Origin of the sequence: Arthrobacter sp. Alg241-R88, from assembly GCF_900537115.1 — a bacterium.
Taxonomy (GTDB): Bacteria; Actinomycetota; Actinomycetes; order Actinomycetales; family Micrococcaceae; genus Arthrobacter.
This window is the reverse complement of sequence record NZ_UNRG01000001.1, coordinates 342,471-567,251: the sequence shown is the minus strand read 5'-3', so window position 1 is coordinate 567,251 and position 224,781 is coordinate 342,471. Positions and strand designations below refer to the sequence as shown.

225 protein-coding genes and 4 tRNA genes (2 of these 229 running past the window's edge) are annotated in these 224,781 nt (G+C 63.8%); 87 read left to right on the top strand and 142 right to left on the bottom strand.

All coding sequences use genetic code 11. The features are described 5' to 3' along the window. Positions 1-509: the 5' portion of an alpha/beta fold hydrolase gene (locus tag G6R19_RS02630; protein ID WP_163162002.1), read on the bottom strand. The gene continues 349 nt to the left of window position 1, outside the view; 509 of the gene's 858 nt are visible here — the first part of the coding sequence; its start codon is at positions 507-509; its stop codon lies beyond the left edge, outside the window. 139 nt (positions 510-648) lie between these two features. Then, positions 649-1,740, bottom strand: coding sequence for a carbohydrate kinase family protein (locus G6R19_RS02625; RefSeq protein ID WP_163162000.1), 1,092 nt, complete (start codon positions 1,738-1,740; stop codon positions 649-651). 82 nt (positions 1,741-1,822) lie between these two features. Here G6R19_RS02625 and G6R19_RS02620 point away from each other — a divergent pair, with 82 nt between their 5' ends. The 4 genes from G6R19_RS02620 to G6R19_RS02605 all read left to right on the top strand — a co-directional run bounded on the left by G6R19_RS02620 (position 1,823) and on the right by G6R19_RS02605 (position 7,366). Next, the gene (locus G6R19_RS02620; protein WP_163161998.1) at positions 1,823-3,253 is read left to right on the top strand and encodes a 6-phospho-beta-glucosidase; all 1,431 of its coding nucleotides are present in this window, start codon (positions 1,823-1,825) and stop codon (positions 3,251-3,253) included. Positions 3,254-3,330: 77 nt separating this feature from the next. Continuing rightward, a complete protein-coding gene (gene mshA / locus G6R19_RS02615; protein ID WP_163161996.1) occupies positions 3,331-4,593 on the top strand; it encodes a D-inositol-3-phosphate glycosyltransferase in 1,263 nt (420 codons plus the stop codon). A gap of 47 nt (positions 4,594-4,640) precedes the next feature. Next, positions 4,641-6,317, top strand: a complete 1,677-nt coding sequence (locus G6R19_RS02610) for a formate--tetrahydrofolate ligase (RefSeq protein ID WP_163161994.1) — start codon at positions 4,641-4,643, stop codon at positions 6,315-6,317. Positions 6,318-6,439: 122 nt separating this feature from the next. Then, positions 6,440-7,366 (top strand): DUF559 domain-containing protein, encoded by a 927-nt coding sequence (locus tag G6R19_RS02605; protein WP_346010072.1) that lies wholly within the window; start codon positions 6,440-6,442, stop codon positions 7,364-7,366. A gap of 84 nt (positions 7,367-7,450) precedes the next feature. On the opposite strand, the gene G6R19_RS02600 is transcribed toward G6R19_RS02605, so the two are convergent. From G6R19_RS02600 to glmS, 8 genes are all read right to left on the bottom strand, one after another. Next, positions 7,451-8,536, bottom strand: coding sequence for an inositol-3-phosphate synthase (locus G6R19_RS02600; protein ID WP_163161992.1), 1,086 nt, complete (start codon positions 8,534-8,536; stop codon positions 7,451-7,453). A 163-nt stretch (positions 8,537-8,699) separates the two neighbouring features. Then, entirely contained in the window at positions 8,700-9,740 is a 1,041-nt protein-coding gene (gene mgrA / locus G6R19_RS02595) for an L-glyceraldehyde 3-phosphate reductase (RefSeq protein ID WP_163161990.1), read from the bottom strand. A gap of 100 nt (positions 9,741-9,840) precedes the next feature. Beyond that, the gene (treZ, locus tag G6R19_RS02590) at positions 9,841-11,610 is read right to left on the bottom strand and encodes a malto-oligosyltrehalose trehalohydrolase (protein WP_163161988.1); all 1,770 of its coding nucleotides are present in this window, start codon (positions 11,608-11,610) and stop codon (positions 9,841-9,843) included. Beyond that, on the bottom strand, positions 11,607-13,934 hold the full coding sequence (treY, locus tag G6R19_RS02585; protein WP_163161986.1) for a malto-oligosyltrehalose synthase: 2,328 nt from the start codon (positions 13,932-13,934) through the stop codon (positions 11,607-11,609). Before treY ends, treZ begins: the two co-directional genes overlap by 4 nt. Then, positions 13,931-16,186 carry a glycogen debranching protein GlgX gene (gene glgX / locus G6R19_RS02580; protein ID WP_163161984.1) on the bottom strand — a complete coding sequence of 752 codons (2,256 nt, stop codon included), beginning with the start codon at positions 16,184-16,186 and terminating at the stop codon, positions 13,931-13,933. The genes treY and glgX overlap by 4 nt, the downstream gene beginning before the upstream one ends. Positions 16,187-16,252: 66 nt before the next feature. Continuing rightward, positions 16,253-17,848, bottom strand: coding sequence for an NAD(P)H-hydrate dehydratase (locus G6R19_RS02575; RefSeq protein ID WP_163161982.1), 1,596 nt, complete (start codon positions 17,846-17,848; stop codon positions 16,253-16,255). Positions 17,849-17,879: 31 nt separating this feature from the next. Next, entirely contained in the window at positions 17,880-18,227 is a 348-nt protein-coding gene (locus tag G6R19_RS02570) for a holo-ACP synthase (protein ID WP_013601780.1), read from the bottom strand. Between the two features lie 206 nt (positions 18,228-18,433). Beyond that, the gene (gene glmS / locus G6R19_RS02565; RefSeq protein WP_163161980.1) at positions 18,434-20,320 is read right to left on the bottom strand and encodes a glutamine--fructose-6-phosphate transaminase (isomerizing); all 1,887 of its coding nucleotides are present in this window, start codon (positions 20,318-20,320) and stop codon (positions 18,434-18,436) included. Between the two features lie 134 nt (positions 20,321-20,454). Here glmS and coaA point away from each other — a divergent pair, with 134 nt between their 5' ends. Genes coaA through mscL form a run of 3 tightly spaced genes read left to right on the top strand, consistent with a single transcriptional unit; the run spans position 20,455 to position 22,738 of the window. Beyond that, positions 20,455-21,420: a type I pantothenate kinase gene (gene coaA / locus G6R19_RS02560; RefSeq protein ID WP_163161978.1), complete on the top strand. Its 966-nt coding sequence runs from the start codon at positions 20,455-20,457 to the stop codon at positions 21,418-21,420. A gap of 5 nt (positions 21,421-21,425) precedes the next feature. Then, positions 21,426-22,310 (top strand): M15 family metallopeptidase, encoded by an 885-nt coding sequence (locus G6R19_RS02555; RefSeq protein ID WP_163161975.1) that lies wholly within the window; start codon positions 21,426-21,428, stop codon positions 22,308-22,310. A gap of 23 nt (positions 22,311-22,333) precedes the next feature. Continuing rightward, positions 22,334-22,738, top strand: coding sequence for a large conductance mechanosensitive channel protein MscL (mscL, locus tag G6R19_RS02550; RefSeq protein WP_163161973.1), 405 nt, complete (start codon positions 22,334-22,336; stop codon positions 22,736-22,738). Positions 22,739-22,802: 64 nt separating this feature from the next. Here the strand turns inward: mscL and glmM are convergent, their stop codons facing one another. Beyond that, entirely contained in the window at positions 22,803-24,164 is a 1,362-nt protein-coding gene (gene glmM / locus G6R19_RS02545) for a phosphoglucosamine mutase (protein ID WP_163161971.1), read from the bottom strand. A 95-nt stretch (positions 24,165-24,259) separates the two neighbouring features. Next, positions 24,260-25,357 carry an acyltransferase gene (locus tag G6R19_RS02540; protein ID WP_163161969.1) on the bottom strand — a complete coding sequence of 366 codons (1,098 nt, stop codon included), beginning with the start codon at positions 25,355-25,357 and terminating at the stop codon, positions 24,260-24,262. A gap of 186 nt (positions 25,358-25,543) precedes the next feature. On the opposite strand from G6R19_RS02540, the gene G6R19_RS02535 reads away from it, so the two are divergent. From G6R19_RS02535 to G6R19_RS02525, 3 genes are all read left to right on the top strand, one after another. Continuing rightward, positions 25,544-26,785, top strand: a complete 1,242-nt coding sequence (locus G6R19_RS02535; protein ID WP_163161967.1) for a bifunctional glycosyltransferase family 2/GtrA family protein — start codon at positions 25,544-25,546, stop codon at positions 26,783-26,785. Beyond that, positions 26,782-28,752 carry a glycosyltransferase family 39 protein gene (locus G6R19_RS02530; RefSeq protein ID WP_240341735.1) on the top strand — a complete coding sequence of 657 codons (1,971 nt, stop codon included), beginning with the start codon at positions 26,782-26,784 and terminating at the stop codon, positions 28,750-28,752. Before G6R19_RS02535 ends, G6R19_RS02530 begins: the two co-directional genes overlap by 4 nt. 160 nt (positions 28,753-28,912) lie before the next feature. Next, entirely contained in the window at positions 28,913-30,673 is a 1,761-nt protein-coding gene (locus G6R19_RS02525; RefSeq protein WP_163161965.1) for a glycosyltransferase family 39 protein, read from the top strand. Positions 30,674-30,733: 60 nt separating this feature from the next. Here the strand turns inward: G6R19_RS02525 and rpsI are convergent, their stop codons facing one another. Both rpsI and rplM read right to left on the bottom strand, forming a co-directional pair. Further along, positions 30,734-31,240, bottom strand: a complete 507-nt coding sequence (gene rpsI / locus G6R19_RS02520; RefSeq protein ID WP_050684362.1) for a 30S ribosomal protein S9 — start codon at positions 31,238-31,240, stop codon at positions 30,734-30,736. Positions 31,241-31,278: 38 nt separating this feature from the next. Next, positions 31,279-31,722 carry a 50S ribosomal protein L13 gene (gene rplM / locus G6R19_RS02515; protein ID WP_015937805.1) on the bottom strand — a complete coding sequence of 148 codons (444 nt, stop codon included), beginning with the start codon at positions 31,720-31,722 and terminating at the stop codon, positions 31,279-31,281. 296 nt (positions 31,723-32,018) lie between these two features. Between rplM and G6R19_RS02510 the strand changes: the two genes are divergently transcribed. The 20 genes from G6R19_RS02510 (at position 32,019) to G6R19_RS02415 (ending at position 48,305) form a co-directional block, all read left to right on the top strand. Continuing rightward, positions 32,019-32,684, top strand: a complete 666-nt coding sequence (locus G6R19_RS02510; RefSeq protein WP_163161963.1) for a prepilin peptidase — start codon at positions 32,019-32,021, stop codon at positions 32,682-32,684. A gap of 278 nt (positions 32,685-32,962) precedes the next feature. Continuing rightward, complete coding sequence (locus G6R19_RS02505; protein WP_163161961.1) at positions 32,963-33,163, top strand: Flp family type IVb pilin; 201 nt, start codon at positions 32,963-32,965, stop codon at positions 33,161-33,163. A 25-nt stretch (positions 33,164-33,188) separates the two neighbouring features. After that, positions 33,189-33,389, top strand: coding sequence for a Flp family type IVb pilin (locus G6R19_RS02500; protein ID WP_163161959.1), 201 nt, complete (start codon positions 33,189-33,191; stop codon positions 33,387-33,389). Between the two features lie 14 nt (positions 33,390-33,403). Continuing rightward, positions 33,404-33,865: a TadE/TadG family type IV pilus assembly protein gene (locus tag G6R19_RS02495; protein WP_240341734.1), complete on the top strand. Its 462-nt coding sequence runs from the start codon at positions 33,404-33,406 to the stop codon at positions 33,863-33,865. Further along, positions 33,853-34,818, top strand: coding sequence for a TadE/TadG family type IV pilus assembly protein (locus tag G6R19_RS02490; protein WP_240341733.1), 966 nt, complete (start codon positions 33,853-33,855; stop codon positions 34,816-34,818). The genes G6R19_RS02495 and G6R19_RS02490 overlap by 13 nt, the downstream gene beginning before the upstream one ends. Positions 34,819-34,838: 20 nt before the next feature. Then, entirely contained in the window at positions 34,839-35,621 is a 783-nt protein-coding gene (locus tag G6R19_RS02485) for an RcpC/CpaB family pilus assembly protein (RefSeq protein WP_163161957.1), read from the top strand. Then, positions 35,618-36,817 (top strand): AAA family ATPase, encoded by a 1,200-nt coding sequence (locus G6R19_RS02480; protein WP_163161955.1) that lies wholly within the window; start codon positions 35,618-35,620, stop codon positions 36,815-36,817. The genes G6R19_RS02485 and G6R19_RS02480 overlap by 4 nt, the downstream gene beginning before the upstream one ends. After that, positions 36,814-38,271, top strand: a complete 1,458-nt coding sequence (locus G6R19_RS02475; RefSeq protein WP_205484199.1) for a CpaF family protein — start codon at positions 36,814-36,816, stop codon at positions 38,269-38,271. Before G6R19_RS02480 ends, G6R19_RS02475 begins: the two co-directional genes overlap by 4 nt. Continuing rightward, positions 38,271-39,224 (top strand): type II secretion system F family protein, encoded by a 954-nt coding sequence (locus tag G6R19_RS02470; RefSeq protein ID WP_163161953.1) that lies wholly within the window; start codon positions 38,271-38,273, stop codon positions 39,222-39,224. Before G6R19_RS02475 ends, G6R19_RS02470 begins: the two co-directional genes overlap by 1 nt. Positions 39,225-39,236: 12 nt before the next feature. Then, positions 39,237-40,109, top strand: a complete 873-nt coding sequence (locus tag G6R19_RS02465) for a type II secretion system F family protein (protein ID WP_163161951.1) — start codon at positions 39,237-39,239, stop codon at positions 40,107-40,109. 8 nt (positions 40,110-40,117) lie between these two features. Beyond that, entirely contained in the window at positions 40,118-40,330 is a 213-nt protein-coding gene (locus G6R19_RS02460; protein ID WP_163161949.1) for a Flp family type IVb pilin, read from the top strand. Between the two features lie 264 nt (positions 40,331-40,594). Continuing rightward, positions 40,595-40,834 (top strand): Flp family type IVb pilin, encoded by a 240-nt coding sequence (locus G6R19_RS02455; protein ID WP_163161947.1) that lies wholly within the window; start codon positions 40,595-40,597, stop codon positions 40,832-40,834. Between the two features lie 118 nt (positions 40,835-40,952). Beyond that, on the top strand, positions 40,953-41,342 hold the full coding sequence (locus G6R19_RS02450) for a TadE/TadG family type IV pilus assembly protein (protein WP_163161945.1): 390 nt from the start codon (positions 40,953-40,955) through the stop codon (positions 41,340-41,342). Then, entirely contained in the window at positions 41,330-42,361 is a 1,032-nt protein-coding gene (locus tag G6R19_RS02445; protein WP_163161943.1) for a pilus assembly protein TadG-related protein, read from the top strand. The genes G6R19_RS02450 and G6R19_RS02445 overlap by 13 nt, the downstream gene beginning before the upstream one ends. A 41-nt stretch (positions 42,362-42,402) precedes the next feature. Continuing rightward, positions 42,403-43,173 (top strand): RcpC/CpaB family pilus assembly protein, encoded by a 771-nt coding sequence (locus G6R19_RS02440; RefSeq protein ID WP_163161941.1) that lies wholly within the window; start codon positions 42,403-42,405, stop codon positions 43,171-43,173. Further along, entirely contained in the window at positions 43,170-44,366 is a 1,197-nt protein-coding gene (locus G6R19_RS02435) for an AAA family ATPase (protein ID WP_163161933.1), read from the top strand. Before G6R19_RS02440 ends, G6R19_RS02435 begins: the two co-directional genes overlap by 4 nt. Continuing rightward, positions 44,367-45,917, top strand: a complete 1,551-nt coding sequence (locus G6R19_RS02430; protein WP_163161931.1) for a CpaF family protein — start codon at positions 44,367-44,369, stop codon at positions 45,915-45,917. A 6-nt stretch (positions 45,918-45,923) separates the two neighbouring features. Beyond that, positions 45,924-46,856, top strand: a complete 933-nt coding sequence (locus tag G6R19_RS02425; RefSeq protein WP_163161929.1) for a type II secretion system F family protein — start codon at positions 45,924-45,926, stop codon at positions 46,854-46,856. 7 nt (positions 46,857-46,863) lie between these two features. Further along, entirely contained in the window at positions 46,864-47,748 is an 885-nt protein-coding gene (locus tag G6R19_RS02420) for a type II secretion system F family protein (protein WP_163161927.1), read from the top strand. 92 nt (positions 47,749-47,840) lie between these two features. After that, positions 47,841-48,305, top strand: a complete 465-nt coding sequence (locus G6R19_RS02415) for an Hpt domain-containing protein (protein ID WP_163161925.1) — start codon at positions 47,841-47,843, stop codon at positions 48,303-48,305. Positions 48,306-48,337: 32 nt separating this feature from the next. Here the strand turns inward: G6R19_RS02415 and G6R19_RS02410 are convergent, their stop codons facing one another. Then, positions 48,338-49,132, bottom strand: coding sequence for a response regulator transcription factor (locus G6R19_RS02410; RefSeq protein WP_163161923.1), 795 nt, complete (start codon positions 49,130-49,132; stop codon positions 48,338-48,340). A gap of 264 nt (positions 49,133-49,396) precedes the next feature. Here G6R19_RS02410 and G6R19_RS02405 point away from each other — a divergent pair, with 264 nt between their 5' ends. Continuing rightward, on the top strand, positions 49,397-51,064 hold the full coding sequence (locus G6R19_RS02405) for an ATP-binding protein (protein WP_163161921.1): 1,668 nt from the start codon (positions 49,397-49,399) through the stop codon (positions 51,062-51,064). 117 nt (positions 51,065-51,181) lie between these two features. On the opposite strand, the gene G6R19_RS02400 is transcribed toward G6R19_RS02405, so the two are convergent. The 32 genes from G6R19_RS02400 to rpsJ all read right to left on the bottom strand — a co-directional run bounded on the left by G6R19_RS02400 (position 51,182) and on the right by rpsJ (position 69,747). After that, the gene (locus G6R19_RS02400) at positions 51,182-52,072 is read right to left on the bottom strand and encodes a tRNA pseudouridine synthase A (RefSeq protein ID WP_205484197.1); all 891 of its coding nucleotides are present in this window, start codon (positions 52,070-52,072) and stop codon (positions 51,182-51,184) included. Positions 52,073-52,104: 32 nt separating this feature from the next. Further along, positions 52,105-52,692: a 50S ribosomal protein L17 gene (gene rplQ / locus G6R19_RS02395; protein WP_163161919.1), complete on the bottom strand. Its 588-nt coding sequence runs from the start codon at positions 52,690-52,692 to the stop codon at positions 52,105-52,107. Positions 52,693-52,764: 72 nt separating this feature from the next. Then, entirely contained in the window at positions 52,765-53,775 is a 1,011-nt protein-coding gene (locus G6R19_RS02390; RefSeq protein WP_013601812.1) for a DNA-directed RNA polymerase subunit alpha, read from the bottom strand. A gap of 131 nt (positions 53,776-53,906) precedes the next feature. Continuing rightward, on the bottom strand, positions 53,907-54,308 hold the full coding sequence (gene rpsK / locus G6R19_RS02385; RefSeq protein ID WP_018760435.1) for a 30S ribosomal protein S11: 402 nt from the start codon (positions 54,306-54,308) through the stop codon (positions 53,907-53,909). 54 nt (positions 54,309-54,362) lie between these two features. Continuing rightward, positions 54,363-54,737 carry a 30S ribosomal protein S13 gene (gene rpsM / locus G6R19_RS02380; RefSeq protein WP_003803743.1) on the bottom strand — a complete coding sequence of 125 codons (375 nt, stop codon included), beginning with the start codon at positions 54,735-54,737 and terminating at the stop codon, positions 54,363-54,365. A gap of 183 nt (positions 54,738-54,920) precedes the next feature. Continuing rightward, the gene (rpmJ, locus tag G6R19_RS02375; protein ID WP_009358722.1) at positions 54,921-55,034 is read right to left on the bottom strand and encodes a 50S ribosomal protein L36; all 114 of its coding nucleotides are present in this window, start codon (positions 55,032-55,034) and stop codon (positions 54,921-54,923) included. Between the two features lie 69 nt (positions 55,035-55,103). Beyond that, entirely contained in the window at positions 55,104-55,325 is a 222-nt protein-coding gene (infA, locus tag G6R19_RS02370) for a translation initiation factor IF-1 (protein ID WP_009358723.1), read from the bottom strand. A gap of 172 nt (positions 55,326-55,497) precedes the next feature. Beyond that, positions 55,498-56,433 carry a P1 family peptidase gene (locus tag G6R19_RS02365; protein ID WP_163161917.1) on the bottom strand — a complete coding sequence of 312 codons (936 nt, stop codon included), beginning with the start codon at positions 56,431-56,433 and terminating at the stop codon, positions 55,498-55,500. Positions 56,434-56,535: 102 nt separating this feature from the next. After that, complete coding sequence (gene map / locus G6R19_RS02360) at positions 56,536-57,363, bottom strand: type I methionyl aminopeptidase (RefSeq protein WP_163161915.1); 828 nt, start codon at positions 57,361-57,363, stop codon at positions 56,536-56,538. Between the two features lie 70 nt (positions 57,364-57,433). Then, positions 57,434-58,003: an adenylate kinase gene (locus tag G6R19_RS02355; RefSeq protein WP_205484239.1), complete on the bottom strand. Its 570-nt coding sequence runs from the start codon at positions 58,001-58,003 to the stop codon at positions 57,434-57,436. Between the two features lie 5 nt (positions 58,004-58,008). After that, the gene (secY, locus tag G6R19_RS02350; protein WP_163161911.1) at positions 58,009-59,319 is read right to left on the bottom strand and encodes a preprotein translocase subunit SecY; all 1,311 of its coding nucleotides are present in this window, start codon (positions 59,317-59,319) and stop codon (positions 58,009-58,011) included. A gap of 216 nt (positions 59,320-59,535) precedes the next feature. After that, a complete protein-coding gene (gene rplO / locus G6R19_RS02345; RefSeq protein ID WP_163161909.1) occupies positions 59,536-60,027 on the bottom strand; it encodes a 50S ribosomal protein L15 in 492 nt (163 codons plus the stop codon). Continuing rightward, a complete protein-coding gene (gene rpmD / locus G6R19_RS02340; RefSeq protein ID WP_163161907.1) occupies positions 60,028-60,234 on the bottom strand; it encodes a 50S ribosomal protein L30 in 207 nt (68 codons plus the stop codon). Between the two features lie 2 nt (positions 60,235-60,236). After that, complete coding sequence (rpsE, locus tag G6R19_RS02335; protein ID WP_163161905.1) at positions 60,237-60,959, bottom strand: 30S ribosomal protein S5; 723 nt, start codon at positions 60,957-60,959, stop codon at positions 60,237-60,239. Then, positions 60,956-61,339, bottom strand: a complete 384-nt coding sequence (gene rplR, locus G6R19_RS02330) for a 50S ribosomal protein L18 (RefSeq protein WP_163161903.1) — start codon at positions 61,337-61,339, stop codon at positions 60,956-60,958. The genes rpsE and rplR overlap by 4 nt, the downstream gene beginning before the upstream one ends. Positions 61,340-61,341: 2 nt before the next feature. Continuing rightward, positions 61,342-61,878 (bottom strand): 50S ribosomal protein L6, encoded by a 537-nt coding sequence (gene rplF / locus G6R19_RS02325; protein WP_050054319.1) that lies wholly within the window; start codon positions 61,876-61,878, stop codon positions 61,342-61,344. Positions 61,879-61,896: 18 nt separating this feature from the next. Next, complete coding sequence (gene rpsH, locus G6R19_RS02320; RefSeq protein WP_050054318.1) at positions 61,897-62,295, bottom strand: 30S ribosomal protein S8; 399 nt, start codon at positions 62,293-62,295, stop codon at positions 61,897-61,899. 94 nt (positions 62,296-62,389) lie between these two features. Next, positions 62,390-62,971: a 50S ribosomal protein L5 gene (gene rplE, locus G6R19_RS02315; protein WP_163161901.1), complete on the bottom strand. Its 582-nt coding sequence runs from the start codon at positions 62,969-62,971 to the stop codon at positions 62,390-62,392. Continuing rightward, positions 62,971-63,330 carry a 50S ribosomal protein L24 gene (rplX, locus tag G6R19_RS02310; protein WP_056626626.1) on the bottom strand — a complete coding sequence of 120 codons (360 nt, stop codon included), beginning with the start codon at positions 63,328-63,330 and terminating at the stop codon, positions 62,971-62,973. Before rplX ends, rplE begins: the two co-directional genes overlap by 1 nt. A gap of 3 nt (positions 63,331-63,333) precedes the next feature. Next, complete coding sequence (rplN, locus tag G6R19_RS02305; RefSeq protein ID WP_009358299.1) at positions 63,334-63,702, bottom strand: 50S ribosomal protein L14; 369 nt, start codon at positions 63,700-63,702, stop codon at positions 63,334-63,336. A 276-nt stretch (positions 63,703-63,978) separates the two neighbouring features. Next, complete coding sequence (locus tag G6R19_RS02300) at positions 63,979-64,119, bottom strand: hypothetical protein (protein WP_163161899.1); 141 nt, start codon at positions 64,117-64,119, stop codon at positions 63,979-63,981. 269 nt (positions 64,120-64,388) lie between these two features. Beyond that, positions 64,389-64,694 carry a 30S ribosomal protein S17 gene (gene rpsQ / locus G6R19_RS02295; RefSeq protein ID WP_104042537.1) on the bottom strand — a complete coding sequence of 102 codons (306 nt, stop codon included), beginning with the start codon at positions 64,692-64,694 and terminating at the stop codon, positions 64,389-64,391. Then, positions 64,691-65,020 carry a 50S ribosomal protein L29 gene (gene rpmC, locus G6R19_RS20525; protein ID WP_163161897.1) on the bottom strand — a complete coding sequence of 110 codons (330 nt, stop codon included), beginning with the start codon at positions 65,018-65,020 and terminating at the stop codon, positions 64,691-64,693. The genes rpsQ and rpmC overlap by 4 nt, the downstream gene beginning before the upstream one ends. Before the next feature lie 2 nt (positions 65,021-65,022). Continuing rightward, the gene (rplP, locus tag G6R19_RS02285) at positions 65,023-65,439 is read right to left on the bottom strand and encodes a 50S ribosomal protein L16 (RefSeq protein ID WP_050054315.1); all 417 of its coding nucleotides are present in this window, start codon (positions 65,437-65,439) and stop codon (positions 65,023-65,025) included. Beyond that, entirely contained in the window at positions 65,440-66,273 is an 834-nt protein-coding gene (gene rpsC, locus G6R19_RS02280) for a 30S ribosomal protein S3 (RefSeq protein WP_142038804.1), read from the bottom strand. It abuts the gene before it with no gap. After that, positions 66,274-66,639, bottom strand: a complete 366-nt coding sequence (gene rplV / locus G6R19_RS02275; protein ID WP_009358304.1) for a 50S ribosomal protein L22 — start codon at positions 66,637-66,639, stop codon at positions 66,274-66,276. 38 nt (positions 66,640-66,677) lie between these two features. Continuing rightward, positions 66,678-66,959 (bottom strand): 30S ribosomal protein S19, encoded by a 282-nt coding sequence (gene rpsS / locus G6R19_RS02270; protein WP_003803803.1) that lies wholly within the window; start codon positions 66,957-66,959, stop codon positions 66,678-66,680. A 12-nt stretch (positions 66,960-66,971) separates the two neighbouring features. Continuing rightward, on the bottom strand, positions 66,972-67,811 hold the full coding sequence (rplB, locus tag G6R19_RS02265) for a 50S ribosomal protein L2 (RefSeq protein WP_009358305.1): 840 nt from the start codon (positions 67,809-67,811) through the stop codon (positions 66,972-66,974). Positions 67,812-67,840: 29 nt separating this feature from the next. Beyond that, positions 67,841-68,146 carry a 50S ribosomal protein L23 gene (gene rplW / locus G6R19_RS02260; protein WP_011692807.1) on the bottom strand — a complete coding sequence of 102 codons (306 nt, stop codon included), beginning with the start codon at positions 68,144-68,146 and terminating at the stop codon, positions 67,841-67,843. Then, positions 68,143-68,766 carry a 50S ribosomal protein L4 gene (rplD, locus tag G6R19_RS02255; RefSeq protein ID WP_163161894.1) on the bottom strand — a complete coding sequence of 208 codons (624 nt, stop codon included), beginning with the start codon at positions 68,764-68,766 and terminating at the stop codon, positions 68,143-68,145. Before rplD ends, rplW begins: the two co-directional genes overlap by 4 nt. A gap of 4 nt (positions 68,767-68,770) precedes the next feature. Then, the gene (gene rplC, locus G6R19_RS02250) at positions 68,771-69,421 is read right to left on the bottom strand and encodes a 50S ribosomal protein L3 (RefSeq protein WP_013601833.1); all 651 of its coding nucleotides are present in this window, start codon (positions 69,419-69,421) and stop codon (positions 68,771-68,773) included. Positions 69,422-69,438: 17 nt separating this feature from the next. Beyond that, positions 69,439-69,747: a 30S ribosomal protein S10 gene (gene rpsJ / locus G6R19_RS02245; protein WP_003803825.1), complete on the bottom strand. Its 309-nt coding sequence runs from the start codon at positions 69,745-69,747 to the stop codon at positions 69,439-69,441. A 401-nt stretch (positions 69,748-70,148) separates the two neighbouring features. On the opposite strand from rpsJ, the gene G6R19_RS02240 reads away from it, so the two are divergent. Beyond that, on the top strand, positions 70,149-71,585 hold the full coding sequence (locus G6R19_RS02240; protein ID WP_163161892.1) for a GH1 family beta-glucosidase: 1,437 nt from the start codon (positions 70,149-70,151) through the stop codon (positions 71,583-71,585). Positions 71,586-71,597: 12 nt separating this feature from the next. Here the strand turns inward: G6R19_RS02240 and G6R19_RS02235 are convergent, their stop codons facing one another. The 8 genes from G6R19_RS02235 to G6R19_RS02200 form a co-directional block, all read right to left on the bottom strand. Beyond that, on the bottom strand, positions 71,598-71,822 hold the full coding sequence (locus G6R19_RS02235) for a hypothetical protein (RefSeq protein WP_163161109.1): 225 nt from the start codon (positions 71,820-71,822) through the stop codon (positions 71,598-71,600). Positions 71,823-71,825: 3 nt separating this feature from the next. Next, positions 71,826-73,016 (bottom strand): elongation factor Tu, encoded by a 1,191-nt coding sequence (tuf, locus tag G6R19_RS02230; protein WP_163161890.1) that lies wholly within the window; start codon positions 73,014-73,016, stop codon positions 71,826-71,828. 265 nt (positions 73,017-73,281) lie between these two features. Then, a complete protein-coding gene (gene fusA / locus G6R19_RS02225) occupies positions 73,282-75,396 on the bottom strand; it encodes an elongation factor G (RefSeq protein WP_163161888.1) in 2,115 nt (704 codons plus the stop codon). Between the two features lie 69 nt (positions 75,397-75,465). Further along, positions 75,466-75,936, bottom strand: coding sequence for a 30S ribosomal protein S7 (gene rpsG / locus G6R19_RS02220; protein ID WP_026531948.1), 471 nt, complete (start codon positions 75,934-75,936; stop codon positions 75,466-75,468). A 1-nt stretch (position 75,937) separates the two neighbouring features. Continuing rightward, positions 75,938-76,312 carry a 30S ribosomal protein S12 gene (gene rpsL, locus G6R19_RS02215; RefSeq protein WP_009358312.1) on the bottom strand — a complete coding sequence of 125 codons (375 nt, stop codon included), beginning with the start codon at positions 76,310-76,312 and terminating at the stop codon, positions 75,938-75,940. A gap of 460 nt (positions 76,313-76,772) precedes the next feature. Continuing rightward, a complete protein-coding gene (locus G6R19_RS02210) occupies positions 76,773-80,672 on the bottom strand; it encodes a DNA-directed RNA polymerase subunit beta' (protein ID WP_163161886.1) in 3,900 nt (1,299 codons plus the stop codon). 99 nt (positions 80,673-80,771) lie between these two features. Further along, the gene (rpoB, locus tag G6R19_RS02205; RefSeq protein WP_091415051.1) at positions 80,772-84,281 is read right to left on the bottom strand and encodes a DNA-directed RNA polymerase subunit beta; all 3,510 of its coding nucleotides are present in this window, start codon (positions 84,279-84,281) and stop codon (positions 80,772-80,774) included. A 303-nt stretch (positions 84,282-84,584) separates the two neighbouring features. Continuing rightward, entirely contained in the window at positions 84,585-85,097 is a 513-nt protein-coding gene (locus G6R19_RS02200; protein WP_240341732.1) for a hypothetical protein, read from the bottom strand. A 247-nt stretch (positions 85,098-85,344) separates the two neighbouring features. On the opposite strand from G6R19_RS02200, the gene G6R19_RS02195 reads away from it, so the two are divergent. After that, complete coding sequence (locus G6R19_RS02195; RefSeq protein WP_163161885.1) at positions 85,345-86,544, top strand: acetyl-CoA C-acetyltransferase; 1,200 nt, start codon at positions 85,345-85,347, stop codon at positions 86,542-86,544. Then, positions 86,544-87,041, top strand: coding sequence for a YbaK/EbsC family protein (locus tag G6R19_RS02190; RefSeq protein ID WP_163161883.1), 498 nt, complete (start codon positions 86,544-86,546; stop codon positions 87,039-87,041). The genes G6R19_RS02195 and G6R19_RS02190 overlap by 1 nt, the downstream gene beginning before the upstream one ends. A 137-nt stretch (positions 87,042-87,178) precedes the next feature. Here the strand turns inward: G6R19_RS02190 and rplL are convergent, their stop codons facing one another. From rplL to G6R19_RS02140, 10 genes are all read right to left on the bottom strand, one after another. Beyond that, positions 87,179-87,553, bottom strand: a complete 375-nt coding sequence (rplL, locus tag G6R19_RS02185) for a 50S ribosomal protein L7/L12 (RefSeq protein ID WP_066277893.1) — start codon at positions 87,551-87,553, stop codon at positions 87,179-87,181. A 77-nt stretch (positions 87,554-87,630) separates the two neighbouring features. Beyond that, positions 87,631-88,215, bottom strand: a complete 585-nt coding sequence (gene rplJ, locus G6R19_RS02180) for a 50S ribosomal protein L10 (RefSeq protein ID WP_163161881.1) — start codon at positions 88,213-88,215, stop codon at positions 87,631-87,633. A 298-nt stretch (positions 88,216-88,513) separates the two neighbouring features. Continuing rightward, positions 88,514-89,632, bottom strand: a complete 1,119-nt coding sequence (locus G6R19_RS02175; RefSeq protein WP_163161879.1) for a GNAT family N-acetyltransferase — start codon at positions 89,630-89,632, stop codon at positions 88,514-88,516. A gap of 7 nt (positions 89,633-89,639) precedes the next feature. After that, entirely contained in the window at positions 89,640-90,776 is a 1,137-nt protein-coding gene (locus G6R19_RS02170; RefSeq protein ID WP_240341731.1) for a GNAT family N-acetyltransferase, read from the bottom strand. A gap of 132 nt (positions 90,777-90,908) precedes the next feature. Continuing rightward, positions 90,909-91,616 carry a 50S ribosomal protein L1 gene (gene rplA, locus G6R19_RS02165; RefSeq protein ID WP_163161877.1) on the bottom strand — a complete coding sequence of 236 codons (708 nt, stop codon included), beginning with the start codon at positions 91,614-91,616 and terminating at the stop codon, positions 90,909-90,911. Positions 91,617-91,813: 197 nt separating this feature from the next. Continuing rightward, the gene (gene rplK, locus G6R19_RS02160) at positions 91,814-92,245 is read right to left on the bottom strand and encodes a 50S ribosomal protein L11 (RefSeq protein WP_003803853.1); all 432 of its coding nucleotides are present in this window, start codon (positions 92,243-92,245) and stop codon (positions 91,814-91,816) included. 130 nt (positions 92,246-92,375) lie between these two features. Continuing rightward, positions 92,376-93,179 carry a transcription termination/antitermination protein NusG gene (gene nusG / locus G6R19_RS02155; protein WP_163161875.1) on the bottom strand — a complete coding sequence of 268 codons (804 nt, stop codon included), beginning with the start codon at positions 93,177-93,179 and terminating at the stop codon, positions 92,376-92,378. A 114-nt stretch (positions 93,180-93,293) separates the two neighbouring features. Further along, positions 93,294-93,578, bottom strand: a complete 285-nt coding sequence (gene secE, locus G6R19_RS02150) for a preprotein translocase subunit SecE (RefSeq protein ID WP_163161873.1) — start codon at positions 93,576-93,578, stop codon at positions 93,294-93,296. Positions 93,579-93,660: 82 nt separating this feature from the next. Then, positions 93,661-93,733: transfer RNA gene (locus G6R19_RS02145), tRNA-Trp, on the bottom strand. Positions 93,734-93,822: 89 nt separating this feature from the next. Next, a complete protein-coding gene (locus tag G6R19_RS02140) occupies positions 93,823-93,972 on the bottom strand; it encodes a hypothetical protein (protein ID WP_163161871.1) in 150 nt (49 codons plus the stop codon). A 39-nt stretch (positions 93,973-94,011) separates the two neighbouring features. Between G6R19_RS02140 and G6R19_RS02135 the strand changes: the two genes are divergently transcribed. Further along, positions 94,012-95,229 (top strand): pyridoxal phosphate-dependent aminotransferase, encoded by a 1,218-nt coding sequence (locus G6R19_RS02135; RefSeq protein WP_163161869.1) that lies wholly within the window; start codon positions 94,012-94,014, stop codon positions 95,227-95,229. A gap of 237 nt (positions 95,230-95,466) precedes the next feature. Here G6R19_RS02135 and G6R19_RS02130 read toward each other — a convergent pair whose 3' ends face one another. Next, entirely contained in the window at positions 95,467-96,156 is a 690-nt protein-coding gene (locus G6R19_RS02130; RefSeq protein WP_163161867.1) for a response regulator transcription factor, read from the bottom strand. Further along, positions 96,153-97,571 carry a PspC domain-containing protein gene (locus tag G6R19_RS02125; protein ID WP_163161865.1) on the bottom strand — a complete coding sequence of 473 codons (1,419 nt, stop codon included), beginning with the start codon at positions 97,569-97,571 and terminating at the stop codon, positions 96,153-96,155. Before G6R19_RS02125 ends, G6R19_RS02130 begins: the two co-directional genes overlap by 4 nt. Positions 97,572-97,695: 124 nt before the next feature. Between G6R19_RS02125 and G6R19_RS02120 the strand changes: the two genes are divergently transcribed. The 5 genes from G6R19_RS02120 (at position 97,696) to G6R19_RS02100 (ending at position 101,850) form a co-directional block, all read left to right on the top strand. Further along, entirely contained in the window at positions 97,696-99,309 is a 1,614-nt protein-coding gene (locus tag G6R19_RS02120; protein WP_163161863.1) for a PspC domain-containing protein, read from the top strand. Between the two features lies 1 nt (position 99,310). Further along, the gene (locus G6R19_RS02115; RefSeq protein ID WP_163161861.1) at positions 99,311-99,595 is read left to right on the top strand and encodes a hypothetical protein; all 285 of its coding nucleotides are present in this window, start codon (positions 99,311-99,313) and stop codon (positions 99,593-99,595) included. Between the two features lie 3 nt (positions 99,596-99,598). Beyond that, positions 99,599-99,856 carry a PspC domain-containing protein gene (locus G6R19_RS02110; RefSeq protein WP_163161859.1) on the top strand — a complete coding sequence of 86 codons (258 nt, stop codon included), beginning with the start codon at positions 99,599-99,601 and terminating at the stop codon, positions 99,854-99,856. A gap of 188 nt (positions 99,857-100,044) precedes the next feature. Continuing rightward, entirely contained in the window at positions 100,045-101,070 is a 1,026-nt protein-coding gene (locus G6R19_RS02105; RefSeq protein WP_050054289.1) for an ATP-dependent 6-phosphofructokinase, read from the top strand. A 63-nt stretch (positions 101,071-101,133) separates the two neighbouring features. Then, positions 101,134-101,850, top strand: coding sequence for a GNAT family N-acetyltransferase (locus G6R19_RS02100; protein ID WP_163161857.1), 717 nt, complete (start codon positions 101,134-101,136; stop codon positions 101,848-101,850). A gap of 74 nt (positions 101,851-101,924) precedes the next feature. Here G6R19_RS02100 and G6R19_RS02095 read toward each other — a convergent pair whose 3' ends face one another. The 5 genes from G6R19_RS02095 to G6R19_RS02075 all read right to left on the bottom strand — a co-directional run bounded on the left by G6R19_RS02095 (position 101,925) and on the right by G6R19_RS02075 (position 105,788). Further along, on the bottom strand, positions 101,925-102,359 hold the full coding sequence (locus G6R19_RS02095; RefSeq protein WP_163161855.1) for an ankyrin repeat domain-containing protein: 435 nt from the start codon (positions 102,357-102,359) through the stop codon (positions 101,925-101,927). Next, a complete protein-coding gene (locus G6R19_RS02090; RefSeq protein WP_205484195.1) occupies positions 102,359-103,441 on the bottom strand; it encodes a folate-binding protein YgfZ in 1,083 nt (360 codons plus the stop codon). Before G6R19_RS02090 ends, G6R19_RS02095 begins: the two co-directional genes overlap by 1 nt. 22 nt (positions 103,442-103,463) lie before the next feature. After that, positions 103,464-104,204, bottom strand: coding sequence for a flavodoxin family protein (locus G6R19_RS02085; protein WP_163161853.1), 741 nt, complete (start codon positions 104,202-104,204; stop codon positions 103,464-103,466). 38 nt (positions 104,205-104,242) lie between these two features. Further along, positions 104,243-104,851 (bottom strand): FABP family protein, encoded by a 609-nt coding sequence (locus G6R19_RS02080; protein WP_163161851.1) that lies wholly within the window; start codon positions 104,849-104,851, stop codon positions 104,243-104,245. A 169-nt stretch (positions 104,852-105,020) separates the two neighbouring features. Then, positions 105,021-105,788 (bottom strand): permease, encoded by a 768-nt coding sequence (locus G6R19_RS02075; protein WP_163161849.1) that lies wholly within the window; start codon positions 105,786-105,788, stop codon positions 105,021-105,023. A 336-nt stretch (positions 105,789-106,124) separates the two neighbouring features. Here G6R19_RS02075 and G6R19_RS02070 point away from each other — a divergent pair, with 336 nt between their 5' ends. The 12 genes from G6R19_RS02070 (at position 106,125) to asd (ending at position 116,785) form a co-directional block, all read left to right on the top strand. Beyond that, the gene (locus G6R19_RS02070) at positions 106,125-106,823 is read left to right on the top strand and encodes a response regulator transcription factor (protein WP_163161846.1); all 699 of its coding nucleotides are present in this window, start codon (positions 106,125-106,127) and stop codon (positions 106,821-106,823) included. A gap of 48 nt (positions 106,824-106,871) precedes the next feature. Then, complete coding sequence (gene mshD / locus G6R19_RS02065; protein WP_163161844.1) at positions 106,872-107,840, top strand: mycothiol synthase; 969 nt, start codon at positions 106,872-106,874, stop codon at positions 107,838-107,840. Between the two features lie 128 nt (positions 107,841-107,968). Continuing rightward, positions 107,969-110,218, top strand: a complete 2,250-nt coding sequence (locus G6R19_RS02060) for an RNA degradosome polyphosphate kinase (protein ID WP_163161842.1) — start codon at positions 107,969-107,971, stop codon at positions 110,216-110,218. Between the two features lie 11 nt (positions 110,219-110,229). Further along, positions 110,230-111,201 (top strand): NUDIX hydrolase, encoded by a 972-nt coding sequence (locus G6R19_RS02055; RefSeq protein ID WP_163161840.1) that lies wholly within the window; start codon positions 110,230-110,232, stop codon positions 111,199-111,201. Positions 111,202-111,246: 45 nt separating this feature from the next. Further along, positions 111,247-112,050 carry a thymidylate synthase gene (locus tag G6R19_RS02050; RefSeq protein ID WP_163161838.1) on the top strand — a complete coding sequence of 268 codons (804 nt, stop codon included), beginning with the start codon at positions 111,247-111,249 and terminating at the stop codon, positions 112,048-112,050. Further along, the gene (locus tag G6R19_RS02045) at positions 112,047-112,631 is read left to right on the top strand and encodes a dihydrofolate reductase (RefSeq protein ID WP_163161836.1); all 585 of its coding nucleotides are present in this window, start codon (positions 112,047-112,049) and stop codon (positions 112,629-112,631) included. The genes G6R19_RS02050 and G6R19_RS02045 overlap by 4 nt, the downstream gene beginning before the upstream one ends. 2 nt (positions 112,632-112,633) lie before the next feature. Continuing rightward, positions 112,634-112,852 (top strand): NF038396 family protein, encoded by a 219-nt coding sequence (locus G6R19_RS02040; RefSeq protein WP_163161834.1) that lies wholly within the window; start codon positions 112,634-112,636, stop codon positions 112,850-112,852. 111 nt (positions 112,853-112,963) lie between these two features. After that, positions 112,964-113,950 (top strand): WXG100 family type VII secretion target, encoded by a 987-nt coding sequence (locus tag G6R19_RS02035; protein WP_240341730.1) that lies wholly within the window; start codon positions 112,964-112,966, stop codon positions 113,948-113,950. Between the two features lie 23 nt (positions 113,951-113,973). Further along, on the top strand, positions 113,974-114,612 hold the full coding sequence (locus G6R19_RS02030) for a hypothetical protein (protein WP_163161832.1): 639 nt from the start codon (positions 113,974-113,976) through the stop codon (positions 114,610-114,612). Positions 114,613-114,614: 2 nt separating this feature from the next. Next, positions 114,615-115,031, top strand: a complete 417-nt coding sequence (locus G6R19_RS02025; RefSeq protein WP_163161830.1) for a hypothetical protein — start codon at positions 114,615-114,617, stop codon at positions 115,029-115,031. 72 nt (positions 115,032-115,103) lie between these two features. Further along, the gene (locus G6R19_RS02020; RefSeq protein WP_163161828.1) at positions 115,104-115,538 is read left to right on the top strand and encodes a phage holin family protein; all 435 of its coding nucleotides are present in this window, start codon (positions 115,104-115,106) and stop codon (positions 115,536-115,538) included. Positions 115,539-115,642: 104 nt separating this feature from the next. After that, positions 115,643-116,785, top strand: coding sequence for an aspartate-semialdehyde dehydrogenase (asd, locus tag G6R19_RS02015; RefSeq protein WP_163161826.1), 1,143 nt, complete (start codon positions 115,643-115,645; stop codon positions 116,783-116,785). Between the two features lie 86 nt (positions 116,786-116,871). Here the strand turns inward: asd and G6R19_RS02010 are convergent, their stop codons facing one another. Together G6R19_RS02010 and G6R19_RS02005 are read right to left on the bottom strand one after the other, a co-directional pair. After that, positions 116,872-117,147, bottom strand: coding sequence for a hypothetical protein (locus tag G6R19_RS02010; RefSeq protein WP_163161824.1), 276 nt, complete (start codon positions 117,145-117,147; stop codon positions 116,872-116,874). 274 nt (positions 117,148-117,421) lie between these two features. After that, complete coding sequence (locus G6R19_RS02005; RefSeq protein WP_163161822.1) at positions 117,422-118,552, bottom strand: winged helix DNA-binding domain-containing protein; 1,131 nt, start codon at positions 118,550-118,552, stop codon at positions 117,422-117,424. A gap of 54 nt (positions 118,553-118,606) precedes the next feature. Here G6R19_RS02005 and G6R19_RS02000 point away from each other — a divergent pair, with 54 nt between their 5' ends. Next, entirely contained in the window at positions 118,607-119,104 is a 498-nt protein-coding gene (locus G6R19_RS02000) for a hypothetical protein (RefSeq protein ID WP_163161820.1), read from the top strand. On the opposite strand, the gene G6R19_RS01995 is transcribed toward G6R19_RS02000, so the two are convergent. Beyond that, a complete protein-coding gene (locus G6R19_RS01995; RefSeq protein WP_163161818.1) occupies positions 119,085-120,152 on the bottom strand; it encodes a UDP-N-acetylmuramate dehydrogenase in 1,068 nt (355 codons plus the stop codon). The genes G6R19_RS02000 and G6R19_RS01995 overlap by 20 nt on opposite strands. 198 nt (positions 120,153-120,350) lie before the next feature. Here G6R19_RS01995 and G6R19_RS01990 point away from each other — a divergent pair, with 198 nt between their 5' ends. Next, entirely contained in the window at positions 120,351-121,337 is a 987-nt protein-coding gene (locus tag G6R19_RS01990) for a hypothetical protein (RefSeq protein ID WP_163161816.1), read from the top strand. Between the two features lie 95 nt (positions 121,338-121,432). Here the strand turns inward: G6R19_RS01990 and G6R19_RS01985 are convergent, their stop codons facing one another. From G6R19_RS01985 to G6R19_RS01935, 11 genes are all read right to left on the bottom strand, one after another. Continuing rightward, positions 121,433-121,870, bottom strand: coding sequence for a MaoC family dehydratase (locus tag G6R19_RS01985; protein WP_163161814.1), 438 nt, complete (start codon positions 121,868-121,870; stop codon positions 121,433-121,435). Positions 121,871-121,872: 2 nt separating this feature from the next. After that, positions 121,873-122,334, bottom strand: a complete 462-nt coding sequence (locus tag G6R19_RS01980) for a MaoC family dehydratase N-terminal domain-containing protein (protein WP_163161812.1) — start codon at positions 122,332-122,334, stop codon at positions 121,873-121,875. Positions 122,335-122,375: 41 nt separating this feature from the next. Continuing rightward, the gene (locus G6R19_RS01975) at positions 122,376-122,600 is read right to left on the bottom strand and encodes a DUF3188 domain-containing protein (protein WP_163161810.1); all 225 of its coding nucleotides are present in this window, start codon (positions 122,598-122,600) and stop codon (positions 122,376-122,378) included. 69 nt (positions 122,601-122,669) lie between these two features. Next, entirely contained in the window at positions 122,670-123,590 is a 921-nt protein-coding gene (locus tag G6R19_RS01970) for a DUF2797 domain-containing protein (protein ID WP_163161808.1), read from the bottom strand. A gap of 26 nt (positions 123,591-123,616) precedes the next feature. Beyond that, on the bottom strand, positions 123,617-124,480 hold the full coding sequence (locus G6R19_RS01965) for a CoA ester lyase (protein ID WP_163161806.1): 864 nt from the start codon (positions 124,478-124,480) through the stop codon (positions 123,617-123,619). A gap of 165 nt (positions 124,481-124,645) precedes the next feature. Further along, entirely contained in the window at positions 124,646-125,587 is a 942-nt protein-coding gene (locus tag G6R19_RS01960) for an aldo/keto reductase (protein ID WP_163162856.1), read from the bottom strand. 31 nt (positions 125,588-125,618) lie between these two features. Beyond that, positions 125,619-127,331: a glycoside hydrolase family 13 protein gene (locus tag G6R19_RS01955; RefSeq protein ID WP_163161804.1), complete on the bottom strand. Its 1,713-nt coding sequence runs from the start codon at positions 127,329-127,331 to the stop codon at positions 125,619-125,621. A 105-nt stretch (positions 127,332-127,436) separates the two neighbouring features. Next, on the bottom strand, positions 127,437-129,116 hold the full coding sequence (locus G6R19_RS01950) for a glycoside hydrolase family 13 protein (protein WP_240341729.1): 1,680 nt from the start codon (positions 129,114-129,116) through the stop codon (positions 127,437-127,439). 93 nt (positions 129,117-129,209) lie between these two features. Beyond that, the gene (locus G6R19_RS01945) at positions 129,210-130,121 is read right to left on the bottom strand and encodes a carbohydrate ABC transporter permease (protein ID WP_205484193.1); all 912 of its coding nucleotides are present in this window, start codon (positions 130,119-130,121) and stop codon (positions 129,210-129,212) included. Beyond that, on the bottom strand, positions 130,121-131,032 hold the full coding sequence (locus tag G6R19_RS20520; RefSeq protein WP_163161800.1) for a sugar ABC transporter permease: 912 nt from the start codon (positions 131,030-131,032) through the stop codon (positions 130,121-130,123). The genes G6R19_RS01945 and G6R19_RS20520 overlap by 1 nt, the downstream gene beginning before the upstream one ends. 22 nt (positions 131,033-131,054) lie before the next feature. After that, complete coding sequence (locus G6R19_RS01935) at positions 131,055-132,296, bottom strand: extracellular solute-binding protein (RefSeq protein WP_205484237.1); 1,242 nt, start codon at positions 132,294-132,296, stop codon at positions 131,055-131,057. Positions 132,297-132,552: 256 nt separating this feature from the next. Between G6R19_RS01935 and G6R19_RS01930 the strand changes: the two genes are divergently transcribed. Then, positions 132,553-133,779, top strand: a complete 1,227-nt coding sequence (locus tag G6R19_RS01930) for an ROK family protein (protein ID WP_163162852.1) — start codon at positions 132,553-132,555, stop codon at positions 133,777-133,779. Between the two features lie 76 nt (positions 133,780-133,855). On the opposite strand, the gene G6R19_RS01925 is transcribed toward G6R19_RS01930, so the two are convergent. From G6R19_RS01925 to G6R19_RS01875, 11 genes are all read right to left on the bottom strand, one after another. Beyond that, positions 133,856-134,515, bottom strand: a complete 660-nt coding sequence (locus G6R19_RS01925) for an SDR family oxidoreductase (protein WP_163161796.1) — start codon at positions 134,513-134,515, stop codon at positions 133,856-133,858. Positions 134,516-134,578: 63 nt separating this feature from the next. Beyond that, positions 134,579-135,136: a dihydrofolate reductase family protein gene (locus G6R19_RS01920; protein ID WP_163161794.1), complete on the bottom strand. Its 558-nt coding sequence runs from the start codon at positions 135,134-135,136 to the stop codon at positions 134,579-134,581. Positions 135,137-135,195: 59 nt separating this feature from the next. Further along, positions 135,196-136,002, bottom strand: a complete 807-nt coding sequence (yidC, locus tag G6R19_RS01915) for a membrane protein insertase YidC (protein ID WP_163161792.1) — start codon at positions 136,000-136,002, stop codon at positions 135,196-135,198. 87 nt (positions 136,003-136,089) lie between these two features. Then, positions 136,090-136,338, bottom strand: a complete 249-nt coding sequence (locus tag G6R19_RS01910; protein ID WP_163161790.1) for a hypothetical protein — start codon at positions 136,336-136,338, stop codon at positions 136,090-136,092. 167 nt (positions 136,339-136,505) lie between these two features. Beyond that, positions 136,506-137,174 (bottom strand): thioredoxin domain-containing protein, encoded by a 669-nt coding sequence (locus tag G6R19_RS01905; protein ID WP_163161788.1) that lies wholly within the window; start codon positions 137,172-137,174, stop codon positions 136,506-136,508. Then, on the bottom strand, positions 137,171-137,986 hold the full coding sequence (locus G6R19_RS01900; protein ID WP_163161786.1) for a cation transporter: 816 nt from the start codon (positions 137,984-137,986) through the stop codon (positions 137,171-137,173). Before G6R19_RS01900 ends, G6R19_RS01905 begins: the two co-directional genes overlap by 4 nt. Continuing rightward, the gene (locus tag G6R19_RS01895) at positions 137,983-138,309 is read right to left on the bottom strand and encodes a metalloregulator ArsR/SmtB family transcription factor (protein WP_163161784.1); all 327 of its coding nucleotides are present in this window, start codon (positions 138,307-138,309) and stop codon (positions 137,983-137,985) included. The genes G6R19_RS01900 and G6R19_RS01895 overlap by 4 nt, the downstream gene beginning before the upstream one ends. Positions 138,310-138,483: 174 nt before the next feature. Beyond that, positions 138,484-138,557, bottom strand: a tRNA-Met gene (locus tag G6R19_RS01890). 61 nt (positions 138,558-138,618) lie between these two features. Further along, a tRNA-Thr gene (locus tag G6R19_RS01885) sits at positions 138,619-138,690 on the bottom strand. Positions 138,691-139,102: 412 nt separating this feature from the next. After that, a complete protein-coding gene (locus tag G6R19_RS01880) occupies positions 139,103-141,223 on the bottom strand; it encodes a DEAD/DEAH box helicase (protein WP_163161782.1) in 2,121 nt (706 codons plus the stop codon). Between the two features lie 406 nt (positions 141,224-141,629). Beyond that, on the bottom strand, positions 141,630-142,286 hold the full coding sequence (locus G6R19_RS01875; RefSeq protein ID WP_163161780.1) for an MOSC domain-containing protein: 657 nt from the start codon (positions 142,284-142,286) through the stop codon (positions 141,630-141,632). A gap of 168 nt (positions 142,287-142,454) precedes the next feature. Between G6R19_RS01875 and G6R19_RS01870 the strand changes: the two genes are divergently transcribed. From G6R19_RS01870 to G6R19_RS01860, 3 genes are read left to right on the top strand one after another with little or no spacing between them, the layout of a single operon-like run. Continuing rightward, positions 142,455-143,093 (top strand): Tat pathway signal protein, encoded by a 639-nt coding sequence (locus G6R19_RS01870; protein ID WP_163161778.1) that lies wholly within the window; start codon positions 142,455-142,457, stop codon positions 143,091-143,093. 2 nt (positions 143,094-143,095) lie between these two features. Beyond that, positions 143,096-144,307, top strand: coding sequence for a glutathionylspermidine synthase family protein (locus tag G6R19_RS01865; protein WP_163161776.1), 1,212 nt, complete (start codon positions 143,096-143,098; stop codon positions 144,305-144,307). A 13-nt stretch (positions 144,308-144,320) separates the two neighbouring features. After that, complete coding sequence (locus G6R19_RS01860) at positions 144,321-145,847, top strand: APC family permease (protein ID WP_163161774.1); 1,527 nt, start codon at positions 144,321-144,323, stop codon at positions 145,845-145,847. A gap of 92 nt (positions 145,848-145,939) precedes the next feature. Here the strand turns inward: G6R19_RS01860 and G6R19_RS01855 are convergent, their stop codons facing one another. From G6R19_RS01855 to G6R19_RS01835, 5 genes are read right to left on the bottom strand one after another with little or no spacing between them, the layout of a single operon-like run. Then, positions 145,940-146,710, bottom strand: a complete 771-nt coding sequence (locus tag G6R19_RS01855; RefSeq protein ID WP_163161772.1) for an SDR family oxidoreductase — start codon at positions 146,708-146,710, stop codon at positions 145,940-145,942. Between the two features lie 35 nt (positions 146,711-146,745). Further along, positions 146,746-148,110 carry an MFS transporter gene (locus tag G6R19_RS01850; protein WP_163161770.1) on the bottom strand — a complete coding sequence of 455 codons (1,365 nt, stop codon included), beginning with the start codon at positions 148,108-148,110 and terminating at the stop codon, positions 146,746-146,748. After that, on the bottom strand, positions 148,111-149,274 hold the full coding sequence (locus G6R19_RS01845; protein WP_163161769.1) for a cystathionine gamma-synthase: 1,164 nt from the start codon (positions 149,272-149,274) through the stop codon (positions 148,111-148,113). It lies immediately after the preceding gene. Between the two features lie 28 nt (positions 149,275-149,302). Next, positions 149,303-150,688 (bottom strand): cystathionine beta-synthase, encoded by a 1,386-nt coding sequence (locus tag G6R19_RS01840; protein ID WP_163161767.1) that lies wholly within the window; start codon positions 150,686-150,688, stop codon positions 149,303-149,305. A gap of 35 nt (positions 150,689-150,723) precedes the next feature. Next, complete coding sequence (locus tag G6R19_RS01835) at positions 150,724-151,131, bottom strand: VOC family protein (RefSeq protein ID WP_163161765.1); 408 nt, start codon at positions 151,129-151,131, stop codon at positions 150,724-150,726. A gap of 219 nt (positions 151,132-151,350) precedes the next feature. Between G6R19_RS01835 and G6R19_RS01830 the strand changes: the two genes are divergently transcribed. The 3 genes from G6R19_RS01830 (at position 151,351) to G6R19_RS01820 (ending at position 154,232) form a co-directional block, all read left to right on the top strand. Continuing rightward, the gene (locus tag G6R19_RS01830) at positions 151,351-152,334 is read left to right on the top strand and encodes a 3-methyladenine DNA glycosylase (RefSeq protein WP_163161763.1); all 984 of its coding nucleotides are present in this window, start codon (positions 151,351-151,353) and stop codon (positions 152,332-152,334) included. 120 nt (positions 152,335-152,454) lie between these two features. After that, a complete protein-coding gene (locus tag G6R19_RS01825) occupies positions 152,455-153,423 on the top strand; it encodes an ATP-binding cassette domain-containing protein (protein ID WP_163161761.1) in 969 nt (322 codons plus the stop codon). Further along, a complete protein-coding gene (locus G6R19_RS01820) occupies positions 153,423-154,232 on the top strand; it encodes an ABC transporter permease (RefSeq protein WP_163161759.1) in 810 nt (269 codons plus the stop codon). The genes G6R19_RS01825 and G6R19_RS01820 overlap by 1 nt, the downstream gene beginning before the upstream one ends. A gap of 18 nt (positions 154,233-154,250) precedes the next feature. Here G6R19_RS01820 and G6R19_RS01815 read toward each other — a convergent pair whose 3' ends face one another. After that, positions 154,251-155,927 carry an AMP-binding protein gene (locus tag G6R19_RS01815; RefSeq protein WP_163161757.1) on the bottom strand — a complete coding sequence of 559 codons (1,677 nt, stop codon included), beginning with the start codon at positions 155,925-155,927 and terminating at the stop codon, positions 154,251-154,253. A 114-nt stretch (positions 155,928-156,041) separates the two neighbouring features. Between G6R19_RS01815 and G6R19_RS01810 the strand changes: the two genes are divergently transcribed. Then, a complete protein-coding gene (locus tag G6R19_RS01810; protein WP_163161755.1) occupies positions 156,042-156,320 on the top strand; it encodes an antibiotic biosynthesis monooxygenase in 279 nt (92 codons plus the stop codon). 146 nt (positions 156,321-156,466) lie between these two features. On the opposite strand, the gene G6R19_RS01805 is transcribed toward G6R19_RS01810, so the two are convergent. After that, positions 156,467-156,892, bottom strand: coding sequence for a thioredoxin family protein (locus G6R19_RS01805; RefSeq protein ID WP_163161753.1), 426 nt, complete (start codon positions 156,890-156,892; stop codon positions 156,467-156,469). Positions 156,893-157,269: 377 nt separating this feature from the next. On the opposite strand from G6R19_RS01805, the gene G6R19_RS01800 reads away from it, so the two are divergent. Continuing rightward, positions 157,270-158,208 carry a glycosyl hydrolase family 28-related protein gene (locus G6R19_RS01800; RefSeq protein ID WP_163161751.1) on the top strand — a complete coding sequence of 313 codons (939 nt, stop codon included), beginning with the start codon at positions 157,270-157,272 and terminating at the stop codon, positions 158,206-158,208. 27 nt (positions 158,209-158,235) lie between these two features. On the opposite strand, the gene G6R19_RS01795 is transcribed toward G6R19_RS01800, so the two are convergent. Continuing rightward, complete coding sequence (locus tag G6R19_RS01795) at positions 158,236-161,076, bottom strand: glycosyltransferase family 39 protein (protein ID WP_163161749.1); 2,841 nt, start codon at positions 161,074-161,076, stop codon at positions 158,236-158,238. A gap of 487 nt (positions 161,077-161,563) precedes the next feature. On the opposite strand from G6R19_RS01795, the gene G6R19_RS01790 reads away from it, so the two are divergent. Continuing rightward, complete coding sequence (locus tag G6R19_RS01790; protein ID WP_163161747.1) at positions 161,564-162,538, top strand: GNAT family N-acetyltransferase; 975 nt, start codon at positions 161,564-161,566, stop codon at positions 162,536-162,538. Between the two features lie 31 nt (positions 162,539-162,569). Here the strand turns inward: G6R19_RS01790 and G6R19_RS01785 are convergent, their stop codons facing one another. Further along, positions 162,570-163,115 (bottom strand): acyl-CoA thioesterase, encoded by a 546-nt coding sequence (locus tag G6R19_RS01785; protein ID WP_163161745.1) that lies wholly within the window; start codon positions 163,113-163,115, stop codon positions 162,570-162,572. Between the two features lie 75 nt (positions 163,116-163,190). On the opposite strand from G6R19_RS01785, the gene G6R19_RS01780 reads away from it, so the two are divergent. Further along, the gene (locus G6R19_RS01780; protein WP_163161743.1) at positions 163,191-163,922 is read left to right on the top strand and encodes a potassium channel family protein; all 732 of its coding nucleotides are present in this window, start codon (positions 163,191-163,193) and stop codon (positions 163,920-163,922) included. Between the two features lie 356 nt (positions 163,923-164,278). Next, positions 164,279-165,322 (top strand): LysM peptidoglycan-binding domain-containing protein, encoded by a 1,044-nt coding sequence (locus G6R19_RS01775; protein ID WP_163161741.1) that lies wholly within the window; start codon positions 164,279-164,281, stop codon positions 165,320-165,322. A gap of 155 nt (positions 165,323-165,477) precedes the next feature. Here G6R19_RS01775 and G6R19_RS01770 read toward each other — a convergent pair whose 3' ends face one another. Continuing rightward, entirely contained in the window at positions 165,478-165,909 is a 432-nt protein-coding gene (locus G6R19_RS01770) for a CBS domain-containing protein (protein WP_163161739.1), read from the bottom strand. 292 nt (positions 165,910-166,201) lie between these two features. Here G6R19_RS01770 and G6R19_RS01765 point away from each other — a divergent pair, with 292 nt between their 5' ends. Then, a complete protein-coding gene (locus G6R19_RS01765; RefSeq protein ID WP_163161737.1) occupies positions 166,202-166,372 on the top strand; it encodes a hypothetical protein in 171 nt (56 codons plus the stop codon). Between the two features lie 431 nt (positions 166,373-166,803). On the opposite strand, the gene G6R19_RS01760 is transcribed toward G6R19_RS01765, so the two are convergent. Beyond that, complete coding sequence (locus G6R19_RS01760) at positions 166,804-168,117, bottom strand: hypothetical protein (protein ID WP_163161735.1); 1,314 nt, start codon at positions 168,115-168,117, stop codon at positions 166,804-166,806. 305 nt (positions 168,118-168,422) lie between these two features. Here G6R19_RS01760 and G6R19_RS01755 point away from each other — a divergent pair, with 305 nt between their 5' ends. Next, positions 168,423-168,620 carry a hypothetical protein gene (locus tag G6R19_RS01755; protein WP_163161733.1) on the top strand — a complete coding sequence of 66 codons (198 nt, stop codon included), beginning with the start codon at positions 168,423-168,425 and terminating at the stop codon, positions 168,618-168,620. A 248-nt stretch (positions 168,621-168,868) separates the two neighbouring features. On the opposite strand, the gene G6R19_RS01750 is transcribed toward G6R19_RS01755, so the two are convergent. Both G6R19_RS01750 and G6R19_RS01745 read right to left on the bottom strand, forming a co-directional pair. After that, positions 168,869-168,950 (bottom strand) — tRNA-Tyr (locus tag G6R19_RS01750). A 183-nt stretch (positions 168,951-169,133) separates the two neighbouring features. After that, positions 169,134-169,388, bottom strand: coding sequence for a hypothetical protein (locus G6R19_RS01745; protein WP_163161731.1), 255 nt, complete (start codon positions 169,386-169,388; stop codon positions 169,134-169,136). 187 nt (positions 169,389-169,575) lie between these two features. Between G6R19_RS01745 and G6R19_RS01740 the strand changes: the two genes are divergently transcribed. Beyond that, a complete protein-coding gene (locus G6R19_RS01740) occupies positions 169,576-170,067 on the top strand; it encodes a YajQ family cyclic di-GMP-binding protein (protein ID WP_050054209.1) in 492 nt (163 codons plus the stop codon). 149 nt (positions 170,068-170,216) lie between these two features. On the opposite strand, the gene htpX is transcribed toward G6R19_RS01740, so the two are convergent. Next, a complete protein-coding gene (htpX, locus tag G6R19_RS01735) occupies positions 170,217-171,083 on the bottom strand; it encodes a zinc metalloprotease HtpX (protein ID WP_163161729.1) in 867 nt (288 codons plus the stop codon). A gap of 177 nt (positions 171,084-171,260) precedes the next feature. On the opposite strand from htpX, the gene G6R19_RS01730 reads away from it, so the two are divergent. The 3 genes from G6R19_RS01730 to G6R19_RS01720 all read left to right on the top strand — a co-directional run bounded on the left by G6R19_RS01730 (position 171,261) and on the right by G6R19_RS01720 (position 174,023). Continuing rightward, on the top strand, positions 171,261-171,746 hold the full coding sequence (locus tag G6R19_RS01730; RefSeq protein ID WP_163161728.1) for a Fur family transcriptional regulator: 486 nt from the start codon (positions 171,261-171,263) through the stop codon (positions 171,744-171,746). A gap of 7 nt (positions 171,747-171,753) precedes the next feature. After that, entirely contained in the window at positions 171,754-173,250 is a 1,497-nt protein-coding gene (locus G6R19_RS01725; protein ID WP_163161726.1) for a catalase, read from the top strand. A 137-nt stretch (positions 173,251-173,387) separates the two neighbouring features. After that, on the top strand, positions 173,388-174,023 hold the full coding sequence (locus tag G6R19_RS01720; protein ID WP_163161724.1) for a DUF2461 domain-containing protein: 636 nt from the start codon (positions 173,388-173,390) through the stop codon (positions 174,021-174,023). Positions 174,024-174,026: 3 nt separating this feature from the next. Here the strand turns inward: G6R19_RS01720 and G6R19_RS01715 are convergent, their stop codons facing one another. From G6R19_RS01715 to G6R19_RS01685, 7 genes are all read right to left on the bottom strand, one after another. Next, on the bottom strand, positions 174,027-174,392 hold the full coding sequence (locus G6R19_RS01715) for a nuclear transport factor 2 family protein (protein ID WP_163161722.1): 366 nt from the start codon (positions 174,390-174,392) through the stop codon (positions 174,027-174,029). A 182-nt stretch (positions 174,393-174,574) separates the two neighbouring features. After that, on the bottom strand, positions 174,575-176,122 hold the full coding sequence (locus tag G6R19_RS01710; RefSeq protein WP_163161720.1) for an amino acid permease: 1,548 nt from the start codon (positions 176,120-176,122) through the stop codon (positions 174,575-174,577). Positions 176,123-176,295: 173 nt separating this feature from the next. Further along, the gene (locus tag G6R19_RS01705) at positions 176,296-176,706 is read right to left on the bottom strand and encodes a DUF779 domain-containing protein (protein WP_163161718.1); all 411 of its coding nucleotides are present in this window, start codon (positions 176,704-176,706) and stop codon (positions 176,296-176,298) included. Between the two features lie 3 nt (positions 176,707-176,709). After that, positions 176,710-178,233, bottom strand: a complete 1,524-nt coding sequence (locus G6R19_RS01700; RefSeq protein ID WP_163161716.1) for an aldehyde dehydrogenase family protein — start codon at positions 178,231-178,233, stop codon at positions 176,710-176,712. A gap of 100 nt (positions 178,234-178,333) precedes the next feature. Continuing rightward, positions 178,334-179,728, bottom strand: a complete 1,395-nt coding sequence (locus G6R19_RS01695; protein ID WP_163161714.1) for a helix-turn-helix domain-containing protein — start codon at positions 179,726-179,728, stop codon at positions 178,334-178,336. Positions 179,729-179,907: 179 nt separating this feature from the next. After that, on the bottom strand, positions 179,908-181,341 hold the full coding sequence (locus G6R19_RS01690) for an FAD-dependent oxidoreductase (protein ID WP_163161712.1): 1,434 nt from the start codon (positions 181,339-181,341) through the stop codon (positions 179,908-179,910). A 103-nt stretch (positions 181,342-181,444) separates the two neighbouring features. After that, positions 181,445-182,443, bottom strand: a complete 999-nt coding sequence (locus tag G6R19_RS01685; RefSeq protein ID WP_163161710.1) for a DNA topoisomerase IB — start codon at positions 182,441-182,443, stop codon at positions 181,445-181,447. An 84-nt stretch (positions 182,444-182,527) separates the two neighbouring features. On the opposite strand from G6R19_RS01685, the gene rarD reads away from it, so the two are divergent. After that, positions 182,528-183,586 carry an EamA family transporter RarD gene (gene rarD, locus G6R19_RS01680; RefSeq protein WP_163161708.1) on the top strand — a complete coding sequence of 353 codons (1,059 nt, stop codon included), beginning with the start codon at positions 182,528-182,530 and terminating at the stop codon, positions 183,584-183,586. Here the strand turns inward: rarD and G6R19_RS01675 are convergent. The 4 genes from G6R19_RS01675 to G6R19_RS01660 are packed head-to-tail and all read right to left on the bottom strand — an operon-like array spanning position 183,583 to position 187,795. Further along, the gene (locus G6R19_RS01675) at positions 183,583-184,371 is read right to left on the bottom strand and encodes a PIG-L family deacetylase (RefSeq protein ID WP_163161706.1); all 789 of its coding nucleotides are present in this window, start codon (positions 184,369-184,371) and stop codon (positions 183,583-183,585) included. The genes rarD and G6R19_RS01675 overlap by 4 nt on opposite strands. After that, the gene (locus G6R19_RS01670) at positions 184,368-185,570 is read right to left on the bottom strand and encodes a glycosyltransferase family 4 protein (RefSeq protein ID WP_240341728.1); all 1,203 of its coding nucleotides are present in this window, start codon (positions 185,568-185,570) and stop codon (positions 184,368-184,370) included. The genes G6R19_RS01675 and G6R19_RS01670 overlap by 4 nt, the downstream gene beginning before the upstream one ends. Before the next feature lie 18 nt (positions 185,571-185,588). Then, positions 185,589-187,001, bottom strand: a complete 1,413-nt coding sequence (locus G6R19_RS01665; RefSeq protein ID WP_163161704.1) for a glycosyltransferase family 4 protein — start codon at positions 186,999-187,001, stop codon at positions 185,589-185,591. After that, positions 187,001-187,795 carry a glycosyltransferase gene (locus G6R19_RS01660; RefSeq protein ID WP_240341727.1) on the bottom strand — a complete coding sequence of 265 codons (795 nt, stop codon included), beginning with the start codon at positions 187,793-187,795 and terminating at the stop codon, positions 187,001-187,003. Before G6R19_RS01660 ends, G6R19_RS01665 begins: the two co-directional genes overlap by 1 nt. 350 nt (positions 187,796-188,145) lie before the next feature. Between G6R19_RS01660 and G6R19_RS01655 the strand changes: the two genes are divergently transcribed. Then, on the top strand, positions 188,146-189,399 hold the full coding sequence (locus G6R19_RS01655; protein ID WP_163161702.1) for an FAD-dependent oxidoreductase: 1,254 nt from the start codon (positions 188,146-188,148) through the stop codon (positions 189,397-189,399). Positions 189,400-189,510: 111 nt separating this feature from the next. Here G6R19_RS01655 and gabT read toward each other — a convergent pair whose 3' ends face one another. Then, on the bottom strand, positions 189,511-190,881 hold the full coding sequence (gabT, locus tag G6R19_RS01650; RefSeq protein WP_163161700.1) for a 4-aminobutyrate--2-oxoglutarate transaminase: 1,371 nt from the start codon (positions 190,879-190,881) through the stop codon (positions 189,511-189,513). Between the two features lie 77 nt (positions 190,882-190,958). Then, positions 190,959-192,389 (bottom strand): gamma-aminobutyraldehyde dehydrogenase, encoded by a 1,431-nt coding sequence (locus tag G6R19_RS01645; RefSeq protein ID WP_163161698.1) that lies wholly within the window; start codon positions 192,387-192,389, stop codon positions 190,959-190,961. Positions 192,390-192,545: 156 nt separating this feature from the next. Between G6R19_RS01645 and G6R19_RS01640 the strand changes: the two genes are divergently transcribed. Then, positions 192,546-193,982, top strand: coding sequence for a PucR family transcriptional regulator (locus G6R19_RS01640; RefSeq protein WP_163161696.1), 1,437 nt, complete (start codon positions 192,546-192,548; stop codon positions 193,980-193,982). Between the two features lie 32 nt (positions 193,983-194,014). Here the strand turns inward: G6R19_RS01640 and G6R19_RS01635 are convergent, their stop codons facing one another. Then, positions 194,015-195,586 carry a CYTH and CHAD domain-containing protein gene (locus tag G6R19_RS01635; protein WP_163161694.1) on the bottom strand — a complete coding sequence of 524 codons (1,572 nt, stop codon included), beginning with the start codon at positions 195,584-195,586 and terminating at the stop codon, positions 194,015-194,017. Between the two features lie 142 nt (positions 195,587-195,728). Between G6R19_RS01635 and G6R19_RS01630 the strand changes: the two genes are divergently transcribed. The 3 genes from G6R19_RS01630 to G6R19_RS01620 all read left to right on the top strand — a co-directional run bounded on the left by G6R19_RS01630 (position 195,729) and on the right by G6R19_RS01620 (position 199,069). Beyond that, a complete protein-coding gene (locus G6R19_RS01630) occupies positions 195,729-197,051 on the top strand; it encodes an MFS transporter (protein ID WP_163161692.1) in 1,323 nt (440 codons plus the stop codon). A 6-nt stretch (positions 197,052-197,057) separates the two neighbouring features. After that, positions 197,058-197,738, top strand: coding sequence for a FadR/GntR family transcriptional regulator (locus tag G6R19_RS01625; RefSeq protein WP_163161690.1), 681 nt, complete (start codon positions 197,058-197,060; stop codon positions 197,736-197,738). A 116-nt stretch (positions 197,739-197,854) separates the two neighbouring features. Then, entirely contained in the window at positions 197,855-199,069 is a 1,215-nt protein-coding gene (locus G6R19_RS01620) for an AI-2E family transporter (RefSeq protein ID WP_163161688.1), read from the top strand. Between the two features lie 80 nt (positions 199,070-199,149). Here the strand turns inward: G6R19_RS01620 and G6R19_RS01615 are convergent, their stop codons facing one another. Next, the gene (locus G6R19_RS01615) at positions 199,150-199,686 is read right to left on the bottom strand and encodes a hypothetical protein (RefSeq protein WP_163161686.1); all 537 of its coding nucleotides are present in this window, start codon (positions 199,684-199,686) and stop codon (positions 199,150-199,152) included. A gap of 153 nt (positions 199,687-199,839) precedes the next feature. On the opposite strand from G6R19_RS01615, the gene G6R19_RS01610 reads away from it, so the two are divergent. Genes G6R19_RS01610 through G6R19_RS20330 form a run of 3 tightly spaced genes read left to right on the top strand, consistent with a single transcriptional unit; the run spans position 199,840 to position 202,286 of the window. Next, entirely contained in the window at positions 199,840-200,130 is a 291-nt protein-coding gene (locus G6R19_RS01610; protein ID WP_163161684.1) for a hypothetical protein, read from the top strand. A gap of 3 nt (positions 200,131-200,133) precedes the next feature. Then, positions 200,134-200,961 carry a DUF1206 domain-containing protein gene (locus G6R19_RS01605; protein ID WP_163161683.1) on the top strand — a complete coding sequence of 276 codons (828 nt, stop codon included), beginning with the start codon at positions 200,134-200,136 and terminating at the stop codon, positions 200,959-200,961. 29 nt (positions 200,962-200,990) lie between these two features. Next, on the top strand, positions 200,991-202,286 hold the full coding sequence (locus G6R19_RS20330) for an SRPBCC family protein (protein WP_240341726.1): 1,296 nt from the start codon (positions 200,991-200,993) through the stop codon (positions 202,284-202,286). Between the two features lie 91 nt (positions 202,287-202,377). Here G6R19_RS20330 and G6R19_RS01595 read toward each other — a convergent pair whose 3' ends face one another. The 5 genes from G6R19_RS01595 to G6R19_RS01575 all read right to left on the bottom strand — a co-directional run bounded on the left by G6R19_RS01595 (position 202,378) and on the right by G6R19_RS01575 (position 208,380). Then, positions 202,378-203,844, bottom strand: coding sequence for an FAD-dependent oxidoreductase (locus G6R19_RS01595; protein WP_163161681.1), 1,467 nt, complete (start codon positions 203,842-203,844; stop codon positions 202,378-202,380). A gap of 100 nt (positions 203,845-203,944) precedes the next feature. Continuing rightward, positions 203,945-205,201 (bottom strand): uroporphyrinogen-III C-methyltransferase, encoded by a 1,257-nt coding sequence (gene cobA, locus G6R19_RS01590; protein WP_163161679.1) that lies wholly within the window; start codon positions 205,199-205,201, stop codon positions 203,945-203,947. Positions 205,202-205,456: 255 nt separating this feature from the next. Then, entirely contained in the window at positions 205,457-206,497 is a 1,041-nt protein-coding gene (locus G6R19_RS01585) for an ABC transporter permease (protein ID WP_240341725.1), read from the bottom strand. Further along, complete coding sequence (locus G6R19_RS01580) at positions 206,487-207,212, bottom strand: ABC transporter ATP-binding protein (RefSeq protein WP_163161677.1); 726 nt, start codon at positions 207,210-207,212, stop codon at positions 206,487-206,489. The genes G6R19_RS01585 and G6R19_RS01580 overlap by 11 nt, the downstream gene beginning before the upstream one ends. 31 nt (positions 207,213-207,243) lie before the next feature. Then, on the bottom strand, positions 207,244-208,380 hold the full coding sequence (locus tag G6R19_RS01575; RefSeq protein WP_163162841.1) for an ABC transporter substrate-binding protein: 1,137 nt from the start codon (positions 208,378-208,380) through the stop codon (positions 207,244-207,246). A 284-nt stretch (positions 208,381-208,664) separates the two neighbouring features. Here G6R19_RS01575 and G6R19_RS01570 point away from each other — a divergent pair, with 284 nt between their 5' ends. Beyond that, positions 208,665-209,123, top strand: a complete 459-nt coding sequence (locus G6R19_RS01570; RefSeq protein WP_346010071.1) for an Hpt domain-containing protein — start codon at positions 208,665-208,667, stop codon at positions 209,121-209,123. A 127-nt stretch (positions 209,124-209,250) separates the two neighbouring features. Then, positions 209,251-210,084, top strand: coding sequence for a glycerophosphodiester phosphodiesterase (locus G6R19_RS01565; protein WP_205484191.1), 834 nt, complete (start codon positions 209,251-209,253; stop codon positions 210,082-210,084). A gap of 33 nt (positions 210,085-210,117) precedes the next feature. Here the strand turns inward: G6R19_RS01565 and G6R19_RS01560 are convergent, their stop codons facing one another. Continuing rightward, the gene (locus G6R19_RS01560) at positions 210,118-211,284 is read right to left on the bottom strand and encodes an RtcB family protein (RefSeq protein ID WP_163161673.1); all 1,167 of its coding nucleotides are present in this window, start codon (positions 211,282-211,284) and stop codon (positions 210,118-210,120) included. A 98-nt stretch (positions 211,285-211,382) separates the two neighbouring features. Here G6R19_RS01560 and G6R19_RS01555 point away from each other — a divergent pair, with 98 nt between their 5' ends. Beyond that, entirely contained in the window at positions 211,383-211,820 is a 438-nt protein-coding gene (locus tag G6R19_RS01555; RefSeq protein WP_163161671.1) for an SRPBCC family protein, read from the top strand. 82 nt (positions 211,821-211,902) lie between these two features. On the opposite strand, the gene G6R19_RS01550 is transcribed toward G6R19_RS01555, so the two are convergent. The 5 genes from G6R19_RS01550 to G6R19_RS01530 all read right to left on the bottom strand — a co-directional run bounded on the left by G6R19_RS01550 (position 211,903) and on the right by G6R19_RS01530 (position 217,788). Continuing rightward, positions 211,903-213,318 carry a GTP-binding protein gene (locus tag G6R19_RS01550; protein WP_163161669.1) on the bottom strand — a complete coding sequence of 472 codons (1,416 nt, stop codon included), beginning with the start codon at positions 213,316-213,318 and terminating at the stop codon, positions 211,903-211,905. Further along, positions 213,318-214,265, bottom strand: coding sequence for a sulfate adenylyltransferase subunit CysD (gene cysD, locus G6R19_RS01545; RefSeq protein ID WP_163161666.1), 948 nt, complete (start codon positions 214,263-214,265; stop codon positions 213,318-213,320). Before cysD ends, G6R19_RS01550 begins: the two co-directional genes overlap by 1 nt. Continuing rightward, on the bottom strand, positions 214,262-214,981 hold the full coding sequence (locus tag G6R19_RS01540; protein WP_163162837.1) for a phosphoadenylyl-sulfate reductase: 720 nt from the start codon (positions 214,979-214,981) through the stop codon (positions 214,262-214,264). Before G6R19_RS01540 ends, cysD begins: the two co-directional genes overlap by 4 nt. 125 nt (positions 214,982-215,106) lie before the next feature. Continuing rightward, positions 215,107-216,852 carry a nitrite/sulfite reductase gene (locus G6R19_RS01535; protein ID WP_163161664.1) on the bottom strand — a complete coding sequence of 582 codons (1,746 nt, stop codon included), beginning with the start codon at positions 216,850-216,852 and terminating at the stop codon, positions 215,107-215,109. Between the two features lie 54 nt (positions 216,853-216,906). Beyond that, the gene (locus tag G6R19_RS01530) at positions 216,907-217,788 is read right to left on the bottom strand and encodes a CbiX/SirB N-terminal domain-containing protein (protein WP_163161662.1); all 882 of its coding nucleotides are present in this window, start codon (positions 217,786-217,788) and stop codon (positions 216,907-216,909) included. A gap of 61 nt (positions 217,789-217,849) precedes the next feature. On the opposite strand from G6R19_RS01530, the gene G6R19_RS01525 reads away from it, so the two are divergent. Together G6R19_RS01525 and G6R19_RS01520 are read left to right on the top strand one after the other, a co-directional pair. After that, positions 217,850-218,521 (top strand): trimeric intracellular cation channel family protein, encoded by a 672-nt coding sequence (locus G6R19_RS01525; RefSeq protein WP_163161660.1) that lies wholly within the window; start codon positions 217,850-217,852, stop codon positions 218,519-218,521. Positions 218,522-218,535: 14 nt separating this feature from the next. Further along, complete coding sequence (locus G6R19_RS01520) at positions 218,536-218,961, top strand: SMI1/KNR4 family protein (protein WP_163161658.1); 426 nt, start codon at positions 218,536-218,538, stop codon at positions 218,959-218,961. 113 nt (positions 218,962-219,074) lie between these two features. Here the strand turns inward: G6R19_RS01520 and G6R19_RS01515 are convergent, their stop codons facing one another. From G6R19_RS01515 to G6R19_RS01495, 5 genes are all read right to left on the bottom strand, one after another. Further along, positions 219,075-219,896 carry a type IV toxin-antitoxin system AbiEi family antitoxin domain-containing protein gene (locus tag G6R19_RS01515; RefSeq protein ID WP_163161656.1) on the bottom strand — a complete coding sequence of 274 codons (822 nt, stop codon included), beginning with the start codon at positions 219,894-219,896 and terminating at the stop codon, positions 219,075-219,077. Positions 219,897-220,345: 449 nt separating this feature from the next. Then, positions 220,346-221,446: a polyprenyl synthetase family protein gene (locus tag G6R19_RS01510; RefSeq protein WP_163161654.1), complete on the bottom strand. Its 1,101-nt coding sequence runs from the start codon at positions 221,444-221,446 to the stop codon at positions 220,346-220,348. Beyond that, entirely contained in the window at positions 221,443-222,774 is a 1,332-nt protein-coding gene (locus G6R19_RS01505) for a geranylgeranyl reductase family protein (RefSeq protein ID WP_163161652.1), read from the bottom strand. Before G6R19_RS01505 ends, G6R19_RS01510 begins: the two co-directional genes overlap by 4 nt. A 3-nt stretch (positions 222,775-222,777) precedes the next feature. Beyond that, the gene (locus tag G6R19_RS01500; RefSeq protein WP_240341724.1) at positions 222,778-223,563 is read right to left on the bottom strand and encodes a demethylmenaquinone methyltransferase; all 786 of its coding nucleotides are present in this window, start codon (positions 223,561-223,563) and stop codon (positions 222,778-222,780) included. 73 nt (positions 223,564-223,636) lie between these two features. Next, complete coding sequence (locus tag G6R19_RS01495) at positions 223,637-224,422, bottom strand: alpha/beta hydrolase (protein ID WP_163161648.1); 786 nt, start codon at positions 224,420-224,422, stop codon at positions 223,637-223,639. A 100-nt stretch (positions 224,423-224,522) separates the two neighbouring features. On the opposite strand from G6R19_RS01495, the gene G6R19_RS01490 reads away from it, so the two are divergent. Beyond that, positions 224,523-224,781, top strand: the 5' end (the start) of a protein-coding gene (locus tag G6R19_RS01490; protein ID WP_163161646.1) for an isochorismate synthase. Its footprint extends 1,145 nt past the window's final position; only the first 259 of its 1,404 coding nucleotides appear in the window; it begins with the start codon at positions 224,523-224,525; the stop codon falls past the right edge of the window.

The window sequence follows — 224,781 nt, the reverse complement described above, 5'->3', positions numbered from 1 at the left end:
AAGGCGGCAACGTAGAGGCTGCGCAGTAGTTGTCCCATCAGCTGCGGCCATTGCCGGGCATGCCGCAGCCGTTCCCGCATCCACCAGACATAGTGCTGCAGGTCCGGTCCGGAAACGCTGGTGAACCGGCTGATCTTTCCGGCCGCCCGGACATCCTTGATAGCCGCCCATGCCTGGATGGATCCCCAGTCGTGGCCCACGACATGAACCTCGGACGCCTGCGTTGCGGCCAGCACCGCGTACAGGTCATCCACCAGTGTGGGCAGCGCAAAGCTCCCGGGTTTTCCTGTAACCGAGGACAGTCCGGCATTACGGGTGTCATAGGCGATGACATGGTGGGTTGGTGCCAACTCGCTGATCAGCGGATAAAACACGCTGTGGTCGTCGGGGTAGCCGTGGACCAGGAGCAGGGTGGGGACACCACGTCCCGGGTCCGGGCCGTATTCAAAAACTGCCAGCTTCGCCCCCTGAACAGGGACTACACGCCGCCTTTCTCCCCACCTGTCCATGGATTCAAGGCTAGAGCACGACTATTGCATTCATGAGGATCATGATGGGGCGCGGGAAATTGTGCTCGTAGAACACCTTCGAGGCGATGACTCGCTTCCACGCTCCGGCGTTGTACCAGACCAGCAGTCGCCCGGCGCGTTACGCGTCAGAGAGGTGTGCGATAGTGGCGGCAGCCCTGCGCTGGGCGGCCAGCGGAACGTCCTGGACGATGTCTGCCAAGAACGAGAAGCGCCGCAGCCACTGGCTGGTCTGTCTTTCGGGCCTGGCGTTGGCACGTTTCCACCAGTCGGCGATGTCACCCCAGCCCGGGGCGGCAAGGGAACCTCCCACTTCCTGTACCGCGAGCGAGGCACAGAGGTTGGCGAAGCGCAGCCTGTTCCCCAGAGGCCAGCCGGCCAGGCTCCCCACGATGAATGCGGCGTCGAAACAGTCGCCGGCGCCTGTTGGATCGAAAGCCTTGACGGGAAGTGAGGGCACCCACTCCTCCTCGCCCGTTTCCGAGTCGACCGCCATGGCGCCCTGTGGCCCGAGGGTTACAACGGCTACCGGCACCCTGTCCGCCAGCGCATATAGGGCAGTCCAGGGATCGTCCTTGCCTGTGAATGCCATGGCCTCGCGCTGGTTGGGCAGGAACGCGTGGAAATACTGCAGGTTGTCCAGCCGGACCGGCGCCCAGACGCCGCTGGGGTCCCAGCCGACGTCCCCGAACAGCTTCACGCCCGCCTGGTGCGCCGCCATGGCCCACGGCTCCACTTCCAGGCCCACTTCAGCGATGCCGGCGAGCGCGGGAGGCGGGTCCCCGATGAGCTCCGACGCCGTCACCGGTGGAGCATGGCCGTGAGTCACCAGGGACCGGTCCTTGTCCACACACAAGGAGACCGTCACCGGCGAATGCCAGCCCGGAATCTTCCGCGACAGGCTGAGGTCCACGTGCTCCTGGCCGGACAGGATCTTCCAGTTGAAATCCCCGTAGCCGTCATCGCCGAAGGCCGCCGCCAGACCGGTGCGCAGGCCCAGCCGTGCCGCGGCGATTGCCTGGTTTGCCACCCCACCCGGGCAACTGCCCATGCCGTCGCTCCAGATTTCCGTGCCCGGTTCGGGCCCGTGCGGCAGGCCGGTGAAAATGATGTCCTGGAACACCGTTCCGGCCAGCAGCACGTCGAATCCGAGGCCCGACGGCGCGCGGACGGCAGCCAGGGGGTCAAACGGGCGTGCGGGTATCGCCTCCATGTGCCGCACACTACGCCCTGCCACAGACATACGGTAGGGGCGGCCGTAGGTGCTGCGGAGACCCACGCCTAGACTGCTGATTATGCGGCTTCTGATCGTCGGCGGTGGGGGTTTCCGGGTTCCGTTGATCTACCGCGCGCTGGTCTCCGGGTCCTTCACTGGGGTGGTCACGGAACTGGTGCTGTTCGACGTCGACCCTTCCCGCCTTGCCGCCATGGCAGCGGTCCTGCGCAGCATGCCGACCGGGCAGGGCCGCCGCCTACCGGTCCATTCCACCACCAACCTCCCGGAGGCCCTGGCGGGAACGGAGATGGTGTTTGCCGCCATCCGCCCCGGCGGCACCGCGGGACGGGTGGCCGACGAAAAAGTCGCGCAGGACCTGGGCCTGCTGGGCCAGGAGACAACCGGGGCCGGCGGCATCTCCTACGCCCTCCGGACCATCCCGCACATGCTGGAACTGGCGCGCCTCATGAAGGAACACTGCCCGGACGCGTGGCTGATCAACTTCACCAATCCGGCCGGCATGGTCACCGAGGCGCTCCTGCCAGTGCTCGGCAGCCGCGTCATCGGGATCTGCGACTCCGCGGGCGGGCTGGTGCACCGCGCGGCGCGCGCCGCCGGCGTCACGCTGCCGGAAGGAACGCTCGACGGCGTGGGCTACTACGGCCTGAACCACCTGGGCTGGCTGTACCGGCTGGAGTCCGGCGGACGGGACGTCCTTCCTGCACTGCTGTCCGATCCGGTTGCCCTTCAGTCCTTCGAAGAGGGCCGGCTGTTTTCCCAGCCGTTCCTTGCCCGCCTCGGCGCCCTTCCCAACGAGTACCTGTATTACTACTACCAGCAGGACGCTGCCCGGGAAGCGATGCGTGCCATGACTGAAACCCGGGGAGAATCCATCCACAGCCAGCAGCAGGAGCTGTACCCGAGGCTGGCAACGGCTGACGGTAACGCTTTCACCCTGTGGGAGGCTGCGCGCAGGTCCCGCGAGGAGGGCTACCTGGCCGAGGCCCGTGGGAAGGGTGAACGGCGCAACGAGGAGGACCTTGCCGGCGGCGGCTATGAGCGGGTGGCGCTGGCGGCCATGCGGGCTGTATCGGGTTCGGGGGATGCGCAGCTGATCCTGAACACACCCAACACTTTGGCTGGGAAAGCAGGATCTGCTGCTCCTCAAGCGCCCGAGCCAGCCACCGCTCAGCGGGCCGCCCCCAAAGCTGCCATTCCCGGGCTGCCGGCCGACGCCGTCGTCGAGCTTCCCTGCACGGTAACGGCCGACGGCGTGCTGCCGCTGGCCCAGCAGGCTCCACCGCCGGAACAACTCCAGCTGCTCCGCCAAGTGAAAAAGGTGGAGCGGCTGGCCGTGCGGGCTGCCACGCAGGGTGACCGGGACGCCGCGCTGCAGGCCTTCGCGCAGCATCCCCTGGTGGGGTCGGAAGGACTCGGTGCGGACCTGCTCGCCGGCTACGAGCAGGCGTTTCCAGCCCTGGGGAAGATGTGGCGGGGCGGTACGCGTTGACACAGGAGTAGTGTTTTATCGAATGCCCAGCACTCACCCGGCGCGCCAACCTGCGCCGGGAGCCGGAAGGAGGTCCCGTGGCACCGGTCCGCAGGGTGGCATTACTGTCACTCCACACCTCCCCCATGGAGCAGCCGGGTTCCGGTGATGCCGGCGGCATGAACGTGTATATCCGGGAACTGGCATCCGCCCTGGCCGAGGCCGGCGTGGAAGTGGAGATCTTCACGCGCGCCACCTCCGCCGGCCAGCCCGCCGTCGAGCACCCCGATCCCGGCGTATGCGTCCACAACGTCCTGGCCGGCCCCACCCGGAAAATCCCCAAGGAGGAGCTTCCCGGCCTTCTCCACAGCATGGTGGAAGAGATCGAGCAGATCAGGCAGCGGCAGCCGCACGGCCGCTACGACGTCATCCATTCGCACTATTGGGTCTCCGGGATCGCGGGCCTGGAGCTTTCCGGGCTCTGGGGCGTGCCGCTGGTGCACACCATGCACACCATGGCCAAAGTCAAGAACCTACTGCTTGAATCCGGCGAACAGCCTGAACCGCGGCGGCGCGAGCTGGGTGAGCACCGCATCGTGGACGGCGCAGCCCGGCTGATTGCCAACACCAGCGCGGAAGCGGCCGAGCTGGTCTCGCACTACAGGGCATCGTACGAGCGGATAGACATTGCCCCGCCCGGAGTTGACCTCAGCACTTTCACTCCTGCGTTCCGGGCCAGGTCGCGGACTGAGCGGGGCATCGGTGCCGAGACTTTCCACCTGGTTTTCGCGGGCCGGATCCAGCGGCTCAAGGGGCCGCAGATCCTGGTCAAGGCCGCAGCCCTGCTTCGGCACCGGCGTCCAGACATCAACCTGCGGCTCACCATCCTTGGTTCGTTAAGCGGAAACAAGGAATTCAACCTCCGGCGGCTGGTGGCGGAGTCGGAGATGGACGACGTCGTCACGCAGCTTCCGCCGGTCAAGGCACCGGAGCTGGCGGCCTGGTTCCGGGCGGCCGATGTGGTGGTGATGCCCTCCTACAGCGAGTCCTTCGGGCTGGTTGCGCTTGAAGCCCAGGCCTGCGGCACGCCTGTGGTGGCAACGCGGGTCGGTGGTCTGTCGCGGGCCATTTTCGACGGCAGGACGGGGCTGTTGGTGGACGGCCACCATGCCTCGGACTGGGCGGATGCGCTGGAGGCGCTGTACGACGACCCCGCTACCCGCGAAGACATGGGGCGGGCAGCCGCCATCCGCGCCCAGAACTCCGGGTGGCAGCGCACGGCTGCCATCACGCTCGAGAGCTACCACACCGCCGTCGACCACCATGCAAGGCAGCCCCTGACAACGGTTCCCGCCCCCTGACGCCCCATCCGCTCCAGCTGCCCTATCCGCTCCAGCAAAGGACAAAGATGTCTGCTACCCCGAGTGACCTCGAGATCGCCCGCGCGGCACGGATCCTGCCCATCGAGGAGATCGCGGCGGCCGCCGGAATCAACGCGGAGGCGGTGGAACTGTACGGGCGGTACAAGGCGAAAATCGACCCCGCGCGGCTGGACGCACCGCCACCCCAGGGGAAGGTAGTGCTGGTCTCAGCCATGTCCCCCACCCCGGCTGGTGAGGGAAAGTCCACCACGACGGTGGGGCTCGCCGATTCGCTGGCACGGGCGGGCCACCGGGTAATGATCGCCCTACGGGAACCCTCCCTTGGACCGGTCCTGGGCATGAAGGGCGGAGCGACGGGCGGCGGGTACTCGCAGGTGCTGCCCATGGACGAGATCAACCTGCACTTCACCGGGGATTTCCACGCCGTGACGTCGGCGAACAATGCCCTGATGGCGCTGGTGGACAACCACATCTACCAGGGCAACGAACTCAACATCGACCCCCGGCGCATGACCTTCAAACGGGTTCTGGACATGAACGACCGGGCACTGCGTGAGGTGGTCATCGGACTGGGCGGACCCACGCAGGGAGTACCCCGCCAGGACGGGTTCGACATCACCGTCGCGTCCGAGATCATGGCAGTTTTCTGTCTCGCCACTGATCTGGCGGACCTCCGCGTACGCCTGGGCAGGATCACCTTCGGCTACACCTTTGACCGTTCGCCGGTGACCGTGGCCGACCTCGGCGTACAGGGCGCGCTGACGCTGCTGCTGAAGGAAGCCATCAAGCCCAATCTGGTGCAGACCATCGCCGGCACCCCTGCCCTGGTCCACGGTGGCCCCTTCGCCAATATTGCGCACGGCTGCAATTCACTGATTGCCACCCAGACGGCCCGGCGGCTGGCGGACATTGTGGTCACCGAGGCAGGCTTCGGCGCCGACCTGGGTGCCGAGAAGTTCATGGACATCAAGGCACGGACGGGCGGCCTGGCGCCCTCCGCCGTTGTGGTGGTGGCAACGGTGCGGGCTTTGAAGATGCAGGGCGGGGTGGCCAAGGACCAGCTGACAACCCCTAATGTGGCCGCATTGGAAGCGGGGATGGCCAACCTGCGGCGGCACATCCGGAACGTGGAGAAGTTCGGGGTGCCACCGGTGGTGGCCATCAACAGGTTCGGCTCCGACTCTGCCGAGGAACTCGACTGGCTGCTGGCGTGGTGCTCTGCGGAGGGAGTTCCGGCCGCGGTCGCCGATGTGTGGGGCCGCGGCGGCGGTGGCGACGGCGGTGACGAACTGGCCGCCCTGGTGGTGAAGGCACTGGCCGGGCCGAACGACTTCCGCCACCTCTACCCGCTGGAGCTCCCCGTAGAGGACAAGATCCGGACCATCGCGCAGGAAATTTACGGTGCGGACGGGGTGGATTTTTCCGTCCCGGCCCTGAAACGGCTGGCCGACATCGAGCGGAACGGCTGGGGCGGGCTCCCTGTGTGCATGGCCAAGACGCAGTACTCGTTCACGGACGACGCCTCGCGTCTCGGGGCGCCCAAGGGATTCATCATCCACGTGCGCGACCTCCTGCCCAAGACCGGGGCGGGCTTCATCGTGGCGCTCACCGGAGCGGTGATGACCATGCCCGGACTGCCCGCCGCCCCGGCTGCGATGCGCATGGACGTGGATGACGCCGGCAACCCCGTTGGCCTCGCCTAATCAACCGCCCCCTCGTTGACCTATCAGTTTTGGCAGTCATACATGGGTTTTGGGAACCAAAGCTGATAGCGCAAACGAGGCCTGTGGATATCTCCTGCGGCCGCACCGGGCTCCGGGTAACAATGGTCCGCATGCAGCCTCCCGCACCTTTGCCGGCCCATCTTTCTTCGGTCCCTTTCACAGTCCATGAGGCGCAGGCGGCGAGCCTGAGCACCGGTCGGCTACGTTCGTCTGACCTGGCATCCGCCGGCCGCCTGCTCTATATGCCCGCCGGTTGGGAATTCGAAATTGCCGGGCTGGCCCGCGCACTTTCCGCCGCAACTCCGGGGGCATGGATCTCACACATAACGGCAGCAGACTTGTGGGGACTCTGGCTTCCGAGCTGGCTGCAGGGCTCCAGAATCATGCACCTCAGCAAGCCAAAAGTACTGCCACAAGTGCGGCGGGAAGGTGTTGTCGGCCACACCGTCTTAGCTTTCGACGACGAAATCACCGTCTTTGAAGGCATCCGCATATCCACTCCGGCACGGACATGGCTGGATCTGGCAACTTCGTTACCTCTGCGAGATGTGGTTGCTGTGGGTGACCAATTGGTCCGACAACCACGAAACGGTTTGGAAGAACGAACACAGCCATGGAACACCGTGGAGCAGTTGCGCTGCATGCTGAACCGGCACCCCAAGATGAAGGGGATCGTCAAAGCCCGCGAGGCAACATTATTGATGCGTACGGGCACTGACTCCGCCCCTGAAACTTTCCTGCGTCTTGCCCTTACTGAGGCCGGTCTTCCCGAGCCTGAACTGCAATTGCGGGTCAGCCCCGGTGATGACTATTCCCCGGCCGCTGATATGGGATACCGGTCGCACCGCATCGCTATCCAGTACGACGGTTGCCACCACCTGACGCGGGAACAGCAGTCCAGGGACAATCGGCGGGACGAAGCGTTCAACTCGGCGGGCTGGCGGTACTTCAAGTTCAATGCGGATGACCTGGCCCAGGACTTCCGGCGTGCCACGAACCAGGTAAGGCTGGCACTCCGGGCCGCTTAAAAGCCAGTTGCCCTATCACTTTTGGTTCCCAAACCAAGGGTTTGAGGACCAAAAGTGATAGGGCAACTGCAGTAAATCGGGGGTTTAGCGCTCGAGGTCTCCGCGGATGAAGGCTTCCACCTTTTCGCGGGCGAGGTCGTCGTTGAACTGCTTCGGCGGGGACTTCATGAAGTAGCTCGATGCGGAGAGCAGCGGGCCGCCGATGCCGCGGTCCAGGCCGATCTTGGCGGCGCGGATGGCGTCGATGATCACGCCGGCGGAGTTGGGTGAGTCCCAGACCTCCAGCTTGTACTCGAGCGAAACGGGGGCGTCGCCAAAGTTGCGGCCTTCGAGGCGGACGAAGGCCCACTTGCGGTCATCAAGCCACTGGACGTAGTCGGACGGGCCGATGTGGACGTCCTTGGCGGCCAGCTCGGCTTCTACGTTGGATGTGACGGCCTGGGTCTTGGAGATCTTCTTGGACTCCAGGCGGTCGCGCTCCAGCATGTTCTTGAAGTCCATGTTGCCGCCGACGTTCAGCTGGTACGTGCGGTCCAGGGTGACGCCGCGGTCTTCGAAGAGCTTGGCCATAACGCGGTGCGTGATGGTGGCACCGATCTGGCTCTTGATGTCGTCCCCCACGATCGGCACGCCGGCGGCGGTGAACTTGTCAGCCCACGCCTTGGTACCGGCGATGAACACCGGCAGGGCGTTGACGAAGGCAACCCCGGCGTCGATGGCGCACTGGGCGTAGAACTCGGCAGCTTCCTGCGAACCAACTGGCAGGTAGCACACCATGACATCAACCTTGGCGTCCTTAAGTGCCTGGACAACGTCTACAGGCTCTTCGTGGGACTGCTCGATGGTCTCGAGGTAGTACTTGCCCAGTCCGTCGAGGGTGTGGCCACGCTGGACGGTGACGCCAGTGGGCGGTACGTCGGCGATCTTGATGGTGTTGTTTTCGCTGGCCAGGATCGCATCGGCAAGGTCAACGCCCACCTTCTTGCCATCTACATCGAACGCAGCGACGAACTCAACGTCACCCACATGGTACTGGCCGAACTCGACGTGCATCAGGCCCGGGATCGTGGCCTTGGGGTCTGCGTCCTTGTAGTAGTGGACGCCCTGGACCAGCGAAGCGGCACAGTTTCCTACGCCGACAATTGCAACACGAATCGGATGTGAAGACACGGAACTCCTTTGAGGACAAACGTCAGCCGGCCGGGTTCCGCTGCGACTAAAGTACGACGGCGGCCGGCAGGCCCGGCGCCGCGCGGCGCCTTTTCATAGTACCCAACAGAGCGGGACAAGGGCTTGTTCCCCTGTCCCACTCCTTGGGACGACGGCAAAGAAACTAGACGGGCTGCTTCCAGAGGTTAATGTCCGATTCCACGGCGAATTCGTCGATGGCGTTCAGCTCATCCTCCGTGAACTCGAGGTTGTTGATGGCGGACAATGTGTCTTCCAGCTGGCGGACGCTCGATGCCCCGATCAGTGCGGATGTGACAGGCGAGCCCTTGGGCTGGTCGCGCAGGATCCAAGCGACGGCCATTTGCGCCAGGGACTGCCCGCGGCCTTCGGCGATGCTGTGGAGTCCACGGATCCGGTGCAGCTTTTCGTCCGTGAGTGCGTCCTCGGACAGGAACCGGGCCTTGGCTGCACGCGAATCAGCAGGAACACCGTTGAGGTAGCGGTCGGTGAGCATGCCCTGGGCCAGCGGCGAGAAGGCGATGGACCCTGCGCCCACCTGGTCGAGTGCCTCATAGAGATTTGGCGATCCGTTCTCGGTCCACCGGTTGAGCATGGAGTAGCTGGGCTGGTGGATCAGCAGCGGCGTCCCGAGGTCCTTCAGGATCCGGGCTGCTTCCAGGGTTTGCTCCGGGGTGTAGGAAGAGATGCCGGCATACAGCGCCTTGCCCGAACGCACTGCGTAGTCCAGTGCACCCATGGTTTCTTCCAGCGGGGTCTCCGGGTCCGGCCGGTGGCTGTAGAAGATGTCCACGTAGTCCAGGCCCATCCGCTGCAGCGACTGGTCCAGGCTGGAGATCAGGTACTTGCGGGAGCCCCATTCACCGTAAGGGCCGGGCCACATGTAGTAACCGGCCTTCGTGGAGATGACGAGTTCGTCCCGGTAGGGCTTGAAGTCGTCCTTGAGGTGACGGCCGAAGTTGGTTTCGGCGGAGCCGTCCGGCGGGCCGTAATTGTTGGCGAGGTCGAAGTGGTTGACGCCCAGGTCGAAGGCGCGGCGAAGGATGGCGCGCTGTTCGTCAAAGCGCTTGTCGTCGCCGAAGTTGTGCCACAGGCCGAGCGAGATCGCCGGAAGTTTCAGGCCGCTGCGGCCAACGCGGCGGTAGGGCATGGAGTCGTAGCGGTTTTCCGCCGCGGAATAAGTCATACGTTCCATCCTGCCAGTTGTGACCGACGCTACAGATGATGGCCGTAAAGTTACGCCGCAGGCTGACACAGCCCGCGGCGTAACTCTCCAGCCGAAATAGTCAGGACTTCAGGATCGCGGCGCTCCAGGGCGCCAGGGCGAGGGCTTCGCCGTCAAGGCCAGTTCCCTCATCCGTCGTCAGCAGGACCGACCCGGAAACGTCCTCCAGCCGGACCTTGGCATCCGAGAGGTTCAGCAGCACCTCAACGCTGCCGCGGCGGAAACGCAGCCAGCCTGCGTCGTCGTCGAACGTCACGTCCGTCTCCCCGAAGCCAAGCCCGGCGAGCTCAGTGTGCTCCCGGCGCAGCGCCGTAAGGGAGCGGTAGAGCTCCAGGAGCCGGGCGTGGTCGCCGCCGGCGGCTTCGTCCCAGTTCAGCTTGGACCGGCGGAAGGTCTCCGGATCCTGGGGATCGGGCACGACGGCGGGGTCCCACCCCATGCGCTCAAACTCCTTGATCCGGCCCTCGGCAGTGGCCTTGCCCAGCTCCGGTTCCGGATGTGAGGTGAAGAACTGCCATGGGGTGCTCGCCGCAAACTCCTCGCCCATAAACAGCATGGGCGTAAACGGCGACGTCAGGGTCAGCACGGCGGCCACTGCCAGCTGCCCGTAGGACAACGACTGCGAAAGCCTGTCCCCCGTGGCCCGGTTGCCGATTTGGTCGTGGTTCTGGTTGCACACCACCAGGGCGGCAGGGTGGGCCAGGGCGGCATTGATGGGCCGGCCATGGTGGCGTCCGCGGAAGCTGGAGTAGCTGCCGTCGTGCAGGAAGCCGTCCTTGAGGACCTTTGCCAACACGGCCAGCGACTGGAAGTCCTCGTAGTACCCCGTGGTCTCGCCGCTGACGCTCACGTGCACGGCGTGGTGGAAGTCATCGCTCCACTGCCCGGCGAGCCCGTAGCCATTGACGTCCCGAGGGTACAGCAGGCGCGGGTTGTTCAGGTCTGACTCGGCAATCAGCGTTTTGGGCAGCCCGGTCTCAGCTGAGACGGCATCGCCCAAGGCACCGAACTCCTCCAGGATGTGCACGGCACGCTCATCCCGCAGCGCGTGCACGGCGTCCAGCCGGAGCCCGTCCACGTGATAGTCACGGAGCCAGAGCGCGGCGTTGTCCAGGATGTACTCCCGCACCACATCCGAACCGGGGCCGTCCAGGTTGACTGAGTCCCCCCACGTGTTGGCGTCCCCCTGCTTCAGGTACGGACCGAACTTGGGCAGGTAGTTGCCGCTCGGGCCGAGGTGGTTGTACACCACATCTTGGATGACGCCGATGCCCGCGGCGTGGGCTGCGTCCACAAAGCGCTGGTAGGCCGCCGGCCCGCCGTAGCCTTCGTGGACCGCGTACCACTGCACGCCGTCGTAGCCCCAGTTGTGGGTGCCGTTGAAGCCGTTGACCGGCAGCAGTTCCACGAAATCGACGCCGAGGTCCGCCAGGTAGCCCAGCTTATCGGCTGCGGCGTCCAAGGTGCCGGCCGGGGTGAAGGTGCCGACGTGGAGTTCGTAGATGACTGAACCCTGCAGCTCCTTGCCCTTCCAGCCAGCGTCCTGCCAGGCATGCGCGGCGGGGTCGAAAGTCCGGGAGAGCTGGTGGACACCGTCGGGCAGCCGCCGCGACCGCGGATCCGGCAGCGGGTGGCCGTCCCCGTCCAGCAGGTAGCCATAGTCCACATCGCCGTCCCCGGGAGCATCGGGAGCAGTCCACCAGCCCTCCGAGCCGGGCGCTGTTTCCTTCTTCAGCATGGGATACTGCCGGCCGTTGGCCACCAGGATCACCGAACTGGCGTCGGGAGCCCAGACGTCGAAGCGCTCGGGCCCGTCATTGACGAGGGTCATGCCTTTTCTCCATCCACCGGTACGAGCAAAGCCACCGGGTAGGTACCCAGGACGTCAGCCACCGAAACGGCGCCCGGCCCGTACCCGGCACCGGTGAGCTCGTCCCGCACAGGGACAGGGAGTTCGACGGCGGTGTCCCGCCATCCGCCGTCGGCCGCCAGCCCAGCGGGCAGCCGGGTGGCCAGTGTTATGGCTCCGGGAGTCCCGTCCGCCCCGCGGTGGAACGCGAGCAGGTGATCTGCGGCGGCACCGGAGGCGGCAACCGGGGTGTAGCCCTGGAACAGTTCGGGCCGGTCGCGGCGGAGCCGAAGCGCCCGGGAGGTGACCAGGAGCTTGCTGGTTTCCGTGCCCGCAGCAGGCAATTGACCGGCGTCGAGCTTTGCCAACTCCTGCTGGCGGAGCTCAAAGTCCACGGGCCGCCGGTTGTCGGGATCGGTCAGGGACCGTTCCCAGAATTCGCTGCCCTGGTAGACGTCCGGGACGCCGGGCATGGTCAGCTGGACCAGTTTGGCGGACACGGAGTTGGACGCGGCGTAGGAATCGATCCGTGCCACGAAGTCCTCCACCACCCTGGTGACCCGGTCGTCGTCGAACGCAGCGTCCACCGCCGCCTTGACGTGTGACTCGAACTCTTCGTCCGGATCCGTCCACGTGGTGGAGTTGCCGGCCTCCCGGGCTGCCTTTTCCGCGTAGCCCTGGAGCCGTTCCCTGCTCGCCGGCCAGGCGCCGATGATTGCCTGCCACAGCAGGTTCTCGTAAGGCCCGTCCGGAATCGGGGCCAGCTCGCGAAGAGTGTTCAGCGTGGCGGTCCACTCTTGCGGCAGTTCCGCAATCACCGAGATTCTGGCACGGGCGTCCTCGCTGCGCTTGGTGTCGTGCGTGGACATGGTGGTCATGGAGAGCGGAAGGTCTTCCTGCCGCCGAAGCATCCGGCGGTGGAACTCCTCCGGAGAAACGGCGAACTCGGTCGGTTCGGCTCCCACCTCCGTCAGCGTGCCAAGCCGGGTGTAGCGGTAGAACGCAGTGTCCTCCACGCCCTTGGCCATCACCATGCCGGAGGTCTGCTGGAAGCGCACCGCGATCGGGTTGGTAGGGTCGAGGAGCAGCGGCAGGAGCGTGCCGACGGCTACCTCCAGATCGGGCCGGTGGGCCGCCGCGGATTCGCAGGCCTCCTTGAGGATGCCGGCGCCCGTGGGCAGGTACGTCCGGTAAACCGGAAAGGCCGCGATGATTTCCGCAATGGCATCCGCAGCCTGTTCCACGGAAAGCCCGTAGGAATCCGGAACCAGGCGGGCAAGGCGCAGCACCTCGGAGCGCAGGATGCCGTCCGCGATCATCCGCTTGGTGCCCCGGATCATCTCGGCGTAGTCAGCGGGAACCGCAGAGCCCCGCAGCTTGGCGTCCAGGTCATCAAGGGCCTGCCGGCCTGCGGGATCAACAAAGACCCGGTCCACGTCGGCAAGCGCGTCATAGCCGGTGGTACCTTCGGTGGCGAAGTCCTGGGGCAGGGCTTCGCCCGGCTCCAGGATCTTTTCCACCAGGATGTAGGCTCCGCCGCTGAGGTCCTTCAGCCAGCGCAGGTAGCCGGCAGGATCCGCCAGGCCGTCCGGGTGGTCAACCCGGAGCCCGTCCACGAGTCCCTCACGGAACCAGCGGCCCACTTCGGCATGGGCTTCCTCGAAGACGTGTGGGGTTTCCACCCGGATCCCGGCCAGCGTGGTGACGGCGAAGAAGCGCCGGTAGTTCAGCTCGGCGTCCGCGCGGCGCCAGTCGATCAGCTCGTAGTGCTGGCGGCTGTGAACTTCCTGCGGGGTGTCGCCGTCGGAGTACGTCCCTTCGGCGATCGGGAACCGGTGGTCGTAGTAGCGGAGTTCGCCGTCCTTGACCTCCAGCTTGTCCAGGTCCTCACCGGAGCCGAGCATGGGCAGCCGGATTTTCCCGCCGGCCAGTTCCCATTCGACGTCGAAGGCTTCGGCGTAGGGCGAACCCTGCCCTTCCTTCAGCAGGGACCACCACCACGGGTTCTGCGCCGGCGTGGCAACGCCCACGTGGTTGGGCACGATGTCCACGAGGACACCCATGCCGTGCTCGCGGGCAGCCTTTGACAAGGCCAGCAGGCCTTCCGGGCCGCCCCGGTCCGGATCCACGGCAGAGGGGTCGGTCACGTCATAGCCGTGGTCCGAGCCCTGCTCCGCCGTCAGGATGGGTGAGAGGTACACCCAATCCACGCCGAGCGATTTCAGGTACGGGACCTTTTCGGCAGCATCAAACAGCGTGAAGCTGCGGCGGATCTGCAGGCGGTAGGTGGATGCCGGGGCCCTCACTTCTTGGACGCCTTCCGCTCCCCGATCTTCGTGGTCTTCCCGGGTTCGGCCACCGCGGGCGTAGTGATGGATTCACTCTCGCTGCTGGCGGTCTGGGACAGCGCTGCCAGGGACGCAGCCACGGAATGGTCCGGCTCCACCTCAGGAACCGTGTGGGCCCGCAGGACCACCAGGGACTTGGCCTCCACGGGCAGCGGCTCGCCGGCCGCCACGGGCTCCGTGTCGGCGTTCTGCCCGGCGGTATCGATGATGACGTCCCAGGCAGGTGCGTACTCGTCCGAGGGAAGGGTGAACTTCACGGTGTCGTCGTGCGCGTTGAAGTACATCAGGAAGTTGACGTCCGTGATCCTGCGGCCGCGGCTGTCCTTGCCCTGGATGCCGTCGCCGTTGAGGAAGACGCCCACGGACCGGCCAAAGCCGCTGTCCCACGCCTCGGGCTTCATGTTTTCGCCGTCCGGGTCCAGCCATACGATGTCCGGCAGGCGCTCGCCTTCACCACGCAGCACGGGCCGGCCGTCGAAGAACCGGCTGCGGCGGAACGTGGGGTGCTTGGCGCGGAGGGCGTTGACGGCAGCTGTGAACTCCACCAGCGGCTGGTCAATGCTGTCCCAATCGATCCAGGTGAGCTCGGAGTCCTGGCAGTAGCCATTGTTGTTGCCCTGCTGGGTGCGTCCCATCTCGTCGCCGTGCAGGAGCATGGGCACGCCCTGGGACAGCAGCAGCGAGGCGATGAAGTTGCGCTGCTGGCGCGCCCGCAGGGACAGGACCTCGGGATCGTCCGTGGGGCCCTCGACGCCGCAGTTCCAGGAGCGGTTGTGGGATTCGCCGTCGTTGTTGCCCTCGCCATTGGCGTCGTTGTGCTTCTCGTTGTAGGACACCAGGTCCGCCAGGGTGAAGCCATCGTGCGCGGTGACGAAGTTGATGGAGGCCACAGGGCGGCGGCCGGAGTGCTCGTACAGGTCCGCCGAACCCGTGATGCGGGAGGCGAATTCGCCCAGGGTGGCGGGCTCGCCGCGCCAGAAGTCGCGGACCGTGTCGCGGTACTTGCCGTTCCACTCGGTCCACTGCGGCGGGAAGTTGCCCACCTGGTAGCCGCCCGGGCCAACGTCCCAAGGCTCGGCGATGAGCTTCACCTGGGACACCACCGGGTCCTGCTGGATGAGTTCGAAGAAGGTGGAGAGCTTGTCCACGTCGTAAAATTCGCGGGCCAGGGTGGAGGCGAGGTCGAAGCGGAAGCCGTCAACGTGCATCTCCGAAACCCAGTAGCGGAGCGAGTCCATGAGCAGCTGCAGGGAGTGCGGCTGGCGGACGTTCAGGGAGTTGCCGGTGCCGGTGTAGTCCATGTAGTGCTTCTCATCGCCCTCCATCAACCGGTAGTAGGCGGCGTTGTCGATGCCCTTGAAGGACAACGTGGGGCCCAAATGGTTGCCTTCGGCGGTGTGGTTGTACACCACGTCGAGGATGACCTCGATGCCGGCTTTGTGCAGGGAACGGACCATGGCCTTGAAGTCCTGGACCTGCTGGCCGGTATCGCCGGTGGAGCTGTAGGTGTTCTGCGGCGCGAAGAAGCCGATGGTGTTGTAGCCCCAGTAGTTGTTCAGGCCCTTGTCCTGCAGGGTGCCGTCATTGACGAACTGGTGGACGGGCATGAGCTCGATGGCGGTCACGCCGAGTTTCTGCAGGTGGGAAATGACGGCGGGGTGGGCCACGCCGGCATACGTTCCGCGCTGCTCCTCAGGGATCTCCGGGTGCAGCTGGGTGAGGCCCTTGACGTGGGCTTCGTAGATGACCGACTGGTGGTAGGGAATCCGCAGGTTCTGGTCGCCGTCCCAGTCGAAGAACGGGTTGATGACCACGCCCATCATCATGTGGCTGGCGGAGTCCTCGTTGTTGATGGAGTCCGGCTCGCCCAGGTTGTACGTGAACAGCGACGGGTCCCAGTCCACCTGGCCGTGGACGGCCTTGGCGTAGGGGTCCAGCAGGAGCTTGTTGGGGTTGAAGCGGTTGCCGGAGGCAGGGTCGTAGGGGCCGTGCACCCGGTAGCCGTACTTCTGGCCGGGCTGGACCTGCGGGATGTAGCAATGCCAGACGTACCCGTCCACCTCATCCACCGTGATGCGGGTTTCCTTGCCGTCGTCGTCAAAGAGGCAGAGTTCAACTTTTTCGGCGCGTTCGCTGAACAGGGCAAAGTTGGTGCCGGTTCCGTTGAACGTGGCGCCAAGGGGATAAGCCGATCCAGGCCAGACTTCCATAATGCTCCTCTTTGTGATTCGGCAGCAGAAGGGCACGAGCCCCCTGCTGCCGGTGCGAACTAATGCCTACCGTAGCGGCTGGGTGTGACTATTACGTTTCCGGACCCCAGCGTTACTAAGCGTGCTTACTTTACCCCAAACTTGCGGTAAGGAGTCGGCAATTCCGCCCGCAGCGATCGGACCGCCGAAGCAGGCGTCCGACGCCGCCCTCCCGGCCCGGCCATGCAGCGCGGCTCCCAGCGCGGCGATGACGGCCCACCGTCCCTCCTCTTGTATGCCCAACTCCTGGAGGCGTCCGACGTCGGGACCCGCCTGCGCGAGCAGCGCACCGATGACGCCCGCCAGCACGTCGCCGCTGCCGGCAGTGGCCAGCCAGGGCGTGCCGTCCGCTTGGCTGTAGACGTCCCCGGAGGGTGCGGCCACCAGGGTGGTGGCGCCTTTGAGCAGGACGGTGGCTCCGGTCAGCTTGGCAGCTTGGCAGACGGCGGCGAGGGTTCCGGCTTCCACAGCAGCACGGTCCGTTTCAGCCCCCAATCGCTTCAGCAGCGCGGCGAGCTCGCCGGCGTGCGGCGTCAGCACAACGTTCGGGGCGAGGGCATCGGGAAGGGCGGGAAGCGCACCGGCATCGGCCACCACAGGCAATCCGGACTCCACGGCGTCCCTGGCGCGCTGCAGCTGTTGGTGGTCTTCGGGTCCCATGCCGGAGCCCACCAGCCACGCCTGTACCCTGTTTTCAGCCACGGTGCCGGTACTGCACACCACTTCCGGGCAGGACTGCCGGATCAGGTCCGCAACCTCGGGCGGACCGAGATACCGCACCATCCCGACTCCCGCAGCAAGTGCACCTCGGCATGCCAGGACGGCTGCGCCGGGATAATCTGCCGATCCCGCAACCACTCCCAGGACTCCGCGGGAGTACTTGTGCGCACGCCGGGCAGGGTTGGGAAGGAGGCCGGCGATGTCTGCATCCTCGAGCCGCCGCAGGGTGCTGCTTTCAAAATTGTTCTCGATACCAATAGGCACAACTTCCACCCTGCCGGCATAATCTGCGCCGGGGTCCACCAGCAGGCCCGCCTTCGCCGCTCCGAAAGTCACTGTGACATCCGCAGGCAGCACCGGTCCGGACACCTCCCCGGTATCAGCATCAACGCCGCTGGGCAGGTCGCACGCCACCACGAAACCGGGGGCGGCCTGACCGGTCCAGGCATCGGCGACGGCATTGACCAGGGTTGCCGCACTGCCCCGCAGCCCGCCTTTCGCCCCGGTTCCCAACACAGCATCGATAACGACGTCGGCCCGGGCCGTTTCTGCGGCAAGTTCGCCGAGTGCCGCGTCCGGAAGGTGGCGCACCCGTCCGCCGGCGCCCTCAAAAGCAGCCAGCGCCTGGGGATGTGCCGAATCTGCGGTGAGCATCGCCGTCGTACGCATGCCCCGCGCGGCGAGGAATGCGGCGGCGTAGAGCCCGTCCCCGCCGTTGTTGCCTTTGCCGGTGAGCACCACAAGGCTGGAGCCGTAGATCCGGCGGCCGCGGGACTGGAGCTCCCTGATGATGGTGTTGGCCAGCCCGTGGGCTGCGCGCTGCATGAGGACGTTTCCCAGGCCGGCAGCCAGGAGGGGCTCCTCGGCTTCCCGGACCTGGGTTCCGGTGTAGGCGCTGATCACGTGTGTCGGTGGGCGGCGGGCCGGTTCCGGTTCAGCCTTCGGCCAGGACCGTAGCCGTGGCGATGCCGCCGTCGTGGCTGATCGAGAGATGCCAGCGCTTGACGCCCTTGGCCTCGGCGACCGCCAGCACGGTGCCCTTGACCTGGACGGTGGGTCCATTGTGGTCCAGGCCGATCCAGCAGTCCTGCCAGTTCATGCCGGCAGGCGCACCGAGGACCTTGGCCACAGCTTCCTTCGCGGCGAACCTCGCGGCCAGCGACCGGGTGTTCAGCTCCCGCTCCGCGGGGACGAACAGCCGGTCCCGGAGGCCGGGGGTGCGCTCAAGCTGGCGGCCGAACCGCTCGATGTCTACAACGTCTACGCCAATGCCAACGATCATGCGGCCCATTCTACGGTGACACCCTCAGGCTCCCGTGCCGCAGCGCGCCCGGCAGGAATGCGTGGTTGTTGGGCCCTCAGCTTAATGGCCGCCCTGTATTTCCGGGGGTCCTGCTCCTGAGGCCAGCAAAAGTCGCGCGAACAGGTTCCAAAAAAGCTGAAGCCCCGGGCTCTCTGCCCGGGGCTTCAGCTGTGGATCAGAACCAGTTACTCGACTGTGACGCTCTTGGCGAGGTTGCGGGGCTGGTCCACGTCGTAGCCCTTGGCTGCGGCGAGTTCCGCGGCGAAGATCTGCAGCGGGACGGTGGTCAGCAGCGGCATCAGCAGGGTGGGGGTTTCGGGGACGTAGAAGACGTGCTCGGCGTAGGCCTTGACCGCTTCGTCGCCTTCCTCGGCGATGACCAGGGTGCGGGCGCCGCGGGCCCGGACTTCCTGGATATTGGAGACGACCTTGGCGTGCAGGGAATCGCGGCCGCGCGGGGACGGGACCACCACGAACACCGGCTGGCCTTCATCGATCAGGGCGATGGGGCCGTGCTTGAGCTCGCCGGCGGCGAAGCCCTCGGCGTGGATGTACGCGATTTCCTTGAGCTTCAGCGCACCCTCGAGGGCCACCGGGTAGCCGACGTGGCGGCCCAGGAACAGCACCGACTTCTCATCCGCCATGCTGCGGGCCAGCTCGCGCAACGGCCCTGCGTTGTCCAGGATTTTCTGGATCTTGGCCGGGATCTTGTTCAGATCCGCGAGGACGTCCTTGATCTGGCCGGAGAAGATGTTCCCGCGCAGCTGTGCCAGGTACAGGCCCAGCAGGTACGCGGCGGTGATCTGCGCCAGGAAGGCCTTGGTGGAGGCAACAGCGATTTCCGGGCCCGCGTGCGTGTACAGCACGGCGTCGGATTCACGCGGGATGGTGGAGCCGTTGGTGTTGCAGATCGAGATGGTCTTCGCGCCCTGCTCACGGGCGTACCGGACGGCCATCAGGGTGTCCATGGTTTCGCCGGACTGGCTGATGGACACCACCAGGGTGTTCTCGTCCAGGATCGGGTCGCGGTAGCGGAACTCATGCGCGAGCTCCACCTCGGTGGGGATCCGGCACCAGTTCTCGATCGCGTACTTGGCCACGGTGCCGGCGTATGCGGCGGTGCCGCAGGCCAGCACGATGATCTTGTTGACCTGCTTCAGCCGTTCAACATCGATCCGCAGCTCATCCAGGGTCAGCTTGCCGTTGATGTCCGAGCGGCCCAGCAGGGTCTGCGCCACGGCGTCGGGCTGGTCATGGATTTCCTTCTCCATGAACGAGCTGAAACCGCCCTTTTCCGCCGAAGCCGGGTCCCAGTCAACGTGGTATTCCTTGCCCTCGGCCGGCTTGCCGAAGAAGTCGGTGATCTCCACCGTGTCCGCGGTGATCGTCACGATCTGGTCCTGGCCCAGTTCCACGGCGCGGCGGGTGTAATCGATGAAGCCGGACACGTCCGAGCCCAGGAAGTTCTCCCCCTCGCCCAGACCCACCACCAGGGGCGAGTTCCGCCGGGCGGCGACGACCACGTTGGGCTGGTCAGCATGGACCGCCAGCAGGGTGAAAGCGCCCTCCAGGCGCTGGCAGGCGAGCTCCATCGCACGGGTCAGGCCGCCGTCGGAAGTGTCCCCGCCCAGCTTGTTCCGGAAGATATCCCCCAGCAGCGCCGCGGCCACCTCGGTGTCCGTCTCGGACAGGAACGTAACGCCCTTATCCAGCAGCTCAAGCTTCAGCTCGGCAAAGTTTTCGATGATGCCGTTGTGGATCACGGCGAGCTTGCCGTCATCGGCCAGGTGCGGGTGCGCGTTGCGGTCCGTCGGACCACCATGGGTCGCCCAACGGGTGTGGCCGATACCGGTCACCGTCTCCGGCAGCGGACGGGCCTCCAGCTCGGCAATCAGGTTGCTCAGCTTCCCCGACTTCTTCCGCGACTCAATCAAACCCTGGGACACAACAGCGACCCCTGCGGAGTCATAACCCCGGTACTCCAGGCGGCGCAGTCCCTCAAGGACAACATCCAACGCACTGTGACTTCCGCCGTTACCAGAACGGCCCACGTATCCTACGATTCCACACATAAGCTCAAGACTATCGGCAGGGGTGCCCTAGCCTTAAACCAAGCGGCGCCGGGAGCCGCTTCTGTTGCATGCTCGCCCGTGTAAGTGCGCGCCCGCATTTCGCTCTCAGCCGGGCTGGGGGCAGAATCTCTAAAGTGACTGTGCAACGCAATGAAGCGAACGGCGAAGGCGTCTCCCCGTTCGTTGAGCTGGACCGGCAGACCTGGTCCCGGCTCGCCGATGAGATGGAACAGCCTCTTAATCAGGAGGATATTGACCGTCTCCGCGGCCTTGGCGATCCCCTGGACATTAAGGAAGTCCGGGAGGTCTACCTTCCGCTCTCCAGGCTCCTGCACCTGTATGTTGAGGCCGCCGGCCAGCTTCACGCGGCCACCACCACCTTCCTGGGCGAGCAAACCCAGCGCACTCCGTTTGTCATCGGCGTGGCGGGCTCGGTCGCCGTCGGCAAGTCCACCATCGCCCGCGTACTCCGCGAAATGCTGCGCCGCTGGCCCGGCACCCCCAATGTGGAGCTCATCACCACTGACGGCTTCCTGTACCCGCTCGCTGAACTGAAGCGCCGGCAGCTGCTGGAGCGGAAGGGCTTTCCGGAGTCCTACGATCGCCGGGCGCTGCTGCGCTTTGTGAGCGAAATCAAGAGCGGCGCGGAGGAAGTCCGCGCTCCCTGGTACTCCCACGTCACCTATGACATCGTTCCGGGCAAGGAAGTGGTGGTCCGCCGCCCCGACGTGCTGATTGTGGAAGGGCTTAATGTCCTGGCACCGGCGCGGCCGCGCCATGACGGCCGGCAGGGGCTGGCCCTAAGCGATTTCTTCGACTTCTCCATCTACGTGGATGCCAAGACTTCCTATATTGAGGAATGGTACGTGGACAGGTTCCGCAAGCTTCGCACCACGGCGTTCGCGCAGCCGGAGTCCTACTTCCACCGCTATGCAGCCCTGTCCGACGAGGAGGCGGAGAGCACTGCCCGGGATATTTGGAAGCGGATCAACGAGCCGAACCTGGAGGAGAACGTCCTTCCAACGCGCGGCCGCGCCCAGCTGGTGCTCACCAAAGACGCGGACCATTCCATCCGCCGCATGCTCCTTCGGAAGGTTTAGCACAGGTGTGCTACGACTGCACTCCATCCGAAGATCTCGGGCGGACGGCGGCCAGCCGGCGCACCTTCGCCCGTTTCCTTGCGGCGGGGGCAGGACTCACTGTGCTGGCTGCCTGCACGCCGAACGCACCCGGGGCGGCGGCGCCGTCGTCCGGCACCCCTTCTGGTTCACCTTCGCTTTCTCCGTCGCCCTTCGCATCTCCCATCGCGACGCCGGAACCCACGACGGCGGCTCCCCCACCTCCGGAACCGTCCCCGACGCCGTCGCCCTCCTCGGCTTTGCCGCGGCAGTTCTCCCTCACCGACCCTGCGAGCCCCTGGCTGGTGGTCAACAAGCACCGGCCGCTGGTCCCGGCAGATTATGTGCCGGCTGACCTGGTACGCCCGGCGGTGAGCATGACCGTGTCCGGCGAGGCAGCCCTGCTGAACAGTACGACGGCGGCCGCGGCCGAGGCGCTGTTCGCGGTGGCCGCGCGAGATGGTGTGGCCATGGTGCTGGCAAGCGCGTACCGCTCCTACGGCACGCAGGTGACGACCTACAACGGCTATGTTGCCTCGCGCGGCCAAGCCGATGCGGACACGGCAAGCGCCCGGCCGGGATACTCGGAACACCAGTCCGGCTGGGCCTTTGACATCGCGGACGGTGGGGGCGCATGCGGTTTCCAACCGTGCTTCGCGGACCAGCCCGCGGCCATGTGGGCGAAGGCGAACGGACACCGGTTCGGGTTCGTGGTGCGCTACCCGTGGATGTTCCACCCGATCACGGGGTACTACTACGAGCCGTGGCACCTGCGCTACATCGGCGTGGACGCCGCGACCGACATGGCTGCGCGTGGAATTTTCACGCTGGAGGAGTACTTCGGTGTGGGGCCGGCGCCGGGGTATCCCTAACGCGATGCGCTAGCTTGGTTCTTATGCTGACTGGATTCAAGAATTTCATTATGAAGGGCAATGTCGTTGACCTTGCCGTCGCCGTCGTTATTGGAACCGCCTTTGGCGCGGTAGTGACGGCCCTTGTGAATAAGGTGCTCATGCCTTTCATTGCTGGGCTGACTGGTTCGCCGAACTTCGACAGCTTCGCAAGAGTGAATTTCAACGGCAACTTCATCGAGTTTGGCGTGCTGCTGACCGCCATCGTGAATTTCCTGCTGGTTTCGGCGGCTATCTACTTCGTTGTGGTGATGCCGATGAACCTGATGATTGAGCGACGCAACCGCAGGCTGGGAATTGGCCAGGACGTGAAAAAGGAGTCTGCCGAGGACCCGCAGATCGCGCTGCTGACCGAGATCCGGGACGCGCTAAAGAGCCACACGCCCTGACCACCGTTATAACGCAAAGACGGCCCGCCTCCTGATGGAGGCGGGCCGCATTGCTGTTCAGGACCTATTCGGAGATGAGTTCCAACGCGAGCTCTGCCCGAACCACCTGGGCCAGGTGTTCGGCGATGGACTGGGCGGTCTCTTCGTCGGCAGCCTCTACCATCACACGCACCACGGGCTCAGTGCCGGAGGGACGGAGCAGAACACGGCCGGTGTCACCGAGAGCGGCTTCAGCTGCCGCCACGGCCTGAGCGAGTACCTCGTTCCTCTTCACACCGGCGCGGTCCACACCCTTGACGTTGATCAGGACTTGGGGAAGCTTGGTCATCACCGTGGCGAGTTCCTTGAGCGGCTTTCCAGTCAGGGCAATCTGGGCTGCGAGCTGCAGTCCGGTGAGCACCCCGTCACCGGTAGTGGCGTGGTCGGCGAAAATTACGTGGCCGGACTGTTCTCCACCCAGGTTAAAACCGCCGTCACGCATTTCCTCGAGGACGTAGCGGTCACCCACGGCGGTTTCGCGGATGCTGATGCCCGCTTCGCGTAGCGCGATCTTCAACCCGAGGTTGCTCATGACAGTTGCCACCAGGACATCGTCCCTGAGCTTGCCCGACGCCTTCAGCGCCACGGCGAGGATGGCCATGATCTGGTCGCCATCCACTTCGTTGCCCTCATGGTCCACGGCGAGGCAGCGGTCTGCGTCGCCGTCGTGGGCGATTCCCAGGTTGGCGCCGTACTTGACGACGGCATCCTTGAGGGGACCAAGGTGGGTGGAGCCGACGCCGTCGTTGATGTTGTGGCCGTCCGGGTCAGCACCGATCACAATGACATTCGCGCCGGCGTCCTTGAAGACCTGGGGCGAGCAACCGCTGGCAGCACCGTGGGCGCAGTCCAGAACCACCGTAAGTCCGTCCAGCCGGTGCGGCAGGGTCTGGAGGAGGTGGACGATGTAGCGGTCCTCGGCGTCCGAGAAGCGCTGGATGCGTCCCACATCGGCGCCGACGGGGCGTACTGCTTCCCTGGACATCTGCGCCTCGATGGCGTCCTCCACCTCGTCGGGGAGCTTCTGGCCGCCACGGGCGAAGAACTTGATGCCGTTGTCGGGCGCAGGGTTGTGGGAGGCCGAGATCATGACGCCGAAGTCAGCGTCCAGGTCGGCCACGAGATAGGCCGCTGCGGGGGTGGGGAGGACGCCGGCGTCGTAAACGTCAACGCCGGAGCTGGAGAGCCCAGCCTCCACCGCGGCGGCAATGAATTCACCGCTTGCCCGCGGGTCGCGGGCTACAACGGCGCGCGGCCGGGACCCGTTGGATTTGCGGTCATGGCCGAGTACGACGGCGGCCGCCTGGGCCAGCTGCATGGCGAGCTCCGCAGTCAACAGACCGTTCGCCAGCCCCCGGACACCATCAGTTCCAAATAATCTAGACACCGGTCAAGTCTAGAGGATGGGGCGGGTTCGGCTTGAAACGCTCTCTCGGCTCGCGAGCGTCGTGCTCGAGTTAACGGCGTGCGATGAGTGCGCACCTAGTGGGAGAACGACTTGGTGAGCCCCTGCCCCGTAAACCTGCTCCCAGCCGCTCTAGCCAGGCGTTGACTAGGCTTCTCAACGGTGCGAAAAAAGACCTCTGTCACAAGTAGCGTCAGGGGCACACTAAGGGCAGCGATTTTAAAGGGGCTAGTTTCCTCTAAGCAGAACGCGACGGACACGACGATGGGTTCGTGGACCAGGTAGAGGCTAAAAGATCGTGTACCCAGCCAGCGGACCGGCGGGAAGGTCCCCATTGTAAGGGCTGCTTTGCAGCCAATGAATGCAAATAGTAAGAGTGCTCCACCTATGGTTGCGGTCGCCGTGCCAACCGCCATCTGGGGGAACATCCAACGCGAACACAAAAGCGCTGTAGAGAAAATCACTACGACCGTCCAACCTGAACGGCTTACTTTTGCAGAAAATGCGGTGAGGAGGTCGCGCCTGACTGCCATCAAGACGCCAACGCCGAACATTGGAAGGCAAACCAGGGCGCTGATGTGCAGGATTTCTCCGGCCGCGATCAGAAGGAATAGTCCGGAGAGACCTACCAGCCAGACTCGCTGGAAGCGTAGGGCAATGATGACATAAAGCGGTAGAAGTAAAGAGAAGTTCATTTCCCATTGGAGAGACCACAATGGCGAGTTAAGACTGCCAGCGCCCCAGAGCAGCATGGCGTCACTCAGCACATCCGGCGCTTCGTCGTGTTGGTTGATCCAAGGACTGAGGTTCGGACCAGATATCCGGGGAAATACCCATGCTGCCCCTAACGCAAAAATCAGCGAAGCCCATGCAGGCAGGTATATCCGAATGATGCGCCGCGGGAAGTAGGCCCCCCAACTTGGGTTCTCATTCCCGATGAATGGGAGAGCCAAGACAAAACCTGACAAGATGAAGAAAACGTAAACCGCTTCCCCGCCCGCCCAAAATAGATGCATGGGCGTGAACGTTGCCCACCAGACCCAGGGATGCATCGGCCCATCACCGCCGCTTTCTACCGCCGAAGTGAGTAACGGCGAGACAAGAAAGCAGTGATGAATCAGTACCACCAAAGCCGCTAGCCCCCTGAGACCATCAAGTGAAGTGTAGCGATGCATGGAAGGTCCCTTTACGATTTTCCCCATGCCGCTAACAGTAGAGTCCGCTCATGCCACTTGGCCTCGGTACTCGTTACTTGTGTCTCCTCGTCGGCCAAGATGTGGACTACTTGGTTCTTATGGGCTGGTACCTGTCTTTGCTCAAAAGCCTCGCTATCCATAATCTGACGCCCCTACGATCCATGCATGACACCTAGCTATGGGGGCTTGGCGCTCGAAATTGTTGTACCGGTCTTTAACGAGGAAGCGGTACTCGAAAACAGCATCACAAGGCTCGCCGAATACTTGAAGCACGAAATGCCGTCGACGTGGAAAATAACCATCGCCGATAATGCAAGCACCGATCGGACTCCGGTGATTGCCGCTCGACTCAGTGAGCACATGCCGAACGTTGAATATCGCCGCCTTGAGGTCAAAGGACGGGGATATGCCCTGAGGGATGCCTGGAGCGCTTCCGAGGCAAAGGTCCTTGCTTACCTGGACGTGGACCTTTCCACCGATTTAGCTGCACTGCCGCCTCTGGTCGCCCCGTTGTTGTCCGGCCATTCCGACATTTCCATTGGTACTCGTCTGGGCCAAAGTTCCCGCGTGAGCAGGGGGCCCAAACGCGAATTCATCTCCAGATCGTACAACTTCCTGCTTCGGCGGACGATGCAGGTCCGCTTTTCGGACGCCCAATGCGGTTTCAAAGCGATCCGCGCGGACGTTGCGAAGCGCCTCCTCCCCCATGTGGAAGATAACGAGTGGTTCTTCGACACTGAGCTTCTGATCATTGCCGAGCGCTCGGGACTGCGTATTCATGAGATTCCCGTCGATTGGGTGGATGACCCGGACAGCCGTGTAGACATCAAGAAGACCGCTCTCGATGACCTGCGGGGTATGGTTCGCGTGGCCGGGTCTTTGGTTAAAGGGGTAATTCCTGTTCAGGCGATCTACGCTGAATTGGGTCGCCGGCCAATTGTGCCGTCGGGCCGGCCCAGCTTCTTTGGCCAGGTTCTCCGTTTTGGACTGGTCGGGGCTGTCTCCACGCTTGCCTTTGCCCTGTTATACCTTGTGCTTCAGGGCCCGTTCGGGGCCCAGGAGGCCAATTTCCTGGCCCTGCTCCTAACGGCTGTTGGCAATACTGCCGCAAACCGCAGGTTCACCTTCGGCATTAGTGGTCCTGAGAAAATCTTCACCCAGCAGTTCCAGGGTTTGATTGTTTTTCTTTTGGCTTGGACCATAACGTCCTCGTCGTTGTTGATCCTCCATGCAGCGAGCCCCGACGCGGCGCCAAACCTGGAGCTCATGACGCTGACAGCGGCCAATATCTTCGCCACCCTTATCAGGTTCGTGCTGCTGAGGCTTTGGGTATTCCGTGTACGGCGCAGTGACGGTTCCAGAATCTCGGTTGCGTCGACCCTTGCGCCGACTGGAAGTGTCCTGTGAGCGCGGTTCTCGACGGCCCCGCAGCAAAGGAGACCGAGCGTCTGGGTGGGTTAGGGGTAGGACGTGAGGAAGACCTCACGCCAACTCATCATCTCTTGTCGCTGGTGCGCAGGTTTTGGCGTGGTCCGGAACAAGACGAACGCTGGGAGCGGCCCTCACTCTTGGCCTTTCTGGCCGGAACGGCCGTACTGTTCCTGTGGGGACTGGATGCCAACGGATGGGCCAACCCTTACTACTCAGCTGCAGCACAAGCCGGCTCACAGGATTGGACGGCCTTCTTCTTCGGGTCCTTCGAGTGGGGCAACCTCATCACGGTGGACAAGACGCCTCTCAGCATCTGGGTCATGTCTCTATCCGTGCGGCTCTTTGGCCTCAGCAGCTGGAGCATACTTGTCCCTCAGGCATTGATGGGTGTTACTACCAGCTACCTGGTTTACAAGATAATTCGACGGGGTTTTGGGCCGCGAACGGCTCTCTTCGGCGCCGCCGTTTATGCCACGACCCCCGTAGTGGTCTTAATGTCCCGTTTCAACAACCCAGAACCGCTGATGGGCTTGCTCACCGTGGCCTGCGTCCTTCTGACACTCAAAGCCATGGAATCCGGCCGGCTCAAGAATTTCGCACTTGCAGGAGTTCTACTGGGGCTCGCGTTCATGGCCAAGCAGGTTCAGGCACTGCTTGTGGTTCCCGCTCTGGGTGCGGCTGTCCTGGCTTTTAGCCATGGTCAGTTTTCACGGCGGCTAATCCAGTTGATCATCGCCGCGGGAACTCTGATTGCTACATCCTTGGCCTGGTTGGTCACCGTAGATCTGATTCCGGCCTCGCAGAGACCATACATCGGCGGCTCCGCTACGAATAGCGCCATCGAACTCACAATGGACTACAACGGTCTTGCGCGGTTTGTGGAAATTCCGATGAATGCCGAAGGCGGTCGCGCATCGGATGGACAGAACGACGCTATCCCATATGCTGGCGGACTCCCAAGACTCTTTAATGCCAACTTCGCCCAAGAGATCGTCTGGCTGCTCTTCGTAGCAATGGTGTGCGCATTTGCGATAGCAGTCCTGTTCCACTCTTTGGACTTAGCATCTGAGCAGCGCGCCGTAGCGGCGGTGTCTGTTTTGTGGTTTGGAAGCGTTCTATCGGTGCTTTGTTTCATGGGCACCATGATTCACACGTACTACACGTATTCCCTCGCTGCACCCCTTGCCTTGGTTGTGGCAGTCGGATTGTCCTGTTTGTGGCAGCTCAGACATCGCGGAGCAATGCGTGTCTTCGGTGCAACACTTCTCGTTGCTTCCGCGTACATGGTTCTCCGAATCATGGAATACAGCGATGAGTGGCCATTTTGGGCCAGGGTTTCCGTTGTCTTTACTGGAGCAGCGGGTGCCGCGTTATGGCTAGTGCCAGCTCTCTCGGTCAAGATGCCAAGAGTAACGTCAGTCGTTCTCCTAATCAGCCTCCTCAGCGCCCCCACAGCTGCGAACCTGTTCACAATTGGGACAGCCCGAACGGGGACGAACCCAATGTCAGGTCCCGTCGGCAATGACCCTCACTCCCTATCTAGGCTGATGGTGGCGCTTAGAGAGGGAGAGATTCCGTGGGCCCGACAGACAGCACTGGGAGCTCCACCGTCAGCAACCGTTACAGAGCTGCTGCGCACCGGGACGTCTAACCAGGACTGGGCTGCGGCAACGTATTCGGCTCAGAATGCTGCTCTGTATCAACTTGACTCTGGCCGCGCCATCATTCCTCTGGGAGGCTGGCTCGGGAGCGATCCTGCACCGACGCTGGAGCAGTTCAAGGCCCTAGTATCGGAGCGTCGTATTGGATACTTTATCCGCCAACAGGATCTGCTGGACCGCGGAGGCCTTAGCTTGCATACCGTGGCAATTTCCGACTGGGTGGACCAACACTTTGTGAAGCAGGTGATAGACGGTGTCACTCTCTACGATCTTCGGGAATAAATTGAAGGGTTATCGGTCTCAGGTGACCAGGTCTGGGCTCCGGTCGAAAGTGACAACCGTCGTTCCCCAAATGTGGCGCGGCCCTCTGAAGGATCCTGCGTGGGAGCGCCCCGCCTTGTTGGCCCTTTTGGCAACGAATGCGCTTCTCTATGGTTGGAACTTGGGTATCAACGGTTGGGCGAACTTTTTTTACAGCGCTGCGGTTCAATCGGGGACGATGGACGCAAAAGCATTCTTCTTTGGGTCGTCGGACTGGGGCAATTCAATAACAGTGGACAAGCCTCCGCTGAGCCTTTGGGTGATGGGCATCTCTGTTAGGCTATTTGGCTTCAATCCTGTAGCAATGTTGGCACCCCAAGTATTGATGGGCGTCGGGACTACACTCCTGATCTACATGATCCTGCGGCGGCATACCTCTGCTCCAGCAGCCCTGTTCGGCGCAGCGGTTTTCTTCACCACACCGATAGTCACCTTGATGTCTCGCTATAACAATCCGGACCCGCTAATGCTTTTGCTAATGGTGGCAGCAGCATGGTTCGTCCTGCGTAGCATCGAGACAGGGCACGGAGGCCCCTTCGTCGTGGCCGGCGCTCTTCTGGGGCTTGCATTCATGACGAAGCAAATGCAGGGGATGCTGAGTGTCCCTGCTCTTGGGTTGTCATATCTGGTCTACAGCCCAATCAGTTGGCCAAGAAGATTTCGGACGGCAGCTTCATCTGCTTTAGCACTGATAATTACTGGTGGCCTCTGGATGACCATCGTTGATCTCATACCCAAAGATGCACGGCCCTACGTAGGTGGGTCAGCTTCAAACAGCGTCTTGGAATTGACACTTGCCTATAACGGAGTGGAACGAATAGTTGGCGGCAAGCTGGTTCCCGCCGCCATGCAAGTCCCAAGCCAATTCCGCCCAGTCGATAGCGACGCTGGCATCTTCCGGTTATTCAACGCAAACTACAATCAAGAGGCCTCATGGCTTTTGCTCGCCGGACTTCTTGCGCTAATTTTTCTCGTCGTTCGATGGAACGCTTTGCCGACAAGTTCGCCCTTCCGCGCCCTGGTGCTCATAACAGGCGTGTGGCTCCTCACGGGGTTCCTCTTGCTCAGCTTTATGGGCAATCAAATTCATACGTACTACACTGCTGCGATCGCGCCACCCCTGGCACTAGTCCTTGGAGTTGCTCTTCACTCAGTCCTCATTGCCCGGTCCTCGGTAGTCGGACGTTTAGGTGGCGCATTTTCTGCTTTAGCCGCGTTACTAACAACATGGCTGATCCTTACCGGAACTTCTGAATGGCCCGCCTGGCTGCCCATCACCGTTCTCACAACCGGCATAATCGCTATCTCTGCACTCATTATTCGCCCGCCCAATCAGCGAATCGAGATGGTCGCTGCTGCGACTCTGGCTGGAGTTGTCTTGGTCGGACCGGTCATGACTTCTGTTCACAATGTAACCGTTGGATTCAATGGGTCTAATCCCCTGTCTGGCGTGATGTCCAAAAACCCCGCCAGCATAAGTCATCTCTTGGAGTCGCTCCGAAAGAATGAGATCGAATGGGGTCACGACATAGCTTATGGACGTGTGCCCGACCGAGAAGTAATCGACGCGCTGGCGCGAACGAGAGGCTGCACCTGGTCCGCTGCAAGTTACGCCAGCCAGACCGCCGCCCGCCTACAACTCGAGTCCGGCCGCCCGGTAATGCCCCTAGGAGGTTTTGCTGGAAGCGACCCGTCGCCGACTCTTGAAGAATTTATAAATGAGGTCGAAGCAGGGAACATTTGCTACTTCGTGCAGCAGGAGGCCTTCCTTGAAGTTCAGGCGACAGAGTCAGCCTCAACTGCGATCTCCGCATGGGTTGAAGGGAACTTTCAGTCCGAAAAGTTAGGCGATACCACCGTGTACCGACTTATAGACAAGTAGAACCCAAACGCAGGAAAGCCCGTCCCGCCAATGGCGGAACGGGCTTCTGTGCAAGCGGATTTAGCGCTTGGAGTACTGCTGAGCCTTACGGGCCTTCTTGAGGCCGGCCTTCTTACGCTCGATGACGCGGGCGTCACGTGAGAGGTAACCGGCCTTCTTAAGGGTGGCGCGGTTGTTCTCAACGTCAATCTCGTTCAGCGAACGGGCGATGCCGAGGCGCAGTGCACCGGCCTGGCCGGAAATGCCGCCGCCGTGGATGCGGGCGATAACGTCGTAGGCACCTTCGAGATCGAGGATCTTGAAGGGCTCGTTGACGTCCTGCTGGTGCAGCTTGTTCGGGAAGTAGTTGTCCAGCGCGCGGCCGTTGATGGTCCACTTGCCGGAGCCGGGAACAACGCGAACGCGTGCAACGGCTTCCTTGCGGCGGCCAACAGCTGCGCCGGCAACGGTCAGTGCCGGGCGCTCCTTCTTCGGCGCAGCGGCGTCAGCAGCTGAGCTTTCAGAGGTGTAGCTGGTCAGGGTTTCCTCAGCCTCTACGGCTTCGGTGGTCTCTTCGTTCTGAGCCACGATTCTCCTTGTATAGATAAGTTGTTTGGTGGCCAGGACTACTGGGCGACCTGGGTGATTTCGAAAGTCTTGGGCTGCTGGGCGGCATGCGGGTGCTCAGCACCGCGGTACACCTTCAGCTTGCCCAGCTGCTGAGCAGCGAGGGAGTTCTTCGGGAGCATGCCCTTGATGGCCTTCTCAACGGCGCGGACCGGGTTGGATTCCAGGAGTTCCGCGTAGTTGACGGAGGTCAGGCCGCCCGGGTAGCCGGAGTGGCGGTAAGCGCGCTTCTGCTCCAGCTTGGCGCCGGTGAGGGCAACCTTTTCAGCGTTGATGATGATGACGAAGTCGCCCATGTCCATGTGGGATGCAAAGGTGGCCTTGTGCTTGCCGCGCAGCAGGATTGCGGTCTGGCTCGCGAGACGACCAAGGACAACGTCTGTGGCGTCAATGACGTGCCACTGGCGGTTGATATCGCCGGGCTTCGGGGTGTACGTACGCACGGTGTTTGCCTCGTTCTTATTCTGGCGTTCTTGTTTAGGAGCCACTCAGGGGTGGGCACCTACTATCTGCGCGCTACCGGAACAGAGGTGAGGGCTCTATGTAACCAGTCATCCTGTGGTTCCGAATGTGCACGTTGAGGAGTCATCCTGCAACCGGATTCTCAGCGGGCACGCACCATCGGAATAGGACACGCACAACGACTACCAAGATTAGCGCGTTAAGGGGTTCAGGGTCAAAATGGGGTAACCGGAGGCTGCCTCAGTACCTGCCGGCCCGACGGACATAGGGGGTCGCAGTGTTTGCAACGAGTAACGAGGGTACTGCTTACTGGCTCGTGGTCCTTGGTGCCGGCATCTTTGGATCGGCCCTCTCCCCTGTCATCGAACTGCTTATCGCCAAGCATCTTCCCCGGCTGGGCGGCCTCCCCGCCCTCTCCGTCCGGATCACGACGGCGGCACTTACCGGCCTCGCGTGCGCGGCCTTTACTTTGCGGTTTGGAATGAGCATTGCTTTACCGGCTTTTATATTTCTGGCCGCGCTGGGCGTGCAGCTCGCGCGAATCGACGTCGCGCAGCATTTGCTGCCGAACCCGCTCGTATTAATGCTGCTCGCGGGCGGTTTTTTACTCTTTTTAATTCCGGGGTTATTCAATAAGCAGGCTGAGGACCTTCTGCGTTCGGTGCTCGGGTCCGTCATTTTGTTTGTTGGCTACCTCATTTTGCGCCTAATTTCCCCCGGCGGCATCGGGATGGGCGATGTGAAACTTGCGGCACCCGTCGGCCTTTACCTCGGGTACTTAGGCTGGAGTCAACTGCTCTACGGCGGACTCCTGGGCTTCATCCTGAACGGCCTCGTCACGATACTGGTCCTGAGCAGAAAAGGCCGAAACAAAGCCACAGAAGTGGCCCACGGCCCCTCAATGCTCAGCGCTACGGCAACTGTCGCCCTCTTCCTCACCTAGCTTCCTCAGGCGATTTTCCGGGCCCCGGCCCGGTCAAGCGCGTCTCAAGTCCAAGTAGTAGGCACGTGTACTCGCTTGCCTTTCTGAGTACTAGCCCCACCTTTCAAGTAGGTACTTTTAGCGCCTTGGTAAAAAGTCGAGTACTACTACGCATTGTTGCCCTTGCCCCCGAATGACAATCTCTTCTTAGCGAAGTCCAGCCGCTAAAGGATTTATGGGGGCAGCTGGAAATTCGTTGAAATCAATTTACCCATTTCACCGAATTAAAGGAAATTACAATGACTTCACTTATGGTCTCGATGATGGCTTTTATCGCCGGCATCAAGGATCGGTTTGAATCCGAAAAGGGCGCCACGGCCACGGAGTACTCACTGCTGGTGGGTCTCATTGCGCTTGTCCTGGTGGTAGGGGTCGGCTTCTTCGGGCGGACCCTGAACACCTGGTTCAGCACTCTCGGGACCACCGTTAGCGGCTGGTAACTCGACCAGGAATAGGAGCTCCACGATGAAGAACTTGCTTCTTCTCAGTCGTAGCTTGCAGGCCTGGCTCCAAACGGAGTTCAAGTCTCAGAAGGGTGCGACCGCAACTGAGTACTCGCTCCTTGTCGGTTTGATTGCTTTGGTCCTCGTGGTGGGCGTTGGGTTCTTCGGAACCACCTTGAACACCTGGTTCAGCACGCTCGGTACCACCGTAAGCGGCTGGTAACTCTAAGCAAGGGTGTGCCGCGCTATCAGCGCGGCACACCGCACTTATTTCACGCTGCAACCGTCCAGGGGGACCCGTTGAAAAGCAGCCATAAAACTCGGAAACGTGACGAGCGAGGTGCAGTTGCCGTCGAGTTCGCTCTTGTTGCCCCGATCCTGGTCGCGATCATTATCGCCATCGTCGAATTCTCCAACGCCTACAACATCCAAGTGTCGGTGACACAGGCATCCCGGGAGGCTGCCCGGACTATGGCCATCACCAAGGACGCGACGAAGGCAACTGCAGCCGGCAAGGCCGGAGCGCCTTCGATCAACTCATCGCTCCTCACCTTCGACTACTCGGCGGCAACCTGTCCCGCGGCAACGCCGGCTTCAACCGCCCTAGTGACTGTTCAGTACAGCGGTCCATCCTTGACGGGATTTTTTGGGTCCACAATCACAGTTACCGGCAAGGGGGCCATGCAATGTGGCGGCTGAATATGAAGGCAAGGGGCACGGAAGGTGAACGCGGCGCGGCAGGTGTAACGGTGGCGGTTATGATGCTTGTTCTCATCGGCGCCGGCGCTATGGCCGTTGATGTCGGTCAAATTTACGCTGAGCGCTCGCAGCTACAGAACGGTGCAGACGCCGGGGCTCTGGCTGTTGCCGAAAGTTGCGACCCGGGACCATGCATACCGTCGCTTGCCGGCCCGTTGGCGAATGCTAATTCCAATGACAACACCAGTGACGCAGCAGTAGATCTCAGTGTTACTGGCCAAGTTACCGTCACAACATCGACCAGAAATGGGTCCTCAAGCTTTTTGACGAAAATGTTTGCAAGTGCCCTCGACACAGGGCCCGTCACTGTCGGAGCCACTTCGACGGCCGCATGGGGATATCCAGGTTCTGGGCCCGCCACCCTTCCAATCACTTTTGCGCCTTGTCAGTTCGACGTGGACGGCGCGGTTCACACGATCCTTACGCATGGAAGCGAAACTTGCGTCAGCGACAGCCCGTCGGGCGCAGCTATTCCAGGTGGGTTCGAGTGGCTCATGCCCGACCCAGGAAAATGCCAGGCGACCGTGTACCCGGATGATCTGTCCACGGCAAGCGTGGTGGACCCGTACGCGAAGACTAATACAGGCCTGAGTATTCCGTCCGAGTGCAAAGACGTCATTCCCACGTACCTCAACAAGGTGATTTTCTTCCCAGTCTTCACACCGGCAACGGGTACTGGGGCCGGCGGGAAGTACTACATCAAGGGTTACGCCGCCTTTCTGCTGCTGGGGTACAGCTTTCCAGGCGCCTCTGGTGGTGACCTAACCGGTCTCGGAGGAAGTGATCGAGGCGTCCGCGGGAAATTCGTCAGTTGGGTCGCCGATCCTGCGTCGTACGGCGACGGCGGCTACTCCGGAGGCGGCGCCGAACTGCCGCCCCACCTAATCAAGTAACCATTACTAAGGGGAAAGCAATGAAAGCACGCCTACTGGGAGGCATTGCCGCATTGGTTGTCGCAATCATAGGCACGGTCCTTCTTTTCAATTACGTACAAGGCGCGGATCGCCGCGCGCTTGCCAACACCGAAACGGAAGACGTCCTTGTAGTAAAGCAGGAGGTGGCTGCCGGCACCCCGGCCAGCCAGCTCGGCCAGTACCTCATCACCAAGACTGTTCCGCGAACCGCAGTGGCCGAAGGAGTCGTTGACGACCTTGGCTCGCTGGGTTCGAAAGTAACCTCAATAGCCCTAGAGCCAGGCGAACAGCTCCTGACCAGCCGCATGGTGGACGCTAATGCGTTCCTGGGGCCAGCCAGGGTCGAGGTTCCAGAAGGCCTTCAGGAGATCACCGTACGCCTCAGCATCGACCGTGTTGTCGGTGGAAAAATTCAGGCCGGCGACACGGTCGGCGTGTTTATTTCCCTTGGCGATGCCGGTGGGACAGAAGCCGAGGGTGGCAGCGGAACGCAGCTGACATTCCACAAAGTCTTGGTTACGGCGGTCCAGTTCAGCTCCGGTCAAGCAGCTCAGACGCAGGGCGAGGCAACACAGGCCAGCTCCCAAGGCGCACTGAATGCAGACAGCCAGGACAAGCAGACCTCAAGTGACTCCTACCTGATCACATTCGCCAGGAACGCCGTTGACGCCGAAAAGCTCGTGTACGCCGCAGAATTCGGGAAGATCTACCTCTCGAAGGAGCCGGCTAACGCCACCGAGGGCACCAACGGAGTCGTCAACCAGACAAAGGTATTCCGATGAGCCGTTTCATTCTGATCTCACCCTCCGTGGAGTATGAACGCAAGGTGCGAGCGTCAGTGGCCCCGCTGAGCGGATCTCTCCAGTACTTTCAGGCCGCCTACCTGCCCGATTCTCCGGAAGACATCCTCAGGCAGCAGGCCGGTGAGCCCCCAGAGGTCTTGATCCTCGGCCCGGGGCTTCCGCAGGATGAGGCGCTTAAGTTCGCCGCGGTCCTCGACCTTCAGTACCCGGAAATCAGCATCGTTTTGGCCGCAGACGATGATGGAAACCTCGCCCTGAACGCCATGCGTTCCGGCATCAGGGATCTCATTCCACCGGCCGCTGACATGGACCAGGTGCGTGCTCTGGTGGAGCGAGCGAGCCTGGCCGCGGCAGGACGCCGTCGAGGTTTGGGTCCTAATACCGCTGAACGTCCTACGGCAGAGGGCGGGCGCGTCATTGCGGTCATGTCGCCCAAGGGCGGAGTCGGTAAGACGACGGTCGCGAGCAACCTGGCGATTGGACTCGGACAAATAGCACCGATGAGCGTGGTCGTAGTAGACCTTGACCTCCAGTTTGGTGACATAGCCAGTGGATTGATGCTCGAACCCGATTTCACCATTACCGATGCCGTGGTTGGAGCAGCCAGCCAAGATGCCATGGTCCTGAAGACCTACCTGTCCCTGCATGCAGGGAATATGTACGTCCTCTGCGCGCCCCGCAATCCCATCGACATGGACAGAATCAGCGGCGAGCACATCAGCCACTTGCTGCGCCAGCTGCGCGCCGAATTCCAATATGTGGTGGTGGATACAGCCCCGGGGCTTGGTGAGCACGTGCTGGCCACCTTGGAACAGGCCACTGATGCTGTTTGGGTTTGCGGTATGGACATTCCGAGCATCCGCGGCTTGCGGACTGGGTTCCAAATTCTTTCGGAACTGGATCTGCTTCCCGATAACAGACACGTGGTCCTCAATATGGCTGACCGAAAGACCGGGCTCACGGTTCAGGACGTGGAGGCGACGATCGGCGCTCCCGTTGACGTTGTTCTTCCCCGCTCGCGTGCTGTTCCGTTTTCCACCAATAAGGGCGTTCCCCTCCTCCAGGACGGGAGCCGAGACTCGGCAGCGAAAGGTCTAAGGCAGTTGGTGGAGCGCTTCAAACCCAACTGGGAAGCCCCACGCAAGAAGCTGCACCGAAGGGCGGTAGTCCAGTGACTCTCTCACACCGATTCGCTAAGTTGCGGGGCGACGAAGGTAACAGCTTTGATCTGCCGGTCGCCTCCACCTCACCATCCTTACCATCCACCCTCAGTACCATTCAGCAAGCTCAAGCTACGGAACAAGCACAAGCCCCCTCAGCTGTGCAGGTTACAACAGGGAACGCGAGCGAAGCTCTGGCTGGTTTGAAGGAACGCGCCAGCCAGGCGTTGTACGAGCGGCTTGGTTCTCGAATCACAGATTCCTCATTGGAGGAATCTGAACTGCATCAGTTCGTCAAGGATGAGCTGAAGGCGGTTGTCGATGAAGAACAGGTTCCCTTGTCGCAAGGCGAGCGCCAGCGCCTGACGCGCGAAATCATTGACGACGTCCTGGGCCACGGCCCGATGCAGCGGTACCTGGATGATCCCTCTGTTACAGAAATCATGGTGAATCGTGCTGACCAGATTTATGTGGAGCGGAACGGTCACCTGTTTCTCACTGATACCAAGTTCAGCAGCGAAGAAGCACTCCGTCGGGTGATCGAACGGATCGTTACCAGAATCGGACGCCGTATTGACGAATCTTCGCCCCTGGTTGATGCGCGGTTGGCAGACGGTTCACGCGTCAACGCCATCATCCCACCCCTCGCCGTGAATGGTGCCTCATTGACCATTCGAAAGTTCGGACGAGAGGCTCTGACGGTTCAAAAGCTCATCAGCTTTGGCAGCCTCTCCCCTGAGATGGCCGAACTTCTCCAGGCATGCGTTCTGGCGAAGATGAACATCATCGTCTCGGGCGGCACCGGCACGGGAAAGACGACCATGCTGAATGTACTGTCCTCCTTCATACCTGCCACAGATCGCATCGTGACGATCGAGGATGCGGTCGAGCTGCAGTTGCAGCAGGATCACGTGGTGAGGTTGGAGAGCCGGCCCGCAAACATCGAAGGTAAGGGCGAAGTCTCGATCCGTGACTTGGTCCGCAACTCGCTTCGTATGAGGCCTGACCGGATTGTGGTGGGTGAAGTACGTGGTGGCGAGTCGCTGGACATGCTTCAAGCAATGAACACTGGCCATGACGGCTCGATCTCGACGGTGCATGCTAACTCCCCCCGGGATGCAGTAGCCCGTTTGGAGACTTTGGTCCTCATGGCGGGCATGGATTTGCCGCTGAGAGCGATTCGGGAACAAATCGCATCAGCGGTGAACCTCATCGTGCACATCTCGCGGCTTCGTGACGGCTCTCGGCGAGTAACGCACATAACGGAAGTCCAGGGCATGGAAGGAGACATCGTCACCCTTCAGGACGCCTTTGTCTTCGACTACTCGGCAGGCATTGACGCCAATGGCCGCTTCTTGGGGAAGCCAATACCGACAGGGGTCCGGCCACGTTTCACTGACAGATTCGAAGAGCTAGGAATCAAGATATCGCCGGCGGTCTTTGGCGCACAAGCAGTCAGGGGACGGTGATGGAGTCTTCCGAAGCCTCCATTGTGATGCTGCTCGCAGGCGTGTCGATGGTTCTTGGCGCACTCATGGTCTTCTTCGTGGTTGTCCTAAAGCCGCGGAACGCCATTCCGTTATCAAGGCGACGGCCGGACGTTGTTGGAGGCGCTTCGAAGTTGACCGTTTTGACAGACTCTGCGGTCGGGGCCATCAACAAACAGCTAAAAGGCAAGAACGATTTCCTGGTCAGCAGGGAAAAACTTGAACGTGCAGGACTAAAGACCCAGCCAGCAGACTTCCTGCTCATGATAGGCGCGGGGACGCTAGCCGGTACTGTCTTCGGTTTTTCAATGGGCGGTTTGTTCTTCGCCATCCTGCTGACTGCTGTTGTCCCGGCAGGCATGCTTGCTTACATCTCGCTGCTGACAACGAGGCGAAAAAGCAAGTTCGACGAGCAACTTCCGGACACGCTGCAAATGCTGACCGGAAGCATGCGGGCGGGACACAGCCTTCTAAGGGCGGTCGACGCTTCTGCACGCGAATCGGATGCTCCAATGTCCGAGGAGCTGAGCCGAATCGTGAACGAAACCAGGATTGGCAGGGACCTTGGGGAGTCCATGATCGATGTCTCCGCACGCACGGGCAGCGAGGACTTCGCCTGGATCTCACAGGCAATCGAAATCCATCGCGAAGTGGGTGGTGACCTCGCTGAAGTGCTTGACCACGTCGGTGAAACAATCCGTGACCGAAACCAAATCCGCCGCCAAGTAAAGGCGCTAAGTGCTGAGGGAAAGATGTCTGCCGGTGTACTCATGGGTCTCCCAATTGTGCTCTTCTTCGCCCTGATCCTCATCAATGATCAGTACGCTACGACCTTTACCAGCACAGCTCCGGGCTTCCTGATGCTCAGTACCGCGGCTCTGATGCTCACCGCGGGTGGCTTCTGGCTCAGCCGACTGATCAAGCCGAAATACTGAGAGAGGTTCGTCATGTCCCCGATAGCGCTCGGAGCCATACTGGCCATAGTGTTACCCATTGCGTATCTGGTTTGGTCCGTCGCGGCGACTGACCGGGTTGCCTTGCGAAATATACAAGCCAATCTTGGTCAGCGTGCCCGCGACGCCGCACCGCAAAACCTTTCCGCACAGTTCAGTGAGGTCGCACGCAAGATAACGCCCGCAAACTATGTTGCCTGGCTGGACAAGCAGCTTGCAGCTGTAGGCCGGCCGAAGGAATGGCCCTTGGAGCGTCTCCTGGTTGTAAAGCCCCTTCTTGCTCTAGGGGCAGGCATCCTCGGTTTGCTGCATTTCCTTTCTTCGCCATCGCCGGCGCGCTTTGCAATCCTGCTGGCCGCCATAGCTTTCGGCTATTTTGCACCTGACCTTTTGGTGCGCAGCAACGCCGAAAAGCGCAGGGCGAAGATTCGGCAGGAACTGCCCAATACTTTGGATCAAATGCTGATTTCCGTGCAGGCAGGTTTAGGGTTTGAAGCTGCGATGGCCCGAACAGCACAGAACGGTAGCGGTCCCTTGGCGGATGAGATGACCCGAACGCTTCAGGACATGCAAGTAGGACGCTCACGAAAAGAGGCCTATTTGGATATGGCCGATCGCGTTGACGTGCCCGACCTGCGCTCGTTCATTCGGGCCATTGTCCAGGCAGACGCCTACGGCATCGCTATAGCCAAGGTCCTGAAAGTTCAAGCCAACGAGATGCGGTTGAAGCGCCGCCAGCGTGCAGAAGAACATGCGATGAAAATTCCGGTGAAGATCCTGTTTCCGCTCATCTTCTTCATCTTCCCGACCCTCTTCATCATCCTGCTGGGGCCGGCCGTCATGAACATCATCGCAGCCTTTTCCTAGGAGAACCAGTGAATTACCTAACACGGCTTCTGAACGGCGCGTCCCACATACTCACGGCCTTCCGTCATCAGGAATATGGCGCCACCGCCACGGAGTACAGCATCCTGACTGGCTTCATAGCCATGGTTATAGTCGCCGGTGTAGGTCTGTTCGGGACCTCACTCAGTTCCGTTTTCGGTTTCCTCACCGCTGGCGTGAAGACCGCACTAGGCATTCCTTAGCGAATCCCCCGCAACGGCGCAATCTGGCGCCCCCAATACCGGACTCCCTCGGCACCCAGAACCGAGGGGGTCCGTTTGCGTGGCCACTGACTTCGGAATCCCAGCGTTAGCGCAATACGCACGAAGCAAAAGCGCAGGAAGAGTGCAGGTTGAGAAGTGTTGTCACAGGATGCTCCAAGATCGCGTCGATGTCGAATCAAGCGTTGCTAACTTGATTTCAGAGCTGGTGCAGGACCAGCTTCCCCACTCGCTCAGGAGTCTCAAATGCTTTCTCTCTACACCAACCTGGCAGTCCGCCTCCAGCGCAACGAAAAGGGCGCCACCGCCGTCGAATACGGCATCATGGTCGGCCTCATCGCAGTCGTCATTATCGTCGCCGTCAGCCTTCTCGGTGGCCAGCTGGACGCGATGTTTGACACCGTAAACTGCCAGCTCAAGGGCGGAGTTTATACGCCTGCCAGCGGAACGGGCACCACCGCCGTTCTAGCCTCGTGCTCAAAGTAGGCCGGAGCCTTATTTCTTGAGGCACGCAGCGCAGAACCACCTATGAGAGTGGCGGCGGCAATCAGCCGCCGCCACTCCGCTTTTCCACCCCAGATCTTCACTGCTGAAAGGCACCACCATGTCCAGGGCATCGGAACGCGGAGCTGTTGCGGTCGAGTTCGCTATTGTGGCCCCCATCCTGGTCATGCTGCTACTGGGCATCATGGAGTTCAGCCGTGCCTACAACGCTCAGGCATCGCTGGCCGCTGCCGCCCGCGAAGGCGTTCGGGTTATGGCCATCTCAAACAACATGACCGCGGCCCGAAGCGCAGCCAAAAGCACGGCTGTCTCCCTCCAGCCGCAACTGGTTGATTCAAACATCGACTTCAAGAACCTCGATACCGGCGCCGCCAACTGTGCACCCGGGCACCGGGTGTCCATCACCATCACCTACAGCCTGTCCACTATGACGGGCATAGCCGGCCCGTTCGAGATGACGGGCAAAGGAGCAATGCTGTGCGGCGGTTGAGTTTCACACATGTTGACCACGACGGTGAACGCGGTGCCGTCAGCGTCATCGTCGCCTTTATGCTCCTGGCGCTGTTGGGCTTCGGCGCGATCGCCGTTGATGTGGGCATGCTGTACGCCGAACGAACCCAACTCCGTAACGGTGCCGATGCCGCCGCGCTCGCCATAGCCCAAAAATGCGCCAAGAGTGAAAGCGACCCGGACTGCTCCGCCACGTCGACCCTGGCAGCTGGGCTCACCAACCGCAATGCCGTTGACGGACTCAGCAACATCAAGTCCGCCGTCCTGGACACCGCTACCCGGACAATAACTGTTACAGCTTCCGCACAGGAAGCCGGCCACTCCCCCAACAAAGTATCCCTCTTCTTCGCCCGAGCCCTGGGCATAAACACCACCGAAGTAACCGCACCGGCCACTGTCCATTGGGGCAGCCCAGAAAAAGGACCAACCCCATTCCCCATCACAGTCTCGGTCTGCCAGGTGCGCAACAATACCGACGTGATGCAGCTCCTCCAACTGCACGGCAAGAACGCCAACGCCGACTGCAATTACGGCCCGTCCGGAGCTGCAGTTGAAGGCGGATTCGGTGAACTCAAGCAGGACCCCGGTGCGTGCGGCGCGCTCATCGATATTTCCACCAGCACGGCAGGCGGTGATACAGGCAACAATGCTCCACCTAATTGTGATGCCACGCTCAATTCGTGGGCGGCTGACATAAACGCAGGCAAGGACGTCATCCTTCTGCTCCCCATCTTCAACAGTGTGACCGGCACAGGAACCAACGCGGTCTTCGGGCTCACCACCTTCGCCGCTTTCAAAGTCGCAGGGTGGAAAGTCGGAAGCACGGGCCTGCCCTACACCTTCCGCAACAGGGCGCCGGACGTGCCCGCAGCTCTTGAATGCAAAGAACCCTGCCGCGGCATCATCGGAACATTCGTCAAGTACGTCTCCCTGGCCAACGGCTACGCCCTGGGGCCGATCAATCCCGACGGTGCCACTGTCGTCGCGCTCGGCAGTTAATTCAGGCAACACCATGATTTTCGAACACACAGGAGCAGTCAGTGAAGTCACGTTTGTTGGCAGGAGTCGTCGCAGTCGTGCTGGCCATGGTGGGCGCCGTGATCGTGGTGTCGTACGCCCAAGGCGCGGACCAGCGAGCCGTCAGCGGCCTCGATCCGGTGAACGTCCTGGTGGTCACCAAAGCCGTCCCGGCGGGTTCATCGGCGGAGACACTGCAGGCCTCAGTTGCCCTCCAGCAGTTGCCCGGCACCGCCGTGGCCAAAACGGCCCTGAACACGCTGGAGGGAGCTGCAGGAAAAGTCACCTCCGCTGACCTTGTTCCCGGCGAACAGCTCCTCGCGGAACGCCTCATCTCAGCTGAAGACCTGAAGACCCTGGGTTCGGTCCCCATCCCGCCGGGCCTGCAGGAAGTCTCATTTCAGCTCGAACCACAGCGCGTTGTAGGCGGCCGCCTTGCAGCCGGAGACACCGTAGGTATCTTCATCACCATGCCCAACGGCGGCCTGGAGGCGAAGCCGGACAAGGAAACCGTCCAGCTCTCCATCCACAAGGCACTGGTCACCGCCGTTCAAAGGGCCCCCGAAGGAGCGGTTGCCAAACCGGCACCGTCGGCGAGCGCGGAACCGGCACCGGATCCGCGCGACGTGAACCTTCCCACCGGGCTGCTGATGGTCACCGTTGCCGTGAACGACATCAACGCGGACAAGATCGTTTTTGCCTCCGAATTTGCCGCCCTCTGGCTCAGCAAGGAACCGCTCGATGCACAGGACAGCGGACCGCGTGTCATGACCAGGCAGGACCTCTACAAATGAGCCGCTTTGTCCTCATCACCCCGGACGTCGATTTCGATTCCCGCCTCCGCCAGGCTGTTGCCGGCGGACTCCAGGGCGGCGTGCAGACCTTCTTCACCAGCCTGCTGCCCGCGGATCCCCACGACCTCTTCGCCAGCCTCGACCAGGAGCACCCCGAAGTACTGGTCCTAGGGCCGGATGTGCCCTTGGATGAAGCACTGCGGTTCGCCACCGTCCTCAACGTCGGTTTCCCTGAACTGACCGTGGTGGTGGCCGCCGAGCCCGACCCCGAATTCCTCCTGCACGCCATGCGGGCAGGCATCCGGGACATCGTTGCCCCCAACTCGGACGCCGCGCAGCTTCGTGTGCTACTGGAACGTGCAAGCCAATCCTTCACGCACCGCTACCGGGCAGCCGTGCCGCAACAAGCGCCCGAAACCACCAAGGGCCTGGTCATCGGAGTGTTTTCCCCCAAGGGCGGCGTGGGCAAGACCACCGTTGCCACCAACATCGCCATCGGGCTGGGCAAAGTTGCACCCATGAGCGTGGTTATCGTGGACCTGGACCTGCAGTTCGGGGACGTGGCCTCCGGCCTGTACCTCAATCCCGAACACACGGTCACGGACGCAGTCACTCCCGCCGCGAGCCAGGACTCCTTGGTGCTCAAAGCATTCCTGACCGTGCACCCCGGCAGCATTTACGCGCTGTGCGCTCCCCCGACGCCGGTGGACGCGGACGAAATCACCCCCGAACAGATTAGCCGCCTGCTTGAACAGCTGTCCGAGCAGTTCCAGTACGTTGTGGTGGACACTGCGCCGGGACTGCCGGAGATCGGGCTCGCCGCAATGGAAAAGTGCACGGACGTGGTCTGGGTCAGCGGCATGGACATCCCCAGCGTGAGAGGCCTGCGCGCCGGCCTGGACATCCTCCGCCAACTGGATGTGCTCCCGGAGACCCGCCACGTGGTGTTAAACATGGCCGATGCAAAGAACGGCCTCACAGTCCAGGACCTTGAATCCACCATCGGCGCGCCCGTTGATGTCAGCATCCCCCGTTCCCGGGCGGTCTCCCTCTCCACGAACCGCGGAATCCCCATCCTGCAGGAACCGGTGAGGGACCCTGCAACCAAGAGCCTGAACCAGCTGGTGGAGCGCTTCAACCCTGCATGGCGGGCCAAGTCCCAGCGCAAACTACACCGAAGGGTAGTGGTCTAGATGAAACTTTCAGAGCGCATCAACGCCGCGCAGGCTAAAAACCAGCCAGCTGTTCAGCAGCTTCCCGCGAAGGCAGCCACTGCCACGCTCACCCAGGCGCGCCCGGAAGTAGCTGCCCAGCGCGTGCAGTGGTTTGAACAGACCCCTGAGCAACGCACGACGACGGCGCCCCCTGCCGCCGTCGTCGGCCCTCCCGCCCGTCATGAGGAAGCGCGCCCAAAGGCTTCCCAGCCCGTGGACGTTTTCGCTGCCCTAAAGGAAAGGGCGGCTACGGCCCTTTTCGAGCACCTTGGGGCACGCTTTAATGACTCCGCCATCACGGAACAGGAGCTGAAGACCTCAGCCCGTGATGAGCTGACACGGATCATCGACGCGGAGCAGGTGCCGCTCACCCCCGAGGAGCGCACGCGCCTGATCCAGGACGTTGCCGATGACGTCCTGGGCTACGGTCCACTGCAGCGGCTGCTGGATGACCCGGCAGTCACGGAAATCATGGTCAACCGCATGGACCAGATCTACGTGGAGCGCAAAGGCCACCTCACCCTTGCAGACACACGTTTCAGTTCGGAGGAGCACCTGCGCAAGGTCATCGAGCGCATCGTCTCCAAGGTGGGCCGCCGCATTGACGAATCCTCCCCGCTGGTTGATGCGCGCCTGGAAGATGGCTCGCGTGTGAACGCCGTCATCCCTCCGCTGGCTGTGGGCGGATCGTCCCTGACAATCCGAAAATTCAGCAAGGTACCGCTAACGGTTCGGAACCTCATTGATTTCGGCACACTGACACCGGAGATGGCCGAACTGCTCAATGCCTGCGTCAAGGCAAAACTGAACATCATCGTGTCCGGCGGTACAGGCACGGGAAAAACGACGCTGCTCAACGTCCTTTCGTCCTTCCTGCCTGCTGATGAACGCATCGTCACCATCGAGGATGCAGTGGAACTCCAAATCCAGCAGGACCACGTGGTCCGGTTGGAAAGCCGCCCGCCCAACACTGAGGGCAAAGGTGAAGTTACCATCCGCGAGCTCCTCCGTAACTCCCTGCGTATGCGCCCTGACCGGATCGTGGTGGGCGAGGTCCGCGGCGGTGAGTCCCTGGACATGCTCCAGGCCATGAACACCGGCCATGACGGTTCTCTTTCCACCGTGCACTCCAACTCGCCCCGTGACGCCGTGGCGCGCTTGGAGACCCTCGTCCTCATGGCCGGCATGGACCTGCCGCTGCGCGCAATCCGCGAGCAGATCGCGTCCGCCGTGAACCTCATCGTCCAAATTTCTCGCTTGCGCGACGGCTCGCGCCGCATCACCCACGTGACTGAGGTCCAAGGCATGGAAGGGGACATCGTGACCCTGCAGGATGCCTTCGTCTTCGACTACTCCGCCGGCGTTGACCAGCACGGGCGCTTCCTCGGCAAGCCCGTGGCCACCGGCATCCGGCCACGCTTCATCGACCGTTTCGAGGACCTGGGGATCCATGTATCACCTGCTGTCTTCGCCACCCCGGTCAACCTGGGCCAACCTGCCGCAGGCTCAGCCAACCACGGAAAGGCGTAGGCCAGAGTGTTGATCTTTGTTGGCGCCGCACTGCTGTTTGTCGCCCCTGTCCTGCTCGTAGTTGCGCTGGTCATGCCGCGTACCCCGGAGATCGCTTTGGATCGCCGCCGTCCCTATCAGGCGGATCCACCGTCGCCCCTTACCAGACTCGCAGATGCCACCGTGGGGAGCCTGGGACGGTTCTTCGAAGGCAGGAACATCCGGCTCTACAACCGGGATGCGCTGGAAAAGGCGGGCCTTCGGTTCAGCCAGACGGAATATACCGTGCTGGTCATCGCCGGTGCCATCGTTGGTGCCCTGGTTGGCATGGTGATCGGCCTGCCAGCCGTCTCGGTGCTGCTGGTCGTCTTGGCTCCGTTCGTGGGGCACCTTGTGCTGGAGTTCCTGGCCGGGAAACGACGGGCAAAGTTTGATAGCCAACTCGGCGACACTTTGCAGCTGCTCTCCGGCGGGCTGCGGGCAGGACACAGCATCCTGCGTGCCATTGACGCGGCCGCCGCGGAATCCCAAAGCCCTACATCGGAAGAGATGCGCCGCGTTATCACCGAGACAAGCCTGGGCCGGGACCTGCTGGCCTCCTTGACCGACACGTCAGAACGCATGCGGAATGAAGACTTCGTGTGGATCGCCCAAGCTATCCAGATCAACCGCGAGGTGGGCGGAAACCTGGCTGAGGTGCTGGACCAGGTGAATGAAACCATCCGCGAGCGCAGCGAAATCAAAGGACACATAAAATCCCTCGCGGCCGAAGGGAAGTTTTCCGCCTACATCCTTATTGCCATGCCCTTCGGCATTGTGCTGATGCTGATGGCTGTGAACCCCACATACATGAACTCAATGTTTACGCACCCGCTCGGTTGGGCAATGATCGGGGCCTCGGTTGTCCTGATGACAATCGGCAGCTTGTGGATGCGCAAGATCATTGACCTGAAGTTCTGAGGCGATGATGAGCCCCATGGTGTTGTGTTCCCTGGTCCTGGTTTCCGGTCCCCTCGGGTGGCTTGCATGGTCTGTCCTTTCCGTTGACCGGAAGTCCCGCACGGCCACGGTTGCCCTCCTTAATCGGGGTCGGCAGGTTCCCGAAGCCGCTGAGAAGAAGACCTCCGGCGTATTGGCAGGGATCGGTTTCCGGCTGACGCCCCCGGCCTACGTTCGGAAGCTGGACCGCTTGCTGTCGTTGGCCGGCCGCCCATTGTCAATGCCGCTCGAGAAGGTCCTCGGCGGCAAAATCGCTCTCGGTGTGGCCGGTGCCTGTCTGGGGGTTTATCTAAGCTCGATCGGGACCACGCCGCTGATGAAGCTGGCTGGGGTTTTTGTGCTCGTCCTTGGATACTTCATCCCGGACCTGCTGCTCTACAGCAAAGGCATCGAACGCCAGAAGGCGATGCAGTTGGAACTCGCGAACACCCTGGACCAGATGCTGATCTCCGTCGAAGCCGGCCTCGGCTTCGAAGGTGCCATGGCACGGGCCGGGGAAAACGGCAAGGGCCCGCTGGCCGAGGAACTGGTACGCACCCTGCAGGACATGCAGGTAGGCCGCAGCCGCCGCGAGTCCTACCTTGCGCTGGCGGAAAGGACCAACATTCCGGAGCTGCGCAGCTTTGTGCAGGCCGTGGTCCAGGCAGACACGTATGGCATCGCCATCAGCAGGGTGCTCCGCGTCCAAGCGAAAGTCATGCGGGTAAAGCGCCGTCAGCGTGCCGAAGAAAAGGCGATGAAGCTCCCGGTAATGATCCTGTTTCCGCTGTTGTTCTTCATATTTCCGGTCCTCTTCATCGCAATTCTGGGACCGGCCGTCATCAACACGATAGTGACCTTCAGCGGACAATAGGACCCCGCAGTCCCGCTAAAGGATCGCTCAAGGTTTACACAGGATCACCCGAAATAGGACAAACGACTAATTCCAGGAAGTAGCCTTGAAGAATGCAAAGTCCAGATCCCGGCTCCAGCGACAGGAGCGCACCTGCGAATCCACCGCAGCCCGGGATCACAGCGGTTACCGGTTCCGGGTATTCACAGGAAGCGGCCGGGCTCTTGCCGCTCGTTGACGCAGCCGTGCTGGAGGAGCTGGAAGACGAACTTGCCGGCTCCGGCCTCGCCCAGCGCTTCGCCCGCGACTATGCCGCCATGTGGGACCAGCGCTGCACACGGCTTGCGGCAGCGGTGGACAGCCAGGACAGCGAGTCGGCCCTCGATGCCGTCATCAGCCTGAAGATCAGCTCCGCCATGGTGGGCGGAATGCGCCTCGCGAAACTGGCTGAACTGTTGGAAGTACTGATCCGGCGGGGCGACTTCGGCCAGGGTCAGGCACTGATGAAGCGGGTTGCCCAGGACGGCGGCCAGACGGTATCCGAACTCCAGGCCACGTACATCCTCAAAAACGGCTAGCCTGACCCGAAGCCCGGCCTCTGCAAAACGGCCTAAACAGTGTCCGGCCTGCTGGGCGCCAACCTGTACCCGACTCCCCGCACCGTCTGCAGCCAGCGCGGCGACACCGGATCTTCCTTAAGCTTCCGCCGCAGGTTGCCGATGTGGACCTCAACGGCCCGCTCGTCCGCCTCACTGATGTAGGTGTCCTCACCGTAGAAATCGCCCCGCACAGCGCGGACAAGGTCGGCCCGGGTGCAGACCGCCCCGCCACCGCGCAGGAGGACGTGGAGCAGATCAAACTCGCTTCGCGTGAGTCCCAGCGGCTCCCCGTTGATTTCCACCGTGCGGGTCCGGTGGTTCAGCGCCAGGCCGTTGTGGTGCAGGACAGCGGAGTCCTCCAACCGGGCCGCAGCAACAGCCGCAACGGGCGCTGCTCCCCACACGGATGACGCCGGTTGCTGGCCGTCGACCTCGTGCCGGGGCCTGCGCATCATCGCCGCCACTCGCGCCCTCAACTCGCGGGGCCGGAATGGTTTGGCAATGTAGTCGTCAGCACCGGCGTTTAGGGCGGACAGCAGGTCCGGCTCCTCGGTCCTGCCGGTCAACATCACCACGTAAGCGTTGCTGAAATTGCGGATCCGCCGCAGCACTTCGAACCCGTCGATGTCCGGCAGTCCGATATCCAGTGTCACCACGTTCGCCTGTTTGGCGCGGACCACTTCCACTCCGGCCCGCCCGTCAACCGCTGTATGCACCTCGAAGCCGGCCTGGCTCAACACTCCTTCGAGGAGGTTGCGCACGTCGGCGTCGTCTTCGATTACTACAGCCACACCAAGATCGTCCATTGATATCCCTGCGCCAGGCGGTTATGGCCCCCCATCAGCCCAGCGCTAATGCCATACCCGCTCCAACCCTTTATACGCTACAAGTAAGCCGTGCTGATCACATCTGTTTCAACATTGCATTTGAAAAGTCAATTATTATGACAAGTATGTGGATTACGAGCCGGAGAGGATGTGCCACCTTGCCCAGCGGGAATTCTGGTGCCCAGGCGGTGAATATCCAAGTGACAATCCACCGTGGCCTGGGCGGCGGCCGTAGCCGGGGTCATGGCTGAGCGGCTTTTTCCACGAGGGCCCGCCCGCTTCTTCCAGCGGCTAGGGCCGCGGTCGCAGGTTGCCCTGTGCCAACTGCCCCTGACCCTGATCGTGGCGGCCCTTGCCATTGCCACCCCCTTCGCGTGGCCCACGCTGCTGCACAGTCCGCTCTTCCTGGCCGGGATCCTCCTTTCCGGCATCCTCTTCCTCGGCTGCCTTCTGGTGCCGTGGGAGCGGCTGGCGCACCGCCCCTACCTGCTGATCCCCATCCTCGACTTCGTCGCGATTGGGCTTCTCCGGAACGGCGCCGCGCCCCTCCTCCCGGGACTTGCCGTCCTGGCGGTGTTCCCGGTGATCTGGCTCTCCGCCTCAGGCATGCTCGCCAGGAGCAGCCTTGTCCTCAGTTTCTTCGGCCCTATGCTCATCATGGTTCCCTCGCTGGCCGGGCGGTTCCCCAACCTGACGCCCTCGGACATCACCACCACGCTGCTCTTCCCCCTCATGATGCTCTCGGTTTCCCTCGCCATCAGGTTCGCGAGCGTGCACGTCCGGCTGCAGCAGCGCGAACTGGCCCAGAAGGACAAGGAACTTCGGCAGCTGCTTCGTGAGAGCCGGGAACGTGAAAAACTGCTTCAGACGGTCCTGGACGCCACCGACGTCGGGATTGCCGCCGTCGACAGCTCCGGCCACTTCCTCGTGGCCAACGACCGGCAGCGGAACTTCCGCCGGGCAACGGGAGCCGACGACGCCGTGCCCGGCCAGGGCCACCAACTGATCTTCGGCCAGGACAGGCGGACCCTGCTGCCGCCCGAGAAGCGTCCCATCAGCCGCGCCATCGCCGGAGAGTCCTTCGCGGACTACTTGGTGTGGGCCGGAGAGGGAACGGAGCAACGCGCCGTCTCGACGGCGGCCCGGCCCCTCGTCGGCGAGGACGGCCAATTCACCGGCGCAGTGGTGGTCTACAGCGACGTCACCGGCTGGGTGGAAGCCCTGGCAGCCAACCAGGAGCTGGTTTCCAACGTCACGCACGAGTTCAAGACGCCCCTGAACTCCGTCATCGGCAACGTGGACCTGGTACTCGACGACGTCGCCGCCTTGCCGCCCCAGGTGGCCCAGCGTCTGCTCGTGGTCCAGCGGAACGCTGAGCGGTTGCTGGCGCTCGTGGCGGACTTGTCCGCTTCGGCGTCGGCCGCACTCAACGTCCACCCCAAACGCACGGACCTCGCCAGCTTGGTGGAGACCAGCATCGGTTCTGCCCAGGCGCAGGCGGAGCATGCGAACATCCGGCTCACGGCAGACGTTCCCTCGCCCCTGTGGGCCTACGCGGACCCGCTCCGGATCGGGCAGGCACTGGACAACCTGGTGTCCAACGCCATCAAGTACTCGCCCGACGGCGGGAATGTGAGTATCAGCGCCCGTAGCACCAACGAGTGGGTACAGCTCAGTGTCAGCGACACCGGAATGGGGATCAGCAGCGAGGACACCACCAGGGTCTTCAAGCGCTTCTTCCGAACGGAGTCCGCCAAGGGCGCGGCCATCGCCGGTGCCGGCCTCGGCCTGTCCATCACCAAGATGATTGTTGAGCGCCACGGCGGGCACATCTCGTGTGTCAGCGGGCAAGGTCAGGGGAGCACTTTCACGCTGACCCTGCCGGCGGAGGGCCCACCGCCGTCGTTCTAACTGGGCCCACGCCCGCAGGGTGCCCTGGCCGTGGAGCCAAGCCGGCGAGGGCCCCGGCCCGAGCTTGCGAGGGCAGGGAGCCGGCATGGACTTGCGAGGCTAGGGGGCGGGTGGGGCTTACTCCCGCAGCGCCCGGGTGAGCTCGGCGCGGGCCAGCAGCTCGTCGTCGGACGGGTACGCCACTTCCTCCAGCACCAGCGGGTGCGGGGCGGCCAGCACGGACTTGGCATCCCGCTTCCTGGCGAGCAGCCGTTCGTGGAGCCAGCCCGGTTCCTCCACGCCCTCCCCCACGTATAAGGCCGAGCCGATCAGGGCGCGCACCATGTTGTGGCAGAAGGCGTCCGCCTGGACGGTGGCCACGATGACGCCGTCTTCCGCCCGGGCGAACTCGAAACGCTGGAGCTCGCGGATGGTGGTGGCACCCTCTCGTGGCTTGCAGAACGACAGGAAATTCTGGAGCCCCAGGAGCTTGGAAGCACCCTCGTTCAGCAGCGAAACGTCCAGCGGATTCTTGTGCCACAGCGTGGAGTACCGGCCAAGCGGGTCCCACAGGGCAGGGCCGTCGGCGATGCGGTAGCTGTAGCGCCGCCACAGTGCCGAGAAACGGGCATCAAAGCCGGGGGGCGCCAGCGAGATTCGATGCACCTCCACAGCGCCGGTAAGGTCGCCGAGCACGCGGCTCAGGGCGCCGCGGATCCTGCGGAGCATGGCGACGGCGGGATCCAGCTCGTGCCCGCGCGGCAGGCCCAGCCACTCGGCTTCCGTCACGGCCAGGTGGACCACCTGGCCGCGGGCGTGCACGCCGGCGTCGGTGCGCCCGGCAACAGTCACACGGACGGAACGCCGGAGGAGCATGTGCAGGGCCTCCTCGAGGACGCCCTGGACTGTCCGGAGTCCCGGCTGCAGGGCCCACCCGCTGAAGGGCCCGCCGTCGTAAGACACATCAAGCCGGACACGCAAAAACCCGCCGCCCCCCATTACGGGGGCCGCGGGTTTTTGGTCGTTCATAGACTTAAGTCTAAGCGAAGAAAATCAGCGAATTACTTCGCGTCCTTTTCCTCGGCTGCGGGAGCTTCCTCAGCGGCCGGAGCCTCTTCGGTTGCAGCCTCTTCAGTTGCAGCGTCCTCGGCAGGAGCTTCGGCCGGAGCCTCAGCAGCTTCGGTCTCGGCAACCTCAGCCTCGGGAGCTTCCTCGGCAGCCGGAGCAGCCTTGTCTGCATCGCGCTTGGCAGCGGCGGTAGCCTCAGCAACTACGGCCTGCTTAGCGGAAACCGGCTCGAGAACCAGTTCGATGACAGCCATGGGAGCGTTGTCGCCCTTGCGGTTGCCGATCTTGGTGATGCGGGTGTAGCCGCCGTCGCGGTTCTCCACAGCCTGGGCGATGTCGGTGAACAGCTCGTGGACGACGCCCTTGTTGCTGATCAGGCCGAGCACGCGGCGGCGGGAAGCGAGGTCGCCACGCTTGGCGAAGGTCACCAGTCGCTCTGCGTACGGCTTCAGGCGCTTGGCCTTGGTGACCGTGGTGGTGATCCGCTTGTGCTCGAACAGGGATGCTGCCAGGTTCGCGAGCATGAGGCGCTCGTGAGCCGGGCCGCCTCCGAGGCGCGGACCCTTAGTGGGGGTAGGCATAATTGTTTCTCCTCAAATGGAAGCCGTGGGCCGGGCACACCATGGTGCCCTGCCCGCCGGCCAAGGTCTGGTTTAGAGTTCGTCGTCGCCGAAGGCGGCGTCGTCCTCTTCGATTGCTGCGGCGCGTGCTGCGAGGTCAAAACCGGGAGGCGAGTCCTTGAGGGACAGGCCCAGTTCAACCAGCTTTGCCTTGACCTCGTCAATGGACTTGGCACCGAAGTTGCGGATGTCCATCAGGTCAGCCTCGGAGCGGGCAACGAGTTCACCCACGGTGTGGATGCCCTCACGCTTGAGGCAGTTGTAGGAACGGACGGTGAGGTCCAGATCCTCGATCGGCAGGGCCATGTCGGCTGCCAAGGCAGCGTCGGTGGGCGACGGGCCAATCTCGATACCTTCAGCTGCGGTGTTCAGCTCACGTGCCAGACCGAAGAGCTCCACCAGGGTGGTGCCTGCGGAAGCGACGGCATCGCGCGGGGCGATGGCCTGCTTGGTCTCGACGTCGACAATCAGCTTGTCGAAGTCGGTGCGCTGCTCAACACGGGTTGCTTCCACGCGGAAAGTAACCTTCAGCACCGGCGAGTAGATGGAATCGACCGGGATACGGCCGATCTCTGCATCGCCGGACTTGTTCTGAGCTGCCGAAACGTAGCCGCGGCCGCGCTCGATGGTCAGCTCGAGTTCGAACTTGCCCTTCGAGTTCAGCGTGGCAATGTGCAGATCCGGGTTGTGGAATTCGACGCCGGCCGGCGGAGCGATGTCCGCGGCGGTGACGACTCCGGGGCCCTGCTTGCGCAGGTAAGCGACAACCGGCTCATCGTGCTCGGAGGAAACCGAGAGGCTCTTGATGTTCAGGATGATCTCAGTGACATCTTCCTTGACACCCGGAACCGTGGTGAACTCGTGCAGCACGCCATCGATCCGGATGCTGGTTACGGCAGCACCGGGGATGGAGGAGAGCAGGGTACGGCGGAGGGAGTTTCCGAGGGTGTAGCCGAAGCCCGGTTCCAGCGGTTCAATGATGAAACGCGAACGGTTTTCTGAAACTACCTCTTCAGAGAGGGTGGGGCGCTGTGCAATGAGCACTTAGGTTTCCTTTCGGCGAGCATCCGCTATATGACGCAACACAGGTGGTGGAAATTCGGTCTGAAGACTTAACGCGCTGGGCTTGCCCGGACCATCGACGGTCCGGGCAAGCTCATGCGGCGTGGAAAGCCTTAGACGCGGCGGCGCTTCGGCGGGCGGCAGCCGTTGTGCGCAGCGGGGGTGACGTCCTGGATGGAGCCAACCTCGAGGCCTGCGGCCTGCAGCGAACGGATCGCGGTCTCGCGTCCGGATCCCGGTCCCTTGACGAAAACGTCAACCTTGCGCATGCCGTGCTCCTGGGCGCGCTTGGCAGCGGCTTCGGCAGCCATCTGGGCAGCGAACGGAGTGGACTTACGCGAGCCCTTGAAGCCAACCTCACCTGAGGAAGCCCAAGAGATAACAGCGCCGCTCGGATCCGTGATGGAAACGATGGTGTTGTTAAAAGTGCTCTTGATGTGCGCCTGGCCAAGCGCGATATTCTTCTTGTCCTTCTTACGCGGCTTGCGAACCGCGCCACGAGTCTTCGGGGGCATTATTTCTCCTACAGAAAGTTATCGGGGGAAAGTCCGTTAATCCCGGCGGGGATTTTAACGGGCCTTCTTCTTGCCGGCGACGGTGCGCTTCGGGCCCTTGCGGGTACGGGCGTTGGTCTTCGTACGCTGTCCGCGTACGGGCAGGCCCTTGCGGTGGCGCAGGCCTTCGTAGCTGCCGATTTCAACCTTGCGGCGGATATCTGCTGCTACTTCGCGGCGAAGGTCACCCTCAACCTTGTAGTTGCCTTCAATGTAGTCACGCAGCTCAACCAGCTGTGCATCAGTCAGGTCCTTGACGCGAACGTCAGCGCTGATGCCAGTGGCAGCCAGGGTTTCGTGTGCACGGGTCTTGCCCACGCCGTAGATGTAAGTAAGCGCAATTTCCAGCCGCTTTTCGCGGGGAATGTCTACGCCAGCGAGACGAGCCATAGTGGCAGTACTCCTTGATAAACCGGAGGTCGTAGGCAGTACACCCGCACGTTCTGTACGGCCCCAGCCTCCGACCGGGGGTTAGCTGTCCGGACTCTTTCGAGCTCAATGTTCCAGATCAGCTTGTGCTGCCTTTATTTACTTGCGTGGGTTAGCAACCCAGGATTTCCCGATGAAGGGAAATTAGCCCTGGCGCTGCTTGTGGCGCGGGTTCTCGCAGATCACCATGACCCGGCCATTACGGCGGATCACTTTGCACTTTTCGCAGATCTGCTTGACGCTCGGCTTGACCTTCATGGCATTCCTTTGCGTGTAACAGTTGGTCAACTGGAGCGGACATCAGTTCGCACTGAGCCGCCCAGCAATTTACTTGTAGCGGTAGACGATACGACCACGGGTGAGGTCGTACGGGCTCAGCTCCACCACTACGCGGTCCTCAGGGAGAATCCTGATGTAGTGCTGACGCATCTTTCCAGAGATGTGTGCCAGTACGATGTGCTTGTTGGTGAGCTCAACGCGAAACATCGCGTTAGGCAGCGCCTCAGTCACAACGCCTTCGATCTCAATGACCCCGTCCTTCTTGGCCATACCCTCCGCTAACTGTTGTTGCCGCAGTCCTGCCGGATTGCACCGGGCATGACCACGAACGTTTTTGTTGGATCGATTGTCAGTTCCAGGCCCCAAAAGGGCGTGGCAGTCCAGACAACCAACAAACAACACTACTCTGTATCGCTGTAAAAGTTAAATCGGCAATAGTAACCTACCGGGCGCCGTACGCACCATAATCACCGGCCGGAGTGCTCACGGCTTCCGCGCTGGCCACGCCATCGAGGATGGCCAAACGGACGACGTCGGCTGCCGCGCTCTGCAGCGTAATGAGACTGACCTGCCGGGCGGCTTCGTCCGTGCGGTCGAGCGGGACAGCCCCGGTTGAGAGGCAAAAGACGATGTCCCCGTCAGCGAGGGTATGGGACGGATTCAGGGCCCGCGCGATCCCGGCATGGGAGGCAGAAGCAGTCCGTTTGCACTCGGCCACATCAAGAACGGCATTAGCTGCCACCACAACCAGTGTGGTGTTCGTCGTGGTGGCTGCTTGCACCGGCGCTGGTACTTCGGGTTTGGTCTGGTCAAATGGCAGCCCCAGTGCATTCACCACAGCAAGTGCCCCTACAACCACGCCGTTCTCGAGGGTGGCCGACGCGGTGCCCACTCCCCCTTTGAACGTCCTGGCGATCACTGCCCCGGTGCCGGCACCCACGTTGCCGCGTCCGACGTCGTGCCCTTCCTTTTGCGCGGCGGCGGCGGCGGTTGCGGCGTAACCCATCTCCGCCGTCGGACGGGCTGAAAAGTTGCCGCCGCGGCCAAGGTCGAAGATCGCGGCTGCCGGGACGATGGGCACTACTCCCCCGGGCACCGCAAAGCCCCGGTTGTTTTCCTCGCACCAGCGCTGGGCGCCGGACGCGGACACCAGGCCGTACGCGCTGCCGCCGGTCAGCACCACGGCGTCCACCGCACCGACCAGGGTGGTGGGATCGAGTGCATCCGTTTCGTGGGTGGCCGGTCCGCCGCCCTGGACGTCCACTGACCCGACCGTGCCCGGCGGGGGCAGGACCACCGTTACGCCACTCAGCCAGCCGGCGTCGGTCTTTTGGATGTGGCCAACGCGGATGCCCGGCACGTCAGTGATTGCTCCCATGGCACCCATTGTTCCCCCTCCCCCAACTAAGTAGCGCCAAGTGTCCTTTTGAAGGGTCAGAACGACACTTGGCGCTACTTAGTTGGGCTGGGCGAGTGGAAATTACGGGATCGGGACGGGGGTGACGCCGAGGGGCACCAGGTGCTCCGCGCCGCCGTCGGGCGCCGACAGCACCCAGATGCCCTTGTCGTGGACCGCCACTGAGTGCTCCCACTGGCAGGAGCGCTTGCCGTCCGTGGTGACGACGGTCCAGTCGTCCTCGAGCACGGCTGTGTCGATGGTGCCGCGGACCAGCATGGGCTCGATCGCCAGGCAAAGGCCCGGGCGGATCTTGGGGCCGCGGTGGCTGGTGCGGTAGTTCAGTACGTCCGGGGGCATATGCATCTCGGAGCCGATGCCGTGGCCCACATAGTCCTCGAGGATGCCCAGCGGCTTGCCCGGCACGGAGGATACGTAATCATCGATGGCGGCGCCGATGTCGCCCACGTGCTTGCCCGTGGCCAGCGCGGCGATGCCCCGCCACATGGCTGCGCGGGTGACGTCGGAGAGGCGCTGGTCCTCGGGGTCCGCGGTGCCGACGATAACTGTGCGCGCCGAGTCCGAATGCCAGCCGTTCACAATTGCGCCGCCGTCGATCGAGATGATGTCGCCATCCCGGAGCACGCGGCTGCCGGGGATGCCGTGCACCACCTCCTCATTTACGGAGGTGCAGATAGTGGCGGGGAACCCGTGGTAGCCGAGGAAGTTGGACTTCGCGCCGGCTTCGTTCAGCACAGCAGCGAACACGTCGTCCAGGTGCTTGGTGGTGACTCCGGGCACGGCTGCTGCAACGGCTGCATCCAGGGCACGGCTCAGGACCAGGCCTGCTTCGTGCATAGTGCGCATTTGGGCGTTGGTCTTGTATTCGATGCGGGGCTGGCCAAAGGCCATGGTGTTTCCTTTCAAATGGCTGAGGCTCCTCCCGTTTACCGGGAGGAGCCTCGGAAATGCTTTGCCTGGATCAGGCTGCCTGTGCGGCCTTGATGGCCTGCATGACGCGGTCCGTGACCTCGTCGATGGGGCCGATCCCGTCCACCTGGGTGAGGATGCCGCGCTCGGCATACTTGGCCACCACGGCTTCGGTCTGCTCGTGGTACAGGTCCAGGCGGTGGCGGATGACGGCTTCGTTGTCGTCACTCCGGCCCGTTTCCTTGGCCCGGCCCAGGAGGCGGTGTACCAATTCCTCGTCGTCGGCAGTCAGCTGCAGGACGACGTCGAGCTTCTCTTCGCCCTTGGCAAGGATCTCGTCGAGGTAGTCCACCTGCGCCGTGGTGCGGGGGTAGCCGTCCAGGAGGAAGCCGTTTTCGACGTCGGACTCGCTCAGGCGGTCGCGCACCATCTTGTTGGTCACGCTGTCCGGAACAAAGTCGCCGGCGTCCATGTACTTCTTGGCTTCAATGCCAAGCGGCGTTTCGCCCTTTACGTTTGCACGGAAGATATCGCCGGTGGAGATCGCCACAACGCCGAGGCGCTCCGAGATCCGCTCTGCCTGCGTTCCTTTTCCGGAACCGGGAGGTCCAATAATCAGCATTCTCGTCATCGCAAAAGCCCTTCGTAGTGACGTTGTTGTAGCTGCGCATCAATCTGCTTGACGGTCTCCAGGCCAACGCCCACCATGATCAGGATCGAGGTGCCACCGAACGGGAAGTTCTGGTTCGCGTTGATCAGTACCAGTGCCACCAGCGGAATCAGCGCCACGAAGCCCAGGTACAGGGCGCCTGGCAGGGTGATCCGGGACAGCACGTACTGCAGGTAGTCAGCGGTCGGTTTGCCCGCGCGGATACCTGGAATGAAGCCGCCGTACTTCTTCATGTTGTCCGAGACCTCTTCAGGGTTGAAGGTGATCGCGACGTAGAAGTAGGTGAAGAAAACGATCATGGCGAAGTAAAGCACCATGTAGATGGGCTGGTCACCGCGGACCAGGTTGTTGTTGATCCATTCCACCCAAGGCTGGATCTGCTCGCCTTGCCGCGGCTGGTTGAACTGGGAGATCAGGCCCGGCAGGTACAGCATGGAGGAAGCGAAGATCACGGGGATAACACCGGCCATGTTGACCTTGATGGGGATGTACGTGCTGGTACCTCCCACGGTGCGGCGGCCGATCATGCGCTTGGCGTACTGCACGGGCACGCGGCGCTGGGACTGCTCAACGAAGACCACCAGGGCCACGGTCAGCAGGCCGATGGCGAGGACCATAAAGAACGTTCCGGGACCCTGCGAGCTCCAGATGGCGCCGAGGGAGGTGGGGAACGTGGCGGCGATGGACGTAAAGATGAGCAGGGACATACCGTTGCCCACGCCCTTCTCGGTGACGAGCTCGCCCATCCACATGATCAGTCCGGTGCCGGCTGTCAGGGTGATGATGATCAGGATGGTGGTGATCACACTGGTGTCCGGGATGATCGGCAGGTTGCAGCCGGGAAGAAGCTGCCCGGACCGCGCCAGGGAGACCAGCGTGGTGGCGTTCAGCAGGCCCAGCGCGATGGTGAGGTACCGCGTGTACTGGGTCAGCTTGGACTGCCCGGACGCGCCCTCTTCGTAGAGCTGCTGGAACCGGGGAATGACCACCCGGAGCAGCTGGACGATGATGCTTGCCGTGATGTACGGCATGATGCCGAGGGCAAAGATGGACACCTGGAGCAACGCGCCGCCGCTGAACAGGTTAACGAGCTGGTACAGGCCACCTGCGGTCTGACCGTTCTGCAAGCATTGCTGGACATTCTGGTAGTCCACACCTGGCGAGGGAATGAAAGCACCCAAGCGGAAGATGGTGATGATTCCCAGCGTGAACAACAACTTGCGTCGCAGATCAGGCGTGCGAAAGGCCCGGCCAAATGCGCTAAGCAAGCGTCCTCCTGGTGGTGTTAATAAGAGTTGTGATGGGGATCTATAAATCCCAACAACCGAGTCTAACGGTTGGATGCGCCATGCGAACAATCCGGGAAAGCGCGCATGCGGCGGGTGGCGGGAAAAATACGCCCGGCGGATGTGAAAAACTCCCGGTCTCCAGGGCCTGGGCCCCGGATACCGGGAGTTCAACAACGGGCTTGGCGCCCACCGGCTCTAGAGAGCGGTGGTGCTTCCGCCTGCTGCAGCAATCTTTTCAGCGGCGCTGGCCGAGAATGCATGGGCGGTGACGTCAACCTTGACGGTGATGTCGCCGGTGCCCAGCACCTTGACGGGCTGGTTCTTGCGAACGGCACCCTTTTCGACCAGGTTCTCCACGGTGACTGCGCCACCTTCCGGGAACAGCTCGTTGAGCTTGTCCAGGTTTACAACCTGGAACTCAACCCGGAACGGGTTCTTGAAGCCGCGCAGCTTCGGCAGGCGCATGTGCAGCGGCAGCTGGCCGCCGGCAAAGCCAGCCTTGACCTGGTAGCGGGCTGCAGTACCCTTGGTGCCACGACCGGCGGTCTTACCCTTGGAGCCTTCACCACGACCAACACGGGTCTTGGCGGTCTTGGCACCCGGGGCGGGACGCAGGTGGTGAACCTTCAGGGCGTTCTGCTTCTCAGCAGCGGCGCTCTGTGCCTTGTCAGCAGTGTTCTCTGCCATTTACTTCGCCTCCTCTACCTGTACCAGGTGCGGAACCGTGTTGAGCATTCCCACGGTGACGGCGTCGGCGGTGCGGACAACGGTGTGTCCGATCCGCTTCAGGCCGAGCGACCGCAGGGTGTCGCGCTGGTTCTGCTTGCCGCCAATGGCGGACTTGATCTGAGTGATCTCCAACTGGACGTCGGAGGGAATCAGGTTCTTAGCCATAACTAGACACCCGCCTTCGAATTCAGGAGAGCCTTCACCAGTGCCGGCGGAGCGATCTCGTCGAGGGGCAGGCCGCGGCGTGCTGCCACTGCTGCCGGCTCTTCGAGGCGCTTCAGGGCATCAACAGTCGCGTGAACGATGTTGATGGCGTTGGAGGAACCGAGCGACTTGGAGAGGATGTCGTGGATGCCCACGCACTCCAGTACTGCACGGACCGGGCCACCGGCGATAACACCGGTACCGGCGGAAGCCGGACGCAGCATAACGACGCCTGCGGCAGCCTCACCCTGGACGCGGTGCGGGATGGTGCTGCCAACGCGGGGAACGCGGAAGAAGGACTTCTTGGCCTCTTCAACGCCCTTCGCGATAGCGGCAGGAACTTCCTTAGCCTTGCCGTAGCCAACGCCGACCATGCCGTTGCCGTCACCGACGACGACCAGAGCGGTGAAGCTGAAGCGACGACCACCCTTGACCACCTTGGAGACGCGGTTGATGGTGACAACGCGCTCTACGAACTGGCTCTTCTCGGCTTCACGGCCGCCGTCGCGGCCGCCACGGCCACCACGGTCGCCGCGGCCCTGGCCACGGTCGCCACGCTCACCGCGACGAGCGCCACCACGGCGGTCGTCGGCAGCTGCGGGGGCAGTGGTCTCAGCGGCAGCTACGGCTTCGGTAGCCTTCTGATCTGCAGACACAGTGTCCTTTTCCTTGTTTGCTTCCGTCACAGTGACAGCCCACCTTCACGTGCACCGTCAGCGACGGCGGCGATCCGGCCGTGGTACTTGTTACCACCGCGGTCGAAGACAACAGCTTCGATACCGGCAGCCTTGGCACGCTCTGCGACGAGTTCGCCAACGCGCTTGGCCTTGGCAGTCTTGTCGCCGTCGAATGCACGAAGGTCGGCTTCCAGAGTGGAGGCGCTCGCTACGGTCAGGCCCTTGGTGTCATCGACAACCTGGACGAATACGTGGCGTGCGGAACGGTTGACGACCAGACGAGGACGTACAGCCGTACCGGAGATGCGCTTACGGATACGAAGCTGGCGGCGGCTGCGCTGGGCAGACTTGCTCTTGTTCGTACGCTTCTTGTTAATTGAGATGGCCATGGTTACTTACCAGCCTTTCCGACCTTGCGGCGGATGACTTCGCCGGCGTAACGGATGCCCTTGCCCTTGTAGGGGTCCGGCTTCCGCAGCTTGCGAATGTTGGCAGCAACCTCGCCGACCTGCTGCTTGTTGATACCTGAAACAGAGAGCTTGGTCGGGGTCTCAACTGCAAAGGTGATGCCCTCCGGTGCGGAGACATTGACCGGGTGGCTGAAGCCGAGAGCGAACTCAAGGTCAGATCCCTTGGCCTGAACGCGGTAACCGGTACCGACGATTTCAAGCTTCTTCTCGTAGCCCTTGGTAACGCCCTCGATCATGTTGGAGATCAGGGTGCGGGTCAGGCCGTGGAGTGAACGGGAGGCGCGCTCGTCGTTCGGGCGGGCGACAGTCAGGGTGTCTGCATCCAGGGTGACCTCGATCGGGCTGGCCACAGTGTGGTTCAGCTCGCCCTTGGAACCCTTGACGCTGACGACAGAGCCGTCAACCTTGACCTCAACGCCGGCAGGAACGGTGATGGGGAGACGTCCAATACGTGACATTATTCTCTTCCTTTCCCGTTACCAGACGTAAGCGAGGACTTCGCCGCCCACGCCCTTCTTGCCGGCCTGCTTGTCAGTCAGGAGGCCGGAAGAGGTGGACAGGATTGCGACACCCAGGCCACCCAGCACGTGCGGCAGGTTGGTGGACTTTGCGTAAACGCGCAGTCCCGGCTTGGAAATACGACGAACACCAGCGATTGAACGCTCGCGGTTCGGTCCGAACTTGAGCTCGATGGTCAGCTTCTTGCCAACCTCAGCGTCTTCTTCCTTCCAGCCGGCAATGAAGCCTTCGGCCTTGAGGATGTCAGCAACGCGTGCCTTGAGCTTGCTGTACGGCATGGACACGGAATCGTGGTATGCCGAGTTTGCATTGCGCAGACGCGTAAGCATGTCTGCGACAGGATCTGTCATTGTCATTGTGGGCTCTTGCCCTTCCTCATAACGGTTTCCGCGGTGCTGCTTGCCTGAACGGATTCAGGAGCCGGACCGCCGGACCTTTTACGTAGTTAGATTAATCTTCGGCCTTGAACGGGAAACCAAGCGCCTTGAGCAGCGCGCGGCCTTCGTCATCGGTCTTGGCAGTGGTGACAACCGTGATGTCCATACCGCGGACGCGGTCGATCTTGTCCTGGTCGATCTCGTGGAACATAACCTGCTCGGTCAGACCGAAGGTGTAGTTGCCGTTACCGTCGAACTGCTTGCCGGAGAGACCACGGAAGTCCCTGATACGGGGCAGTGCGAGGGTGACCAGACGGTCCAGGAATTCCCACATGCGGTCGCCACGGAGTGTGGCGTGTGCACCGATGGGCATGCCTTCGCGCAGCTTGAACTGAGCGATCGACTTACGGGCCTTGGTTACCTGCGGCTTCTGGCCGGTGATCTGGGTGAGGTCGCGGACAGCGCCGTCGATCAGCTTGGAGTCCTTGGCGGCATCTCCAACACCCATGTTCACAACGACCTTCACGAGGCGCGGAACCTGGTTGACGTTTTCGTACTTGAATTCCTCGATGAGCGTGCTCTTGATGGAATCGGCGTACTTGGTCTTCAGACGAGGAACGATCTTCGTTGCCGGAGTCTCGAGAGTCTCAGTCATTAGATGTCCTTCCCTGAGCTCTTGGCCACGCGCACGCGCACTTCACGCTTCACGCCATTGCGCTCTACGGTCTCGGTGCGGAAACCGACGCGGGTGGGCTTCTTGGTGGACGGGTCAACCAGAGCCACGTTGGAGATGTGGATCGAAGCTTCAACAACTTCGATGCCACCGGTCTTGGTGCCGCGCTGCGACTGACCGACCTTGGTGTGCTTGGTTACGCGGTTGATGCCTTCGACCAGCACGCGGTTGGTCTCGGGGAACACGCGCAGGACCTTGCCCTGCTTGCCGCGGTCGCCGCCGCGCTCAGCCTTGGCGCCAGTGATGACCTGAACCAGGTCACCCTTCTTGATCTTAGCCATGGACTAGAGCACCTCCGGAGCCAGAGAAACGATCTTCATGAACTTCTTGTCACGCAGTTCACGACCAACCGGTCCGAAGATACGGGTACCGCGGGGGTCACCGTCGCCCTTCAGGATCACAGCTGCGTTCTCGTCAAACTTGATGTAGGAACCATCCGCACGGCGGCGTTCCTTCTTGGTACGGACGATGACTGCCTTAACAACATCGCCCTTCTTTACGTTGCCGCCGGGGATTGCATCCTTGACGGTGGCGACAATGACGTCACCGATGCCTGCGTAGCGACGGCCGGATCCACCGAGAACGCGAATGGTAAGGATTTCCTTAGCACCCGTGTTGTCGGCGACCTTGAGTCGCGACTCCTGCTGAATCACTATTTACTCCTTGCGTCGCGCCGGTTCTCAGACCGAAAATCTTCCTACGGAATGAGCCTTGCGGAACGGTTGATCGGGGTGTCTCTTGACCTGCCTGGATTTTGCCAGACCAGGCCTAAACGCCCGTGCCAGAAGCAGTTGCTCCCATCCGGTCCAGGAGATCCTGGGCGCAAGGGGGCACTATGCCGTGGCACGCTTGTTTACGAGGTTGATGTCGGCACACTGAAGGCGCCATACAAACTCAATATCCTAGCACGTTTTCCGCCCATCCCCATATCACCGCCGGCGCTCCCCCGCAAGACGGACGACGGCGTCACGCACCTCAGCCTTTTGTCCCGCTCTGGGTGCCACTCCCCCAGGACGCGCCACCGCCGTCGTAAGCCCCACCACCTCCCGCACGCTGGGACGCTCTCTCACTTAATGCGCCTTTTTGGCCAGCGCTCTCTCACTTTTCTGGGAGAAGTGAGAGAGCGTCGGCCAAAAACAGGCGTTAAGTGAGAGAGCGTCGAGGGGGGACGACGGCGTCACGCACGGCAGCCTTTTGGCCCACCCTGGATGCCACGTGGGCAGGAAACCGCGGCACCGCCGTCGTCCGGTCCCCAAAGCGTGCCCGGCGGCGGCTGTTAAACGCGGAAGCCCCCGCTCCCAAAGGGAGCAGGGGCTTCCGGATACCGAAGCAGCAGGTGCTACTTGGCCTTCTCGAGGATCTCCACGAGCCGCCAGTTCTTGGTGGCGGACAGCGGACGGGTCTCGGCGATGACAACGAGGTCGCCGATGCCGGCGGTGTTCTCTTCGTCGTGAGCCTTGACCTTGGAGGTACGGCGGATGACCTTGCCGTACAGGGCGTGCTTCACGCGGTCTTCAACCTGGACAACGATGGTCTTTTCCATCTTGTCAGAGACCACGTAGCCGCGACGCGTCTTGCGGTAACCGCGCTGCTCAGCCGTGGCTGCGGTAGCAGTTTCGGTCACGTTCTCGTCCTTTTCACTCACTTGGCATCCTCCTCGGTCTCAACCGTTTCAGCCTTGTCGGCCTTCTTGGTTGCTGCCTTCTTGGACTTCTTTTCTTCCTTGGCTTCCACAACCGGTGCGGCAACCTCGGCACGAATGCCCAGCTCGCGCTCACGGAGAACGGTGTAGATGCGGGCGATGTCCTTCTTTACCGCGCGCAGACGACCGTGGTTCTCCAGCTGTCCGGTGGCGGACTGGAAACGCAGGTTGAACAGCTCTTCCTTGGCCTTGCGGAGTTCTTCAACGAGACGCTCGTTGTCGAAACCGTCCAGCTGTGCGGGAGCCAGATCCTTGGATCCTACTGCCATTTCTATTCACCACCTTCGCGACGCAGAATGCGTGCCTTCAACGGGAGCTTGTGGATTGCCAGGCGCAGGGCCTCGCGTGCTACCGATTCTTCGACGCCGGAGATCTCAAAGAGAACCCGACCCGGCTTGACGTTTGCGACCCACCATTCCGGTGAACCCTTACCGGAACCCATGCGGGTTTCGGCAGGCTTCTTGGTGAGGGGACGGTCCGGGTAGATGTTGATCCAGACCTTACCGCCACGCTTGATGTGGCGGGTCATGGCAATACGGGCGGACTCGATCTGACGGTTGGTGACGTATGCCGGGCTCAGGGCCTGGATGCCGTACTCACCGAAAGTGACCTTGGTGCCGCCCGTAGCAGCGCCGGAACGACCCGGGTGGTGCTGCTTACGGTGCTTGACTCGACGTGGGATAAGCATTTAAGCCTGTCCTCCTTCTGCTGCCGGAGCAGCAGCTTCAGCTGCCGGAGCCTCGGCAGCAGGAGCTGCGTCAGCGGCCGGACGGTCGTTGCGACGGCGGCGGTCACCACGGTCAGCGCCACCCGGGCGGCCCGGACGGTCGCTGGGACCGCGGCCACGGGACGGGGCGGAAGCGGCCTGCTGGGCCAGTTCCTTGGCGGTGACGTCACCCTTGTAGATCCAAACCTTCACACCGATGCGGCCGAAGGTGGTCTTGGCTTCGTAGAAGCCGTAGTCGATGTTCGCGCGGAGGGTGTGCAGGGGCACACGGCCTTCGCGGTAGAACTCCGAGCGGGACATTTCAGCGCCACCCAGTCGACCGGAGCAGGCGATACGGATGCCCTTGGCACCTGCACGCTGTGCGGACTGCATGGCCTTCTTCATTGCGCGGCGGAAAGCCACACGTGAAGTCAGCTGCTCAGCAACGCCCTGGGCAACAAGCTGTGCTTCCATCTCGGGGTTCTTGACCTCGAGGATGTTCAGCTGGACCTGCTTGCCGGTGAGCTTTTCGAGCTCGCCGCGGATGCGGTCTGCTTCTGCTCCACGGCGGCCGATGACGATGCCCGGGCGGGCCGTGTGGATGTCCACGCGGACGCGGTCACGGGTGCGCTCGATCTCAACCTTGGCGATACCGGCGCGCTCCATGCCCGTGGACATGAGCTGGCGGATACGGATGTCTTCGCGAACGAAGTCCTTGTACCGCTGGCCGGCCTTGGTGCTGTCAGCGAACCAGTGCGATACGTGATCGGTGGTGATGCCGAGTCGGAACCCGTGCGGGTTTACTTTCTGTCCCACTTAGCGAGCCTCCTCTTTCTCCGGGGTAGCGACTACCACGGTGATGTGGCTGGTGCGCTTCTTGATCTGAAATGCACGACCCTGGGCACGCGGCTGGAACCGCTTCATGGTCGGGCCTTCATCAACAAACGCTTCGCTGATGATGAGGTCGCCTTCGTCAAACGCCACGCCGTCGCGGTCCGCGAGGACCCGGGCGTTGGAGATTGCCGACTGAACTACCTTGAATACCGGCTCTGAAGCTGCCTGTGGGGCAAACTTCAGAATTGCCAGAGCCTCATTCGCTTGCAAACCACGAACAAGGTTGACGACGCGCCGGGCCTTCATAGGCGTTACGCGGATGTGGCGCGCAATTGCCTTGGCTTCCATTGCTTTCCTTCTCTCGTCTTTGACGTAAGTGCAGGCGCCTAGCGGCGCTTGCCCTTACGGTCGTCCTTGACATGGCCGCGGAATGTCCGCGTGGGAGCGAATTCGCCGAGCTTGTGCCCGACCATCGACTCAGTAACAAACACCGGGATGTGCTTGCGTCCGTCGTGTACGGCGATCGTGTGCCCGAGCATGTCGGGGATGATCATCGAACGGCGTGACCAGGTCTTGATGACGTTCTTGGTGCCCTTTTCGTTTTCCCTGGCTACCTTCACAAAGAGGTGCTGGTCAACGAAAGGACCTTTTTTCAGGCTGCGTGGCATGTGTCCAGGCTCCTATCGCTTGTTCTTGCCAGTACGACGGCGACGAACAATAAGCTTGTCGCTCTCTTTGTTGGGGCGGCGGGTGCGGCCTTCCCGCTGACCGTTCGGGTTGACGGGGTTACGTCCACCGGACGTCTTGCCCTCGCCACCACCGTGCGGGTGGTCAACCGGGTTCATGGCGACACCACGGACGGTCGGGCGGACGCCCTTCCAGCGCATGCGGCCGGCCTTGCCCCAGTTGATGTTGGACTGCTCGGCGTTGCCCACCTCGCCGACGGTTGCGCGGCAGCGCACGTCAACGTTGCGGATTTCACCGGAAGGCAGACGCAGCTGGGCGAAGCGGCCTTCCTTGGCGACGAGCTGGATGGATGCACCGGCGGAGCGGCCCATCTTGGCGCCACCACCCGGGCGCAGTTCAACTGCGTGGATAACGGTACCCACCGGGATGTTGCGCAGGGGCAGGTTGTTGCCAGGCTTGATGTCAGCGTTGGCACCTGCCTCTACGAAGTCACCCTGGGACAGCTTGTTCGGCGCGATGATGTAGCGCTTGGTGCCATCAACGTAGTGCAGGAGGGCGATGCGAGCCGTACGGTTCGGATCGTACTCAATTTCAGCAACGCGGGCGTCAACGCCGTCCTTGTCGTGGCGACGGAAGTCGATCAGACGGTACTGGCGCTTGTGTCCGCCACCCTTGTGACGGGTGGTGATCTTACCGGTGTTGTTACGGCCGCCCTTTTTGGGCAGCGGACGTACCAACGACTTTTCCGGCGTCGACCGCGTGATTTCGATGAAGTCCGCTACGCTCGAGCCACGACGGCCCGGGGTAGTCGGCTTGTATTTACGGATTCCCATAATTTATTTCCTCGTTAAAGTGGTCTCCGCTACGCGAGCGGACCGCCGAAGATGTCGATAGTGCCTTCTTTGAGGGTGACAATCGCACGCTTGGTGTTCTTGCGGGTACCCCATCCGAATTTGGTGCGCTTGCGCTTACCGGCACGGTTGATGGTGTTGATCGATTCGACCTTGACGGAGAAGATCTTCTCCACGGCCAGCTTGATCTCGGTCTTGTTCGACCGGGGGTCCACCAGGAAGGTGTACTTGCCCTCGTCGATCAGGCCGTAGCTCTTTTCCGACACGACGGGCGCAAGCACGACGTCGCGGGGATCCTTGATGGTGGCTGCACTCACTTGGCATCCTCCTCGTTCTTTGCCACTGCCTTGCCGGCAACGAATGCTTCGTAGGCAGCCTTGGTGAAGACAACGTCATCAGACACGAGAACGTCGTAGGTGTTCAGCTGGTCTGCGTACAGAACGTGAACACCGGCGAGGTTGCGCACGGACAGTGCAGCAACATCGTTGGCGCGCTCGATGACAACCAGCAGGTTCTTGCGGTCGGAAACGCCGCGCAGCGTTGCAAGTGCACCCTTGGCGGACGGCTTGGAGCCCTCAACCAGTTCGGCAACAACGTGGATGCGTCCGTTACGCGCCCGGTCAGACAGTGCGCCGCGCAGTGCAGCAGCAATCATCTTCTTGGGGGTGCGCTGGCTGTAGTCACGCGGAGTGGGACCGTGGACAATGCCACCGCCGGTCATGTGAGGAGCACGGATGGAACCCTGACGGGCGCGGCCGGTGCCCTTCTGCTTGAACGGCTTGCGTCCTGCACCGGAAACTTCAGCGCGGGTCTTGGTCTTGTGGGTACCCTGGCGAGCAGCAGCGAGCTGGGCAACGACGACCTGGTGCAGCAGCGGCACGTTGGTCTGAACGTCGAAGATCTCTGCAGGCAGGTCAACCTGGACAGTGTTAGCCATTGAACTAGGCTCCCTTCACGGCGGTGCGTACGAGTACGACCTGGCCGCGGGCACCGGGAACGGCGCCCTTGATAAGGAGCAGCGACTTCTCGACGTCAACCGCGTGAACCGTGAGGTTCAGCGTGGTGTGACGAACGGCGCCCATGCGGCCGGCCATTTTCATGCCCTTGAAGACGCGGCTCGGGGTGGATGCGCCACCGATTGAACCGGGCTTACGGTGGTTCTTGTGGGCACCGTGGGAAGCTCCAACGCCGTGGAAGCCGTGACGCTTCATAACACCGGCGAAGCCCTTACCCTTGGTGGTGCCGATGACGTCGATCTTCTGGCCGGCTTCGAAGACCTCTACGGAGAGCTCCTGGCCCAGCTCGTACTCAGCAGCATCTGCGGTACGGAGTTCGACGACGTGGCGGCGAGGCGTGACGCCTGCCTTCTCAAAGTGACCAGCCAGCGGCTTGGTGACCTTGCGGGGATCGATCTGGCCGTAGCCGATCTGTACGGCTACGTAGCCATCAGCTTCTGCGTTGCGCAGCTGGGTGATGACGTTCGAATCTGCCTGGACCACAGTGACGGGGATGAGCTTGTTGTTCTCGTCCCAGACCTGGGTCATGCCGAGCTTCGTGCCCAGCAGGCCCTTTACGTTACGGGTTGCGGTCATAGTCTCTCAGCACCTCCCTACAGCTTGATTTCGATGTTCACGTCTGCCGGCAGGTCGAGACGCATAAGCGAGTCAACAGCCTTCGGCGTGGGATCGATGATGTCGATAAGACGCTTGTGCGTGCGCATTTCGAAGTGCTCGCGGCTGTCCTTGTACTTGTGCGGAGAGCGGATGACGCAGTACACGTTCTTCTCCGTCGGCAGCGGCACGGGGCCAACTACCGTTGCGCCTGCGCGCGTGACCGTCTCAACGATCTTCCGTGCTGAAACGTCAATGACCTCGTGGTCGTATGACTTCAGCCGGATGCGGATTTTTTGTCCCGCCATGTCGCCTGACTCTCTTTCAGTCTGTGCTTCCCCTGGTTGGGGCTGCCCTGTTCACTTACTCGTTGTATGGCTGCCGAAGCAATTGAGGTCGTAACCACCATCCGCCGCACAAGCTGAATCCGGATGAATCCGGGTTCCTCACCTTGCCGGCGTAACCGACCCCCGCGGTCGGGCGTGTCGCGCTTGGCACGCATACAAATCCGCAATTCCATGGGGAGGGGGTTATGTTTGGTCTTCCACTTGGACCCTGGCACCCGGCATTATCCGGATCGGGACACGAAGAAGCGCTTGAACAACTCATCTAGTATGCCGGAATTTGCAGCCAGAAGCGAATTGGCCCATTCGAGGGGCCAGTCCGAGGAATCATTGCCTTCGGCAACACCGGAATGGATGATAGGGGCATGACGCTGGAAAGCACCGAATCCGTGACCGAACTGGCCAGCCGCATGCCGCCGTCGTTCACCCTGGGCGTCGCAGCCGCAGCCTTTCAGATCGAAGGAGCCCTGACCCAGGGCGGCCGGGGCCCGTCCGGGTGGGACGCCTTCGCCGAGAAGCCCGGCAGCATTATGGACGGGCATTCCCCCGCCGTGGCCTGCGACCACTATAACCGCCTGCCCGAGGACATCACCCTCCTGCAGGAGCTGGGCGTGGACTCCTACCGCTTCTCCTTGTCCTGGCCAAGGATCCAGCCCGACGGCCAGGGGCGACTCAACGCGGAGGGACTGGACTTCTACGACCGGCTGATTGACCAGCTGCTGGCGGCCGGCATCTCCCCCATGGCCACCCTTTATCACTGGGATACTCCCCTGCCGCTGGAACACCGCGGTGGTTGGATGAACCGTGAAACAGCGGAACGGTTTGGCGAGTATGCCGCTGCCGCCGGCGAACGCTTCGGGGACCGCGTGTCACAGTGGGTGACACTCAACGAACCGCTGTCGGTAACCCTGAACGGCTACGCCCTGGGCGTGCACGCCCCGGGCCACACCCTGATGTTCGATGCCCTTCCGGCAATCCACCACCAACTTCTGGCCCACGGCCTCGGCGCGCAGGCCCTTCGTGCGGCAGGGGTGAAGGGAGACGTAGGTGTAACGAACCTGCACTCCCCTGTCCGGCCTGCCAGCGGAAAGGTCGGAGACCGGCTGGTGGCGAAGCTGTACGACCTCCTGATGAACAGGATCTACGCCGACCCCGTACTGCTGGGCCGCTATCCGCACCTTCCCCTGTACGCGAGGCCGTGGCTGCGGTCAATCGGCCGGATTTCCGACGCTGACCTGCAGACCATCCACCAGCCACTGGACTTCTACGGCCTCAACTACTACTTCCCGGTGAAGGTTGCATTGGGCCGCGGGGTGACGCCTATTCCCGCCAATACGCACAAGGCGGTAGCCCGGCTTCCTTTCCATGAGGTGGGCTACCCGGAATACAGCAGCACCGGATTCGGCTGGCCTGTGGCTCCTGAGCACCTGGGCATCCTGCTCAAGGAGCTCCAGGACCGGTATGGGGCTGCACTCCCCCCGGTTTACATCACCGAAGGCGGCGCCAGCTACCCCGAGCCCGACCAAGTGTCCGGGCCCGTCCAGGATGAGGACCGCCTGAATTACATCGCCTCGCACCTGCGCGCAGCACTGGACGCCACCTCGCCCGGCGGGATGGCCTCGGCCGTGGACCTGCGCGGCTACTACGTGTGGACCCTGATGGACAATTTCGAATGGGCGGCCGGTTACTCCCAGCGCTTCGGCCTGGTCCACGTGGATTTCGAAACGCTGGAGCGCACGCCCAAGCAGTCCTTCTACTGGTACCAGTCACTCAGCAAGGCTCGGCGGGCGGCGGCCGGCTAGGCCCGCGCTCCGCTACTGGTTTTTGTTCGCCCGGTTGATCCGCTTGGCGCGATCGATTTCGTGGCGGAAGTGCTTCTTGGCCCAGAAGACACCGGCGACCACGGCGACAACGATGATCAGAAAAATAAGCCATCCCATGATGAACTCCTTTCGGTCCAGCAACAGTATCAGGCAGGAGTTAACCAAAAAGAACAGCCCCGCTGCAGTAGCAGCGGGGCTGTTCTTCAGTTCAAACAAGAATTACTTGTTGATCTTGGTAACGCGTCCCGAACCAACGGTGCGGCCGCCTTCGCGGATTGCGAAGCCGAGGCCCTCTTCCATAGCGATGGGCTGGATGAGCGCAACGGTCATCTCAGTGTTGTCGCCAGGCATAACCATTTCCGTGCCCTCGGGCAGGGTGATAACGCCGGTTACGTCCGTGGTACGGAAGTAGAACTGCGGGCGGTAGTTGGAGTAGAACGGGTTGTGACGTCCGCCTTCGTCCTTGGAGAGGATGTAGACGTTAGCCTCGAAGTCGGTGTGCGGGGTGATGGAACCCGGCTTGACGACAACCTGGCCACGCTCTACGTCATCGCGCTTCAGACCGCGGAGCAGGAGGCCACAGTTCTCGCCGGCCCATGCTTCGTCGAGCTGCTTGTGGAACATCTCGATACCGGTAACCGTGGTCTTCTGGACCGGGCGGATGCCGACGATCTCGACCTCGGAGTTGATGGCGAGGGTTCCACGCTCGGCGCGGCCCGTAACAACGGTGCCACGGCCGGTGATGGTGAAGACGTCCTCGATCGGCATCAGGAACGGCTTGTCACGGTCACGTACGGGGTCCGGAACAGACTCGTCAACAGCAGCCATCAGGTCCTCGACGGACTTGACCCACTCCGGGTCGCCTTCCAGTGCCTTGAGGCCGGAAACGCGGACAACCGGTGCTTCGTCGCCATCGAAGCCCTGCGAGCTGAGGAGCTCACGAACTTCCATTTCAACGAGGTCCAGCAGTTCCTCATCGTCAACCATGTCGGACTTGTTCAGCGCGACCAGCAGGTAGGGAACACCAACCTGGCGGGCGAGCAGAACGTGCTCACGGGTCTGTGCCATCGGGCCGTCAGTGGCGGCAACCACGAGGATTGCACCGTCCATCTGTGCAGCACCGGTGATCATGTTCTTGATGTAGTCAGCGTGACCGGGGGCGTCTACGTGTGCGTAGTGGCGCTTTTCGGTCTGGTACTCAACGTGGGAGATGTTGATGGTAATGCCGCGCTGACGCTCTTCGGGAGCAGAGTCAATCGACGCGAAGTCACGCTTCTCGTTGAGAGTCGGGTACTTGTCGTACAGCACCTTGGAAATGGCGGCCGTCAACGTCGTCTTACCGTGGTCAACGTGACCAATGGTGCCGATGTTAACGTGCGGCTTAGTCCGCTCGAACTTTGCCTTTGCCACAGGTTCCTCCTAGAACGTTTTCAAATGACATACCCTTCAGCCGCGCTTGTCGCGGCAGAAACTCAGGTAAGTCTACTTGGGGGGCTTTGGATTGGTGAAATTGCAGATTCAGGAACTAATACTAGTCCCTCGAGCCTGTTCGTGCAGATGGCCGGAACCCGGCTTGGCCGGACTGCATCCGGCCGGAAAACCGGCCACCTGCACCAGGCGGGCCTCCGTCTACCGGAAGCACACCCGAGTTTGTTCGCTTCGAAAGTCCGAAAGACTATTCGCCGCGGGTCTTCTGGATGATCTCGTCGGCAACTGCCTTCGGGACCTCGGCGTAGCTGTTGAACGTCATGGAGTACACAGCGCGGCCCTGGGTCTTCGAGCGCAGGTCACCGATGTAGCCGAACATGCCGGACAGCGGAACGTGCGCACGGATGACCTTGACGCCCTGTGCATCTTCCATGGACTGCATCTGGCCACGGCGGGAGTTGAGGTCACCGATAACTTCACCCATGTATTCCTCAGGGGTGCGGACCTCGACATCCATCAGCGGTTCGAGCAGAACAGGGTTCGCCTTGCGGGCAGCTTCCTTGAAAGCCATCCGGCCGGCGATCTTGAACGCCATTTCCGAGGAGTCAACATCGTGGTAGGCGCCGTCAACCAGCGTGGCCTTGATGCCCACAACCGGGTAGCCGGCCAGGACGCCGTCGTTCAGGGCATCCTGGATACCAGCGTCAACCGACGGGATGTACTCGCGGGGAACGCGGCCACCGGTGACCTTGTTCTCGAACTCGTACAGCTCGCCCTCGGCGGTGTCCAGCGGTTCGATCGCAATCTGGATCTTTGCGAACTGACCTGAACCACCGGTCTGCTTCTTGTGCGTGTAGTCGTGGCGTTCCACGGCACGCTTGATGGTTTCGCGGTAGGCAACCTGGGGCTTACCAACGTTGGCCTCGACCTTGAACTCGCGGCGCATGCGGTCCACCAGGATGTCCAGGTGGAGCTCGCCCATGCCGGCGATGATGGTCTGGCCGGTGTCTTCGTTGAGGGACACCTGGAAGGTGGGGTCCTCAGCGGAGAGCTTCTGGATAGCCGTGGAGAGCTTCTCCTGGTCACCCTTGGTGTTCGGCTCGATGGCAACCGAGATCACGGGCTCCGGGAAGCTCATGGACTCGAGGACGATCTGGTTGGCGGAGTCGCACAGGGTGTCACCCGTGGTGGTGTCCTTCAGACCGATCGCTGCGTAGATGTGGCCGGCGGTAGCGCCCTCAACAGGCATTTCCTTGTTGGCGTGCATCTGGAACAGCTTGCCGATGCGCTCCTTCTTGCCCTTGGTGGAGTTGACCACCTGCGCGCCTGCTTCCACGTGACCGGAGTACACGCGGATGAAGGTGAGCTGGCCGAAGAAGGGGTGCGCCGCAATCTTGAATGCGAGAGCGGAGAACGGCTCTTCGGAGGAAGGCTTGCGGGTCAGTTCCTTCTCGTCGTCGCGAGGATCGTGGCCGACCATCGGAGGGACGTCGAGCGGGTTCGGCAGGTAGTCGACAACTGCATCGAGCATCGGCTGAACGCCACGGTTCTTGAACGCGGAACCGCAGAAGATCGGGTAGAGCTCGGAGTTGATCGTCATCTTGCGGATGCCGGCCTTGAGCTCGTCGATGGAGATCTCTTCACCCTCGAGGTACTTCTCCATGAGTTCCTCAGAGGACTCTGCAACGGTCTCAACGAGCGCTGCGCGGTACTCTTCGGCCTTTTCCTGGAGGTCAGCCGGGATCTCGCGGATCTCGTACTTCGCGCCCATGGTGACGTCACCCTTGGCATCGCCGGGCCACACCAGTGCACGCATGTAGAGCAGGTCCACGACGCCGATGAAGTCGTTCTCGGCACCGATGGGCAGCTGCATAACGAGCGGCTTGGCGCCGAGGCGGCTGATGATGGTGTCTACGGTGAAGTAGAAGTCGGCACCGAGCTTGTCCATCTTGTTGACGAAGCAGATGCGCGGGACGTTGTACTTGTCAGCCTGGCGCCAAACGGTCTCAGACTGCGGCTCAACGCCTTCCTTGCCATCGAAAACGGCGACGGCACCGTCGAGGACGCGCAGGGAGCGCTCAACCTCAACGGTGAAGTCAACGTGGCCGGGGGTGTCGATGATGTTGATCTGGTTGTTTTCCCAGAAGCAGGTCACGGCGGCAGACGTGATGGTGATGCCGCGTTCCTTTTCCTGTTCCATCCAGTCGGTGGTCGAAGCGCCGTCGTGCGTTTCGCCGATCTTGTGGTTCACACCCGTGTAGAACAGGATGCGCTCGGTGGTGGTGGTCTTTCCGGCATCAATGTGGGCCATGATGCCGATGTTGCGGACCTTACTAAGGTCGGTAAGCACGTCCTGTGCCACGGGGTCTCCTTTTGGGATGGACTACACGTTCGCCGCCGGCTCGGTTGAGCCGGCGGCGTACGGGAAGTATTACCAGCGGTAGTGTGCGAAGGCCTTGTTGGACTCGGCCATCTTGTGGGTGTCTTCGCGACGCTTCACAGCGGCACCGAGACCGTTGGAGGCATCCAGGATTTCGTTCTGGAGGCGCTCGGTCATCGTCTTTTCGCGGCGGGCCTTGGAGTAGCCAACCAGCCAGCGCAGGGCGAGTGCGGTGGAGCGGCCCGGCTTGACCTCAACCGGAACCTGGTAGGTGGCGCCACCGACGCGGCGGGAGCGGACCTCGAGGGAAGGCTTGACGTTGTCCATGGCCTTCTTGAGGGCTGCTACGGGGTCGCCGCCGGACTTGGCGCGTGCGCCTTCGAGGGCACCGTAGACGATGCGCTCTGCCGTGGACTTCTTGCCGTCAACGAGCACCTTGTTGATGAGCTGGGTAACCAGCGGGGAGCCGTAAACGGGATCTAGTACGAGCGGCCGCTTGGGGGCCGGACCCTTGCGAGGCATATTACTTCTTCTCCATCTTTGCGCCGTAGCGGCTGCGGGCCTGCTTACGGTTCTTGACACCCTGGGTATCGAGGGCGCCACGGACGATCTTGTAGCGGACACCCGGGAGGTCCTTCACACGACCACCGCGAACGAGCACAATGGAGTGCTCCTGCAGGTTGTGTCCCACACCGGGGATGTAGGCGGTCACTTCAACGCCGCCGTTGAGGCGCACACGTGCCACCTTACGCAGAGCCGAGTTCGGCTTCTTCGGGGTGGTGGTGTAGACGCGGGTGCAAACACCGCGGCGCATGGGGCTGCCCTTAAGCGCGGGGGCCTTGGTCTTTGAGACCTTAGGCGTGCGGCCCTTGCGGACCAGCTGGTTAATCGTAGGCACTCTCGTGTTCTCCGTTTTATCCGGAGTGGCCGCTTCCAGCCACTCTCCTTTGCGTTGCCCCGCCGCCTGGGCCTTGAAGAAGATCTCCAAGGCGGCGAAGGCGAAGCCTTAATAGTCGGATCGCATACGCAGGGAATGACCTGACTCGCGTCTTCAATGGTCCCTAGGCATGCAAAAATGTGGCATACGTTGCACAAGAACCCTGCAAACCGGAAACGTCGCTCTGGTTCAGCCTTTCAGCTGGAACCGGCGCACTCATCCACTGCCACAATAACAATTGGTAACAAGTCTAGCACGGACGCTGTCCATGCCTTAATCGGCGTCCCGCTCCCCCAAGTAGGTAGCAGTAAGTGTCGTTTTGGAGGTCAAAACGACACTTACTGCTACCCAGTTGGGAAAGGGGAAGGCCCCGCCCCCACAAACGTGGAGGCGGGGCCTTCAGCCAATCAGCGGAACTTCCTTAGCGGAAGTCGTTGCCCAGGTCGTAGTCATCCAGCGGGATGGCGTGGAACTCAGGAGCTCCGTCGCCGCCCAGGGTGTCGTACGAGAAGTCACTGAATGCGCTGGGGCCGGTGAACAGGTTGGCCTTTGCTTCTTCAGTGGGCTCGACGGTGACCTCGGTGTAGCGCGGGAGGCCCGTGCCGGCCGGGATCAGCTTACCGATGATGACGTTCTCCTTGAGGCCGAGCAGCGGGTCGCTCTTGCCTTCCATGGCCGCCTGCGTCAGGACGCGGGTGGTCTCCTGGAAGGAAGCCGCGGACAGCCAGGACTCGGTGGCCAGCGACGCCTTGGTGATGCCCATGAGCTCAGGACGTCCGGAAGCCGGAGTCTTGCCCTCGGACACAACACGGCGGTTGGCGTCCTCGAAGCGGCTGCGCTCGGCGAGCTCGCCGGGCAGCAGGTCCGATTCGCCGGACTCGATGACCGTGACGCGGCGCAGCATCTGGCGGACGATAACCTCGACGTGCTTGTCGTGGATACCGATGCCCTGGCTGCGGTACACGCCCTGGACTTCGTCCACCAGGAACTTCTGTGCCGCACGCGGACCCATGATGCGCAGGACCTGCTTGGGATCCACCGGTCCGTTGATCAGCTTCTGGCCGACGGTGACGTGGTCGCCATCCTCGATCAGCAGGCGTGAACGGCGCAGGACCGGGTAGGCGATCTCTTCGGTTCCGTCATCAGGAGTGATGACCAGGCGCATCTGGCGCTCGGACTCTTCGATGGTGATGCGGCCGGCTGCTTCTGCAATCGGTGCAACACCCTTCGGAGTACGGGCTTCGAAGAGCTCCTGGATACGGGGCAGACCTTGGGTGATGTCGTCGCCGCCGCTGGCGGAGACTGCACCACCGGTGTGGAACGTACGCATGGTCAGCTGGGTACCGGGCTCACCGATGGACTGTGCGGCGATGATGCCCACGGCCTCACCGATGTCCACGGTCTTGCCGGTGGCCAGCGAACGGCCGTAGCACAGGGCGCAGGTGCCGACGCTGGACTCACAGGTGAGTACGGAGCGGACCTTGACCTCGGTGATGCCGGCCGCGAACAGCTCGGCGATCACTACGTCACCGCAGTCGGTGCCGGCGGCTGCGAGGACGTTGCCCTCGGAGTCCACGACGTCGACGGCGAGCGTACGTGCGTATGCACTGTTCTCGACGTTCTCGTCCAGCACCAGCTCACCGTTGGAATCGGCGACGGCAATGGGCGTGACCAGGCCGCGCTCGGTGCCGCAGTCCTCTTCGCGGACGATGACGTCCTGGGACACGTCCACCAGACGACGGGTCAGGTAACCCGAGTTGGCGGTACGCAGAGCGGTGTCAGCAAGACCCTTACGGGCGCCGTGCGTGGCGATGAAGTATTCCAGAACCGACAGGCCCTCGCGGTAGGAGGACTTGATGGGACGGGGAATAATTTCACCCTTCGGGTTGGCCACCAGGCCACGGATACCCGCGATCTGGCGGACCTGCATCCAGTTACCACGTGCACCGGAGGACACCATGCGGTTGATGGTGTTCATCGGCGACAGGCTGTCGCGCATCGCCTGGGCGATCTCGTTGGTTGCCTTGTTCCAGATCTCGATCAGTTCCTGGCGGCGCTCGTCGTCGTCGATCAGGCCCTTGTCGTACTGGCCCTGGATCTTTGCAGCCCGCTCCTCGTAACCGGCGAGGATGGCCGGCTTAGCGGCCGGAACCTCGATGTCCGAGATGGCGACGGTGACGCCTGAGCGGGTGGCCCAGTAGAAACCGGCATCCTTCAGGTTGTCCAGCGTTGCCGCGGTGACAACCTTCGGGTAGCGCTCCGCGAGATCGTTGACGATGCGGGACAGCTCGCCCTTGTCGGCAACAGCCTCAACCCACGGGTAGTCCTCGGGCAGGGTCTCGTTGAAGAGAACCTGGCCCAGGGAGGTCTGGACGAGCGCGGGCTGACCCGGCTCCCAGCCTTCCGGAGCTTCCCAGCCGGCGTAGGGCACGAAGCCTTCGAGGCGGATCTTGACCTGCGAGTTCAGGTGCAGCTCACGGGCATCGAACGCCATGATGGCTTCCGCAACCGAACCGAAGACGCGGCCTTCGCCAGCTGAACCCACACGCTTGGTGGTCAGGTGGTAGAGGCCGATGATCATATCCTGCGAAGGCAGGGTGACCGGGCGTCCGTCAGAGGGCTTCAGGATGTTGTTCGAGGACAGCATCAGGATGCGGGCCTCAGCCTGCGCTTCGGGGCTCAGCGGCAGGTGGACTGCCATCTGGTCGCCGTCGAAGTCGGCGTTGAAGGCGCCACAAACCAGCGGGTGGAGCTGGATTGCCTTACCTTCAACAAGCTGCGGCTCGAACGCCTGGATGCCGAGGCGGTGCAGGGTAGGTGCACGGTTGAGCAGCACCGGGTGTTCGGTGATGATCTCTTCCAGCACGTCCCAAACCTGCGGACGGTACCGCTCCACCATGCGCTTGGCCGACTTGATGTTCTGGGCGTGGTTGAGGTCAACCAGGCGCTTCATCACGAACGGCTTGAAGAGCTCCAGGGCCATCTGCTTGGGCAGGCCGCACTGGTGCAGCTTCAGCTGCGGGCCGACGACGATGACCGAGCGGCCGGAGTAGTCGACGCGCTTGCCGAGGAGGTTCTGGCGGAAACGGCCCTGCTTGCCCTTGAGCATGTCGCTCAGGGACTTCAGCGGACGGTTGCCCGGTCCGGTGACCGGACGGCCGCGGCGGCCGTTGTCGAAGAGGCTGTCAACAGCTTCCTGAAGCATGCGCTTCTCGTTGTTGACGATGATCTCCGGAGCACCCAGGTCAAGCAGGCGCTTGAGGCGGTTGTTGCGGTTGATCACACGGCGGTACAGGTCGTTGAGGTCGGAGGTCGCGAAGCGGCCACCGTCCAGCTGGACCATGGGGCGCAGTTCCGGCGGGATCACCGGGACGGCGTCGAGGACCATGCCAAGCGGGCTGTTGTTGGTGGTCAGGAACGCGTTGACCACCTTCAGGCGCTTGAGGGCGCGGGTCTTGCGCTGGCCCTTGCCGTTGGCGATGATGTCGCGCAGCAGGTCCGACTCGGCCTGCATGTCGAAGCTCTCAAGACGCTTCTTGATGGCTTCGGCACCCATGGAGCCTTCGAAGTACATGCCGTAGCGGTCGCGCAGTTCGCGGTACAGGCCTTCGTCACCTTCGAGGTCGGCGACCTTGAGGTTCTTGAAACGGTCCCAGACCTGCTCGAGTCGCTCGATGTCGGCGTCGGCACGCTTGCGCACGTTGGCCATCTGGCGGTCGGCGGAGTCGCGGGCCTTCTTCTTGTCCGCAGCCTTCGCGCCTTCACCCTCAAGGCGGGCAATTTCGCCTTCGAGGTCGCGGGCGATCGCCGCGATGTCGGAGTCGCGGTTGTCGATCAGCTGCTTCTTCTCGATGTCGTGCTCAACCTGCAGGTTGGGCAGTTCCTCGTGGCGGGCAGCTTCGTCGACGCTGGTGATCATGTAGGCAGCGAAGTAGATGACCTTTTCGAGGTCCTTCGGTGCCAGGTCAAGGAGGTAGCCCAGGCGGGAGGGAACACCCTTGAAGTACCAGATGTGCGTGACGGGTGCGGCCAGCTCGATGTGGCCCATGCGTTCGCGGCGGACCTTTGCGCGGGTGACTTCAACGCCACAACGCTCACAGATGATGCCCTTGAAGCGCACGCGCTTGTACTTGCCGCAGTAGCATTCCCAGTCCCGGGACGGGCCGAAGATCTTCTCGCAGAAGAGTCCGTCCTTCTCGGGCTTGAGCGTGCGGTAGTTGATGGTTTCCGGCTTCTTAACCTCGCCGTAAGACCAGCCACGGATGTCTTCCGCGGTGGCGAGGCCGATCTGCATGAGGCCGAAGGAGGATTCGCTGGACATATGGTCCCTGTTCTCTCTTGTTCTCTAAATTCTGAAGTCTTGGTTACGGGAAGAGGGAGAGGCCCGACGGCGGGTGGTCACCCGCCGTCGGACGCTCTGCTAGACCTCTTCTACCGAACTGGGCTCTGCACGAGACAGATCGATGCCCAGTTCTTCCGCAGCGGTGAAGACTGCGTCATCAGAGTCACGCATTTCAATTGTGGTTCCGTCCGTGGAGAGGACTTCCACGTTCAGGCACAGCGACTGCATTTCCTTGATCAAGACCTTGAAGGACTCGGGAACGCCCGGCTCGGGGATGTTCTCGCCCTTGACGATGGCTTCGTAGACCTTCACACGACCGTGGATGTCATCAGACTTGATCGTGAGGAGTTCCTGGAGCGTGTAGGCAGCGCCGTAAGCTTCGAGCGCCCACACTTCCATTTCACCAAAGCGCTGGCCACCGAACTGTGCCTTACCACCCAGCGGCTGCTGGGTGATCATGGAGTACGGGCCGGTGGAGCGCGCGTGGATCTTGTCGTCCACCAGGTGGTGGAGCTTCAGGATGTACATGTAGCCGACCGAGATCGGATCCGGGAACGGCTCGCCGGAGCGGCCGTCGAACAGACGGGTCTTGCCGGAGGAGTTGATCAGGCGTTCGCCGTCACGGGTCACGTTGGTGGAGTCCAGCAGGCCCGTGATTTCCTCTTCGCGGGCGCCGTCGAACACCGGCGTTGCAACAGTGGTCTGGCCACTCTCGCGCGGCAGGTTCGGCAGCTGCTTGACCCACTCGGGCTCGCCTTCGATCTTCCAACCGGTCTTGGCAACCCAGCCGAGGTGCGTCTCAAGCACCTGGCCCACGTTCATACGGCCCGGGACACCCAGCGGGTTCAGGACGATATCAACGGGGGTACCGTCGGCAAGGAAGGGCATGTCCTCGATCGGGAGGATCTTGGAGATAACGCCCTTGTTGCCGTGGCGGCCGGCGAGCTTGTCGCCGTCGGTGATCTTACGCTTTGCAGCCACGTAGACGCGGACCAGCTGGTTCACGCCCGGGGGCAGCTCGTCGTCGTTGTCGCGGTCGAAGACGCGCACTCCGATGACGGTGCCGGACTCGCCGTGGGGCACCTTCAGGGAGGTGTCGCGGACTTCGCGGGACTTCTCACCGAAGATGGCGCGCAGCAGGCGCTCTTCCGGGGTCAGTTCGGTTTCACCCTTCGGGGTGACCTTTCCAACCAGGATGTCCCCTGCTTCAACCTCGGCACCAATGTGGATGATGCCGCGCTCGTCCAGGCCTGCCAGTACTTCCTCGGACACGTTGGGGATGTCACGGGTGATTTCCTCGGCACCGAGCTTGGTGTCGCGGGCATCGATCTCGTGCTCCTCGATGTGGATGGAGGAAAGAACGTCCTCGGCAACGATGCGCTGCGAGAGGATGATGGCGTCCTCGAAGTTGTGGCCTTCCCATGACATGAATGCCACGAGCAGGTTCTTACCGAGGGCGAGCTCGCCCTGGTCCGTTGCCGGGCCGTCGGCGATGATGCCGCCAACTTCCAGGCGCTGGCCTTCGTTCACCAGGACACGGTGGTTGTAGCAGTTGCCCTGGTTGGAGCGGGCGAACTTGTTGATGCGGTAGTTGGTCTCGGTGCCGTCGTCGTTGAGCATGATGACGAGCTCGGCGGAAACCTCGGTGACCACACCGGCCTTCTTGGCGATGACAACGTCGCCGGCGTCGACGGCTGCGGCGCGCTCCATGCCGGTGCCCACAAAGGGAGCCTCGGAACGGACCAGCGGCACGGCCTGGCGCTGCATGTTGGCACCCATGAGTGCGCGGTTGGCGTCGTCGTGCTCGAGGAACGGGATCAGGGCGGTAGCCACGGACACCATCTGGCGCGGGGAAACGTCCATGAACTCGACGTCCTCGGCGGGTACGAGCACAGGCTCGCCTCCACCACCACGGGCACGCACCAGGACGGTGTCTTCGGCGAACTTCTTGTTCTCGTCCAGCGGCGCGTTGGCCTGGGCGATGAGCACCTCAGCCTCGTCGTCGGCCGTCAGGTACTGGACGTCGTCGGAAACGACGCCGTTCTTGACCAGGCGGTACGGGGTCTCGATGAAGCCGAACGGGTTAATGCGTCCGTAGGATGCCAGCGAACCGATCAGACCAATGTTCGGGCCTTCAGGGGTTTCGATGGGGCACATACGTCCGTAGTGGGACGGGTGTACGTCACGGACTTCCATGCCGGCGCGGTCACGGGACAGACCACCGGGGCCAAGGGCCGACAGGCGGCGCTTGTGGGTCAGGCCCGAGAGCGGGTTGTTCTGGTCCATGAACTGCGACAGCTGGGAGGTTCCGAAGAACTCCTTGATGGCTGCAACCACGGGGCGGATGTTAATCAGGGTCTGGGGCGTGATGGCCTCGACGTCCTGGGTGGTCATACGCTCGCGGACAACGCGCTCCATGCGGGACAGGCCGGTGCGGACCTGGTTCTCGATGAGTTCGCCGACGGCGCGGATGCGGCGGTTGCCGAAGTGGTCGATGTCGTCGATTTCGACGCGCAGGTCCACTTCCTGGCCATCGCGGGTGCCCTTGATGGTCTTCTCGCCGGCGTGCAGCGCGACGAGGAACTTGATCATGGCCACGATGTCTTCAACGTGCAGGACCGATGCTTCCTTGTCGCCAAGGGAGCGGTCGATGCCAAGCTTGCGGTTGATCTTGTAGCGGCCAACCTTGGCCAGATCGTAGCGCTTGGAGTTGAAGTACAGGTTGTCCAGCAGCGACTGGGCAGCCTCGACGGTGGGGGGCTCGCCCGGGCGCAGCTTCCGGTAGATGTCCAGCAACGCGTCTTCGCGGGTCTCGGTGGCGTCCTTCTCCAGGGTTGCCCGCATGGAGTCGTACTGGCCGAACTCTTCGAGGATCTGGCCTTCGGTCCAGCCGAGGGCCTTCAGCAGGACGGTGACCGACTGCTTGCGCTTGCGGTCGAGGCGAACGCCGACCTGGTCGCGCTTGTCGATTTCGAGCTCGAACCAGGCGCCGCGGGACGGGATGATCTTCGCAGTGAAGATGTCCTTGTCGCTGGTCTTGTCGGCGGCACGCTCAAAGTAGGCGCCCGGGGAACGGACCAGCTGGGAGACGACGACACGCTCGGTGCCGTTGACCACGAAGGTGCCCTTCTCGGTCATCAGCGGGAAGTCGCCCATGAACACGGTCTGCTGCTTGATCTCACCCGTGTTGTTGTTCATGAACTCAGCCTTGACGTACAGCGGAGCCGAGTACGTTGCGTCCCGGTCCTTGCACTCGGCCATGGTGTACTTCGGGTCAGCGAACTCGGGATCGGAGAAGCTCAGGGACATGGTGCCCTGGAAGTCCTCAATCGGAGAGATCTCTTCGAAGATGTCCGAAAGACCGGACGTGGTGGCGACGCTAAGATCGTTTTCTTCGACAGCTTTCGCTACGCGTGCCTGCCAGCGTTCGTTTCCAACCAGCCAGTCGAAGCTGTCCGTCTGGAGGGCAAGCAGATTCGGAACGTCAAGAGGTTCGTGAATCTTTGCGAATGAGAGCCGGCGAGTGGCACCATCAGTGCTGTCGGCGGTGTTAGCGGTTTCGTTATTAGAGGTGCTCGAGGCGACCAAGAGGGATCCTTCCACAGACCTTCAGGCGTTTTCAGATCTCCCCCGCTGTGCACCCTGCGGAATGCTCCGCAGTGCTACCATCCGGTTCCGCTATATGACCCGGGGCCGGTGCTGACCATGCTGTGACGTTGTTGACGGCACGTTGATTGCCAGCTGCCAGGCGAAAGCCCACCGCTATATGAAGGCTGAAGGTAAACAGGGAAGACGCAAATATCTACGATACGGCAAAATAACCTACATGTCTACCCCACATCCGGCCCGATTGCAAGCACCGGTTTTCCGGGCTGCTTGCGGGAGGCGGAACTAAAGCCGCAGGGTGACACCTTCGCCCGTGCACGTCCCGGCGTTGGCAAACACCGCATCCCTGACTGCGTCCCGGGACTCCTGCGCCGGCACGCCGCCGGATTCCGCCGCGGCTGAATGGTCGATGGCGAGCAGGCTCAGTGACGCGAAGAGCCCCTGGAGGTCACCGGCTGTTGAGTCCTTGGCGTCTTCGGCCCGCAGGTAGATGTCCTCAAAGCCATCCGGGTCATCGGCCGGGACGGCCTTGTACTCCGCAATCAGTTCGTTGAAGAGTTCACAGGTACCTTTTGCTCCCACCGCTGCGGCTCCCCCTGAAGCCGCTTCCCCTGAAGCCGACGACGGCGGCGCGTTCGTGGCGCTTCCAGCGGAGCCGGTAGCGCGGGGAGAGTTTGCCCGGCTTGGCTCATCCGCGGCCGGCGCCGTTGAGGCGGCATTGGGATCCGGCGTGGAAACGGAACAGGCCGTCAGTGACGCAAAGCCGATGGCTGCTGCCATCGCCAGGATTTTTTTCACGGTGCTGCTCCAAGCGTCCCCGGGGGACGGACCTGCTGTCCCCCTGCAAAAGTGTCCGTCGTCCACCCTACGCAGGCCGCCGTCGTCGCGCACGTCCCGGGGATGGGGAGTCCTCCCCCGCCGCTGCCGTCTCGGGGTCAGGGGCACGGCCGGAATGCACATAGCGGCCGGGGCGTTTGAATATATGGGTGACCAGCGTCACGATAGCCTTAGTGGCCTACAACGGATCAGATCGGAAGAGATAAACATGGGCAACTCCGCGGACAACACTGACGTTGTCATCCTCGCAGCAGTTCGTACTCCCCAAGGCCGTATCAACGGCCAGCTGGCGAGCTTTACCGCCGTCGACCTCGGGGCCCACGCCATCAAGGCGGCCCTGAAGGCAAGCGGGATCGACGCCGGGCAGGTGGAGGCCGTCATCATGGGACAGGTGCTCCAGGCGGGTGCCGGCCAGAATCCCGCACGGCAGAGCTCCATCGGCGCCGGCATCGGCTGGAATGTTCCTGCCGTCACCGTGAACAAGGTCTGCCTCTCGGGTCTGACCGCGGTGATCGACGCTGCCCGGATGATCCGCGGCGGTGAGGCGGCCGTGGTGGTGGCCGGCGGGCAGGAGTCCATGACCCGGGCACCGCACGTGCTGCCCGGCTCACGGCAAGGGTGGACCTACGGCTCCATCCAGGCACTGGACGTGGCTGCGCACGATGGACTCACGGATGCCTTTGACGGCCAGTCGATGGGCCTGTCCACCGAAACCCGTAACCTCACGCTGGGCATCGACAGGACATCCCAGGACAATGTGGCCGCCCAGTCGCACCAGCGTGCCGCGCTGGCCGCCAAGAACGGCACCTTCGACGACGAAATCGTTCCCCTCAGCGTCAAGCAGCGCAAGGGCGATCCCCTGGTTGTCTCCACGGATGAAGGTGTCCGCCCCAACGCCTCCGTTGAGTCCCTCGCCGGGCTGCGGGCCGCCTTCGTCACCGACGGCACCATTACCGCCGGCAATTCCTCTCCCCTGTCTGATGGAGCCGCGGCCCTGGTCCTCTCCTCCCGCGCGTTTGCCGAGGAGAACGGACTCGAATACCTGGCGGTTGTCGGCAAGCCCGGGCAGGTTGCCGGGCCGGACAACTCCCTGCATTCCCAGCCGTCCAACGCCATTAAGAACGCCTTGGGGCGTGCGGGCTGGACCACTGCCGATTTGGACTTTATCGAGATCAACGAAGCGTTCGGTTCCGTGGCAGTCCAGTCGCTGCAGGACCTCGATTACCCCCTCGAAAAGTGCAACATCCATGGTGGTGCCATCGCCCTGGGCCACCCCATCGGCGCATCCGGGGCCCGGCTCGCTGTACATGCCGCCCATGAACTCAAACGGCGCGGAACAGGCAAAGCCGCGGTGTCCCTGTGCGGGGGCGGCGGACAGGGCGAAGCCCTCCTCCTGTACCGCGACTGATGGCGGGCATACCAGCGAACGGAACGGACGGCGTCGGACGCGAACGGTTCCTGGCGGATGCAGCCGCCAGGGGCCTGCAGGTGCAGGTGGTGGAACGGCCGGCCGCCAGAAGTCTTGAAGAGGCGGCCGGGATCCTGGGCATCAGCCCCGGGGACATCGTGAAGTCACTGGTGGTCAAGCACAAGGACGGCTCGTTCCTGTTCGCCCTCATCCCGGGAGACCGCCAGATCTCCTGGCCCAAGCTGCGGACCCTCGTGGGCGTGAACAAACTGTCGCTGCCGCCCGCGGACGTGGCGCTTGAGGCCACCGGATACGAACGCGGCACCATCACGCCGCTGGGGAGCACTCAACCCTGGCCCGTCTACGCGGACGCCACCATTACCGGCCGGCGGATCTCAATGGGCGCAGGAGCCCACGGCTACAGCGCATTCGTTGACGCCGACGCCCTGACTGCGGCCCTGGGTGCCGTCGTCGCAGACATCAGCGACCCCGCCTGACATCCCCCGGGCCCAACTGGGTAGCGCTATGTGTCGTTTTGAGCCCTGAAAACGACACATAGCGCTACCTACTTGGGCTGGAAACGCAAAAGCCCCGCCCACAAACGTGGACGGGGCTTTTGAGGAAAAGCGCGTTGTTACTTGAGGGTAACGGTGGCGCCTGCAGCCTCGAGCTGCTCCTTGGCCTTCTCGGCAGCTTCCTTGGTTGCACCTTCGAGGACAGCCTTGGGAGCGCTGTCAACCAGGTCCTTGGCTTCCTTGAGGCCCAGGGAAGTGATGGCGCGAACTTCCTTGATCACTGCGATCTTCTTGTCGCCGGCAGCTTCGAGGACGACGTCGAAGTCAGTCTTCTCTTCAACCTCTTCAGCAGCAGCACCGGCGGGGCCGGCAACAGCTACCGCAGCAGCGGTAACTTCGAAGGTCTCTTCGAAGAGCTTGACGAACTCGGAGAGCTCGATGATGGTCAGTTCCTTGAAAGCTTCAATGAGCTCTTCGTTGGTGAGCTTCGCCATGGTAGGCGTCCTTCCTGTTGTGGTGATCAGCGGCACGCGGCCGTGCTTCACACCGGAGTCTTGTGGGGTAAAGAGAATTAGTTCTCTTCGGCTGCGGGAGCTTCAGCCGGGGCTTCAGCTGAAGCATCAGCAGCAGCTTCTTCAGCGGCAGGCGCTTCGGCAGCCGCCGGTGCACCGTTCTCTTCTTCAAGCTTGAGGCGCAGCGCGTCGATGATGCGTGCAGCTGCGGCAGCAGGGGCCTTGAGGACGCCTGCAACCTTGGCGAGCTGCAGCTCGCGGGACTCGAGCGCTGCCAGCGCGGCAACCTCGCTGGCGTCCAGTGCCTTGCCCTCGAAGTAACCGGTCTTGATGACCAGCTGCTTGTTGGCCTTGGCAAAATCCGTCAGGCTCTTGGCAGCGGCAACTGCGTCACCCTTGATGAACGCGATTGCAGTGGGGCCGGAGAGCTGGTCGTTGAATGCTTCAACACCGGCTTCCTTGGCTGCAATGGCGGTCAGGGTGTTCTTGACGACCGCGAACTTGGTGTCCTGGCCGAGAGAAACACGCAGCTGCTTGAGCTGTGCAACGGTGAGCCCGCGGTATTCGGTCAGGACAGCGGCGTTCGATTCCTTGAAATCGTTAGTGATCTCAGCTACTGCTGAAACCTTAGTAGGCGTTGCCATAACCCTCCTTCCGGGGATAGTGCCGGTATGCGACGGTCCCCGCTCGGATGAGCTAAAACTAAAAACGCCCCGCGCAGATGCACGGGGCTTGGCTCAACACAGATGTTTCCATGGAGCTTTTGCTTCGTTCACCTGCGCCGGCCGCCCTACGTTGAGGGTCCTTCGTCCAGAAAGCCACTGCGTCTCCCGCGCACAACTGCAGAGTTGAGCCATGTTCGAGAGAGTGGATTTCCAACAACCGACGGTCTTTGGTCCTTCAAGTCTACGGGGAGAGCCGCCGGTCCTCCAAATCGGGCCGTTAGCTGGTGCTGGTGTGCACGTGCGGAAGCTCCTTTTGCCAGATCCCGGTGACCCCGGCAGTCTGGAAACCCAGCTGCTGGTTCACGGTCAGGAGGTACCGGTTTTCCGGGGCGTTCCAGGTATAGATGACCCGCGCGTCCGGAAACTGCTCGGTGAGCCGTTCCATGTTGGCCACCTTGATCAGCAGGCCCAGCTTGTTCCCCCTGTGCTCCTGCAGCACCAGGGTGTCGTCCTGGAAAACGACGTCGGCACGGTGCGCCAGTACCGTGATGGTGGTCAGGCCCACGAGCGTTCCCGAGGCAAGATGTTCGACTGCGGTGACCACGGTCCGCCTGCCCTGCGCGATGGCAACCTCTTCAGCTTCCCGGAGGATGGCGCCGTCGAGCACCATGTCCTGCTCAACCGGCGGGTCCAGGGCGGGATCGACGTCGGCCCCCGCTTGGTTCTCAAGGGCCGCGACGGCCTCCAGCCACTGGTCCGGGCAGCGGTCCGTCCAGTGGTGCAGCCGGTAGCGGCCGTTGTTGGCCTCATCCGCCTCAGCCTGCAGGTCGGCCACCAGCTTTGTGTCCAGCGGCAGCGCGCACGAGCTGAACTGCTCAATATGCTGAAGCGTGTACCCGGTCCGCTGGGCGAACTCCACTTCGCGGCTCTCCAACGGTACGAAGCCCTGGCCCGAGCCCGGAACCAACTGGGCGCGCTCGAATTCATGGAGGGAGGCCCCGGGGTGGTTCGTATCCACCAGGATCATGGTGCGCCCCTCGCCGCGGACCAGCTGTTCGGCGGCCTGGAGGAGCCGGCGGCCCACTCCCTGGCGCTGGAACTCGGGGAGGATGTCGAGGGTGAATTCGGCAAGGTCCAGGTTGTCAGTGAGGGGCAGGGCGATATCGACGGTTCCCACGATCTCCCCGTCCACCTTGGCTACGAGAATCAGCTGGCGCTCGTACGGGTCCTGGAACTCGAGCAGCTTTTCCAAGGGACCATAGGCGAGGTCATCACTCCCCCAGGTCTGCATCCTCACTTTCCGCCCCACCTCGACGGCGGCAAGGAAGTCCGCTGCGTCCGGCGCGTCCAGTGAGTCGGGAATCCAAAGCTGCTCGATCTTCACGTCTTTTGCCATAGGCGAATCATCCCAGCCGTTTCTGCCACTCGCCTTCATAACCTGCGGGCTTGAATCCAAGTGCAATATTTATGGCCAGCATATGTTGGTTTTCGTTGGCATTCCATGTCAACACTGACCGTGCCGCCGGCCACCGGCTCTGGGCCCGCCGCAAGTTCGCCACTTTGGTCAGCATGCCCAGGCGGCGGCCGCGGTGTTCGGACGTGACCAGGGTGTCCTGCTGCACGATGGAGTCCGGCACGCCGGGACGCCAGTTCAGGACTGTGTAGGCGGCCAGTTGCCCTGTCTCCCGGTGCCGGGCCGCCGTCACCGCTGATTGGACTCCACTGCGGATCAGCGTATTCTCCTCCTCCCGGACCCTGGCACCATCCCAGTCCTCACGTTCCCAATCAAGCCCGGCAATGGGGACGTCCGTACTCATGGTCGCTTTCAGGTGGGCATACGCCTGCAGCAGGTCTTCCGGGCAGCTGTCGTTCCAGCCGATGATGGAGTATTCCGCGGCCCGGGCGGCGGCGTCGGCCTCCAACCGGTCCAGCAGTTCCGGCGGCACAGGCAGGGCCAGTCGGCTGGACCGTTCCACCTGCTCCAGCTCATAGCCGGCAGCAACCGCAAAGGCCACCGCGGGCTCGTCAAGCGGCAGTCCACCGGCGCCGGATTTCGCGGGCAGCAGGGCTCCACCGTCCGCAGTTTCCAACGGCACCTCGTGATAGGCGTCAAGGGACGTCCTGCCACGTTCCCGGGCAACGGCCTCGGCGTGCTTGAGCAGGGCTCGGCCCAGTCCTCGGCGCCGGTGGACAGGAGCAACCAGGACATCGATTCCAGCGGTGTGGGTGTTCTCGTGCATTGGGAGTGTGACTGAGCAGATGCCAGCAGTTTCCGCGCCGAGCCTCGCCAGGTACAGGTGCCGTTCCTCATATTCGTTGCCCTGCCAGAACTCGGCAGCTTCCTGCAGCGTGGGGCAGCGGTCCAGGTTGCCCCAGGCAGCGAGTTCGTGGGCCACCCGCAAGGCGTGGCATTCCTCAAACTCGGCGGTAACCTGGCGGTCCCCCGCAGCTGTTTCGCCGCCGGGCTGCATGACGTCCACCTCGGATATTGCCAGGACAACGGATTCTTCCGGGGATTGATCCACATCCGGTTCGGCCATTTCTACAGCTTAGGCAAGACTCTGCCGCTTCGGGCATGGTTTCCAAACTTAAACAAAAACCGCCCGGCACGGATGCCGGGCGGTTTTTTGTTTGCAGTGGAAGGATCCGCTGCGGTTGCTTCACACGAGGATTTAGGCCTCGGTCAGAACCTTGGTGACGTTCGGGTCCACGGAGATGCCGGGGCCGAAGGTGGTGGCAACGGTGGCCTTCTGGATGTAGCGGCCCTTGGAAGCGGACGGCTTCAGGCGAAGCACCTCTTCCAGTGCTGCTGCGTAGTTCTCGGCCAGCTTGATGGCGTCGAAGGACACCTTGCCGATGATGAAGTGCAGGTTGGAGTGCTTGTCGACGCGGAAGTCGATCTTTCCACCCTTGATGTCGTTGACGGCCTTGGTGACGTCGGGGGTCACGGTGCCCGTCTTCGGGTTCGGCATCAGGTTACGCGGGCCCAGGACCTTACCGAGGCGGCCAACCTTGCCCATGAGGTCAGGGGTGGCGACGGCGGCGTCGAAGTCGGTCCAGCCGGCTGCGATCTTTTCGATCAGGTCATCGGAACCAACGAAGTCGGCTCCGGCAGCGATTGCTGCCTCAGCCTTGTCACCCGTGGCGAAAACCAGGACGCGGGCAGTCTTACCGGTGCCGTGGGGCAGGTTGACGGTGCCGCGGACCATCTGGTCAGCCTTGCGGGGGTCGACGCCGAGGCGGAATGCAACCTCAACGGTGGCGTCGAACTTGGACGGGTTGGTGTCCTTGGCCAGCGTTACTGCCTCGAACGGCGCGTAGAACTTCTCCGCGTCGATCTTGGCGGCTGCTGCCTCATATGCTTTGCTGCGCTTTGCCATGCTGCTTATTTCTCCTTGTGCAGTTGTGGTCTGCGGACCGCGCTGGGCCCTGCCACAGTTGGTGAGCGGGCTCGTTATCCGTGCCCGGTTCCCAACATTGTCGGTTTGTGCCGCTTATACGGCAGTGGTGCCGGTTGCCCGGCGGTGCCGCCCGTCGTCGTGATCGGTTTCCCGAACCCGACAGTGGCAGCGGGGAATTAACCCTCGACGGTGATGCCCATGGAGCGGGCGGTGCCGGCGATGATCTTCGCTGCGCCTTCGAGGCTGGTGGCGTTGAGGTCTTCCATCTTGGTGGAAGCGATCTCGTTGACCTGTGCCTGGGTCAGCTTGGCAACCTTGACGGTGTGCGGGGTCGCCGAACCCTTGGCGACGCCTGCAGCCTTTTTGATGAGCTCTGCAGCCGGCGGGGTCTTGGTGATGAACGTGAAGGAACGGTCCTCGTAGACCGTGATTTCCACGGGGATGACGTTTCCGCGCTGGGCTTCCGTCGCAGCGTTGTACGCCTTGCAGAATTCCATGATGTTGACACCGTGCTGGCCAAGCGCAGGACCGATCGGCGGAGCCGGGTTAGCGGCACCTGCCTGGATCTGCAGCTTGATGAGGCCGGTGACCTTCTTCTTGGGAGCCAATGTAGGGTCCTTCTCTCAATAACGTCCTGGGACACAGGAGCGTGCCTCAGGTTTTTGGCCGCCATGGCGAGGCGGCCGGCCGTTCCGGTGCCGCTAAAGCAGGCAGCACCGGGACGAATTCTTGGGGTTGTCAGATCTTGGTGACCTGGTTGAACGCCAGGGTGACCGGCGTTTCGCGCTCGAAGATGGAAACCAGCACCACGAGAGTCTGGGATTCGACCTTGATCTCGGAGATCGTAGCGGGGAGCGTCTCGAACGGACCTTCCTTGACGATGACCGATTCGCCGACCTCGAAGTCGACATCCACGGGAGCCTGGTTCTGCTTGTTGACCGGCTTGCCCTTCTCGGCCTGCTCTTCTTCGAAAACGGGAGCGAGCATGGAGAAGACCTCGTCCAGGCGCAGCGGCACTGGGTTGTGGGCGTTGCCCACGAAGCCGGTGACCCCGGGGGTGTGGCGGACGGCGCCCCAGGAGGCGTCCGTCAGGTCCATGCGGACCAGCACGTAGCCGGGGATGCGGACGCGGTTGATGACCTTGCGCTGAGCGTTCTTGATCTCAACGACTTCTTCCATGGGCACCTGGATCTCGAAGATGTAATCTTCCATGTCCAGGGTCTGGATGCGGGTTTCCAGGTTGGCCTTCACGCGGTTTTCGTAGCCGGCGTAGGAGTGGATGACGTACCAGTCACCTTCCTGGCGGCGCAGCTTGGCCTTGAATTCCTCGGCGGGGTCAACATCGGCCTTGGCGGCGGCGGCTGCGAGGGCGTCAGATGACTCTTCCTCGGAGCCGGCATCGTCCGCCTCAGCGTCTTCGGACTCGGCGTCGCTGGCTTCGGGCGCGGAGGATTCAACCTCAGACTCGTCACCGGCTTCTGCCGTGATGTCCGCGGACTCTTCCAGCTCAGTCTCGGTTACCTCGAGCTCCTGCTCAGACACTTGGTCTCCTGCTTCCTCATTGCCTAACATGCCTATTTAAATGGCTCAATTCCGCACACCGGTGCTTCCCTCCGGTTTCCCGGACGGATCACGCGGCCTGCGGACGGTTCAGCCTTAGCTGTCCCCGGGGACGCTACCGCCGAAGACCCAGCTGACAGCGGTTCCAAAACCGAGGTCCAGCAGGCTGACGATGATCATCATGATGCCGACGAACACCAGCACCACGAGCGTGTAGTTGATCAGTTCCTTGCGGGTTGGTGCAACAACTTTCTTCAGCTCGCCGATGATCTGGCGGATGAAGAGCGCAATGCGGGCGAAGAAGTTTGCCTTGGCGTCCTTCTTAGCTGGGCGGCCCTTGGAGCTGCTGGCAGCTGTTTCGGTCACCTGGTCCTCGCTCATCTTTGCAATGTTGGATTACCCGGCCCTGATCAGAACCATGGTTGCTGCGCCTGCCCCGGATTTTTGTCCGGGGCAGCTTGCGCAGGGCAGACAGGACTCGAACCTGCAACCTGCGGTTTTGGAGACCGCTGCGCTACCAATTGCGCCACTACCCTATGGAGTGAATTCCACGCTCCGACGACTAACCACCAGCTTGCACTGGGGCGCACGTCATCATCCGTGTTTTCAACACCGGTGAACCAGTCTACGCAACAACTTCGCGTTCGTCGAACCAGCCCGTTTCCGGCCCTTCCCGCTGGCCGGGTTTGACCTTGACTGGCAGGCAGTCACAAATCAAAACCGGCAACCCGGAGGGTCCGGTGAACAGCATAGAGTAGATCACGTCGAAACCCACATTCCAGCCTCCGGGCTGCAAGCGAAGAACGGACCTGCCATGTCTGCCGCCCGCGTTTCCCAGCGCATTTCCGCTATTGCCGAATCCGCAACCCTTGCCGTTGATGCCAAGGCGAAGGCGCTGAAGGCAGCTGGGCGGCCGGTCATTGGTTTCGGCGCGGGTGAACCGGATTTCCCCACCCCGGACTACATCGTCCAGGCGGCCATTGAAGCGGCGAGCCAGCCCAAGTACCACCGCTACTCCCCCGCGGGCGGCCTGCCCGAGCTGAAGAAGGCCATCGCCGAGAAGACCCTGCGGGACTCCGGCTACGCGGTGGACGCTTCCCAGGTCCTGGTGACCAACGGCGGCAAGCAGGCCGTGTACAACACATTCGCCACGCTTGTTGATCCGGGCGACGAAGTCATTGTGCCCACCCCGTTCTGGACCACATACCCGGAGGCCATCCGGCTTGCAGGCGGGGTTCCCGTGGAGGTGTTTGCCGGCCCGGAGCAGGACTACCTGGTGACGGTGGAGCAGCTCGAAGCAGCGGTGACCGACAGGACGAAGATCCTGCTGTTCGTGTCGCCGTCGAACCCCACCGGTTCCGTCTACTCACCTGGGCAGGTGGCGGAGATTGGCAAGTGGGCCGCGGCCAAGGGCCTGTGGGTTGTCACGGATGAGATTTACGAGCACCTGACCTACGACGGCGTTCCGTTCACCTCCATCGCCACCGCCGCCCCGGAGCTGGGCGACAAAGTGGTTATCCTCAACGGCGTGGCCAAGACCTACGCCATGACCGGCTGGCGTGTGGGCTGGATGATCGGCCCGGCCGACGTCATCAAGGCCGCCACCAACCTGCAGTCCCACGCCACCTCCAACGTCTCCAACATTCCCCAGGTCGCCGCCCTCGCCGCCGTGTCCGGACCGCTGACCGCCGTGGACGAGATGAAGGTCGCCTTTGACCGCCGCCGCAAGGCCATCGTCGCCGGCCTGAACGCCATCGAAGGCGTGGAATGCCCGACGCCGAAGGGCGCCTTCTACGTGTACGCGGACGTCCGCGCGCTGCTGGGCAAGGAATTCCCGACGGCGTCGGGTACCGCCACGCCGCAGACCTCCGCCGAGCTCGCAGCCCTGATCCTGGATGAGGTTGAGGTGGCAGTGGTTCCGGGCGAGGCTTTTGGGCCTTCCGGCTACCTGCGCCTTTCGTACGCGCTTGGCGACGAGGACCTCGCCACCGGGGTGCAGCGCCTGCAGGACTTCCTCGGCAAGGCCCAGTAGGGACGCTCTCTCACTTAACGCAGGAAAAACTCAAACGCTCTATCACTCTCTTCAGGAGAGTGATAGAGCGTTCGGTTTGGAGGCCCGGAAGGCGATAGAGCGTTTGGGTATGAGGCGCATCAAGTGAAAGAGCGTTCCGGCTTAATCCCAATTAAGTGAGAGAGCGTTCCGGCTTAATGCCCAATTAAGTGAGAGAGCGTTCCGGCTTAGGCCGCATCAAGTGAGAGAGCGTGGCGGCTAGAGGAGGCGGCGCTCGGCGGCCCACTTGGTGAGTTCGTGCCGGCTGGAAAGCTGCAGCTTGCGGAGCACGGCGGACACGTGCGTCTCCACGGTCTTGATGCTGATGAACAGCTCCTTGGCCACCTCCTTGTAGCTGTAGCCGCGGGCGATGAGACGCATGACCTCAAGTTCCCGGGCGGAGAGCTTGTCCAGTTCGTCGTCGGCGATGTCTGCGGGGGCGGTACCAAAAGCGTCCAGGACGAAGCCAGCGAGCCGCGGCGAGAAGACGGCGTCCCCACCGGCAACCCGGTACACGGCGTCGGTGATTTCTGCCCCCGAGATGGTCTTGGTGACGTAGCCGCGTGCTCCGGCCCGGATCACCGCCACAACGTCCTCCGCCGCGTCCGAGACGCTGAGGGCAAGGAACCTGGTGGTGGCCAGCAGGGCAGCGGAGCCGGCGATGACTTCGCGCCCCCCGCCCCCAAGGCCGCCGGGAAGGTGGACATCCAGCAGCACCACGTCCGGGCGCTCCCGGGCGATCACGGCGATGGCCTGCTCTACCGTCGCCGCCTCGCCCACCACCTGGATACTGGGATCAAGGTCCGCCTTCAGGCCGGAGCGGAAGATCGCATGGTCATCCACAATCACCACCCGGGCGGACCTGGCGGTTCGGACGGGACCTGTACCGGCTCCCTGCGCTGCATTCATGGTTTGCCTTCCGTGCTGTCCTGCGGCGCGACGGGGAAGCCCAGCCGCACCTCCGTGCCTTCACTGGTACTGGTGATCGCCGCCGTGCCGCCGTGCCGGTTCATCCGGCCGATGATGGACTCCCGCACCCCGAGCCTGTCCTCCGGAACGTCCTGCAGTTCAAAGCCCGGGCCGCGGTCCTTAACGAAGACTTCCGCACGTCCGGCGGCTGCCTCCAGGTAGACCGAGACCGTCCCGCCGCCGTGGCGGGAAGCGTTGAGCATGGCTTCACGGCTCGCCTGGATCAGAGCTTCATGGCCTTCCGTGACGGCCGTGTCCCCCACGCTGACCACCTCGACGGCGTTGCCCAGCAGGTCTTCCACTTCGGCGGCTACCGCCTTGATCCGGTCCGACAACTGCCCGGCGTCCTTGCCGGGGTCCTCAAACAGCCAGCCCCGCAACTCCCGCTCCTGGGCACGGGCCAGCCGGACGACGTCGTGCTCATTGGCAGCCCTCCGTTGGATAAGGGCCAGCGTCTGCAGCACCGAGTCGTGAAGGTGGGCGGCGATTTCGGCCCGTTCGGTTTCCCTGATGCGGCCGGCGCGCTCCGCTTCCAGGTCACGCCAGAACTTCAGCGCCCACGGGAGCAGGACCAGCACCACGCCGCCGAGGACCGCAACGGAGGCCAGCAGCGCCAGCCACGTCTGCTCCCACGAACCGGACCCCGACACCATCACCAGGACGCCCGCCACCACCAGCGCCAGGCCCGCCGCCAGCCGCGCCCAGCCGCCGGCCTGGTCCGCCTTGGTTTTGTCCACGAGCCCTGCACGCCGGGTTTCATCAAGCTGCATCCAGGCAATGGAAGCGCCGCCAAGGACTGCCGCCGCCGGAATCAGTGTGCCCAGGGGAACGTCCACGCCCAGGAGCTGGGCGACCAGGATACCCGCCACCAACAGCAGCCCCACGCCGAGCAGGATCTCCTTGCCGTAGCGCATGTCCCGGAACCTGAACCAGGGCCGGGCAGCCTCGGAAGCCTGTCCCGCGGCCTCCCCTGCTGCCGGGTAACCGCCGGAAGCGGGAGGGGCAGTGGCCGCGCCAGGGCCGCCGTCGACCGCTCCGGGAAGGGCAACACCAGGGCCAGCCGCGGCAGTGGCCCGGGGAACGGCCCCCGGAACAGGCTCGCGGCTCACGGCAGGGGCAATGGGCGACGGCGGCCGGCGCGCCTGCCGCCGGGCGCTTTCGTCCGCGGTGGGCACCATAATCCACAACCAGGCATAGAAGACGACGCCGGCCCCGCCGGCCAGTGAAGCCAGGACCATCGCCACCCGTACGTTGCGGACCGGCCAGCCCAGATGCGCGGCAAGGCCGGAGCACACGCCCGCGATAAAGCGGTCGCTGCGGCGGACCAGCGGGGGGCGGCCGGGGACGGTTGTCATGGATCAATCCAAGCATGGATCAGGGTTCCCCGGACCGCAATCCGGCCGGAACCGGGGGCCACTCAGGGGCCGTTCAGGGTGTCCCCCAGTAGAGCCAAAGACCGGCAGGCGGAAGGATCGAGGTATGAACTCGCAAACCCCCACCCCAGACGACGGCCAGCCAACGGAGCCCCTCCCCCAACGCGAAAACGAACACCCCACGGAGCCCGTGGTGCCGCCTGCCACCCCATCAGCATCAGACCAGAACCCGGCGGAGGAATCCAAGCAGGACTCCAGCCAGAATTACCCGGCGACACAGGATTACCCGGCGCAGGACAGCTCCGATGAGCCTTACCAAGGGCCGTCGGACGGACCCTCCTCCAGGCACAGCAGCTCAAGCCAGAACACCGGCAGCTACGCCTATGCGGGAATCCCCAGCCAGCAGACGGACTTCTTCGGTTGGGTCCGCAGCCACGGCATCACGCGCGGCCAGGACCGCTGGATCGGCGGCGTCTCCAGCGGCATCGCCCACCGCATGGGCATCGACCCGCTGATCGTGCGCGGCGTCTTTATCGTCCTCACCCTCTTCGCCGGCATCGGCGTGCTTGCCTACGGCCTGGCGTGGGCCTTCCTGCCCGAGCCCGATGGGAGGATCCACGTCCAGGAGGCCGGCGCCGGCCGGTGGACCAGCGGCATGACAGGTTCCCTCATCGCCGTCATCCTCGGCTTCAGTGGACTGGGCGGCGGTTTCTGGGGTTGGGGCAACCACGGCTTCGGCGCCTTCCTCTGGACCATCTTCTGGGTTGGCGGCGCCATCTACCTGATCTACTACCTGGCGCAGCGGAACAAGGCGGCAGTTGGAACACCGGCGAGCGCATCGGCCGGCACCACCTCCTACGCAACCAACGCGTACCCCGGCACCACCGCATATTCCGCATCTACTTCCGCCGGCACCACTCCCCCTTACTCAGACGTTGCGGGCACCGGTCCTTTCACCGGCAGCCCGTACGGAGACAGCCCGTACGGCGGCAGCGGGTATGGCGACAGCGGGTCCGGTAGTGGCTGGAACAACGGAGGCGCCGGTGGCACCCGGCAACCGCAGGGTCCCCCACCTGCACCGAAGGTACGTCCCGCAGGTCCCGGCGCCCCCGCCGTCGCGATCGCAGCCGGCAGCGCCCTGATCGTCGGCGCGGGACTGAAAGCCTTGGACGTCACCAACATGATCGACCTCGGCGATTCCACCAATGCCATCGCCTGGGCAAGCGCAGCGGCCGTCCTGGGCATCGGCATCCTCATCCTGGGCCTCCGCGGCCGGACCTCCGGCATCCTTTCGTTCTTCGCGGTGGCGGCCCTGGTCATCGGCGGAATCTTCAACGTGGTGGGCAACAACGGCGACCGGGTCCGGTTCCAGCAGGTTGACTGGACGCCCACGAGCATCCAGCAGGCAAGCGACGGGCTCAACATCACGGCAGGACGCGGCACCGTCGACCTCACCGAACTGGCTGGAAGTGCCCCGCTCCAGTCAGAGGTCCTGGTCCCACTGGACTTCACCGCCAGCAACGTCACGGTGGTCATTCCCGACACCGTGCCGGTGGACATTCGGGCCGACATGACCCTTGGCAACCTGAACGAAGGCGGGAGCCAGCGTGGCGGGACCACCACACGGGAAAGCAGCTACAACACCGACAAGCCCGGCAGCCACCTGGTGATCCAGATCGACGGCACCGTCAGCAACGTCACCATCAAGGAAGGTAACTGACATGAGCAGCCACACTCCGGACCCGGACCCGTACGTTCCGGGCAGCACGACGGCGGCACGCACCGACTCTGCCCCTCCATCCGGGGCGAGGGTGGGAACGGTGGTCTGGGGACTGATCGTCCTGGCCCTCGCCGCCCTGATCATCGTCGCGCAGCTTGGCATCGTCACCCTCAACGGGACCTACGTCCTGATCGGGCTCATGATCGGAGCCGGCGCCGCCCTGGTGATCGGCGGACTCCTCTCAGCCCGGAAACGTGACAACAGTCCTACAACAGGGAAGTCTTGAGCCATGGACAAGTTCTTCAGCATCGTCAGGGGCCTCGGCCTGAAACGCGGACCGCAGCGCTGGCTGGGAGGCGTTCTGGGAGGCATTGCCGCCAAGCTCAACGTGGACGTGGCCTACGTCCGCATCGCATTCCTCCTCTTCGCCCTGCTGCCCGGGCCGGCCCTGATCTTCTATCTCCTGGCCTGGGTGGTCCTGCCGGACCAGCGGAACGTCATCCCGCTTCAGACGTTCCTTGACCGCCGGTCCCTGAACCGTCCCTGAGAAACCGACAAGAAAAGTGCCCCCGCTCACCCTGCGAGCGGGGGCACTTTTTCTTGTGCGCTGCCTGATCCCCGACCCGGCCCTTATGTAACCGGTTTGTGTCGTACCCCACACCCCCCACTAGACTCTATGTGAGCTCAGCGTGGCGCTCTGCCTGTACACCTTCTCTCCAGGATTTGAGCCGAGACATGAAAATTGGAATTCTCACCAGCGGTGGCGACTGCCCCGGACTGAACGCCGTGATCCGCGGAGCCGTCCTCAAAGGCATTGCCATCCACGGTCACGAATTCGTGGGTTTCCTTGACGGCTGGCGCGGCGTCGTCGAGGGCGACATCATCGACATCCCCCGCACCATGGTCCGCGGCATCGCCAAACAGGGCGGCACCATTCTAGGCACCTCACGCACCAACCCCTTCGAAAACGGCGGCGGCCCCGAGGTCATCAAAGCCCACATGGACCGCCTCGGCATCGACGCCATCATCGCGATCGGCGGTGAGGGAACCCTGGCCGCTGCGAAGCGCCTCACCGACGCCGGCCTCAAGATCGTGGGTGTTCCCAAGACGGTGGACAACGACCTCGACGCCACCGACTACACCTTCGGCTTTGACACCGCTGTCCAGATCGCCACCGAAGCCATCGACCGGCTCCGGACCACCGGCGAATCACACCACCGCTGCATGATCGCCGAAGTCATGGGCCGGCACGTCGGCTGGATTGCGCTGCACGCCGGCATGGCGGCCGGTGCGCACGCCATCCTTATCCCGGAGCAGAAGGTCAGCATCGACCAGATCACCGAATGGGTAAAGGAAGCCCACGCCCGTGGCCGCGCGCCCCTGGTGGTCGTGGCCGAAGGATTCGTTCCCGAGCACATGGAAACCCCGCACTCCGAACGCGGCCTGGACACCTTTGGCCGGCCCCGCCTGGGCGGCATCGCGGACCAGCTCGCCCCGGAACTCGAAGCCCGCACCGGCATCGAAACCCGCGCCACGATCCTCGGCCACATCCAGCGCGGCGGCGTACCGTCCGCCTTCGACCGCGTCCTGGCCACCCGGCTCGGCATGGCGGCCATCGACTCGGTGGTGGAAGGCTACTGGGGCACCATGGTGGCACTGAAAGGCACGGACATTGAGCACGTGGGTTTCCAGGAAGCGCTCGGCCAGCTCAAAACCGTTCCGCAGAAGCGCTACGACGAAGCCGCCGTCCTGTTCGGCTGAGTTGTCTCGGTCAGCTAAGGTGTCCTGCTCGGCGGGGCCACTTGCCCACCCTAGGCTGGGAGTATGACACTTGACCCCGGTTCCGCCGCCATCATCCAGCTTGCCTGGGCACGGCGCCTGGGACTCGACGACGACGCCTTCGGAACCGCCCTGGCCTCCGGGGAGCGGATCGTCCGGGCCGACGAATCGGTGCGGACCGTAGAGTTTGTGCGGCTTTTTGGCAGCTCGGCACTGGTGGGCCCGCAGTGGATCATTGATGCCGCGGCCGGCATCCCCGATGAGGAAATGGCCCAGCACGTCACGCTCCTGACGCTGACCCGGTCGCACGGGGGCCACGGCCTGGGCGCCGCGGCCTTGTTCTTCGCCGACGACCTGCCCCTGAGGCAGCCCTCGGAAGAGATGACGGTCTCCCACGGCAACCCCGAGGCCATCGAACTGGAGGGCCGCTGCCCGCCGGACGACGTCAACGAGGTTGGCCTGTCTGACCTCGAAAACCGCTACACCATCGTCCACGAAGTTGACGGGCGCCGCGTCCCTCTGGCCTGCGGGGCCTACTCAGAGTGGGTGGGCCTGCTGGCCCACCTGGGCGTCCTGGTGGATCCGGAATGGCGGCGCCGGGGCCTGGGTTCGCTCGCGGTGTCCATCGCAGCCCATGAGGCGCTGGCGGCGGGCCTCACGCTGCAGTGGCGGACAGACGTCAGCAACACCGGGTCCTTGGCGCTGGCCCGGAAGCTAGGCCTGTCAGCCGGCGGAATCCAGACCAGCGTCCACCTTGGGTGACGGGACAAACACGCTGAAGCCCCAGCCCTAAACCGGCTGGGGCTTCAGAAAGTACAGCACTACGGCCGCGTCAACTAGGCCAGGAGATCCAGGATCTCCTTGCGCGCGAACATCTGGGCGGCAGCGCGTGCTGTCGGCGAACCTGCGTCCGGGTCCGCACCGGCATCCAGCAGGACGCGGGCAACGTCGGTGTAGCCCTTGAACGCCGCTCCGGCCAGCGGAGTCTGGCCGCGGTCGTTAGCGGTGTCGGCCTCGGCGCCGTGTTTCAGGATGAGCTGAACGGTCTCCGCGTGGCCATGGTAGGCAGCGAGCATCAGGAGGGAATCGCCGGCGGAATTCGTCAGGGTGGCGGGAGCGCCGGCGTCGAGATAGGCACGCAGCAGCGCCGTGTCCCCTTCCCTGGCCGCCTGGAAGAGCGTATGCGCCAAAGCGAGCGCCTCGTCGTCGGGCCCTTCCTGGCCTGCCGATGAGGCGGACGGCGCTGCGTTGGTTCCGGCGTTGTCAGTCATTAGCGTGGCCCCTTGAGGAATCCGGTCTGGCGCCCCACTACCTGGCCGGCGTCGGGAGCAACGATAAGTTCCTGGGCAGCAGGGTAAGGCTCCTCGCCGTCCAGGACCGTCAGTATTTCATCCGCGCCCACCGAACGCTTTATGACTGCCAGGGCAACCGGCCCCATCTCGTAATGCTGGGCCACCGATGTGACCGTCCCCACCTTCCGCTCCCCCGACAGCACCGGACTTCCGGCCTGCGGCAGGGTGTGCTGCGAGCCGTCCAGCTGGAGGAACACGAGCCGGCGTGGCGGGTGCCCGAGGTTGTGCACGCGCGCGATGGTTTCCTGTCCCTTGTAGCAGCCTTTGGCCAGGTGCACGGCCGTGCGGAGGAGGTCCAGCTCATGCGGGATGGTCTTATCGTCCGTTTCAGCACCGATCCGGGGGCGCCAGGCCGCCAGTCGCAGCGCTTCCGCGGCGAGGACTCCGGCCAATTGGCGGTCGGCTACCCGCTGTTCCAGGTCCGCGGCCGGTACCAGGTACTCAAACCATGGCCGCTCCAGCCCGGGATGGCTGGCTTCGGGAACCGTGGCATAGGAATAGCCGCCCGCTGCCACGTTGGGCCAAGGGTCCTGCCACACCAGTAGCTCCGACCACTCCGGAATTGCCCTGGTGCTGCCCACGACGGTCCAGTCGGCCGAAACATCAGCAATTTCCACCCGCAGCATGAACTTCATCCTGTTCAGGAACTCTGCCAGGGGTGCTGCTTCGGCGGCCTCAACGATCAGCCAGGTGGTGGCGCCGTCGTCAATCACCCGGGCGTCGAAGTCGATCCTGCCCTGGACGCTCAGGAGGAGCAGTTCGCTGGATTCCCCGGGCTGGAGGCCGGCAACCTGCTGCGACGACAGCGTGTTAAGCCAGCTCAGCCTGTCCGGCCCGCTGACTGTGACAATGCCGCGGTGGGAAAGGTCGACGACGGCGGTACCGGCAGCGAGTGCGCGCTGCTCGCGCAGCGGCTCGCCATAGTGGGAGGCGACGCCGGCGTCCGCGCCGGATGCCTCAATGGCTCCTGGGCGCGACAACAGGGGGCTGGGTGTAGTCATATGTATTAGAAGTCCTTGAAGGTCAGCGGTATTCCGGATTCTCAAAATCGAAGCGCGTCCCTGCTGCCCATTCCTGGGGGAGGTTGCCGTAGTCCGGGTATCCGCCGGCGTCCTTGAGAATCCGGGCCAGGTGCAGGAGGTTCCAGGTCATAAACGTGGCGTTCCGGTTGGTGAAGTCGGTTTCGGGACCGCCGGAGCCCTCGTCAAGGTAGCTCGGGCCCGGACCAACAGCCCCGATCCACCCGGCATCCGCCTGCGGCGGAATGCTGAAGCCGATGTGCTGCAGGCTGTACAGGACATTCATGGCGCAGTGCTTGATGCCGTCTTCATTGCCCGTGATCAGGCAGCCGCCCGCCTTCGGGTAGAACGCCCACTGGCCCTTGCTGTTGAGTTCACCGGAGTGGGCGTAGAGGCGTTCGATGAGCTTCTTGGTCTGGGAGGAGTTGTCGCCGAGCCAAATGGGCCCGGCCACCACCACGATGTCCGCTTCCTGCACCGCCGGATACAGCTGAGGCCATTCATCCGTGGGCCAGCCGTACTGGGTCATGTCCGGGTAGACGCCGCTGGCAATATCGTGGTCCACCGTGCGGATCACACGGGTGCTGACGCCCTGCTTTTCCATGATGAGCCGGCTGATGTTGATCAGCCCGTCCGTATTGCTGGTCTGGGGCGACCTCTTCAAGGTCCCGTTGAAAAAAACGGCTTTCAGGTCGCTGTAGTCCCGTGGACTTCCGGAAGCCTGAACGTTCTGGGGATCTTTCACGTGCCGCGACCCGCTTTCGTTTTCCGGACCGGGTAGGGTCAGGAGACTTTTTGGAGGAAGGCGGAGGCGTGTGCTTCCAGTCCCTTGCCCTCTTTGCCACCAACGGCGACATCCCAGCGCCAGAGCAGGTTGCCGTCCACCAGGCCGAATATGCGCGTGGCCGCGCTGTAGTCCTTGGAGTGGCTCCCGCGCATCACCATGTCGGTGGTGAGCTGGATCTGCGGTCCCTTGATCTGTCCGTAGTACAGCTCGGAGATACCTCCGGGATGCGAGATGGACACCGAGATATCGAAGCCGCCCTCGCTGTTGCGGAGGGCTTCCACCTCATCGGCGCTCTTCAATGCAGGAACGATGTCCGCGGGGATCAGGCCAGGGCCGCCGTCGGCATCCAGTTGTTTGCGCTCCAGCGCCCAGAAGCCGGTCTCGACGGTCAGCGGCCGCAGGCGTGTGCCGTCGTCGTCCGTCAGCCAGCTCTCCGCACGGTACTGCAGGTAGGGCAGCCCGTTGTGGGTGAAGGACACACGCTGCAGGAAGTGCTCCGAGCCCTCGTCCCCTGTGCCCAGCCGGCCGCGGCCTTCCCACTCACCAATGAGCCAGGAAAGCGGGACAAGTTCTGGGGTCAAGTCGGTGGGAATCTCAATCGGCACAGCAATTACCTCGGAAAACGGCTAGCTCCGGAAAGGGTCTACTTCTGGCCTTTGAACAGGCGGTAGACCACAAAGCCGGCAAACCATGCCATGGAAAGGCTGGCGATGCCGAGCAGGACAAGGAAGAAGATTTCAAAAGCAAGTACGGACATGATGCCATCCTAACGCGTTAGTAGATGAGTAGTTTGTCTATGAAGTAAGCCAGGGAACCCACCGCCGAGACAGGCGCCAGGCCCATGCTAAAGGCAGCAGGAACATTAATCGGAGCGCCGCGCAGCGTTACGAGCCGGCGGAAACTCACCAGGACCGCACCTACCACCACACCAAAGATGGCGGCCGGCAGGACCGCGATATCCGAGAGCACCAGCCCGGCGAGCGGACCGGCAAGTCCCGCGAGAACGATGCCCAGGGGCGCAATAATACTGTCCGGCCACCTGATCAATCCTGCCAGCAAGGCAACGGCCGCGCTGATGGCCGCCACGAGCAGCATCTCTCGCACCCCGTTGAACCGGGCGCCGGCGATCCAGCCCGCGCCCAGGCAGGCGAGCAGCACTCCTGCCGAGCAGCCGAGAGTTGACTCCAGCCGCTGCGCCTGCCCTGTTCCGCGGATGAGCTGCACCACAAAAACGGCCATCATACCGAGTGCAATAAAGGGGGGCGTCCAGTCGAGGTAGCCGGGGGCGGGAGCGTACGCGGCAGCGAGCGCCGAGCCGGCCCCGGCCAGGGCAATCACCGCCGCGAGCGTCTTTTTGGCAGGAATCCGGAGGAAGTGCGGCCAGCCGATGCCTACCGCAGCGGCGCTGGCCACGGCAACGGCGACGAGGGCCTCGCGGGACGTGTAGACCCCCGCGATGATGGCTGCCAGCCCGGCGATGCCCACCACGCCGATGGTCCACGAGCCCAGGGAGCGCGCGGGCGCCTGCAGGTCCGCCGTCATACGGATCCCGGCCCGGGCTTAGTCTGTGCACTCACTGCGATGCATCCCATCCTGCGTTGACCTTCGAGGGCGGTCCGCCCTCGGCGGCAGGGCATCCGGCCCTGCCACAATCCTGCCCTATATGAACGGGTTATGTCGCAAAACGTACCCCCGCCAGGGCTGAATCAATGGTGCGGGCAGGGCCTGCGGGTATACTCGGAGCTCAGCTACGTTCCCTGCTGAAGTGGCCGGACCGCTGCCATTGGCAGAGGCCCAAACCGTGGCAGGGAGCCAGTACCGGCCGGTGAAAATCCGGTTCAGTCGCCCAACGATGCGCGGACGGCCCTTGGAGGAACAATGTCGCACATCCTGTTACTGACGAACAGCACCGGTTCTTCGGTGGACATTCTGCCTGCCCTGGAATTGCTGAACCACCGCGTTCATATCCTCCCCGCCGAGCCAACAGCGCTGCTGGAGACCGACCCCTGCGACATTGTGCTGCTGGATGCCCGCAAGGACCTGGTCGGCGCCCGTTCCCTCACCCAGCTCCTCAAGGCCACCGGGCTCAGCGCCCCGCTGGTGCTGATCCTCACCGAAGGCGGCATGGCTGCTGTCTCCTCTGCCTGGGCTGTGGACGACATCGTGCTGGAATCAGCCGGCCCCGCCGAGGTGGAGGCCCGTATCCGGCTGTCGGTCGCCCGTGCCGTCCCGGAGCAGGAGGACACGCCGTCCGAGATCCGCGCCGCCGGCGTCGTCATCGATGAGGCGAGCTACACCGCCCGCGTGAACGGGGCACCCCTGAACCTGACGTTCAAGGAATTCGAACTCCTGAAGTACCTGGCGCAGCACCCCGGCCGCGTATTCACCCGGCAGCAGTTGCTCACCGAAGTATGGGGCTACGACTACTACGGCGGCACCCGTACCGTGGATGTCCACGTCCGGCGCCTGCGCGCCAAGCTGGGCGCCGACCACGAAAACCTCATCAGCACTGTCCGCAACGTTGGCTACCGGCTCACCCTCGTGCGCCAGCAGGAAGACGAGTTGACGGAAGCCTGACGCGGGCTTCGCGGTCCGGCATCCGGCGAACCCGTATAGCCTTGCCTCATGACTCCAGCGCACCCTGAGAAGTGGCCCGTCCATGTTGTGCAAGGCGGTGTTGACCGGCAGCTCCTGAAGGACTGCATCGGTCTCCTGTCGGCGGCGGAAGAGTCGGACGGCAACCCATCCATCTCAGAGCAGACCCTCATCAGCATGCGCGCAGGCGATTCCGCCGAACACAAGCTGCTGACCTTGGCCCTCTATGCCCCGGACGAGGACTCTGATCCGTCTTCCGGCCAGGACCTTGCAGGCTTCGCCGCTGTGATCGAAGAGCCGGACGGCAACGGCGTGGTGGAAATCGCCGTGCACCCCAGCTACCGCAACCAGGGTGTCGCCGACCGCCTCGTTGGTGCCCTTCAGGACCGGCGCGGGCTGCAAGGACTGAAGGCGTGGTCGCACGGCAACCATGAAGCGGCGGCCGACCTTGCCGCACGCTACGGCTACGTCCCCGTGCGGGAGCTGTGGAAGATGCGGATGACGACGGCGGCGGCGGACCTTCCCGACGTCGCCCTTCCGGCAGGCGTCGTGATCCGGGCCTTTGTTCCCGGCCAGGATGAGGATGCCTGGCTGTCGGCCAACCGCGCCGCCTTTTCCCACCACCCGGAGCAGGGCAGCCTCACCCGCGCGGACCTTGATGCCCGGATGGCTGAGGATTGGTTTGACCCCGCGGGCTTCCTCCTTGCGGTGAACGGGAACGGCCGACTGCTGGGATACCACTGGACCAAGGTGCATCCGAGCCACGGCACACACCCGGCGATCGGTGAAATCTACGTGGTGGGGGTGACCCCGGAAGCCCAGGGTTCAGGCCTGGGCAAAGCCCTGACGGTGGCGGGCATCAAGTACCTGCAGGACTTGGGGCTGCACGCGGTCATGCTGTACGTCGATGCCGATAATGCCCCGGCTGTCTCCCTGTACCGCCGGCTGGGCTTCACCCGCTGGGACATGGACGTGATGTACGGCCCGGCTGCGGGTTAGTCCAATCCCCTGACGCAGGCGTCCAAAGGCGCTAAATCAAAGGCCCCCGGGCACTGAATGCTTGTATGGTTGAAACAGAACCGCGCCGGCCGGAAACGGCAGTATCAAGCGCCAGGTAAGGAGATGCCATGAACCCGGAACCTTCCGGAGCAGCCACGTCCCAAGAGACTCCAGTCCCCGTGCGCGCCCGATTCGGCTCCTCGGAGGTTCCGGCGTCGCGGGCCACGCAGGACCGGATCGACATTCCGGATTTTGCGCCGAACCTGGAACCTGAGGGCGACATCCGGCCGGACCGGTTCCTTGACCGGGAACTGAGCTGGCTCAGCTTCAACTCCAGGGTCCTTGAGCTCGCCGAAGACGCGTCCCTGCACCTGCTGGAACGCGTCAGCTTCCTGTCCATTTTCGCGTCAAACCTGGACGAGTTCTTTATGGTCCGCGTGGCCGGCCTGAAGCGGCGCATCGCCACCGGACTGGCGGTCCCCTCACCCGCGGGCCTGAGCCCGGTGGAAGTGCTTGAAAAAATCGGGGAGGAAGCCCACCGGCTTCAGCAGCGCCACGCGCGGGTCTTCGCGGAACAGATCCGCCCGGCCCTGGCGTACGAGCACATCCACCTCATGCACTGGGACGAACTCGATGATGCGGCCAAGCAGCAACTCAGCCAGATGTTCGCCGAAAAGGTGTTCCCCATCCTGACGCCCCTGGCGGTGGACCCGGCGCACCCGTTCCCCTACATTTCGGGTCTCTCCCTGAACCTGGCCGTCGTGGTGCGGAACCCCGTCAGCGACAAGGAACTGTTCGCCCGCGTCAAGGTGCCGGACCAGCTGCCGCGGCTCATCTCCATCGACGGCCCGCGTGCCGGAGCGGTAGCAGGCCGGGTGGCGCGCTTCATCGCGCTTGAGGAAGTCATTGCCGTTCACCTGGACAAGCTGTTTGCCGGGATGGAGGTCCTGGAGCACCACACCTTCCGGGTCACCCGGAACGAGGATGTGGAGGTCGAAGAGGACGACGCCGAGAACCTGCTGCAGGCGCTCGAAAAGGAATTGCTGCGCCGCCGCTTCGGCCCCCCTGTGCGGCTGGAGGTCACCAACGACATCAACCCCAACATCCGGGCGCTGCTGATCCGGGAACTGGGCGTTGAGGAATCCGAAGTCTACTCGGTCCCAGCCCCGCTGGACCTCCGGGGCCTGTCGGTGATTGCGGGTATCGACCGCGCCGACCTGCACTACCCCAAGCACGTTCCGCACACCTCCCGGTACCTGAACGAGTCCGAGACCTCCAAGGCCGCCAACGTCTTTGCGGCGATGCGCCGCCGGGACATCCTGCTCCATCACCCGTACGACTCATTCTCCACCTCGGTCCAGGCCTTCCTTGAGCAGGCCGCAGCGGACCCCAAGGTCCAGGCCATCAAGCAGACCCTGTACCGCACGTCCGGCGACTCCCCCATCGTTGATGCCCTGATCGATGCGGCCGAGGCCGGCAAGCAGGTCCTGGCCCTGGTGGAGATCAAGGCAAGGTTTGACGAGCAGGCGAACATCTCCTGGGCCCGGAAGCTGGAACAGGCCGGCGTGCACGTGGTGTACGGCATCGTCGGCCTGAAGACCCACTGCAAGCTCTCACTGGTAGTGCGCCAGGAAGTGGACGGGCTGCGCCGCTACTGCCACATCGGGACAGGCAACTACCATCCGCGCACCGCCCGCTACTACGAGGACCTGGGCCTCCTGACCGCGAACGACCAGGTGGGCGAGGACCTTTCCAAGCTCTTCAACCAGCTCTCCGGCTACGCCCCCAAGTCAACTTTCAAGCGGCTTCTGGTTGCGCCCCGTTCGGTGCGTTCCGGGCTGATCGACCGGATCGAAACCGAGATCCGGAACGCCCGCGCCGGGCTGCCGGCCCGCGTCCAGATCAAGGTCAACTCCATGGTGGACGAGGCCATCATCGATTCGCTGTACCGGGCATCCCAGGCCGGGGTGAAGGTGGACGTCGTGGTCCGCGGCATCTGCTCGCTGCGCCCCGGAGTGCCGGGGCTCAGCGACAACATCACCGTCCGCTCCGTCCTGGGCAGGTTCCTGGAGCACTCCCGCGTGTTCGCCTTCGCCAACGGCGGGGATCCGGTGGTGTATATCGGCTCCGCGGACATGATGCACCGCAACCTGGACCGACGGGTGGAGGCCCTGGTCCAGCTGGGCGCTCCCGATGACATCAACTATGTCCTGGACCTGTTGCGCCGCTACATGGCCCCGGAAACCGCGAGCTGGCACCTGGACAACGAGGGGAACTGGTCACGTCACCATCTGGCCGACGACGGCAGGAAACTTGAGGACGTCCAGTCCTTCCTGTTGGCGTCGCGGCCTCGGCAGCGCAGCCTGAGCCGACGGTAAGGGCTGCTGTTTTGTCGAGCGACGCACTCGTAGCAGACCAGACAGACCACCCAGGAGAACCGGTAGCAGTCACCGCTGCCGGCGCCCTGCCCTGGAGGGTCACGAAGGACCAGCTTGAAGTCCTGCTGATCCACCGGCCCCGTTATGACGACTGGTCCTGGCCGAAGGGCAAGATCGACGACGGCGAGACCGTCCCCGAATGCGCCGTCCGGGAAGTCCGGGAGGAGATCGGGCTGGACGCGCCCTTGGGGATTCCCCTGCCGCCCATCCATTACCACGTGGCGTCCGGCCTGAAGGTGGTGCATTACTGGGCCATCAAAGTCAACGGTGGTGGAAGGCTGGTGCCGGACGGCAAAGAGGTGGACAGTGTGATGTGGTGCGCCCCGGAAAAGGCGGCCAGGCTGCTTTCCAATCCGTCCGACGTCGAGCCCCTTGAGTGCTTGCGCCAGGCCCACGAGCGCGGGGAACTGGACACCTGGCCCTTCCTGGTGGTCCGCCATGCCAAAGCGAAACCCCGCTCGTCATGGACCAAGGCGGAAGGCGAGCGGCCCTTGGCTGCCACCGGAACGCGTCAGGCCCAGGCTGTCGGCCGGCTGCTTCAGGCGTGGAAGCCGCCCCGGGTTGTCACCAGCCCGTGGCTCCGGTGCGTCGCCACGGTTGCGCCGTATGCCAAGGCAACCGGCGCGAAGGTGAAGCTGGCCGAAGCCCTCACCGAGCACCGGCACCAACGGAGTCCCAAGAAGACCGCGGCAGTCATCGAGGCCCTGCTCGATAAGCAGCGTCCAGTCGCCGTCTGCACCCATCGCCCGGCGCTGCCCACCGTGTTCGGGCAGCTGGCCAAACACATGCCGTCGCACCTGAGCGCCCTCCTGCCGGCGGACGAACCATACCTGTCCCCCGGCGAACTGGTGGTGTGCCATGTGGCTCCGGGCGCTAAAAACCGGATTGTTGCCGTGGAGCAGTTCAAGCCTTTTGACGACTAGGTGCGGCTGGGCTGCCGGCGGTGGCAACCAAAGTAGACTTGAGCCGTGAGCATCCCAACGCCTTATGAAGACCTCCTGCGCGATGTCCTGGCTTCCGGCACGCACAAATCGGACCGCACTGGAACCGGAACCACCAGCGTTTTCGGGCGCCAAATGCGCTTTGACCTCGGCAGGAGTTTCCCGCTGATCACCACTAAGCGGGTCCATTTCAAGTCCGTGGCAGTAGAACTCCTGTGGTTCCTGCGCGGCGAAACGAACGTGAAATGGATGCAGGACCAGGGCGTCACTATCTGGAATGAGTGGGCCGATGCCGACGGCGACCTGGGACCCGTCTACGGCGTCCAGTGGCGCAGCTGGCCCACCCCGGACGGCGGGCACATCGACCAGATCGCTGAACTCGTCAAGAACCTGAAATCCAATCCGGACTCCCGCCGTCACATCGTCTCGGCCTGGAACGTCGCCGAACTCGATGACATGGCACTGCCGCCGTGCCACGCGTTTTTCCAGTTCTATGTGGCCGATGGCAAGCTCTCATGCCAGCTGTACCAGCGCTCCGCGGACATGTTCCTGGGCGTGCCGTTCAATATCGCCTCCTATGCGCTGCTCACCTGCATGGTGGCACAGCAGGTGGGACTCGAGCCGGGCGAATTCGTCTGGACCGGTGGCGATGTGCACATCTACGAGAACCACATGGACCAGGTCCTCAAGCAGCTGGACCGGCAGCCGTACGAGTACCCGCAGCTGAAGATCATCCGGAAACCGGCCTCGATCTTCGACTACACCGTGGCGGACTTCGAAGTGGTGGGCTACCAGCACCACCCCACGATCAAGGCTCCGATCGCGGTATGAGCACGGAGAATTCGACCGATCCGCAGTCCTTCACCGAGGAACTGGCCGCGTCGGTAACGGGCGTGGGCCTGGTGTGGGCCCAGACTCCCGACGGGGTCATCGGCAAAGACGGCGACATGCCCTGGCACCTGCCCGAGGACCTCAAGCACTTCAACCGGCTGACCATGGGCCACCCTGTGGTGATGGGCCGCAAGACCTGGCTGTCCTTTCCGGAGAAGTACCGCCCCCTGCCCGGCCGGACCAACATCGTGATCACCCGGCAGAAAAGCTGGGCGGACACGCCCGAGGCGGAGGGCGCCGTCGTGGTCCCCTCCCTTGATGACGCGTTGCTTGAGTCCCAGTTCGTCGACGGCGGCGAAACCGTCTGGATCCTGGGCGGCGGCGAGATTTTCCGCCAGTCCACCGAGCTCGCCAACGTCGCGGTGGTCACCACCATCGACGTCGATGCCGACGGCGACACTTTCGCCCCCGAGCTTGGCACCAGCTGGGAAGCGTCCGCCTCGGTCCCGCCGGACGGGTGGCTCACGGCCGCCAATGGGACACGCTACAGGTTTACTAAATGGTCAAGGACTGAGGGCTAGGAATGTTGAAGAAACCGGAAACCCTTTTTGTGCTGGGCTACATGCTGCTCCCCCTGCTGGCGCTGCTGTCCGCCATCGTTGGGCTCACCATGATCCTGGGCGGCAACAAAATCGCCGGAGCCATCGTGCTGGTGGTGGTGACCCAGGCGTTCGCCTTCGGTGCCTTCTTTGCCCTGCGGGCCCGGAAAGCCGCCGTACTGGAGAAACCGGAGCGCCACTAGCCGACGCAACTGCCCGGGTCATGGGGAGGCCACCCCATCGCGCCCGAACCAGGTTGTTACTAGGCTGGGCCTGCAGCCGTCAGGAGCTGCTCGAATATTGGGGGAAGCCAGGTGTCAGGAAATCTGTGGGGTGCCGACGTTGACCAGCTGCGCACGCTGGCACGGCAGTTCAGTAAGACGGCAGACCTGTTGCTGCAGCAGTCCACGCAGCTGAGCGGCCAGATCAACAACACTCCGGCGTGGAAGGGCCAGGACGCCGAGCACTTCCGTTCGGACTGGAACGGCAGCCACCGGGCGCTCCTACAGAAGACGGCGTCACGCCTGAATCAGGAATCAAAGCTCTTGCTCGCCAACGCCGATGAACAGGACAGGGCGAGCAGCACCGGGAGCGCCGTGCCTGGCACGGGCGGACCCGGTACGGGCGTGCCAGGCAGCGTCGGTGGCCGGGGCACGGGCCGCCCGCCATCCAATAATCCATGGGGACCGGACTGGCTCGCAGACCCGGACTCGCCCTTCCGGGACGGCTGGGACATCTACAACCTGACCAAGGCCTTCCCCAACTTGCGGGCAGGCCTGTTCGATCTTGGCGCTTTCATCGGCAAGGCCGACTCTATCGGCGAATTCTTCTCCAAGGACTTCCGCGAGGTAGCAAAGGCATTCCAGGATTCAAACATCCTGAGCCAGTATTTCAACACGTCGTCTGAGCTGTTCGACGGCAGGTGGGACACCGCCTTGAACCTCGTTGATGGCGGCAAGGCTGCTACCTTCTTCGAGTTCGGCGGCAAGGCCGTCGGAGTGGTGGGGGTTGGACTCGATAGCCTCGACGCGTTTAACAACTTCACCAACGGCAACCCGGATGACAACGGCGGAGCCTGGTATTCGGCGGTCAAGGCGGGACTGGGCGTAGCAGGCTTCGCGCCGCCGCCCATTGGAACTGCTGCAATGGTCGCATCGGGCGCGCTGGCCATTTACGACAACGTCCCCATCGTCAAGGAGACTGTCAATGCTATCGGCGGATCCATCGCTGATGGTGCCGAGGCGGCATGGGAAAGTGCCGGGGACGCGGCCGAAAACGTCGGCGATTTCTTCGGATTCTGAGCACACAACGAGAGGTACTCACGATGACTGAAACAACAGCACAAGCCATCCCCGACGCCATCGGTTATGGATTTGCCGAGATGGCCGCCCTGGCGAGCTTGCGGGGCGGTGACGCAGCAGTACTCAGCGCGGAGGCCTTGCGGGTGGGCAACTACCTTGGCGATACGGATATGGTGAGCGCGGGCGCATCCTCCCTGGTTGCCCGCGGCCTGGCAACCGCCGAAAGCGACGGGCTTCTCGCGGTGGCAGGACCCACCGCGGCAGTTGCCGCCGTCCTCTCTTCAGCCAGTCGCCGCATGGAGATCTCACTGCTCACCGCAGAAGGGGGCGACAGCGTGATCGCCATGGAAAGTGAGGACATCCACTTGCTGTTCCAGCCGCGCTCCTACTTCACCTGGTGGGTCATGGCGCAGAGACCGGATGTCACAGCTGCCGAGGCCAATTGCATGGTCATCAGGCAGCACCTGCACAATAACCCGCAGGGGGGCGCAACAATTCGTCGCCGCGAGGAGCCCACGGGGCAGACCCTTTACGTGAAAAATGGCGGAGGCGGATCATGGACCATCGGCACCGCCAACGCGCAGCAGAAGGACATTGTTGAAACCACAGGCCTTGACGACGCTGCCCTGCTTGACCAGATCCGCACCATCCGTCAGGACTGACTATGACATTCGATCGCGATCGTGAACGCCGCAACGATGATGTATATGCCGAGCACAAAGCGGCGCTTGCCCGGGGAGAGAAGCGCGTCCTGCGGCGAACCGACGCCGGCGAACTGCACAGCTACCCCGGTGACGAAATCGGTTTTTCTCCCGGCCGAGGCCAGGTACAGGTCAGGTCCTGGTGGGGCATGGGCATTGTGTCTGCCTTTCTGGGGCTCCTGTTCCTTGGTTCTTCGGTGATGTTTCTTGCCTCGTTCGGGCAGGGTGGAGACCCGGAGTGGGGCGCACTGTTCGCTATCGTGCTGGGTGGTTTCGGCGCCTGGTACACCTTTGGCATGGCCAGGGACGAGTACCGGGCCAAAAAGCTGAGGAAAGAGCGGCAGGCACCGGAACCAGGCGCAGGACATGTCTCGCAGTGAGCCGGAAGCCAGCCATGAGCCTCAGCGTTGCCCAGGTGCTGGACAACATCCAATCGATTCGACAGGACTAGCGTGAAGAACGGTAATCCAGGCAGCAATGCGGGTAGCGGCCCCGACTTTGATGATCAAATCCGCGCCGACCACGAATACGCGCTGTCACGAGGTGAAAAGCGCGTCCTGTTCCGCACTGTCCACGGCAGCCTACACAGCTACGCTAAGGATGAACTCGGAGTGGTCACTGCCAGCTCCCAGCCCCAGGTGCGGTCCGCCGTCGGCTTCCTTCTGATGGCGGTTGTCTTCGCTGCCCTTGGAGTCTTCTCCATCCTTTTGGTGGCCGGCCCAACCAGCAGGGGCCAAGCCCCCATGTGGAGTGCGCTGTTCCTGACCGCGGCCGGGCTGGGCGGCGCGCTTTACGCCATCCGGATGGCGCATGTAGCTTCGAGGGCCAAACGCCTGAGGGCGGTACGGGGAGTCCCCGAACCCACCGCCCGCCAGTTCGACTGGTAGGAGGCACCTTGGCGGGTTCCGCCGTCGTATGTTGCCGTTGAACTAACCAGCGGTAGTGACGTAACCGACTGCGCCCTGCCTGTTCCGGCGTCTAAACTGGACGGATGACTACAGCAGCTACCCCTTCCGTCGGCCTGGTCGGATGGCGCGGCATGGTCGGTTCCGTCCTGATGCAGCGCATGCAGGACGAGGGCGACTTCGCCAACATCAACCCGGTGTTCTTCTCCACCTCGAACGCAGGAGGTGCCGCGCCTTCGCTGGCTGGTACAGCAGAAGGCAGCGCCGGCAAGCTCGAGAACGCGTTCGACATCGGCACCCTCGCGAAGCTGCCCATTATTGTCACCGCGCAGGGCGGCGACTACACCAAGCAGGTCCACGGTGAGCTCCGCAGCCGCGGCTGGGACGGCATCTGGATCGACGCCGCGTCCACACTGCGCATGAACGACGATTCGATCATCGTCCTGGACCCCATCAACAGGGACGTCATCGACAAGGGCCTGGTGAACGGCACCAAGGACTTCATCGGCGGCAACTGCACCGTGTCCTGCATGCTCATGGGGCTCGGCGGCCTGTTCAAGAACGGGCTGGTGGAGTGGGGCACCTCCATGACCTACCAGGCTGCCTCCGGCGGCGGGGCCCGGCACATGCGTGAGCTCCTCAGCCAGTTCGGTACGCTCAACGCCGAGGTCAGCACGGAACTGGACGACCCGGCGTCGGCCATCCTGGACATCGACCGCAAGGTCCTTGCCCACCAGCGCACCGGCATCGATGCCACCCAGTTCGGCGTGCCGCTTGCCGGCTCCCTCATCCCCTGGATTGACGCCGACCTCGGCAATGGACAGTCCAAGGAAGAGTGGAAGGCCGGGGTTGAGACCAACAAGATCCTGGGCACCGGCGAGGAAAACCGCGTGATCATGGACGGACTCTGCGTCCGCATTGGCGCCATGCGGTCCCACTCCCAGGCCCTCACCCTCAAGCTCCGCGAGGACCTGTCCGTCGCCGAGATCGAGAAGCTCCTGGACGAGGACAACGAATGGGCCAAGGTGGTGCCGAACACCAAGGAAGCCTCCATGGCGGAGCTGACTCCCGTTGCCGCCTCAGGCACCCTGGACATCCCGGTTGGCCGCATCCGCAAGATGGAGATGGGCCCGCAGTACATCAGCGCCTTCACCGTGGGCGACCAGCTCCTCTGGGGCGCCGCCGAGCCGCTGCGCCGCATGCTCAACATCGCCACCGGGAACCTGTAACCCACCAGCTGCCCGAATAGCGGCCCTGCCCCGCACGAACGGTCCCGCCCGGGGACCGCTTATGCGGGGCAGGGCCGCTTTTGCTGTCAGGCGGACAGCCTACGGGAACGCTCCAACATGTCCTGGAGCCGACGTTTGAGCTCTGCAGGCCGGTCAAGGTGATTCCATTGGAGCCTTAGAACCAGCCAGCCCCCTTCAATCAGCGCGTTTTCCCGGCGCCGCCCGGCAAGGAGAACCTCGTCCGTGGGCCGGTAGTCCGTGTACTTGCCGGCGCCATTGAACTCGATGGTGATCCTCGCTCCCGGGTCGGCAAAGTCGGCGCGGAAGAGCCCTGCAGGAGTGCGAATCTCGACTTGGGGCACGAAGCCTTTTATACCCAATGTGCAGCAGGAGCCTGACCAGCATGTCGCCGGCCGATTCAGCCAACGGGAATCCGGGCCAACGCTGGTCTACCGATTCCCGGAGCTTCTCCGGTTTCATCGTCTAAGACTCGCTGCAGTCCAATACTCATGACAGCCTTTGCCGGCGAAATGTGGACAACCGGCGCAGCTCCGATATCAAAACAGCCCTGCCCCGCTTGAACGGTGTTGCCCAGCACCGCTCATGCGGGGCAGGGCCGCGCGTGAGTGCAGCCGGTCAGGTGTTGAGGAACTTGAGGTAGCTTCGGGCTGCGCGGTCGAAGGCGGCCTGCGCTGCCGGACCGAGCGGCCGGGCGTCGTCGAACAGCTCAGGCACGACGGCGGCCCGCTGGCCTCTGCCCTCGACGGCCCAGGTGCCAATCACCTCTCCCCCGGCCATCAGGGTTTTCTTGAAGACGCCGTTGCCGCCAGGGACGATCTTGTTGGCGTGCTCGGGCGCCAGGACCAGGCTCCGGTCCGTATAGCCCAGCACAAACTCGTCAAAGCCAGGCAGCAGGAGCACGGACCGCTGGCCGGGTAGACCGGAGTCGAGCAGGGACGCCGTCTCCGGGGAAAGCCAGTAGCTTGTGCCCTCGAACTCAAGCTCCACGAGTTGCCCTTTAACGTCCTCGAACGCCGCCCGGATCTCGGTCAGGGGAATTTGAGTCCACCAGGCGAAGTCCCGGATCGTTGCCGGGCCATGGCTGCGGAAGTAGCGAAGCAGGAACTCCGCGATGGCCTCCTGCCGCTCAAGTTTCCGCGATACCGGGATCCAGTCTTCGAAGCCCACCATCAGCTGCTGGTTCCCGGCCAGCGGCCCCTGCACCAGCCAGCCGTGCCGGCACAAGGTTCCCAGGATGTGGATGCCCCGCTGGCCCTCGGTGGGCTGCCCCGCGGCGTCAAACACCTGGAAGAGCTCCGCCCGGCTGGCAGCCCCGCCCCCGGCGATCCGTTCCAGCGCAATGCCCCGGCACTTCTCGATGTCCGCCCAGGTGATGCCCAATTCGCGGTGCCGGGCGGCGATACTCTTCGTTAATCGCTCTGCCGTGAGGTCCAGCATCCAGTGCAGATCCTCAGGCGCCACGAAGTGCAAGGTGCCGCGCATCGGCCACGACCGGACCACAGCACCCGAATCGAGGGCGGACCGGACATCACTCAAACCCGCTCCCGGTACCCTGGCGCCCACAGCCCAGATCGCTGCCTGCAGGTCCTGGGCCTGCATTGCCGTCATCCACCGGACTGTCGCGGCTACGGATCCGGAGCCGCCAAGGGCGGGCGGCACGGCCGGAAGCGGCACGAGCCGTTGGGACACCAGCCGGAGCCTGCCCATGGTTCGGCGGTCAACACGGTTCCCCACCCTCGCAGCCATGGGCCCATCCTAGGCGCCGCACCGTCCCGCTGGCAGGACCATTAGGGTAGAGGCATGACTTTGGGGAGTTTGTGGCAGTTGCTTGATTCAAAAACGAAACAGTGGATGCTTGGCGGGACAGTTTCCGTCCTGGCGGGAACGGGCCTGGGGGTGGTCACCTTGCCCGGCTTTGTGGAGAGCGGCAGCTCCGATCCCCTGCTCCTTTTACCGTCCCTGGCCCTATGCCTGGGCGGCGGCTACGCGGTGCTCTTCCCGGCTATCAGTGCGAGCCGCAACGGGCTGCGGGTATTCCGCGACTGGCGGCGGCACCCCCGGGCCGGAAGGATTCTCTGGGTGCTGTCCCTCGCCATCGCCGCCGGCGGTTTGGCGACCTGCGTGGTGGCCGGAACCATGAACCCGCTGGCCCCCGGCCTGCTCGTCTGGCTGTTTATGGGGCTCTACCTGGCCAGCGCCGGCTGGGCCTCCGCAGTTATGGGACTCAGCACCGAGGCAACGGGCGAAACTTCAAACGGTGCACCAGCGGAGGCGCAGGCTACAGTTCCAAGCCGATAAGCAGCGGTTCCGGGTGCAGTGTGATGCCAAAGCGCTGTTCGACGCCGGAACGCACCTCGCGCGCTACTGCCACCACGTCCGCCGCACTGGCCGAGCCGCGGTTGGTGATGGCCAGGGTGTGTTTTGTGGACAGGGACGCGCGGCCCCCGCTGACACTGCCGGGCTCCAGGCCAAAGCCCTTGCTGAAGCCGGATTGGTCGATAAGCCACGCAGCGGAAAGCTTCACCAGCCCGTCCTGGGCTGCGGGGTACCGGGGCGCCCCTTCCGGAAGCGCCGCGGCAGCCTCCGCCGGGACGATGGGGTTGGTGAAAAAGGAACCCGTGGAGTACGTGTCCCGGTCCTCGGGATCCAAAACCATGCCCTTCGAAGCACGCAGTCGGAGCACTTCCCGGCGCACGTCCGTGGAGTAGGCACGCTTGCCCTGCTCCACCCCCAGCGCCCGCGCCAGTTCCGCGTACCGGACGGGGGCGCTCATCCGCCCCAGGGGCAGCTGAAACTCAACGGTGAGAACCACATAGCGGGGCGAGCCGTTTACCGTGGTCTGCTTCAGGATGGAGTCCCGGTAGCCGAACTTCAGCTCTGAATTGGTGAACGTTTTCACGGCATTCCGCTCCCGGTCCCAGGTGCGGACAACAGCGATGGTCTGGGAAACGTCCGAGCCGTAGGCGCCCACGTTCTGCACCGGGGTTGCGCCGGTTGAGCCCGGGATGCCGGCGAGGGCCTCAATCCCGGACCAGGCGTGAAGAACGGCGTGCTCCACCAGTTTGTCCCAGTTGTGCCCGGCCTGAACCACCACGGCAACGCCTCCGCAGGAGTCCTCCGCGTTGACGGTAAACCCTTCCGAGGCGATCCTCACCACCGTGCCGGGGAACCCGTCGTCGGAAATCAGCAGGTTGGAGCCACCGCTAAGGATCAGCAGCGGCTCACCGGCTGCATCCGCAGCGCGGACGGCGTTGATGATCTCAGCCTCGGTCCGGGCCTCGATGTAGGCGCCGGCCGGGCCGCCGACGGCGGCCGTGGTCAGTTCGGAAAGCATCGTGGGAGTCACCAGACCACCTTACTAGTGAAACCAAAGCGGCTTCGTGGCGCCACCGTCGCCGCCATCACCCCGATCGCCTTTTAACAAGTGCGACAATTAACTAACAAATGTCGTCTTTGATATTTACAAATCTGTCATATCTGCGTAGCTTCAACCCCAGCGGATCACATATAGGGGTTCGCTTCCCCGCAAACGCATAGGACAGCTATGACAATTACCAGGACTCTGGCCACAAGCCTTATGAGCCTCTCCACAGCCGCACTGTTCACCCTCGCCTCAGCAGCCGGCGCCACGGCGGCACCCCCTGCTCCGGATCACAAGGAAGCTCACGCCGTGAGCAGTACCAGGACTGCCGGCACTGGCGACCCCGACTACTGGACGTCGGAACGGATGCGGGCAGCCATACCCGGCGAAGTGCTCGCGAAGAAGGCACTGGCGCGGCAGAAGGCCAACGCTCCGCACGCCGACGAAGCAGCCGATAAGGGAGCTGAAAGCAGAATCAAGGGTTCGGACCCCTCAGTCCAGCCGCTGGCAAATGCCAGTGAGAACCCGGTGCCGCACATTGGCAAAGTGTTCTTTACCCTGGGCGGAGCGGACTATGTCTGCTCCGCCAACTCCGTGGCCTCCACCAACAGAAACACCGTTTCCACAGCAGGCCACTGCCTCAACGAAGGCCCTGGCGCATTCGCAACCAGGTTCACCTTCGTACCCGCCTACCTCAACGGCTCAGCACCCTACGGCAAGTGGACGGCCAAAGCCCTCTATGCTCCCACCCAGTGGAGCTCGTCGGGCAGCATGCAGTACGACACAGGGTTCGCCGTTATGTCACAGCTGAACGGCCGCAACCTTGCAGACGTCGTCGGAGCCTCCGGCGTCCGGTTCAATGCCGCCCGCGGCCTCAGCTACAAGGCATTCGGCTATCCGGCAGCAGCACCCTTCAATGGAGAATCCCTCAAGAGCTGCACGGGCACAGCAACCAACGATCCCTACAACCCGCAGTTCAACTCCCAGGGAATCCCCTGCAACATGACCGGCGGCTCCTCAGGTGGTCCCTGGTTCATCGGCAGCTCGTCCGGCGGGTACCAAAACTCGGTCAACAGCTACGGTTACGGGAGCAATTCCACCAAGATGTACGGACCATACTGGGGTTCTGTCATTCAGACGACCTACAACGCCGCCGCCTCGGCTTCCTGAACCCGGGCATCAATTCATCAAAAAGGACTGAGGGAGCTGCCCCGGGGCAGCTCCCTCAGTCCTTTTGTACAGTTGCCCCCGATAGCAGTGGGGCCTCAGGAAAGGCGGACGACGGCCTGGGCCTTCATCAGGACTTTCTGCCCGGCGGAAACCACGGTGAGGTCAACACGCGCGGTGCCGGCCTCGGCGTCGAGCTTTCCGATGGTGCCGCTGACCTCGATGGTGGCGCCGGGTTCGGGGGTCCCGGTGGTGTCGGTGACCAGGACGGGCTTGGTGAAGCGGGTCTGGAAGTCGACGACGGCGGCCGGGTCGCCTGCCCAGTCACTGACCAGCTGCACGGCGGAGCCCATGGTGAACATGCCGTGCGCAATGACGCCGGGCAGCTCCACGCCGGTGGCGAAGGCCTCGTTCCAGTGGATGGGGTTGAAGTCGCCGGAAGCACCGGCGTACTTGACCAGGTCGGTGCGGGTGACCTCGATGGTGCGGCTGCCGATTTCCTGCCCGGCACTGAGTTCGTTGAACGTGGGGCTCATGGTTACTGTCCCTCTCCGCGGACCAGGATGGACGACGTGGTGGTGGTGACCGGTTCCCGGGAGTCATCCGTGCCAAGGGCGAAGATCTCCGAACGCGTGGTGATCATTGCGCCGCCGCCCATGGCACGGACACCGTCCACGTGAAGCTCCGCAACCAGGCGGTCCCCGGCGAGGATGGGCCGGTGGTGGGTAAAGCGCTGGTCGGCATGGACCACGCGCGAGAAGTCGATCCCGGCCTCCGGATCCTCGATGAGCTGGGCGTCTGCGCGCTGGGCAATGATGATGGCGAACGTTGGCGGGGCAACCAGGTCGGTGTGGCCCAGGGCTTTGGCGGCATCGACATCGAAGTGTGCAGGATGGGTGGCCTTGACGGCGCGGGCAAATTCGCGGATCTTCTCGCGGCCAACGTCGTACACCTCTGCGGCAGGGTAGCTTCTGCCCTGCAGGTCCGGATTGATAGTCATGGGCTCAAGCCTATCGTCAGGCTCCGGAGCCACCCGAAAGGTTACCGGCGCAGGTTCTTGCGGATGCTCTGGCCGCGGACCACGATCCCGGCGATGTGCAGAACGAGCCCCAGCCCGATCAGCGGCAGGGATGCGGTGGCGAGGGCGGAGTTGCCGCTGGTGTTGCCCACCAGGTTCAGGATGATGCCGACGGCGATCAGTCCCATCGCGCCGAAGACCAGGACTTTGTAGCGGGTTGGCGCGGTGGCCCAGAATTCGTTCAGCACCTTGCCATTCTACCGGGACGTGCCACCGGCGCCGGCGGGCCCGGTGGCGGGCGGGCAGCAGCGCCGGAGTCAGAACAGCGCCTCCTGGACTGCCGGCACCTCGGAGCTGTACTGGCCAAGTTCAATGGTGCGGCCTTTCAGCTGGCCAAGGTCCACCACGAATTCCAGGTCGGCGTCATCGAGGGCTGCCAGGACAAAGCTTCCGGCCGCGGACCGGATGGTGAACCCGTGCTGCCCGGAAGCCAGCGTGTGGGGGTAGGCGTGCCTGGCGGTTCCGGAGCACAGCCGGTGCGCAAGTCCGGGCCGGTTCCAGCCTTCGTCCACCACCTCGAAACCGTTCAGCCCTGCTGCGGAAATGACCTCGCGTGCGGTGGTTGCGTGCGCCGCATTGCGTTCGGCGAGCCAGGATGCAGAAGCCGGAGTGGCCAGGGCCGCAGCCTTGGCGGCAGACCGCACCTGCTGCGGAAGCCCGCCGTCGCGCGTCACCAGGTCCTCCAGGAGCCGCACCACGCGCCCGTCAGCGGCACGGGCGACGTAGCTGGCCACCACGGCGCCCTGTTCGGCGAGCCGCTGCCACTTTCGAAGATCCGACGCCGTGCCCACCTTGGTTGCTCCGGCAGCGAAGGTGGCAACGTACAGCCAGTGCGGCTGCATCAGGTAGCTGCGCAGGCCCGGCGGAACGCGGCCGTCCCGGTGGAAGTCGTGCATAAGCCGGAAATCGTCCGCCACAAAGCACCGCTCACACTGGTGCCCGCGGGCCGCCGGTGACTGGCCGGCGCACAGGACGTGGTCCCGGTGGTCGGGACCGTGCACTCGGTGGTGGCCCAGGCAGGACTTCCCTTCGGCGGCGAGCCGGAAGCCCAGGCGGGCGCCGCCGTCGAGCGCTAATTCGCGGAAGGCGCCGTCCGGGGCCTGCAGCCGCAGGACCGGGCAGGAAGCCGGCGGCGCGGGCCAAAAGACCCCGTGGACCAGATAACGGGTATCGGTCACGGGGTCTCCTGAAATGATTGTAGGTGCTACAGCGCGGGCTGCACCCCAAAGGCTACCGCGAGCTTCATGATCTTCTCGGCGCGGCCCAGGCGGGGCAGGTCGGAGCCGTCACGGATGACGCGGCCGTTGGCTTCGAAGTCGGCCATGAAGTCGGTGGCCCAGGCGACGTCGGACGGCGTGGGGCTGATGACCTCGTTGATAACGGGGGTCTGGTCGATGGCCAGGCAGAGCTTGCCGGTCATGCCCATCATCACGGTGATCCCGGTTTGCTCCCGCAGGATGGGGTGGTTGGTGCCAACGGTGGGGCCGTCGATGGGGCCCGGCAGGTTGCCGACGCGGCTGGCTACCACGAGCTTGGCGCGCGGGTAGGCCATGGCCTCGGCTGTGGCGGCCATGCCGGTGTCGCGGCGGAAGTCACCGGAGCCGAAGGCAAGGCGGAAGGCGCCCTGTGCCTTGGCGATCTGGTTGGCTTCCTCGATGCCGACGGCGGATTCCACCAAAGGGATGACGGGAGTCTTGCCGTCCATGCGGTGGAAGCTTTCCGTCACCTGGTCGGCGGATTCGGTTTTGGCCAGCATGACGCCAAGGAGGCCGGGCGTGCCGCGGAGGCCCGCGAGATCGTCTGCCCAGAACGGGCTCGTGGCGTCGTTGATCCGGACCCAGGCCTTGCCGCCTGCAGTCAGCCAGTCAATCACGTGGTTCCGGGCCTGGTCCTTTTGGGAAGGGTCCACGGCATCTTCAATATCCAGGATGATCGAGTCGGCGCGGGACACGGCCGACTGGTCAAAAAGCTCGGTCTTCATGGCATTAACAAGGAGCCATGAACGGGCGATCTCTGCTGGGATATTGCGTTCCGGCCTTACGGTCTCGGTGGCGATGGTAGACGTCATGTATCTACCGTATCCGTCTTGGAAGCAGCACGAGGAAGAAAACGGCCCGCTTGTGAGGTTCAATACGAACTAAACCCCATATGACTTAATCCTGATGAAAGCAGGGAGCGGCAAGTGTCGTTATGGGGCTCCAAAACGGCACTTGCTGCTACCCAGTTGGGGAGGTCAGGGGATGTTGCTGCCCCGCGCCGTCACCCACAGCTGGTACCAGTCGGCCCGGCTCATTTCCTGTGCCACGCGAGAAGCGTCCGCACACGCACGGATCCGTCCGGGGTTGACCGTCCCGATCACCGGGGCGATGCCCGCCGGGTGCTTCATCAGCCATCCCAGCAGGACTGCCTCGCCCGAACTGCCGTACCTCCCGGCCAGCTCCAACACCAGTTCCCCCGTGGCGGCTTCGGCCGACGTCGAGCCGTCCGCTTCCGCCCCCGTGTAGAGGCCGCGGGCCAGAGAGCCGTAGGCCTGCAGGGTGATCGAGTTCCGGGTGCAGTATTCCAGAGTGCCGTGCGGGAAGCTGTAGTCCAGGTGCTCGGCGTGGTTGACCAGCACCTGGCTTTCCAACCATGCCCGCTTGAGCAGGCTCATCTCCAGCTGGTTTGCCACCACCGGAGTTTCCAGCCGGTCCTGCAGCGCCTCGATCTGCGCCCCGGACATGTTGGACACCCCCAGCTGCCGGACCTTGCCTTCCGCCATCAGCTGCCCGACGGCGGCGGCCACCTCCGCAGGGTCCGCCAGGGGGTCCGGGCGGTGCAGCAGGAGGATGTCCACATAGTCCGTCCGCAGCCGCTTCAGGCTTTCGTTGACCCGCTCCAGGATGGCCTCACGGCTGAGGTCGTAGTGCGTCTGCAGGCCGCGCTCGTTCAGCCTGATGCCGCACTTGGTCTGAAGCCGGATGCGGTCCCGGAGGCCCGGCGTGGCGCTCAGCACCTCGCCGAAGACGGCCTCCGACTTGCCGCTGCGGTAGATGTCCGCGTGGTCGAACAGCGTGATACCGGCATCCAGCGCGGCCTCGACGGCGGCAGCGGCCTCGTCCACATGCTCGCCGGCATGCGGCTCGTCGGACCAGCTGCCACCCAGGCCCATGCAGCCATAAATCAGTTCCTGCATCAGGCCGGCCTCCCCGGAAGGCACGGGGACATTAGCGCAGCCATGCCGTGGTGTTGGCAGGCAGCTCGCCGTCCTCGAGGGGGGCGCTGCTGACCAGGACCGTTCCGGCCGGAAGGTCCACGGCGGTGTCCCCGAAGTTGGTCACTGACTGCCAGCCGTTGGGGCGGCGGAAGTGCAGGACATCCGGGTTGCCGGTCTCGACCCATTCCAGCTCTTCGTCGGTCTGCAGTTCGCGGCGCAGCTTCAGGGCGGCGCGGTAGAGCTCCAGCGTGGAGCCCTTGGTGCCATCCTGTGCCTCAACGGCATACTTGCTGAACCAGTCCGGCTGCGGCAGGTGCGCGCCGCCGTCGCCGAAGCCGAAGGAGGTTCCCTCCACCTTCCAGGGCAGCGGCACACGGCAGCCGTCACGGCCGACTTCCACGCCCTTGTTGCGGAAGAAGGAGGGGTCCTGGCGCTCCGATTCGGGAATTTCGGCGACTTCCTGCAGCCCGAGTTCCTCGCCCTGGTACAGGTAGGCGGAACCGGGGACGGCCAGCATCAGCAAAGTGGCGGCGCGGGCACGGCGTTCACCGAGCTCCACGTCCAGTTCTTCCTTGGGGCCGCCGGCCAGCAGCCAGTCCTTGCCGTCCTGGCCCTTGGTGCGTTCCTTGCCCTTGGACACCTGGGGCAGGCCGTAGCGGGTGGCGTGGCGGACCACGTCGTGGTTGGAAAATACCCAGGTGGACGAGGCGCCGGTGGCGGCCGCTTCGGCAAGGTTACGGGTGATGATCTCCTTGTACTCGGCGGCGTCAAAGTCCGCCTGCAGCAAATCGAAGTTGAAGGCCTGGCCCAGCCCCTGCGGGCTGGCGTAGCGGGCACGGCGGGTTGCGTGGACCCATGCTTCAGCGACGGCGGTGCGCGGCGGGTTGTACTCGTTGAACACCTCGCGCCATTCGGCGTAGATCTCGTGGACTTCGTCCCTGTCCCAGAAGGGGTGGGTGCCGTCGTCGAAGCCGTCCACCCCGGTGTTGAGCTGGCTCAGTTCCAGTTTGGACAGCAGGGGCTCGGTGAGGTCCTTGGTGAGGGCATGGGCCACGTCCACCCGGAACCCGTCAACGCCCCGGTCGGACCAGAACCGCAGGGTCTTGAGGAAGTCCTCGCGGATTTCGCGGTTGGACCAGTTCAAGTCCGGCTGTTCCTTGGCAAAAATGTGCATGTACCACTGGCCGGGGGTGCCGTCCGATTCAGTGATGCGCTCCCAGGCCGGGCCGCCAAAGACGGAGTCCCAGTCTGACGGCGGGAACTCCCCGTTGGGGCCCTTGCCGTCGCGGAAGATGTAGCGGTCCCGGGCAGGTGATCCCTTGGGCGCGGCAAGAGCTTCCTGGAACCATTTGTGCCTGTCCGAGGAGTGGTTGGGAACGATGTCGGCGATCAGCTTGATGCCGGCCCCGTGCAGCGCGTCCGCCATCTCGTCAAAGTCCGCAAGCGTGCCGAGCTTGGGGTCCACGTCGCGGTAGTCATCCACGTCGTAGCCGCCGTCCGCCAAGGCTGAGGGGTAGAACGGGCTAAGCCACACGGCGTCGATTCCCAGCGACTTCAGGTAAGGCACTTTGGCGGTGATGCCCTTGAGGTCACCGATGCCATCACCGTTGGAGTCTGAAAAACTCCGGGGGTAGATCTGGTACACGGAGGCCTGGCGCCACCAGTTCGGGTCGGCCAGGTGGTCGGAATCGGACAGGGTTGCCAAGGTGGCGGTAGTGCTCACAACACTCCTTTTATTTAGCATCTAAATTATCTTGTCGACCAGTATGTGCGGGCAACGAGGCGAACGTCAACAGACAACGCCGCGTTGCCTGGGCTGGACGTCGCCTTAGGCCCTGAACCAGGCGGTTGCCTCGCCCGGGAGTTTGCCGCTTTCGATCCCGGCGCTGGAGATCAGGACCTTGCCTTCAGGAAGTTCGATGGCGGCGGTACCGAAGTTCGCAACGACGTGCCAGCCTCCTGGGCGCACAAACTCCAGCACCTGTTCGTTCCCGTCGTCTTTCCATTCCAGGGTCTCGGCGCCCTGAAGTTCGTGCCGCAATGCCAAGGCTTTGCGGTAGAGATTCAGGGTTGAGGCGTTGTCCGCCTCCTGCGTGCTGGCTGCGTATCCGGCGAACCAGTCCGGCTGAGGCAGATGGGCACCGTTGGCACCGAAACCGAAGGAAGGTCCGGAGGGTTCCCAAGGCAGGGGAACCCGGCAGCCGTCCCGGCCCAGGCCGTCGTACTCCGCGCCCCGGAAGAACGACGGGTCCTGGCGCCGGTCAGCGGGGATGTCCGCCACCTCGTGCAGGCCCAGTTCCTCGCCCTGATAGAGGTACGCGGAGCCGGGAAGGGCGAGCATGAGCAACGTGGCGGCCTTGGCTCGGCGGATGCCTCCTTCGACGTCCAGTGCTTGACGGGGACCGCCCGCTTTGACCCAGTCCACCCCCGGTTTCCCCGGCCGCCCGTTGAGCGGTTCGAGGCCGTAACGGGTGGCGTGGCGCGTGACGTCATGGTTGGAAAATACCCAGGTGGTGGTGGAGCCGGTGAGGCGGGCCTGTTCGAGGTTGTCGGTGATGATGGCGCGGAACTGGCTGGCGTTGAAATCGGCCATGAGCAGGTCGAAACTGAAAGCCTGGCCCAGGCCTTCAGGGGAGGCGTACTTGGCCCGCCGAGAGGCCGTCTCCACCCAGGCCTCCGCCACAGCAAAGCGCGGCGGGTCATATTCGTTGAATACCTTGCGCCATTCGGCATAGATCTCGTGGACTTCGTCGCGGTCCATGAGCGGGTGGGTCCCGGAGGAACGGTCCATGGCATCCAGTTCCTGCCTACTGGGCAGTTCGGAACGGAGGTCCTTGACCAGAAGGTTGGCCACGTCAACGCGGAAGCCGTCCACCCCCCGGTCAGCCCAGAAGCGCAAGGTCTTGAGGAAGTCCTCACGGACCTCAGGGTTGTCCCAATTCCAATCCGGCTGCTCCGGGGTAAAGGTGTGCAGGTACCACTGCCCGTCGTCCACCTGGGTCCAGGCCGGCCCGCCGAAAGCTGCTGTCCAGTCGGACGGCGGCAGTTCGCCTTTGCCGCCCTTGCCGTCCCGGAAATGGTACCGCTGGCGGGCAGGTGAACCCTTCGGCGCAGCCAAGGCTTCCTGGAACCAGACGTGCCGGTTGGAGGAGTGGTTCGGGACAATGTCCACTATCACTTTGATGCCCCCGGCATGCAGAGCCGCGGTCATCTTATCGAAATCCGCCAGGCTGCCGATCCTGGGATCAACGTCGCGGTAGTCATCAACGTCGTAGCCGCCGTCAGCCAGCGCGGAGGGGTAGAACGGACTAAGCCACACGGCGTCGATACCAAGGCTTTTCAAGTACGGCACCTTCCCGGTGATGCCGTTCAGGTCCCCGATCCCGTCCCCGTTCGAATCGGCGAAACTGCGCGGGTAGATCTGGTAAACCGCAGCCTGGCGCCACCAATTGCTGGCGGATGTGGACCAGGTGTCGGCATCGGGCGTCTGGCTCGAAATGATGGACAAACGGTTTCCCCTTTCTGGGGCTGGAGTTTTTGCGTGCATGCTGAATTTGCTTGCGTTTTTGCTCGCTGCGGGCTGGCCTGCCAGTGACAAGCCTCAGCCCTTGACGGCGCCCTGGGTAACGCCTGCCATAACCCACCGCTGGGTAAAGAGATATGCCACGATGGCCGGAGCCATGGCCATCAGGTAGGACGCAAAGGAAACGTGGTAGTTGTTGCTGAACTGGGTCTGGAACAGGTTCTGCCGCACTGGAAGGGTTTGCAGCGCCGGGTCGGAGATGATCAAGGAAGGCATCATGAAGTCATTCCAGGCGTAGAGGAAGGCGAAGATGCCCACCGTGGCGCTCATCGGCGCCAGCAGCGGAAAAATCAGTTTCCAGAACGTCTGCCAGGTGGTAGCGCCGTCAATGCGGGCGCTCTCTTCCAGTTCCATCGGGATCGAGCGCAAGAATGCCGTGAACAGCAGCACGCTGAAGCTCAACTGGAACATCGTGGCGAGGAGAATCACGCCCAGCGGATTATCCAGGCCCAGGCGGCCGGTCAACTGGATCTGCGGCAGCGCGACGACCGGAAACGGGATGAACATCGCTGCGAGCAGATAGTAGAAGGAGTACCGGAACAACTTGCGTTCCCAGTTGCGCACGATTGCGTACGAGGCGAACGCGGCTAGCACGATCGTCGCGGCCACGGTCCCTGCCGTCACCAGCAACGACATTGCGGCGCCGACGGGGAAGTTGGTCAAGGTCCACGCCTGAACGAAGCCGTCAATGCTTAGCGGCGCAGGGAATGAAAATGCGTTGCCGTCCACAGCCTGCCCCTGGGTTTTGAAGGCCATGGAGAGCGTCACGTACAGCGGAAGCAGTACAGTGACCGCACAGAGAACCAGGATGGTGGTAGCCGGCCAGTTCACCCGCTCTACCTTCAAACCTGCGCGTCGTCGTCCGGTTTCGGCAGGTGCTGGTTCGGTGCGGTAGATATCCCCGGCGGTGAGGGTGGATGGTGTGGTCATCAGAGTGTGTTCCGTCCGCGAGTCAGCGAAAGCTGCAGGAGAGATATGAGGACAGCGACGACGAAGAAGATGGTCGCGTTGGCCATCTGGTAGGCATAGTCGCCGCCATTGAAGCCAGCGATGACGGTCATCGCGATGCTTCGTGTTGAGGTGCCCGGGCCGCCGTTGGTGAGGCCGACGATGATGTCGTAAGCGTTGAGGAAGCCCTTGAATCCGAGAATGATGTTGATCACCACATAGCCGGCCACGAGCGGAGCGGTGATTTTCAGGAGCTGCTGGAACTTGCTCGCGCCATCGATGTCCGCGGCTTCATACACTTCCCCGGGGATCGAGACGAGTCCGGCGATATAGATCAGCAGCGCCCCGGGCACCGCCTGCCAGGCGGTAACCACCACGATGGCGACCCAGGCAAGGTCAGGGTTTGCCAGGAGGCTCGTCTCCAGCCAGGAAATCCCGGCTGCCGCACCTGCGGAGGGCAGCGAGTTCGAGAACAGGAAATTGAAAACATACGCGATGATGATGCCGGAGACCACCATGGGGATGACGAAGATGGTCCGCAACGCGGTTTTCATGCGGATCTGCGACGTGAGCCCCACGGCGAGAAGGAAAGCGATGACGTTCACTACGAGCACGGTGACGATCGAGAATCCGAACGTGAACAGATAGCTCTGCAGAATGGCAGGATCGCTGAAAATTGCAACATAGTTGGTCAGTCCGACGAACTCCCAGTCGCCGATTCCGATGGAGTTCGTGAAGCTGAAGAAGATGCCAACAAGGCCCGGAACCGTGATCGCCAGGGTAAAGAGGACGAGGCTTGGCAGGAGGAAAAGGTAGAAGATCGGTTCGACCCGCCGCTTTCTGCGGGTCTGCGGGCGGTCCTGCCCCGGTCTTGTTGCTGTGGTGATGGACATGTATCTGGCTCCCTTGTGAGCGTTACTGGCGGAACGCCAGACGCGCCCAGTCTGCGTCGAGTGTGCGGAAGGTGGCTGCAGGATCTGCGCCCAACACGAGCGCCTGGACGTGATTCATAATGGGGATAGTGCGCGGCACCAGCACCGACGGACCCTGATAGACCTGGCCCTTTTCGTAGTACTCGACCATCCCCTCGATCCGCGGGTCCGGAGCTCCGGCGGCATCGATGGTGGGCGTGAAGCCCAGCTGCGACTTGTTGTACGCTTCGATGACTTCCGGCTGGTAGAGGTACTCGAGGAAGTCGCGTGCAGCGTCCTTGTGCTTGGATCCTTCGGGAATCCAGGCGGCTAGATCCACATTGACCCGGACGCGCAGGTCATCGGGATTGTCCGTCATCGGCAGCGGAAAGGTTCCGAGCTGGAGATCGGGAGCACTCTTCGCGATCTCGCCGAAAGCCCACGGGCCCTGCAGATACATTGCTGCCTTACCTTGTGCAAACGCAAGGTTGCCGTCGCCATAAGCTCGGCTCGCGGCGTCTTTGTTGACATAGCTGCCCGCCAGTTCCAGCATTTTCGCGACGGGCTGTTGAAAGTCCTTTTCGAATGACGCCGGTGAATCCGGCCCGACCTCCGTGCCTGCTTCAGAAAGCTTGTGGAAGAAGTCGATGGTGTCGAGCTGGCCGCCCACAGAGTAGTCAAACCAACCTTGGGCAACCGTCCAGTCGTCCTTCCACGTTGCGTAGAACGGCGTCACCCCGGCGGCTTTCAGGGCGTCACACGCCGCGATGAGATCGCTCCAGGTCTTAGGCACATCGATGCCGTGCGCAGCGAAGATCTCCTTGTTGTAGATGACGGACGACGCCATGATCGAGTACGGCAGTGCGCTGGTCCGGCCTGGATACGAGCCGTACTGGTCCATCAGAGGTTGCAGGTCCTTCCGGATACGGGTTGAGGCCTGCGTTCCGGACAGGTCACTCAGCGCGCCGCGCTGCACGAACCTGGCCGTTTCCATGTTGTAGTTCGCAAGTGCGATGTCCGGCGGATTGCCCCGGACGAAACTGGCTGAAACCACGTCAACCCCGGAGGTATCCATAACGACCTCCGTTTTGTCCTGCGAAGCGTTGTAGTCGGCGACCAGTTTCGTCATGAAACCGATGGCCTCCCGCTTACTGAAGGTGAACCGGATGGTTTCCTTGCCGGAATCTCCCGTGCAGCCTGAGAGGAGGCCGGCGAGCAAAGCCAGGCAAAGACCCAGCACTGCCATGCGTAGTGTGCGCGTCAAGTTCGAAGACACCCTCGTCCTTTCGTGGTGCGGCGATAGGGCCGCGGCTACGGCGGGACTGGCTGATGCTCGCCCTGCCGAGTTTATACAAGCTATAAATTTAGCTCCTATCGATAGTATGGAGTGCCGTGGGTCACACCGTCAAGCACATGCCACTTTGTTTCCCCGGCTATATTTATGGCCTAAATTTAGAAGGGCTGGTCAACGTCCCGTGGCAGCCCGGAAGAATGGGGAGCCCCTGATGAATGAGACTGCACCGTCGACACAGTTGCTGCGGAGGGTCAACGCCAGTGCCTTGCTTAAGGCAATGCGCGGGGCAGGCATCATGACGGGCACGGACCTTATGGCTGCCACTGGGCTTTCCCGGGCCACCGTTATCTCGATTTGTGATGAGCTCGTCCGGCTCGGATGGCTTGAGGAGCTGGAAAACCAACGGGGCGCCGAAGGTTATGTCAAAGGCAGGCCGGCACGCAGATTCGTTTTCGACGATCGTGCCGCCAGCGTTCTGGGCATCGACATTGGTGCCAACAAGATCACTACCATCGTCGCCGACATGGCGGGAAAGGCCCTCTCCAGGGTCACGACACCCTTCCGGGCGCACAATCTTCCCGCTAACGAGCGCGCCGATGTATTGGACCGGATCGCCGCGGAGGCCTTGGAGAAGGCAGACGTGTCCGCAGAGTCCGTTCTTGCCGTGTCCGTTGGGGTCGCCGCTCCGGTCAGTCGTAACGGCGAAGTCCTCACGGTTCAGGAATTCTGGAAGTCTTTTGATGTCCGCCGGCTTGTCTCTGAGCGGCATGGCTGGCACGTGCTGCTCGAGAACGACGCCAATCTTGCTGCCCTTGCCGAACGCTGGCAGGGGACGGCCCAAGGCGTTGACAACCTCATCGTTATGCTTGCCGGGGACCGGCTGGGCTCCGGCGTACTCGAATCCGGCCGCCTGCTCCACGGACAGCTTGGCGGCTTCGGCGAGCTGGGATACCTGGCCAACGTCGAAGGCGTCGGCGATACCATCGGCATTGCGCACTATGTGGCACTTTGGGGCCAGGAAGCGCTCGCCTCCAATGCAAAAACCCGGCTGCATGAGCTGTGCGGCAGCACACCGGACGGCCTCACAGCCGAGATGGTGTTCGCCGCGGCCAGGGACGGCGACAATGCCGCGCAGGAAGTGCTCAACCGTGTCGCACACCGCATGGCACGCGTGATTGGTTCCCTGAGCACGCTGGTAAACCCTGAGCTCGTCGTCCTCGCGGGCGGTGTCGCAGCCTCTGCCCGCGCCCTCATCCCGGTCATCGAGGAGCAGCTGCCGAAGTTCACTTTCACTCCGCCCCGGGTGGAAGCCTCCTCCCTCGGGGATGGCATTGTGTCTATCGGTGCCATCCGCCTTGCCCTGGATTATGTCGAAGAGCATGCACTGGGCCTTTACCCCGCTTCGTTGCCGAAACCCGCGCATTCCGTTTCCTGACGCGGTTCACCCGGGAGGTGCCCAGCCCCGGATGATCCGCGGCACCAGAGCCGAGGTTTGTGATTCCGCCGGCAAATTACGCCGGTGACTCCAGAGCGGCGGCAACCGGAAGCGAGCCGTCGCAGAATTCAATCGTCCGGCCCGCCGTCTCCGGCAGGTCCAGCACGGCTGCTGCCACGATGGCAGTGTTGCTGCGCGACGTCCCGCCGTCCCCCTCCCCCGGGTTGGGATCCACCTTGATCAAACCCGTGCCGGGTTTGTTGGTCAGGGTGCCCGGCCCCAGGATGGTCCATGAGAGATCGGTGCCGCGAAGGTACTCGTCAGCGGCAGCTTTCGCCTCGGCGTAGGCAAAAAAGCCGTTGCTCTCCGGTACACCGTGGTCCCTGCGGGCTCCCAGATAGGACACCATCACGTAGCGGTCCGCCCCGGCCTGTACTGCGGCATCCATCGAACGGATGGCCGCGTCCCGGTCAACGGCGAATGTCCGGGCGGGGTTTCCGCCGCCCGCTCCTGCTGACCAGACGACAGCATCGTGGCCCTTTAGTGCCTCGGCGATGGCCGCCGTCGTGGAGTTCTCGATATCAAGGACCGACGGCGTTGCGCCCGTTTGAGCAACGTCCGCCGCGTGGTCCGGGTTGCGGATGAACGAGGTGACGTCGTGGCCCTCTTCCGTGAGCAGGGTGGACAGGTGCAGGGCCACTTTGCCGTGGCCGCCGATGATTGCGATTCGGGTCATTGCCCCATTCTGCTCCCCCATCCCGCAGACGCCACATCACCGCGCGTTCGACCCCTGCCAAAATCAAAGGACAGTGCGGTAACTGAGGTACACCACCCCGTTGCGGAATCTGCGCTCGTCCTGGAGTTCAAGCCGCAGGTTCAGCCCGTCCGGAAGGAACCGCAGGCCTCCTCCCACCGCCACCGGGTTGAGGAAGATCCGGCACTCGTCCACCAGCCCAGCCTGGAGTGCGCCGGCAGCCAGGGTGGAGCCGCCGATGCCGATGCTGCCTTCGCTGCGCTCCTTCAGGTCCCGGATGGCATCGGGATCGAAAAAGCGCTGGATTGTTGTCCTCGCAGTCACTGGATTTTCCAATGACCCGGAGAAGACCACCTTCTCTGCTGCCCGCCAGATTCGCCCGTAGTCCTGGATCACGGGCGGATCGTCGCTTCCACCCAGGGTCTCCCAGACTGACAGGACCTCGTACATGCGCCGGCCCAAAAGATACGTGCCGGCGTCGCGCTCCAGGTCGTTGACGAAGGCATGGACTTCCTCGTCGGGGGCGCTCCAGTCGAAGTTGCCGTGACGGTCGGCGACGTAGCCGTCCAAGGATGCGATGCCCGTGTAGATAAGCTCAGCCATGGGCTCATTGTGCCTGCACTTCGGGCTTGGTGTAAGACTGTGTCCCCGTTCCGGCGGGACTAGGCAGTTCCGGATGTCCGCCGCTCCCGGACGAAAAACTGCTGGGCCAAGGTCCAGGCGTTGGTGACCGTCCAATAGACCAGGACGCCGATGGGGAAGAAGACCCCTCCCAGCGCGAACACCACCGGCAACGTGTAGAGCACGATTTTTTGCTGACGCATAAAGGGACTCCCGGTGTCCCCCGGCAACGGGTTCCGCGCGAGGATCAACTTTTGCGTGACAACCTGCGCGGCGGTCATGGCAAGGATCATCAGGATGGTCAGCACCATAACGGCTGTCTGGTTGCCGCTGCCGCCGTGCAGCACTGATGCCGTCAATGAGGCGCCGAAGATGCTGGACTGGTCGAACTGCACCACCTGGTCGTGGCTCATGGCGCCTGTTCCCTCACCCTGCGCTGCCCGGGAGCTGATGCCGGAGAGAACCTGGTACAGGGCAAAGAAGAACGGCACCTGGATCAGCATGGGCAGGCAGGCGGAGAAGGGGTTGGTCCCATGCTTTTTATACAAGGCCATCTGCTCCTGCGCCATTGACTGGCGGGAGAGCGGGTCTGTCCGGTCCTTGTATTTTTCCTGCAGCGTCTTCAGGTCCGGCTGCAGGAGCCGCATCCGGCGCTGGGCGTCGAGCTGCTTCAAAAACACGGGAATCAGGGCGGCCCGGATCAACAGAACCAGCCCGATGATGGAGAGCGTCCACGTCCAGCCGCTGGCCGGGGGCATGCCGACGGCGCTCAGCCCTTCGTGTAAGCCGACCATAACGGCGGACACCAGCCATCTGAACGGGACCATGACCGCGTCAAAGAAGTCCATGCGTTTCCCCCATCGGTGGATGCGGCAAAACTACGGGGAAACGGGGAACTTGTCACGCACTATTGCTCAGGTCAATGGCGCGCATTCCTATCGGGCAGGCGCGCCGACCAGGACTTCATGGTAGTGCGCCGGCAAACGAACGATCTCGAGTTCCGACATATCGAGAAGGCGGCGGCTGCCGGTCAGAGTGTCCAGAATCCAGAGCAGTCCCTGGTCCAGCGCCACCTCTGTGACCGGACCGCGGTGCACCAGAGTGCTCCCGTAAAACGCTTCGATGGCGTCTCCTGCGGAGAGCTCATCACAAGAACCGCCAACAAACTGGTCATTGCTGTTCATGACCCGTCCTTTCCTTTATTGAAGGGCTCCCCCTGGCCCCATTGTGTCGGCACAGGGTTGCTTCCGCGTGTACCTGGGATGATGTTTTGACGACGTTCTGAAGACGGTCCCGCCCCGGGCACCCCCAGGCAGCGGCGGAGGGCCGCACCTGGGCCGGCGGGATGAGGTTATCGCGCTGCTTCGTCCAGGAGTTGGCGGAACTGTTCCTCGCTGTTCAGCGTGAGCTTTTGACCGTCGAGGAAGAAGGTGGGGGTTCCGGTTACACCGAGGGCTTTGCCGTCGGCGAGGTCTTTGCGGATCCGTTCCTTGGTTTCCTCGGCTGCTACGGCGGCGTCGTACTTGCTCATGTCCAGGCCCAGTTCTTCGGCGAAGGTCCGGAACAGCCGCGCCTGGGAGTCCTGTCTTTCGCCCCATTGCGGCTGGGTTTCGAAGAGCTTGGCGGTCATCTGCTCGTACTTGCCCTGCTGGGCGGACGCTTCCACGGCCAGGGCCGCAGCGCCGGAGTTGGCGTGCCCTGGCAGGGGGAAGTAGCGGTGGATGAAGGTGATTCTGTCTCCGTACTCCTTCTTGAGCTCCCGCACCAGGGGTTCGGCGGCGCGGCAGGATTCGCATTCAAAGTCCAGGAACTCAACCAGCTGGGCTTTCTCAATGGCTGGGTTTGTGACGCGGTGGCTGTCTTCCCTGACCAGTTGCGCGTCGACGGCGGCCGTAGGCGCGGCGGGTGCTGGCTTGTTCGCGGTGAACACCGCGTACCAGATCACGCCGGAGGCGAGGAGGACCGCGAGGATGGCCCAGATGGCGATCCGGACATTCCGTCCTGTGGAGACGGCGCTCAATGATCTGCCGGTTTCGTTCCGAGGGTCAGGGTCACAGGCGCGGGCTTGGCGTCGGCCTGGCAGCCGACGCAGCAGGCGCCCCCTTGCGCTGGCTGCAGAGGAGCTTCCGATACTGCTGCGGGTGACGCGGTGGTTCCGGGTGCGCAGCAGCCATCGTCCTCTTGGTCATGGGCGTCGTCGATGTGGGGGCGGGCGCAGCATGCTTCCCCTCGCCAGGCTATGAGGCCTTCACGGACGGCAATCCCGGCGATGACCAGGGCAGCACCGGCATCGGCCCACCACCAGCCCAGGGTGCTGTTCAGGACCAGGCCAACGAGCAGGACCGCCGAGAGGTAGGTGCACAGCAGGGTTTGTTTGGAATCGGCCACGGCCGCCCGGGACCCGAGTTCCCGCCCCGCCCTGCGCTGGGCCCAGGACAGGACCGGCATGATGGCCAGACTCAACGCTGCGATCACGATGCCGGCGGTGGAGTGCTGGGCCTCTTCCCCGCCCATCAGTGCACGCACCGCGTCGGCGCTTACGAACGCGGCAAGGGCGAAGAAGGAAATGGCGATGATCCGCAGAGTCAGGTGCTCACGCCGCTCGGGGTCTTGCGCGGAGAACTGCCAGGACAGTGCCAGCGCGGAGGTCACCTCTATGACCGAGTCCAGCCCGAAACCGATCAAGGCAGCAGAGTCGGCGAGGTTGCCTGCCCAGAGCGCGACGACGGCCTCAATGAGGTTGTACGTGATGGTCGCGGCAGCAAAGAGCCGGATACGGCGGTTCAGGACCGCCCGGCGTCGAGATGTTGGAGCCTGCAGCAGTGCGGTCATACGAGGCACTCCCCGTCAGGGGCGCAGCAGGCAGGATCCACAGCGAGCACTACACCGATCAGGTCCTTAATCGCATGGCCCAGCCGCGCGTCGGCGAGCTCATACCGGCTCCGCCGCCCATCAGGGACGGCAACCACCAGCCCGCAGCCCCGCAGGCAGGTCAGATGATTGGACATACTCTGCCGGCTTACGCCCAGGGAATCGGCCAGATCAGACGGATAGGACGGACCATCTGAAAGAGCCAGCAAGACTCCGGCGCGGGTAGGATCCGAGACCGCGTAACCGAACCGGGCAAGCACTGGCGCCTGCGTAAGTGTTTCCATGTCCAGAATGTACATCCGAAGCTGTATTCACGCAAACGTGTATAAACGGCCCCAGTCAGCGGCCTCACTGCGTCCCGTTGTTCTCGCCAGCGATTGCGAGGGCACAGGATCCGGGAGATCAAGGGGGGAAAACAACAGCAGGCCAGAGGCTACGCCTCTGGCCTGCTGTTTCTGTAGCGGTGGGGAGGCTCGATCTCCCGACCTCACGATTATGAGTCGTGCGCTCTAACCAACTGAGCTACACCGCCACGAATGAGAAAAACCTGTGTCAAGCCGGTCAAAACCGCCTTGACACAGGCCCTCATCCAGAGCCCCCCACCGGAATCGATCCGGTGACCTCGTTCTTACCAAGAACGCGCTCTACCACTGAGCTAGGGGGGCAACGAGTAAATACTCTACCGGAAGATTCCACCACCAACAAATCGGCGTCCGGGCAGGTCAACAGGGGCGAAAACCATTGCCCAAACTGCGCTCGAACGGCCGGAAAATGCCGGAAAATCAAGGAAAACGGAGCCCTTGACTCCTTATGTGTTCCCGGCTTCGCGCCTTTCCCAAAGGACCAGGAACAGGGATGTGTTCATCCCCACACTCCCCCATGAGTTTTTGTCCAGATATGCAGGCTTTGCCGCCCTCGAAGTCCGCATATCTGGACAAAAACTCACAGGAGGGGCGGGGCGGAGGTACCGGACGGCACTGTGCCGCCCCCCGCCGTCGTCCGCAAAGGGCCGTTAAATGCCGGTGGGCCGGCTCGAAAGCCGGCCCACCGGGGGAACGTGTCAGACGAGCTGACGGTTTACCACTTGCCCTTGCGGTTGAAGTCGCGCTGTCCGCCCTCGTTGCCGTGGCGGGGCTTGCGGGAGCCGTCGCCGTGGCCGGCGAAGCGGGAATCGCTGGCCTGGCCGCGGGTGGCACCGCTGTCAGCGCTGAAGGAACGCTCGCTGTACGAGCGGCCGCCGCGGTCCGCGGAGCTGCGCTCGCCGTCGTTCTTCCGGAACTCCTTCTTGAACCCGCCGTTGCCCTTGAAGTTGCCGCCGCGGTCGCCGCCACGGTTGCCCTGGTACGCGCCACGCTCGCCGGAGGGCTTGCGGCCGTTGTCCAGCTCGAGGTGGATCAGCTCACCGCCGATCCGGGTGCGGGACAGGGCACGCAGCTGCTCGGGGCTGAGGTCCGCCGGCAGCTCCACCAGGGAGTGGTCCGAGCGGATGTCGATGCCGCCGATCTGCGCCGAGGAGATGCCGCCCTCGTTCGCAATGGCGCCCACGATGGAGCCGGGCATAACGCGCTGGCGGCGTCCCACGGCAATCCGGTAGGTGGCATTGCCCTCGGTGAGCGTGCGGGTCGGCCCGCGGGAGCCGAAGCCGTCCTTGGAGCGCTCGCGCTTCTGGAACTCGGGAGCTGCGGGCAGTTCCTTGACCAGCAGCGGCTGCCCGCCCTGCGCCATAACGGCGAGGGCTGCTGCGATCTCCGAAGCCGGAACGTTGTGCTCTTCCTCGTAGGAGGCGATGAGGTCGCGGAACGCCGCGACGTCCTCGGATGCGAGGGTCTCGGTGATGCGCTCTGCGAACTTGCCCAGGCGGAGTGTGTTCACGGTTTCCGCGGTGGGCAGGTGCATCTGCTCCACCGGCTGGCGGGTTGCCTTCTCGATGGAGCGCAGCAGGTACTTCTCCCGCGGCGTCATAAAGAGGATGGCGTCGCCGGAGCGGCCTGCGCGGCCGGTGCGGCCGATGCGGTGGACGTAGGACTCGGTGTCGTGCGGAATGTCGTAGTTGATGACGTGGCTGATGCGCTCCACGTCAAGGCCACGGGCGGCGACGTCGGTAGCAACGAGGATGTCGATGCGGCCTTCCTTCAGCGCGTCCACAGTGCGCTCACGCTGCTGCTGCGGAATGTCGCCGTTGATGGCGGCAGCCTGGAAACCGCGGGACTTCAGCTTGTCAGCCAGGTCCTCTGTAGCCATCTTGGTGCGAACGAAGGCGATAACGCCGTCGAACTCTTCCACCTCGAGGATGCGGGTCATCGCATCGAGCTTGTGCGGGCCCATGACCTGCAGGTACCGCTGGCGCGTGTTGGCGCCGGTGGTGGTCTTGGACTTGACGGAGATCTCGGCCGGGTTGTTCAGGTACTGCTTGGACATCCGGCGGATCTGGCTCGGCATGGTGGCCGAGAACAGAGCCACCTGGCGGTCCGACGGCGTCTGCTGGAAGATCTGCTCAACGTCTTCAGCGAAGCCCATGCGCAGCATCTCGTCAGCCTCGTCCAGCACCAGGTACTGGAGTTCGGACAGGTCCAGGGATCCCTTGGAGATGTGGTCGATCACGCGGCCGGGGGTACCCACAACAACCTGGGCACCGCGGCGCAGGCCTGCGAGCTGCGGGCCGTAGGCGGAGCCGCCGTACACGGGCAGGACGGTGAAGTCGTCAATGTGCTTGGCGTAGGAGGTGAAGGCCTCCGCCACCTGCAGCGCAAGCTCGCGGGTGGGAGCCAGCACCAGGGCCTGGGTCTTGCGTGACGGGCCGTTGAGGTCGTGAAGTTCAGCCAGGCGGGACAAAGCCGGTACTGCGAATGCTGCAGTCTTACCGGTGCCGGTCTGGGCGAGGCCAACAACGTCGCGGCCTTCCAGCAGCAGCGGAATGGTTGCTGCCTGGATGGGGGACGGCTTTTCGTAGCCCACGTCCTGCAGGGCGGCGAGCACGCGGCCGTCGATGCCGAGGTCGGCGAACTTAATGCCTTCTTCTTCCTCAGCGTTGGCTGCGGGAGCTTCCTCAGCGTTTGCTGCGGGGGCGGCCGGTGCTTCAACGGAAGCTTCGGCTGCGGGGGCGGGCTCTGCTGCGGGGACAGCGGCCTCGGTGAATTCGACGGCGGCGGTTTCGACGGTTGCCGCTTCGAAGGTGGAGTCGTTTTGATTTTCGGGCATAGGGAAATATTCCTCATCCATAGGGGGCCAGGCGGCACTACCCGAGGTGAGCGGAGCCGCAGTACGTGTGCCGTGGGCGCCGGGCAAACGTTGACCGGCCGGTCACATAGAAGTCCGGCGCTTTCGCAATCCCGTGGCAGGACTTCCCGCTGCATCTCTTGGCTGCTATCCCAGCAGTCTGTACAGCGTTTTCTTTAGCCGGCTCTCCCTATGAAAATGCCCGCATCGCATGTGCGGGCCCCAACACTTGCCAGTCCTGCCTCAAAAATTGGGCAGGAATAAGGGATTTCCGGAGTGGGGGATATTTCTAGTGTAGGGCACGCACCGGCCCCAGCGGTAATTGGAAGCACGACGGCGGCGGTGAGCTTGCCCACACGGCTCCCCTCCCAGCCACCCGGGTGGGCTGTTACCGGCCCAACTGCCGCTCCAGCGCCGCAAACTTCTGCTTGAACTCAGGCTGCTGCAGCCGGATCTCGCCGTCGGCGTCGGCGTCACGGAGTGCTTCCATCGACCCCAAATCAGGTTCACTGAACCACTTGCCCACGGTTACCCCGTGCCCGGGAACGTACGTCCGGTGGATATGGTCCCCTGCGCGGATGGTGCCAACGCGGATCACCCGGAGGTACGCGCCCACCCGGCCCTCGCCGGTGAAGCGTCTGACGAACTGCGGCTCACCGAGGCGGCGCTGGAAGGTGGCGCAGGGTGTACGCGGGGACGTAACCTCCACTTCCACGTCGAGGCCGATTTTCCAGCGTTCGCCGATCACCGCCCCCGTGGTGTCGATCCCGTTCACGCGCAGGTTCTCGCCGAAAATTCCCGGCGGCAGGTCGCGCTGGAGTTCACCCGCCCAAAAGTCGGCGTCCGCCTGGGAGTAGGCGTAGAGGGCCTGGTCCGGGCCGCCGTGGTGGACCCGGTTCGCCTGGATGTCGCCCTGCAGGCCCAGCTTGTGCACCTTCACCGGCCCCTCCACCGCACGCTTGTCGATGGCAGTCACACCCACGCTGGAGGCATCCGGAACGAGCTGGTGGACACGGCAGACGGCAAGCACAGAAGCGGTTTCCATGGGACCAGTGTAGATTTCCGGCGCTGCCCGTGGCCGTTACGCCGCCATGGGGAGTTCTCCCGGCTTTCCTGCTCGCAGCAGCAGGCCGCAGGGACTACGCTGATTTGAGGATTGCAATTGGGGGTGCAGCGCTGTGCCCAATTCACGTGGACAACTGAGGGGGACGCCGTGGACCCGAACAAGGACCCGGAGCACGATCCAGCCAGGCGCGATGGCCAGCAGGCCGGCGCAGCGGGCGGCTCCGGTGCTGCACCGGACGGCACCCCGTCGCCGGACGCCCCCAAACCTCCCCCGTGGCAGGTACCCAAACCGGAACTGCGCCCGGAACTCCTGAACGAACCAGTCACACCGGTGGACCCCTTTGCCCGGGACCGGGAGAAGCAGCAGGCCGAGGGGGCGGCGCGGAAGAAGCGCTCCCAGCGGCGCACCGTCGTCGTTGGCCTGGGCGTGACCGCCCTGCTGGCCGGCACCATCACAGCAGTTGTGGCCAGCAACCAGGACGAGCCGGAGTACGCGCAAGTGTGCTTCAACGACGAAACCGGCGAGCGCGTCGAGGATACCAACTGCAACAGCTCCGCCGGCCGTGGCGGCGGCATCTACGCCTGGTACTTCTTCTCGCGCGGCGCCTTTGTCCCGGCAGTGGGACAGAACCGTTCCACCGCCCCCAATTACACGCGGACGGTCCCCAGCGGCGCGAAAGCCTCCACCGGCTACAGCACCAAGGGCGGTACCGTCAGCCGGGGCGGCTTCGGCACCAGCGCCAAAAGCGGCACCAGTGGTGGCGGCGGCAAGGTTTCGGGGGGTTAGGCGTGAAGCGGTTGTTGTCTGAGCCCAGGCCCGGGTGGAAGCAGAAGATTGAAGAACAGGGCCTGGTGTTCTCCACCACCACGATGCCGGACGGCCGCAGGATCGAATACTGGAACGAGGCCGCCTACTACGAGTTCACCCTGGACGAGGTGGAGACCCTCGAGGGTACGGCCGAGGATATGCACAGAATGTGCCTGGAGGCCGCCCGGTTCCTGGCCACCGGCGCGATGGGGGACATTGGCATCGGCCCGCAGGCCCTCGAGCTGGCTGCGGAATCAATGCAGGCAGGCGATCTCGATGTTTACGGCCGGTTCGACTTCATCTACGACGGGCAGGGCGGCCCCGCCAAGATGCTCGAGTACAACGCAGACACCCCCACCGGCCTGATCGAGGCCGCCGTGGCCCAGTGGTTCTGGCTGCAGGACGTCTTCCCGGGGAAGGACCAGTGGAACGGCATCCATGAAGCGCTGATCCGGCAGTGGAAGAAGATGCAGTTCCGCACCGGCATGAGCACCCTGCATGTGGCGCATTCGGAGGTCGAGGAGTCCGGCGAGGACTGGATGACCGCGGCCTACATGCGGGACGTGGCCAGCCAGGCGGGGTGGACCACCATCGGCATCAACATGTCCGATATCGGCTGGGACCCCAACCTGAACCGCTTTGTGGACCTGGACAACTTCATGATCAGCACCATGTTCAAGCTGTACCCGTGGGAGCTGATGATGAAGGAACCCTTCGGGCCCCGGCTGCTGGAACGGGCCCACAATCCCCGCTGGGTTGAACCCGCCTGGAAGATGCTGCTCTCCAACAAGGCGCTCCTCGCGGCACTGTGGCACCTGTTCCCCGGGCACCCCAACCTGCTGCCGGCGTACCTGAACGAACCGGGGCCGCTCAAGGAATGGGTGGCCAAACCCCTGCACGGCCGCGAAGGCGACAACATCAAGATCCACGCCCAGGGCATCAGCCTGGAACAACCCGGCGGATACGGCCGCGAAGGCTGGTGCTACCAGCAGTACCAGCCGCTGCCGGATTTCGACGGCAACCATCCCGTCCTTGGCCTGTGGGTGGTGGACGGTGAGTCCGTGGGCTGCGGGATCCGCGAATCGGACGGCCCCATCACCGACTACTTCTGCAGGTTCGTGCCCAACACCATTGACGCTCCGGCCCCGCTCTCGGCCGCGGCCCACTCCAGCAAAGCAGGTATCGCACTATGAGCCCGGTGACACCATGAGCACGGAAACCACGACGGCGGGAGGCCCGGGCGGCGGGCCCGGCACCTCCGTTCCGCCCAAGGGGCTCCGCGCCGGCATCCTGGACCTTGGCGACTCGGTCATGCTGGGCCTTGCTTCAACGGCGCCGGTGTATTCGCTGGCCGCCACGCTGGGCCTTATCGTTGCGGTCAACGGAAACTACACTCCCCTGATCCTGCTGCTCGGTTTTATCCCCGTGCTGTTCATCGCCTTTGCCTTCCGCGAACTCAACAGCGCCATCCCGGACTGCGGCACAACCTTCACGTGGTCCCGGCGTGCGTTCGGCCCGTGGGCCGGCTGGCTGGGCGGCTGGGGTGTTGCGCTCGCCGGCATCGTGGTCCTGGCCAATCTCGCCCAGGTGGCGGGCCAGTACCTGTGGCTTTTGGTGGGCGACGGCTCACTGGCAGAAAACAAGGTGATTGTTACCGCCTCAGGCGTGCTGTTCATCGCCGTAATGACGCTGGTGAACTACCGGGGCATCCGGCTGGGCGAACACGTCCAGCGGGTACTGACCTACGTGCAGTACATAGCGTTGGGCATCTTTGCGCTGGCCATCGTCATTCGGATTGTCAGCGGCGCGCCGGAGGGGCAGCCTTTCGATTTTGACTGGTTCAACCCCGCCGGGGCCTTCGCCGATCCCGGCGCAGTGGTCCATGGCGCGCTGCTTGCGCTCTTTATCTACTGGGGCTGGGACACCTGCCTGGCGGTCAACGAGGAAACCGAAAACCCGTCCACCACCCCCGGCCGCGGTGCAGTGATCTCCGCCTTCATCCTGGTGGCCATCTACGTCTCCGTGGCGCTCCTGGTGATGATGTACGCGACTGTGGGCACAGAAGGCATCGGGCTGGGCAACGAGGCCAACCAGGACGACGTCTTCCTGGCCATGAAGGACGTGGTGCTCGGCCCCTGGGGCTGGCTGATCGTCGTCGCAGTCCTTGCTTCGGTGCTCTCCTCCACCCAGACCACCATCCTGCCAACTGCCCGCGGCACTCTGTCCATGGGAGTTCACGGCGCCCTGCCGGCCAAGTTCGGCGAGGTGCACCCGAAGAACCAAACCCCCGGTTTCTCCACACAGGTGATGGGGGCGGCAGCGATTGCCTACTACGTTGCCATGAGCTTCCTCAGCGAAAACCTGCTGTCCGACTCCATCAGCGCCATCAGCCTGTTCATCGCCTTCTACTATGCCCTCACCGGCTTCGCCTGCTTCTGGTACTTCCGGGATACCTTGCGGCAGTCGGCACGCAACCTCTGGCTCCGCGGCATCCTGCCGCTGGTGGGCGCGCTGCTCCTAACCGCTGCTTTCTTTATCTCGGCCGTGCAGATGTGGGACCCGGCCTATGGCGACACCCAGATTTTCGGCGTCGGCGGAGCGTTCATCAGCGGTGTGGTGCTGCTGGCACTTGGAGTGGTGCTCGCCGTCGTCTGCCGGTTCCTGCCCGCGACCCGCGGCTACTTCACCGGCAAGACTCCCGCCGGGCAAACCAGCGCCCACTCCCCCAACTAGGTAGCGCCAAGTGTCGTTTTGCGGGGTCAAAACGGCACTTGGTGCTACTTAGTTGGGCGGGATGCGGGGAGGCGGGCCGGGTCGAAAAGGCGTTAGGCCGAGAAGCCGCCGTCGGCTTTGATGAGCTGGCCGGAGACCCAGCGGCCCGCGGGCGAGAGCAGGAACGCCGCGGTACAGGCGACGTCGGCAGGGGTGCCCAGACGGCCGGTGGGCTGCCGTTCGGCAAGGGCCTTTCGCACTTCATCATCCATCCACCCGGTGTCCACCGGCCCCGGGTTGAGGACGTTGGCAGAGATGCCCAGCGGCCCCAGCTCGCGGGCAGCGGCGATCACGATCCTGTCCAGCGCGCCCTTCGAGGCGCCGTAAGGCAGGTTGAAGGCCGTGTGGTCACTGGTCAGCGCGACGATCGCACCGCCGTCGGCCGTTGCCTGCCGCGCGAAGGCGGCGATCAGCTGCCAGCTGGCCCGCGTATTCACGGCGAAGTGGCGTTCGAACGATTCCAGGCTCGTGTCCAGGACACCGGAATCCACTGATTCGGCATGGCTCAGCACCATGCCCTGCAGCGGACCGGCCAGCCGCACCGCTTCAGCCAGGAGTTGATCGGCTGTGCCCGGGTCCTCCAGGTCTGCGGGCAGCGAGTGGACGCGGGCGCCGATCGCCTCCAGCTCCGCGGTCAAACGGACGACGTCGTCCGGCTCGCTCCCCCACGGCATCCGGGCGTCGTAGTCCTGCCAGTAAGCCAGCACCAGGTCCCAGCCTTCGGCGGCAAGCTGGCGGGCGACGCCGGCGCCGATGGAAGCAAGCCGGCCCGCGCCGGTGATCAGGGCTACGTTACGGACAGGGCCTTCGGCAGGGGTTTCCATGGGATCAGCGTACTGGCCGCTCCGCTGCGGCCCGGTCAGGCTGCGGCGCCGGCCGGTACGGTTTCGCGGGAGCTGCCGTGCTTTCGGATGGTGGCGCTGATGACCGCCGCGATGGTGCACATTGCGGCGGCGCCGAACCATGCGTACGTGTACTGGCCGGTGGCGTCCCTGATGGCGCCGGCGCCCAATGCTGCCGCGGCTGCTCCGAGCTGGTGGGCGGCGAAGACCCACCCGAACACCACGCTGCCGTCCGCGCCGAAGGTTTCCCGGCAGATGGCCGCTGTGGGCGGGACAGTTGCCACCCAGTCGAGGCCGTAGATCACCACAAAGACGATCATGCTGGGCTGGACTTCGGAGCTGAGGAGCAGGGGCAGCACCAGCAGGCCGATCCCGCGGAACTGGTAGTAGACGGCGAGCAGGATCCGGGGATTGAACCGGTCGGTCAGCCAACCGGAGGCGATGGTGCCCACGATGTCAAAGATGCCGACGACGGCGAGCAGGCCGGCGGCGGTGGTTTCGGGCATGCCGTGGTCGTGCGCAGAGGGAATGAAGTGGGTGCCGATCAGGCCGTTGGTGGTGGCCCCGCAGATCGCGAACCCGGCCACCAAAGCCCAGAACGTCCGGACGCGGCTTGCCCTCTTGAGAACCTGCAGCGCGCGCACCGCGGCGTTGCTTCGCGGGCCGGCCTCGTCCACCGGGGACTCGGACAGCGCTTCACCGGCAGGCAGCGCTCCCCCGGCAGGCGCAGTTTCGCCGTAGGGCAAGGCGCCGACGTCGGCCGGGGAGTTCTTCAGGAACTTCAGCACCAGCGGAACCACGGCCAGGGCTCCCGCGGCGATCAGCAGGGACGCCTGCCGCCAGCCCGGATCCTGGGCCAGCATCGCGATAAACGGCAGGAAGACCAGCTGGCCGGCCGCACTGCCGGCGGTCAGGATGCCGATCACCAGCCCGCGGCTCTTGACGAACCAGGTGTTGGCAACGGTGGCGGCGAAGACCAGCGCCATGGATCCGGTCCCAAGGCCGATCAGCAGGCCCCAGGTCAGCAGGATTTGCCAGGACTGGTTCACCAGCACGGTGAGGGCGCTGCCCGTGCCGATCAGGACCAGCGCGATAGCCGTGACTGCCCGGATGCCGAACCGCTCCATCAGCGCAGCGGCGAACGGCGCTGTGAGCCCAAAGAGGACCAGGTTGATGCTGACAGCTGCCGACAGAACGGTGGTGGACCAGCCGAACTCCTGCTGCAGCGGCACCATCAGGACACCTGGTGCAGCACGGAAACCGGCGGCACCCACCAGCGCAAGGAAGGCTACGGCGGCAACGGTCCACGCAGGGTGAAAGCGACGGGGCCGTCGATGAGGCCTGGTGACTACGGAATCGGATACCTCCAGCCGCGCCTTCATCTAGGGAATGGAGGAGAATGCTTGGTCGAGGTCCGCGATCAGGTCCTCCACGTCCTCAATACCGCAGGACAGGCGGAGGAGGTTCACCGGCACTGCCAGTTCGGTGCCCTTGACCGAGGCATGGGTCATCTCGGACGGGTAGTTCATGAGCGACTCAATACCGCCCAGCGACTCCGCCAGGATGAACACCTTGGTGGACTCTGCCACCTTTCGTGCGGCAGCTTCGCCCCCCTTGAATTGCACCGACACCATTCCGCCGAAACTCCGCATCTGTTTCCTGGCGAGCTCGTGGCCGGGGTGCGTGGGCAACCCCGGGTAGAGGACAGCCTCCACTTCGGGGCGTTCCAGCAGCCACTCCGCCACGGCCTGGCCGTTGAGGCTGTGCCGGTCCATCCGCACACCCAGGGTCTTGAGGCCGCGGGTGGTGAGGAAGGCGTCCATGGGACCCGAAACGGCGCCCACGGCGAACTGCACAAACGCGATCTTTTCGGCCAGCTCAGCGTCCTTGACCACCACAGCGCCGCCCACGACGTCCGAGTGTCCGCCGATGTACTTGGTGGTGGAGTGCACCACAATGTCGGCACCCAGGGCCAGCGGGGTCTGGAGGTACGGGGAAGCGAAGGTGTTGTCCACCACCAGGAGGGCACCGGCGTCGTGGGCAACTGCGGCAAGGGCCTCGATGTCGGTGATTTTCATCAGCGGGTTGGACGGGGTCTCCACCCAGACGAAGCGCGTCTTGTTGGCGGCAACCGCCGCCCGAACGGCGTCGAGATCTGCCATGTCCACTGGAGTGTTGCCGATCCCCCAGCCGCCCAGCACCCGGCTGATCAACCGGTAGGTGCCGCCGTACGCATCGTTGCCCAGTACGATGTGGTCCCCGGGGCGGGTCAGGGCACGGATGAGGGAGTCCTCGGCGGCCAGGCCGGAACTGAAGCTGTAGGCGTGCGTGCCGCCTTCCAGCGCGGCCAGCTGTTCCTGCAGCGCGTCACGGGTGGGGTTGCCGCCGCGGCCGTACTCATAGCCGTCCCGGAGCCCGCCGATGCCGTCCTGCGCGTAGGTTGAGCTGAAGTGGAGCGGCGGCACCACTGCACCGGTGCGCGGCTCGAAATCCTGCCCGGCATGGACAGCACGGGTGTTGAAGCCCTGGTTCTCGGAGAAGGACATGATGCTCCTTTATCGGCGGTGTTGCAGTTCAGTTGCTGAGGTAGGCCAGGAGGTCGTGGCGGGTGAGGATGCCCACGGGAGCGCCCACAAAGGTGACCATCACGGTGTCCACGTCCGAGAGCAGCTCCCTGGCTGCCGAGATGGTTTCCAGCGAACCGATCACCGGCAGCTTCGGCCCCATGTGCTCGGAAATCTTGTCTGTCAGCTTCGCTTCGCCGCGGAACAGCTTGGCGGTGAGGGTGCGCTCATCCACCGCACCCAGCACCTCGCCCATCACCACCGGGGGCTCCTGGGACAGGACCGGGATGTGGCTGACGCCGAACTCGTTCATGATGTTGATGACGTCGCGGACTGACTCGTTGGGGTGGATGTGCACCAGGTCCGGCAGTTCGCCGTTCTTGGAGCTGATTACCTCGCCCACGGAGGTCTCCTCTCCGCCGGAGAGGAAGCCGTAGGACCGCATCCACTGGTCGTTGAAGATTTTGGCCAGGTAGCCGCGGCCGGAGTCAGGCAGGATCACGACGACGACGGCGCTTTCCGGCAGGTCCCGCGCCGCCTGCAGCGCGGCCACCACAGCCATGCCCGAGGATCCGCCCACCAGCAGGCCCTCCTCACGGGCCAGGCGCCGGGTCATGGCAAAGGAGTCGGCGTCACTGACCGCGATCACCTGGTCCGGGACGGACTTGTCGTAGTTGGCGGGCCACATGTCCTCGCCCACGCCCTCCACGAAGTACGGTCGCCCGGTGCCGCCGGAGTAGACCGAACCTTCGGGGTCGGCGCCGATGATCCGGACCGTCCCGCCGTCGGACGCCGGCCGGCCCGCCGAAACTTCCTTGAGGTACCTGCCGGTGCCGGTGATAGTGCCGCCGGTGCCGGCGCCGATAACGCAGTGCGTGACCTTGCCGTCGGTGTCCCGCCATATTTCGGGGCCGGTGGTGAGGTAGTGGCTGCCGGGTGCGGCGGGGTTGGAGAACTGGTCCGGCTTGTACGCGCCGGGCGTCTCGCGGACGATCCGGTCCGACACGCCGTAGTAGCTTTGCGGGCTGTCCGGCGGGACGGCGGTGGGTGTCACCACCACTTCGGCGCCATAGGCCTGCAGCACGGCGCGCTTGTCCTCGCCCACCTTGTCCGGCACCACAAAGATGCACTTGTAGCCCTTTTGCTGCGCCACGAGCGCCAAGCCCACACCCGTGTTTCCGGACGTGGGCTCAACGATGGTGCCGCCGGGCTGCAGCTTGCCGTCCCGCTCGGCGTCCTCCACCATCTTCGCCGCGATGCGGTCCTTGATGGATCCCCCCGGGTTCAGGTACTCCAGTTTGACCAGGACTGTGGCTTTGACGCCCTCCGTCACGTGGTTGAGCTTGATAAGGGGGGTATTGCCGATGAGGTCCAGGACGGACTGGGCGTACTTCATGAGTACAAAGCTACCGCTTTCGCAGGTGCATTCCGCTACCCGGCGGCCTGTGCCTGCTCCTCAGCGGGTAGGTTCTCCCACAGGCCCATGACGTTCCCTTCGGTGTCCTTGAAATATGCGAAGGAGCCCATCCCGGGAATGGTTTCCTTCGGCCGCAGCACGGCGCCGCCCAAAGACTCCACTGTCTTCAGCGTTGCCTCAATGTCCTCAACGTCCACGGTGAGGACGGGGTTCGTCAGGTCTGCCTCGCGGGCCATCATGCCGCCGTTGATCGCGCCCGCTTCCGTGGGTTGCCCCGTGGACTCGTCCATGGGCGTCGTGATCACCATGTTGTAATCCATGCCCGGGACGGGATCGATCCGCCAGCCGAGGGCCTCCCGGTAGAAGCTCCTGGCCCGTTCCTGGTCGTCCGCAGGAATTTCGAAATGCACTACTCCACCCATTGTTGCCTCCTGGTTTTTCGAGCGTTCGGTGCAGTGTTTCCGCACCACACGGTGCAGTCTAGTCCTCGGTCCGCTGCCCGTTAAGGGCCCGGGATGAGCCGGGTTTTTGTCCAGATATGCGGACTTCCGAGGCGCGCAGCCCTGCATACGTGGACAAAAACTCCCGGGCCAAACCGGCAGGGCGGGCACGTTGTCAGCCCGCCGTGGGACGATTGGTGCATGACGATCGCAGAGGCACCCGCGCGGCTGGCGGCCGCCGCGGACGCCTCGCTCCGGTGGTATCCGGACGGCCCCTACGACCTGGCCCGGACCCTCAGCCCGCTCCTGCGCGGCACCAGCGATCCATCCTTCAGCGTCCAGGGAAGTGTCATCTGGCATGCTTTCACCACAGAAGAGGGCCCCGCCACTGTGAGGCTCAGCCCGGCCGGCAGCACCGAGCTGGAGCACCGCGTCGACGCCCAGGCCTGGGGCCCCGGCGCCGCCGCTGCCATCGAGTCAGTCCCGCGGCTCCTGGGGGCGGGCGACGACTGGCGGGCCTTTGATGAGCCAGCGTTCCACGCCACCCTCCCCCGCATGGTCCGGGAGGCACGACGGCGGAGCTTGGCACTGCGGCTTCCCTCCACCGGGCGCATGATTGACCAGCTCGTGCCCATCATCCTGGAACAGAAGGTGACGGTCATCGAAGCGCGGCGCGCCTACCGGTACCTCGTGCGCCGGTACGGAACACCGGCCCCGCTGGCCGGCACCTTCACGCCGCCCGGTCTGGTGCTGGCGCCCACAACCGCACAGTGGCTGCAGGTCCCCAGCTGGGAGTGGCACAAGGCAGGGGTGGGGCCGCAGCGGTCGGCGACGGTCATGCAGGCGCTGCGGTCCGCCGTCGCACTCGAACGGCTGGCAGCGCTGCCGGCGCTGGAGGCCGCAGCGAAGCTGCAGACAATCCCGGGAATCGGCATCTGGACAGCGGCGGAGGTGGTACAGCGCACGCACGGCTGCCCGGACTCCATTTCCGTGGGCGACTATCACCTCGCTGCCTATGTGGGCGCGGCACTCACAGGCCGCCGGACGGACGACGCCGGCATGCTCCGCCTGCTTGCTCCCTGGGAAGGGCACCGCCAGCGCGTGGTGCGGATGATCCAGAGCAGCGGCTTCCGCAAGCCAACCTTTGGCCCCCGGATGACCATCCAGGACCACCGCCGGCATTAGTTTCAGCCGCGCCCGCCGCATCCATGCGGTTTTCCGTGGACGCGCGCCGGCGATGGGTATAGCGTGACGCCAGGGAGCCCGTCCAGAGCCCCGGTAAGCCCGCATCCTCTGGAGCCACCCATGATCCACACGGAAAAACTCACCAAAAACTTCACCGTCAAGAAGGAAACAGTAGAAGCCGTCAAGGGCGTCGACATTGATGTTGCCCCCGGTGAGTTGGTGGCGTTCCTCGGCCCGAACGGCGCCGGCAAGTCCACTACGCTGCGGATGCTTACCACCCTGCTCCGGCCCACGTCGGGGACCGCCTCCGTTGCCGGTGTTGATGTCACCGCAGATCCGGCAGGGGTGCGGGCGCGTATCGGCTACATCGGCCAGGGCAACGGCGGCGGACACAGCTTCCGGGTCATCGACGAGCTGGTGATGCAGGGCCGCTTCTACGGCATGAATTCCTCTGACGCGCTGGCCCGGGCGCACGAGCTCCTCACATCCCTGGACCTGGCAGACCTTTCTAAGCGCACGGTGGTGAAACTGTCCGGCGGGCAGCGGCGCAGGATGGACGTGGCGCTGGGCTTGATGCACTCACCCCGGCTGCTGTTCCTCGACGAGCCGTCCACCGGCATGGACCCGCAGAACCGGGCCAACCTGTGGGAGCACATCATGCGGATGCGCGCAGAACACGGCACAACGATTGTCCTGACCACGCACTACATGGACGAAGCGGATTCCATGTCCGAGCGCGTGATCATTATCGACCACGGCCACATCATCGCCGATGACACTGCCGGGCGGCTGAAGGCAAACCTCGCCGGTGACCTGCTCGCCGTCGAGGTCGCGGCGGGCAGCGCGTCCGGGGTCCGCGGGCTCTTGGGCCGTGCCGCGGCCGGCGGGGAGGTCTCCGAAAATTCTTACGACGGCGTTGTCCGCTTCCGCCTCCGGCTACCGGAGGGCGCGCGGCTGGCACCGGCGCTTTTAAAGGAGATGGACGACGCCGGTGCTCCCGCCCAGTCCCTGGAGCTGAAGCCGCCCACGCTGGACGACGTGTTCCTGGAACTCACCGGCCGCAACCTGAGGGAAGGGGCAAACCGCTGATGGGCACACAGGCCACCGCCGCTGAGGCACGGGAAAAGCCCGGCCTGGGCCAGGTCCTGCACGACACCCGGTTCGTGTTCTGGCGTGAAATGCTGCTGCCGCTGCGTGACCCGTTCTCGCTCATCTTTTCGCTGATCCAGCCGCTGGTTTTCCTGGGCCTGTTCGGCCCGCTGCTGGGCGCGGCCGTGGGGGCGCCGGCGTTCGGAGGCCAGTCCACGCTGCAGTGGTTCCTGCCCGGCGTCGTGGTGATGATCGCGCTGTTCGGCACATCCATGACCGGCTCCAACCTGCAGTACGAGCTGATGACCGGTTTCTACGAGCGGATCCTCGCCACACCGCTGTCCCGCTCGTCGCTGATGATCGGCCGGGCGTTGAAGGAGTGGGCGCCGTTGGTTGTCCAAGGGCTCCTCATCGCCCTGGTGTGTATCCCGTTCGGTTTCGTCTTCTACCCGCTGCACGTGCTGCTCGGGCTGATCATCCTGGGGATCTTCGGGATCGGACTGGGGGCGTTGTCCTACGCGCTGGCCCTCGTTTCGCAAAACAAGGAGTGGATCTTCTGGGGTGTCCAGCAGACTCTGCTTTTTCCGCTCATGATCCTCTCCGGCATCATGCTTCCCATCGAGGCCGGGCCGGCGTGGATGAAGACCGCCAGCCTGTTCAACCCGCTGACCTACCTGGTGAACGCGGAACGCGAACTGTTCGCCGGCGGCGTCGGGACTGACACCCTCCTGGGCCTGCTCGCCGCTTCTGTGACAGCCGCCGTGGGGCTCGTTGTGGGGGTGAAGGCAATCAACCGCAACCTTAACTGAGCGGGGGACGCGCCGCAGTCAGAGCCCCAGCCGGGCCACGGCTTCCTCCCGCATCTCCACCTTTCGGACCTTCCCCGAAACAGTCATGGGAAAACTGTCCCGGACGTCCACGTAGCGCGGAATCTTGTAGTGGGCCAGCTTGCCCCGGCAGAACTCCGCGACGGCGTCCGCGTCCAGCGGCTCCGCGCCGGGCTTGAGGATGATGCAGGCCATCAGTTCCTCCCCGTACTTGCCATCGGGCACCCCGATGACCTGCACGTCCTGGATGGACGGGTGGGTGTAAAGGAACTCCTCGATTTCGCGCGGATAGATGTTTTCGCCGCCCCTGATCACCATGTCCTTGATGCGGCCCTCGACCACCACGTAGCCGTCGTCGTCCATCCGGGCGAGGTCGCCGGTGTGCATCCAGCCGTCACCGTCAATCGCTTCGGCGGTCTTCTCGGGCTGGTTCCAGTACCCCGCCATCACCGCATAGCCGCGGGTGCACAGCTCCCCGATCTGCCCGCGCTCCAGGACTTCCCCGGTCCCCGGGTCCACGATCTTGCTCTCCAGGTGCGGCATGGTCTGGCCCACAGTTTCCGTCCGGTGCTGCAGGCTGTCGCCCTTCCGCGTCATGGTGGACACCGGCGACGTTTCGGTCATGCCGTAGCAGATGGCCACGTCCACCATGTTCATCTCGGAGATCACGCGGTTCATCACCTCAATAGGGCACAACGATCCGGCCATCACCCCGGTACGGAGGGTGGACAGGTCGTAGGAGGCAAAGTCGGGCAGTGCGAGCTCGGCGATGAACATGGTGGGCACGCCGTACAGGGACGTCCCGCCGAAGTCCTGCACTGCCTCCAGCGCGGCGGCTGGGTTGAAGCCGCGGCCCGGAATGATGGTAGCCGCCCCGTGGCTGAGCGCGTTCAGGTTGCCGATCACCATCCCGAAGCAGTGGTAGAACGGCACCGGGATCACCACCCGGTCCTGCTCGGTATAGCCAAGCAGTTCCCCTATCGAGTAACCGTTGTTGAGGATGTTGTGGTGGGTCAGCGTGGCGCCTTTGGGAAAACCCGTGGTCCCTGAGGTGTACTGCAAGTTGATGGGATCGTGCGGGCTCAGTTCAGCCATGCGCGCCCGCAGCCCGGAATGCCCGACGTCGTCCGCCCGCCTCAGCAGCTCAGCGTAGGTCAGCTCTGCGTCACTTAGCGGGACCCCGCCGTCGGGCCCCTCTCCGCCGGGAGCGGGAAGGAACACTAGCTGACGCAGGTCCGGGCACTCTGCGAGCGCATGCCGTGCCATGCCCACGTAATCACTGTTCCGGTCCGAGGGCGCCGTGACCAGTATGCGCATGCCGTTCTGCTTCACCACGAACTCCAGCTCGTGGCTGCGGTAGGCGGGATTGACGTTGACAAGGATGGCCCCGGCCTTGGCGGTGGCGTACTGCAGCAGGGTCCACTCGGCGCAGTTGGGGCTCCAGATCCCCACCCGGTCACCCTTTTCGACGCCCAGGGCGAGGAGCGCACGCGCCAGCCGGTCGACGTCGTCGTTCATCTTGGTGTAGCTCCAGCGCCGAGCGTCGGCGCCCGGCACCGGACCCGCCTCGATCAGGGCGTCATGGAACGGGAACCTCGCCACCACCCGCTCGAAGTTCCCGCCGATGGTCTCTTCGAGTAGTGGAACGTCAGTGTTCCCGGCTGTGTAAGCACGCATGATGGCACGCTACCAACAGGACCCGGGCAATAGAAGCACATAAGAAGCGCAACAGTCCCGCGGCCAGCGTCAACAGGAACGGTCCGGCAGGCGGCGGCCGGTATTGTGAAATCCATGAGTTCACCCATTGACCTGCAGGCAACGTTCATCCCCAACGACGGAGAGTTTTACCGCGTAAAGCTGGCCCTCGAAATCGCCATCGACGAGGTGGTGAACGAACCCGGCTGCATCCGCTACGAGCTCACCGAAGCCACGGAGGAAAAGCTCGTCCTCACCGAGCAGTGGGCGTCGGAGGAGGACCTGGCCAAGCACTCCAACGGCATCGCGGTGCAGGACCTGAACGAATCCCTGAGCGCTCTCCTGGCCGAGCCCGTCAAGCTCGAACGGCTGTAAGCCCGTTTAAAAGAAACGCGGGGTCACTTGTCGCCAAAGAACCGTGTTCTTGGGCGACAAGTGACCCTCCCCGCCCGCTCCCTAGCCTCAAAAGCTCGGCCAGGGAACCCGCGCGGGCGTGGGCCCGCGTTGCAGTTAAAAAGGGTCTAGAGATCCGGGATCTGGGATCCGTCCTGAGGCCCTGCTGACTTGCTGGCTGCAGCGTCAGCTTCCTCCCGCTGGCGTGCCACGTGGGCGTGGACTTCGTCCATGTCCAGGGCCTTCACGGCGTCAACCACCTGTTCGAGCTGCTGTGAGTTCAGCGCGCCGGGCTGTGAGAACACCAGCACCTTTTCGCGGAAAGCCATCAGCGTGGGAATGGAGGAGATGCCTGCCTCGGCGGCGAGCTGCTGCTCAGCCTCTGTATCCACCTTGGTGAAGAGGACGTCCGGGTGCTTCTCGGAGACGGCCGAGTACGTGGGTCCGAACTGCTTGCAGGGGCCGCACCATTCTGCCCAGAAATCCACCAGGACAATGTCGTTGCCCTCGATGGTCGATGCGAACTGTTCACCTGTGATGTCAACGGTAGCCATGTGTCAACGGTACGCGGGACGGCCCGTAATTGTCGCGGCCAAGGCCGTTTGTTCGCTTCCCGCGTCATCGGGAATAACCCGGACAAGGGGCTGGTCCTCTATCCTGAAGGGACGAAAAGTACGGCCTGCACTACGCATAACCAGGTTGCATTGGCGTTCAACCCAACGAAGTTGGACGCCCATGAGCGGGAAAGATAGATCCGGCGCGAGCGAAGGTTTAATTCATGAGGCCCTCCCAACCTCAAGCGATCCTCCTTTTTGCTGCGGTGGTTGCGGCAACCACGGTAAGCGTCGCGGCCCTTAGCCAAGGTCGGACAGATGTCACGCCGTGTACAGCGACGGGCAGCAGCGCCGCCAGTGTAACCAGGCTCAATGCTTTGAATGCCGGGGATAGCGCTACTGTCCAGAAGGCAATCGATAATGCGGCAGCCGGGGGCGGAGGAATCGTCCAGCTGTCCGCGGGGCAATTCGACATCCATGAGCCCCTGGTTCTTAAGAGCAATGTCGCTCTTAAGGGATCCGGACCGGGAACAGTGCTCAAGGCGTCGCCGCGCTTCCTCAGGTCCAAGGGGCCGCTCGGCGGCCACCCGCTGATCACCACCTACGGAGCGCAAAACGTCACAATAGCGGACCTGACAGCCGACCAGAGCGGGGACGTACTCGACGGAAATGTCTCTGGTCGGCTGAAGGAATACTTAGTGGATGTCCGGCACTCCACCAACGCGGTGGTGGAAGCGGTAGCAACTAAGAACCCCTTCACCTACTCAATTGCCGTAGTGGGAAGCAGCAATTTTTGCGTACGCAACAATTCAACAGTCGCCACATCCAATGGTGAGTATGACCAACTAGACGGCATCCACATCACGGACTCGCACTCCGGGCTGGTGGTGGGCAACCACGTTGACCAGCGCCAGGGGAAGGACGGCGACGACGGCCTCGTGGCCCAAACGATCGGTTCAGCGGTCTATGACGTGGTTTACCGCGATAACGACGTCCGCGGCGGGTCGCACGGAGCGGGCATGCAGCTCGCCGTGTCAGGCAAGGAGATCTACAACATCACCATCGAAAATAACCGGTTCTGGGGTTCTCCTTCCGGAATCCGAACGGGGTATTACGACGGCGAAAGCCAGGCAGTGCACGACGTCATTGTAAGAGGCAACTTCTTTGTCGACCTGGATGGCGCATCGACCAGTTTCTCCGGGCAACTTGAAAATATTCAAGTGGTGGACAACCGCTTCTGCCGCAGCGGTGACTTCAAAGTGGCGGATGGTCCAAAGAACCTCGTAGCACGTAACGAGGCTTCCTGTGAGCAGTAATTGGACGCTGTGAGAGCCCAACAGGCCCTACAGGCCCGTTTCGTGCGGTGAAGACCACGTTCCAATTCCAGAACGGGCCCCGTCACCGAGCGCCGCCGTGTCGACGAACCAGAGGGTAGTTGTTCCGTTCGTCAGGCCCGGATGCGAGAACACCGCCGTCGCGTTCTCTTCCAGCCACGGCAACATCCCCGGTTCCATGTACCCGTATCCTTGGCTCGTGGGGAGTGACTGGGTAAGGATGTAATTGGCTCCACTTTCCAGCATCAGGGCTGTGGAGGGCCATACTCCGAAGCGTCTGTCGTCTGCGAAGGCCAGCTCAGCGGTGCTGTTTGTGACGCTCACTTTGGCGTCTGCGGGAAGTTTCTCCTCAACCCACCGCCTGGCCTCTTGAAAGCCGTTGTCATTGGACGTTTCCAGCCGTACCCCAAGGACCGTCGTGAGGAGCAGCAGCATGACGCTGCCTAGGACGATGGGCTTGCGGAACCGGGGCCTGCGCTCAAGAACCTCCACGCTCAGCACGGCGACACTCAGCACCCCGGCGATCATGACGCCGTAGCCATACTGCTCCTCGAAGGTCCCAAACACCGCACTGTAGACGCCGTAGATTCCAAGCGTAAGGCTGACCAGGCCGATGAAACGGCGCTCAGGGCGGACGCTGAGGCACAGAAGCGCAGCAGCCACAGGGCACAGTCCGAGCAGAACATAGCTGGAACCGAAGTGACCAGCGTTATCGATCAGACGGGAAACGAGGCTCGGTGAACCTTCGGCCGAGAAGCCAGTGGTCTTTTCCAGGCCAATCAGGCGATTGATTCCGGCGGTTTTGGCCTGCAGCCAATCCGGAAACATCCCCTCCGCGACGACGATGCACATGTATATCAGGTACGGGAAAAGCATGGCCGACAGGACCCTCGCGGAATCATGCACTCGCAAAGTCTTGCGCCAGAGTGCAGCTACGACCAAGGGCGCCACTGTGCATAGGGCAAAGAAGTCCTTGGTCAGGACACCGTACCCCAGCAGGAGGCCGGCGAGGAAAAGAAGGAGATCACGCTTGTCGCTCAAGCCGAGGCTCACCTGTTTAACAATGATGAGCAATCCCCCCAGGACCGCTGCCATGGCCAGTGTTTCCAGGAACACATGGCTGTTGCTGCGCAGCACGAAGGGCTCAAAGGCCAACAAGCCTGCGGTCACACGGGCGGCGGTTTTGTTCCCCGCCTGCCTGACTATGAGGAATGCCAGCCCTACTGTCACCGCCCCCAGAACGGCATTCAGCCACCGCATCTGCAGAACAAGATCAAGATTGTTTCCAGCTACTCCGAACAGATTGATAATCACGCCCTCAATCCAGAAGAACCCAGGCGGATGCAGGAAGAACGGGCCGTCCGGCAGCACGGGCAGCATCTGTCCACTGCTCACGGACTGGCCAAGAAGGGCGTAGAGAATTTCGTCCACCCAGAGTTCAAAGCCTCCGGTAAGGCCGATGGCTCGAACACCAAACGCTGCGGCAACACAAGCAGTAAAAGCACCAAGTGCCTGAGCCCGGGCTAGGATTACTATCCGCGCATGTCCTTGTGTTAGAGCTGCCTGCCGCTTCCAAAGTATCCTGGCTGCTCCGGTGGCTGTCTGGGCGGCTTTTCGCATCCTTCGTCCGATCGCCGTCGCTGGTCCGTTGCCTAGTTGCGCCAAGACGTACAGGCCGGATGTGACAACAATGAGTATCCAGATAATTGCCTGTCCTGCCGCCAGCCAGAGGACCAAGTAAAGCCCCGCCGCCATAGAAAGCCCCTGGGCTGCCAAGCGTCCCGAGCCCGAGGGAAGCACCGGGAAGGTTATGAAAGCAAGCGCTGCGGCGGCCGTCATCGCACCGGCCGCACAGCCGATGGCCAAGCCCGTGACTCCCTGCGCTTCCCAACCAAGGAACAAACCACCCGAAATCAGGATGCAGGCCAAAACCAGTCCATACTGGCAACGCCGGTTCGCCCTTACCCCAAGGAGGATGGTAACGAGAACCGTTAGGGAGGCATAACCGAGACCAGATAAAGCGAGCCAAGGCAGAATCAGGATTGAGTCGTGATATCTCTGCGGGAGTACCAATGCCACCAAGGCATGGGGAGCGGTTGCTATCACAGCGCAGGCGAAGAACGCCATCCGGCCGAAGGAACGGAGCGATGCGCTCAGGACGGCCTTTATGTCAACGCCGGGCCGGCGTAGCAGGGGAAACATCACTATGACTGTTCCTGCTGCTACGTAGACGGGTGCCTTGGCGATGGAAGCCAGGGCCTGAAAGCCGGCAGTGGCAATGGAGCCGCCGTCGAGGAATGCCACAATGACCACATCCACGCCAACCAGAACGGAAACAATGCACAGTGTGACTGCTATGTCAGCGGTCTCAGCCCACCTCCACTTTTGAGCAAGGACGCGTGGCCGCCAGGTGAGGTCGTGGAGGAAGGCCCTCGGGGTGATGAACAACGCCAGGCCGCCCATCGCAAACCCCAGAACTGCTCCCGGAGCTCCCCAGGAAAAGGCGACCACCAGAAGGGAAAAAACAAACCGGGTGAAGATCTCGCCCACGGTCTTCAGCGTGTACCGCACGAAGCGCAGTTCGCCTTGGAACCACCCGGAAGGTGACGCGCCCAGGAAGAGGACGAACGACGAGAGCCCCACGATTGCAGCGGTTAATGGTGAGCTTAGGCCGGCGGTGACAAACCCTGTAACGGCCGCAGCCGCCAGGCCCGCCATGACCGAGATCAGAACTGCGAACGCCATAGCGTCCCGGCGTCCCTCGGAGCCCGGCGGAAACGAAGCCACCGCGCGGGACAAAGGCAGCGGAACTAATGCCGAAGTGACGATACCCACCATGCCCAGCAGCATCTGGGCCGCTGCGAACTGGCTAAAGTCAACCGGCGACAGCGCATTTGTCATGAGGAGCGTACATGTGTAGCTGAGCACTCCTACCAGTGCTGCTGAGGCGGACAAAAGGACGCCGTGCCTTGCTACGCTTCCCTGGACTTGCCGGCTCCGAGCCGTGGCTTCAGATGGAGGGAATCCAGATTCAAGTTCAGGAGTGGGACGGATCGTCACGCGCTACCCCCTTGTGATCTTCCGCCCACCGAGGGAAGTCCCGCCTGCGGGCCCGCGGAAATACTCTACGCGGTCGCGTGCTTGTCTCGACAGCCTAACGGGTGGAAGGAAAACCCGGCACGAGTATTTGGTACTCGCTTCTACAGCGCGCGAACACTTGGGTAACTGGCGTAACCAAGGCGGTGTCGTCTGCTTGCAGACCAGCGGCCCCGGCCCCATACTGGGCTTTCTAAACGAGCCTTCCCACTTACTAACGGGCAACTGCAGGAGACCCTCGATGGACTTCTTCGCCTCTGAACCCTTCCTCACCTCGCTGGCCAAGGAATTCCACCATGCCAAAGACTTCCTGATTAAGACCTACGAGATAGATGGACGTATCGTACGTCTGGCGGAAATAAATGGCAGACGGACAATCCTCACCGGCCCTTTTTATGACTATGTGAAGCCCCTTCCGTCCAACCATGGCGCAACGCATGGCGCCTTGAAGTTCATCCCCAGCGTCGTGACTTCAACAATCCCCCTGGCTGGGCCCAAACCGAACGGGTACCAACTAGGGACGGGCCAAGACCCCGCGCCGCTCATCGTCTGGAGCGGCTTTTCAACTTGGGAGGCCTACGAGGAGCTCCTCAAGGAACGTGACAAAGGACTGCTGAGGGTTATGCGCAGGCGACGAGCCAAGCTCCTAAGCGAGCATGGGGTGCCGGCTTACCTGTTCGACGATCGCAATATCGAAGCCCTGGAGATGCTCTTCACCTGGAAACGGGAGCAGTACGAGGGAGGCCATGAAACCCTCCAAGATCCCCGTGCACTGGCGATGTTGCGACACCTCTTCGAGGACGGACACCTCGTTGTATCGTCCCTCAAGATCCGCGATCAATACGTGGCGGTCCAGGCCGGATTCCTGTGGCGTGGAGATTATTTGGCCCTCATCCCTGCTTATGATCCTGCGTTTGCAAAGTACGGCGTCGGGAAAGAACTCCTCCTGCGCATGCTGGAGGACAGTTACCGGAAAGGCCACAAGTCTTTTGATCTCCTTCAGGGCGCCGAACCTTACAAGTTCGACTTCGCAACCCACCTTCAGATCATCGAATCCCTCGGCACCCCACCTCTCGCCTATTGGGTCAGAAGTAGAGCCCAAGCTGCCGCCAAAGCAGCATTGGTCCGGGTCTCACCTCGCCTGTTCTACGGAGTCAAACGGGCTGTTCTGGCGGCCAGGCGGCTGCGAACCTCGATGAAGGCAGAGAAAAGCTAGGAAGGCGGCGAGTGTCTGCGAGGAGGACAGGCTAACTCCATAGGTGCGGCGCAGGCGTCCGGCTCCCCGGCAGCGCGCTGGACGCCCGCCACTCGTAAACCCAGTCAGGGAGCACCAGGTCCGCCGGCGGCTGGCCAAACTCCCGCAGTATCTCCTCCTGGCTGACGGGCCGGCCCTTGAGGACCAGGCGGGTGGCGATGTAGGCACGCGCGTAAATTTCGCCGTCGGCCACCATGCGCTGCTCGAAGTAGATGGCCTTGGCGTCCAGTCCGATGATGCGGGTTTCGATGGTGTACTGCTGCCACAGCTGGAGGGATTTCCGGAAGGCGATGGTTTCTGCGGCCACCACCGGACCCCAGCCCCGGCGTCGCATCCGCTTCCACACGCCACTGCGAACCATCAGGTCGAACCGGCCCAGGTCCATCAGGGACAGGTACATGCCGTTGTTGACGTGCATGGCAATGTCGATGTCCGTGGGCAGCACCCGCAACGGCAGCGAGGATCCATCCCAGACGGTCAATGGCGGGCGGCGGGATGACGTGAACAGCAGCAGGAGGGTTCGGAGAAGCAGATGCATGAACCTATGTTACCCGCGGGTAACATGAGATGGCATCAGCGGGCAACCGGAGACCGTCCGCGTAGGATTTCCTGCATGACCCAACAACGCTACCGGGACCTGGCGGACTGGCCGCTCACGATGACTGCGCTCATCTTCCTGGCAGCGTATGCATGGCAAGTGATCGGCCGCATTGAAGGCAGCGGCGCGTTGTGGCTTGAAGCCGTGATGTGGGCTACCTGGGGCATTTTTGCCGTGGACTATGTCGTCAACCTTTGGCTGGCCGATGACCGGAGCGGCTGGTTCGTCCGGAACCTCCATGAACTGCTCATTGTGGCCCTGCCGTTCTTTCGGCCGCTCCGCCTGCTCCGGCTGGTGACGCTGCTGTCCGTGCTGCACCGGACCCTGGGTGACACGCTCCGGGGACGCGTGGTGACGTACGTGGCGGGATCGGCCGCGATGCTGGTATTTGTGGGTGCGCTCGCCGTCCTCGATGCGGAGCAGTCCGCCCCGGACGCAAAGATCGTCACCTTCGGTGATGCGCTGTGGTGGGCCATGACCACCATCACCACTGTTGGCTATGGGGACATGTACCCTGTAACGCCCATCGGCCGGATGGTCGCCGCGGCCCTGATGATGAGCGGAATCGCCGTTCTGGGCGTAGTCACTGCCTCCATCGCGGCCTGGCTGGTGCAGCGCGTGGAGGACACGGCCGAAGCGGTGTCGGATGCCGAGGAGCCAGTCCGGGCCGGGGTGGCGGAACTCGCAGCGGAGATGGCGTTGCTCCGCCGCGAGATTGCGGAGCTGAAGGACCGGCACAGCCGCTAGTTCCGCTCGGGGCCGCAGCAGGTATCGGGCCGGTCCGGTTTTGAGTATTGGTCCGGGACGTCCCAAGTACCGCGCCTAAATATTCGGGTAACCCCTACTGGTGCCGTGACCTAGGCAGGGTTCCTAGACTCGGGATTCCTAGGACCGAACAAGTGTGGCCTGTTCACCGGGTGGCTTCCGATGGCAGCGCCTCCTCGCGGAGCTTCCGTATTTCTGGGTGTACGGACGCCTCCATCATGCGCCGTGACCGGCCCGGCTTGACGCCGGGCCGCCAGCGCATCACACCTCGATCCGTCCCGTCTTCGCGTCGTGCATCTGCACCTGCCCCGGCTGGACCGAACCTCGATGGGCTACCCATGAACGAGCTGAACCTCAAAGCCTCAGATCCATCAAGCCGCAGTTTCGCCACCTATGTCCCCCGCACCGACCTGACGGTGGGCCGCCGCACCGTCAGCAACAAGCTATGGGCCGGGATGGCCACGGCAGCCGTGGTGGCCGCCGTGGGTGTCGGAGCCCTGGCTGCACCAGCCCCCATGGTTCTGCAGGATACGACGGCGGCTGCTCCCGTTGCGGAGGCGGCCCCCGAAGGTCAGGCCGGTGTTGAAGCCAAAGCCCAGGCTGGGTCCGGCACCGATTCTTCCGGCACTGTTCAGGAGCAGGCGGCAGCGCCAGCGGACGTACCCGCAGCGGAGGTGCCCCCAGCTGCGCCGCCTGCTGCGGAAACGCCGCCGGAGGCAGCTCCGGCGCCGCCTGCCGAACCTGCACCCGCCCCTGAGCCGGCACCTGCAGCACCTGCCGCGGACCCCAACCTGTACACGGTGGTCCCCGGGGATACCGTAGGTGCTATATCCGCCAGGTTCGGCGTGGACATGAACGCAATGCTTGCTGCCAACGGCCTAAGCCCCTTCAGCATCATCGTCCCGGGCCAGACATTGGTCCTGACGGGTCCACCCGTTGCCGTGCCCGTGGCGGCACCAGTCCAGGCCGGTGCTCCCGCGCCGGCTGCCGCGCCCGTTGCCGCTCCGGCTCCGCCGCCGGCGGCAGCCCCCGCCTTCGTAGCGGCCGCTCCCGCAATCCGCACAATCTACGTGGCCGGCGCCGGCGGGCAAGCCATGGTGGACGCCTGCATCGGGCCCATCCACTACACGCCCAACGACGGCTATTCGCTCTTCATCACCGAGCACGATTTCTGCGGCGGCTGGGGACGGTTCTCCGGAATCGGGGTGGGCGAGACGGTGAGCATCCCGGGCTACGGAACGTACACCGTAACTGCCAGGGGCCAGGTACCCAACCCAGGGACCACCAACGACGTCATCGCGGTATTCGGCGGTTTCCCCCGGGCCATCCTGCAGACGTGCATTCCCGGGACAACCCAGATGCTCCTGATCGCCCTGAACTGAGGATGCAGAACCGCACAATGGATTCGCAGGCCTGTTCGCGGCTCCCAACCCTCAGGGCGGGGAGCTGCGGACAAGGCTATGGGCGGGCAACAAGGAACGCCACGGAGAGGACTCCGTGGCGTTGATTGCGGGATGAGCCTAACGGTCAATCCCGGCTATGCGTTCATCGGTTTGCGTTCCGAAATGTGCTCCACGAGCTCACCAACACGCTGTTCGGAGTAGTTGCGGGCGATGTCTCCCTGGCTGATGATTCCCACCAACTTGTGGTCGGCGATAACCGGGAGCCGCCGGACCTGGTACCTTTCCATCATTTCGATGGCGGCATCAACGTTCGCGTCGGCGTCGACCCAGTAGGGCCTGCCCGAGGCGAGGTCGCGGGCCATCATCTCCCGCGGATCACGTCCGGCCGCCACGCACTTGAGCACGATGTCGCGGTCGGTGATCATGCCCTTCAGCTTGCCGTCGTCACCGCAGATCGGCAACGATCCGCAGTCCAGATCCATCATCATCCGGGCGGCATCTGCCAGGGACTGCTTTTCCTTAATACACTGCGCGTCCGTAGTCATAAACTCACGTACGGCACTCATTGGTCCTCCTTCATCGATTGGTTTATCGACGCAGGGCATCGGGGCACGTGCGCCGATGCTGCCAGCCTACGCCCGGCCCCGCGGCGATGTCGACGGCGGTTCGCGAAGCTGAACGAGCTCCTGCCTGGGTGACGGAAAGGCAGAGGTAGCCGCGGCGGGTCGGGCATCAAAGGGCTCCACTTTAGTGCCTCACGTATTTCCGCTGGCTTCGGTCCCTGCTTGTGCAAATTAAGGGTCTGATGCTGCGGAGTTGCGTCCGACAATCAAAGCGCCACAGTCCTAGACTTTCGGCATGCACCCCTTAGTGGCAATCGGTCTGGTGTTCCTGGCCGCGATTGCCTGGACGGTCACCGTCCTGACCATGCTGATTGTTCTGGTCAAAGGCCGGCGCCGGCCGCCAGCCGACGTCAGGCGCGCAGTCCAGAGTGTCGAGATCCAGAGCTCCGATGAAAGGGCAGCTTAGACATAGCCGGCTGCCGCCGGCGCCGACCCTACCGCAGGACCGCGGAGCCTCTCTGAAGGGACTTCGAGGAATTCGCACCATTCGGTTTCGTCGGCGTCGTCCCACAGCTCTGCCAGTTTGGGTTCCTCCCCTGCGACCCGGCCCTACGGCCTCCATGACCAGCTCCACGTCCTAGGCGGTGATTTCCGCCCCGTGTGCCGGCACCCAGTCGGCGACGTTATCCGGCAGGTCCCCGGACAGCTTGCCTTGGCGGGCAGCAGGAACGGCGGCGGCGGCCGTGGCGAGACTGCCTTCCGGAGCCTCGACGTAGCAACGGGTGCCAGACGAGCCCGTCAGCGTACGTCGTTGAGGCGCCGACCTCAGGGACCCGAGCGGCAGGAAGGCCCCGCCCCTTACAAGGGACAGGGCCTTCGAGCTGCAGCGCAGTTGGCCTAGTAGGGCTGGGGTGCTGCGGGAATTGGCTGATACGCGCCGGAGGCGTATTCGACCTTGGTGCTACCGGGGTACCAGATGATTCGGCCACCCTGGAAATCCTGGCCGACGCCGCCGCCGCTGACCCCGTAACCGTTGTTGGTCGGATATCCGAGGCGTCCCGCTTCAGAGCCCTGACCAGCCCACGCGGATCGAATGCCGCCGGAGATGAGCTTGGTACCAACGCTTGGGGACCACACAATTTCACCGTACTGGAAGTACTGCTTGGCCCCACCGCCCGTCAGGCCAGTAATCTCGTCGGCCGTCGGGTACCCGAAATGCCCTCGAGGTCCGGCGACGAGGATCCACATCGCCCCGATAGCGCCTTTGACGATATGTGATCCCGTTGCCGGTGAGTAGGCGATCTGCCCGTACTGGAAGTCCTGGGTGACTCCGCCGTTAGCGGTCGCGTATTCGTCCGTTGTGGGGTAGCCAAGGCCACTGAGGGGGCCGCCGGCGGAGTCCCAGGTCGCGCCAATGCCACCCTTGGTGATGCGGGAACCAGTTGCCGCGTTCCAGGAAATCTTGCCGTACTCGAAGCCCTGCATAACGCCACCGGGCATGGGAGCATATTCGTCTGTGGTCGGGTAGCCGAGGTCGCTCAGAGGCCCCCCTGCACTATCCCAAGTGGAACCAATGCCGCCCTTAGTAATCCTCGCGCCATCAAAGAAGGTCCATGAGATCTTGCCAAATTGGAAGTTCTGCGTAGCACCCCCGGCCGTGAGTGCATTCTCATTTGCATACTCATCAGACGTCGGATAGCCGAGGTCGCTGTCCTGCGCACCAATGGACTGCCAAACGCTGTTGTTGCCGCCGATAACTATGTAGGCACCGTGCTGCGGAAGGTAGGCGATTGTGCCGTTCTCAAAGAGTTGGTACGCGCCACCGAAACGCTGGCTGGTGAACTCCGGCGATATGGCGGCACCTAGGACAGCGGAGGCGGTGGCGTACTTAACACCGATTGCACCGGAGGTTGGGTAACTGCCAGGTGCAACCGATTCAGGCGCCCCGCCCTTTTCCGCGGTCAGGACCGCTGGAGCGCTCGGCTCCGCTGTTGGTGACGGAACGACTATTTCCGTAGGAGCGGGCGCTGCCGCGGTTTCAACGGGAACAATGGGTGTCCCGGTAGGTGAGCTAGTGGGTTTTGCTAGCTGCTCGTCTGTAACGGTAGTGAGCGGTGTTGCTGCGATAGCCGGTACGGCAGATCCGAGTCCGGATGCTGCGATGGCGAGAGAAGCTGCGGCGGCGAGAAGCCGCCTCTGAGAGGCCCCCATGTTGTGTCTTTCTCATAGTGCTGCAAAGGCGCAGCGGAAGTGATAGGAGGAGCATATGTTACTGCTGTGACACCTGAGGATAGGCGCAGCTAAATGCTGACTCTGTGACGCGAGAACTGCCGTGGGAGCCCATTTGTTCATAATGCCGACGGGCTGCTTCACCATCGGGCGCCCTCAATGGTTCCTGTCTGTAGGCATGCGTAGGTTCGGCCTAATTGCTGTTGCGCCCGCGTGCTGGAGCGATCGCTTCCGGCGGCAGATACGGTGAAGGTCTTCAACATGAGGGACATATGGAAGATGCGCGTGTGAGGACATTCCTGCTCGGCCTTGGGCTGCTGCCCATCGGGTGGGTGCTATTTGAAGTACTGGGCGGACGATCCAGCCAGGAGCAGTACCGCAGCGACGAGGATCTCTATACGCTGCTCTCACTGGTTGGCATGCTGATCCTGGCCGTGGGCTGGTGTGCATCCTCGTCAGCATTTACGAGTGGATCAGGGAAGTAATCCGGACGTGGTGAGCGTGCATACGCGTCCGCTGTTGAGCACTTCGGGGAGCCGGATCGCTCCTGACCTGTACGCGCACATGCTGGGAGGCGTCCCGAGGAACGCCGCTGAGCGTGCCTCTTCACTGCTGCAGGCGTCAAAGAAAAGCCAAGGTGTGCTCACAAGTGTGGTCACCGGCCAATAAGAAAGACCCGCCCGGACCTCCGAAGAGATCCGAACGGGTCTAAATTCCCGGAAATCCGGGATTGTGGCAGATGAGGGATTCGAACCCCCGTAGGCGTTGCCAGCTGATTTACAGTCAGCCCCCTTTGGCCGCTCGGGTAATCTGCCGAACTTCAAAAGAAGATCACCCCCGGCTGCAGTCTGCGAACCGTCCGTTTCCGGACCGTTCCGCTTCCAGTAACCGCGGGCAACACAACAATACAGAACTTCCGCTGAAGAATCGAATCGGCACCGGAAAGCCGGCAACGGCGCGGGATTTGGGGCTTCCAGAGCGTCCGGAGCAGGCGTCAGTCAGCCTTCGCCCAAGATCCTTCCGGCGAGCCGGGCCTCGAACTTCAATGCCTGCTCCTCGGTGATCTGGTTCAGCTGCACGGCACGGACCAGGTCAGCGTGGACGCCCTCCAGCCGGGAGGAGGCGTCCGCCACCGGGCTGAAGATGATGGAGGCAGCCACCGCCGCTGCCGCCACCGACGTTGCTGCTGTGGCCACCGCGCCGGCCGCCGCCGAGGTAGTGCGTGTGACATATCGGACGGCATTGCGGTGCATGGTGTTCCCTTCGTGCAGCTTTCCAACTCCTACAACTCTGTGCGGGACTCCTTCGTTCCCCCGGAGCGTCCGCTGAGAGGGAACTGTGAATACGGCTCACCCCTCAACGGGAGCATCCGTATTAGGCTTGAATTCAGCCACCCAAGCCCTGTCCGCGGACGGGGCACCCACCAGCACAAGGAGAGTCATGGCAGGCGAGTCAACGTTCGACGTCGTAAGCAAAGTGGACAAGCAGGAAGTGGCAAACGCCCTCAACCAGGCACAGAAGGAACTGGCCCAGCGCTACGACTTCAAGGGCGTGGGCGCAGAGGTGGACTTCAGCGGCGAGAAGATCCTGATGAAGGCCAATTCCGAGGAACGCGTCCTGGCTGTGCTGGATGTCCTGCAGTCAAAGCTGATCCGCCGCGGCATCTCGCTGAAGTCGTTGGACACCGGCGAACCCTACGCCTCCGGCAAGGAGTTCCGCCTCGAGGCCTCCATCAAGGAGGGCATCGCCCAGGACCTGGCGAAGAAGATCAACAAGCTGATCCGCGACGAAGCCCCCAAGTCCGTGAAGTCCCAGATCCAGGGCGACGAACTGCGCGTCACGTCCAAGTCCCGCGACGATCTGCAGGCCACCATGGCATTGCTAAAGGACTTCGACGAGGCCGACCTGCAGTTTGTGAACTTCCGCAGCTAGCAGCGGACCGTCGTTTTCGACGCGCCTGCAACTAGCCGCTAAGCCAAAGGCCGGCGACGTCCAAATAGCGGGCGTCGCCGGCCTCTTTGCGTCTCGCGGTGTATCCGCGCGTCGCCCACAAGGCCACAGCTAAACCAACGAATACCCAGCTAAACCAGCGGTCGCCCCGCCATCCGCTCCAGCCGCGAAATCCGGTCTCGCATGGGCGGGTGGGTGGCGAACAGCTTGTTCATTGCTCCGCCGCGGAACGGGTTGGCGATCATCAGGTGCGAGGCGTTCACCAGCCGCTGGTCCTGCGGAAGCGGCGCCATGCCCACGCCCCGCTCGATTTTTCCCAGGGCTGAGGCGAGCGCCAGCGGATCGCCGGTCAGCTGTGCGCCGTCCTCGTCGGCGTCGTACTCCCGGGTCCGGGAGATGGCCAGCTGGATCAGGGACGCCGCGAAAGGCGCCAGCAGCGCCATCGCCAGCATCGCCAACGGATTCGAGTTACGCCGGTCGCCGCCAAAGAACAGCAGCATCTGCCCCACCGAGGTGATGACGCCCGCAACAGCGGCCGCCACCGAGGATGTGAGGATGTCCCGGTTGTAGACATGCATGAGTTCGTGCCCGAGGACTCCGCGGAGTTCACGGGCGTTCAGGAGCTGCAGGATTCCCTCGGTGCAGCAGACGGCGGCGTTCCTCGGATTGCGCCCGGTGGCAAACGCGTTCGGATTCATCGTGGGTGAGAGGTAAATGCGGGGCATCGGCTGGTTAGCGCGGACGGAGAGCTCCCGGACTACCTGGTACAGCTGCGGAGCCTGCGCTTCGGTGACCGGATAGGCCTGCATGGACCGGATGGCGATTTTGTCGCTGTTCCAATAGCCGTACGCCGTCGTCGCCACCCCCACCAGCGCCATGATCCAGATGGGCGCAGAACTGCGGGTACTGGCGCCGATCAGCGCCCCGAGGCCCAGCAGTACCGCCCACAGGACGCCGAACAGCGCGGCCGTCTTGAGTCCGTTGTAGTGTTTGTGCACTTCTCATCCTCCCTCTTCTATGGGAACGGCTTTCCACGGGGCAGGGTTCCGTGCGCTCTTCTAAAGAGCGCAGGTCCATGCCCTGAATCCCCTCGTGGTGCAGAAGTTGCCAAAGGGTCCAACGAGGTAAGCACAGCCTTATTGTGAGATGTTCATAATAAGTGCTTCAATAGTGTCATGACAGAGCACTTTGACGGCCACGAGGCATGGGCTGCCGCCCTGCGCGCCCATGGCCGCAGGGTGACCAAACAGCGGCTGGCGGTGCTCACCGCCGTCGAACGCCATCCCCACTCTCCTGCCGAAAGCATCCTTGCCGCGGCCCGCGCCGAGCTTCCGGAACTCACGGCCCAGTCCGTGTATGTGGTCCTCGGAGACCTGACGGACCTGCACATGCTTCGCAGGTTCGAACCCCCGCACTCCCCCGCGCTGTACGAAACCCGTGTCGGGGACAACCACCATCACGCCATCTGCATCAGCTGCGGCCGGGTGGAGGACGTGGACTGCGCCGTGGGCCACGCCCCCTGCCTCACGCCCCACTGGGACGAGAACGCCAAGCCCATGACCATCCAGATCGCCGATGTGATGTACCAGGGCATCTGCCAGGACTGCCAGCAGTCCCAACAACTTCCTTCCAATCGTCCCTCAGAAGAAATAGAGAAATAGGAGAACAATGACTGCCATTTCAACAACCCAGTCAGGTGCCCCCGTTACATCCGACGCACACTCAAAGTCAGTCGGTGCCGACGGTGCCATCATCCTGACTGACCACTACCTGGTGGAAAAGCTCGCCCAGTTCAACCGCGAGCGGGTTCCGGAGCGCGTAGTGCACGCCAAGGGCGGCGGTGCATTCGGTACGTTCAAGACCACCGAGGACGTGTCCAGGTACACGAAGGCAGCCTTCCTCCAGCCCGGCGTCGAAACCGAGATGCTGATCCGATTCTCCTCCGTGGCCGGCGAGAACGGTTCCCCGGACACCTGGCGCGATCCCCGCGGCTTCGCCGTGAAGTTTTACACCTCCGAGGGCAACTACGACCTCGTGGGCAACAACACCCCGGTGTTCTTCATCCGCGACGGCATCAAGTTCCCGGACTTCATCCACTCCCAGAAGCGCCTCCCGGGCACCCACCTGCGCGACGCGGACATGCAGTGGGACTTCTGGACCCTGTCCCCCGAGTCCGCACACCAGGTCACCTGGCTCATGGGTGACCGCGGCCTGCCCGCCTCCTGGCGCGAAATGCAGGGCTACGGCTCGCACACCTACCAGTGGATCAACGCCGAAGGCGAGCGCTTCTGGGTGAAGTACCACTTCAAGTCCAACCAGGGCGTGAACTCGATGTCCAGCGAGCAGGCAGAGGCCCTGGCCGGTTCGGACGCGGACTTCTACATCCGCGACCTGTCCGAGAACATCGAAGCCGGCAACTTCCCGTCCTGGGACCTGCACGTCCAGGTCATGCCGTACGAGGACGCCAAGACCTACCGCTTCAACCCGTTCGACCTGACCAAGGTGTGGCCGCACGGCGACTACCCGCTGATCAAGGTGGGCACCATGGAGCTGAACCGTAACCCGGAGAACTACTTCGCGCAGATCGAGCAGGCCACCTTTGCCCCCTCGAACTTCGTGCCAGGCATCGCCGCTTCCCCGGACAAGATGCTGCAGGCCCGCATCTTCTCCTACGCTGACGCGCACCGCTACCGCGTGGGCACCAACCACGCCCAGATCCCGGTGAACCAGCCGAAGAACCAGGTCAACAACTACAGCCAGGACGGCGCCGGGCGTTACCACTTCAACGCCCCCTCCGTTCCGGTCTACGCCCCCAACTCTGTTGGTGGCCCGGCTGCAGTTGAGCCGCAGAACCCGGCCGGGGGCTGGGAGAACGACGGCGAGCTGACCCTTGCCGCGCACTCCCTCCACGCCGAGGACAGCGACTTCATCCAGGCCGGCACCCTGTACCGCGAGGTTTACGACGACGGCGCCAAGGCCCGACTGCTCGAGACCATCACCGGCGCAGTGGGCGGCGTCAAGAGCCCCGGCATCAAGGAACGCGCCATCCAGTACTGGACCAACGTTGACGCCGAACTCGGCGCAAAGCTCCGCGCCAACCTCGGCGCCGTAGCTGTTGCATCGGCACCGTCCTCCGACGCAGAGGCTGCCAACAAGATCGGCTAATTGGCCTTAGCTGCTGAAACCACCCCGCCTCGGATTCCCGTGGCGGGGTGGTTTTTTAATTTTCCACATAAGGGGCGCTTTCCACATAGGCACTCAGCCCCATAGCCGCCGCCGGCAGCCGTCCCTAGGATCGACGCATGACAACTTTCCAGGGCATCCCCGCCGGCGCCTTCGAGTTCTACAAAGAGCTGCAGGACAACAACAATCGTGAGTGGTGGCTGGAGCATAAGGACAGGTACCAGGAGCTGGTCCGTGAACCGATCACGCTCCTGCTCGCGGAGCTGGAACCGCGGTTTGGCCCCGGCAGGATCTTCCGGCCCAACAGGGACATCCGGTTCTCCCTGGACAAATCGCCGTACAAAACGGCACAGGGTGCTTTTGCTTCCGTCCAGGAGGGGATGGGCTACTACCTGCAAGTCAGTGCCGAGGGGCTGCTGGTGGGCGGCGGCTACCATTCCCACACGCCCGCGCAGCTGGTGAGGTACCGCAACTCGGTGGACGCCTCCGGAACAGGAGAATCCCTTCGGCATATCATCGACGCCGTCGGTGCTGCTGGTTTCGCGGTGGAGGGAGAGAAGCTCAAGACTGTCCCGCGCGGGTACCCGCGGGACCATCCGCGGGGCGAGCTCCTGAAGCACAAGTCCCTCGCGGCCAGCAGGGACCTGGGCCGCCCGGGCTGGCTGGACACGCCTGCAGCAGTCCAGGAGATCGGGGCGTTGTGGGATGAACTGCGGCCGTTGGTGGACTGGGTTGGCCGTTACGCCGCGCCGTGAGCGTCAGCCCGCAGTGTCGGGAGCCAGTTCCACATTGTAGGAGCGGATCCGGACCACCCGACCGTCCGCGAAGTCGTAGATGTCGCAGGACGCAACCCTGCTGATGCTGCCGTCCGTGGCGAGGTAGCTGGCAACGCTGTCAACCACAACGGAGTCAGGGGCCACCACCACCCTGAACTGGTCAAAACTTGTTTGCACGTCCTCGAGGTCCCGGGCCAGGGAGGTGCAGACATCCACAACGGCAGCCTTGCCTCTCAGCTCTTCACCGCCCACAAGCTCCCAGGCAACGTCGTCGTCCAGCTGGGGAAGGGAATCCTCAAACCGGTGGCTTGAAAAAGCCCTTGCCACCGACTCCATGGTGCTCTCCATAGCGCCCGCTTCCTCCCATAGGCGTCCCTGGGCCCGCCTCAGGTCCAGCTTTTATTGAACTCCAAAGTCGCCTGGGCTGCACGTGAATTCTCTAGCGCGATCGGGTGGGAGAAAGCAGAACCGCCCGCTGATCAGGAATCAGCGGGCGGTTGGCATAGCTTGGTTGAACAACTTTTACGGCGTCATGCGCGGGTCAGCTCGTCCTCGTCATCCTTCGATGATGCACCGGGAGCGCCGTTGACGGCCGTGTTAGCCTCAACGAACCGTTCGTTCAGCCTGGAGTGGCGCTGCCCGTAGGCGAAGTAAATGGCGAGGCCAATCACCAGCCAGATGGCAAAGAAGATCCAGGTTTCCACCGCCAGGTTGGTCATCAAGTAGAGGCACAGCACGGCGGAAACGATCGGCAGGACCTTGCCGAACGGGACCCGGAAGGCCGGCTTCAGGTCCGGGCGCTTCTTGCGCAGCACCAGGATGCCCAGGCTCACCACCACAAACGCGGAGAGCGTACCGATGTTGATCATTTCCTCAAGCAGGTCCACGTTGGTCAGGCCGGCCACCAGCGCAACGGCGGCGCCGCAGATGACCTGGAGGCGCACCGGTGTGGAGCGCTTGTCACTGGTCTTGGACAGTGAACGTGGCAGGAGGCCGTCGCGGCTCATGGCAAGGACCACGCGGGACAGCCCCATGAGGAGCACCATGATCACGGTTGTCAGGCCCACCAGGGAACCGAAGGCAATGACCTTGGCCGCAGACGTGTCGCCCACAGCTTCGAAAGCGGTGGTGAGGGTGGGGCTCTCCGCCTCGGCCAGCTGGGTGTAGGACACCATGCCGGTCAGGGCCAGGGAAACCAGGATGTAGAGGAGGGTCACCAGGGCAAGACCGCCGAAGATGCCGCGCGGCAGGGTTTTCTGCGGGTTCTTGACTTCCTCGGCGGACGTGGCCACCACGTCGAAGCCGATGAAGGCGAAGAACACCAGGGCCGCGCCGGCGAAGATGCCGAGGGTGCCGTACTGTGCAGGGGCGGCGCCGGTGAGGAAGCCGAAGAACGACTGCTTCAGGACATCTGCGGTGCCGGTGCCGCCGGTCGGTTCGGCAGCCGGGATGAAGGGGCTGTAGTTTTCGAACTTCACGTAGGTGAAGCCGACGATGATCACAAAGAGGACCACGCCGATCTTGATCAGGGTGAAGATGTTGCCTACTCGGGCGGACAGCTTGGTGCCCAGCACCAGCAGCACCGTAAAGACGGCAACGATCAGGAAGGCGCCCCAGTAGAGGTCCACGCCGCCGAGGGAGAGTGCCGCCGGGATGTCGGCCCCCATAAGGGCAAAGACCTTGCTGAGGTAGATACCCCAGTACTTGGCGATAACCGCGGCTGCCGTGAAGAGCTCGAGGATCAGGTTCCAGCCGATGATCCAAGCCAGGAGTTCACCCATCGTGGCGTAGGTGAAGACGTAAGCGGAGCCGGCCACGGGGATGGCGGTGGCAAACTCGGCGTAGCACATGATGGCAAGGGCGCAGGTGACGGCGGCGATCGCGAAGGACAGCGTGACGGCAGGGCCGGAGAAGTTGGCTGCTGCCTTGGCGCCGACGGAGAAGATACCGGCGCCCACGGCCACTGCAACGCCCATGATCATGAGGTCCCAGGTGCTGAGGGACCGCTTGAGCTTGCGTCCGGGTTCATCGGCGTCGGCCATCGACTGCTCGATCGATTTGGTCCGGAGAAGGTTCATAAGGGGATCACTATCCTGATTTCTGATGGAAACAGACCTATCAACGATAGTGTCCATCCACTGGACGGTCCCAATTGTCCCGAATCGTGAGACGGCCAACCGGCCGAACCCAATTCTGTGAAAGCACTTGGGACCCTCCAAACGGAGGGTCCCAAGTGCTTTCTATCGAACTGCTAGGCAGGCCAGTCCATCAGCGTGGAACGGATCAAAAAGCGTTTGCCTTCCGGCGCTTCCACCGAGAAACCGCTGCCCCGACCCGGCACCACATCAACGGTCAGGTGCGTGTGGCTCCAGTAGTTGAACTGCTCCCGGGACATCCAGAACTCCAGGGGCCGGGGTTCGAGGCCATCGGAGACATCGAACAGGCCCAGCAGGATGTCGGAGTCACCCGTGAGGAAGTCGCCCACAGGAAAACACATGGGCGATGACCCGTCGCAGCACCCGCCGGACTGGTGGAACATCAGCGGTCCGTGCCGGAGCCAGAGCTTCCGCAACAGTTCCGCGGCCTCGGGCGTGAGCGCCACCCGGGAAAAGTCCTCCCCGGGCAGCGTCACCGCGGCGTCGATCGCGCTTCTCAGATACATGGCCTAGAAGAAGCCCAGCTTGTTTTCGTTGTAACTGACCAGCAGGTTCTTGGTTTGCTGGTAGTGGTCCAGCATCATCGCGTGGTTCTCACGCCCGATGCCGGAAGACTTGTACCCTCCGAACGCGGCCCCGGCCGGGTAGGCGTGGTAGTTGTTGACCCAGACGCGCCCGGCCTGGATCTCGCGGCCGGCGCGGTAGGCCACGTTGCCGTTCCGGGACCACACACCTGCACCCAACCCATAAAGGGTGTCGTTGGCAATGCCCATGGCGTCGCTGTAGTCGCTGAACTTCGTCACGGCGACGACCGGCCCGAAAATCTCCTCCTGGAAGATGCGCATCTTGTTGTGGCCTTCGAACACGGTCGGCTGGACGTAGTAGCCGCCGGCCAAGTCGCCCGGCAGTTCCGCACGGCCACCTCCGGTGAGGACCTTGGCGCCTTCCTGCTTTCCGATGTCGATGTAGGAGAGGATCTTTTCCAGCTGGTCGTTGGAGGCCTGGGCGCCCACCTGCGTCTCGGTGTCCAGCGGGTTGCCCTGGACCATCTTTTCCACCCGGGCGACGGCGTCGGCCATAAACGACTCGTAGATGTCCTCCTGCACCAGCGCGCGGGACGGGCAGGTGCACACCTCCCCCTGGTTGAAGGCGAACAGCGCGAACCCCTCCTGTGCCTTGTCGTAAAACGCGTCATTGTCCTGGGCGACGTCGTTGAAGAAGATGTTCGGGCTCTTGCCGCCCAGCTCCAGCGTGACAGGAATGAGGTTCTGGCTGGCGTACTGGCTGATCAGGCGGCCCGTGGTGGTTTCGCCGGTGAACGCGATCTTGCGGATCCGGGGGCTGGACGCAAGTGGCTTGCCCGCCTCCACGCCGAAGCCGTTCACCACGTTGATCACACCGGCGGGGAGCAGGTCCCCGATGAGTTCCATCAGGACCAGGATGGACGACGGCGTCTGCTCGGCCGGCTTGAGCACCACCGCGTTCCCTGCCGCAAGCGCTGGGGCGAGCTTCCACACGGCCATGAGGATGGGGAAGTTCCAGGGGATGATCTGGCCGACAACGCCCAGGGGTTCGTGGAAGTGATAGGCCGTGGTGTCGTCATCGAGCTGGGACAGCCTGCCCTCCTGGGCGCGGACGGCCGAGGCGAAGTAGCGGAAGTGGTCGGCGGCGAGCGGAAGGTCCGCGTTGAGGGTTTCGCGGATGGGCTTGCCGTTGTCCCAGGACTCGGCCACCGCCAGCATTTCCAGGTTCTCGTCGATGCGGTCCGCGATTTTGTTCAGGATCGCGGCGCGCTCGGCCACCGAAGTCTTTCCCCAGGACGGGGCAATCTTGTGCGCGGCATCAAGCGCCAGTTCAATGTCCTCGGCCGTGCCGCGCGCCACCTCGCAGAAGGCCTTGCCCGTTACCGGCGTAATGTTTTCGAAGTACTGCCCCTTCACCGGGGCCACCCATTCCCCGCCGATCCAGTTCTCGTAGCGGTCCTTGAACGTGACCTTCGAGCCCTCGGTTCCGGGCTGTGCGTAAACAGTCATTGCTAGCTCCTTTGCTGTGCAGATCAGGCTTTCGCCGTTGGAGCCAGCGTAGGAGCGGGAAGGTTGCAACAAGGTTGCAACCTTGAGGAGCGGGTGGGGATTAGGCGTGCAGTTCGGCTTCCAGCCGCTCGAGGTCTGCGACGACGGCGGCCCGCTTGGGCGAGCGGGGCGGAAGGAGGCGCAGCGCGGCACGGCGGATGCCGACGTCGTCCCTTGCCTCCGGGAGCCCGGCGTACCTCAGCAGCGACTCGGCGCTGCCGTCCGTCATGACTGCTTCCCGCAGCAATGACGAAACTTTATTCCGAAGCTCGATAATGCCCGGCGCCTCGGAGCGGGGAAGCACTGCGCCGCGGTAAATCTCCAAGGCGATCCGGTGGGCGCCGCGTTGCAGGCAGCTCAGCACTTGGGCACTGTCCGGGACGAGGTCGAGGGGAAGGCGGTACGGCCGGGAGCCCGGAACGGCGTCCGGGTTGAGTTGCTGCAGAACTTTGCGCAGGCGCACCATTTCGGCACGGAGCGTGATGGTGGAACCATCCCCGCGGTAGAGCAGGAGGTTGAGCTCCTCGGCGCTGAGTCCGTCCGGGTGGGTGCTCAGCAGGGCAAGGATTTCGCTGTGCCGGGCGGACAGCGCAACGGTCCTGCCGCCCAGGCTGAGCAAGGCCTGGTCGCGGCCCAGCAGCTGAAGGCTGTTCCGGTAGAGGCTGCCATCCGTGGTGCTTTCGCCCGGTGGCCGGGACGCGGCACGTGGCGACCGCCGTCGTGCAGGCCTGCCCGTGGCTTCGGCCGCACGCTGGAGGCGTTCAACACGCAGCTGTGCCTGGGCGGCAGCCACCGTTGCCTCCACGAGGGACAGCGTGTGCGGTGCCACGGCGGTGGCCGTGCCAGTGATGTCCACAACTCCCAGGACCGCCCCGGAGTCCGGGTCGTGAAACGGAACAGCCGTGCAGCTCCAGGGGTGCACGGCCCGCTGGTAGTGTTCGGCACCGGCGATCTGGATGCCGCGGCCAAGGGCGAGGGCAGTACCGGGCGCACTGGTGCCCACGGTCGCCTCGGACCAGTCGGCGCCGGGGACAAACATCATGCCCTCGGCACGCCGCCGGAGGCCTGGGTCACCCTCCACCCACAGCAGGCGCCCTACCTCATCCCCCACGGCAACCAGCAGTCCGCTGTCATGGCTGGGCTGGACCAGGAGCTTGTTGATGACCGGCATGATGGCAGCCAGCGGATGCTGCCGCCGGTAGTCCTCGAGCTCGTCCCGGTCGATCGCCAGCGGGGCTGCGGCGTTGTCCGGGTCCGCCTTGAAACTGGCCGACCGCTGCCAGGACTCCCTGATGAGTTTCCGCAGCCCGGGGAGCTCCGACGTCTCCGAGACCGCGGCGCTTTCCAAAAAATTGATGTCCCGGAAGCTATTGTCCAGGTATTCATGCCCGGCGAGGGCGGCACGCTGGCGCGGTTCGGCGTCGGCTGCCGGGCCTGGCTGGATCAGGTTCCTCATTGAACTCCTGCTGCTGCCTGCGGGCGCGGCTTCATCTCAGCCGGCCAAGGGGTGGTCGCCATTCTAACGCGGCCCTCCTCCCCCACCTAGCCGAGTTTTTGTCCAGATACGCAGACTTAAAGGGCATTTATGTCGGCATAGGTGGACAAAAACTCCAGGGAGAGGTGGAGGCGGGAACGTCAGGCGCGGGAGATGCGGATCATCTCCTCGCGCGGCACCACCTTGATGCGTTCGCGCACCACATGGTCCGCGCCTTCCGGCCCCGTCCAGGCAGCACCAAGGGCTGCTTCGTGGGCGTCGAGCCTGTTCCAGCCTTCCCACGTGGTGTATTCGATGCCGCGCTCTTCCAGCAGGCGGATGATGGCCTGCGGATCAGGATTCTGGGCAGGCGGGAGCGTGAGCCGGTCCTCCAGGAGGAAACCGATGGTTTCCAGGGCGTCCCCCTTGGTATGGCCGATCAACCCGACAGGTCCGCGTTTGATCCAGCCGGTGGCGTAGATTCCCGGGACCGGGTTGCCTTCGGCGTCCAGTACGCGGCCGCCTTCGTTGGGGATGACCCCGCGCTTGGCGTCGTACTCCAGCTCATCAAGGGCCGAGCCGTGGTAGCCGATGGCGCGGTAGACGGCCTGCACCGGGTAGTCGATGAACTCGCCCGTGCCCTTGGCGTTGCCGGTGCCGTCAAGCTGCATGCGCTCAAACTTGATGCCCGCCACCTTGCCCGAGCCGCCGTCGTCGTAAATCTCGACCGGGCTGTGCAGGAAGTGCAGGTGCAGGCGGCGGGAGGACGGGTTCTCGGACTCGGTGTGCTCCTCCACGAGCCAGTTGGTGAGCGTGTTCACCATGGTCTTGATCTGGTTGTTGCTGCGGATCGCTTCATCGGAGGCCTCATCGAACTCGAAGTCCTCGGGATAGAGCACGATGTCAACGTCATTCATGTGGCTGAGCTCCCGCAGCTCAAGGGGCGTGAACTTCACCTGGGCCGGGCCGCGGCGGCCGAAGACGTGCACGTCCGTGACCGGCGAAGCCTTCAGCCCCTGGTACACGTTGTCCGGAATTTCGGTGGAGAGCAGCTCCTCCGGGTGCTTCACCAGCATCCGGGCGACGTCCAGGGCCACGTTGCCGTTGCCGATCACGGCGATCTCCTTCGCCTCCAGCGGCCATTCGCGGGGGACGTCCGGGTGCCCGTCGTACCAGGAAACAAAATCCGCCCCGCCGAAGGAGCCCTGCAGGTCAATGCCCGGGATGGCCAGGTCCGCGTCCTTGACGGCGCCGGTGGAGAAAATGACGGCGTCGTAGAACGCACGGAAATCGTGCAGGGTGAGGTCCCGACCGTAGGTCACGTTGCCCAGGAACCGGATGTCACCGCGGTCCAGGACCTTGTGCAGGGCGTTGACGATTCCCTTGATCCGCGGATGGTCCGGTGCCACACCGTACCGGATCAGCCCGTACGGGGCAGGATAGGCCTCGAAGAGGTCGATGCTGACCTCGAAGTCGCCGTCCTTGACGCCCCTGGACTTGGTGAGGATGTCCGCAGCGTAGACACCGGCAGGTCCCGCGCCCACAATCGCTACGCGGAGGGGACGTGCGGGGGTTGTTTCACCGTGGTTGGACACCTGGGACCCTTCTGGCCGATGACGATACGCGGCAGGTGCAGCGCACAGTCACTTATTCTAATTGTCCGTTTCTGCGAAATATTGCTGCCCGTAACGCCGGGCCCTAGCCGCTTTTGGCGAGAGGCACCACGTTGCCTTCGCGGTAGAGCAGCGCCCGCAGCTCTGATTCGGCGGAGTCAGGACGCTTGGGGTCAATGGTTTCACCCTCGTGGTAGTGGTCCAGCACGCGCGGGTCCACATAGCTCTTGCGGGCAATCGATGGGGTGTTGCCCAGCACTTCGGACGCTTCGATCATGGCACGGCTGATGGCCCGCTTGCGTTTGGCCGCCGTCCGCTGGGGGCCCGTGCGGGCCAGGCTTGCGGCAGCCGCCACCGTGCCGCGCAGGGTCCGGAAGTCCTTGGCGGTGAAATCCGCACCGGTCCGCTCCTTCACGTACGCGTTGATGTCCGCGCTGGTGACGGGCCGCCAACGCCGGCCTTCCTTATACGCCAGGAGCCTGGCGTTGGCGCCGCGCCGCTTGAGCAGGCGCAGCAGGGCCGCGAGGTCGGCGTCGCGGATTTCGGACTCCCAGTCCTTGCCGCTCTTGGCCGGGAACCTCAAATGGATCCGGTCCTTGCGCACCTGGACGTGGGCGCACAGCAGGGTGGCGAGCCCGTGGCTGCCGTTTTCGTTGGTGTACCGCTCGGACCCCACCCGCAGGGACCCGCTGTCCAGCATCCTGAAGGCTCCGGCGAGGACGCGCTCGCGGGAGAACCCCTCGCCGCGGAGGTCCATGGTGACGCGGCGGCGGGCGGCGGGAAGCGATTCGGCCAGCTGCAGGGCCCGGTCGAACTTCACCCGGTCCTTCCGTTCCCGCCATTCCGGGTGGTAGATGTACTGCCGCCGGCCCACAGCATCCACGCCGGTGGCCTGGATGTGCCCGTTTTCGAACGGTGCGATCCACACGTCCGTCCAGGCCGGCGGGATTCCGATGCTCTCCAACCGCTCACGGACCGGGCCCGGCGGCAGTGTTGACCCATCGAGGTCCCGGTAGCTGAAGCCCTTGCCTGCGGCGACGCGGCGGTATCCGCGGCCCGAGGCGTTGCTGCGCCGGAGCCTCATCGGGTGGTCTTCCGCCGGTCGGCAAATATCATAAAAGCAAGCCTACTGACTATTTGCCGGAATACCTGCCCTGGAACTGATGTTATGGATATCGTGCCTTCTCCCGATGGATCCTCCTCGCCTGTCCCTGCTCCGTCCGCACCTCCAGCATCGCCCTCCGCGCCGACGTCGGAAGTTCCGGCGCCAGCGGCAACGCCCGCGGCAGGCAGCAAGGGTGCGCCGCCCAAGGCAGTGGACAAGGAGACGACGGCGGGAATCCTCTTTGGCATCGGGGCGTACGGGCTGTGGGGGTTGCTCCCCCTGTACTTCTTTGTCCTGATGCCGGCCGGCGCCGTGGAAATCGTGGCGAACCGCGTGGTGTGGTCGCTGCTGTTCTGCGCGCTGCTGATCACCGTCACCCGTTCATGGGGTGCTCTGGCCGGTGCGCTGCGGAACCGCGCCGTGTTTGGCTCCCTGGCCCTGGCCGCGTTCCTGATCGCCGTGAACTGGCTGACCTACACCTATGGAGTGACCACCGGCCAGGCAGTGGAGGCCTCCCTCGGCTACTTCATCAACCCGCTGGTCTCCGTCCTGCTGGGCGTGTTTGTGCTAAAGGAAAAGTTGCGCCCGCTCCAGTGGGCGGCGGTAGGCATCGGGTTTGTTGCGGTGGGCGTACTCACCTATTCCTACGGGAAGCTGCCCTGGATCGCCCTGACGCTGGCCTTCAGCTTTGGCCTCTACGGCTTCGTCAAGAAACGTGTTGGCCCCAGGGTGGACGCCGTCACCAGCCTCAGTGTGGAAACCATGGTGCTGGCCCCGTTCGCGGCGGTGACCATGGTCTACCTCGCCCTAACGGGTACGGCGACCCTCACCACCCAGGGCCCGGGCCATTTCTGGCTCCTGCTGGCCTCCGGTGTGATCACCGCTGTTCCTTTGCTGTTCTTCGGGGCCTCGGCGCGCAGGCTCCCCATGACCACTATCGGGCTGCTCCAGTACTTCGCACCCCTGCTGCAGTTCGTCCTGGCACTGGTGGTGTTCAAGGAAGCGATGACCCTCGACCGGTGGATCGGTTTCGGCGTGGTCTGGGTGGCCTTGCTCGTCCTGACCGTGGACATGCTGCGCTCACTCCGCAAAAGCTCGCCCGAACGTCTCGCGCACGCCTAGGCATAATAGATTTCTGGAGCGACAGGAATACTTCCATCGGGAAAAAGTGCGCGTGCTTGTGTGGCGTACTGACGCACACGCTGATGTTTGGACTTAATCCCGTCGCCCCAATGCCATTCCGTGAGCGACCGGTTCCGCAAGAAGGCCTCGTCTGGCTGCTGATTCTGGTTGTACGGAAAATCAGAATAGAACACTGTTCGTTCCGCTGATACTTCCCCCACCATCCGGGTTATCAAGTGGTCAACATGTTTGCCCACTCCAACTGGGCAGAATACCAACCCTGCCTTAAGCTCCTCAATCTGCTGCGCCACTGTGCCCTGCAACTCCTTTATCAAGGCGTTATCACCCTTTGAAACACGTCCCAACGCGATATCGAACCGGTAGGTGGGATAGCGATGCACCAGTTCGGGCAGGGCCTTCCCCAACTTGGCACTGCCGGGAAAGACCTCCCGCCGCTTTCGGAATAGCGCATCTGGGGCCCCAAGATGCCGGAGCCGGACGCCGAGCCCCTCGAGAACAAGGGCATCCTCTTTCCGACGTGCTTCGTAAAGTGAACGCGCATCCTGAGCGGAACACTGTCGAAGGAAGGACCTTGCGGCTCTCGAATGCGGCGTACGGCTGCATTCCGTAAAAATGGTCAGCACCGAAATGTCTCGCCTGCTGACCTGTGACGCGATGAGAGCACCGCAGGACAGAACGGCGTCATCAAGGTGAGGCGACAGAAATAGCCACGGCTCGCTGGTCGACAGGGATTGGGCAAGGGATTGTGGCGGGGCGGACTTCACGTGTTTCCCTCTGATCTTCGGGTGCGGACACTCGCGTCAGGCAATGCTTCGTAGTACGCGTCCAACTGCCTGCCGGCGAGGGCATCCCAGTCGAAGTTCGACGCAAACTTTCGGCCTTCCTTCCCCACAGCGGGAAGATCCGCAACGTCCTTGTATCTCTTAACGATTTCATCTGCCAGTCCCTCGACGTCAAACGGAGGAACGAGCCAACCGCAACGGGGCGGCACGACTTCCCTAAGGCACGGAATGTCGAAGGCGATGACGGGCGTGCCCGAAGCCAGAGCCTCCACTGCCACGATCCCGAAAGTCTCCGCCCGGGAAGGAACAACAACCAGCCTCGCCGCACCCAGTGCTGCGAACTTTTCCGGTCCAGTTATCCAACCGATCAGGCGCACCCGGTCGCTAAGGTGCGAAGCGGCAATGGCATCTCTGATCTTTTGCTCGTCGGGGCCGCTGCCTGCGATGAGAAGGTCTCCGTCTATCCTCTTCATCGCCTTGCCCCAGGCTTTCAGGAGGAGGTCTAACCCTTTACCTTCAAACTCAAGCCTCCCTAGACAGACAATATCTGCCCCCAGCTGCCACGGAATGTCCAATGCCCGCGTGTCTACTCCGTTAGCGACCACATCGATCGTCGCCTCAGGGTTGATCCGCCGCAACTGTTCCCCTGTGCCGTCCGAAACCGCAATCAAGCGGCGGTACTTGCGAACCCCCGCTCGTTCAATCCAGTGAAACGGGAGTTTGTACTCGCGCGCCTTCTCGAGCGCGTGCAGCCATTGCACTACCCCCAAAGTTGGTTTCCCAGTCCACATCGGGGCAGCCATTGTCGAAAACGGAGCAAAAAAGTCTTCCACCACGAGGTCTACAGTCGAGCGTCGTTTCCATACTTCCACCGGCAGCCGAAGGCAATACCCGAGCAACCGCGTCACACGTGTCCGTCCCTGGCCAAATCCGAGGGGAATATAATGAACGCCTTCGTCCACTCGGGCAGTCCATCCTGGATACCTGGTCGTTAGGACCGTGACTGCATGTCCCTTGGATGCAATGCGCCTGTTCATCTGGTGGGTGCGGACCGATCCTCCTCCTGCCCCCGGCATCATCGGGTCTTCAAACCCCAGATGAAGGATACGCAAAGAAAGTTCTCTTCCTACGACGTCAGCGGTGGCAGAATTCCTAGTTGCCCTTTTCTCGACGGCGTTCATCTTCTGTCCCCTTCAGCTTCAAAAAGCGCCCGGCGGACCCGCCAGGAGGTCACTCCTGGAGGCTGACCAGAGCACTGCGTCGTCCACGCCGATCTTTTTCAGAACAACAGATGCTTCAAACTCGTCGCAACCCTTGAGGATTGCGACTATGTTTCCGCCGTCTTCGGCAACCTCGTCTGTTGCGTTCAGGATGCTGGAAAGCTCGGCACCCTGCGGTAGATCGAATCGTGCCACGGTAGCCATGTCCCGTCGCGTGTGTGCCCGTTTGCGGCCCCGAGGGCGTAGACGTCCGGCTGTTTCCTCCATCAGCACCCCGGCCAGAAGTTCGGCGCTTCGGTCCCAGTTGAAGCAACGAGCCCATTTTCGGCACGCCGAGGAATATTGGCTTCTCGTCGCCACATCGCCCAGCTCGGCCAGGCGTTCCACCAACTCCACCCCCAAGTCCTTTGCTGAGTCGACCAACCATCCGGTCTTCCCTTCCACCACACTGTCTCGGATCCCTGGTGTCCGCAGGGCCAAGCACGGCACACCCCTTGCTGCGGCCTCGATGACGGAGCACCCCCATCCCTCAGCGTCGGAAGCACTCATGGTCAGCCAGGCGCGGTCGAGCAGGGCATCCCTGACGTGGTCGGGCTGATGTCCGTGGAAGGTGACGTTGGAGTACAGACCCAAGTCCAACACGATCTGTTCCAAACGGAAGCGCTCCGGACCCTCCCCGACAATTTCCGCCCGGAGGTTTGGAATTCGTGTTGTCGCTTCGGCAATCTCGCCGATGAGGACGTCAATCCTCTTATGGGGCACAAGACGACTGACAATCGTAACCAAGGGGTCAGGATCCCGTCGTCCGACAGTTTTCGGAACCTTACCCGTGCCGTTCGGAACAACATGGATCGGTCCTTGGTAGCCCAGTTTCCGCAGTTCCATCCTCGTTGATGGCGAAACGGCAGCGATCGCACGCTGGCCGTAAATGGTTCGAGCTACGTTGCCCTCCAAGTATCTGCCGAGGGCCGCGACCGGCGGCGAAAACCGTGTCCCAAATTGCTTCTGGTGGACGTGATGCACTACCTGCACAACAGGAGTGTTCCTCCTAACAAACAACGGCGAGAAGAAGGGGATACCATTCTGGCAGTCAATGACTGCATCTATACGTCGCCGCATCCTGAGAAGGCGCAGTGCCGCATGCCAATACAACGTCAACGGCCCGCCCTTGCGAAATATGCGGACGCCGTCGATAGTTTCCGTCGCGCTCTGGTGCCCGTCCCGGCTCGTAAACCAAGCGACATCAACGCCGGCTTCAACCCAGCGCTTTGAAATCTCATGCATGTACTGCTCGGCCCCACCCGCTTGTGAATGGCGTATGTCACGCCAGTTCAACACGAGGACGTGCTTGCCCTTAAGATAACTCAAAGCCGAGCTTTTAGGGTGGAGCATTACAGCATCCGGTGCATTTGGACGAGGGACGCGAAGCTGGCTACGCCATCACGGACCGGATGAAACGTCGAACCAGCGCAGTCCGTCCACGCGACGGGGATTTCGATGATCCGCCCGCCTTCGTCTTGAAGCCGCCGAAGCAACTCGACGTCAAATGCAAACCCCCCTGTCCTGCATTGCACCATTGACCGTGTAATTGCTCCACGCTCGAAAAATTTGAAGCCGCACTGGGTGTCGCAAATGCCATGGACCATCGAACTGGTCATTACACGGAAAGCTGCACCGCCCAGTCTGCGCCCGAATTGCTGCCGCTGAACGAACGATGAACCTGGCGAGTGACGCGAGGCAATTACGGCGCTAACGCCCAGCTTTAGGTGCTCCATTGCAACCGTCAGTGTGTTGAGCGGCGTTGCCAGATCAGCATCGAAAAAGCCGGTGTAGGTGGAAGTTCCACTGAGCACACCCCTTCTAACCGCAGCACCCTTGCCCGGCCGGGAGCAACCGATGAGTGAAATTGGAACTTTACTTTTCAAAGCGGACATCCGGCGCACCACATAGCCGGTGTCATCGGCGCTGCCGTTGTCAACGACGACTATGCGGGAATCCCAGCTTTGCGTCCTGAGAAAATCAACGGTGTGGCTAAGGGTAGAAGGTAACCGACCGGCTTCGTTATAAGCCGGAATAATAACTTCCAAGTCCACTGCACTACGCCGCCAGCCCAAGGCGCCTCTGGGGAGTCGTTCCGCTTTTAACGGTTGCATTTCTTTTTGTTCGATAGGTTCGAGGGTCTGCATGATGCGAATCTCCTCAGTGATGGCGTTAGGACACCGTCGTCCTACCCGCCCGCGTCCAAGGTACGGGCGGCCGCCAACCCCAAACACGAGTATCCGGTACCCTAAAAACTTCTTTAGGAGTACTTGCGGAGAGCTGACTTCCGGATGCTTAGGGATTACCTAATTCCTCTAGGAATAGGGGAATTAGGTAATACCTAGGGTGACTACGGGGAGTAGCCGCCCCAGCGAGCGCCACGGAAACCATACAAAAGTAGCGCAAGGAGGACGCTTTCGGCCGGGGTGATGAAGCCTCCCTACTGAAGTCTTCCTAGGCACTGTTGCCGGGAACCTCTGTGGAGTAGGTTGCTCGGATGGAGGACTCATATCAGGTGATTGTGGTCGGGGCCGGTTTCGCAGGCATAGCGGCAGCGAAGGAACTTGGCCGCAAGGGCGTGCGCGTCCTGCTTATTGATTCGAACAACTACCACCAGTTCCAGCCCCTGCTGTACCAGGTGGCCACGTCGCAGATCGGCGTCTCTGCCATTGCCCGGCCCATTCGCTCCGTTTTCCGGCGGCTTCGCAACGTGCGGGTCCTGACCGCGGACGTGGCCGCAATCGATGCCGGGAACCACACCGTCACCACCGCCGAGGGTGATACTTTCCGGGCCCAGTCACTGGTGATCGCCGTCGGTGCGGTGCCCAACTTTTTCAATACCCCCGGCGCGGAGGAACATGCCTTCCCGTTGTATTCGGTCACGGACGCCACCCGGCTCGGCACCAGCGTGACGCGGCTGCTGGACCGGGCCGACAGGGAGCCAGGCGCCAAAGTGGACATGGTGGTGGTGGGCGGCGGCCCTACCGGCGTGGAGACCGCCGGAGCCCTGGCGGAAAACATCAAATTCGTGGTGGCCAAGTACTTTTCCCCTGAGCTCGCGGCACGGTGCCGCGTGCACCTGGTGGACATGGTCCCGACGGTACTGACCATGTTCTCGTCGAAGTCCCAGGAATACACCCGGCAGCGCCTGACGAAGATCGGTGTCCAACTGCACATGGGAGTGGGCGTGACCGAGGTGCGGGCGAACGGCGTGGCCCTTGCCGACGGGACGGACATCCCGGGCGGCATCGTGGTCTGGGCCGGCGGTTTGAAAGCCGGTGATCTGCTGGCCGGCTCGGGGCTTCCCCAGGGAAAAGGCGGACGGATCGACGTCCGCACGGATCTGACTGCTCCCGGTGCAGAAGGCGTCTACGTCATCGGCGACGCAGCCAACATCACCGATTCAACCGGGGCGAAACTGCCGCAGCTTGGCTCCGTGGCCCAGCAGGCCGGAAAGTGGGCTGCCCGCAACGTCTACGCCGACCTCAACGGCGGCACCCGGCAGCCTTTCCACTACACGGACAAGGGATACATGGCCATGATCGGCCGGGGCGCCGCCGTCGCTGAGCTCGGCCGCAAGCGCGTCCAGCTTCAAGGGTCCTTGGCTTTTATGTCCTGGCTCCTGGTCCACCTTGCCCTCCTGTCCGGATTCCAGCAGAAAGTGCGTGCCCTGTTTTCCTGGCTCAACGGGTACGTCCTGCACAGCCCGGCGCAGGTGGTCATCGGCGGACCGGACAACGACGTCAGATAGCGGCGTAAGAACAGACCGCAGTTTAAACCCCCAGGCCCCGGAACGGTAGTTCCGGGGCCTGGGGGTTTGTTCGCGCCGTTGCGAGGGGACGCTAACTCTAGTTGGCTGCCGTTATGCGTTGGCCTTGATGGCTGCAGCAAGGACGTCCAGGCCGTCGTTGAGCAGTTCATCGGTGATGACCAGCGGCGGCAGCAGGCGGATCACGTTGCCGTAGGTGCCGCAGGTCAGGATGATGACGCCTTCCTTGAGGCAGGCGGCGGCAACAGCCTTCGTCAGTTCCGGGTTCGGTTCCTTGGAGCCGGCCTGGACCAGTTCGATGGCCAGCATCGCGCCGCGGCCGCGGACGTCGCCGATCACGCCTGTGCCGGCGCCGGCCAGCTCGGTCTGCAGCTCGCGGAGCCTGGTGGTGGCCAGGGACTCAATGTGGCGGGCACGGCCGGCGAGGTCGTATTCCTCCATGGTGCCGATGGAGGCCAGGGCAGCAGCGCACGCTACCGGGTTGCCGCCGTAGGTGCCGCCCAGGCCGCCGGGGTGGACGGCGTCGAGCAGGTCTGCCCGGCCGGTGATGGCGGACAGCGGCATGCCGCCGGCGATTCCCTTGGCCAGGGTCATGATGTCCGGGATGACGCCTTCGTGGTTGACGGCGAACCATTCACCGGTGCGGCAGAAGCCGGACTGGACTTCGTCGGCGATGAAGACGATGCCCTTCTCCTTGGCCCAGTCAGCCAGTGCGGGGAGGAAACCCTCGGCCGGGACGATGAAGCCGCCCTCGCCCTGGATGGGCTCGATGATGATTGCGGCGACCTGTTCTCCGCCGATCTGCTTTTCGATCATGGTGATGGCGCGCTTGGCGGCCTCGGCACCGGTGATCTCCGGGTTTTCCTCACGGTACGGGTAGCTCATGGGCATGCGGTAGACCTCGGGCGCGAACGGGCCGAAGTTGGTCTTGTACGGCATGGCCTTGGCGGTCAGCGCCATGGTGAGGTTGGTGCGGCCGTGGTACGCGTGGTCGAATGCCACGACGGCGTCCCGCCCGGTGGCCAGGCGTGCTACCTTAATCGCGTTCTCCACTGCCTCGGCGCCGGAGTTGAACAGGACGGTGCGCTTCTCGTGGTCGCCCGGGGTGAGGCGGTTCAGCTGCTCGGCGACGGCCACGTAGCCTTCGTACGGGGTGACCATGAAGCAGGTGTGCGTGAAGTGCTCCACGGCTTCCTTCACGGCGCCCACGACGGCGGGATCGGAGGCTCCTACGCTGGTCACGGCAATGCCTGAACCCAAGTCAATGAAGGAGTTGCCGTCCACGTCGTGGATGATGCCGCCGTCGGCGTCTGCAACGTATACCGGGACGCCGGACGCGACACCCGCGGCGACGACGGCCTTGCGCCGCTCCGCCAGGGCCAGCGACTTGGGGCCCGGGAAGTCGGCCTGGACGCGCCGCTTCTGCTCCAGGCGGAAGGTGATGTCTGATGCGGTGGTGGTCATGATGATTCTTTCCTTGCTGGGTGGGGCCACGCCGGCAGGGTTCCCTGGCCGAAGCGGAGCGAGGTTAGGGGGCAGGATTAGGCGTCGAGCGCAGACATCACGTGCTTGATGCGCGTGTAGTCCTCGACGCCGTACATGGAGAGGTCCTTGCCGTAGCCGGACTGTTTGAAGCCGCCGTGGGGCATTTCGGCGGTGAGCAGGATGTGGGTGTTGATCCAGACTGCACCGAAGTCCAGGTCGCGGCTCAGGCGCATGGCCGTGCCGTGGTTGGACGTCCACACGCTGGAGGCCAGGGCGTAGTCAACGTCGTTGGCCAGCTCTACGGCTTCCTGCTCCGTGCTGAACTTCTGCACGGTGATGACCGGGCCGAACGTTTCCTGCTGGACGATGCTGTCCGACTGCTTCGCGCCGGTGATGATGGTGGGCTCAAAGAAGAAGCCCTTCTCCCCCGCCCGGTGCCCGCCGGTTTCGATCCGGCAGTGCGCGGGCAGGCTTTCCACCACGGAGGTGACCTGGTTGAAGTGGTTCACGTTGTTCAACGGGCCGAAGTAGTTGTCTTCGTCGTTCTGGGAACCCGTGCGGAGGGTCCTGGTGTGTTCCACCATGGCTGCCACCACGTCGTCGTGCACGGATTCCTCCACCAGCACGCGGGTGATGGCCGTGCAGTCCTGGCCGGCGTTGAAGAAGGCGAACTCGGCAATCGCTGCGGCACTCTTTTTGATGTCGGCGTCCTTGAAGACGATGGCCGGAGCCTTGCCGCCCAGCTCCAGGTGGGCACGCTTGAGGCCCTTGGCTGCACCGGAGGCGACGGCGATGCCGGCGCGGACGGAGCCGGTGATGGACACGAGTCCCGGGACCTTGTGGTCCACCATCATGGCGCCGGTCTTGCCGGTGCCGAGCACAACGTTCAGGACGCCGGCGGGCAGGATGTCACCGGCGAGGCGGGCCAGGACCAGGGTGGACTCGGGAGTGGTGTCCGAGGGCTTGAGCACTACGGTGTTTCCGGCGGCGAGCGCCGGGCCGATCTTCCAGATGGCCATGAGGAACGGGTAGTTCCACGGGGCGACCTGGGCCACGACGCCGATGGGTTCCCGGCGGACGTAGGAGGTATGGCCCTCGAAGTATTCCCCGGCGGACTTGCCTTCGAGGATCCGCGCGGCTCCGGCGAAGAAGCGCAGCTGGTCAGCGCCGGCGGCAATTTCCTCCGAGGCGATCAGGGAACGCACCTGGCCGGTGTTGCGGTGCTGCGCCTCCACCAGTTCGTCGCTGTTGGCCTCGATGGCATCTGCGAGCTTGAGCAGCATCAGCTGCCGCTGGCCCGGCGTGACGTGCTTCCAGCTCTTGAAGGCCTCCTTGGCGGCTGCCATGGCCGCGTCAACGTCTTCCTGGACGGAGATGGGCGAGTGCGCCACAACGTCACCGTTGGTGGGGTTGACGATGTCCAGCGTGCCGGTGCCGGCAGGCGTGACAAACGTGCCGTTGATGAAGTTCTGCAAGGTTTGGACCACGGTGTGCAACCTCTTTCCTGGGGGCCATCGGCGGCAAGGCGGATGGATTTGACTGCCTTGAGCCTATGCCAGCACCCCTGCGCCGTGAATAGCCACCTGCACACCCTTTCTGCTGCTTTTTAGTGCGGTTGACTAGCAGCCGTTTATCCTTGGTCCATGGCCATTTCCCTTGCTGCCCTCCTGGGTGTCAAATCCCTGAACCTGTCCAAAGCAGGGGTTGCCGAGACGACGTGGCACCAGGACATCAACTGGGTGGCAGTGACCGAGCTGGAGGATCCGCAGCGGTTCATCAACGGCGGCGAGCTGATCCTCACCACGGGCCTGCGGCTGAAGTCCGCACCCGAGCAGCGGCGGTTTGTCCGGCAGGTGCAGCGGGCCGGTGCCGTCGGTATCGGTTTTGGTGTGGGACTTTCCCATGAGGCAGTGCCGCCTGCGCTGCTCGCCGAGGCGAACCGCTGGGGCCTGCCCGTGGTGGAGGTCCCGTACGAAACTCCGTTCATTGCTATCGGCAAGCTCGTGGCGGATGCCCAGTCCGCGGACCACTACGCGAAGCTGGAGCGGCTGATCGCAGGACACCAGGTGCTGGCCCGTGCCCTGCTGACGGGCGGCGGCCTGGCCGAGCTGTTGAAGCATCTGGGCGGCATGCTCCGGGCGGACATTGTCCTCACGCAGTTCACGGCCCAGCTGTACAACAGCAGCAAGGACACGCCTCAGGCTGACACCTGGGCCTCCTACCCCATCCCCACGGGCCGGCGCGACGCCTGCACGCTGTGGGTCCGCAAGCCCTTCGAGGACACCGGCATCATCGGGTATGCCCAGAACCTGATCAGCGTTGAACTGAACAACATGGTCAAGCAGCGCCAGGCCGAGCGTGCGCTGTGCGGGCAGGTGCTGGAGGATGTGATCCACGGGGCGCTGGAAACCAGCGAGGCCCAGCGCCGCCTGGCCGGCGTCGGCGTGAACAGCACCCGCAAGAATGTGGTGTTGCTGGCCGTCTCAGCCGCGCACCACAAAGCCCTGGTGAGCACCTCGGTGCCGCGGGAACTGGAGAAGGCGGTTGCCGCCGTCGTGGGCAAGGACCTGGTGCTGGTATTGAACGACGACGGCGGCGCGGCACCGGCGCTGGCGCGGAAGTTGAGCGACCACCTGGCCGAGGCGGGCATCCATGCGACCATCGGCATCGGCGGCGCGTACACGAAGCCGAACGGCCTGCGCTGGAGCTACTTCGAGGCGCGCGACGCGGCGAGCCACGGGCTGCCCGTCAACGAGCCGGAGCGGCTGAGCCTGACGTCGCTGCTGCTGGCGAGTGAGGATGTGCCGCTGGCAGATATGGCGCACGAGTCCCTCAATCCGCTCCGGATGTTCGACGCGGCCCATGGTGCGGAACTGATGACCACGCTGGAAAGCTACCTCAACAACAACGGCTCCGTGGCCGCCGTCGCCGAGGAGCTCACCCTGCACCGGAACACGGTCCGGTACCGGCTGGCGCAGATCACCGAACTGACCGGCTATGATCCCGCCGTCACCACCGACCGCGTGCAGCTGTGGCTGGCACTGGCGGTGGCCCGGCTGTCCGCACGCCAGGGCAAGTAGCCGCTGCACCGCTTGGTGTGAGCGCCCGGGGATTAGATGACCCGGGGTTTCAGCAGGCCGCGGGACTTCTTGCGGGCTTTGCGGTACTTGGCCTCGGCCCTATCCATGAGTTCCGTCTGGCGGATCCGCAGCGCGGCCAGGGCCTCGGCCGTGGGCTCCGGCAGCATGTGACCTGCTTCGAGTGTCTGCAGCAGGTTCCGTGCAATCACGGCGTCGTGGAAATCACCCAGGATCCTTTGCTGCCGGTGGGCGGCCTTGGCCACTTTCCGCGCACGTTTACCGCGTACCAGCCCTGCCGACTCGGCCACATGGCGAAGCCGCTTGGCGTCCTTGCGCACCTGGTGGAGGGCGTTTTCGTGGGCCGTCCCGCGCCTGGCATGTGCTGCAGCCTTTTGCGAGCGGCGCAGCCGGCGGGCGGACTTCTCCACCACTTTTGCGGAAATGGTCCGCCCAGGGGCAACGGCCTGCGACAGCACCGGCGGCTGGCGGCAGAAGTCCTCAAGATCGTCCAGCAGCCGGAAATAGCGTTCCGACTGCAGCGCCGCCTGGAGCCGGCGGTATCCGGCGTCGAAGGCAGCACCGGCCTTGCGCTCCACCTGTTCCCTCGCTGCGTCCGTTCCATCGCCCGGCGGCAGCTCAGCAAGGTGGCCCCGCAGCCGGCCCAGCAGGACTTCGGCGTCACGGGGTTCGCCCAGCAGGTGGCCGAGCCAGCCAAGTTCGTCCCGAAGGCGACGTACCGGGACGGCCCGGTACAGCTTGCGGTAGGCGGCCAGCACCGAGCGGATGCGCCGCGTTGCGGACCTCATATCGTGGACGGCCTCAGGCTCCTCCAGCCGGACGCCGGCATCCCCCGCGAAGAGTTGGCGCAGCTGCTCCGCCACATAGACCGTGACGACGGCGGCTGCCGGGGCCTTCTTTCCGGCCAGGAGCGCAGCGGGACTTTCCGTTTCCTGTTCTCCGCTCCCGTTGGCAGCGCTGCCGAGTGCCCGCGCGAGTTTGGATGCGTGGCCGGCGGGACGGGCGCCGGCGGCTGCGACGAGTTGCTCAGCGGGGCCAAACAGGTCCGGACTGCCGTTGACGAGTTCCAGTTCCCACTCCCGCCAGCGTTGCGGCTGTTCATCCGCGGGTTGGTGGTGCAGGCGTGTCGCCTCCACTTCATCGTCCGCCAGGTCTGCCAGATGAGCGCCGTCCTCCCCGTAGAGCGGGTGGGTGGTGCGCCGGGTTTCAAGCCGGACCACGGGAGCCACTTCCGTTCCACGGAGGTACGCCTGCACGTGGGCCAACAGGCTGCCGGGAACGACGTCGGGCTGGCCAAGAGGGGCGTGCAGCTCCCGGCGCTGCTGGGGTTCTGTTCCGGAGCCGGTGCGGGCTTCCGGGGGCAGCTTCAGGTGCCAACCGGCGTCGATCCCGCCGGTGCGGCGCCGCAGGGTGATGCGGCGGGATGTGAGCGCGTGCCGGTCGGTATCGAAATAGACGGCCTCCAGCACAGCGGTATGGGGCGTTCCGACGCGGGCAACGCCGGGCAGTTGTTCCAGCGCGGGCACTGTGGCGTCATTGCCGACGTCGTACTTCTTTTCGATCTCGATCCCCTGGGAAGCCTTCACAGCCGTCCTTCCGCGTTGGTGCTGCCTGCGGGCCGGATGGCATCCATGCCCTCGGTGGAAGTCTATTGCGCTGGTAGGACGGGCCGGGAGAGCTTGGCCACAAAACTGGAGACATCAAACGTCTAACCTTTAGCCTAGAAAAATGCCCGCCACTCCCCCCGCCCCTACTGCCGCACCCTCCGTAGTCTTCACGGCACCCTCGCCCGCGCCCGACATGCCGTCGCCGGCGCGTGCTGCGTCCGCACCTGCCTCCGGTGGCCCGCTCACCAAGCCGCGATCCGCCGTCGTATTCGGCGTTATTGCGCTGGTGCTGATCGGGCTCAATCTGCGGGCGGGCATCACCGGGGCATCGGCGCTGCTGCATGACCTGCAGACGGTGTTGGGCTACGGGCCGCTGGTGGCTGCGTTCATCCCGTCCATTCCCACCCTGTGCTTCGCCCTGGCGGGTGCCGGCACCTCCTGGCTGACCGGCAAGCTGGGGGTGGAGAAGGCGATCCTGCTGTCCCTGGCCATGCTGGCCGGCGGCCTCCTGATGCGAGGTATTCCCGCAACCGGGATGCTGGTGGCCGGCAGTGTCGTGGGAATGTCCGGGCTCGCCGTCTGCAACGTGGCCATGCCGTCCTTCATCCGGGAGCACTTCGCCGCCCGAACGTCCCTCATGACCGCCGTCTATACGGTGACCATGACCACCGGAGCAACTGTCACCTCCGTCGCCGTCGTTCCACTGGCGCAGGCCCTCGGGTCCCCGTCCGCCGCCGTCGGCGCTATTGGCATTACTGCCGTGGCGGCATTCCTGGGCTTCCTTCCCGTGGCGTTGCATGCGCACCGGAACAGCACGCGTTCGACGGCGGGGCATGTGTCCCCCTGGCCGCTTCTGCGGACCAGGAAAGGGCTGCTGCTGACGGCCATTTTCACGCTTCAGGCGCTGCTGGCCTATGCGCTGCTGAGCTGGTTCCCGTACATGCTCACCACCATGGGGATGGACGCCTCCGGGAGCGGACTGATGTTCGGGCTGATGCAGCTGGTGTCCGTCCCCGCGGGCATGCTGCTCATCGCCATCGGTTCCCGTCCCAGGATGCTGCGCCCCGCGTTCTACCTGGTCAGCATCACCATGGCGGTGGGCCTGGCCCTGCTCCTGGTGTTGCCCGTGAGCCTGGCCATGGTTCCTGCGGTCCTGCTGGGCTTCGGCCTGGGCATCTTCCCGCTGGTGATGGTGATGATCAGCCGCAGCGGCGCGAGCACTGCCGAGACCACGGCGCTGTCCACCCTGGCCCAGTCCACGGGTTACCTGCTCGCGACCACCGGCCCGTTCGGGATGGGCCTCCTGCACAGCGCCACCGGCGGCTGGACGCTGCCCCTCGCCCTGCTGCTGGCCCTGGCGCTGGTGCAGATTGTGGTGGCGCACCTGATCACCGGTGGCGCGATGACCCGGGGCGTTTCCGGCGCTGCCGGGAAGGGGAAGTAGGCCGCCATGGCACTGAGCCCCTCACACCGCCCGCCGCTCGCGGACGAAGTCACCGCGAAGCTGCGGACCATGATCCAGTCCGGCGAGTGGCCCCTCCACCAGCGCATCCCGTCCGAAACCGGACTGATGGCTGACCTGGGCGTCTCGCGCGGCACCCTCCGCGAGGCCATCAAGGCACTCGCCCACAGCGGCATGCTGGAAGTCCGCCGCGGCGATGGCACGTACGTCCGGGCAACCAGCGAGATCTCCGGCGCTGCCCGCCGCATGTACCAGGACCACACCGAGGCCCACATCCTGGAAGTCCGGCTCGGCCTGGACACCCAGGCCGCCCGGTTAGCGGCGCGGAATGCAACAGCCGGCGACGTCGCAGCCCTGCGTGTTCTCCTCACCGACAGGAATGAAGCCTGGAACTCGGAGGACTACGAGGCCTGGGCACGGGCGGACTGGGGTTTCCATGAGCGGGTGGCCCAGGCATCGGGCAATCCCCTGCTGCACGAGCTGTACGTGAGCTTCGGCGCCGTGGTCCACGAGGATTTGCTCAAGCAGCTGCGCCGGCCGGGATTCGACGGGCTCCAGCACGAGGGACACGACGTCCTGCTGGCGGCCATTGAGCAGCGGGACGAGGACGCCGCCGTTGCCACCGTCAACGCAAACCTGAACTCCTGCGCCGAGTGGCTCGCCGCGTAGTTCGATGTTCGGGGTTTCGCCCCTCCTTAAACTGTCAGTAGGCTTACTATCTGACAAAGGTAGTAATCCCTGCCGTGCACACTGCGCCAGGGCACCCGCCGAGATGAGGAGTCCCCATGGCGCGAGCAACACGCGTGGCCGACCACGGGCCAGGCAGCGACACCCCGCAACCGGCACCTGCCGCCGGGTCAGCCCTGCAGCAGGCCCAGGCAGGCGCTGCACGGAAACAGGAACCCAAGCCCCCGAGCGCACTGTGGGCAGACGGACTGGGCCGGGTGGGCATCCGTTCGGCGCAGGTCCTGCTGATCCTGACCGTCGCCGTGGTGTCGGTGTACGCCTTGATGCAGATCAAGCTCCTGGTGATACCGATCCTGATCGCACTCATCCTGGCGGCGGCCATCGGTCCGTTCGTTAATATGCTTCGCCGCCGTGGACTGCGGGGCGGGCTGGCAACCGGCATCGCGTTCATCGGGTTGCTCCTGGTGCTGGGTGGCGTTGGCACAGTTATCTACTACTCCGTCCGCAACCAGTGGGGCGAACTGGCCCAGCAGGCTGCCTCCGGGCTGGACGAGCTGGAGCGGTTCCTGCTCACCGGGCCCATTCCCCTCGAGCAGGAGCAGTTGGACCAGGCCCGCGAGGGCATCGTGCAGTTCGCCACCAGCAGCCAGGTCCGTTCCGGCGCCATCACCGGACTGTCCGTGGTGACCGAGTTCCTTGCCGGCGCGGGCCTGGTGATCATCATCCTGTTCTTCTTCCTGAAGGATGGCGCCAAGATCTGGAATTTCTTCCTCCGCCCGTTCAGCGGGGAACGTGAGGCCAAATTGCGCCGGGTGGGCAAGCGCACCCTTGAGGTGCTTGGCGGCTACGTCCGCGGCACGGCGATCGTGGCTCTGGTGGACACGGTAGCCATTGGGGCCGCCCTACTGATCCTGCAGGTTCCGCTGGCCCTCCCCCTGGCACTTATCGTCTTTATCGGCGCCTTCGTTCCGCTGGTGGGCGCCACTGTTGCCGGAATCCTCGCTGCCCTGGTGGCACTGGTGGCCAACGGTCCCGTAGTGGCCTTGATCGTGGTAGCCGTAGTCATTGCGGTCAACCAGCTCGAAGGCGACCTCTTGCAGCCGATCGTAATGGGCAAGTCCCTGCAGCTGCACGCCCTGGTGATCCTCATGGCATTGACCGCCGGAACCATCCTGGCCGGCATTGTAGGTGCCGTGCTGTCCGTGCCGCTGGCCGCCGTCGCCTGGGCCATCATCCAGGTGTGGACGGCAGAGGATCCGAAACTCGAGGACATGAACCCGGACCTGCCGCCCCGGAACAGCCAGCCGGTCTAGCCTGCCCACCGGCGGCAACGACCCCCACATACGTCGACGGTCCGGCACCTAAGTGCCGGACCGTCGTCGTGCGTTATGGGTTAGCGCTGCAGGCCTGCGAACACATTCTTGGGACGCTGCATCTCACCATGCTTGGCGCCCAGGATGACCACCAGCCCCGCGAACGCGGGGATGACCCACTGCAGCATCTTGAGCTGCTGCTGGGCGGCCTTCAACTCGTCCGAAGCATCGGGCCGCGGCTCGGTGGCACCCTCGGCGCCCTCGGAAGCAAGCTTTTCAACCTTCTTGCCCAGGATTCCTGAGTAAAGGGTCACCGCTGCGCCAGCCACCGTCACCGCCGTCTTGATCACGGTGTCCCTGGCCACACCGTCCTGCTTGGCGATGCGCTCTTTGTTCTCCCAGGCGATGGCGAGGTCCGCCACCAGGTGCGAGGCAAAGGCTGCCGTCTGGAACGGCGCCCATTTCATCCATCCGGCACTGGAGAGCCGCGTACGCTCGGACGGATTTTTGGCCGCCGCGGCCGCACCGTTCAAGCCGATGGCACCCATCAAAGATCCACCGAACCACGCTGCTGCCGTCAGATCGTGAACTGACCGGGCAATGAGATTTCCTGCCATGATGTGCATTCCTAACGTTGAACTGGTTGACGTGCCGCGCCTGCGGACTTCACTTGCCGTGTCCCATTGAGGTCATGGTCCGCCTATGGTAAGCACACTTACTAATGTTACGAAAGCCCGTCTTGCGCGGGCAGACCGCGTAATATCGTCGCCATGGGAACTACAGGCAGTTTGTTCGGCTGGGCCTTCGGGGACCCAGCCCGTGAAGATGACGACAGCTACGTGGAAGGGCTTCAGCGGGAGGCATTCGGGAATGCCAGGGACACCGCGAAAGCCAAGGGGGTGGCAGTCGTGGCAGGCACTGAGGTCTTCACGGTGTTGAGCGCGGACGATTCCCTGGTGGAGCTGGACAACGCACCCGGAAAGCTGGTGGTCCGTTGCACCGTTCACGTCGAAGGACCCGGCGCGGAGAAGATTCGTGCCGAAGGGCCCATGAACGGCTGAGCAATGTCGGACAGCGACTCCACCATCAGCCATGCCGCGGACGCCGTCGAGGAGGCCTCCAACCACCCCGCCCTGGACGTCCTGGCCCGCACGGGGTTCGCCGTCATGGCCCTGCTCCACGTCATTATCGGTGCCATTGCCATCGCCGTGGCTTTCGGCCAGCCCGGTGAAGCCGAACCCACGGGTGCCATTGAACAACTGGCCGCCAACCCCTGGGGTCCGCTGGTGATGTGGGTGTGTGTGGCGGCATGCATCGGTTTAGGGCTGTGGCAGGCAAGCGAGGCGACCCTGCGGGCACGCCGGCTGCCCCGCAAGGAACGCGTGTCCAAACTGATCTCATCAGGCTTCCTTGCCATTGCATACAGCAGCGTGGGGCTCAGCTTCGCCGGTTTTGCCGTGGGCCTGCGCGGGGATTCGAGCGAGAGCACGAAGGACTTCAGCGCCTCGCTGATGGCCACACCGCTGGGGCTGTGGGCGCTGGTGGCGCTGGGCCTGACCATCGTCGGGATCGGCATCTATTTTGTGTTCAAGGGCGTGCGGCGCGGGTTCAAGGAGGAGCTCTTCCATTTTGACGGCACCCGGCGCGGCCGGCTGATCGATACCCTTGGCGTCACCGGCCACATTTCCAAGGGGGCTGCCCTGGGCCTCACCGGCCTGCTCTTTGTGATCGCCGCCGCCAAACACAGTCCGGAGGAGTCCACGGGACTGGACGGCGGCCTCAAAGCCCTGCGGGACCACCCGTTCGGTCCGTATGTGCTGGTCGCCATCGGGGCAGGATTCATCGCTTACGGGATCTTCGCCCTGATCCGGTCCCGGTTCGGACGCATGTAGTTCCCCCTGGATGTGGGTAGGAAGGAAGCATGACGCAGCACGTGCTGAGGGACCAAACGGCCGACGGCGGCCCGCAACGGGTGGCCCCTGCGGTCACCGAGGCCGGTGGCCGCGCCTTTACTGCGGTATTCCGGCTCCTCAAAGTGGCACGCCCCGACCGTCCGATCCATCCCAAGGGACTTGGCCTGGCCGGGAAACTGACCAGGACCGGGACTTCCGGCGAGCCGAGCGGCCTTGATTGGCTCGACGCTCCCGGCATTGATTCCGTTGTGGCCCGGTTTTCGCGTTCGGCCGGGCTGCCTCAGATGCTTCCGGACGTCCTGGGCCTGGCACTCCGGGTGACGCCCTCCCGGAGCTCCGCTTCCGGCATAACGCTCGACATCGGCGCGGACGGCGGTGCTGCCGACGGCGGCCCGGGCGACGCTGCCGACGTCCTCTTCGCCTCCACAGGCTGGCAGCTTCCCGGGAGGTTCCTGCTCCAGCCCAGGCTCGACGTCTCCTCGGCCACCTTCACCACATTGATGCCCTACCGGGGACGGAAGGGTCCCGTGCTGCTGGGGCTTCGGAGCTTAAGCCTGCCGGCGGGGTCGATCACGGCCGGTGAATGGGTGCTCGGGCTGTATTGGGCCACGCCCGCGGGACCGTGGCGGCAGTGCGGCGAACTGCGGCTGCGCGCCTCCCCTGAGCCGGCCGACACTCCCCTGCGCTTCAATCCGCTCGAGAACCAGCCGCCCGGCACACAGGCCTACGACTGGACCCGCCGCCTGCGGGAGCGTTCCTACCAGGCGGCGCAGCAATCCCCGCCGCCCGCCGTCGCGCATTCTGCCGCCGCTCCCCCTCCGGAGGGGAACCACACCAGCCCAGCCATCCCAGGAAGGAACACCATGTCTACTGTGTCCCAGCTGTTCAACACCCCAGCCGCCGACGTCTGGCGGGTCATTGCCGACGGCTGGCTGTACTCCGGCTGGGTGGTGGGCGCGTCCCGGATCCGGGCGGTGGATGACACCTGGCCCCAGGCCGGGGCACGCCTGCATCACTCCGTGGGTGCTTGGCCGCTGCTCATCAACGACAGCACCCGGGTGACCGCCGTCGAAGCCGGAAAGTCGCTAGAACTGGTGGCGCGCGGCTGGCCGATGGGTGAAGCGAAGGTGGCCATCACGCTCCAGGACCAGGGCGGCCAGTGCCTTGTCACCATTGCGGAAGACGCGATCCGCGGGCCGGGCAAGAAGGTGCCCAGGGTCATGCGGGACCCGATGATCACGGTGCGGAACCGCGAGACGCTCAAGCGCCTGGAGCTGATGGCGGCCGGCGGGGCCGGAAAGTAGCACCGGCAGGTTACAGCAAACGCGAGGCCACATCGCGGCCCGAAACCCCGTGAGGATGGGCGCGAAGTGACCTCGCGTTGCTTGCGGTGTCTTAGACCTGCGCGGCCACACCGTCGCGGGAAATGGCCACCATGTCCTCGCGCGGCACCACCTTGATGCGCTCACGCTTGACCTCAACGCCGTGCGAACCGCCGGCCTCGGTGGCGGCAGCGCCGAGGGAGAGCTCGTGGGCATCCAGTGCCAGCCAGCCTTCCCAGCTGGTGAACTTCACGCCACGGGCGTCAAGGAGGTCGACGACGGCCTCCGCCCCGGGAACGGCGGCAACCGGCAGGTTTTCGCGGTCTTCCAGCAGGTAGGTCACGGTCTCCAGGGCGTCGCCCTTGGTGTGGCCGATCAGGCCGACCGGTCCGCGCTTGATCCAGCCCGTGGCGTAGATGCCCGGCACGTGGGTGCCGGCGGCATCCAGGACGCGGCCGCCGTCGTTCGGGATAACACCCTTCGTGTGGTCGAACTCGATCTCCGGCAGGGCTGAACCGAAGTAGCCGATGGCGCGGTACACGGCCTGGACCGGGTAGTCCACGAACTCGCCGGTGCCGCGGGCGTTGCCCGTGCCGTCCAGCTCGGTGCGCTCGAACTTGATGCCGGCCACCTTGCCCGGCGTCTCGGCGTCGTCGTAGATTTCCACCGGGCTGTGCAGGAAGTGCAGGTGCAGGCGGCGGGAAGCCTTGAGCTCGGAAAGGTCCTCGGGCTGCTCGGCGATCCAGTTGGTGAGCGTGCCCACCATGGTCTTGGTCTGGTTGTTCGTCTGGATCTGGCGGTCGGATTCCTCGTCGAACTCGAAGTCCTCGGGGTACAGGATGATGTCCACGTCCTTGGAGTGGGACAGCTCGCGCAGTTCCAGGGGGGTGAACTTGACCTGGGCGGGGCCGCGGCGGCCGAAGACGTGCACGTCGGTGACGGGCGAAGCCTTCAGGCCGGCGTAGACGTTGTCCGGGATTTCGGAGACCAGCAGGGCGTCGGCGTGCTTGGACAGGACACGGGCCACGTCCAGGGCCACGTTGCCGTTGCCGATCACGGCGATTTCCTTGGCTTCCAGCGGCCATTCGCGCGGGACGTCCGGGTGGCCGTCGTACCAGGAGACGAAGTCGGCGCCGCCGTAGGAGCCGTCCAGTTCGATGCCGGGAATGTTCAGGTCCGCGTCCTTGATGGCGCCGGTGGCGAAGATGACGGCGTCGTAGTGGGTGCGGAGGTCCTCGATGGTGAGGTCGGTGCCGTAGTCCACGTTGCCGAAGAAGCGGATGTCGCCGCGGTCCAGGACCTTGTGCAGGGCGTTGACGATGCCCTTGATGCGGGGGTGGTCCGGTGCCACGCCGTAGCGGATCAGTCCGTAGGGTGCCGGGTAGCGGTCAAAGAGGTCGATGCTCACGGTCAGCTCGCCGCTCTTGACGGCTTCGCTCTTGGTGAGGATGTCCGCGGCGTAGACGCCTGCCGGGCCGGAGCCCACGACGGCGACGCGCAGCGGGCGTTCGGCAGAACCTACGGTGGTGCTTGATGACACGGCTGTGTTCCTTTTCTTCGGTCCGTCCCAACTAGGTCGCACTAACTGTCGTTTTGAGGGCTCATAACGACACTTGGCGCTACTTAGTTGGGATGGTGGGCTAGGTGGTGAGGACTCGGGGCTTGTTCGGGGTGATGGTGCTGTAGTCAGCGGTTTTGAAGTGCGATGGCGCAAACGGGCTCACGCGCACCACGTCGCCGATGACAATGACTGCCGGGTTTGCGACGCCGGCGGCTTCCGCCTGGTCCGCAATGGAACCGAGCGTGCCGATGGTGACGCGCTGGTTCGGCAAATAGCCGTTTTCCACAATACCAACCGGGGTGTCACCGGGCAGACCGGCTTTGCCCAGAGCGGACGCCGATTCGCGCAACTGGCCCACGCCCATCAGCAGGACAACGGTGTGGTCCGCGCGGGCCGGAACTTCGGACAGTTCCTCGTGGCCGGTCACGACGCTGAAGCCTTTGGCCAGGCCGCGGTGCGTAACAGGGATGCCGGCGGCGGCGGGAACGGAAATTGCGGACGTAACGCCGGAGACCACTTCGACCTCGACGCCGTGCTGCCGGCAGTACTCGGCTTCTTCCCCGCCGCGGCCCAGGACGTACGGGTCGCCGCCCTTGAGTCGGACCACGCGGTGCCCTTTCAGGGCTTCCTCGACGAGGATCCGGTTGATCTCTGACTGCGGCACGGGGTGGTGGCCGGGGGTCTTGCCCACCTCGATCACGCCGACATCGGGGGCCAGTTCGTTCAGGAGTTCGCGGGGGCCCAGGCGGTCTGCCACCACGACGTCGGCCTGGCCCAGGAGGCGGCGGCCGCGGACGGTGATGAGGCCGGTGTCGCCGGGGCCACCGCCTACGAGGGCAACGCTTCCAGCAGACGCCCGGCGGCGTCGCAGCGGCAGGTCTCCGGTTTCGAGCGCGGTGGCGACGGCGTCGCGGACGGCCATGGCGCGGCGCGGGTCTCCCCCGGCGTTCACGGCGATCTTGATGTCGTCCACCTCGGCGACGGCGGGGGTCCAGGCTGCGGAGGCTTCATGGTCGGAGGCGTTGACGCACCAGATGCGCTGCGCCTCGGCGTCCGCAGAGACCTGGGCGTCCACTGCGGAATCGCCGGTGGCCGTCTGGACGAACCAGACGCCGTCGACGTCGGAGGAAGCGTAGGTGCGGGGCTCCCAAGAGAGGAGGCCGGCGTCGGCGAGCTCCCGGAGCGCGGCGGAGGCAACCGGCGCCACGACGGTGACCTGGGCACCGGCGTCGAGCAGACCCTTGGCGCGGCGTGCTGCCACCGGGCCGCCGCCGACCACCAGCACGGGGCGGCCGAGCAACCGCAACGCTGTGGGGTAGATATCCTGAATTGCCATGAATCAACGGTAGGGCCGCGTCACAATCGCCAACAAAGGCCGAGCAACACCAGTTCACGCAAGGTAATGCTGCGTCACATACCGGTTGGCCACCGTCGTGGGGGCATTGGCGGGTGTTGAAGCCGGAACAGGCGCAATCAGCGGCGTGTCCGTGCCAAAGTGTCCCGGCTGGGTACTGGCAGGAACGGAAGCGCAGCAAAGCCCGACGGCGGGAGTCGCCGTCGGGCTTTGCTTGCGGTCTTGTAGTGGTGCGGGTTAGCGGGTGCTGCCGGAGAGCAGGCCGCGGCTGCGGAGGAGGCGCTTCTCAATGGGGCCGAACACCAGCAGTTCGATCAGGATGCCGACTGCGAGGATCAGCAGGATTGCCGACATCACCACTGTCATGTCGGACAGGATGCGGCCCTGGTCGAGCAGGGAGCCGAGGCCGAACCCGATGGTCCCGCCCACTGCGATGATTTCCGCGGCCATGAGTGATCGCCAGGAGAAGGCCCAGCCCTGCTTGAGACCGCCCAGGTATCCGGGCAGGGCGGCGGGAAGGATGATCTGCAGCGCCATCTCCAGCCGGGAGGCACCCAGGACCGTTCCCACGCGCCGGTACTGCGGCGGGATCTGGTCCACCCCGGAAATGAGTCCATTGATGATGGAGGGAATGGCGCCCATAAAGATGACGAAGTACACGGTGGCGTCGGTGAGGCCGAACCAGATGATGGCGGCAGGCACCCAGGCCACCGAAGGCAGCACCTGAAGGCCGGAAATCAGCGGACCGAAAGCACGGCGCAGCGGAGCCACCTGGGCCAGCAACAGGCCCACGGGAGTAGCGATGGCCACACTGATCACAAAGCCAACCAGCCCCCGCTGCATGGAGGTCCAGACGGCTTCCTGAAGTTTGCCCTCGTTCCAGAGGACGCCCATCTGCGTCACCACGTCCATGGGGCCGGGCACCAGGTCGCGGCGCTTCACTCCGAGCGATACGTAGAACTGCCAGATGAGCACCAGGACCACCAGGGCCGCGATGGGCAGGAGCACGCGGCTCCAGTCGATCCGGTGCTTGCGGTCGGCGTCGGACTGAAGAGAGTCAAGGCCGGATTCCAGTTCCCGCAGGTCCTCCCTGCCCGTCGAACTTCTTGTCAAAGCGGCATGGACGTGCTGAGTGGATGCAGGCGCAGCGCCCGATGCCGCCCAGGGAGTGGCATCGGGCCTGTCGGAGCCGGACGCTTCGTCCGCAGGACGAAGGCCTTCCGGCGAAGGGGCGGGGGCGGCATCGGGCGCGGAGCTGGACAGGGACTTACTTGGCATGGCGGCGAATCTCCTCACGCAGCCGGGCAGTGATGACCCCGGTCAGCTGGCCGGCAAGCCCGGCATCGGTCCGGTGTTCCTCGGTGACTGCCCATTCCTGGACAACGCGGCCGGGGCGGGAGGACAGAAGCAGCACACGCTGGCCCAGCCGCACGGCCTCGCGGACGTTGTGGGTCACGAAGACGATGGTGCGCCCGGTTTCCTTCCAGATGCGCTCAAGCTCGTCATGCAGCAGATCGCGGGTGATGGCGTCCAAGGCGGCGAACGGCTCGTCCATGAGGAGCAGCTGCCGGTCCTGGGCCAGCGACCGGGCCAGGGACACACGCTGGCGCATGCCGCCGGACAGCTCGTGTGGGCGCTTGTCCCCTGCGGTGCCAAGGTGCACCAGTTCGAGGAGCTCCTGTGCCTTGGCCTTGCGCTCGGCCTTGCCAACGCCGCGGAGCTTCAGGGCCAGCTCGATGTTCTCCCGGGCGGTGAGCCAAGGAAACAGTGCCGCGTCCTGGAACATAAAGGCAGCACCGTCGCTGGGCACTTCGAGGGCGCCCGACGTCGGCGCCTCCAGTCCCGCCATGATGTTCAGCAGGGTGGATTTGCCGCAGCCGGAGGCACCGAGGAGGGCAACGAACTCGCCCTTGCCGATGTTGGCGTTGACGTCGTCCAGTACCGGGGCGCCGTCGCCGAAGCGCTTGCCCAGGTGTTCCAGTACGACTGGCATGGTGCCGTCCTTAGGTAGTGATGGAAAGGGGTCAGTCCCGGCCGAGGCCGGCAGCCGGGATCCGTTGGGTGCCGGCGCCGGCGATGACGTCGTTGAGCGGGCGAAGATCGAAGAGGCCGTTGATGTCTGCCTGTTTGGTGGTGCCGGCCTCCACGCCGTCCTGCAGCAGCCTGGGGTAGCTTCCGGCCAGCGGGTCGAGGGTGAAGGTGATGTTGGCCAGGGACCGTGCGAGGACGTCGTCGGCCAATGCTGCGCCTGCTGACTCCTGCAGTGCCGAATTGATGACGGAGGCCTTCTGCCCGGCCGGTGCTTCGTTCAGCCAGGCGACGGACTTTGCGTGGCCCGCCAGCAGCGCCTTCACCGTATCCGGATGGTCGGCCGCGAACTTCTGGTTCACGATCAGGACCGTCGTGGGGAACTCGCCCGGCTTGCCGGTGCTGCTGCCATCCCACAGGTCCTTTTCATCCACCAGCATCTTCGCTCCGGCCTGGAGCACCAGCCTGGACGCCCAAGGCTCAGGCAACCACGCGCCGTCGAGCTTTCCGTCCTGGAACAGCTTCAGTGTCTGGGCGTTCTCAGTGGGGTTGATGGCGACGTCGCCGCTGCCGTCGACGTTGGTTTTGTAGCCCTGGTCCGCAAGCCAGGCGCGGAGGGCCACGTCCTGGGTACCGCCGAGCTGCGGCGACGCGAGGGTCTTTCCCTTGAGGTCCGCCGCGGATGTGATCCCAGGCTTGACCACCAGCTGGGCACCTCCTGCAGCAGCCCCGGCGACGATCCTGACGGACTCGCCCTGGCTCTTCACGAAGGAGTTGATGGCCGGGTTGGGGCCGATGTAGGCAGCATCGATGGCGCCCGCATTCAGCGCCTCGATGGCCGCCGGCCCGGCATTAAAAGTTTCAGTGCTGAGGGCGGTATCGCCCAGGGCTTCAGCCAGGAAGCCTTCCTTGATGCCTACCAGTGCGGGCGCGTGCGTGACGTTGCCAAAATATCCCAGCTTCAGGTCCGCCGCGGGCGTGGGTTCAACAGCCTGCGCCTCAGTGTTACGCGAAACGGTGGATGCCACCACTGCCCCAACCACGATCAGCAGGACCAGCCCAACAGCCAGGGCAGCCTCGATGGCACGCCTGCGCTTGGGGACCGCGCTTTCGCCTGCCACGATGCGGGTCATCCCGGGCTTGGAACTAGTCATTGTTTCACCATAGGGAGTGGCCGAAAGCCGTTCAATGAAGCGGAAACGGGGGGTCACGCGGGTTCATTTAGCGTCATATTTCGACGACGGCGTCCCACCACTTGTGAGCCCGGAATTCCCCATGCCAAGAGATTCGAGTACTCACTACTCGTGCCTCGCCATCCCCCGGCACGTAGCGTCCAGTTAAGGTCCTGCTGGGAGGCACACAGGTGTTTTGACTTTCAGGGGCACGTCATGGGTATCGAGCGATGCAGGCGACGGTTGTGTCGCTGGGCCCTGCCCGGCGGGTGGGCTTGCCGCGGGGGGCAACAGTGACCCAGGGCGACGGCTACGCGCCCCTCCTTGATCCAGCCGTGCTGGAAAGGCTTCGCGAGGAGCTGGAAGGCGATGAGGGAGTCTGGAGGGTATTCGTGCAGAACTTCATCGGGTACCTGCCCGAACGGATTGAACGGCTGCGGCAGACCCTGACAACCGGGGACTCCCGGGGAGCAATGGATGCGGTGTTGAGCCTCAAGACATCCAGCCAGATGGTGGGCGCTGAACGCCTTGCCGAGATGGCCATCGACCTGGAGCGTGCCCTCCGCAACGAAACCCGCGAGAATGACCCTGCCGTTGCACTGCCGCACCTGGCCGCGGAGCACCTCCGACGGATCAAACAGTGTGGCCGCCAAACGACGTACCTGCTGCAGGCAACGCTTAAACAGAAACCGGACCTTGGCTGACGTTCCGTCGGCCCCGGCGGGTGTCCAGGACGCCGTACTTCCGGTGCCTCGGCCTCTTGAGCGGATGTTTTTACCCCGTTAAGGTCGCTCCAACTTTCTGTTGACCTTGCCTTCGTAGGTTCTGGGTGTGACCAATAACCAGGTGCTTTCCGCTCTGCAGCTTCCACATGACTTTACGGACAGCACCACTCGGACCGACCGGCTCATTGCGGATTTTGCGGTGGTCGGCCATCGCGGGGCCATGGCCCTTGCACCGGAGAACAGTGCGGCGTCATTCCGCATGGCTGAAGCCGCCGGCGTTGACGAGATCGAACTGGACGTCCGCATTACTGCCGACGGCGTCCCCATCGTCCTTCACGATCCGACCCTTGAGCGGTTGGCAGCGGGAGGGCCCTGCCTGGCCACGCCGGTGACCCAGCTGACGCTGGCGCAGCTGCACGAGGTTCTGTTGGATTCAGGACAGCCCGTTCCAACGTTTGCTGACATCCTTGAACTGACCAGCGTCACGCTCCAAGTGGAAATCAAGGACCCGTCCGCGGTGCCTGCCCTTGCCGCGCTTTTGGGCCAAGCGCCGTCCTGCACCCGCCGCATCAAGTTCTCCAGTTTCCTCCCGGAGGCACTTTTCCTGCTCGCTTTGCACCTGCCTGCGGTTCCCCGGGGACTCATAGTCAGCAGCTTTCCAAGTACGCGCCGGCAGCAGGAGGAACTCGAAGACGTCCTCATCACCACGGGAGCCGGCACGCTGTACACGGGATTCGAGCACCTCATGCCGGTGCACGTGGAACAGCTGCACGCAGCGGGCCTGGAGGTCCACGTCTGGCCCCTGACGTGTCCCGGCGACCTGGACCGGGCGCTGGAGTTGAGGGCCGACGGCGGAACGGCTGACAACCCGGCCAGCGCCAGGGCGTGGCTCCAGTCCGCACGGATCCGGGCTGCAGCGCCGGCCGTTGAAGCATCCTGACCCTTACGAACAGGACCGCCCGGTCCATCCGCGTCAGTTGCCTTTGACGTTGATCAGCTGCCGAAGTTTGTGCCGCACGGTGACGAGGTCGGCGGCGTCCTGCATCACCTGGTCAATCGACTTGTAAGCAGCCGGGATCTCGTCGATGAATGCTTCGGAGGCACGGAACTCGATGCCCCGCATGGCCTTCTTCAGCTCCTCGAGGGAGAACGCCTTGCGGGCAGCGTTGCGGGAGTACTCCCGGCCTGCCCCGTGCGGTGAGGAGTTCAGGGATGCGGGGTTGCCACGTCCCTCCACCACGTACGACGCCGTCCCCATGGAACCGGGAATGAGTCCGGGATCGCCCGGCGCGGCTTTGATGGCCCCCTTCCGGGACACCCAGAGGGACTTGCCGTAGTGCGTCTCCTGCTGCGTGAAGTTGTGGTGGCAGTTGATCCGCTCGCGTTCCTGCACCGGGCCGCCCACCCAGTTGCCGAACTGCATGCTGACGCGGTCCATCATTTCTTCCCGGTTCAGCAGGGCGAAGTGCTGGGCCCAGCGGAGCTCCGCGATGTACCGGTCGAACTGCGGCGTGCCCTCATCGAGGTAGGCCAGGTCCGGGTGGGGCAGGTGGATCTGGTTCTTCCGGGAGACGTGCTGGGCGACGCCGATGTGGTGCTGGGCGATCTTGTTGCCAATGCCACGCGAGCCGGAGTGCAGGAACAGCCAGACGTCGTCGGCCTCGTTTGCGCAAACTTCAATGAAGTGGTTGCCCGAGCCCAGCGATCCCAGCTGCAGCTCCCACTTCGCAACGTACTGGGCGGGGTTGAAGCCCGCCTTTGCCGCCAGTTCCTTCAGTTCCGCGATCCGGGGCTCCGCCGTCGGGAGCACTTTTTTGTTGTTGTGCCCGGCGGACAGCGGAATCACGCGCTCGATGTCTTCGCGGAGCTTTTTACGGTCCTTCGGCAGGTCCTTCAGCGAATACTGCGTCCGGACGGCGATCATGCCGCAGCCGATGTCCACCCCCACGGCCGCCGGGATGATCGCGTGCAGCGTGGGGATGACCGAACCGACAGTGGCGCCCTTGCCCAGGTGCGCGTCGGGCATCAGCGCCAGGTGCGGATAGATGAACGGGAGCGTGGACGTCATCACGGCCTGCTCCCGCGTTTGGCCGTCCAGGATCGAAGCCCAGTTCAGCAACTTGCTGTTGATGGTTTCCATGCAGGGCCTCCCACTCACGGCTGAGGACTAACGTGGTTCCTAGGCTAACCCCACCCGCCTAACGGAAGGGTGTCCCACCCCAACAAGGAGACGCAACCATGGTGAACGTCCAGACCGAGATCCTCATCAGCCGGCCTCGCGCCGAGGTGGCGGAGTACGCGGCTGACCCGGACAACGCGCCCCGCTGGTACGTGAACATCCACAGGTCGCAACGGCTGACGACGGGTCCGGTGGCGCCGGGCGCCAAAGTCGCCTTCACTGCGAAGTTCCTGGGCCGGGAGCTGAACTACACCTACGAATTCGTGGAGTACATCCCCGGTGAAAAGCTGGTGATGCGTACCGCGCAGGGCCCCTTCCCCATGCAGACCACGTACACCTGGAGCGATGCCGAAGGCGGGACCCGCATGACTCTCGGCAATACCGGCAAGCCGTCAGGCTTCTCCAAACTCGCCGGGCTTTTCATGGCCCCGATGATCCGGCGGGAAACCCGGAAGGACCTGCAGAAGCTCAAATCCGTCCTCGAAGCCGGGCGGTAAGCCAACCGTTAACCACGAAATCGCCGGAACGGTGCGCGGCAGCTTCGGCTACCACGCACTGTTCCGGCGACTTGGGCGAAACCTAGATGCTGTAGCGCTCGTCCTCGTGGTCGCCCGGGTGGTCCTTGACCAGGCCGGCGGCGAGGGTGTTGCCGTCCAGCGGGTCAATCACCAGGAAGGCGCCGGTGCGGCGGTGGTGCAGGTAGTTCTCGAGCGGCAGCGGCGCGGCGAGCCGGAGCTGCGCGTGGCCGATGTCGTTCAATTCCAGCGTGGACGCCGGCTCCAGCTTGAAGGAGGCCAGATCCAGCTTGCCGCCAACGTTGCGCACCAGGGCCTGGACGGTACGGGTGCCATGCTTGACCAACACCTTGGCGCCTTCACGGAGCGGCTTCGGGGACAGCCAGCAGAGCGAGGCGTACAGGTCCGCCGAAGCTTCTCGGACTGTGCCGGCAGCGGCGATGGTGTCACCGCGGGCGACGTCGAATTCCTCTGCCAGGCGGATGGCGACGGACTGCGGCGCGGCCGCTTCCTCCAGCGAGGCGCCGGCGAAGTCGATGCCCACCACCGTGGTGGTTCGCGGGTCCTGGCCGGGAGTCAGGACGGAGACCTTGTCCCCCACCTTGACCGAACCTTCGGTGATCTGGCCGGCGTACGCGCGGTAGTCGCGGTAGGCCTCCACATCCAGGCCGGCGGCGACGGCGTCGGGAGCCAGGGCGCCCTGCGGCCGGATGACCAGCTGCACCGGGAAGCGGAAGCTTTCCAGGTGGCTTTCCAGCTCGTCAGCGGCCGGAAGGGTCTCGAGCACCTCGAGCAGCGCGGGTCCGGTGTACCAGGGGGTCCGCTCGGAGCGGTCCACCACGTTGTCCCCGTCGAGCGCCGACACGGGGATGACCAGCAGGTCGGTGATTCCATCGGAACCGAGTCCCAGCTCGCGGCCCACCTGCTGCACGTCGGCTTCGATCTCGCGGAACACGGACTCGCTGAAGTCCACCAGGTCGATCTTGTTGACGGCCACGATCACGTGCGCCACGCGCAGCAGCTGCAGTACGGACAGGTGCCGGCGGGTCTGCTCCAGCACACCCTTGCGGGCGTCAATGAGTACGACGACGGCATCCGCAGTGGACGCGCCGGTCACCGTGTTCTTGGTGTACTGCACGTGCCCCGGGCAATCGGCCAGGATGAAGCTGCGGCGGTCCGTGGCGAAGTAGCGGTAGGCCACGTCGATGGTGATGCCCTGTTCGCGCTCGGCGCGCAGGCCGTCGGTCAGCAGCGCCAGGTCGATGCCGCCCTTCTCGCCGCCGAAGCCGCGGTCCGCTGAGGTGCGGGCAACGGCGTCGAGCGTGTCGGCGAGGATGGCCTTGGAATCGTGAAGGAGCCGGCCCACCAACGTGGACTTGCCGTCGTCGACCGATCCTGCGGTGGCGAACCGAAAGAGAGTCGTAGGCAGGGCTGTCTCCAGCCCACCGGCTTCGCCGGACAAAACTGTGTCGGTGCTCATTAGAAATACCCGTCCTTCTTGCGGTCTTCCATGGCTGCCTCGGAGATGCGGTCATCTGCACGGGTGGCGCCACGTTCGGTCAGGGTGGAGGCGGCGACTTCAACCACGACATCGGACACGGTGTACGCGTCCGACTCGACGGCGCCGGTGCAGGACATGTCCCCCACGGTGCGGTAACGGACGGTTTTGGTGATGACGTCCTCGTGCGGCAGCGGCTGGGACACCTCGCCCACTGCGCGCCACATGCCGTCGCGGGCGAAGACCTCGCGCTCGTGGGCGTAGTACAGGCCGGGCAGCTCGATGTTCTCCCGCTCGATGTAACGCCAGATGTCCAGCTCGGTCCAGTTGCTGATGGGGAACGCGCGGACATGCTGGCCCACGGTGTGGCGGCCGTTGTAGAGGTTCCACAGCTCAGGGCGCTGGTTGCGCGGGTCCCACTGGCCAAACTCGTCGCGCAGGCTCAGGATGCGCTCCTTGGCGCGGGCCTTGTCCTCGTCACGGCGGCCGCCGCCGAAGACGGCGTCGAACTTGTTCTGCTGGATGGCGTCCAGCAGCGGGACGGTCTGCAGCGGGTTGCGGGTGCCGTCGGCACGCTCAGCGAGCTCGCCGCGGTCGATGAACTCCTGCACCGAACCCACCACCAGCTTCAGGCCCAGGCGCTCCACTGTCCGGTCGCGGAAGTCGATGACCTCGGGGAAGTTGTGCCCGGTGTCCACGTGCAGCACGGGGAACGGGACCTTGCCGGGCCAGAATGCCTTGGTGGCCAGGTGCAGCATCACCACGGAGTCCTTGCCGCCGGAGAACAGGAGCGCGGGCTTCTCGAACTCGGCAACAACCTCGCGGATGATGTGGATGGCCTCGGACTCAAGGGTGTCCAGGCTGCTCAGTCGCGTGGAAACGGCGGCTTCAGTCACCTGCGTGGTCTCCTCGGTTAGGGAAGTGCTCATACGTGTAGTCCGCATTCTGTCTTGTCGGAGCCAGCCCAGCGGCCGGCGCGGGGGTCGTCGCCCGGCGCCACCTTCCGCGTGCAGGGCTGGCAGCCAATGGAGGGGTAACCCTGGGAAAGCAGCGGGTTGACGGGCAGGAGGTTGTCGTCCGAGTACTGGACTAGCTGGTCGAACGTCCAGGCAGCCACCGGGTTGACCTTGACCAGGCCATTGGCCTCGTCCCACGTCACCAGCGGGGTGTTGGTACGGGTGGGTGCTTCCTCGCGGCGGACGCCGGTGAACCAGAGTTCGTAGCCGGACAGGGTGCGGCGCAGCGGAGCCACCTTGCGAAGGGCGCAGCACTGGGCGGCATCGCGGGCAAAGAGGTCCTTGCCCAGGAGCCGGTCCTGCTGCTCCACTGTGTTTTCGGGGAGAACGTCCACCACGTTGACGCGGAGGTTTGCGGCCACCTCGTCACGGGTGGCATAGGTTTCCGGGAAGTGGTAGCCGGTCTCCAGGAAGAGGACGTCGACGCCGGGCAGCTGGTCCGCGACCAGGGCGGGCAGGACGGCGTCGGCCATGGAGCAGGCGACGGCGACGGCGGGCAGATCGAAGTTGCGCTCCACCCAGGCAATGACGTCGCGGGCCGGGGCGTCCCAGCCGAGCTCGGCAGCACCGGCTTCGGCGAGGGCCTTCAGCTCTTCCTTGCTGCGGAGCTTCGGGGCTGCTGCCGCCACGGTAGCGTCAACCTGCGCGGCGGCTTCGGCTGGTGGGACCACCGGGTTGATGCCAGCTGCGTGCTTGGGCCCATGGCCACCGGGGTCCCCGGCCGAGCTTGCGAGGTTGGGGAGTGGCTGGGGACTCACTGGAGTGCCTCCTCGTCTGCTGCGTGGGCCCATTCTGCGAAGGTCTGGCCCTCGGCGCGCTGGGCCACGAACGTGCGGACAACGCGCTCCACATAGTCGGGCAGGTCGTCAACGTAGACCTTGAGCCCGCGGACAGTGCGTCCCAGGCCTGCTTCCTCACGCTCGTTGGAAGCCAGCCCGCCGCCCAGGTGGACCTGGAAACCCGGGGAGGGGTCGCCGTCGGGCGTGGGCAGCATCATGCCCTTGAGGCCGATGTCCGCGGTCTGGATGCGGGCGCAGGAGTTGGGGCAGCCGTTGATGTGCAGGGACAGCGCGTGCGGCAGGTCGCCGGATTCGGCGAGGTCGGCCAGGCGGCGTTCCAGCTCGGCCACGGCGGTGGCGGCCGTGTGCTTGGTCTCCACGATGGCCAGCTTGCAGTATTCGATGCCGGTGCAGGCGATGGTGCCGCGGCGGAACACGGACGGGCGGGCGGACAGGCCCAGCGCATCCAGTTCGGCCACCAGCGGCTCCACCTGGTCCTTCTCGACGTCCAGGACCACGAGCTTCTGGTGCGGGGTGGTGCGCAGCCGGTAGGAGCCGCGGGCCTCGAGGGTGTCCGCAAGCTTGACCAGCGCGGCACCGGAGAGGCGGCCGGCCAGCGGGGTGGCGCCGATGAAGAACTTGCCGTCCTTCTGCTCGTGGACACCGATGTGGTCGCCCGGCGTGGTGGGCTTGGGCGCGGCGGGACCGTCGGCCAGCTTGTAGCCCAGGTACTCGTCCTCGAGGATCTGGCGGAACTTCTCCGGACCCCAGTCGGCCATTAGGAACTTCAGGCGGGCCTTGGTGCGCATGCGGCGGTAGCCGTAGTCACGGAAGATGCTGGTGACGCCGAGCCATACATCCGCGGCCTGCTCCGGCGTCACGAAGGCGCCCAGGCGCTTGCCGAGCATCGGGTTGGTGGACAGCGCGCCGCCGGCCCAGAGGTCGTAGCCGGTACCGAGTTCAGGGTGGCGGACACCCACGAGGGCGAAGTCGTTGATTTCGTGGACCACGTCCTGGCTGGGGTGGCCGGTGATGGCGGTCTTGTATTTGCGCGGCAGGTTGGACAGCAGCGGGTTGCCGATGAACCGCTCCCCCAGCTCCTCGATCAGCGGAGTGGGGTCGATGATCTCGTCCTTGGCGATGCCGGCCACGGGCGAACCGAGGATGACGCGGGGCACGTCACCGCAGGCCTCGGTGGTGGACAGGCCAACAGCTTCAAGGCGGGTCCAGATCTCGGGGATGTCCTCCACGCGGATCCAGTGCAGCTGGATGTTCTGGCGGTCAGTGAGGTCGGCAGAGTCCCGTGCGAAATCAACGGAAATCTGCCCGATGACGCGCAGCTGCTCGGTGGTGAGCGCACCGCCGTCGATCCGCACGCGGAGCATGAAGTACTTGTCCTCGAGCTCGTGCGGCTCAAGCGTTGCGGTCTTGCCGCCGTCGATCCCGGGCTTGCGCTGGGTGTACAGGCCCCACCAGCGGAACCGGCCGTGCAGGTCCTGACCGGGGATGGCGTCGAAGCCCTCTTTGGAGTAGATGGACTCGATACGCTCGCGCACGTTAAGGCCGTCGTCTTCCTGTTTCCAGGTTTCGTTGGCGTTCAAAGGCGTTTTGCCGTCCACTTTCCACTGCCCGTGCGGCTTTGCGGCGGGTCGGGACGTGCGGGCCGGACGCTTCGGGGCGGCGGTGTCCGCGGACGCTCCGGCTAGAGCTGTATCAGTCATGCATCGACTGTAGGTCCCGCCCGAATAGCGTCACAAAGGCCCGGAAACGCTAAGTCACCTAGGGAAATATTTCGTCACGAAACGCCGGACGGCCTTGAAGAAGCCACCCTGCTGTGCATCTGGCCCGGCTTCCGCGGGCGCTGTGGCAGGCTCGCTGGCAGGCGCCTTAACTGCTGACTCCGTTGCTTTTTCGGTTGCGATTTCGCGGGCCTTCGGGACGGCGGCATCGTACCTTTCCAACGCGATCTCGGCGACCACCGGCGACGGCAGCAGCGGTTGCGTCACGAGGTCGGCCCCCGCCTTGGCGAGCTGGTCGTGGAAGTAGCCCGGCGCCAGGAGGTAGGAGGCAATCACCACCCGCCCGCCGACGTCGACAGCCCCTGCTGACTCGCCTGCCCCGGCACCCCCTTCCAGCTCCTCGCGAAGCATCGCGACGGCGTCGGGCACGGACGGCGTGGCAGACGCCCCATAGGCGGCGACCATCCTGTTAGACCGCAGCTCCTGGAGCTGGCCCAGCAGCTCCTCAACACTCACGGCTGCCCTGGGGTTGGACGAGCCGGCGGCCGCCAGGACAATCACGTCGCGGTCCGTCACTCCGGCTTCGAGCAGGCGCTGGTCGAGCAGCGCGGCGAGGCGCGGATCCGGTCCGAGCGGGGCGGCGGCCGCGCTGCCCGGACGGCTCTTCACGGCCCGCGCGATGTCCACCTTCACGTGGTAGCCGACACTCAGCAGCAGCGGCACAACCACCGCGGACTCCCCCTCCGGCAGGCCAGCCATCACGTCCACCAGGTCCGGCTGCTGGACATCCACGTAGGCTTCGCGGACATCGAGGCCCGGGCGGAGCGCGGCAATGGCGTCGCGCAGGGCATTGACCTCGGCGGCGCCTTGCGTGCTGGATGTCCCATGGGCGCAGGCGATCATGATGGGGCTGTTCATAGGGGCTAGCGTAACGTTGGAGCCGCCCTGTCCGCCCTCTTTGAAACCGCCGGGACGCTCAATGACATTCCCTTTTGACATCGCCCTGGTGTGGCTGGACCTGGTAGGTGTCTTCTTCTTCGCTGTCTCGGGATCCCTCCTGGCCGCGCGGAAGCAGTTCGACATTGTGGGTTCGCTCCTGCTGGCCTCCCTCGTGTCCCTGGGCGGGGGTGTTATCCGCGACATCATCCTCGGCGCGACGCCCCCCGCGGCCTTCAGCAACCCCGCGTATCTCGTCCCTCCGATGCTGGCCACCTTCCTGGTGTACTTCCTGTTTTCCAGCGTGGAACGCTTCACGTCGCTGCTGGTCCTGTTCGACGCCGGCGGGCTGGCCCTGTTCTGCATCACGGGCACGTTGAAGGCGCTTTCTTTCGGTGTCAATCCTGTGGCGGCCGTCCTGCTGGGCGTCACCACAGCGGTGGGCGGGGGCCTGTTGCGGGACATCACAGCCAACGAGGTGCCCCAGCTGTTCAACTCCCGGGACCTCTACGCCCTGCCGGCCTTTACCGGGGCCGCCCTGACCACGGTGCTGTGGGTCACCGGATCCTTTAATGCGGTGACCGCTTGTGTGGTGGCCGCCCTCGTTTTTGCCTTCCGGGTGGTTGCGTGGCGGCGCTCCTGGTACATCCCGTTGGCCGTCAACGGATGGCACCGTGCAGGGGTTGACAGCGGCGAATCGCGTGCCCGCGATTAGCTAGGATATGAACCATGACTGACATGTTCCTCGAGAAATTCCGTGCGCTTGTTCCGAAGTATCTCGAAGACGAATGGCAGGAAGAGGACGGGCTGTCTCCCGAGGAGCTGGACAAGGCCCTGGCCGACCACCAATTCCAGATTCCCCTGGTCCTCCGCGAGTTCTATCTGGCCATCGGCGGCTGCGAGGACCTGATGGAGGCCTACCACTACTTCTGGGACCCCGACGAACTCGAAGTCGACGACGAAGGCTTCCTGATGTTCCTCGAGGATGAAGAAGAGGAATACACCTGGGGCTTCCGCGTAGGCGACCTCAGCGTCCCTGACCCCATTGTGTACCGCCGCAACAACGCCCGCGGCCAGTGGAAGTCCGAAGAAGGCACCTTCTCGGAGTTCGTGTTCGACATGTTCGAGTGGGCCTTCGAGGACGAAGAAGGCTAGGGGCGTTCTTCTGAGTTTCCCGCTGAATCTCCCCACCTTTGGGAGTCCACCATGGCGAGTCTCCAATATTTACTGCATGTCTGCGGGGGGTACTCGCTGAAACCTGGGGAAATTCAGCGCACGACCCTACCCCGTAACACCTGCCACACCTCATCGACGATCTTTTGAGGGTTGTACACCACCTCTGCATAGCCGTATCGGAGTACCGCGTAGCCGGTGAGGATGCTTGAGTTGTTCCTCGCCCTGTCCTTTTTCACTTGCCGCGGTTCAAGGTGACTGCGGCCGTCGATCTCGACAATGAGGAATCCTTCCAGGAGAAAATCCACGAACCCGATGCCCGGCAGTTCCACCTGGGTTTCGGTGTAGATGCCTTCGCTGCGAAAGAGAAGGCGTGCCACCACCTCAATAGCCGAGTCCGCCGTCCCATCCACCAAGTCCAGCACGCTCCTGGCGCTGCCGTTGCGGTTACCGGGCAGCCGCTTCCGCAGGTAGTTGAGGGTAGTCACTCCTTGCCGCAGAGCGCTTTCCACCATGACGGCTGCTTCAACTGCCGGAAGGCATCGCAGGCTGTGGATCAGGATGTCAGTAGTACTTGCCACCGGCTTCGGTCCAACAGAGGGCACCAAAGACTCCCGATGAACCACTGCGTCGCGAGGACCGCCATGTTTACAGAGCAGGTGGAACACCTGCGGCTCGTGCAACACCCATAGCTGCCGATGGCGGGCGGCTGAGGCGCACGTCAACAGGCCGTTAGCCATGACGGCACCCGTCAGGTCTGCTGGAGCATCCCGCAGGGCCACTACACCCTGCCGAAGACGGACCACTCTCCCGGACGCCACGGCGTCGCGGATATTGCGATCGCTGAAGCCAGCCTGTAGGAGCGTCCCAGTGCGGGCAACGGAACCAGCGTGATGGAGGAAATCAACGAGTTCCATAGGGCCAGCACACCAATCTAAGGGTGGCTGGGGCAGAGCGGCGGCCGCCTATGTGGACAACGTTCCCGCTGAGTTTCCCCGGCTTTGGGACTGCTCAACGGCGTGTCCCACCAACCCGCCGCACGTTCCGAGAGGGGTCACAGCCAAAGGTGGGGAACTTCAGCGGGGAAAGTCTTTGACACCTTCAGTAACAGAGGACTTGCATCTTGTGACAAATCTGTCATACACTATTCACGGATCCGCTAAACGCCTCCGGCGGGTCTGATGCGAACGGAGAGATAGCCTCGGTTCACGGCAACGTATGACTCGTATCGTTGCTGCGGACCGGGGCTATCCCGTTTAACGGCTAACCCTGGGACAGCAACTGAAACGCCAGTACCAGGCATTGTCGCCCCAAAAGAAGAAGCCCGGCACCATTCACGGAGCCGGGCTTCCACACACCGCAAGGGCTAACTGGCGCGGTCCACCACAGCCAGCGCGAAGTTGGACAGCGATTCCTTGACCACACCTTCAGGGAGCGGGGCAAGCGCGGCAATAGCCTCGTTCGCCCACTCGCGCGCCACAACCCATGACTCCGCAGTCACCGGGTGCCCGCGCAGCGCCGCCACCGCCTCGGCCAAGGCTTCATCCGAGGTCAGGTCGCCATCGATGAGTTTGAGAAGTTCGACGGCGGAGCTGTCACCCTCGGCAGCAGCCCGGCGCAGGAGCAAGACCGGCAGAGTGGGAACGCCTTCCCGCAGGTCCGTCCCCGGTGACTTGCCTGACTTAACCTTGATCCCGGTGACGTCGATGACGTCGTCGGCAAGCTGGAATGCGACGCCCACCTTCTCGCCGTACTCCACGAGGACCGACTCGTAGGCAGGATCAGCCCCGGCAAAGATGGCACCAAGCTGGCCGGAAGCCGCCACCAGCGAACCGGTCTTGTCCGCAATGACGGAAAGGTAGTGCTCCACGGGATCCTCGTCCGGACGCGGCCCCACGGTTTCGTGCAACTGGCCCAGGCACAACCGCTCGAAGGTACGGGCCTGGATCCCCAGCGCCCGCGAACCGAGTTCGGAAACCAGGATCGAGGCCCGGGCAAAGATGAGGTCGCCGGTCAGGACCGCCACCGAGTTGCCCCACACTTCGTGGGCCGTGGGCGCACCGCGGCGGAACGGGGCTGAGTCCATCACGTCGTCGTGATACAGGGTGGCCAGGTGGGTCAGTTCCACCACGACGGCGGCCTGCACCACGGCCGGAAGCGATGCGTCACCAAGGTGGGCGCACAGCAGGGTGAGCAGAGGCCTGATGCGCTTGCCGCCGGCTTCCACAAGGTGCCGCGACGTCGCGTCAGCCAGCGGATCCGAGTTCGCAATGGCCTCGCGGAGCTTCTTCTCCACCCGGGCAAGGTTGTTGGTGATGGCCGGCCCCAGCTCGGCATCCCCGGCGATGGCAGCGAAGCCCGCGGGCAGCTGCAAACCCGTTGCGATGGCGGTGGTGTTGAGGCTGGGTTCGGAGTCCGGCAGGCCGTGTCCGGCGTGCGTCCAGCTGTGGTCTGCGGGGTTGTTCACTGGTTAACCCTAACTTTTTGTTGCGGATACCGCTGATTCGAAACCGACTGGGTATTGGATGTGGCCGGAACCAGCGACTCCAGGACCCGGATCACCCGGTCCTCGAAGCCCTTCGCGGAGGGATCCGTGAGGTTGGCCAAAAGCCGGACCACGAACCGCATCAGCACCGGAATGGGCATGCCGGTCCGCAGCGCGAGCTTCATGACCGCAGGCTTGCCGATCAGCGCTGCGAACGCCCGCCCCAACGTGAAGTGCGATCCCCACTGGTCCCGCACATACTCCGCGTACCGCGAGAGGTGCGCGTCGGCGTCGTACGTTCCGCCCGAGGAGGCAGCACGGGAGGAGGCGTCGATGATGAACTCGGCCGCGAACCGGGCGGACTCCATGGCGTAGGAGATGCCCTCGCCGTTGAACGGGGAGACCATTCCGCCCGCGTCACCGAGCAGGAGCAGCCCGGGCGAGTAGTGCGGGGTGCGGTTGAAGCCCATGGGCAGCGCGGCGCCGCGGATTTCGCCCACCTGGTTTTCCGGTGTGAAGCCCCACTCGGCGGGCATGCCGGCGGTCCACTCGCGGAGGACCTGTTTGTAGTCGAGCTTGCCGAATTCCTTGGAGGAGTTCAGGATGCCGAGGCCAACGTTGGAGGTGCCGTCGCCCACGCCGAACACCCAGCCGTAGCCCGGCAGCAGCTTTCCGTCGCGGCCGGGGAGCTCCAGCCAGCCTTCCATCCAGTCATCGTCCGTGCGCGGCGAGGTGAAGTAGGTGCGGACGGCAACTCCGAGCGGGCGGTCGTCGCGCTTCTGGATGCCGAGGGATACGGCCGTGCGGGTGGAGTTTCCGTCGGCGGCGAGTACGACGTCGGCACTGAACTCGCGCGTCTCCCCCGTCTTGCGTCCGGCCTCGTCAAGGATGGCGGCGCGGACGCCGGTGACCCGGCCGTCGCCGTTTCGAAGGGCCTCAGTCACGCTGTGCCGCTCAAGGATTTCCGCCCCCGCGGACTGGGCGTGACGGGCCAGTTCCTCGTCGAAACCCAGCCGCGTGCGGATCAGGCCGTACTGCGGAAAGTCGGAAACCTCAGGCCAGGGCAGCTCGATGGTCCGGCCCCCGGCGATCAGGCGCAGGCCCTTGTTGCGGCGCCAGCCGTCATCTTCAGGGTGCGGTAGGCCCAGTTTCTGGATTTCGCGGACGGCGCGGGGGGTGAGGCCGTCGCCGCAAACCTTCTCGCGCGGGAAGCTCGTCTTCTCCAAAACCGTGACGGCGATGCCTGCCTTGGCGAGGTAGTACGCGGCAGTGGAGCCGGCCGGCCCCGCGCCGACTATCAGTACCTTCACAGGTCAGCGGGTGATGTTGCGGCGCAGCTTGGCCACGGGGCCTTTGTGCGCGGCGATGGCGGCAGCCGTTCCCCCGGGAGCGCCTGCAGTTGACTCCGGAGCCTTGAACGCACGGTGCACCGCCACGATGCCGCCCGTGAGGTTCCGGTAGGTGACTTTCTCCCAGCCCGATTCCTCCAGCCAGGCAGCAAGGTGGTCCTGGTCCGGCCATGCGCGGATGGACTCGGCCAGGTAGACGTAGGCATCCGGGTTGGAGGCGACCTTGACGGCGATGGCCGGCAGGGCGCGCATGACGTATTCGGTGTACATGGTGCGCCACAGCGGAACCACGGGCTGCGAGAATTCGGCAATGACCAGGCGGCCGCCGGGCTTGGTGACGCGGAGCATCTCCTGCAGCGCCTTCTTCGGCTCGTTGACGTTGCGGAGGCCGAAGGAGATGGTGGTGGCGTCAAAGGTGTTGTCGGCGAACGGCAGGTTGGTGGCGTCCCCTGCGATGAAGTCGATGTCCGGCCGGCGGCGCTTGCCCACCTTGAGCATTCCGAGGGAGAAGTCGCACGCCACTACGTCTATGCCGGCATCGGCATACGGCTCGCTGGACGTACCCGTTCCGGCGGCCAGGTCCAGGACTCGCTGACCCTTGGTGGTTTCCATCGCGTCCACCACGATCTTGCGCCAGCGGCGGGTCTGCCCCAAAGACAGGACATCGTTGACGACGTCGTATTTGGGGGCGACGTCGTCAAACATCGTGGCTACTTCGTCCGGACGCTTATCCAAGGATGCTCGGTTCACCATGTCATTGTCTCAAATGTTCAGGAGGGTCCCGACCAAGCCCTGCCCCAGCGGTCCTAGCTGGCCAGCCAAGCTAGTCCAGGAACGCGCTGGTGTCCTCCGCCACCCGCTCCGGATCCTCCCACAGGACCACATGGCCGACGCCGGGATAGACCTTCAGGAGCGAGCCCTGGATGCGGGCAGCAAGTACTTCGTGGTCGGCCTGCGGCAGGAGATGGTCCTGTTCACCCCGCAGGATAAGGGTGGGCGCGCGGATGGCTCCCAGGTCCAGGGGCGGTGTGGCCTGGCAAAGCCCTGCAAGAGCGGATTTCCAGACGTGTGCGGGCATGCTGAGGCCGTCGCGCACGCGGTCGTCCAGGTACCACTGCGGAACCGGCCTGCCCAGCTGGAACCACAGGAGGGACTGCCGCACCCAGTCCTCGTCAATGGGCTCGGTGAGGGCTTCCACCTCGTCCGCGAACGCCGGCCTGCGGTTAAGGGTCAGCGGCGCGCCAACCAGGACCAGTGCGTCCACCCGTTCCGGATGACTGACGGCCAGCTGCTGGGCAATGTAGCCGCCGCTGGAGGAGCCCAGGATGGACGCGGACGTCAAGTGCAGGGCGTCGAGGATCGCCGAAACGTCCTCAGCCTGTTCCTGAAGGGAGTAGCCATCAACTGGTTTGTCCGCCTCACCCTGGCCGCGCAGGTCGGGGGCGAGAACCCGGAAATTGGCGAGGAGCGGGATCAGCCGGTCGAAGCTGCGGCGCGATTCACCCCACGCGTGCAGCAGCAGCAACGGCTTCGCTGGCGGCTCACCGTGCACCAGGCACGGCACCGTAATCCCTGTGGGAAGCTTCAGGATGCGGACCTCGGAGTCCATTACTGAAGGCTACGCCGGGCGTGCGTTCTGGGGTATGCGCAGCCCACGGTACTCCCTTGTGCGCTTTACGACGGGTAAAAAGGAGTACCGTGGAGCAATCATGACCAGCACGTTCCGCACCTTGACAGTCCCCCTTGATGGCCAAAAATTCGCCGGGGGGCTGCCGTCGTTTCTGGTCCGGGACGATGTCCTCTGCTGGACCCGCCGCGAGGCCGGACTGGTGGGTTTCGGCGAGATCTCCCGCTTCACGGCCACCGGCCCGGAACGCTTCCTCGAGGCCGATATCTGGTGGCGCCACCTGGTCCTTGAGGCCGACATCATCGACTCCGTGGAACTCCCCGGCACCGGTCCCGTGGCTT

What these genes read in the sequence shown, in the direction of transcription:
- G6R19_RS02455 (WP_163161947.1), top strand. Translation starts at nt 40,595, where the DNA reads ATGCTTTCTCTCTACACCAACCTGGCAGTCCGCCTCCAGCGCAACGAA.
- rplQ (WP_163161919.1), bottom strand. Translation starts at nt 52,692, where the DNA reads ATGCCTACCCCCACTAAGGGTCCGCGCCTCGGAGGCGGCCCGGCTCAC.
- G6R19_RS02415 (WP_163161925.1), top strand. Translation starts at nt 47,841, where the DNA reads ATGCAAAGTCCAGATCCCGGCTCCAGCGACAGGAGCGCACCTGCGAAT.
- G6R19_RS01985 (WP_163161814.1), bottom strand. Translation starts at nt 121,870, where the DNA reads ATGAGCCCCACGTTCAACGAACTCAGTGCCGGGCAGGAAATCGGCAGC.
- asd (WP_163161826.1), top strand. Translation starts at nt 115,643, where the DNA reads ATGACTACAGCAGCTACCCCTTCCGTCGGCCTGGTCGGATGGCGCGGC.
- rplP (WP_050054315.1), bottom strand. Translation starts at nt 65,439, where the DNA reads ATGCTTATCCCACGTCGAGTCAAGCACCGTAAGCAGCACCACCCGGGT.
- G6R19_RS02170 (WP_240341731.1), bottom strand. Translation starts at nt 90,776, where the DNA reads ATGGCCGAACCGGATGTGGATCAATCCCCGGAAGAATCCGTTGTCCTG.
- G6R19_RS01785 (WP_163161745.1), bottom strand. Translation starts at nt 163,115, where the DNA reads ATGCATCTGCTTCTCCGAACCCTCCTGCTGCTGTTCACGTCATCCCGC.
- G6R19_RS01665 (WP_163161704.1), bottom strand. Translation starts at nt 187,001, where the DNA reads ATGCTCCACCCTAAAAGCTCGGCTTTGAGTTATCTTAAGGGCAAGCAC.
- G6R19_RS01850 (WP_163161770.1), bottom strand. Translation starts at nt 148,110, where the DNA reads ATGAAGGCGCGGCTGGAGGTATCCGATTCCGTAGTCACCAGGCCTCAT.
- rplD (WP_163161894.1), bottom strand. Translation starts at nt 68,766, where the DNA reads ATGGCTAACACTGTCCAGGTTGACCTGCCTGCAGAGATCTTCGACGTT.
- G6R19_RS01585 (WP_240341725.1), bottom strand. Translation starts at nt 206,497, where the DNA reads ATGCCAAGTAAGTCCCTGTCCAGCTCCGCGCCCGATGCCGCCCCCGCC.
- G6R19_RS02505 (WP_163161961.1), top strand. Translation starts at nt 32,963, where the DNA reads ATGACTTCACTTATGGTCTCGATGATGGCTTTTATCGCCGGCATCAAG.
- G6R19_RS20520 (WP_163161800.1), bottom strand. Translation starts at nt 131,032, where the DNA reads ATGTCCATCACCACAGCAACAAGACCGGGGCAGGACCGCCCGCAGACC.
- G6R19_RS02400 (WP_205484197.1), bottom strand. Translation starts at nt 52,072, where the DNA reads ATGAACGACCAAAAACCCGCGGCCCCCGTAATGGGGGGCGGCGGGTTT.
- G6R19_RS01685 (WP_163161710.1), bottom strand. Translation starts at nt 182,443, where the DNA reads ATGAGGCTCCGGCGCAGCAACGCCTCGGGCCGCGGATACCGCCGCGTC.
- rplX (WP_056626626.1), bottom strand. Translation starts at nt 63,330, where the DNA reads ATGGCTAAGATCAAGAAGGGTGACCTGGTTCAGGTCATCACTGGCGCC.
- G6R19_RS01495 (WP_163161648.1), bottom strand. Translation starts at nt 224,422, where the DNA reads ATGGACTCCGAGGTCCGCATCCTGAAGCTTCCCACAGGGATTACGGTG.
- G6R19_RS02540 (WP_163161969.1), bottom strand. Translation starts at nt 25,357, where the DNA reads ATGCATCGCTACACTTCACTTGATGGTCTCAGGGGGCTAGCGGCTTTG.
- G6R19_RS02120 (WP_163161863.1), top strand. Translation starts at nt 97,696, where the DNA reads ATGAACTCGCAAACCCCCACCCCAGACGACGGCCAGCCAACGGAGCCC.
- G6R19_RS01775 (WP_163161741.1), top strand. Translation starts at nt 164,279, where the DNA reads ATGAACGAGCTGAACCTCAAAGCCTCAGATCCATCAAGCCGCAGTTTC.
- G6R19_RS02485 (WP_163161957.1), top strand. Translation starts at nt 34,839, where the DNA reads ATGAAAGCACGCCTACTGGGAGGCATTGCCGCATTGGTTGTCGCAATC.
- rplO (WP_163161909.1), bottom strand. Translation starts at nt 60,027, where the DNA reads ATGGCAGAGAACACTGCTGACAAGGCACAGAGCGCCGCTGCTGAGAAG.
- rarD (WP_163161708.1), top strand. Translation starts at nt 182,528, where the DNA reads ATGGATATCGTGCCTTCTCCCGATGGATCCTCCTCGCCTGTCCCTGCT.
- G6R19_RS02105 (WP_050054289.1), top strand. Translation starts at nt 100,045, where the DNA reads ATGAAAATTGGAATTCTCACCAGCGGTGGCGACTGCCCCGGACTGAAC.
- rplC (WP_013601833.1), bottom strand. Translation starts at nt 69,421, where the DNA reads ATGACCGCAACCCGTAACGTAAAGGGCCTGCTGGGCACGAAGCTCGGC.
- G6R19_RS01705 (WP_163161718.1), bottom strand. Translation starts at nt 176,706, where the DNA reads ATGTATCTGAGAAGCGCGATCGACGCCGCGGTGACGCTGCCCGGGGAG.
- G6R19_RS02570 (WP_013601780.1), bottom strand. Translation starts at nt 18,227, where the DNA reads ATGATCGTTGGCATTGGCGTAGACGTTGTAGACATCGAGCGGTTCGGC.
- G6R19_RS01715 (WP_163161722.1), bottom strand. Translation starts at nt 174,392, where the DNA reads ATGGAGAGCACCATGGAGTCGGTGGCAAGGGCTTTTTCAAGCCACCGG.
- rpsG (WP_026531948.1), bottom strand. Translation starts at nt 75,936, where the DNA reads ATGCCTCGCAAGGGTCCGGCCCCCAAGCGGCCGCTCGTACTAGATCCC.
- G6R19_RS02195 (WP_163161885.1), top strand. Translation starts at nt 85,345, where the DNA reads ATGGGCAACTCCGCGGACAACACTGACGTTGTCATCCTCGCAGCAGTT.
- G6R19_RS01820 (WP_163161759.1), top strand. Translation starts at nt 153,423, where the DNA reads ATGGGCACACAGGCCACCGCCGCTGAGGCACGGGAAAAGCCCGGCCTG.
- gabT (WP_163161700.1), bottom strand. Translation starts at nt 190,881, where the DNA reads ATGACCACCACCGCATCAGACATCACCTTCCGCCTGGAGCAGAAGCGG.
- mgrA (WP_163161990.1), bottom strand. Translation starts at nt 9,740, where the DNA reads ATGACTTATTCCGCGGCGGAAAACCGCTACGACTCCATGCCCTACCGC.
- G6R19_RS02060 (WP_163161842.1), top strand. Translation starts at nt 107,969, where the DNA reads ATGAACCCGGAACCTTCCGGAGCAGCCACGTCCCAAGAGACTCCAGTC.
- G6R19_RS02045 (WP_163161836.1), top strand. Translation starts at nt 112,047, where the DNA reads ATGAGCACGGAGAATTCGACCGATCCGCAGTCCTTCACCGAGGAACTG.
- G6R19_RS01520 (WP_163161658.1), top strand. Translation starts at nt 218,536, where the DNA reads ATGACTGACATGTTCCTCGAGAAATTCCGTGCGCTTGTTCCGAAGTAT.
- G6R19_RS01515 (WP_163161656.1), bottom strand. Translation starts at nt 219,896, where the DNA reads ATGGAACTCGTTGATTTCCTCCATCACGCTGGTTCCGTTGCCCGCACT.
- G6R19_RS01655 (WP_163161702.1), top strand. Translation starts at nt 188,146, where the DNA reads ATGGAGGACTCATATCAGGTGATTGTGGTCGGGGCCGGTTTCGCAGGC.
- G6R19_RS02075 (WP_163161849.1), bottom strand. Translation starts at nt 105,788, where the DNA reads ATGACGGCGGACCTGCAGGCGCCCGCGCGCTCCCTGGGCTCGTGGACC.
- G6R19_RS01660 (WP_240341727.1), bottom strand. Translation starts at nt 187,795, where the DNA reads ATGCAGACCCTCGAACCTATCGAACAAAAAGAAATGCAACCGTTAAAA.
- rpmC (WP_163161897.1), bottom strand. Translation starts at nt 65,020, where the DNA reads ATGGCAGTAGGATCCAAGGATCTGGCTCCCGCACAGCTGGACGGTTTC.
- rpsH (WP_050054318.1), bottom strand. Translation starts at nt 62,295, where the DNA reads ATGACAATGACAGATCCTGTCGCAGACATGCTTACGCGTCTGCGCAAT.
- G6R19_RS02465 (WP_163161951.1), top strand. Translation starts at nt 39,237, where the DNA reads ATGTCCCCGATAGCGCTCGGAGCCATACTGGCCATAGTGTTACCCATT.
- G6R19_RS01845 (WP_163161769.1), bottom strand. Translation starts at nt 149,274, where the DNA reads ATGTCCTTCTCCGAGAACCAGGGCTTCAACACCCGTGCTGTCCATGCC.
- G6R19_RS02125 (WP_163161865.1), bottom strand. Translation starts at nt 97,571, where the DNA reads ATGACAACCGTCCCCGGCCGCCCCCCGCTGGTCCGCCGCAGCGACCGC.
- G6R19_RS01840 (WP_163161767.1), bottom strand. Translation starts at nt 150,688, where the DNA reads ATGAAGTACGCCCAGTCCGTCCTGGACCTCATCGGCAATACCCCCCTT.
- G6R19_RS01795 (WP_163161749.1), bottom strand. Translation starts at nt 161,076, where the DNA reads ATGCTGCTGGGCATGGTGGGTATCGTCACTTCGGCATTAGTTCCGCTG.
- G6R19_RS02115 (WP_163161861.1), top strand. Translation starts at nt 99,311, where the DNA reads ATGAGCAGCCACACTCCGGACCCGGACCCGTACGTTCCGGGCAGCACG.
- rplA (WP_163161877.1), bottom strand. Translation starts at nt 91,616, where the DNA reads ATGGCAAAGCGCAGCAAAGCATATGAGGCAGCAGCCGCCAAGATCGAC.
- G6R19_RS02240 (WP_163161892.1), top strand. Translation starts at nt 70,149, where the DNA reads ATGACGCTGGAAAGCACCGAATCCGTGACCGAACTGGCCAGCCGCATG.
- G6R19_RS01580 (WP_163161677.1), bottom strand. Translation starts at nt 207,212, where the DNA reads ATGCCAGTCGTACTGGAACACCTGGGCAAGCGCTTCGGCGACGGCGCC.
- G6R19_RS01935 (WP_205484237.1), bottom strand. Translation starts at nt 132,296, where the DNA reads ATGGCAGTGCTGGGTCTTTGCCTGGCTTTGCTCGCCGGCCTCCTCTCA.
- rpsK (WP_018760435.1), bottom strand. Translation starts at nt 54,308, where the DNA reads ATGCCCCCGAAGACTCGTGGCGCGGTTCGCAAGCCGCGTAAGAAGGAC.
- G6R19_RS01615 (WP_163161686.1), bottom strand. Translation starts at nt 199,686, where the DNA reads ATGGCAGGAAATCTCATTGCCCGGTCAGTTCACGATCTGACGGCAGCA.
- G6R19_RS01880 (WP_163161782.1), bottom strand. Translation starts at nt 141,223, where the DNA reads ATGCCCGAAAATCAAAACGACTCCACCTTCGAAGCGGCAACCGTCGAA.
- G6R19_RS01900 (WP_163161786.1), bottom strand. Translation starts at nt 137,986, where the DNA reads ATGACCGCACTGCTGCAGGCTCCAACATCTCGACGCCGGGCGGTCCTG.
- G6R19_RS01875 (WP_163161780.1), bottom strand. Translation starts at nt 142,286, where the DNA reads ATGGAAACCGCTTCTGTGCTTGCCGTCTGCCGTGTCCACCAGCTCGTT.
- G6R19_RS02040 (WP_163161834.1), top strand. Translation starts at nt 112,634, where the DNA reads ATGTTGAAGAAACCGGAAACCCTTTTTGTGCTGGGCTACATGCTGCTC.
- G6R19_RS02500 (WP_163161959.1), top strand. Translation starts at nt 33,189, where the DNA reads ATGAAGAACTTGCTTCTTCTCAGTCGTAGCTTGCAGGCCTGGCTCCAA.
- G6R19_RS01530 (WP_163161662.1), bottom strand. Translation starts at nt 217,788, where the DNA reads ATGAACAGCCCCATCATGATCGCCTGCGCCCATGGGACATCCAGCACG.
- G6R19_RS01960 (WP_163162856.1), bottom strand. Translation starts at nt 125,587, where the DNA reads ATGCAGGAACTGATTTATGGCTGCATGGGCCTGGGTGGCAGCTGGTCC.
- rpsJ (WP_003803825.1), bottom strand. Translation starts at nt 69,747, where the DNA reads ATGGCGGGACAAAAAATCCGCATCCGGCTGAAGTCATACGACCACGAG.
- G6R19_RS02210 (WP_163161886.1), bottom strand. Translation starts at nt 80,672, where the DNA reads ATGTCCAGCGAATCCTCCTTCGGCCTCATGCAGATCGGCCTCGCCACC.
- G6R19_RS01760 (WP_163161735.1), bottom strand. Translation starts at nt 168,117, where the DNA reads ATGGGGGCCTCTCAGAGGCGGCTTCTCGCCGCCGCAGCTTCTCTCGCC.
- G6R19_RS01855 (WP_163161772.1), bottom strand. Translation starts at nt 146,710, where the DNA reads ATGGAAACCCCTGCCGAAGGCCCTGTCCGTAACGTAGCCCTGATCACC.
- G6R19_RS01560 (WP_163161673.1), bottom strand. Translation starts at nt 211,284, where the DNA reads ATGGAAACCATCAACAGCAAGTTGCTGAACTGGGCTTCGATCCTGGAC.
- G6R19_RS01815 (WP_163161757.1), bottom strand. Translation starts at nt 155,927, where the DNA reads ATGCGTGCTTACACAGCCGGGAACACTGACGTTCCACTACTCGAAGAG.
- G6R19_RS02430 (WP_163161931.1), top strand. Translation starts at nt 44,367, where the DNA reads ATGAAACTTTCAGAGCGCATCAACGCCGCGCAGGCTAAAAACCAGCCA.
- G6R19_RS01610 (WP_163161684.1), top strand. Translation starts at nt 199,840, where the DNA reads ATGGGAACTACAGGCAGTTTGTTCGGCTGGGCCTTCGGGGACCCAGCC.
- G6R19_RS02410 (WP_163161923.1), bottom strand. Translation starts at nt 49,132, where the DNA reads ATGGACGATCTTGGTGTGGCTGTAGTAATCGAAGACGACGCCGACGTG.
- G6R19_RS01860 (WP_163161774.1), top strand. Translation starts at nt 144,321, where the DNA reads ATGAGCACGGAAACCACGACGGCGGGAGGCCCGGGCGGCGGGCCCGGC.
- G6R19_RS02175 (WP_163161879.1), bottom strand. Translation starts at nt 89,632, where the DNA reads ATGGCAAAAGACGTGAAGATCGAGCAGCTTTGGATTCCCGACTCACTG.
- G6R19_RS02605 (WP_346010072.1), top strand. Translation starts at nt 6,440, where the DNA reads ATGGTCCGCATGCAGCCTCCCGCACCTTTGCCGGCCCATCTTTCTTCG.
- mscL (WP_163161973.1), top strand. Translation starts at nt 22,334, where the DNA reads ATGCTGACTGGATTCAAGAATTTCATTATGAAGGGCAATGTCGTTGAC.
- G6R19_RS01895 (WP_163161784.1), bottom strand. Translation starts at nt 138,309, where the DNA reads ATGGAAACACTTACGCAGGCGCCAGTGCTTGCCCGGTTCGGTTACGCG.
- G6R19_RS02100 (WP_163161857.1), top strand. Translation starts at nt 101,134, where the DNA reads ATGACACTTGACCCCGGTTCCGCCGCCATCATCCAGCTTGCCTGGGCA.
- G6R19_RS02470 (WP_163161953.1), top strand. Translation starts at nt 38,271, where the DNA reads ATGGAGTCTTCCGAAGCCTCCATTGTGATGCTGCTCGCAGGCGTGTCG.
- rplR (WP_163161903.1), bottom strand. Translation starts at nt 61,339, where the DNA reads ATGGCCATCTCAATTAACAAGAAGCGTACGAACAAGAGCAAGTCTGCC.
- G6R19_RS02365 (WP_163161917.1), bottom strand. Translation starts at nt 56,433, where the DNA reads ATGGGAGCAATCACTGACGTGCCGGGCATCCGCGTTGGCCACATCCAA.
- cysD (WP_163161666.1), bottom strand. Translation starts at nt 214,265, where the DNA reads ATGAGCACTTCCCTAACCGAGGAGACCACGCAGGTGACTGAAGCCGCC.
- G6R19_RS02025 (WP_163161830.1), top strand. Translation starts at nt 114,615, where the DNA reads ATGACATTCGATCGCGATCGTGAACGCCGCAACGATGATGTATATGCC.
- G6R19_RS02005 (WP_163161822.1), bottom strand. Translation starts at nt 118,552, where the DNA reads ATGGCTGCGAGGGTGGGGAACCGTGTTGACCGCCGAACCATGGGCAGG.
- G6R19_RS01790 (WP_163161747.1), top strand. Translation starts at nt 161,564, where the DNA reads ATGGACTTCTTCGCCTCTGAACCCTTCCTCACCTCGCTGGCCAAGGAA.
- rplJ (WP_163161881.1), bottom strand. Translation starts at nt 88,215, where the DNA reads ATGGCAACGCCTACTAAGGTTTCAGCAGTAGCTGAGATCACTAACGAT.
- G6R19_RS02435 (WP_163161933.1), top strand. Translation starts at nt 43,170, where the DNA reads ATGAGCCGCTTTGTCCTCATCACCCCGGACGTCGATTTCGATTCCCGC.
- cobA (WP_163161679.1), bottom strand. Translation starts at nt 205,201, where the DNA reads ATGGCAATTCAGGATATCTACCCCACAGCGTTGCGGTTGCTCGGCCGC.
- G6R19_RS01630 (WP_163161692.1), top strand. Translation starts at nt 195,729, where the DNA reads ATGCCCGCCACTCCCCCCGCCCCTACTGCCGCACCCTCCGTAGTCTTC.
- G6R19_RS01745 (WP_163161731.1), bottom strand. Translation starts at nt 169,388, where the DNA reads ATGCACCGCAATGCCGTCCGATATGTCACACGCACTACCTCGGCGGCG.
- G6R19_RS01965 (WP_163161806.1), bottom strand. Translation starts at nt 124,480, where the DNA reads ATGACGTCTACCATCGCCACCGAGACCGTAAGGCCGGAACGCAATATC.
- G6R19_RS01990 (WP_163161816.1), top strand. Translation starts at nt 120,351, where the DNA reads ATGACAATTACCAGGACTCTGGCCACAAGCCTTATGAGCCTCTCCACA.
- G6R19_RS01765 (WP_163161737.1), top strand. Translation starts at nt 166,202, where the DNA reads ATGCACCCCTTAGTGGCAATCGGTCTGGTGTTCCTGGCCGCGATTGCC.
- glmS (WP_163161980.1), bottom strand. Translation starts at nt 20,320, where the DNA reads ATGTGTGGAATCGTAGGATACGTGGGCCGTTCTGGTAACGGCGGAAGT.
- G6R19_RS01920 (WP_163161794.1), bottom strand. Translation starts at nt 135,136, where the DNA reads ATGGCTGAGCTTATCTACACGGGCATCGCATCCTTGGACGGCTACGTC.
- G6R19_RS01910 (WP_163161790.1), bottom strand. Translation starts at nt 136,338, where the DNA reads ATGAACAGCAATGACCAGTTTGTTGGCGGTTCTTGTGATGAGCTCTCC.
- G6R19_RS01980 (WP_163161812.1), bottom strand. Translation starts at nt 122,334, where the DNA reads ATGACTATCAATCCGGACCTGCAGGGCAGAAGCTACCCTGCCGCAGAG.
- rplE (WP_163161901.1), bottom strand. Translation starts at nt 62,971, where the DNA reads ATGACTGAGACTCTCGAGACTCCGGCAACGAAGATCGTTCCTCGTCTG.
- G6R19_RS01700 (WP_163161716.1), bottom strand. Translation starts at nt 178,233, where the DNA reads ATGACTGTTTACGCACAGCCCGGAACCGAGGGCTCGAAGGTCACGTTC.
- G6R19_RS02480 (WP_163161955.1), top strand. Translation starts at nt 35,618, where the DNA reads ATGAGCCGTTTCATTCTGATCTCACCCTCCGTGGAGTATGAACGCAAG.
- rpmJ (WP_009358722.1), bottom strand. Translation starts at nt 55,034, where the DNA reads ATGAAGGTCAAGCCGAGCGTCAAGCAGATCTGCGAAAAGTGCAAAGTG.
- map (WP_163161915.1), bottom strand. Translation starts at nt 57,363, where the DNA reads ATGGCCTTTGGCCAGCCCCGCATCGAATACAAGACCAACGCCCAAATG.
- G6R19_RS01620 (WP_163161688.1), top strand. Translation starts at nt 197,855, where the DNA reads ATGGCGCGAGCAACACGCGTGGCCGACCACGGGCCAGGCAGCGACACC.
- G6R19_RS01605 (WP_163161683.1), top strand. Translation starts at nt 200,134, where the DNA reads ATGTCGGACAGCGACTCCACCATCAGCCATGCCGCGGACGCCGTCGAG.
- G6R19_RS01695 (WP_163161714.1), bottom strand. Translation starts at nt 179,728, where the DNA reads ATGAGGAACCTGATCCAGCCAGGCCCGGCAGCCGACGCCGAACCGCGC.
- G6R19_RS01525 (WP_163161660.1), top strand. Translation starts at nt 217,850, where the DNA reads ATGACATTCCCTTTTGACATCGCCCTGGTGTGGCTGGACCTGGTAGGT.
- G6R19_RS02490 (WP_240341733.1), top strand. Translation starts at nt 33,853, where the DNA reads ATGTGGCGGCTGAATATGAAGGCAAGGGGCACGGAAGGTGAACGCGGC.
- rpsS (WP_003803803.1), bottom strand. Translation starts at nt 66,959, where the DNA reads ATGCCACGCAGCCTGAAAAAAGGTCCTTTCGTTGACCAGCACCTCTTT.
- glgX (WP_163161984.1), bottom strand. Translation starts at nt 16,186, where the DNA reads ATGGAAGTCTGGCCTGGATCGGCTTATCCCCTTGGCGCCACGTTCAAC.
- G6R19_RS02610 (WP_163161994.1), top strand. Translation starts at nt 4,641, where the DNA reads ATGTCTGCTACCCCGAGTGACCTCGAGATCGCCCGCGCGGCACGGATC.
- rplL (WP_066277893.1), bottom strand. Translation starts at nt 87,553, where the DNA reads ATGGCGAAGCTCACCAACGAAGAGCTCATTGAAGCTTTCAAGGAACTG.
- G6R19_RS01805 (WP_163161753.1), bottom strand. Translation starts at nt 156,892, where the DNA reads ATGGCTACCGTTGACATCACAGGTGAACAGTTCGCATCGACCATCGAG.
- G6R19_RS02135 (WP_163161869.1), top strand. Translation starts at nt 94,012, where the DNA reads ATGTCTGCCGCCCGCGTTTCCCAGCGCATTTCCGCTATTGCCGAATCC.
- G6R19_RS01770 (WP_163161739.1), bottom strand. Translation starts at nt 165,909, where the DNA reads ATGAGTGCCGTACGTGAGTTTATGACTACGGACGCGCAGTGTATTAAG.
- G6R19_RS02070 (WP_163161846.1), top strand. Translation starts at nt 106,125, where the DNA reads ATGTCGCACATCCTGTTACTGACGAACAGCACCGGTTCTTCGGTGGAC.
- G6R19_RS02620 (WP_163161998.1), top strand. Translation starts at nt 1,823, where the DNA reads ATGCGGCTTCTGATCGTCGGCGGTGGGGGTTTCCGGGTTCCGTTGATC.
- G6R19_RS01825 (WP_163161761.1), top strand. Translation starts at nt 152,455, where the DNA reads ATGATCCACACGGAAAAACTCACCAAAAACTTCACCGTCAAGAAGGAA.
- G6R19_RS01730 (WP_163161728.1), top strand. Translation starts at nt 171,261, where the DNA reads ATGACAGAGCACTTTGACGGCCACGAGGCATGGGCTGCCGCCCTGCGC.
- G6R19_RS02030 (WP_163161832.1), top strand. Translation starts at nt 113,974, where the DNA reads ATGACTGAAACAACAGCACAAGCCATCCCCGACGCCATCGGTTATGGA.
- G6R19_RS01535 (WP_163161664.1), bottom strand. Translation starts at nt 216,852, where the DNA reads ATGACTGATACAGCTCTAGCCGGAGCGTCCGCGGACACCGCCGCCCCG.
- G6R19_RS02095 (WP_163161855.1), bottom strand. Translation starts at nt 102,359, where the DNA reads ATGACTGACAACGCCGGAACCAACGCAGCGCCGTCCGCCTCATCGGCA.
- infA (WP_009358723.1), bottom strand. Translation starts at nt 55,325, where the DNA reads ATGGCCAAGAAGGACGGGGTCATTGAGATCGAAGGCGTTGTGACTGAG.
- G6R19_RS01810 (WP_163161755.1), top strand. Translation starts at nt 156,042, where the DNA reads ATGAGTTCACCCATTGACCTGCAGGCAACGTTCATCCCCAACGACGGA.
- treZ (WP_163161988.1), bottom strand. Translation starts at nt 11,610, where the DNA reads ATGACCCTCGTCAATGACGGGCCCGAGCGCTTCGACGTCTGGGCTCCC.
- G6R19_RS02450 (WP_163161945.1), top strand. Translation starts at nt 40,953, where the DNA reads ATGTCCAGGGCATCGGAACGCGGAGCTGTTGCGGTCGAGTTCGCTATT.
- G6R19_RS02190 (WP_163161883.1), top strand. Translation starts at nt 86,544, where the DNA reads ATGGCGGGCATACCAGCGAACGGAACGGACGGCGTCGGACGCGAACGG.
- G6R19_RS01640 (WP_163161696.1), top strand. Translation starts at nt 192,546, where the DNA reads ATGGCCATTTCCCTTGCTGCCCTCCTGGGTGTCAAATCCCTGAACCTG.
- rplB (WP_009358305.1), bottom strand. Translation starts at nt 67,811, where the DNA reads ATGGGAATCCGTAAATACAAGCCGACTACCCCGGGCCGTCGTGGCTCG.
- G6R19_RS02090 (WP_205484195.1), bottom strand. Translation starts at nt 103,441, where the DNA reads ATGACTACACCCAGCCCCCTGTTGTCGCGCCCAGGAGCCATTGAGGCA.
- G6R19_RS01830 (WP_163161763.1), top strand. Translation starts at nt 151,351, where the DNA reads ATGACGATCGCAGAGGCACCCGCGCGGCTGGCGGCCGCCGCGGACGCC.
- G6R19_RS02405 (WP_163161921.1), top strand. Translation starts at nt 49,397, where the DNA reads ATGGCTGAGCGGCTTTTTCCACGAGGGCCCGCCCGCTTCTTCCAGCGG.
- G6R19_RS02420 (WP_163161927.1), top strand. Translation starts at nt 46,864, where the DNA reads ATGAGCCCCATGGTGTTGTGTTCCCTGGTCCTGGTTTCCGGTCCCCTC.
- G6R19_RS02110 (WP_163161859.1), top strand. Translation starts at nt 99,599, where the DNA reads ATGGACAAGTTCTTCAGCATCGTCAGGGGCCTCGGCCTGAAACGCGGA.
- G6R19_RS01925 (WP_163161796.1), bottom strand. Translation starts at nt 134,515, where the DNA reads ATGACCCGAATCGCAATCATCGGCGGCCACGGCAAAGTGGCCCTGCAC.
- G6R19_RS01555 (WP_163161671.1), top strand. Translation starts at nt 211,383, where the DNA reads ATGGTGAACGTCCAGACCGAGATCCTCATCAGCCGGCCTCGCGCCGAG.
- rplF (WP_050054319.1), bottom strand. Translation starts at nt 61,878, where the DNA reads ATGTCACGTATTGGACGTCTCCCCATCACCGTTCCTGCCGGCGTTGAG.
- rplV (WP_009358304.1), bottom strand. Translation starts at nt 66,639, where the DNA reads ATGGAAGCCAAGGCAATTGCGCGCCACATCCGCGTAACGCCTATGAAG.
- rpsM (WP_003803743.1), bottom strand. Translation starts at nt 54,737, where the DNA reads ATGGCTCGTCTCGCTGGCGTAGACATTCCCCGCGAAAAGCGGCTGGAA.
- G6R19_RS01550 (WP_163161669.1), bottom strand. Translation starts at nt 213,318, where the DNA reads ATGAGCACCGACACAGTTTTGTCCGGCGAAGCCGGTGGGCTGGAGACA.
- G6R19_RS02000 (WP_163161820.1), top strand. Translation starts at nt 118,607, where the DNA reads ATGACTTTGGGGAGTTTGTGGCAGTTGCTTGATTCAAAAACGAAACAG.
- G6R19_RS01670 (WP_240341728.1), bottom strand. Translation starts at nt 185,570, where the DNA reads ATGAACGCCGTCGAGAAAAGGGCAACTAGGAATTCTGCCACCGCTGAC.
- G6R19_RS01720 (WP_163161724.1), top strand. Translation starts at nt 173,388, where the DNA reads ATGACAACTTTCCAGGGCATCCCCGCCGGCGCCTTCGAGTTCTACAAA.
- G6R19_RS01740 (WP_050054209.1), top strand. Translation starts at nt 169,576, where the DNA reads ATGGCAGGCGAGTCAACGTTCGACGTCGTAAGCAAAGTGGACAAGCAG.
- G6R19_RS01710 (WP_163161720.1), bottom strand. Translation starts at nt 176,122, where the DNA reads ATGAACCTTCTCCGGACCAAATCGATCGAGCAGTCGATGGCCGACGCC.
- G6R19_RS20330 (WP_240341726.1), top strand. Translation starts at nt 200,991, where the DNA reads ATGACGCAGCACGTGCTGAGGGACCAAACGGCCGACGGCGGCCCGCAA.
- G6R19_RS01835 (WP_163161765.1), bottom strand. Translation starts at nt 151,131, where the DNA reads ATGGGTGGAGTAGTGCATTTCGAAATTCCTGCGGACGACCAGGAACGG.
- G6R19_RS01575 (WP_163162841.1), bottom strand. Translation starts at nt 208,380, where the DNA reads ATGACCCGCATCGTGGCAGGCGAAAGCGCGGTCCCCAAGCGCAGGCGT.
- mshD (WP_163161844.1), top strand. Translation starts at nt 106,872, where the DNA reads ATGACTCCAGCGCACCCTGAGAAGTGGCCCGTCCATGTTGTGCAAGGC.
- yidC (WP_163161792.1), bottom strand. Translation starts at nt 136,002, where the DNA reads ATGGACTTCTTTGACGCGGTCATGGTCCCGTTCAGATGGCTGGTGTCC.
- G6R19_RS01725 (WP_163161726.1), top strand. Translation starts at nt 171,754, where the DNA reads ATGACTGCCATTTCAACAACCCAGTCAGGTGCCCCCGTTACATCCGAC.
- G6R19_RS02535 (WP_163161967.1), top strand. Translation starts at nt 25,544, where the DNA reads ATGACACCTAGCTATGGGGGCTTGGCGCTCGAAATTGTTGTACCGGTC.
- G6R19_RS02355 (WP_205484239.1), bottom strand. Translation starts at nt 58,003, where the DNA reads ATGCTGATTATTGGACCTCCCGGTTCCGGAAAAGGAACGCAGGCAGAG.
- G6R19_RS02130 (WP_163161867.1), bottom strand. Translation starts at nt 96,156, where the DNA reads ATGAATGCAGCGCAGGGAGCCGGTACAGGTCCCGTCCGAACCGCCAGG.
- secE (WP_163161873.1), bottom strand. Translation starts at nt 93,578, where the DNA reads ATGAGCGAGGACCAGGTGACCGAAACAGCTGCCAGCAGCTCCAAGGGC.
- G6R19_RS01945 (WP_205484193.1), bottom strand. Translation starts at nt 130,121, where the DNA reads ATGACCACACCATCCACCCTCACCGCCGGGGATATCTACCGCACCGAA.
- G6R19_RS01625 (WP_163161690.1), top strand. Translation starts at nt 197,058, where the DNA reads ATGGCACTGAGCCCCTCACACCGCCCGCCGCTCGCGGACGAAGTCACC.
- rpmD (WP_163161907.1), bottom strand. Translation starts at nt 60,234, where the DNA reads ATGGCTAAGAACCTGATTCCCTCCGACGTCCAGTTGGAGATCACTCAG.
- G6R19_RS01780 (WP_163161743.1), top strand. Translation starts at nt 163,191, where the DNA reads ATGACCCAACAACGCTACCGGGACCTGGCGGACTGGCCGCTCACGATG.
- G6R19_RS02625 (WP_163162000.1), bottom strand. Translation starts at nt 1,740, where the DNA reads ATGGAGGCGATACCCGCACGCCCGTTTGACCCCCTGGCTGCCGTCCGC.